Origin of the sequence: Kitasatospora sp. NPDC057965, from assembly GCF_042887135.1 — a bacterium.
Taxonomy (GTDB): Bacteria; Actinomycetota; Actinomycetes; order Streptomycetales; family Streptomycetaceae; genus Kitasatospora.
This window is the reverse complement of sequence record NZ_JBHVPZ010000011.1, coordinates 1-224,004: the sequence shown is the minus strand read 5'-3', so window position 1 is coordinate 224,004 and position 224,004 is coordinate 1. Positions and strand designations below refer to the sequence as shown.

The window sequence follows — 224,004 nt, the reverse complement described above, 5'->3', positions numbered from 1 at the left end:
ATGCTGACGCCGCCGGCGGCGTTGTCGACGGTCAGGACGAGTGGGCCGAAGACACGGTCGTCGGGGAGCAGGTAGCCGGCCGGGGCTTGGGTCTCTTCCCAGTAGTAGGTGCCGACGGGAACGTTGCGGGCGCAGGTACCGTCCGTGCCGGTCACGCAGGGCTCGCCGATGCTGGTGTCGGGATTGGTGCCGGTGGTCTGGAGTCCGGGAGTGCCGTTGGTCTCCTCCCAGAGCTGGAAGGTGGCACCCGCGAGGGGGGTCTGGGTGTCGGCGTCCTGCTTGAGGACCGTCACGTCGCCGGTCACGACGGCGCAGGGCACCCAGGTGAGGGTGGCCTCGCCGTTGCCCTGACGGGCTCCGGTGACGAACACGGCGTTCGCGGGGCCGCTGCTGGATCCTCCTCCGCCGCCTGCGCCGCTGTTGGAGGAGGTGGGGGACGCGGCCCCGCCGCCGCCCCCGGTGGCTCCCGCGCCTCCGCCGCCGCCCGCACCACCATGGGGGTCGAGGATGCTGTTCCCGCCGGCGCCTCCGACCGGTCCGACGGCCGGGCTGCCATTCTGACCGTTGGGGTCGATGTGGGGTGCGTTGATGCCGCCCTGCCCACCCTCGCCGCCGGGCCTGCCCGGCTTGCCTTCGTCGTCTCCTGGGAGCCCCTGGCCCGGCTCGCCCGCTTGGCCGGCGTCCCCGCCGCCGATGGCGGTGGAGAAGAACGACGCGCCGCCTCCGCCGCCTCCGCCTGCCACGACCAGAGGTGTCGTACCGGTGCCGACCGTGGTCCGGCCCCCGCCTCCGCCGGCGGCGATGCCGACGATCTGACCGTCCGCGATGTAGGCGCCGCCCCGGCCGCCCCCGTTGTAGCCGCCCTGGGTGTGCTCCGGATCGCTGTAGTCTCCGGGGTGCCCGGCGCCGCCCACGTTCACCGTGAGGACTTCTCCCGGTGTCACGTCGAACACGGCCGACACCTCCGCCCCCCGGCCACCCGGGACGCCGTACTGGCCGTCCCCTCCGGCGGCCCCGAACGCGTCGACACTCACCTCGCACACGCCCTCCGGGACCGTGACCTGTTCAGGCGCCCCGGTGAAGGTGAAGGTGGAGCTCTGCGAAACCTGCCGCGCAGCGGGGTCCGGGCTCGCCAGAGCGGTGGCCGGGAACACGGCCACTGTGGTCAGCCCGGCGACCAGCGCTCGTCCCGCGAATGAAAGATAATGTCTCATAAGGGAAGAATCGGATATGGGGGCGGGCGGCGCGCGACGGGTATCCACCAGGTAGCCGAACAACGCACTCAGCAGGGGTAAGCCCCACTACTGGTCTCAACCGCTCCCGGATCCCGCGAGGAGTGCCGGATCCGGCCACTGGGCGGCTCGAACCGGTCCGGCCGGTGGCTGCCCGTAGACTCGGGCGCGAGCCGTACGGAGTGAGGACCGATGGACTACTGCCGCCACGAGTTGAGCAACTGCGCGGACTGCGCCCCGCCCGCGCGGGCCGCTGCCGCGGGTGCTCCCGGTGCCGAGTGGGACGGCTGGCCGCCGTCGGCGATCATCATCCACGCCAGCCGGAAGGCCCATCTGCCCGGCTGCCCCCACATCGTCCCGGCCGACGTGCAACCCCCCGTCTACGGATGGGTGTTGGACCCAGCCCCGGGCGCCTGGCGCCGACTCTCCGACTCCGGCCCGCTGCACGCCACCGCGGGAAACCTCAAGCGCTCCGCGGTGAGCCGCTGCCAGGACTGCGACGCCGGCCAATAGGGCCGAAGGGGCGTCAGTTCCGGGCGGCCCGGCGCGACCTGTCCGCGTCACGCACCGCGCGCTCGGCCCGCACCGGGTTCCCCTTCCCGTCGTACGGGACGAGGGTGCGGCAGCGTTCGACGAGCCTTCGTCGTCCCTCGATGCTCAACGGGGCGATCGCATGCGTCACCGGGGCACCTCGGTGCTTCGATCCGCCGCGATCACACCGCGCAGGGGGAACGCGACAAGTAGCGTGACCAGGACAAGGAGTCCGCTCGCCCAGAGCGGGCCGAGGTCCCCGGCCGCCGTGCTGAGGGTTCTCGCGGCGATGAGGGGTCCAACAACAGCGCCCGCGTTGAGCGCGGCGGTCGCGTAGGAGCCGGCCATGGTGGGCGCTGCTGCCGCCTCGTAGAGCACCCGGGTGATCAGCGTGCTGCCCAGCGCGAACGACAGCGCGCCCAGGACGAACACGAGGGCGAGCAGAGCAACCGGCCTGTCGGCCAGCACGGCCAGGGCCGGCCAGCCGATGAGCAGCAGCGGACCGCCGACCGCAACGACGGGACCGGGGTGCTGGTCGGACCATCGGCCGGCGACGGTGACCCCGGCGAAGGACCCGGCACCGAAGAGCACCAGGACGACGGAGATCCATAGCTCGCCCAGCCCGGCGGTGTCGGTCACGACGGGGGCGAGGAAGGTGAAGCCGGCGAAGGTTGCCGCGTTCACCATGGCGCCGAGCAGCATGATCAGGAGCAACCGTGGCCTCTTGAGCTGCGCGAGTTCCGATCGCAAGGCCGGCCCGTCAGCAGTGGCCTTCTGCACACGTCGCGCCGGGATCCCTCGGACGATGCCGATGGTCGCGGGCAGACAGAGAGCGGCGATGGCCCAGAAAGCGGCCCGCCAGCCGAACAGTGAGCCGAGCACCGACCCCCCTGGGACACCGGCGATCGTGGCCACGGTGGTGCCCGACAACAGTACGGCGAGCGCGCGCCCCTTCCTGTCGGGTGAGACCAGCGTGGTGGCAGTCGTCAGAGCTATGGCGAGGAACCCCGCGTACGCGAGTGCTGCGGTCACCCGGGTCGCGACCAGGACCGGGAAGCTCCAGGTGGTAGCGCCCACGACGTGGGCTGCCAGGAACACGAGGACGAACCCCAGAAGACTGGACCGTCCGGGCCGGTTGCGGGCGAGCCCGGCCATGAGCGGGGCCCCGACGGTCAGTCCGATCGCGAATGCCGAGGTGAGCATGCCTGCTGTCCCGACTGTCACGTCGAGGTCCGAGGCGATGTCCGGCAGGAGGCCGGCGAGCATGAATTCCGAGGTGCCCATGGCGAAGATCGCCACGGCGAGCAGATACAGCGGGAGGGGCATCGAATGGCTCCGAGGTGAGGAGAAGCACGAGAAGGTCATCTCGTCACCGCGGTCAGCACCCAGGGGCGCACTCGTCCGGCCGCAGAACGCGGCGAGACGGCAGGACTACGAACTCAGTGGTTCAGGGGGCTGACGGCGTGACCGAAAGCCCCCACCGTGTCTGACTCAGGACTCGACATGGCCCGCACGGTACCTGATCGATGCCGTCGAGGTACATCGGTTTCACAGCTCTCGGTGTGTCATCAACGTCATGACCCGGAAGACCTGGGGCGACACCGATCGGGCCCCGCATCGGCCGCAGCCGAGTCCCGATCAGCACCCGTGGGTCGTGACCTCGCCCGGCTCCTGGTCCGATGGTGGGTGCGATCGGTGCGGAAACCGACGTTCGGCAGCCGCGTGCAGGCGAGCGGGAACGGTCAGGGCTCTCGGTTCCTCCTCCTCCGGACGCTGCCACGCCATCCGAGGATGAGCCCGAGGAGCGGAAGGGACGTCAGGCTCTGGCCGTCGGGCAGGAGCCACACGCTGAGGACTCCGACCACGACAATGATCACGAGCGCTTCCACCCGGAACCGTCGATCGCTGAGAGGATCCCAGCGCGGTCGCCCGACGGGACCCTCGTCCTGCTCGCCGCTGTGCCCCGGATCGTCCATGATCGACCCCTTCTCCCATGGGTGCTTCGATCCCATTCTCTCGGATCCGCATCGCTACAACAGGGGGATCAGCCAGATGGGATGGGAGTCGATCGTGCCCGGGCGACCGTCGTGGCCGACGCCGCCCACCACGGACAGGCGGTCGCCGGTGCCGATGACTTGCGTCGATCGATCCAGACGTATCGGAGAGCTCGCCCAGCCGGCCGCGACGTCCGCCGAACGCGGCGGCCCTCAGAAGGCGAACTCCATCCATCCGAAGAAGAGAACCAACGCCTTCTTGGCAGCACACCCCGGCCTGTGCCCCGTGATCACGAGGACGATCCAGGTGAGCAACACCCCCACCAGAGCGAAGGCGAGTACTCCGATTCCCGGTGCGGTGCCGACGAACACAAACAGCACCGCCGCAAGCCCCGCGACGCACACGATTGCGAGTCCGGCCTCGCGGAGGACCCTGGCCAAGGAAACAGGGCCGGTCCGCCGGTTCCTCAAATCGGCCTCGACGACCACGTGTTCGGTCGTACCGCACAGCGCCTTGTCCACCACGGTGCCTCCCCGATCACGCGCGGCCGGGGGACCGGAACTCGTGCTCCTGCCCCCCAACTGATCAACTGCCCGTCGGCGTCGATCCATGACGCGCTCGAACCATCCCCCGATGCTACGGTCCCGCCCTCAGCACGGTGACACCACGCCGCCGGCCCCACCGGAGAAGCGCCGACGGCCCGGAAGCTCCTACGCGACTGCCGACAGAAGGGCGGCGACCTGTGCCATGCGGGCGCAGACCGCCGGCCGGTCACCAGCCGGGGCCGGGGACAAGATCATTCCTTTGGTCCCGGACCCCCTCAGAATCAGTCCCACATTCCCAGACGCTTGAGGCGACGCTGCCGGAGCCGCTCCGAGATCGCCGTGAGACCGAAGACAAGCCCCATGAGCAGCCCGAAGATCACAGCGACCAGGGCGTTCGGCTCCTGGAGTGACAGCAACAAGAAGAAGAGGGTGAAGAACACAGCGGTGCAGAGGCCGGTGCCGACCGGGTGTCGGGCCACCCATTTCTGGATCCGCGTCGGACGCCGCTGCCCACCCATGGCCCGGTCCCAAGCCCAGAACCGATTCGCCGCAGAACGTCGCCGGTTCTGCTCGCCGGGAGGATCTGGCGGGCCGATCGGATGCCTGCCGAGGCCGGGCTGCAGGCCAGGTGTGTTGGGAGGCTCAGGGTCCCCGCCGCCGTCCTGTCCCGTACGGATGAGGGACACGAGATAGCGGAAGAGAGCCATCGTCGCCGTGGCGAGCATTCCTCCGACTCCGGCCCGGGCCGTGGTTCCCACGAGGGAGTCGGTGGGCAGCATGCCGACCCAGTAGAGGCTGAGCACCACCAGGACGGTGAAGCACAGGGCCGCTGCGAGTGCTCTTGCCGAGCGGGAGTGGATCACCGTGCTACCTCCGGATCTCGCGCCGCCGCGAAGGTGAGTGCTCCGAGTCCAGCCCGACGAAGGACCCTTGGCAAGGGAACGGGACCGGTCGGCCCTCTCCCGGACTGTACGCCGTCGCCATGCCGCCGTCCCCTCTGCCGAAAGCGGTGTTGCCCGGCAGCCGACCGGTGGGCGGCTGCCGGGCAGTGTTCTCGTTCAGTTCAGTTCCGCACGCAGCCGGATCAGTGGCTTGCTCGCCCCAAGGCCGTCAGATGGACTGCCACCAGTCGAACACCGTCACCAGTGATTTCTTGACCGCGCATGAGAAGTTGTGCCCCGCTACCAAGAAGCAGGCTGAGCATACGACCAACAGGGCCAGCGAAAGGGTGATGACGAAGACTCCGGGAGTCACGCCGGCGACCACGATCAGGAAGGCCGAGAAAGCGGCCATGAATCCTATGCCTGCAAGGCTGCACTTCAGCGCACTCCACCATGAAACGGCATGGATCGGACCGTCCAACGGTTCGGCCTTGACGACGAGGTGCCTGTTCGACCCGCAGAGTTCGCGATCAACCATGAGACCTCCGGACGACGGCGCTGTCGGGCGGACCGGATCTCCAGCCCGACCGGTTCGCTGCTCAGTACTACCGCGTGGCGTTGCACTTGAGCTGGCGGCTGATCTGCTCGGCCGTACGGGCTCCCTTGCGGGTCCAGTACTGACCGGGCGTCTGGACGTCCGCGGCCTTCTCCGTGTCGACCACTCCCGCCGAATCGGCGAGAGCGGATCGGTAGCTGACTTCCAGGAGCTTCGGAAGGGCCGGCACCTCCTCATGGACCTTCCGCTCGGCGAATCCTGTCGGCACCCAGGCCGAGTGCCCGGAGTCCGACGCTCCCAGGACCACGACCCTCCCAACGCCCGCTTCGGGCACCGTCGGGCGTGCGGCAGTGAACAGCTCCCGACGCTTGCCGGTAACATCAGCGCCGCTTATCTCAGTGATCGATTCACCCTGGCAGAGCGGAACGAACACCTCGACCTGTCCCGTGGATACCCGGAAGCCGAGGTAGGGCGGCTCCGGGTCCGACATGAAGCAGCCGCTCAATGCCAATGCGCCGATCGTGCCGAGGCCGGCCGAGATGGTACGCCTCAAGGGCATCGGTATCCCCCAAGCTGAAGATTGGCCCGGCGCTCACACGCCGGCCTTGCGGTGCTCGGCCAACGCACGCTCCATGAGCGCCATCGCCCGAGCGACCCTGCGGTTGCTCCGCCCAAACCCTGCGAGCGCCTGGAAGGTCACCTCCTTGCCCGACGAGAGCTTGCCCCCGGACAGAACGATTCGAAGACGGCACCGCTGACCACGTCGAGCTGGACGCTCTCCACCTCGTCCCAGCGAATCCGGACAGTCCTGGCGACCCCGTGATAGACGACCCCGGTCGGTGCGAACGGCGCTCGTACCCGGAGCCAGAGCCCTGGCAGCGCGCAACACACGATGTAGAAGACAGCGCCGAAGGGGTCCGTCTCGAAGGTCATGCCGATGCCCAGGACAGCGAGAAACATTCCGACAATGACGTGAAGAACCAGCCACGGGCTGGAGAACCAACCGCTCGCCGTCGTCTCGGACTTCAAACCCAACCACGCCCCTCCCGTCGGAACGACCAGGCGGCGCTGCCACGGAGGACGATCCCCTCCACGGCAGCGCGTTGTTCCAGTAGATCACTTGTGGAGTTCGAGGTCAGAAACTTCCTTCCTGGCACACCGTGCTCCCGAATCCTCGCCTCAAGGCCGTCAGATGGACTGCCGCCAGCCAAAGATTGTCATCAGCGACTTCTTGGCCGCGCATGAGAATTTGTGCCCTGCCACCAAAAAAATGGCCGAACACGCGATCAGCAAGCCAAGCGAAATGGTGATGACGGAGACTCCGGGAGCCACGCTGGCGACCGCGAACAGGATGGCTGAGAGAGCGGCCATGAATCCGACGCCTACGAGGCCGTACTTCAACGCACCCCACCATGACACAGCGTGGATCGGACCGTCCAACGGTTCAACTTTGACGACGAGGTGCCTGTTCGACCCGCAGAGTTCACGATCAACCATGAAACCTCCAGGCGGCGGAGCTGTCGGGCGGACCGGACCTAACCCATCGCTCCTGCTGTTTCCGCCTTGCGGGAGCTGTCAGGGGATGGCTACAACACGGCCATGAGCGGCGAATCCATGAAGTGGTCCAGCCCTCCCCACTCGAAAGCGCAGATGGCGCCGATGGCGTCCTCGGAAGGCACTGTCTCCTGCCACTGCCCCGAGATCCGCTGTGCGAGGAGATTCTCCTGCCCGTCCAGCACTCTCACGCCGAGCCCGTGAGGTCTGAAGCTGATGGATCGGCCCGGGGTTTCGAATACGACGTACCGACCGCTGGGCCTCAGCGTGCGCCGACCGGAGAGTTTCAGCTCAGCGCCGCCGAGAGTGCCGTGAACCGCTTTCGAGACCCTCCGTCGTGCCGCGATGCCCGGAACGGCGATGTCGCGCAGGACGACCAGTTCGGCTCCTGCGAGCGTGATCACCCACTCCTCCCATCCGTTCCACTGCGCCTCGACCCCACCCTGCACCGCGCGCCCCCGGAGAAGCACGGCCTCGCCCAGCTTCGTCTGCGCACTCGCATAGCGCTCACGTTCGCCGGCCGGCGACTGCCATGCCCTGAAACCGACTTGCCGTTCGAACCTCATGAAATCCGCCCGTCCCTGTCGAACGCCGCCTATTGGCAGGCCTGGCCCGAGCCATTAGGGCTCGGGCCAGGCTTTCTGCTTTTCCTGCACCTTCCACTCGGCCGGGCCGAGCGTGCTTCAAATAACTACGCGATCAGAGGAACCTTCGGGTCGTGATCAGCCTGATTCCCAGGCCGAACATGCCGACTCCGAATGTACCTCGGATCGATCCCGCGAACGCGCCTCCTCCTGCGGAGCCGACAAGGTACTTGGCTGCCTCCGAACCCGTGGTTTGGTAGCCCATCGCCTTGTCGGCCACAAGGTGCGAGGGTGTGCCCAGGAGCATCCCGACCCCAACACTGGCGATGACGACACATCCGACGCCAACCGTTCCAGCGCACATGGCCACGCCTGCGACGCTGGCGGCGACTCCGACCCCGATGCTGACAGCACGGTGGACGATGGTCCTCTGGTTCCTCTCCCAGAAGCCACTCACCGCGGAGGTGCTGCTGTTCCAGGTGTTTGAAGCCTTCGCCTTGATCGTGTTGACGGTCCGCCCTCCGGTGCAACCACCACCCTTCCGGTACCCGAACAGGCAGATGCGGCCGTCGAGGTCGTACTGGTTGATCGGGTCGCCGTAGGCGTAGTCGTAGGCGCTGGCGCTGCCGCCGGGGACGGGGTCCACGGAGAGGAAGCGGCCGGTGGCGGGGTTGTAGAGGCGGACGCCCATGAGGACGATGCCGTCCTGGGCTTCGGCGGAGCGTTGCTTGGCGCCGAGCCAGCCGTAGCGGGTGGCTGCCTGGGCGGTGGCCGGGGTGCCGTACTCGTCGGCGTCGAGGAGGACGGGGGTGGTGAGGGCGGTGTCCGTGACGAGCACCACCGAGCCGAAGAGGTTGGTGAGTTGGAGTTTGATCGCTCCCGTGTTGGTGGCGGTGGCGGCGAGGTCGCCGTCGGCGCCGGGGACGTTGCGGGTCCAGGCGCCGGCAGCGTACTCGACGGTCCACTGCGGGTTGTCGCTGGTTCCGCTGTAGTGGTTCAGGCGGGTGGCGGTGGTGGACCAGGTGCCGTCGGGCTGCTTGGTGGCGGTGGTGCTGCCGTTGAGGCGGCCGGCGGGGTCGAGGGTCCAGGTCTGCTTGGTGGTCGCGGTCTCCTGGCTGGCGACCAGGTCGTTGACGCGGTAGCCGAGGGCCGTGCCGCTCGGCGTGGTGAGCGTGCGGCCGAAGGCGTCGTAGGTGTAGCCCGCGGTGGTGATCCGGTCCGCGCTGTCGTAGGTGGAGTTCACCGTGGTGGCACCGGTGGTGGTGCAGGTGCCGTCGGCGGCCGGGCCGGTGGTGCTCTTCGCGGTGCGGTTGTAGTGGACGTCGTAGGTGTAGGTGCGGGTGGTGCAGCCGGCGGCGGCCGTGGACTGCTCCGCCTTGATCAGCCGGCCGAGGCGGTCGTAGGCGTAGGACTTGATGCCGTTGGTGCTGCTGTCCTTGGTCACCTGCCCCTGGGTGGAGAGCTCCTCGTTCTGCGCCCAGACGACCTTGCCGTCGGAGGTGCGGGCGTAGGTGCGGGCGACGGCCTTGCCGGAGGCGTTCAGGGTGTCCTTGCGGACGATGCCGCCGGGGTAGGTCTGCTCGACGAGCTGGCCGTCCGGGCTGTACTTGGCCGTGAACTCACCGGCCTTGCTGTCGTTCACCGAGGTGAGCAGACCGCGCGGCTCCTTGGCCCGGTCGTACGTGAAACTGGCGCTGCCCGTCGGGTCGGTGACCTTCACCGGCTTGCCGAACTTGTCGTACTCCGTCGTGGTGGTCGCGCCGTCCGCGTCGGTGTACGCGATCGTGCGGCCGAGGACGTCCTTGACGGTGGTGATCGACTTGCCGCCCGCCGTGGTCGACACGGCCTCGCCCGTCGCCGGGTCGTAGGCGGTGACGGCCTTGGGCACGGCCTGGCCCTCGTCGCCGGTGACCTCGGTGGAGACGGTGCGGTCGACGGCGTCGTAGGTGGTGGTGCTCTTGCGGGTCTTGCCCGCGTTGGTCTCCACGACCTCCTCGGGACGGCCAGTGCGCGAGTACCGGGTGACCTGCTTGACCGGCAGCGTGGTCGGCATCCGCGCCGCGTCGCCGCCGGTGATCGCGGCACCCGGTGCGGTGACGCACGGCTGGCCGGCCCACTCCGGGCGGTTGGCGCAGGCCGCGTTGGCGGCGTTCGCACCCGCCGTGTAGTAGACCGACTTGACCGTCGAGGCGTCCGCCGTGTCGGAGCCCGGGACCCGGACCTCCTCGGTGCGGCCCTGCGCGTCGTAGCGGGTCGTGGTGGTGAGCTTGGCGCCAAGCGCGTCGGTGGTCACCGTGGTCGGCTTCTTCAACGTCCAGCCGGACGTCCCGCCGAGCGGCGTACCGTAGCCGTTCTGGGTGACCCGCACCTCCGCGTCCGCGGCGTAGCCGTCGATCCGGGCGCCGTCGGTGGCCGTGGTGACCAGGTGGTAAGCCTGGCCGTCGGGCTTCTGCTCGTCGTAGGTGTTGGTGTTGTGGTCGCGGACCACCACCGGCGCCCCGGCGGCGAGCGTCGGGTTGACGGTGCTCTTGGTCAGCGTGATGGTGTCCAGGCCCGCGTGGTAGCGGTCGCCCTGGGTGCCCGCGTTGGTGCCGGTGACGGTGACCTTGAGCTCGTGGTCACCACGGGTCAGCCGGACGGACTGGCCGGCCGTGTAGGGGGCCGTCGAGCCGGCCGGGTTGGCGTCGAAGGTGTCGATCGGCTGGCCGACGTTCTGGCCGTCGATCGCGAACTGGATGACGCCGTGGTCGTTGAAGCGGGTCAGCTGGCCGGAGAGCACGTACTCGCCCTCCTCCGGCACGCTGACGCGCATGACGTCGTAGGCGCCCGCCTGCGTGCCGGCCAGGCTGAGCTGAGCTCCGCCGGACCAGGTCAGCGCGCCGTTGTCGTTGACCACCCGCACCGGGGCGGTGGCGCCGAGCTGTGGCAGCTTCTCGGCCTCCCAGGTCGAGGTGACCGGGGTGCTCTGGCCGTTGACCTGCTCGGTCAGCGAGGCGCGGTAGACCGGGCCGAGCGTCTCCGCGACATCCTGGCCGTCGGCGGTGTAGACGGTGCGCGAGTCCAGCAGCCGGGCCCGGGCGGCGGAGTCCGTCGGGAGGTTCAGCTCGGCCGCGTACCGGCCGGTGTCCGGGTGGGTGCCGAGCGCGATCGCGCGGTTGGTGGCCTCCAGGGATCGCACCACATGACCGTAGCGGTCGTACTCCTTGGTGTCGATGTCACCGCCCGGAGTCACGGACGGGGTGGCGGTGTTGACCTCCTGGCCGTTGGCGTTGAGGTAGTGCACGGTGGCCGGCTTGTAGCCGTCCTTGCCCGGCTTCACGGCGGTCGCCGTGTTGGTGCCCGGGTCGTCCTCCGGCCCGAAGACGGCGGTGGCGTCGGTCGGGGCGTCCAGCTGGGCCCACTTCGCCACCTCCGCGCCGGACAGGTCGTACGGACCGCCGGCCGTGCCGCTGGTCAGCGGTACGTCGTAGACGACGTTGACGGCGGTCTCGCCGTTGACCTGGTTCTTCGAGCCCTGGGTCAGGGCCTGGCGGCGGACCTTGAGCAGGCGCCCCGGGTCCTGGTCGGCGGCGGCCTTGCCGAAGTCGAAGTTCCACGGCAGCTGACCCGCCGGCGTGGCCCGGGTGACCCGGCCCGCGTCGTCGTAGCCGTAGGTGGTCTTCAGCGGCTGGGTCAGGCGCGGGTCCCAGGTCTCGGCGAGGCGGCCCTTGTCGTCGTACGCGTAGTGCGCGACCTCGACGGCCTCCTCCTTCGACGTCGCCGGGTTCCACGACCAGACCTTGACCGCCTTGACGCGGTCCAGGTAGTCACCGGGAGAAGTCGCGGTCGCCGTGGTCGACTTGGCGTACTCGTACTCCATGACCTCGCAGCCGCGCGGCAGCGGCTCCACCGAGCACTTGTTGGCGTCATCCACCCCGGCCTCGACCGGCGGGATGACGCGCTTGACGAGCGAGCGGCCGTCGGTGGTGTCGTACAGGTAGCGGGTCGCCGAGGGGGCGCCCGGACCGATCTCACTCACCACCTGGTAGCTGTTCGAGCCGGCCTGGCGGGCGAAGACGGTCTTGGTCCCGTCCAGCTCGGTCAGCTCGTAGGTGGTGGCGTTGGTCTGCACGTCCCAGACCTGGTTGGGGCCGGCCCAGCACACCCAGACCGAGGCGCCGTGGTCGGTGTCCAGGCACTTGCCGGAGTGGAGGCTGATGATCTGGCCGTCGGTGCGGACGTCCCACTTCTGGTTGTCCCCGCCGTTGCAGCCCCACAGCACCAGCTGGGTGCCGTTGTCGACCTGGCCCCAGGGGTTGTCCAGGCAGTAGCCGAGCAGCCGCAGCGTCTGGTCGTCGCCGCGGGTCCACTGCTGGTTGGCGCCACCGGTGCAGGTGGTGGCCTGGAGGTGGGCGCCGTTGCCCGCCGCGCCGTTCGGGACCTCCAGGCACTGGCCGCTGCTGTTCAGCAGCAGCGCGCCGGAGGTGGCCGCGACGGCCTTGAGCGTCAGCGACTCCGCGCCCGGCTCCGGGAAGAAGGTGCCGTCGGAGCCCTTGGCGAAGGTCAGCGTGCCGTCGTCGTTGCCCTTGATCTCGACCAGGTCGGACTGCGGGAACGACAGCGAGCGGAAGTCGGAGCCGGCGCCCGCGTCGGGGCCGCCGGCCCACTGCGGACCGAACGGCGCGACGATCTCCTTCAGCGACAGGTCGTCGAAGTAGACCTCCTTGCCCGGTGCGGAGAAGCCGTTGATCAGCCGGAACCAGGCCTCGGTGGCGTCCTTGGGGACGGTCATGTCGACACTCAGCTGCTGCCAGCCGTCCGTGAACGACGCCTTCGGCGACGGCACGTCCGTGTAGCCGGCCGGCGTCCGGTGGACGCCGACGAGACGCAGGCCGATGTCGGCGCGGTCGGGGTTCAGGCCGGTCGCGCCCGGCACGTAGATCCAACCGGTGAGCCGGTAGGTCCGGCCCGGCTTCATGCCCTGGCCGAGGTTGTATCCCGTGCCGATCTCGACGTAGGAGCTCTGGTTGCCGTTGGGCTTGACCAGCAGCGAGTCGGTGGAGCTGTCGTGACCGCGGGCGGTCGAGCGGCTGATGTCCGCCGGGCCGGCGGTGAAGCCGGCCGTGTCGGTGCCGATCTGGCGCTGGTTGGTGGTCAGGCGCTCACCCTGCGGCTGCCAGCCGCGGTCCGTGCCCCGCGAAGAGGAGGTACGGGTGACAGACATGCCGAACGCGCTGGTGTCGGTGGCGCTGGTGCTGTAGTCACCGGTGAGCAGGTTCACGGATCCCGGGCCCGCGTCGGCGCTCGCGGCGCCGTCCGCGTTGCGGTCCACGGTCAGGGTGTTCCAGACGGTGGTGTAGCCGTTGCCGGAGCCGTCCTGCGGGAACAGCTTGGCGCGCACCTGCACGACACCGCCGACGTTGCCGAGGGTGTCCAGGACGTTCCAGTTGGCGTGCGGGCCGAGGTCCGCCAGCAGCGGCTTGTCCTCGGTGACCGGGGTGTTGTCGGCCTTGGTCAGGTTGACGCGGGGCACCGTGTACTCGGTGGCGCCGGGGCCGCGGCGGTACTCGTAGACCACCCGCTTGTACTGGGCCTGGGCGTCGACGGACAGCTTGACGCGCTTGGCCGCCTGGGTGCCGTTCACCGGCGAGCTGATGCCGGCCTGGCCCACCTGGAACACGTACTCGGCCGCCTGCGAGAGGTTGCCCGCACGGTCCTTGGCCTGAACCTTGAGCACCCGCCGGCCGTCGGTGGCCGGGGTGATCGAGGTGGTCAGGCCCGCCGTGGCGTTGACCGTCACCGGCGTGGTGCCGTCCAGGGTGTAGACGTACGCGGCCAGGTCGTTCGTCCCCGCGGGCGGGGTGAAGGTGAACGAACCGGCCTGGTTGGCCGCGCCGTGCCACGTCCCGTCGGACGGGTAGTCGGCGGAGGTGACGGTCGGCGTGCCGGGGGCGGTGGTGTCGACGACGAAGCTCGTGCCGGACCAGCCGGAGGACGAGTTGGCGTCGGAGACCTTGGTCCACACCGAGTACGGGACGCCCTCGTCCAGCTTCGCCACACCGAGGTCGGCCGGGCCCACCTGGAGGTAGGTGTTGGCCGGGACCTGCCGGTAGATGCTGTTGACGAAGCTGCCGTTGCGCCACAGGTCGACGTTCACGCCGACCGTGCCGTCGTCGGGGTCGTCCGCGCGGACCTGGAAGCGCGGCGTCGCGGAGTTGGTGTACCGCGGCTCACCCGGCTGCGAGGGCAGCACCTCGATGCCGGACGGCGCCGACGGCACCGCGTTGTAGGTGATCGAGATGTACGGCGGGACGTCGCTCTCGGCGGAGCCGAACCGCTTCCAGGAGAGGCTGCTGTTCTCGTCCGTCGCCTTCAGCAGCAGGCCGTAGTCGGCGGAGTTGTGCTGCGCGAAGTACCGGATCATGTCCGTGACGTCGGTGTTCGTCCAGGCGGAGCCGTCCGGCGCGGTGCACTGGTGGCTGTCACCGCCGTCGACGTCGTAGGTCTCGTACGTCCGGGTCCACATCTGGCCCCACTGGGGCTCGTTGCCCCACCGGGTCCACCAGGCCGCGCCGCCCGCGTTCCAGACCTCCCACTGCTTCGGGGTGCAGTAGGAGGAGTGGTAGTTGAACAGGTGCAGCTTGGCGTCGATGATCTGCTTGCCGTTGAACTGGCCGCCCGGGATCGTGAGGTACGAGCGCGCCTTGACACTGCCGTTGTAGCTGCCCAGTTTGAGGTCCTCGGAGCCGGAGGCGTCCCAGTTCTCGTTGTTCTGGACGTAGGTGTCGTACGTGGTGGTGACGGTGCCCACCACCGGGTCGATGGTGACCGGGTACTGGGTGCTGGTGTTGGCCAGGAACGCCGCGTCCGGGGTGAACACCAGCTCGGTGTCCGCGCCCTGGCCGCGCAGCTGCATCGTCACCGGCGCGCGGTTCAGGTGCTCCTGCGAGGCCGGGTCCACCGCTGCGTCCCACATCACCGGCGAGGGGATCTTCACGACGAGCCTGCCGCTCGTCTTGTCCAGCAGCTGGATCGAACCGTCCTGCTGCGCCGCGACGTTGAGGCCGGTGGTGTCGATCGGGATCGTCATCGTGCTGGCCTGGGCGACGGCGGAGCGGTTCTTGACGATCAGGAACTGCTCGAAGCCGGTCCGGGTCGCCTTGACCACGAGGTCGACGCCCGGCCGGGCGTCGACGTACGTCGCCTTGTTGCCCTCCAGCTTCGGTTTGGGCAGCCTGCCCAGCCAGCCGAAGCCCACCTTCTGGTCGCCGGAGCCGTAGCTGGCGAGTTCGCGCTCCTGGAGCGTGGTGGTGGTCGAGGCGGGGGAATCCCCGGGGGCCGGCGCGCCGTCGGTACCCGGCAGGCTGTCGCCCACCGTGACGGCGGGATCGCCGCCTTCGAGCACGAGGGCGCCGGGGTGGGCCTTCGGCGCCACCTTGCCCGTCGGCGTCGGGGCCAGGGTGGTGTCCACCGCGACCCAGGAGCCGCCGGACTTCATCCGGACCGGTCCGGTGGAGCGATCGGAGGTGAGCGTGCCCTCCGGGTTCGCCCAAAGGGTGGTCGACTCGGTTCGCGCGCTCACCACTTCGACACGGCGACCCTGAAGGCGGGCCGACAGCAGGGCCGAGGCCTCGTCGGGCGCTTCGGCGGTCGTGCCGGCCACCGCATTGGCCTGCGGTGTTTCCGGGGCCGGTGCCGCGAAGGCGGAGGAGGCGGTCACCGCCTCGACGGCCACACCGGTCTGGACCAGCAGACCCAGCGTCACCGCCGCCGACATGGCGCGTTTCCAGCGCATGGACATGGAGAGGGTCCCGCCCGCCGCAGTGGGCGAGACCGTGGAACGTCGTGACATCAGATCCTCGTCGAGAGAGTGCCAAGACGGTGCAAGCCTTCTGGCTCGGCAGAGAACCTTTCATGCCTTTGGAGTTCTCAGGAATCTTTAAGGGTTTCGATCGAATAACGATGAATCGCATGCGACTCATATTCCGGTCAAATCTTGGCCCTTGTCGTACCAGCTGTGGGAATTTGGCCTCTCGGGCGCCCTTGTCGCCCATAGGTCGAAGAGCCGGAAATCTCCCGGGTCGGCGGAATTGCCCGACAGTGGCCCGAGATCTGGATTCCTCTCCTCCATTTATAGTGGGAATCAGCGGCCCGGTGGAAGGGGAATTGTCGGTTCCATCGTTCGCGGCCACGGCCGCGGCGGCGCGCCGGGCGGGGTCACCACCCGGTGCGCCGCCGTCCCGTCCGGTCGTCAGGGGCGGTTGCGTCCGGCCGCGGCGGCGCGGGCGAGCAGGCCTTCGATGTCGAGCACCACGGTTCGGGGCGTGTAGGTGCCGTCGATGCGCAGCCGCAGGTAGCGGGCGGCGTTGCCGACGTACTCCAGGGGCTCCTCGGCCGCCGCGGCCACCACGTCGCGGTGCGGGGCCGCCGCCGTCGGGCCGAGCGCGGTGAGGGAGTTGAGGGCTTCGACCCTGACGCTCTCCGGGTGGCCGGGCGCTACGAGGGCGGCCAGGAGGGCGGCGCCCGCCGGGTCGCCGGTGTGCTTGCCGAGTGCTTCCGCGCACGCGATGCGCACGTACGGATCGGTGTCGTCGGCGGCCGTCGCGCGCAGGGCCTCGGTGGCCTCGGCGGTCGGGATGCCGGCGGTCAGGGCCAGCAGGCCGATGGCGCCCCAGCGGCGCACGGTGGCGTCCGGGTCGGAGAGCGCGGTGGTGAACCGGGGGATCAGGGCGGGGTCGCGCCGGCCCACGGCGTCGGCGAGGTCGAGGATGCGGGCGAGGGGGTAGGCGCCGGGTTCGCGGGAGGCCTGGTAGCCCTCGGCGGGGGAGTCCTCGCCCAGGAAGCCGTTGTCGTGGACGTCGAGCAGGTGGGCGCGCAGCGCCTCGTCGAGCCGCTGCTCGACCTCGGCGTGCGCCGGGTCGCCGGCGAGGTTGTGGATCTGGTCCGGGTCGGTGGCGCAGTCGTACAGTTCCACGCCCGGCTTCTCGTGCCAGAAGGCGTCCTGGACGTCGTTGAGGCGTCCGGCGAGGTGCTCGGTCTCCCAGGACTGGTAGCCGGCGGCGAGCCAGGCGAAGGCCTGGTGCGTTCCGTAGGGGCGGTGGGGCGCGTAGTTGCGGATGTACCGGTAGCGGGCGTCGCGGACGCTGCGGATCATGTCCGGGCGCTCGTCCATCCGGTTGCGCATGGAGAAGGCGAGCGCGCCGGCGGTGTCGAAGGAGGTGCGGGCGAGGCTCTCGCCCCGCATGTGCGCGGGCACCGTGCCGCCGGCGAGTTCGACCAGGGTGGGCGGGATGCCGAGCGTGGACACGGCGGCGTCGACCCGGGAGCCGGGGGCCGGGAAGCGGTGCGCGTGGCGGGCGGGGGCGGCGACGATCAGCGGGACGTGCAGGCCCTCGTCGTAACACCAGCGCTTCGAGCGGGGGTTGACGCCGCCGTGGTCGGAGGTGTGGATGACGATGGTGTTGTCGAGTTCGCCGTCCTCCTCCAGTTCGGCGAGGAGCTGCCCGACGAACGCGTCCATCCCGGCGATGTGGCGGTAGTAGTGCGCGAAGTCGCCGCGGATCTCGGGGGTGTCGGGCAGGTAGGCGGGCAGCCGGACGGCGGCGGGGTCGACGGTGAACTCGTCGCGGCCGAAGACGGCGCTCTCGTGCGTCGGGTCGTAGTTGAACACCGCGAGGAACGGGGCGCCGTCGGGCCGGTTGCGCCAGTGCGCGGTGCGGGAGGACTCGGCCCAGACGGCCTGCGGGTCGGTGTCGCTGTTGTAGTCGGTCTTGACGTTGTTGGTGCAGTAGTAGCCGAGGTCGCGCAGGAGTTCCGGGTACGTGGTCATCCAGTCGGGGACGGTCGCCCGGGCGCGCTGGTGGTGGGCGGGGCCGTGGCTCTCCGGGGCGACGCCGGTCAGCAGGGCGAAGCGCGAGGGCGCGCACACCGGGGCGGGGCTGTTGGCGTTGGTGAACAGCGTGCCCCGCTCGGCGAGGGCGTCGAGGTGGGGGGTGGTGGCGAGCGGGTCGCCGTAGCAGCCGAAGCGGGGCGGGCAGTCTTCGCTGACGGTCCACAGGATGTTGGGCCGGGACGAGCTCATCGGGGGCCTTTCGGAGGAGTCGTGGAGCGTGCACGCGATGCCGCCCACCTGCGATGACGGTCGCTCGGACACGTCATGACCGGAACCGAACCACGGCTCCCCGGGCGTTCTCAAGGCCTTGCGCGGGCCTTCGGCATTCCGTCGCCCAGTGTTTGCAGTTCTGCCATTTGGCAGTACTGCCACTTTTACCTGGCGTCCTCGGCGCCCTCGCCGGCGACCGTGCGCGACGTCCGCCGGTCAGGGAACGGCGGGGTCCTCGGGCAGCGCGTTGAGGGCGTCGCGCAGCATGGCGCGGGAGGTGATGCCGAGCTTCGGGTAGATCTGGTAGAGGTGGGCGCCGACCGTGCGGTGGGAGACGAAGAGGCGTTCGGCGATCTGCTTGTTGGTCAGGCCGGTGGCGGCGAGATCGGCGATCTCCCGTTCCTGGGCGCTCAGTACGCTGCCGTGCGCGGCGTCCGGGCGGCGCCTGCCCCAGCCGGTCGCCCGCAGCTCCTTCACCGCCCGCTCGGCCCAGGGCCGGGCGCCCAGTTCCTCGAAGGCCGCCAGCGCGGCGCGCAGCGGGGCCCGCGACGCGGCGGTCGCCCGGGCCCGGCGCAGCCGCTCGCCGTAGGCGAGTTGGACGCGGGCGTGGTCGAAGCGCCACCGCTGGCCGCCCGGGGTGCCGAGCGCCAGCGCGAACAGCCGCAGCGCCTCCTCGTCGTCCTCGGCGCACAGCGCGGCGGACGCCTCCGTCAGCATGGCGTACCGGGAGGAGACGGCGGCGAGGCCGGCCTCGCGCATCGCCCGCACGTGCGCGGCGGCCTCCTCGCGCCGGTTGCCGCGGACGGCCGCCTCGACCAGGTGGGCGGCCACCCACAGGGCGTGCGGGGCGTGCGAGGCGAGGGTGCCTGCGGGGCTGACGGCGCCGGCGTGCTCGTGGGCGAGCGCGTAGTCCCCGCGGCCCAGGGCCGCGACGGCCGCGGCGTGGTGGGCGTAGTGCGCGGCGCAGGGCGCGCCGTGCGACGCGGCCCAGCCGATGATCCGCCCGGCCGTCGCCAGGCTCTCCTCCGCGTGCCCGCGGGCGCCGAGGACGATGGCACGGATGTAGAGGAAGTACCAGGCGAAGGCACTGTACTCGTGGTCCTCGCAGGCCCCCAGCCCCTCGTCGGCGAGCTCGACGGCCTCGTCCCAGCGCCCCGTGAGGTAGTCGTCCAGGCAGAGGTGGATGAGGGAGGAGATGTACCGTCGCGCCGGGCCGCCGTCACGCCCCGCCCGCACCACCTGCCAGGCCGCGTCGCGGACCTCGCCGAGACGGTCGAGGTAGAGGGCGCCGGTGCCGACCCGGGTGATCCGCACCGGGTCGGGCTCGCCGGACAGCGACGCCATGAGCGCGTCGAGCTGCCCGTGCGCCGCCGCCCCGGTGCGGGCCGGATCGGAGAAGGTCAGTCCCAGTACGGCCAGCACGGCCGGCGGCTGCGGGGTGAGGCGTCCGACGGCCCGGTAGTAGAACTGCCACAGGTCGTGCCGGGCACCGAAGAAGCAGACCACCGCCAGCACGTGCAGCGCGTCGACCAGCGCCTTGTCGTCGGCCCGGTAGCCGTGCGCCCCGGCCGCGGACTCGATGGCGCCGGTCAGCAGCCGGTGGGCGGCCGCCACGTCGCCGTCGCCGTTCAGCATGAGCATCGCGGACGCGGTGGCGGAGTGCAGCGACGCCTCGGGGGCGGCCCGGCGGGCGTCGTCCAGGAGCTTGCGGGCACTGGACAGGGCCCCGGTGGACTCGGCGCCCAGGTAGGCGGCCTCGGCGAGGCGGCGGCTGCGGTTCGGGCCCGCGGGGGAGAGGGACGCCGAGCGGATCAGTGTGCGCATCGCTCCGGCGGCGTCCCCGCGGCGCAGGGTCAGGCCCGCGGCGTGCTCCAGCAACGCCGCGACCTCCTCGTCCGGCTCCACCGTGGCCTCGCCCAGGTGCCAGGCGCGCCGCTCGGGCCGGTCGGCGAGCGCGTGGGCGAGCGCCGTGTGCGCGGCGCGCCGCTCGCTGCTCAGCGCCTGGGCCACCACGGCGGAGCGGATCAGCGGGTGCCGGAACCTCAGCCGCTGCCCGCCCTCCTCGATCTCCACCAGCCGCTCGCGCTCGACCGGCGCGAGGTCCTCCAGGCCGGACCCGCTCCCGACGCGGCGGGCCGCCGCCTGCAGCACGCCCAGGTCACCGGTCCCTTCGAGGGCCGCCAGCAGGAGCAGCCGCCGGGCGGCGGCGGGCAGACCGGTGACCCGTGAGCCGAACAGCGTCTCCAGCCGGCTGCTGAGCGGCAGGACGGCGGGGGAGTCGGCGGCGGCGGGCCGCAGGGCGGCCGGCAGCTCCAGGAGCGCCAGCGGATTGCCGCCCGCCTCGGCCAGCAGCCGCCGGCGCGCGCCGCGGGCGAGGCCGGGGAACCTGTTGCCGAGCAGCCGCGCCGCCGACTCGTCGTCGAGCGGCGGGAGGTCGTAGCCGGGGAGCGCGTCGGCCCCCTTGGGGCGCGGCTCGCCGGTGCGGGCCGCCGCCACGAAGCTGACGCCCAGTCCGGCCACCCGCCGGGCGACGAAGCCGAGCACCGCCGTACTGGCGTGGTCGACCCACGGGAGGTCGTCGACGACCACCAGCAGCGGCTTCCCGCCGGCCACCGTCTGCAGCAGCCGCAGCACGGCGTTGGAGACGAGCAGCTGCTCCGGCGCCCGGCCGCCGTCGAAGCCGAGCGCCACCCGCAGGGCGTCGCGCAGCGTGGTGTCGAGGTGGTCCAGGGCCCCCAGGAACGGGAAGAGGATCTGGTTCAGGCCGGAGTAGCCGCAGTCGGCCTCGAACTCCACACCCGCCGCCCTGAGCACCCGGACGCCGTTCGCCCGCGCGGAGGAGGCCAGCGTGTCCAGGACGGCGCTCTTTCCGACTCCGGCCTCCCCGGCCAGCAGCAGCGCACCGCCGCCGGCCCCGATCCGCAGCCGGTTGCGGACCAGGCGCAGGTCGTCGTCCCGGCCGATCAGCGGCTCCGCGGTGCCGAGTGCGCCGGACGCGCGCCAGTCCTCCACAGCTGTCCCCTCTCCAGAGTCTGCCGCGCCGCCGTCGCTCCGGAGCCGCCCTCCGTTCGGGTGGGGGCGTGCCTCCGCGCGGGCGTGAATGCCCTGGTCGCGACCAGTATGCCGGACGCGAATGCTGGACACGATCTTGAGCCGGAGGGTGCGGACCGCGTGGGCCAGGGCGCTGCCGGTCCGCTGCGGGCGGCCTCGGGCCCGGCCGTGGGCCGCGCGTTCGCCTCGGGGCTGATGTTCCGTCATCTGTGGGACGCCTCAAGGTGGTTCAGGCCAGCATGGGTCCGGTTCGGGTCAGCTCCCGGCGTCGCGGTTCGTGGGCCGCCGGACCACGCGTACCGTCGGAAGGCCAGTCGGCATCGCTTCCCCGCACCCCCCGTACCGGTCCTCCGCCGCGCGTCCTGCCCGCATCGTGTGAAACGCCGAGGTTGGGAGTCCTCTCGTGCCCGCTCTGCTGCACTACGAGATCGTCACGGATCCGACATCGCTCCAAGTCTCCACCGACGGGGTCCCGTCGGTCGGGACGGTGTACGTGATCGCGTCCAACAGTCACCAGGCTTCGGTGAACTGGCAGTACATCGAGATCGAGATCCCCACCGGCAAGGACCCCGAGCACCTGACGGAGAATCCCGCCGCGATCAACGCGAGCATCAGCCAGACGGGCGGGCGGGTCTGGCGGGTGGCGCCGTCCGTCGTGCGGGAGAGCGACTCGCGGTTCCGGGCGAAGGACCCCTACGACGACTGGGTGGCCCTGCGCGGCGGCGAGGCCCTGATCCTGAAGCTGGAGAACATCCCCGTCTCCCGCGCGGAGGGCCTGGTCAGGCTGAGCATCCACGAGCGGTCCTACGGCGGGGACGCCGTGGTGGCCGAACGGTCGGGCCACTACACCACGACCCTGGGAGTGACCAAGCAGACGTCGAAGGCGCCGCGCAACTTCCGCGCGGAGACCTCGCTGCTGGACACGGACGCCGCGGCCCCCCTCGTTCTGCAGTGGGACGGACCCAACAACCTCGACTACTGGGTGCTCGACGCCGTGGGGAACGAGGTCCACCACGCTCCGGCGTCCCGGCAGGGCCCGGTGACGCAGGACAGCTACTCCCCGTTCCTCGACGCCCCGAAGCGGGGCACCACCTACACCCTGGTGGCCGCGGCGGCCGACGCCGGGCGGCCGCAGGCGGGCTACTTCCTCACCACCACCGTGCACGCCCTGGTCCCCGAGTTCGGGAGCGGCACGCGCACGCCGTGGATCGAGGGTGTGACGGAGAAGGGACGCGTCCGCTTCACCGAGGACGGCGTGGAGGTCCAGAAGGTCCAGGGCGGGAACCACGTCCCGGGCAGGGTCGTGGCCGACAGTACCGACGTCCAGAGCGTGAAGACGGTGCTGGTGCGGGGCCGGGGTGAGGCCGACGGATGGATCGACTTCCCGCAGACGGGCGTTGAGGTGTTCCGCGGTCCCGGTCGGGATCCGGGCACGGTCGATGCGGACACGGTGAAGTCGCGGCAGGTGCGGGGTCGGGGCGAGGCCGACGGCGGGATCGAGTTCCCGGCGAGCGGCATCAACGTCTTCCGGGGTCCGCAGCAGGAGGCGGGCAACGTCACCGCGAACCAGGCCGACGTGAGCAGCGTGAAGACCAAGTGGGTGCAGGGGCGGACCGACAGCGCCGGCTGGATCGACTTCCCGGACACCGGCATCGAGGTGTTCCACGGCCCGAACCGGGACCTGGGCACGGTGGACGCGGACACGGTGAAGTCGCGGCAGGTGCGGGGTCGGGGCGAGGCCGACGGCGGGATCGAGTTCCCGGCGAGCGGCATCAACGTCTTCCACGGCCCGCAGCAGGAGGCGGGCACCGTCTCCGCCCACCGGGCCGACGTGACCGGCGTCAACACCGCGTGGGTGCAGGGCCGGGACGGCAGCGCCGGGTGGATCGAGTTCCCGCCTGCGGGCGTCAACGTGTTCCAGGGTGCCGGGAGCCGGCAGTGGGGGACCGTCGCGGCCGGCAAGGCGGACCTGGACGACCTGGTCACCGCCCGCGCGCTGGTGAAGGAGCGGCTGACCGTCCAGGGCGGGCTGACGGTCGGTGACGTGCTGGAGACCCAGCAGGGCCCGTCCCGCCTGATCGTCCACGGCCGGCTGGAGGCGGGCGAGGAGGTGCGCGCCGGCCGCAACCTGGTGGTCGACGGCGACCTCACCGTCCACGGCGACGTGCATCCGCTGCGGAACCTGGAGGTCGGCGGCACGGTCACCGCGAGCGACCTGACGATCGGCGGCAAGCTGACGACCAGCGGTGGGTACGCCCTCACCGTCCACGGCGAGTCGGTCTTCGAGGACAAGGTGAACGCCAACGAGAACCTGTCGGTCCGCAGCGGCGGCGAGTGGATCCTGCACGTCAGCGAGGAGAAGGTGTCGGTCCGCGAGCACTTCCGGGTCGGCGGGGAGTCGGCCTTCCACGGGAAGGTCAACGCCAACGACCACCTGTCGGTCCGCAGCAAGACCGCCGGGTGGATCCTGCACACAGGCGACGAGAAGGTGGCGATCCAGGCCGACCTGAGGGTCCACGGGAACCTGCACGCCGACAGCTGAGTACGTCGTCACGCTTCGTGCCGAACCGGCGTCACTGCGTGAGAGACTGGCGCCGTCAGCGTGATCCGCGTGCAAGGAGAAGACATGGCCGAGCGCCAGAACGGCACCGTGAAGTGGTTCAACGACGAGAAGGGCTACGGCTTCATCACCCCGGAGTCCGGTCCCGACCTGTTCGTGCACTTCAGGGCGATCGAGGGGAGCGGCTTCAAGTCCCTCGTCGAGGGCCAGAAGGTGACGTTCGAGGCGGTCCAGGGCCAGAAGGGGATGCAGGCCGACAAGGTCCAGGTCGCCGGCTAGGCCGGGAGGAAACGGGTCGGGGTCCACGCACGCGCGTGGGCCCCGACCGGCTTTCCGGGGGTCGCCGAGAATAGTAGCCATGAACATAGTAGCCATGTACGGTATCCGTCATGAGTTCAGCAGCAGAGCGTGCCACCGCAGGGTTCCTGGTATGGCGGCTGTCGATGAAATGGCGGGTGGCGGTCGACCGGGCACTCGCGCCACTGGGGCTGACGCACGCCCAGTACGCGCTGGTGGCGTCGCTGCACGGCCTGGCGCGCTCCGGGGAACAACCGAGCCAGCGTCAGCTCGCGGACCACACCGGACTGGAGCCGCTCTACGTCTCGAAGCTCGCTCGAACCCTGGAGGCGGCCGGCATGCTCGCCCGCACCCGGGACCCGCGCGATCCGCGCGCCATGCGGCTGGCCCTCACCGAGCAGGGGCTCGACGTCACCCGCCGCGCCATCACCGTGATCCAGCAGCTGCTGGACCAGCTGCTGGCGCCGCTCGGGGGTCAGGACAGCGCGCGGACGCGGCAGTTCAAGGACGAGCTGGCGACCCTGCTGGACACACCCCTCGATCCGCACACCGTCCAGGACAAGGAGCAGTCATGACCAGCACCGCCGCATCCGCCGTCAACGGCCGGGTGGTCGCCCTGGCCCACTACGCGTCCCGCGCGCTGCTCGAAGCCGCGCTGGCCCGCCATGGCCTCACCTTCGAGCAGAACGTCGCGCTCCGGACCGTCGCCCAGGCCGGCGGCTCCCTCGGTCGGGAGGCCCTCGTCGGCGAGGTCGTCGGCTTCCTGAAGGCCCCCGAGCCGGCCGTGCGCGCCGTGCTCGACGGGATGGTGGCCACCGGGCTGCTGGAGGAGGACCCGGCGGAGGTGTCCCGGCTGCGATTCACGGGCGCCGGCCGGGCGCTGGCCGATGACACCGGCGCGGAGGGAGCCGGGATCGCCGCCCGCCTCTACGCCGGCATCCCGACCGAGGACCTCGCCGTCGCGGGGCGCGTGCTGGCCCTGGCCACCGACCGGGCCAACGCCGAACTGGCCGCACGCCGCTGATCGGGATGGGCGCGACACGCCACCGACGGGTGTTTTTTCCTTGACAAATTTTTTTGTCGGTTGCACTCTTGAGGCGTGCTGGACGTCGCTGTGATCGAAGAACCCGCCGCGGCCGAGGCGTCCCTGGACCCCATCCGGTCCCGGATCCTCGCCGCCCTGGCCGAGCCCGGCTCGGCCGCCATGCTGGCCGGTCGGCTGGGCCTGCCCCGGCAGAAGGTCAACTACCACCTGAAGGAGCTGGAGCGGCACGGACTGGTCGAACTCGCCGAGGAACGGCGCAAGGGCAATGTCACCGAACGGGTGTACCGCGCCACCGCCGCCTCCTACGTGATCTCGCCCGCCGTGCTGGCCGCCGTGAGCCCGGACCCGTCCCGCTCGCCCGACCAGCTCTCCGCCCGGTGGCTGCTGGCGCTGGGCTCCCGGTTGGTGCAGGAGGTGGGCACGCTGCTCACCGGCGCCGCCCGGGCCCGGCGGCGGGTCGCCACGTTCGGCATCGACGCGCAGGTGCGGTTCGCCTCCGCGGCCGACCGCACCGCCTTCGCCGACGACCTCGCCCAGGCGGTGGCCGTCCTGGTCGGCCGCTACCACGACGAGTCCGCCACCGGCGGCCGCACCCACCGGGTGGTCGTCGGGCTCCACCAGATCCCCGCCGCCCCCGACCCCGCACCGGCCCCCGCGCCGGGCGACCCCGCCACCGCCGTCGAACCAGGACCGGAGCACGCACGATGACCCACCCGTTCGAGATCGAGCTGGAGACCGTCCTGCCGGCGAGCCCGGAGGAGGTCTGGGCGGCGATCGCCACCGGACCGGGCCTGGACTCCTGGTTCATGGGCCGCAACGAACTGGACCCGCGCGAGGGCGGCACCGCCACCATGGAGATCGGCGGCCACCGCGAGGACGCGGTGATCACCGCCTACGAGCCCGGCAAGCGCCTGGCCACCCGCACCGCCACCGCCGAGAACGGCCGTTTCATTGCCTTCGAGTACCTCATCGAGGGCCGCGAGGGCGGCGCCACCGTGCTCCGTGTCGTGCACAGCGGCCTGCTCGGCGACGACTGGGAGGACGAGTACGACGCGCTGCGCAGCGGCTGGCCGTTCCACCTGCACACCCTGCGCGAGTACCTCGTCCACTTCCCCGGCCGCATCGGCGCCCCGGTCTTCGCGGTCGCCCCGGTGCCCGGGCGGCCGGCGGAGGAGCTCCGCGCGGCACTGGCCCGCGCCCTCGCCCTGCCGCAGCCGCCCGCCGTCGGCGCGCGACTGCACGTCGAGCCCGCCGGACTGCCGACGCTGGACGGCGAGGTGGTCTGGGCGGACGGCGGGCGCTTCGCCGTCCGTGCCGCCGACGGCCTCTACACCTTCCACCACGGCGCCGGACTGGTCCTGATGTTCCACCACCTCTTCGGCCCCCGGCCGGAGGGCGTCGAGGCCGCCTGGCAGCAGTGGCTGACGGGCGCGCTCGCCTGATCCACCGTCCCTTGCCATCGACCACCGTTCATCACCGCTCACCACCGCTCAGCGAGGAACCACCATGCGCACCCTGATCAGCACCGCGTTCATCTCCCTCGACGGCGTCGTCGAGGGCCCCGGCGGTGAACCCGGCTACCGCAACTCCGGCTGGACCTTCAAGGACATCGAGTTCGTCCCCGAGGCGTACGAGATCAAGGGGCGGGAACAGGAGGAGGCCACCGCGGTGCTGCTCGGCCGGGTCAGCTACCAGGCCTTCAGCCCCGTGTGGCCGGACATGGCGGAGTTCGCCCGCTACAAGGAGCTGCCGAAGTACGTCGTCTCCACCACCCTCACCGAGGACGACCTGGTGGCGAACTGGGGCGAGACCACCATCCTGCGCTCGCTCGACGAGGTCGCCGCCCTGAAGGAGACCGAGGGCGGCCCGATCATCGTCCACGGCAGCGCGGCCCTCAACCGGGCGCTCTCCGACGCCGGCCTCGTCGACCGCTACCACCTGCTCGTCTACCCGCTGCTGCTGGGCGCCGGCAAGCGTCTGTTCAGCGGCACGGACAAGGACGCCCAGAAGCTGAAGCTGGTCGAGCACGCGGTCTACTCCAACGGCCTGCAGAAGCAGGTCTTCGACGTGGTCCGCTGACGCCGCGCGTCCTTCGGGACCGCCACCCGGCACCGCCGCCCGGAGCGTCACGGCTCCCGCATACCCCGGGCGGCCCGGGTGCCCGCCACCAGCTCGGCCACCGCCGCCCGGGCCGGCTCCTGCGCGTGCGGCAGGGGGAGCTGCCGCACGGCGTCCTCCAGCCAGTCGGGGTCGCCGAGCAGCGCGGCCTCCCTTCGGCGTTCATCGGCGCTCCTCGGGGCAGTCGGCATCCACGTGCCGACCGGACTTCCCGGCTCACCTCCGGCCGAGGATGCCCCCCGGCCCCGTTCCGGTGGGCCCGGCGGGGTGGCAGCATGCGGGGATGACTGATCATCAGAACATCGTCGTGCCGCTGGTGAGTTACGACATGGCCGAGATCCTCGGTGACACCCCGGACGCGTTCGGGGTGGCCGGGCTGGGGTTCACCTGGCGGTCCAAGGAGCACCACGTCGGGATCCGCGCGGAACCGGAGGGGCGGCTCGTCGCGCACGCCGGGCTGGTCGTCCTGCCGCTGTCGGCGGGCGGGCGGCGCATGGACGTCGTCGGGCTGGGCGGGGTGGCCGTCGCCGCCGAGCGGCGCGGGCAGGGTCTCGCCCGCGCGGTGGTGGACGGCGCGCTGGTCCGCGCCCGCACGCTGGGGCCGCGGGTGGCGATCCTGTTCTGCCTCCCCGAGGTGGCCGGCCTCTACGCGCGCCTCGGGTGGCGCCCGGTGGAGGGGCCCGTCGAGGTCGAGCAGCCCGCCGGCCCGGTGGTGATGCCGCTGCGCTCGATGTGGTTCCCGTTGCACGAGGGCGCGCAGTGGCCGGAGGGCGCCGTGCGGCTGCACTCCCTGCCGATGTGAGTGCGGGCGCCATCTGCGGCAACGGGGCGTGACGGGCGCGATGGGCGCCCGGTGGGGCGCGCGAACGGACGGGTTGTCGGTGCCGCGTGCGATGCTGGACCCGTGGTGTTCGATTTTGAGGCCGAGCTCTGGATCTGGGACGCCCGGCGCGCCGACAGCTGGACCTTCGTCAGCCTGCCCGTCGAGGCGTCCGAGGAGATCCGCGACGTGGCCGCCGGGCCACGCCGCGGTTTCGGCTCGCTGCGGGTGCGGGTCACCCTCGGTGGCAGCACCTGGCAGACGTCGATCTTCCCGGACAGCACCCGCGGCTGCTACGTGCTGCCCGTCAAACGCGCCGTCCGCACGGCCGAGGACCTCGAACCGGGCGACGTCGCCGCCGTCACCGTCGAGCTCATCGACCTCTGAACGGCCCCCTGGACGGACGGGCCCGCTACAGCTCCCGCCGGTCCTGGTACGTCTCGTGGGTCGGCCGGTAGCCCAGAGCGTCGTTGACCCTGCGCATCGGAGAGTTGTCCTCGGCGGTGTCGGTCACCAGGCCGGCCGGCAGCGGGTGACGGCCGCGCACCCGGCGTTCCGTCCTCGGCCGGTGCCACCACGGCCCGCCGTCCCTCGGCGTGGTCTCCACCAGCCGCGAGCCGACGCCTTGGCGCCGCTCCGCCGGGTGCACCCGTACCGCCGGTTCGGTCAGTGGGGTGATGCGCGCATCGACAAGTTCTCTCCAGGTGGGGCAGGCCGGGGGTACAGCTAGCTGCACCCCCGTTGGGCAGCTACCCGCAATGGCCGAAGGCCCGCGGAACGGAAGAGTCGACGCCGAAGGAACCACGCGATCGAGCGGACCGGAAGGCGGACGACATGCGGGTACGGACAGAGCGGGGACCGGCGGAGCGGGCACGGGCGGAGCGGGGACAGCGGGCGCCGTGGAAGGCGGAGGCGGCGGTGTTCCTCGCCGTCGCCTTCCCCGCCGCCGGCGCGCTGGGCGCGCTCCAGCCGGCGACCGGGATCCCGGACGAGATCGTCCAACTCACCCAGTTCGGCCCGGCCGCCGGGGTCCTGGTGGCGGCGCTGGTGTGGCAGGAGCGGATCCGGGGGCGGCTGGCCGGGACGGGAATCGGCAAGCGGGCTGCCCGGGACGACACCGCGTGGGCGGGCCCGGGCCGCTCCGGGCGGCTGCTGCTGCTCACCGCGCCGCTCATCATCCTGCTGGCCGCCGGGGCCTACAGCCTGCTGGACGGTGACGCCCGGCTGACCGACCCCCGCTCCCTCGCCCACCCGTTCACGCTGATCGTGCTGGCCCAGCTGGTCGGGGCCTGTGGCGAGGAGATCGGCTGGCGCTGCTACCTCCAGCCGCTGCTGCGCACCCGCTTCGGGCCCGTCACCTCCTCGGTGGCGGTGGGCCTGCTCTGGGGCGCTTGGCACGTGCAGGTGTTCGCGCAGCGGCCCGCGTACGCGGGCGGCTTCCTGCTCGCCACGGTGGCGATGTCGGTCGTGCTCGGGCTGGGCCTGGAGGGCGTGCGGGCGAACCGGCTGCTGCTCGCCGGCGGCTTCCACACCCTGGTGAACCTGGGGATGCTGCTGACGATGGACGAGGAGGACGGCACGGTGCTGCCCATGGTGCTGTTCGGCGCCGCGTGCCTGGTGGCGGCGGTGCCGTGGGTGCTGCGGGCCCGGCGGCGCGGCGCGGTGGACGGCGCGGCGGGCAGCGTGGCGGACGGGACGGCGTGTTCGTTGGCGGGCCCGGCGGACGACACCAGGCCGTACCGGGGCGAGGCGCCGTCGGTCGCGCCGGATAGGATCCCGGCGGCGCGGCACGGGGCGCGCTGAGGTGACGGAGCGACGGGCGGACATGGCGGCGGGGCGGGGCGGGGCGGCAGAGGCCGGCGCGGGGGCGGTGCCCACGGCGCGCGCCCAGGTGCGCGCGCTGGCCCGCTGCCAGCTGCTCTCGCTGTACTCCCTCGCGGTGAGCGCGGTCGGCGCGCTGGTGACGGTGACGCTGATGCTGCTCCCGATCGGGGCGGGCCGGCTGCTGTTGCCGGGCGCGGCGACGGCGCTGCGCCGGCTGTCCGACCGCTACCGCTCCTGGACGGAGCGCTGGACGGGCACCAGGATCAGCCCGCCCGAGCCCCTGCCGCCCGCCGAGGGCCCGCGCGGCCGGCGGGCCGTGGGCATCCTCGGTGACGACGGCTTCTGGCGGGACCTCAGGTGGTCGTGGCTGGAGCCCTGGACCGGCGGGCTGCTGGCCGCGGTGCCGCTCGGGCTGGTCGAGTTCGGGCTGTTCGGCGCGGTCGTCCAGCCCTTCGTCTGGCCGTGGCTCGGCCCCAGCAACTGGTACGCCTTCGTGCTCGTCGACTCCACCCCCTCGATGCTCGCCGCCGCCGTGCTCGGCCTGCTGTTCACCGGGGCGGGCCTGCGGCTGGCGCCCGCCGCGCTGGAACTGCACGCCCGCTGGAGCTCCCGGGCGCTCTCCGCGCCGTACAGCACCGAGCTGGAGCGGCGGATCGAGCACTTGACCGACACCCGTGCCGAGGCGCTGGACGAGCGGGCGGACGAACTGCGGCGCATCGAGCGGGACCTGCACGACGGCGCCCAGGCCCGGCTGGTCGCCGTCGGCATGGCGCTGGACGAGGCGACCCGGCTGCTGGACACCGACCCGGGCGGCGCCCGGGCACTCCTGACGGAGGTGCGGGCCGGCTCGGCGCGGGCCCTGCAGGACCTCCGCGACCTGGTCCACGGCATCCACCCGCCGATCCTCACCGACCGCGGCCTCGGCGACGCCGTCCGCTCCCTCGCCCTGGACAGCTTCCTCGACGTGCACGTCTCGGCCGAGCTGCCGGGGCGCCTCCCGGTACCGGTCGAGACCGCCGGCTACTTCGCCGTCGCCGAACTGCTCGCCAACGCGGCCAAGCACTCCGGCGGCCGCGAGGTGACGGTCCGCCTGACGCACGCGGACGGCACCCTGCGCGCGGTCGTCGAGGACGACGGCCACGGCGGTGCCCGGCTCGACCGGGGCACCGGCCTGCGCGGCGTGGTGCGCAGGCTGAGTACCGTCGACGGCACCCTCGCCCTGCACAGCCCGCCGGGCGGCCCGACCACCGTGACCCTGGAGATACCGTGCGAGATCCGCTGCGAGAACCCCTGCGCGTCGTCCTCGCCGAAGACCTCTTCCTCCTCCGGGACGGCTTGATCCGCACGCTCCAGGAGCACGGCTGCGAGGTGGTCGCCGCCGTCGACAACGGGCCGGCCCTGCTGCGCGCGCTGCGCGAGCAGGAGCCGGACGTCGCCGTGGTCGACATCCGGCTGCCGCCGAGCTTCACCGACGAGGGGCTGCGCGCCACCCTGGAGGCGCGCCGGACGCGGCCCGGGCTGCCGGTGCTGATCCTCTCCCAGTACGTCGACCAGCTCTACGCGCAGGAGTTGCTGGCCGGCGGCCAGGGCGCGATCGGCTACCTGCTGAAGGACCGGGTCACCCACACCGCCCAGTTCGTGGACGCGGTGCGGACCGTCGCGGGCGGCGGCACGGTGATGGACCCGCAGGTCATCGCCAAGCTGCTGGCCCGCAGCGACGCCCGGGGCAACACCGCCGAGCTCACCCCGCGCGAGCACGAGGTGCTGCGGCTGATGGCCGAGGGCCGTTCCAACGCCGCGATCATGCACACCCTGCACATCGGGGAGAGCGCCGTCGCCAAGCACACCGCGAGCATCTTCGCCAAGCTCCGCATCGAGGCCTCCGCCGACGACAACCGCCGCGTCCTCGCCGTCCTCGCCTACCTCAAGCGATGACGGCCCGTCAGTTCGCCCACGACGCTTGACCTCACATCGATGTGAAGGTTGAGGATGACGCCATGACCGATGATCAGAACGGACCGACGAAGAACGTCACCGCCGCAGTCCCCGCCGCCGTCCCCGTGGCCGTGCTCGGCCTCGGCCTGATGGGGCGGGCCCTGGCCGCGGCCTTCCTGCGCGCGGGGCACCCCACCGCGGTGTGGAACCGCACGCCCGGCAAGGCCGCCGAACTCGCCGACGGGGGAGCCCGCCCCGCCGCCTCGCCCGAGGAGGCGGTGGCCGCCGCCGAGCTGGTGGTGGTCTGCGTCTCCGACCACGCCGCCGTCCGCGACCTGCTCGACCGCCTCGACGCCGCCGGCCCGGGCCTGCTGGCCGGCCGCGTCCTGGTCGACCTGACCTCCGGCACCGCCGCGTCGGCCCGGGCGAACGCCGAACGGGTGGCCGCCACGGGCGGCGGGTACCTGGACGGCGTGATCCTGGCCGTGCCGCCGGCCGTCGGCACGCCCGAGGCCGTGGTGCTCTACGGCGGCGCCCATGCCGACTTCGAGCGGTACGCGCCCGCGCTGCGCCGCCTCGCCCCGGACGGCACCACCCACCTGGGCGAGGACCACGGCCTGCCCGCGCTGCACGACTCCGCCGTGCTCGCCCTGATGTGGAGCGTCCTGAACGGCTTCCTGCACGGCGCCGCGCTGCTGGGCGCGGCGGGCGTGGACGCCAAGGCCTTCGCCCCGCTCGCCGCCCGCTCGACCGTCACGGTGGCCGGCTGGCTGGCCGGGTACGCCGAGCAGATCGACGCCGGCGCCTACCCGGCCGAGGACGCCGCCCTGGACACCCACATCGCCGCGATGGACCACCTCGCCGAGGAGAGCGCGGCCCTCGGCGTGAGCACCGAACTCCCGGCGTTCATCCGGGAGCTGGCGGGTCGTGCGCTGGCCGCCGGGCGGGGCGGCGAGAGCTACGCCGCGCTGGTCGAGCAGTTCCGCGGTCCTGCGCCCTCCGCGGGACCGGGCGACGGAGAATGACCGCCATGACGACCGACTTCGACCCCCGCACCCTGCTCGCCGAGAGCCGCCTCGGCGTGCTGGCCACGATCAAGTCCGACGGGCGGCCCCAGCTCTCGCCCGTGATGCCGTACTACGACCGGGACGCCGAGCGGCTCTACGTCTCGATGGCGGAGGGCCGCGCCAAGGTGACCAATCTGCGCCGCGACCCGCGTGCCGCTCTGGAGGTGACCCGTGCCGACGGCCGCGCCTGGGCCACCGCCGAGGGCGCGGTCACCCTGCTCGGCCCGTCCACCGACCCGGCGGGGCCGGAGGTGGAGGCGTTGGTCGACTACTACCGGCGCGCCGCCGGCGAGCACCCGGACTGGGACGAGTACCGCGCCGCCATGGTCGCCGAGCGGCGCGTCCTGATGGTCCTCGCCGTCGACCACGTCTACGGCGCCCGGCTCGGCTGACACCCCCCAAGGACGCCCCCCCCGGGGGCGAAACAACACCCGCACCCCGGCGGCGCCCGCCGTCCGCCGTCCCCGTCCACCGGGGGCGCCGGTCAGCCGCGGGCGTCGGCCGGGGAGACCGGTCGGTGCATGGTGGTGACGGCCCCGAAGCCCAGGAGCGGGCGCAGGTACGGCGTCCGCGTGGTGCGGACGGCCGTGAAACCGCGCCGCTCGTAGAGCGCGCGGGCCCGCGGATTGACGTCGATGACGTCGAGGCGGACGCGGTGGCAGCCGTGCTCGGCGGCGACCGCCGCGACCTCGGCGAGCAGCCGTCCGCCGATGCCCAGGCCGCGCCGCCCGGCGTCCACCGCGATGCCGTCCATCACCAGCTCGCCCGGCTCGGGGCCGCGGCCGAAGAGGGCGAGCACGGCCAGCCGGGGCAGGCCCCGGAACGCGCCGTAGGCGGAGAGCACGTCCCCGACGTCGCCGCCGGTCAGGCCGCGGCCGCCGAGCTGGTAGCCCGCCACACCGACCACCTCCCCGCCGTGCTCGGCCATGATGCCGCGGTCGTGGTGGAGGTGCTCGGCGATGAACGCCTGCCCCGCCCCGGGCGGGCCGAGCGCCGGGCCGAGTTTGCGGCCGAAGGCCTCCCAGTACAGCGCGGCGACCCGCGCCTCCGCTCCGGCCGGTATCGCGCGCAGCAGCGTCGGACCGCCGTTCCCGTCCGTGGTTCCCATGGTGTGCGCCCCTCTCGCCCGAACTTGCGTGATCGAGCATATAACGTTCATGCTCGAAACGAGAGTTTCCATGGCGATAGCTTTTGGAGGGGATTCCATGGATCGGACCCGACCCGCGACGACCACGACCAGCACCACCACCGCCGACCCGGACCGGGGGAGGGCCGGACCGGCGCGGCTCGCCGACGTCGACGCGCTGCGCGGCTTCGCGCTGTTCGGCATCCTGACCGTCAACATCACCTACCTCGCCTCCGCCTACCACGGCACCGGCGTCGACGAGCCGGGCCTCGGTTCGGCACTCGACACCGGCGTGCGGGCCGTGGTGGCGCTGCTGTTCGAGGCCAAGTTCTTCCTGCTGTTCTCGTTCCTCTTCGGCTACAGCTTCACCCTGCAGCTCGACTCCGCCGAACGCCGCGGCGCCCGCTTCACCCCGCGCTTCCTGCGCCGCCTGGCCGGCCTGTTCGTGCTCGGGGTGCTGCACGCCGTGCTGCTCTTCCCCGGCGACATCCTCACCACCTACGCGGTGCTCGGGCTGATCCTGCTCGCGCTGCACCGGATCCGGCCGCGCACCGCGGTGCGCACGGCCGTCGTGCTGTTCACGGTGACCTCCACCGCCTACCTGCTGCTCGCACTGGCCCTGCGCGGCGCCGACGGCGGGGACCCGGCGGCCGTCGCGGCCGATGCGCAGCGGGCCACCGAGGCCCTGCGCGGCGGCTTCGGGTCGGTGGTCGGGGCGCACCTCGACCAGCTGCCGAGCGTGGTGTTCCTGCTGGTGTTCTTCCAGGCCCCGGCGGCCCTCGCGGCCTTCCTGCTCGGGCTGGCGGCCGGCCGGCACCGGGCGCTGGGCGACCTCGCCCGGCACGAGCGGACGCTGCGCCGGCTGCAGGCGGTGGGCTTCCCGCTGGGGCTGCTCGGCGCGGGCGTCTACACCTGGTCGGCGCTCGCCCACCCCGGCGTCTCCGCGCAGGTGTTCGCGCTCGGGGTGGACGTGATCACCGCGCCGATGCTGGCCGCCGCGTACGCGGCCACCGTGCTGCGGCTCGCCCGGGGGCGGCACGGCCGGCGGCTGGTGGCGGTGCTGGCGCCGCCCGGGCGGATGACGCTGACCAACTACCTGACGCAGTCGCTGGTCTGCGTGCTCGTGTTCACCGGGGTGGGGGCCGGGCTGGTCGGGCGGGTGGCGCCGGCGGGGGTGGCACTGATCGGCGTCGCGCTGTTCGCGGTGCAGGCGGTGTGCTGCCGCTGGTGGCTGGCCCGGCACCCGTACGGGCCGGTGGAGTGGCTGCTGCGCGCGCTCACCACGCTGTCCCGGCCGCGCTGGCGCGGCGCGGCGGACGGTGCCGTGGGTGCTGCGGCGGCGGGGGCCGGGCGGACGGCGCCGCCCGGCCCCCGCGAACCGCTCAGCTGAAGTCCAGCGAGCCCGTCCGGGTCCGCTTGAGCTCGAAGAACGCCGGGTTCCCGGCCAGCAGCCGCACGCCGTCGAAGACCCGGACGGCCTCCTCGCCGCGCGGTATCGCGTTGAGCACCGGCCCGAAGAACGCGGTGCCGTCGACGTGGATGGTCGGGGTGCCGACCTCCTCGCCGACCGGGTCCATGCCGGCGTGGTGGCTGCGGCGCAGCGCCTCGTCCCAGTCAGTGGTGTGCGCGGCCTCCGCCAGCTCCTCCGGGAGGCCGGTCTCGGCCAGCGCCTCCCGGACGAGCTTGTCGTCGGCCTCCCGGTCCTGGACGTGCAGCCGGGTGCCGAGCGCGGTGTAGAGGTCGCGCAGCACCTCGACGCCGTGCTGCTCGGCGGCGGCGACGCAGACCCGGACCGGGCCCCAGCCGGTGGAGAGCAGTCGCCGGTAGCGCTCGGGCAGGTCCTCGCGGCCCTCGTTGAGCACGGACAGGCTCATCACCCGGAAGGTGAGGTCGAGGTCCCGGTGCTTCTCGACCTCCAGGATCCAGCGGGAGGTGATCCAGGCGAAGGGGCAGACGGGATCGAAGTAGAAGTCCACGGTGTTGGTCACCCGGCCGAGCGTAGGGGCTCGGCGGACCGCCGGGAAGGGCCGGTTCGGTGCGGAATTCCTGGGCCACTTGCCGGACCGGCCCGTCCGGCGCGCGCCGGGGGCGCCCGCGACGCGCCCGGGCGGCAAAACCACCCCGATCGGTGACGTTCCGTCAGCGCCCCTGGTGGGCGGCCTCCCTCTCGCCCATGAATCTCTTCCGCCATTCGAGTGAATTCACGGCTTCCAATGTTTTCGATCATGGGCGACTATGCTGCCGCCCCGTCAGGCCCTCGCGAAGCCCTCGCGATGGGCGGTGAGGGACGAGGGCGGGAGCCGAGAAGATGATGGGACCGGCGCATTCGTTGTCCGGCGCGGCGGCGTGGCTGGGCGTGGGGGCGATCGCGGAGGCCATGGGTGAGCCGATGCCCTGGCCGGTGCTGCTGACGGGGGCGCTGATCTGCGCGGGCGCCGCGCTGGCGCCGGACCTCGACCACAAGGCGGCGACCATATCCCGGGCGTTCGGCCCGGTGTCGCGCGTCCTCTGCGAGGTGATCGACAACCTCTCCTACGCCGTCTACAGGGCGACCCGCAGCAGGCACGACCCGCGCCGCTCCGGCGGCCACCGCACCCTGACCCACACCTGGCTCTGGGCGGTGCTCTGCGGCGCCGGCGCCTCGGCCGTCACCGTGTACGGCGGACGCTGGGGCGTGCTGGTGGTGCTCTTCGTGCACATGGTGCTGGCGATCGACGGTCTGCTCTGGCGTCAGGCCCGGGGCTCCAGCGACGTGCTGGTCTGGCTGCTCGGCGCGGCCGGCACCTGGGTGATCACCGGCGTGCTGGACGAGCCGGGCAACGGTGCGCTCTGGCTGTTCGACCAGCCGGGGCAGGAGTACCTGTGGATCGGCCTGCCGATCACCCTCGGCGCGCTGGTGCACTGCCTGGGCGACGCGCTGACCGTCTCGGGCTGCCCGGTGCTCTGGCCGATCCCGATCGGGCGCAAGCGCTGGTACCCGCTGGGGCCGCCGAAGGGCATGCGCTTCCGGGCCGGCAGCTGGGTGGAGCTGAAGGTGCTGATGCCGGTGTTCATGGGCGCCGGCGGACTGTGCGCGGTGGGGGCGCTCGGCTACTTCGGCTGAGCGGGCCGCCGCGCGGTGACGCCGTGCGGTGACAGCGGGCGGTGACAGCGTGCGGTGACGCCGTGCGAACGGGCCCCGCACCGGGCGGGATCTCCTCCGGTGCGGGGCCCGTTCGCGTGCCGGGCGCGGGGTCAGTGCTGGTGGCCCGCGCCGTCGTGACCGGCCGGCGCGGTGCCGGGCGCCTCTGCGGCGGGCGCCCCTGCGGCACCCGCCCCGGTGGCGGCGGGTGCCGGGGTGCCGCCCACCGGGAGGGTGAACGCGGCGGTGTGCACGGTGCCCTGGTGCTGGAAGTCCAGGAAGAGCCGGTACTCGCCGCCGCTGGGCGCCGTGGTGGTGAAGGTGATCGCCGGACCGCCGGCCGTCGCGGCGCCCTCGGGCAGGTGGCCGTCGGGGTGGACGTGCAGATAGGCGAGGTCCCCGGCGCGCAGCGCGACCAGGTGGCCGGCCGCGCCGAGGTAGGGCTGGAGGTCGGTGACGGGCCGGCCGTCCCGGCCGACGTTCAGCGTCAGCTGCCCGGCCCGGCCCGGGGCGAGCTCGCCGTCCAGGGTGACGGTGTAGCCGTCGACGGTGACGGTCCGGCCGGTCGCCGGCAGCGGGGCCGGGCGCAGCTCGCCGGCGGCGTGCAGGTCGGCGCCCAGGGTCAGGCCCTCGGCGGCGTCGGCCGGGGTGAAGTCGGCGAACACCCGGTACTCCCCGGCGGCCGGCAGGGCGACGGGCGCGCTCCAGGTGCCGTCGGCGGCGCGGACGGGGTGCAGGTGCTGGAAGGTGGCGAGGTCGCGCGGGGCGACGATCAGATGCAGTTCCTTCTCGTGGGCCGGGCGGTAGTCGGTGACCGGGCGGCCGTCGGCGCCGAGGATGCGGAACCTCAGCTCGGTCGGGGCGCCGGCGGTGACGAAGGGGTTCTCCAGGGCGAGGGTGTAGCCGCGTTCGGAGACCTGGAGGCCGCCGGGGAGCTGTTCGGCGGCTGCCGCACCCGTGCTCGCGACGGGGGCCGGGGCGTGCCCGGCGTGCGCGGCGGTGGCGGGGCGCGGGGCGGGCTTCCCGTCGCCGGTCAGGTGGCCGACGCCGTACGCGGCGCCGAAGGCGGTGGTCACCCCGGTGGCGAAGGCGGCGATCTTCAGTGCGGTGTTCATGGCGGACTCCTGGCGGCGCGGGCGCGGGCGCGGGTGTGGGGGCGGGCGGACAGAGGCTGGACGGGGCGGGCTCGGCGGGTGGGCCTCAGGCCCGCATCAGGCGGGCGATCGCCTGCGAGGCCTCGGCGACCTTGGCGTCGGCCTCGGCGCCGCCCTTGGCGATGGCGTCCTGCACGCAGTGGCCGAGGTGGTCGTCGAGCAGTTGGAGCGCCACCGACTGGAGCGCCTTGGTGACGGCCGAGACCTGGGTGAGCACCTCGATGCAGTAGCTGTCCGAGTCGACCATCCGCTGCAGTCCGCGGATCTGGCCCTCGACCCGGCGCAGTCTGCGCTGCACCTGGTCCTTCTCGTGGTGGTAGCCGTTCATGGGAATCTCCCCGGATCGTCGAGCTGGTCCTCCGACGCCCTCGATTAGATACCCCTGGGGGGTATGGAGTCAAGGACGGTCCGAGGCGGTCGAGAGGTTGCATGGCATACCCCCCAGGGGTATAAAGGAACCACCGCAAGGGGATACCCCCACTGGGTATCACCACGATGCTGCCGACCTCACGGAGGAACCCATGTCCTGCTGCTCCAGCGACGGCACCTGCTCCACCGGCGCGACCGTCACCGTCGACCCCGCCGCCGTCACCACCGTCACCACCGTCTACGCCGTCGCCGGAATGACCTGCGGCCACTGCGAGCAGGCCGTCGGCGAGGCGGTCTCCGCCCTCCCCGGCGTCACCGCCGTGCGCGTCGACGTCCCGGCCGGCCTGGTCACCGTCTCCGCCGAGGCGGAGCTGGACGAGGCGGCCCTGCGCGCCGCCGTCGACGACGCCGGCTACGAGCTCGCCGGCCGGGCCTGACCGCCCGGCGGGCCCGGGGTCCGACGCCCCCGCCGCAACGCCCGCCCGAACCCCCTGGGGGTATCGGGCCCCGGAATCCCGACCCGCCGCACCGCCTCACCGACGACCCACGAGGAGCCCAGATGACCACCCAGGCACCCGCCTCCACCGAGGTGGAACTCCAGATCGGCGGCATGACCTGCGCCTCGTGCGCCGCCCGGATCGAGAAGAAGCTCAACCGCATGGACGGTGTCACCGCCACCGTCAACTACGCCACCGAGAAGGCCAAGGTGAGTGTCACCGGCGCCGTCGAGGTCGCCGATCTGATCGCCACCGTCGAGGCCACCGGCTACACCGCCGCCGTGCCCCGCCCCGCCACCGCCGAGCCCGCCGGCCCGGACGGCGGTGCCGAGCCCGCCGACGAACTCGCCCCGCTGCGCCGGCGGCTGATCACCGCGCTCGCCCTGGCCGTCCCGGTCATCGCGATGGCGATGGTCCCGGCCCTCCAGTTCGACAACTGGCAGTGGCTCTCGCTCACCCTCGCCGCCCCCGTCGTCACCTACGCCGCCTGGCCCTTCCACAAGGCCGCCTGGACCAACGCCCGGCACGGCGCCGCCACCATGGACACCCTGGTCTCGCTCGGCACCGGCGCCGCGTTCCTCTGGTCGCTGTGGGCGCTGTTCTTCGGCCACGCCGGGATGCCCGGCATGCGGCACGGCTTCGAGTTCACCATCGCCCGCTCCGACGGCTCGTCCAACATCTACCTGGAGGCCGCCGCCGGCGTCACCGCCTTCATCCTGGCCGGCCGCTACTTCGAGGCCCGTTCCAAGCGCACCGCGGGCGCCGCGCTCAAGGCGCTGCTGGAGCTCGGCGCGAAGGACGTCACCGTGCTGCGCGGCGGGGCCGAGGTCCGCGTCCCGGTCACCGAACTGACCGTCGGCGAGCTGTTCGTGGTCCGCCCCGGGGAGAAGATCGCCACCGACGGCGTGGTCGTCGAGGGCGCCTCGGCCGTCGACGCCTCGATGCTCACCGGCGAGTCCGTGCCCGTCGAGGTCGGCGTCGGCGACACCGTCACCGGCGCCACCGTCAACGCCGGCGGCCGGCTGGTCGTCCGGGCCGCCCGGGTGGGCGCCGACACCCAGCTCGCCCGGATGGCCAGGCTCGTCGAGGACGCTCAGAGCGGCAAGGCCGCCGCCCAGCGGCTCGCCGACCGGATCTCCGCCGTCTTCGTGCCGGTCGTCATCACCCTGGCCCTGGCCACCCTCGGCTACTGGCTCGGCACCGGCGAGGGCTGGACCGCCGCCTTCACCGCCGCCGTCGCGGTGCTGATCATCGCCTGCCCGTGCGCCCTCGGCCTGGCCACCCCGACCGCCCTGCTCGTCGGCACCGGCCGCGGCGCCCAACTCGGCATCCTGATCAAGGGCCCCGAGGTGCTGGAGAACACCCGCCGGGTCGACACCGTCGTCCTGGACAAGACCGGCACCGTCACCACCGGCCGGATGACCCTGCTCGCCGTACGGACCGCCGAGGGCGTCACCGAGGAGCAGGCACTGCGCCTGGCCGGCGCCCTGGAGCACGCCTCCGAGCACCCGATCGCCGCCGCCGTCGCCGGCGCGGCCGCCGAGAAGCTCGGCACCCTGCCCGCCGTCGAGGGCTTCGAGAACGTCCCCGGCCTGGGCGTCCAGGGCGTGGTGGACGGCCACGCGGTGGTCGCCGGCCGGGAGGCCCTGCTCGCCGAGCACGGCCTGCCGCTGCCCGCCGCGCTCGCCGGGGCCAAGCGCGCCGCCGAGGCCGCCGGCCGCACCGCCGTCGCGGTCGGCTGGGACGGTGCGGCCCGGGCCGTCCTGGAGGTCGCCGACGCGGTCAAGCCCACCAGCGCCGAGGCCATCGCCGAACTGCGGGCCCTCGGCCTGCGGCCGGTGCTGCTCACCGGTGACAACCGGCTGGTTGCCGAGGCGGTCGCCGCCGAGGTCGGCATCCCGGCCGAGGACGTGATCGCCGAGGTGCTGCCGCAGGACAAGGTCGCGGCGGTCCAGCGGCTGCAGGGCGAGGGCAAGGTCGTCGCGATGGTCGGCGACGGCGTCAACGACGCCGCCGCGCTCGCCCAGGCCGACCTCGGCCTCGCCATGGGCACCGGAACCGACGCCGCCATCGAGGCCGCCGACCTCACCCTGGTCCGCGGCGACCTGCGCTCGGCCGCCGACGCCATCCGGCTCTCCCGCAGGACCCTCGGCACCATCAAGAGCAACCTGTTCTGGGCCTTCGGCTACAACGTCGCCGCCCTGCCGCTGGCGGCCGCCGGCCTGCTCAACCCGATGATCGCCGGAGCGGCGATGGCCTTCTCCTCGGTCTTCGTGGTCGGCAACAGCCTGCGGCTGCGCACCTTCCGCTGACCGCCCGGCCGCCGAGCCCGGTCCCGCCGGTCTCTGGCCCGCCGACCGGGGAGCCCCCGGAACCAGCCGGTTCCGGGGGCTCCCGCACGTCCGGACGGCGCTGGCCCGATGAGGGGACACCGCCGAGGCGTTCCCGCAGGTCGGCGACCCCGTCGCATAGCCTGTCGCCCTGCCGCCGCGCCGTCGGCCGGACGGCATTCGGGGCCGTGGACAAGGGGTGCAGGGTGGCTTCCTCGGGTACGGACGGCGCGGGCGGCTTCCACCGCGCGCGCCGCAGGACGCCGGTCCCCGGCTCGGTCGCCGGCGGCACCCCGCGCGAACAGCGGTTCCGTGCCTGGCTGCTGGAGGGCCTCTCCGACCGGGCCAAGCAGCACCCCGGTCCGCACGCCCAGGCCCCCGCCGAACAGGGCCGCCCCTGGTGGCGGGTGATGTGTCTGACCGGCCTCGACTACTTCTCCACCCTCGGCTACCAGCCCGGCATCGCCGCCCTCGCGGCCGGCCTGCTCTCTCCGGTGGCCACCGTCGTGCTCGTCGTCGTCACCCTCTGCGGCGCCCTCCCCGTCTACCGCCGGGTGGCCGTGGAGAGCCCGCACGGCCAGGGCTCGATCGCGATGCTGGAACGCCTGCTCTCGTTCTGGAAGGGCAAGCTCTTCGTCCTCGCCCTGCTCGGCTTCGCCGCCACCGACTTCATGATCACCATCACCCTGTCCGCCGCCGACGCCACCGCCCACCTGGTCGAGAACCCGCACCTGAACAGCGCCCTGGCCGGCCGGCAGGTCCTGATCACCCTGGTGCTCGTCGCCCTGCTCGGAGGCGTCTTCCTCAAGGGCTTCAGCGAGGCGATCGGGCTGGCGGTCGTGCTGGTCGCGATCTACCTCTCGCTCAACGTGGTGGTCGTCATCACCGGCTTCTACCACGTCCTCAAGTCCCCGCACGTGGTCGGCGACTGGGCGGACGCGCTCACCGCCGAGCACGGCAACGTCATCGCGATGATCGGCGTCGCGCTGGTCGTCTTCCCCAAGCTGGCGCTCGGCCTGTCCGGATTCGAGACCGGCGTCGCCGTCATGCCGCACATCGAGGGCGACCCGGACGACACCGAGGAACGCCCCGTCGGCCGGATCCGCGGCGCCCGCAAGCTGCTCACCACCGCGGCCCTGATCATGAGCGTCTTCCTGATCACCACCAGCTTCATCACCACCCTGCTGATCCCCAAGGCGGCCTTCGAGCCGGGCGGCCCGGCCAACGGCAGGGCACTGGCCTACCTGGCCCACGAGTACCTCGGCAACACCTTCGGCAGTGTCTACGACCTCTCCACCATCGCCATCCTCTGGTTCGCCGGCGCCTCCGCGATGGCCGGCCTGCTCAACCTGCTGCCGCGCTACCTGCCCCGCTACGGCATGGCCCCGCACTGGGCGAAGGCGGTGCGGCCGATGGTCATCGTGCTCACCCTGATCGCCTTCCTGGTCACCTGGATCTTCGACGCCAGCGTGGACGCCCAGGGCGGCGCCTACGCCACCGGCGTGCTGGTGCTGATCAGCTCCGCCGCCATCGCCGTCACCATCGCGGCCCGCGCCGCCCGTCAGCACGGCTGGACCATCGGCTTCGCGATCATCGCGGCCGTCTTCCTCTACACCACGGCCCTCAACATCGCCGAGCGCCCGGACGGCGTGAAGATCGGCGCCTGCTTCATCGCGGCCATCATGCTGCTCTCCTTCCTCTCCCGTCTCAAGCGCGCCTTCGAACTCCGGGTCACCGACATCGTCTTCGACGAGGCCGCCGAGCGCTTCGTGCACGACTACACCCACCGTCCGCTGCGGCTGATCGCCAACGAGCCGAAGGGCCGCGGCCTCGCCGAGTACCAGCGGAAGAAGCAGCAGATCCGCGCCCACAACGACATCCCCGCCGAGGACGACCTGGTCTTCGTCGAGGTGACGGTCCGCGACCCGTCCGAGTTCGAGGCGGTGCTCACCGTGCACGGCGAGGTGCTGCACGACCGCTACCGGCTGCTCAGCCTGGAGAGCTCCAGCGTGCCCAACGCCCTCGCCGCGCTGCTGCTCGCCGTGCGCGACCGCACCGGCCAGCAGCCGCACATCTACTTCGAGTGGACCGAGGGCAATCCGTTCGCCCAGTTCCTGCGCTTCTTCCTGTTCGGCCAGGGCGAGGTCGCGCCGGTCACCCGCGAGGTCCTGCGCGAGGCGGAGCCGGACCCGGCCCGCCGGCCGCGCGTGCACGTCGGCTGAGCCCCCAGAGACCTGGGGCTTGTGCCGACGGGTCGTCAGCTGCCTAACATTGCGGCTCCACCGGCCCCACCCGCAGAGGAGCAACGCCCGTGCGCCATCGCAGGATCGGCTCGATCGCCCTCACCGGTGCCCTCGCCCTCGCCGCCCTCGGCAGCGCCCCCGCCGTCGCCTCCGCCGCCGTATCCCCGCCGTCGGGCGGCGCCCGGTACGGCGTCGAGGTGTTCGGCGAGGACGGCTCGATCGGCCGGGCCACCGTGCCCGCGGCCTCCCCGTACCTGGCCGCCGGCCGGCCCGGACTCGCGCCCGCCGCCGGGGACGGCGAGGTCACCACGATCCTGCGCAACGGCGAACCGGCGGGCAAGGTCGACGTCGTGGTCATCGGCGACGGCTACACCGCCGCCGAGCAGGACAGGTTCCGCGCCGACGCCGCCGCCAAGTGGCAGGACCTGAGCTCTGTCGAGCCCTACGCCTCCTACCGCGGCCTGTTCAACGTCTGGGCCGTCGCCACCGTCTCCGCCGAGTCCGGCATCACCGGCGACCCGGACCGGGCCACCGTCCGCCACACCGCGCTGGGCTCCTACTTCTGGTGCCAGGACATCGAGCGCCTGCTCTGCGTCGACACCGGCGCGGTCGAGAAGTACGCCGTCAAGGCGCCGGAGGCCGACCTCGTGCTCGTCGTCGCCAACACCGCCAAGTACGGCGGCGCCGGCTACAACGTCGCCTCCCCGCTCGGCTACGACGGCATCGCCACGGTCGCGGGCGGCAACCCGAGGGCCGGCCAGGTCGCCATCCACGAGACCGGCCACTCGGTCGGCAAGCTCGCCGACGAGTACTACTACGACGGTGACGACGTCTACCCGGCGGAGGAGGGCGAGCCGGAGGTGTCCAACATCAGCATGTACACCGCCGACCGGCTGGCCCGTGACCACCTCAAGTGGTACCGCTGGCTCGGCCGGACCTCGCCCGACGGGGGAGTGGTCGGCGCCTACGAGGGCGCCAGCTACTTCCCCAAGGGGCTGTACCGGCCCACCGAGAACTCGATCATGCGTTCGCTGGGCCGGCAGTTCAACCTGCCCGGGCGGGAGGCGATGATCGCCGGGTTCTACCGGCACGCCGTCCCGCTCACCAGCCCCACCCCGGCCGGCACCCCGCTCACCCGCGCCGACCGCCTCAGCATCGACCTCCCGGTCGCCGGCACCGCCCTCTCCTGGTCGGTGGACGGGCGCGAGCTCCCGCAACTGCGCGGCCGCACCGACGTCAACCTGCGCACCCTCCCGCTCCCCGGCCCGCCCGGCCGCGTGCACACCCTCACCGCCACCGCCACCGACACCACCTCGGCCGTCCTCGACCCCGCTCTGCGCCCCCGCCTCACCGCCACCCTCAGCTGGCCCGTCACCCGCTGACCCGGCCGTCGGCGCAGGAAGTCGGCGGGTCCGACTTCCTGCGCGGGGGCGGGAGCGGGGCGTCAGGTCGCTGTGAGCACGGCCTCGTCGTAGCCGGTGACGGCGGTGAAGCCGAGACGGCGGTAGAGGGGGAGGGCGGTGGGGTGGTCGGTGCGGACGTTGAGGCCGATGTGGGCGGCGCCGCCCTCCGCGAGGAGCTCGCAGAGGCGGGCCGTGCAGGCGGCGGCGAGGCCCCGGCCGCGGGCCTCCGGGTGGGTGGTGACATTGCCGATCACCGCCACCCGCCGTTCCGGGGAGGACACGTGCACCCCGGCCGTGGCGACCAGCCGGCCCGTGTCGTCCCGGATGCCGACGTACGGGCCGGTGGTCAGCATCCGCTCGTCGAACCAGTTGTCCGGGTACCCGGCGGCGAACAGGGCGAGCAGGTCGGGCAGGTCCGCCGCGCCGAGCAGCCCGGCCCCGCGTCCGAGGTGGGGCGCGAGGGCGGCGCGGTCGGTGAGCGCCATCCGCAGCATCGCCGTCCGGTGCTCGGTCCGGTAGTCCGGGGCGAGGGCGTTCACCCCGCCGGTGGTGAGGTGGGCGAGCAGACGCCGGGGCAGCACCGGCCGCATCGCCCGGAGCAGCCTGGCCAGCTCGCCGGCGCGTTCGGGCCGGGCCAGGCCGAGCAGGGTGGGCACCTCCCCGACGGCGTACAGCAGCGCCACCGGGCCGTCCGCCGACGCGGTGTACCAGGCGGTGTGCGACCAGAACGGCTCGTCCAGATCGCCGAGTTCGAAGAGGTGCAGCTCCGGGTCGCGGCCGAACCGGTCGGCGAGCGCCGCGCGGTCGTGCAGGCTGGTCAGCGGGGCGGCGAGGGAGTGCTGGGGCATCCGCCGAGCCTACGCCCGCCGCCCCGCCACCGGGTCGGCCGGGCCCGTAGGGTCGGTCGCTCGGTCGCTCGGCCGCCGCCCAGCAGCTCGGCCACCTGCGGCTCGGCGAGCACCGGCTCGGTGTACCGGTCGCCGCCGCACGGATGCAGGAACTGCTGCTCACCGCCCACGCGTTCGGCGTACACGCAGGCCGCGTCCAGCACCTGGTCGACCCCGTCGGCACGCCCCCGGAACATCCCGCGCCGCACCATCACCAGCCCGAACACCGGCGCCGGCCGCAACTCCGTCCACGGTGGTATCAGCCCGGCGCCGTCGACCCGGGAACCGGCGGTGGACTGCCGACGGCGGCTGGTGCGGGCGGGTGCGGATCGCGCAGGAAACGACAAGCCGTGGGGGAGGGCGCGGCGGGAAGGTGATGGTGGCCGGCGCCCCGGACGGGGGTCGGGGCGCCGGCCCGGTCCGTCGGCGGCCGTGGACACGGGCACGCTCCGACGGCGCTCTGGCGGGACGGGCGGGGGTGTGGTCCCATCGCCGGAGGGGCGGGTTGGGGGCCCGCCGGAGCCGAGAGGGGCCGGGCGCACATGGGTGAGCAGCCGTTCCGCATCGTCGAGACCGAGGACGCCCCGGTCGTCCGTGCCCCGGACGGCGCCGTCGTCCGGCCGCTGCTGGTGCTGGAGGGCCTCGGCAGTCAGGCGGTCTTCGAACTCGCTCCCGGCGCGGTGACGAGGGCGGTGTCCCATCGCACGGTGCGGGAGCTCTGGTACGTCATCGGCGGCAGCGGGCGGATCTGGCGGCGGCAGTCCGGCCGGGAGAGCGTGGACGTGCTGCGGGCGGGGACGGCGGTCTCGGTGCCGCTGGGGACGGTCTTCCAGTTCCGGGCCGACGAGGACAGCCCCGGCCCGCTACGGATCGTCGCGGTGACCGTGCCGCCCTGGCCGGACGGCTCCACCACGGAGGCCCGCCCCGAGCCCGGCCCCTGGCAGCCCACGGTGGACTGACGGGTGGCCGCGGGCCCGGGGCGGGCCGGGCAGGCGGTGCGGCTCAGAGTGGCAGGACGAGTTCCTGCCCCGGCTGGATGAGGTCCGGGTCCTCGCCGAGCACGGCGCGGTTGTGCTCGTACAGCTCGGGCCAGCCGCCCTCGATCCCGAGCTGGGCGGCGATGCTGTCGAGGGTGTCCCCGTCGCGCACCGTCCAGGTGTCCGACCCGTCGGCCGGGGGAGGCGCGGCGGGGGTCCCGGTCGTGGTCTCCTCCTCGTCGGCCGGCGCCTGGCGGACCGGGGCCTGGCGGGCCGGCTCCTGGTGCGCCGGTGGCTTGTGGGCCGGCCGGCTGCCGACCGGCGGCCGTTCGCTGGTGCGGCCGGCGCGGGTGCCGCAGACCGGCCACGGCTTGAGGCCGCGCCGTTCGGCGAGCCGGTCGGCGACGGCGATCTGCTGCTCGCGGCTGGCGAGGTCGGGACGCGGCGCGAAGGCGAGGCCGCCGTTCTCCCGCCACGTCGGCTGGTCGAACTGGAGGCCGCCGAAGTAGCCGTTTCCGGTGTTGATCCTCCAGTTGCCGCCGCTCTCACAGGCGGCCACCCGGTCCCAGTCGATCACGGCCCCCCGTTCGGTGCCCGCCCCACCTCCTTGACCCGGTGGCGCGGCGTGCGCCGCGGGGGCGGCGAGGACGGCTGCGGCCAGGGTGCAGGCGGCGGTCGGAAGCAGTCGGCGCAGGTGCGCGGTGGGGGGCATGCGCGGCTCTCAGGTCCGGGGACAGGGGCGTGTGCCGCTCGGGAGCGGCGCGTTCCCACCGACGCACACCGGGGGCACCGATCCGTCGCCGACACGTCGGCCGGGTCACCCGGGCGGCCGCGCGCCACCACCCGACCGGCCCCCCGGTCGAAGCCCGCCGTGCCCGCCGTGCCGGCAGACGACGGCCCCCCGGCGCGAACGCCGGGGGGCCGGGGTGGAGCGTATTCGAAAAGACGGTGAAGCCGCAGGTCAGCGGGCCTGCTGGCGCTCGGCCGCAGCGGCCGCCTGCTTTCGCTGCTTCTCCTCCTTCTCGTGCTTCTCCTTGACCCGGACGGACTCCCTGCGGACCTCCGCCTGGATCGTGCGCTCACGCTGGAGCCACTCCGGGTTCTCGTCCCGCAGCTCCTCGATCTGCGCGGTGGTGAGCGCCTCGGTGATGCCGCCGCGCGCCAGGCCGGACGCCGAGACGCCGAGTCGCGACGCCACCACGGACCGCGGGTGCGGGCCGTTGCGGCGCAGGTCCTGCAGCCACTGCGGCGGCTCGGACTGCAGGGCGGTGAGCTCCTCGCGGGAGATCACGCCCGACTGGAAGTCGGCGGGGGTGGCGCCGAGGTAGACCCCGAGCTTCTTCGCCGCCGTCGCCGGCTTCATGGTCTGCGTGGTCTTCTGCTTGAGCGATGTCATGGTGACCAGGGTAAGCGAGCGGCGGGGGCCGGCTGTCACGGTCGGTAGCCTTGGTCGGGTGACAGAGATGCAGGTGACACCCTCGTTCCGGCTCGCGTACGTCCCGGGCGTGACCCCCGGCAAGTGGGCGCGCGTCTGGTCGGAGCGGCTGCCGGACGTTCCGCTCGCCCTGGTCGCGGTGGACGCCGCCGACGGCGAACCCGCGCTGCGGGCGGGCGACGCGGACGCGGGCCTGGTGCGGCTGCCGGTCGAGCGGACCGGCCTGAGCGCCATCCCGCTCTACACCGAGACGACGGTGGTGGTGTTCCCGAAGGACCACTGGCTGGCGGCGGCCGAGGAGGCCACCGTCGAGGACCTCGCCGACGAGGTGGTCTTCCACCCGCTCGACGACACACTCGAATGGGAGCAGCTGCCCGGCCGGCCCGCCGTCGAGCGGCCGGCGACCACGGCGGACGCGATCGAGCTGGTCGCGGCCAATGTCGGCGTCCTGCTCGTCCCGCAGTCGCTGGCGCGCCTGCACCACCGGCGCGACCTCACCTACCGGCCGATGACGGACGCCCCGCAGTCCCGGGTCGCGCTGTCCTGGCCGGAGGACCGGACCACCGACCTGGTGGAGGAGTTCATCGGCATCGTCCGCGGCCGGACGGTCAACAGCTCCCGCGGCCGCGGCCGGACCGCCGCCGAGCCCGCGGCCGAGGCCAAGGGCGGTGCGACGAAGGGCGGTGCGACGAAGGGCGGCGGTGCCGCGAAGAACACGGGCAAGGGCACCGGCGGCCGACCGGCCGCGGGCCGCACCACCGGCGGCGGCCGCCCGCGCGGCGGCTCGGGTACCTCCTCCGGCGGTTCGGCGGCCGCTCGCCGTGGCCGCCCGAAGCGCCGCGGGTGATCGGGGGCGGGCGGGTCCGCGCCGGTGGTCGGAGTAGGAGGTCGGACCCGCCGACTTCCTGCTCCGAGGCGGGGGTCCCGTCCGCCGGGTGGGGCGGTCGGCCGGCTCACCCGGCGGTGGTCCGGCGGGCGGCCACGGCGTTCAGCAGGGCGGCGCCGCGCTCGGCGTCGTCCACGCTCACCGCGAAGTCCGCGCCCCTGCGGGGGCGGATCACCAGACACTCGCCGCGGCGCAGCATCACCGTGGTGCCCAGACCGCTCATCCGGTAGCCCCAGCCACCCACCTGGGCCGGGGAGCGCTGCTCGGCCCAGGCCGAGGCGATCTGCTCCGGAGCCCAGTGCCGGGACGGCCGGCCGAGCGGGCCGAACGCCACGGTCAGGCCCCGCTCGGTGACCCGGGTCCGCACCGAGGAGCAGGTGGCCCCCGCCAGCGCGACGACGGCCAGCGGGACAGTCGCCGCCCAGGCCGGGGCGCCCAGCCCGGCGAACCCGGCCAGGGCCGAGCCCGCCGCGCCCAGTCCGGTCACGGCGGCCAGCAGGCCCAGCCACGGGTTGGCCGCCCGGGAGAGCCAGACGGCGCGCTGCCCGTCCGGGAGTTCGAGCTGCGGCCTCTCGGCGGCCGTCACGGGGCGCGGGGCCGGTCCGCCGCGCCGGGCGAGGCACCAGGCCACCAGGCCGGCCGCGACCGCCGCCGCCAGGACCAGCGCCACCTCGGCGCCCACCGGCCGGGCCTCCTGCCAGCTCGGGCGATCCAGATTGGCCGAGACGATCGAAGCCTGAATGCCCGTCAGAAACGCACCCCCGAAGGCCGTTGCGACCGCGGACCAGAGCCGCGCCTGCTCCCCGCCGCGCCACCGGGCGACCTCCGCCACGGCGGCCCCGGCCACCCACACTCCGGCCGGGAACAGCACGGCGACCGTCAGCGACGACGAGTTGTCCGGGTGGGCCCCGCTCCAGTGCGTGGCCACGGGTTCCGGCAGCCGGCCCCGGGCGATCCAGGGCAGCCCGAGCAGCAGCACGAGCACCCCGAGCACCCCGACGGCCCGGACCGCCGCCTGCCCGCCGTGTCGGCCGTCCCGCCGCGAATCCCTGCTCACTCCAGCCCCCTGATCATCTCGACGACGTCCTCCCGGCCGAAGCCCGCGTGCGCCGCGTCCGCGACCAACCGGCGCACCGAGTCCAGCAGTTCGGCACGCCGGTCGGCGCCCTGGACGACCGTGACGCCGCGCCCGCGCCGGAACTCCAGCACCCCTTCGTCGCGCAGCACCCGCAGCGCCCGCAGCACCGTGTTCGCGTTCACCCCGAGCGCCGCGGCCAACTCCCGTGCCGGAGGTAGCCGTTCGCCGGGCACGCACTCGCCGTCCCCGACGGCCCGTCGGATCGCTCCCGCGACCTGCTCGTGCAACGGCCGCGGGTCGCCGGCCTCCAGCTTCAGCAACATGGTGCTAGTGACAGTAGCACCATACTGGCGTCCTGCCACGGGACGGCGACCCCCGGTCCGCGGGCCGGGCCCACCGGGCTGGTTGGATCCGGGTATGACGGACTGGTCCCGACTCACCCATGCCTACGGCCCCGCCGACGACATCCCGGATCTGCTGGACCGGCTCGTCGTGGCGCCGACCGCCGACCTGTGGAGCGACCTGTGGTCGGCGCTGTGCCACCAGGGCACCGTCTACCCGGCGAGCTTCGCGGCGCTGCCCTGGCTGGCCGCGCGGGCCGGGTGCGGGGACCGGGAGCAGGAGGTCGACGCCGTGGTGCTGGCCGGCGCGATCATGGCCGGGGCCGGGCAGGACCACGGGGCGGGCGAGGTCCGCTCGCGGTTCGCGGTGGAGACCGCCACCCTGCTGGCGGCGGCGAACCGGCAGCTCAGGGGCGGCGCGGAAGCCGCCGACTACGTGCATCTCCTGCAAGCCCTGCTGGGCCTCGAAGGCGTCCCCGGCTGGAGTGAGGAGCCGGCCCGGGGGATCGTCAACGAGGAGTTCCAGATCGGGTGTCCGGGCTGCGAGGCCGACCTGTACCTCGCCCTCGGCGAGTCCGGGTTCTTCTCGACCGCCGAGGACTACGCGCCGGCGGACGCGGAGGTCGAGACCCGTCCGCTGCGCGCCGCGGCCCCGGCCGAGCTCGACGGCCTCGGCCGGCGCCTGCACGACCTCGCGCTCGCCGACGGCCGGGGCGAGGTCGCCGGGGTGCTGACGTACGTCTTCGGGCGCGCGGTCTGCCCCGTCTGCGAGGCCGACTTCGCGGTCGCCGACGCGATCGCCGCCGACCGGTGATCAGCCGCGTGATCAGCCGCGCAGTGCCCGGCGGACCGAGGCGGCGACCAGGGTGGTGGCGAGCAGGGCCAGTGCCAGGGCGGTGACGAGGATCGGAGAGGGGCCCGCGAGGTGGCCGGCGCGGCGGACCGCACCCATGAAGTCGAGGGCGGAGACCTGGTTCACCACCAGGTACCAGAGCGGGAGGTAGAGGGCCTGGAAGAGGCGGTGGGAACGGGAGACGGTGCCGAGGGCGAGGGCCAGCGAGGGGACGAACAGCGCGCCGGCCGACCACGCGGCCACCCCGGCCGCGTCGCCGGCCGCCGCGAGGCGGACCAGGACGCCCGCGCCGACCAGGCCGGTGAGCAGGACCCCGGCGGCCCATTCGGCGAGCAGCCGCGCGCGGGCGGCCGGGTAGGCGCCGAGCAGGGCCTCCAGGCCGTACTCGGCCGAGCGGCTGCCGAGGCGCGACCAGATCAGCACCGGCCAGATCCAGGCGGCGGGCAGCACCGCGCCCGCCCCGGTGTCCGGCGGGACGGCGAGGCCGGCCACGACCAGACCGGCGGCGGCGAGCCACCACCAGCGCGAGGCGTCGGCGAACAGCATCCGGGCCTCCCCGAGCAGCAGGCGGCCGAAGCCGCGGCCCGTCCCCGCGTGGGCCGGGGCGGCGGCGGGCAGGGCGGGCGCGAGCACCGGGGGAGCGGCGGGCGCCGGCACCTCCTCGCCACCGCCCAGGAGCGGCTTGCGCTCGGCCGACGCCCGGCGCGCCGGGTCGAAGCGGGCGAACCAGAGCGCGGGCAGGGCGGCGATCGCCACCGCGAGCAGTACCAGCAGCAGCCGCTGGACGAGGAAGCCGCCGTCCGGGCCCACGCCGTCCCAGGGGAACGGCTCCAGCGGGGTGTCCACTCTGGTCAGACCGAGGCTGAACTCCTCGCCGCCGAGGTCGACCCCGCGCGCGGCCAGGGCGTCCCGCAGCGAGGTGGCCACCGGGCCGAGGCCCAGCCCGCCGAGCGGGGCGCCGGGCCGTTCCCCGGCGATCAGCAGGGCCGGGGCGAAGGCGAACCAGACGACGTTGCCCGGCCCGCCGCGCAGCAGCGGCACCGTCTCGAACAGCACGGCCAGCGCCGCCGTCGCCACGAGCAGCGGCAGGGTCAGCACCAGGAAGGGCGTCAGCAGGGCGGCCGGGTCGAGCGAGCGGTCCTCGCCGCGGACCAGCTGCAGGGCGGGCGCGGTGAGCGCGAGCACGCCGAGCATCGACGCCAGGACCAGCAGGTTGCCGAGGAACTTCGCGAGCAGCAGCTCGACGGTGCGCAGCGGCGTCGCGGCGAGGAGCTGGCCGACGCCGGTCTCCTCGTCGCGCCCGAGCCCCTTGCGGACCACGTAGAAGCCGCCGATGGTGAGCCAGAGCGCGCCGGCCAGCGCGGTCGCGGTGCCGACGTACGCGCTGGTGTACTCGCCCCGGTAGCGGCCCAGTGCGAGGACCGCCCAGTGCCCGTCGGCGGGCGGGACGGCCAGCAGGCCGAGGCCGACGGCGGCCAGCAGCGTCACCGCGTAGACGGGGCGGCGGACCCGGTCCCGGAAGTCGCCGAGGGCGAGCCGCCAGAGCCGGGCGGGCGCCCCGGCACGGCCGGCGGCGAGGGTGGTCGTGCTCATCGCCGCACCTCCGGGCGGTCGTTGACGGCGGCGGGCCGGACCAGGCCCAGGTACGCGTCCTCCAGGTCCGGGGCGACCGGCACCGCGTCGGCGAACGGCGAACCGTCCGCGAGCAGCCGCAGCCGGACCCGGCCGTCGCCGGTGCGCACCATCCGGCTCACCACGTACCGCGCCTGCACGGCGGCGACCGCCCCGGCGTCCACCAGGACCTCCCACACCCGTCCGCTCCGGTCGCGCAGCAGCTCCTCCGGGCTGCCCCGGCGCAGCAGCCGCCCGTCGGCGACGACCGCGATGTCCCCGGCCACCGACTCGACGTCCGAGACGATGTGGGTGGACAGCAGCACCACCCGCTCCTCGGCGAGCGCGCTCAGCAGGTTGCGGAAGCGCACCCGTTCCTCCGGGTCGAGTCCGGCGGTGGGCTCGTCGACGACGATGACGCGCGGGTCGCCCAGCAGCGCCTGCGCGATGCCGACCCGGCGCAGCATGCCGCCGGAGTAGGCGCCCAGCGGGCGGCGCACCGCCTCGGTGAGGTTGACCAGGGCGAGCAGCTCGTCGATCCGGGCCCGGGCGGAGCGGGCGGAGAGGCCCTTGGCGGCGGCCAGGTAGCCGAGGAACTCGCGCGAGGTGAGCTGCGGGTGGACGCCGAAGTCCTGGGGGAGGAAGCCGAGTTCGCGGCGGAGCCGCTCGGGTCCGGCGAGCACGTCGGCGCCCCGGTAGGTGAGCCGGCCGGAGGTGGGCCGGGTGACGGTGGCGACGATCCGCATCAGCGAGGACTTGCCCGCGCCGTTCGGTCCGAGCAGGCCGAGCAGCCCGGGGCCGAGCCGCAGCGAGAGGCCGTCGACGGCGCGCTTGCCGCCGCGGTAGACCTTGCTGACGTCGGTCAGTTCGAGGTACGGCGGGTCCTCGGTCCGGGAGGAGGGGCGGAGGTCGGGTCGGCTCATGCGATCGGCTCTTCCAGCGGGTACGTTCACGGTGGGTGACGTCGATGAGCCTTCCTGGTCGGCGGGCCCCTGCCATCTGCCGTTCGGCAGAGATCGGCCCTGACGAAGGACGCGGATTGACGCGCGCCGACCCTTGACAGGTGGTTCGGGTACTGGATTACTTGGCCCCGTCGAGAGTGCCGACCGAATGATCGGTCGGTATTGCCGGAGGGAGGCGCGATGGGCGGCGGAACGGCGGATCCGGGCGGAGCCGGGGCACCCGGGACGGTGCGGCTGGGCGAGGCGCCGCCGGACGGACTGCTGGACGCCGGCGAGCGGATGACCCGCGAGGAGCTGCGCGCGCACCAGCTCGCGCACCTGCGGGCCACGCTGCGCCACGCCTACGACGAGGTCGAGCTGTACCGCCGCAAGTTCGATGCGGCCGGCGTCGCCCCCGAGGACTGCCGCACCCTCGCCGACCTCGCCCGCTTCCCCTTCACCACCAAGGCCGACCTGCGCGACACCTACCCGTTCGGCATGTTCGCCGTGCCGAAGGAGAAGGTCCGCCGGATCCACGCCTCCAGCGGCACCACCGGCCGGCCCACCGTGGTCGGCTACACCGAGCACGACCTCGACGTGTGGGCCGACGTGGTGGCCCGCTCGATCCGGGCGGCCGGCGGGCGGCCCGGCCACACGGTGCACATCGCCTACGGTTACGGCCTGTTCACCGGCGGCCTGGGCGCGCACGCGGGCGCCGAGCGCGCCGGCTGCACGGTGATCCCGGCGTCCGGCGGCATGACGGCCCGCCAGGTCCAGCTGATCCAGGACCTCCGCCCCGAGATCATCATGGTCACCCCGTCCTACCTGCTCACCCTGCTCGACGAGTTCGAGCGGCAGGGCGTCGACCCGCGGTCGACCTCGCTCAAGGTCGGCATCTTCGGCGCCGAGCCGTGGACGGAGGAGATGCGCGCCGAGATCGAGCGGCGGATGGACCTCCACGCCGTCGACATCTACGGCCTCTCCGAGGTGATGGGGCCCGGCGTCGCGCAGGAGTGCGTGGAGACCAAGGACGGCCTGCACATCTGGGAGGACCACTTCTACCCCGAGGTGGTCGACCCGCTGACCGACGACGTGCTGCCGGACGGCGAGAGCGGTGAACTCGTCTTCACCTCGCTCACCAAGGAGGCGCTGCCGGTGATCCGCTACCGAACCCGCGACCTCACCCGTCTGCTGCCGGGCACGGCCCGCCCCGCCTTCCGCAGGATGGCCCGGGTGACGGGCCGCAGCGACGACATGATCATCCTGCGCGGGGTCAACCTCTTCCCGACCCAGGTCGAGGAGGTCCTGCTGCGGGTGCCCGCCGTGGCGCCGCACTTCCAGCTCCGGCTGACCCGTCGGGGCCGGCTGGACCACCTGACGGTGCGGGTCGAGGCGCGCCCGGACGCCGCGCCCGAGCAACGGGCCGCGGCCGCCGCGGAGATCGCGCGGGGCGTCAAGGACGGGGTCGGGGTGAGCGTGGACGTCGAGGTGGTGGACCCGTACAGCCTGGAGCGCTCGGTCGGCAAGATCCGCCGGATCGCGGACCTCCGGGAGAACTGACCTGGAGGGCGGCCGACCTGCGGGGACGCCGACTCGCCGCGCGCGGCGGACGGTTCTGCGGGACGGTGGGAGGCGGGAGAACCGTGCTCCGGGGCACGCCCGGGGCCGCCCTCAGCCCGGGAGTCAGCCATGGACCCAGAAGGCCTGGCCGCCGCCGCGACTCCGGCGAAGCTCGGTGGCTACCTCAGCAGCCTGCCGCGCCCGCCGGCCGCCCATCACATGGGGCCCGCGACGACGGTCCGCACGACGCTGTACGACGATCACCGGATCGTCGTCACCACCCGGTACGAGATCACCGTGGACGGCCGCCCGATCGGCGCGCACATCGGTGTGGAGGACAACGGCACCGTGCACTGCCACGCGCTGCCCGCGTACCGGTTCCTCTCGGCGCTGGACGCGGTGAAGGCGCTGATCGACAACTACCCCGACGAGTTCACGGGCGCGGCCGGCTCCGGCTCCGGGTCCGGCACCGGCACGGGTACCGGCATGGGCATGGGCATGGGTACGGGCATGGACATGGGCGGCGGCCACGGCCACGGGCACGGAGGTGGTTGAGATGGCCGCCGTCGTCCGGAGGAACATCCTCACCGACCCCGCCGTCCGCGACGCCTACACCTCCGGCGTCAACCTGCTCAAACGCGAGCAGAGCACCTTCACCACCGCCGACTTCGGCATCGCCGGTCCGGCGGAGAAGGTCCGCACCTACGACCTCTTCGTGATCTGGCACGTGATGTCGATGCGCACCGCCGTCCCGCCCGGCGGCGACCCCGACGTCCGCAACGCCGCCCACCGCGGTCCGATCTTCCTGCCCTGGCACCGGGTCATGCTCGGCCTGCTGGAGGCCAACCTCCAGCGCGTCCTGGGCGATCCGTCCTTCGGCCTGCCCTACTGGGACTGGACGGCGGACGCGGCGCTCGACCGCCCGTCGGACAGCGACTTCTGGAAACCGACCTGCATGGGCGGCACCGGCTCCCCGGCCGCCGGCGGCGCGGTCACCGACGGCCCGTTCGGTGTCGACCCGGCCAACCCCGGCGATCCCGACGCGTTCCGCGTCCGGATCGACGTCAACTCCATGCTGACGCTGATCAACCGCCCGCCGCGCGGTCTGCGCCGGGCCCTCGGCGTGGACGCGCCCAACCTGCCGACCGCCGCCGACGTCACGGCCGCGTACGACACCGACCCGGTGACCGGCGACCCCAACCTGGCCGTCTACGACTTCGCGCCGTGGGACGTCAGCTCGGAGGGCTTCCGCAACCGCCTGGAGGGGTTCAACCCCTTCGGCCTGCACAACCTGGTGCACGTCTACATCGGCCGTGACATGGGCCTGGCCTCCTCGCCCAACGAGCCGGCGTTCTACCTGCACCACTGCAACATCGACCGGATCTGGGAGGGCTGGATGCGGCGCAACGGGCGGCACTACCTCCCCGACCAGTCCGCGCCGGCCTCGCTGCGGGGCCACCGTCTCAAGGACCCGATCGTCTCCCCGCTCGGCGCCTCCGCCACGCCGGAGTCCGTCCTCGACTCGACCGCCGTCTACACCTACGACGTACTGCCCTGAGGCCGGGACGCGGGCCCGGCGGGAAGTCGCCGGACACGCCCTAAGCTGAGGCCATGAGCGGCAGCGTCCAGGTATCAGGTGCACATGTATCGCAGCACTCCGGCGCGGACGGGCGGCTGGACGAGCGGTTGGACGTGGCGGCCGGCATCCTCGCCCTGCTCGCCGACCGCACCCGGCTCGCGCTGCTCCAGCGGCTGAGCGAGGGCGAGGCGGACGTGACCACGCTGACCGAGGCGGCCGGCGCGGCGCGCCCGTCGGTCAGCCAGCACCTCGGCAAGCTGCGGCTGGCCGGGCTGGTGTCGACCCGAAAGGACGGACGGCGGGTGGTGTACACGCTGCGGCACGGACACCTGCGGCGGCTGGTCCACGAGGCGCTGAGCGTCGCCGACCACCAGATCAGCGGGCTGCCCCCGCACGACTGAGCGCGCGGCGGTCCACCGTCGTACCGCCGGGTGGATCGCCGGTGGATTGCCGTCCTCAACATGTGCACAGGTATGCACATGTTGGCCTATTCTGGAGGGACGGCAGCCCGAACGGGATGCCCCGGCCCGCGCGCCGAGTCCGAACGGAGTCCCCGATGCTCTCCGTCCTCCGCAACCGCACCTACCGGCACCTGTTCACCGCCCAGGTGGTCGCCCTCGCCGGCACCGGCCTGGCCACCGTCGCGCTGGGCCTCCTCGCCTACGACCTGGCCGGGGCCGACGCCGGCTCGGTGCTCGGCACCGCGCTGGCGATCAAGATGGTCGCCTACGTGGGGATCGCCCCGGTCGTCGCCGCGCTCGCGCACCGGATCCCGCGGCGCCGACTGCTGGTCGCCGCCGACCTGACGCGCTCCGGGGTGGCGCTCGGGCTGCCGTTCGTCGGCTCGGTCTGGCAGGTCTACCTGCTGATCTTCGTCCTGCAGGCGGCCTCGGCGACGTTCACCCCGGCGTTCCAGTCGGTCGTCCCGGAGGTCCTGCCCGAGGAACGCGACTACACCCGCGCGCTCTCGCTGTCCCGGCTCGCCTACGACACCGAGAGCCTGGTCAGCCCGGTGCTGGCCGCCGGGCTGCTGGCGCTGGTCGGCTACCGCTGGCTCTTCTGGGGGACGGTGACGGGCTTCCTCGCCTCCGCCGCCCTGGTGGTCTCGGTGGTCCTGCCCCGCGGCGTGGCCGGCTCGGCCGGGCCGGGCGGCGCGCGCGGGCCGGGCGGGGCGCTTGCTTCACGTTCGCTGGCCGGGATCCGGCTCTTCCTCTCCGTGCCACGCCTGCGGGCGCTGCTCGCCCTGGACCTCGCCGTCGCCGCGGGCGGAGCCATGGTGATCGTCAACACCGTCGTCTACGTCCGCGAGCAACTGGGCCGGCCGGCGGCCGACGTGCCGCTCGCGCTCGGCGCGTACGGCGCCGGGTCGATGACGGTGGCGCTGCTGCTGCCCCGGGTGCTGGACCGGGTCACCGACCGCGCCGTGATGCTGCCCGCCGCGTTCGCCGTCGTGGGCCTGCTCGCCGCGTTGGCCCTGGTCACCGCGGCGGGGCCGACGGCGGGCGGAGGCGGATGGCGCTGGCCCGCGCTGCTCGCGCTGTGGGCCGGGCTCGGCGCGGCCGGCTCGCTGATCCTCACCCCGGGCGGCCGCCTGCTGCGCTCCGCCGTGCCGACGGCGGACCTGCCGGCCGCCTTCGCCGCCCAGTTCTCGCTCTCCCACGGCTGCTGGCTGCTCGCCTACCCCCTGGCCGGCTGGCTCGGGGCCACCGCCGGCCTCCCCGCCGCCACCCTCGCCCTCGGCGCCCTCGCCCTCGCGGCGGCCACCCTCGCCCTCCACACCTGGCCCCCCGCCCGGCCCCCGCACCCGGTCCCGCCTCTCCTCGGCGCCCGCCCCCGCCGCCGTCCTGCTGCCCGCTGACGTCGGGGGCCGGACCCTGTCCCGCCCCTCCCGCCTCGGCCCGTCCTGCCGCCTGCTGACGCCCGGGCCCGCATGCCACCGCTTCCCGACGCCTGCTGGCGTCCGGGCCCGGACGATCCCCCGGGCCCGCCCGCGCTCGGGCCGGTGAGGGACCGTCGGGCCGTGCCGTGGTCCCGGCACGGCCCGAAGGCCCGCGCCGCGCGGGTGGTGGAGGGCTCCGTCGCGCCCGCCCTGGCGCTCCGACCCCGACGAGAGGGCGCCCATGGAGCCGTTCCGCGCTGTCCGGTGGTGGCTTCGGGGAAGGTGTGGCCCGCGGCTTCGGCACCGTTGACCGGAGCATCGGTACCGGCGACCCACGGCTCCGACGGCTTCGCTCCGCTGCCGTCGGACCGGGCCCCGGCACGCGCTGCCTCGGTGGCTGCGGGGCTCGCGCGCCCCAGGACTCTGCTCACGACCGGGCCGCCCGGGGACGGGCGGCGCTCTGCCGCGTGCAGGCGCCGGTGGTCGGGGCCGCTCGCGAGTCACCGGGTGAGCGGCTGCGTGCCTTCCCGGTGGGTCAGCGGGGTCTGCGGGGTGGGCGTTCCCTGACCGTGAGGTCGGCCGGGGTCGCCGTGCTGAGGGCCTTGCGGATCGGGGTGCCGCTTCTCGCCGCCGCGGTCAGGCGTTCCCGCACCTCGCGCGGGGTGCGCGGTCGCCAGCCGGGGCCCTCGCAGCAGGAGGAGTGGAACGTGATGCCCGCGTTGAGCACGACCGTGAGTGCCCGCCACCCGGCCGTGTCGGTGCGCCGGGGGACCTCCAGGTCGTGGCCGGCGTCGATCAGGGAGCCCCGGCAACGCGGGCAGCGGTTCACGTGGTCGTCGTTCGCGTCGCGCTTCTTGAAGGAGGCGCGGCACGGCGGGCAGACGAAGTGCCGGCTCGAACTGATGCGACGGAAGCACATCGCTCCACTATCGGCTCCGTTCCGCGGCCGGTCCAGCGAGTATTCGCCGGCCGAGTCGCCCGCTCAGGCGGATTCGCCACGGGCCGGGCGGGGGTGGGTCTCGTACATCCGCACCGCGACGACCGCGCCCGCTGCGGCGGTGAGGGCGGCGACCGCCCAGATGGCGGTGGTCACGCCGTAGGCGTCGGCGAGGGCTCCGGCGAGGAGGGCGCCGACCGCGAAGCCGCCGTCGCGCCAGAGGCGGTAGACGCCGACGGCGCGGGCGCGCCAGGCCGGGTGGGCGACGTCGCCGATGACGGCGAGCAGGGTCGGGTAGACCAGCGCGGTGCCGGCGCCGAGCAGGATCTGCGCGAGTGCCCACACCGGGAAGGTGGTGCCGGCGGCGACCAGGCCGATGGCGACGGCCTGCAGCAGCATGCCGGCGGTGATCAGGTGCTTGCGGCCGATCCGGTCGGACCACCAGCCGGTGAGGATCTGGCCCAGCCCCCAGACCGCCGGGTAGAGGGCGGCGAGCAGGCCGATCCGGGCGACGGACAGGCCGTGGGAGGCGAACAGCAGCGGGAAGACGCCCCAGGCGAGGGCGTCGTTGAGGTTGTTGACCATGCCCGCCCAGCTGGCCGAGGAGAGTGCCCGGTCGGTGAGGCTGGTGGTGCGGGCTACCTGGCCGGTGGTCAGCTCGCCGTGGTGGTCGGGGTTGGCGGGGGCCGGGTGGAGGGCGGCCTCGGCGCGGGCGTGCTCGCGGGTCTCACGGACGGCGAGGACGGACAGGCCGAGGCCGAGGGCGGCGTAGGCGATGCCGAGCAGGAACGGCTGCGGGCGAAGCCCCCAGTGCGCGGCGATGGCGCCGGTGCCCATCGCGGTGGCGGCGACGGCGAGGTAGCCGGCGGCCTCGTTGAAGCCCATCGCCAGGCCCCGGCGGGCGGGGCCGACCAGGTCGATCTTCATGATGACGGTGGTCGACCAGGTCAGGCCCTGGTTGACGCCGAGCAGGACGTTCGCGAACACCACCCAGCCCCAGGTCGGCGCCCAGATCAGCAGCAGCGGCACCGGGAGGGCGAGCAGCCAGCCGGCGACCAGCACCGGCTTGCGGCCGTAGCGGTCGGAGAGGGCGCCCGCGAAGAAGTTGGTGACGGCCTTGGTCGCGCCGAACGCGACGATGTACGTCAGCGCGGCAGTGTAGGCGGAGAGGTGGAACGTGCGGTCGGCGAGCAGGGGCAGGACGGTGCGTTCCTGGCCGAGCATGCCGCCGACCAGGGCGTTGACCGCGACCAGCAGGGTGAACTGGGCGAGGTTGGCGCGGAGCCCGAGTCGGACGGCTGAGCGGGGAGTGGACAGGGTGGCGGTCACGGGCCGTCCTCCAGAATGGGCTGATCCGGGTGTCGGGCATCCAGGTGTCGGACATCCGGTGTCGGGCCGGGCGACAGGTCCACCCGACTGGTTCTACAATAATCCATGGATTTATGGAGAATGCCTTGGGAGATCCCGCACGGAAGGCCGCGCTGTTCGACGCGCTGGCCATCACCGGCAAAGCGCTGTCCAACGGCAAGCGCCTGGAGCTGCTCGATCTGCTCGCCCAGGGGGAGCGCAGCGTCGACGCCCTCGCCAAGGCCGCCGGGCTCGGGCTGACCACCGCCTCCGCCCATCTGCAGACCCTCAAGCAGGCCGGGCTGGTGGTCACCCGCCGCGACGGCGTGCGCATCCACTACCGCCTCGCCGGGGCCGACGTCGCCGCCCTCTACGCGCAGCTCCAGCAGGTCGCGCTCGCCCATCTCGCGGCCACCGGGCAGGCCCGGGCCGCCTACCTCGGGCCGCAGGACACCGACCACCTCACCCGGGAGGAGCTGCTGGCGCGGGTGAAGGCGGGCACCGCCACCGTGATCGACGTGCGGCCGGCCGAGGAGTACGCCGCCGGGCACATCCCCGGCGCCCTGTCCGTCCCGCTCGACCAGTTGGAGGCCCGGCTCGCCGAGCTGCCCGGCGCGGTGGAGGTCGTCGCGTACTGCCGCGGCGCCAACTGCGTCCTCGCCCACGACGCCGTGCGGCTGCTGGCCGCGCGCGGTCGCGACGCGAAGCGGCTCGCCGACGGCATGCTCGAATGGCGGCTGGCGGCCCTCCCGGTCGAGGAGGGCGCCGCATGACCGCCGCTCCCGGCCCCGGGGTCGACGGACCCGGAACCGACGGACCCGGTCCGCTGGTCGTCGACGGCACCGGCATGCTCTGCGTCACCCTGCTGCTGCACCTGCGCAGGCGCATCGCGGGCCGTCCCGCCGGGGCGGTCGTGCACGTGATCAGCACCGATCCGGCGGCGCCGCTCGACCTGCCCGCCTGGTGCCACCTCACCGGCCACGACTACCTCGGCCCGGTGCCCGACCCCGACGGGCGGGACGTCTACGCCCTGCGGCTCACGGCGGATCCGGCGCCGACCCGGCCCGGCGCCCCCTGGCACCGGGTGGCCGGCTGACCCCGTTCGCGGATCGCCCCGGCCCGATGGCGTGCATGTTGGATCCTGTTCGATATTGTTTGGTCATGTGGTTGAAGGGAAGCCCCATGAGAGGGAGCACGTCATGCCCGCGACGGTGACCGACCCGACCGGGACGGCCGGTGCGACGACCAGGACCGTCACCGGACTCGCCGACGGCCGTGAGCTGATCTACTACGACCGGGGCGCACCGCCCGCCGGCCGGGCGGTCGCCGACCGGCGTCCGCTGGACGCCGCCGTGCCCTCTTCCGAGGTGCGGCTCGACCCGCTGACCGGTGCCTGGGTGACCATCGCCGCCCACCGCCAGGCGCGCACCTACCACCCGCCGGCCGACGAGTGCCCGCTGTGCCCCAGCCGTGACGGCCGGCTCAGCGAGATCCCGGCGGCCGACTACCAGGTGGCGGTCTTCGAGAACCGCTTCCCGTCCCTCGCGGGCGAGCCCGGCACCCACCCCGGGGTGCCCGCCGACGAGGATCCGGTGCTCAGCCGTCGCCCCGGCGTCGGCCGCTGCGAGGTGGTCTGCTTCACCTCCGACCACGACGCCTCCTTCGCCGACCTGGACGAGGAGCGCGCCCGCCTGGTGCTCGACGCCTGGACCGACCGCACCGCCGCCCTCTCCGCGCGGCCCGGCGTCCGGCAGGTGTACTGCTTCGAGAACCGCGGCGTCGAGATCGGCGTCACGCTCGCCCACCCGCACGGCCAGATCTACGCGCTGCCGTTCACCACCCCGCGCACCGCCCGGATGCTCGACCAGGCCGCCCGCCACCGGGCCGCCACCGGCCGCAACCTCTTCGAGGACCTGCTCGCCGCCGAGCGGTCCTCCTCGCGGGTCGTCCTCGCCGGCGAGCACTGGACCGCCTTCGTGCCCTTCGCCGCCCGCTGGCCCTACGAGGTCCACCTCCACCCGAACCGCCGGGTCCCCGACCTCACCCGCCTCACCGAGGCCGAGCGCGCCGAGTTCGGCCGCGTCTACCTCGACCTGCTGCGCCGGTTCGACAACCTCTTCACCGACCCGGCGGGCGGCGGCCGTCGCGTCCGCGCGCCCTACATCGCCGCCTGGCACCAGGCGCCGATCGGAGAGGAGGCCGAATTCGGCCTCCACCTGGAGCTGTTCACCGTCCGGCGGACGGCCGACAAGCTCAAGTACCTGGCCGGCACCGAGTCCGGGATGGAGGCGTTCATGAACGACGTCGCCCCGGAGGACGCCGCCCGGCGTCTGCGTGAGGCCGCGCCCACCACGGCCCCCACGGCCACGGCGCCCACCGCCGCCCCCACCGCCCCGACCGACGGAGGACCGCAGGGATGACCATGACCAGCACCGCTCCCGGCAGCACCTTCGAGGAGCTCTACGGCCACGCCCCCGAGGGTGTCTGGGCGGCCCCCGGCCGGGTCAACCTGATCGGCGAACACACCGACTACAACGACGGGTTCGTGCTGCCGATCGCGATCCCGCAGGCCGTGCGCGCGTACGCCCGGCGCCGCTCCGACGGGGTGCTGCGGCTCGTCTCGACCCGGGTGCCCGGCGAGACCGCGGAGCTGGACGTCGCCGCGCTCGCCCCGGGCGGGGTGGCCGGCTGGGCCTCGTACCCCGCGGCCGTGGTGTGGACGCTGCGAGCGGCCGGGCACGAGGTGGGCGGCGCCGATGTGCTGCTCGACAGCGACGTGCCCGGCGGCGCCGGCCTCTCCTCCTCGGCGGCGCTGGAGTGCGCCGTCGCGGCCGCGTACAACGACCTGTACGAACTCGGCCTGAGTGCAGTGGAGTTGGCCCTGCTCGCACAGCGTGCCGAGAACGAGTTCGTCGGCGTGCCCTGCGGGATCATGGACCAGATGGCCTCGATGGTCTGCCGCGCCGGGGCCGCCCTGCACCTGGACGCGCGCGACCTCTCCGCCCGGCACGTGCCGCTCGACCTGGCGGGCACCGGCCTGACCCTGCTGGTCCTCGACACCCGGGTGCAGCACGACCTCGCCGACGGCGCCTACGCCGCGCTGCGGGCCGGCTGCGAGCGGGCCGCCGCGCTGCTCGGGCTGCCCGCGCTGCGCGACCTCGCCCCCGCCGACCTGCCCGCGGCCTACGTCCAACTGCCCGCCGAGCTGGTCCCGTTGGTGCGGCACGTGGTGACCGAGAACGACCGGGTCGAGCGGGCCGTCGAGGAGCTGGAGCGGCACGGTCCGGCCGCGCTCGGCCCGATCCTCACCGCCGGCCACGCCTCGCTGCGCGACGACTACCGGACATCCTGCCCGGAGACCGATCTCGCGGCCGACACCGCCGTCGCCGCCGGGGCCCTCGGTGCGCGGATGACCGGCGGCGGCTTCGGCGGCTCGGTGATCGCCCTGGTGTCGGCGGAGAAGGCGCAGACGGTGGCCGCGGCGGTGGTCGAGGCCTTCGCGGCGGCCGGGTACGCCGAGCCGCACGTGTACCGGGCGGTCCCGTCGGAGGGGGCCCGCCGGGAGGCCTGACGCCCCCGGCGGGCGGGCCGGGTTCGGTCGCTCAACCGCAGAACTCGGCCTCGACCAGGGGGAGTTTGTCGCGGAACCAGTCGGCGTTGGCGTTGAGCGCCAGCACGTGCCGCCCGTCCCGGGTGGCCAGCGCCAGCGTCGACGACCCGTGGATGCCGCCGTCGTGCCCCCAGACGGTGACACCGCAGGAGAGCGTCCCGGAGCCGAGGCCGAGCCCGCCGCTGTCGTGCGGCCCGGGAGCGGTCATCTCCTCCAACTCGGCCGGGGGGAGCAGCCGTCCGCGCAGCAGGGCGGAGAGGAACCGGGTCAGATCGGCGGTGGTGGAGACGATCTCGCCCGCCGAGCCGGCCATCGAGGGGTTGAGCTCGGTGACGTCCAGGGGTGTCGCCGAGCCGCCGAACAGCTTCGAGTAGCCGCGCGCGTGCGGCCGGGGAAGGTCGGTCGCGGTGCCGGGCACGCTCGTCCCGGTCAGCCCCAGTGGCCTGATGATCCGCCGTTCGACCTCCTCGCCGTACGGGTGGCCGGTCACTCGCTCGACGACCATCCCGGCCAGCAGGTAGTTGGTGTTGGAGTACCGGTACGCCGTGCCCGGTGCGAAGACCGGGGGATGGGAGAGCGCGATCCGCACCAACTGCTCCAGACTGTAGGTGTCGTAACGCCTGGTCAGAAAGGCCGGGGTGAAGAGCTTGGCGCCCATCCCGGGGTCGTCGCCGTAGTCGAAGACGCCGCTGGTGTGGTTGAGCAGCCGGCGGAGGGTGATGGCCGAGCCGTCGTTCCCGTTCCCGCTCACCAGGCCGGGCAGCCACCGCTCCACGGTGTCGTCCAGGTCGAGCCGCCCCTCGGCCTGGAGCTGGAGCACCACCGTCGCGACGAAGGGCTTGGTCACGCTCCCGATCCGGAACCGCTCCCGCGTCGACCGGGGTTGGTCCGTCGTGGTGTCCGCCACACCGACCGACGCCGACCAACTTCCCTTCCGGTCCAGGGTGGCGGCGATCATTCCGGGCAGCTCGCCGGACCGGACGGCCTGCTCCATCGCCGCCCTGGTGGCCGTGTGCACGCGCCCGCCTGCGGCCGTCGCCGGTTGCGCGATCCCCGCCGTCAGCGCGCCGGCCACCGCCACCGCGGCCGCGGCGCGTCGAACCGCCTTGCCGTTGTACGTCATTCGTTCCTCCGAGCTCCACGTGGCGCTCGTCCCCCGTCGCACCAGCCTGCGCCGCACCGGGCGGGAGGGGGTCATCCTGCGGGCCGAGCCTTCCCGGAGTTGTCCCGGAGCCCCGGAGCCCCGGAGCCCCGGAGTCCTGCAGTCCCGGAGTGCCCAGGGCCCGCCCCGCGCCTGCGCCCCCGCCGAACCGGGCGGGGACGCAGGCGCGGGGCGGGCGTCGGCGGGTGGCCTCAACTGCTCTTGGCGGTACGGATGGTGAGCGCCGAGGCGAGCGCGCCGAGCAGGGCGAGGGCGGCGGCGCCCAGGAACGCGGCGGAGAAGCCGTCGGTCAGCGCGACCGGGTCGCCGAGTTCACGCGCGCCGTGGGCGGCGGCCAGCGCGGTCATCGCGGCGAGGCCGAGCGCGGAGCCGATCTGGTAGCTGGTATTGACGATGCCGGAGGCCAGACCGCCCTCGGCCGGGTTCGGCACGGCGAGCGCGGTGCCGAGCGAGGGGATGAAGGCGAGCGACATGCCGACGGCGGCGAGCAGCGAGGCGGGCAGCACGTCGACGGCGAAGCTGCCGTCGGGCCGGGCGAAGGAGAGCCAGAGCATGCCGCCGGCGAGGGCGAGCAGGCCGGTGACGATGAGCGGCTCGGGGCCGAAGCGGGCGATCAGCCGGGGCGCCAGCACGATCATCATCAGCATGGTGGCGGCGGTCATCGGCAGCAGCGCGGCGCCGGAGGCGAAGGCCTGCAGACCGAGCACCTGCTGGAGGTAGAGGTTCAGGAAGAACCACATCGGGATCCAGGCGGCGGCCATCAGCAGCTGGGCGAGGTTGGCGCCGGCCAGGTTGGGGCTGCGCCAGATGCCGAGCCGCATCAGCGGTTCGCGCCGCTTGGCCTGGAGCGCGACGAAGGCGAGGATCAGCAGCATGCCCCCGGTGAGCACCAGCCAGGTGCGCGCGGAGCCCCAACCGGTCTCCGGGGCACGGACGATGGCGTAGACGGAGACGGCGAGGCCGGCGGTGACGGTGAGCGCGCCGAGCCAGTCCACCGAGCCGCGGCGGGCGGGGGCGGCGGGCATCACGCCGGGGGTGGCGAGCAGGACGCCGAGGGCGACCGGGATGTTGACGTAGAAGACCCACTCCCAGCTGAGGTACTGGGTGATCACGCCGCCGAGGAAGACGCCCGCGGTGCCGCCGGCCGGGGCCGCCGCGCCGTACAGGGCGAGTGCCTTGCCGAGCTCCTGCGGGCGGGCGCCGAACAGGCCGATCAGCAGGGTGAGCGCGGCCGGGGCGATCAGCGCGGAGCCGGCGCCCTGGACGGCGCGTCCGGCGAGTTCGAGTCCGGGGTTCGCGGCGAGGCCGGCGAGCAGCGAGCCGGCGGCGAGGACGGCCCAGCCGGTGGCGAACAGCCGCTTGGCGCCGAACAGGTCGGAGAGTCGGCCGCCGAGCAGCAGTAGTCCGCCGAAGGCGACGACGTAGGCGTTGAAGACCCAGGACAGGCCCTCCTGGGTGAAGCCGAGCGCGGAGCGCATCTCGGGCAGGGCGACGCCGATGATCGAGGTGTCCATGATCACCATGAACTGGGCGAGGGCGATGAGCCCGAGGGCCGTCCAGCGGCGGGGCGAGGCTGCCGCGGGCGGCGCGGCCGGGGCCGCGGCGGTGAGGTCGGACATGACCACGTTCTCCTATACCGGGTGGGGGTATGTCTCCGAGGGGCGAAGGGAAACATACCCCCAGGGGGTATATGGCGCAAGCGTTCCGGCGCCAGGGTGGTCCCGGTGGACCCCCGGTCCGGGCGGGCCTGGTCCGGTCCGCCCGCGGCCCCGAGGGTGGGGGCATGACCAACCTGAACGAGAACACCCCGGACGCCGCCCGCGACTTCGACGGCCGGACGGTGCTGATCACCGGCGGGACGAGCGGCATGGGCCTCGCCACCGCACGGCTGCTGCTGGACCGCGGGGCGAGCGTCGTGATCACCGGCCGCGACGACGCCCGACTGAGCCGGGCCGAGGTCGAACTCGGCGGTGGGGAGAGGCTGTTCACCGTCCGCGCCGACTCCTCCCGGCCCGCCGAACTGGCCCGGCTGGCCGACCGGGTGGCGGAGCGCTACGGCCGCCTCGACGGCGTGTTCGCCAACGCCGGGGTCGGCGTCTTCGAGACCTCGGCCGAGGTGACCGAGGAGAGCTTCGACCGCACCGTGGACGTCAACTTCAAGGGCGTCCTGTTCACCGTCCTGCACGCCCTGCCGCTGCTGGAGCGGTCCGCCGGCGGCGCCTCGATCGTCCTCAACGCCTCCTGGACGCTGCACCGCGGCCTGCCCAACGCCCCGGTGTACGCGGCGACCAAGGCAGCCGTGCACAACCTCACCCGCACCCTCGGCGGCGAGTTCGCCGGGCGCGGCATCCGGATCAACTCCGTCAGTCCCGGCTACATCGTCACCGGGATGTTCCACGAGGTGATCACCGAACCGGCCCAGCAGGACGCCGTACGCTCCCTGGTGCCGCTCGGCCGGCTGGGCGAGGCGGCGGAGGTCGCCGAGGCGGTGGCCTTCCTGCTCTCGCCCCGCGCCTCCTACGTCACCGGCCAGGACCTCGTGGTGGACGGCGGCGTGGTGGCGGTCGCCAACGGCTGGTGACCTCCGCCCGGTCGCCTCCGCTCCCGCAGCCTGGTCCTGCCAGGGCCAGGCTGCGGGAGCGCCGACCGGCAAGAATGACCGCATGAGCACGAGCCCCGCCCACCTCGCCGCCACCGGCGCCGGCCTCGCCGAGTTCCTCCGGACCCGCCGCTCCCGGCTCCGCCCCGAGGACGTCGGCCTGCCGGACCTCGGCGGCCGGCGCCGGGTGGCCGGCCTGCGCCGCGAGGAGCTCGCCCAGCTCGCCGGCGTCAGCGTCGACTACTACACCCGGCTCGAACAGGGCCGGGTCGGCAACCCCTCGGACTCCGTGCTCGACGCGGTCGCCCGCGCGCTGCGCCTCGACCCCGAGGAAGGCGGCCACTTGCACCGCCTGGCCCGGACCCGGGCCGCCCGCGGCCGACCCGCCCGCGGCGCCGGTGGCCGGGGCTCCGGCCCGCAGAAGGTCCGCCCGGCCCTGGCCCGGCTGCTCGGGGCGATGCCCGAGGTGCCCGCCGTGGTGATGGGCCGGCGGATGGACGTCCTCGCCTGGAACCGCGCCGCCGTCTCCCTGCTCGGCGACTACGGCGCGCTCGCCCCCGCCGAGCGCAACATCGCCCGGATCACCTACCTCGACCCGGCCTCGCGCACCCTCTACGACGACTGGGTCGGCTGCGCGCGGGAGAACGCCGCCTTCCTCCGGCTGGAGGCCGGACGCCGCCCCGACGACCCCCGGCTCGCCGAGCTGATCGGCGAACTGTCGGTGCGCAGCCCGGAGTTCCGCCAGTGGTGGGCGGAGCACCCGGTGCGCGACAAGACCTCCGGCCGCAAGGTGTTCCACCACCCGCTGGTCGGCCGGATGGAACTGCTCTACGAGACGCTCCGCCCGGCCGACGACCCCGACCAGGCACTGATCACCTACACCCCCGACCCCGGCAGCCCGTCCGAGGACGCCCTGCGGATGCTGATCGCCTGGGACGGCGTCCGGATCGGCCCGGCCGGCTCCACCGCAGGTGGCGGGTCGGTTACCGTCGGGCACTGACGCACCGCAAAGTACGGTCTTCTGTGCGGGAGCCCGCCCGCTTACGGTGATCCGGTACCTGTCGGAGACCCGGCGTCCGGCGGATTGACACGGTGGCCACCCGTGGCGCCGGTCGACGCCGGACGGCGTCGGACGACTCGGAGCACCCATGCCCATCCTCAAGACCTATGCCCGGCTCTGGGCCGACGGCCTGGACCGCTCGCTCCCGCTGCTGCGCACCCTCACCGGGGCCGAGCCGGACCTGCTGTTCCGCTTCCACGAGATCGAACTCGCCGCCATCGGCGACTTCCTGGTGATCGCCGGCCCGCCCTCCGAGCGCGCCAAGTACGCGCACGCCTCGGCGACCGTCGTGGTCTCCGACCTCGACGAGCTGAGCGAGGCCCTGGAGGCCGCGGGCGCCGTCGTCACCACGCCCGAGACCGCCTCCGCGACCGGGCGGTTCCTCTACGCCCGGCACGCGGACGGCGCGGAGGTCGAGTACGTCGAATGGGTCCCGGAGCTGGTCCGCCGCATCGTGCACCGGGAGTCCTGACCGCCGTCCCGGAGGGACCATGGTCCCTCCGGGTTCACCCGTCCGGCCCTGGCGGCCCGCCCGGCCGTGGCGTGGGATGGAGGTGAACCGAACGGGGTTCCGGGGGCCGGGAACGGTCCCCCCGGTACGAAGGGCAGGAGCAGAACCATGAAGGCCGCCGTCGTCCACGACTTCACCCAGCCGCTCGCGATCGAGGAGCGCCCGCTGCCCGACCCCGGTCCGCACCAGGTGCGGGTGCGGATCGAGGCCTCCGGACTCTGCCACACCGACATCCACGCCGCCCGCGGCGACTGGCCGGTGAAGCCGAACCCGCCGTTCGTACCCGGCCACGAGGGCGTCGGCATCGTCGAGGCGGCCGGCTCCGAGGTCCGGCACGTCCGGGTCGGCGAGCGGGTGGCCATCCCGTGGCTGGCCGACGCCTGCGGGCGCTGCGACCACTGCGTCTCCGGCTGGGAGACCCTCTGCACCCGGCAGCACAACAGCGGCTACTCCGTCGACGGCGCCTACGCCGAGCACGCCCTCGCCCACGGCGACTACGTCGTCCCGGTGCCCGACGGCATCGACCCGCTGGACGCCGCCCCGCTCTCCTGCGCCGGCGTCACCACCTACAAGGCCCTCAAGGTCTCCGGTGCCGGGCCCGGCACCCGCGTCCTGATCTCCGGCATCGGCGGTCTCGGCCACCTCGCCCTCCAGTACGCCCGGATCACCGGCGCCGAGACCATCGCGGTCGACGTCACCGACGACAAGCTCGCGCTGGCCCGCGAACTCGGCGCCGACCACGTGCTGGACGCCCGGGTCCAGGACGTCGCCGCCGAGGTGCAGAAGCTCGGCGGGGCCCACGCCGCCATCGCGCTGGCCGTCAGCAACGCCTCCTTCCAGGCCGCCTACGGCTCGCTGCGCCGCGGTGGCGCCCTGGTCCTGGTGGCCCTTCCCGCCGAGGGCAAGCTCGAACTGCCGGTCTTCGACACGGTGCTCAACGGCACCAAGGTGATCGGCTCGATCGTCGGCACCCGGGAGGACCTCGCCGAGGTCTTCCGGCTGCACGCCCTGGGCCGCACCCGGGTCATCCGCGAGACCCGCCGGCTGGAGGACGTCAACACCTGCTTCGACGAGGTCCTGAACGGCAAGGTCTCCGCCCGGCTGGTCTTCGACCTGCGCTGACCTCCGCCCGTCCCGCCACGGTGGCGCTCGGCCCCGACCGGAACCCTCCGGCCGGGGCCGAGCGCCGTTGTCGCCCGGCGCATCTGTTGCCGGGCGCGCCGGTGACCTGCGCCGTTCGCCCCGGCGGGGCGGGCGCGAAGATCGTGGAAACCGGATTGCCAGCCCGCGTTCGCACACACTAGCGTTCGACCGCGCACCGATCGTCGAGGTGAGGGCTTGTCACCTGACGAGTGGTCGGAATGCGCACCAATCGGACAAAAACCCCTTCATTCACCGGTCTTCGGCGAGACGCCGCCCGTGCGGTGCCGTCGGCGAGGCGACCGGCGGTCGGCCCCGGGCCGAGGGGTACTGCTGCGAAGGCGAACGAACACATCATGCGAGAATCCCGTCCCCCCGGAAGGCTGCGGGGCCCGCTGGCGAGACGCCTGGTCCCCCTGTCCGCGGCCGCCCTGGTGCTGGCCGCTCCCGGAGCCGCGTTCGCGGACGGCTCCGGACCGAGCACCCCCACCGGCATGTACACCAGCCCCCAGTCGGAGAACCCCGCGGACAGTGCCTGCGGCGGCGGCACGCCCGGGTGGATCGGCCGGACGACGGCGTTGTCGGACGGTTCGTCCAACGTCCGCCTGTTCGCCTGGGCGGGCGGGGCCCCCGGCAACAACATCACCGTCGGGTTCCACGTGTGGGACGCCTCGGCGGGCGAGAGCGCCGAGTCCGGCGCGACCTCGCGGACCAGTGCGCCGATCGCCGGCACCGGCGGCTGGGGCGACGCCTACGTCGGCCGCGCGCTGGCGGACGGTCACCGGTACAGCTGGAACGCCTGGTCCACCGCCGGGGGCGTGAACAGCCCCGCGTCGGCGGACTGCGCCTTCGACGTCGACCTCACCGCGCCGACCCAGGCGTCCATCGCGCCCTCCTCGGTGTTCCCGCCGCTCGGCAGCGGCGCCACGCCCACCGGCCGCGCCGGTGACACCGGCGTCACCGTGCGGGTCAGCAGCAAGGACCCGGTCCCGGCCGGCTGCGTCAGCGGCAGCTGCCTGGCCAGTGGCGTCCGCGCGTTCCAGTACGCGCTCGACGACAACAGCTCGCCCACCGGCACCGGCAGCGTCCCGGCCTCCTTCACGGCCGACGGCACCGCGTACGCCGACGTCCCGATCAGCGTCGGAGTCGGCGGCTGGGGGAGCCACATACTGTTCGTGCGCGCCGTCGACGGGGCCGGCAACTCCGCGCCGCAGGCGTCCACCTACTCGTACTACGTTCCCGCCAAGCCGGCCGCCCCGGTCGTGCCGGGCGATGTCGACCTTGACGGCGTCGCGGACTTCCTGCTCCCGGCCGCGGACGGCTCGCTGACCCTGTTCCGGGGCGGCGACGGCAGCAAGCCGCTGACGCCCGAGACGGCGTCCACGGCGGACCGCAGCCCGCGCAAGGACGACTGGAACAACTACCTGGTGGCCCACCGCGGCGCCGTGATGGCCGGCGGCGACTCGCTGTTCGCGTACAACAAGGCCACCAAGCAGCTCTTCCTCTACAGCAACGACGTGAACGCCGCTTTCCCGGACGGCACGGCCGGCCACTTCACCCGCACCGCCACCCAGCTGGGCGCCAGCAGCATGTGCGCCCGGGGTGTCGACGGGACCTGGGACAACATCGCCCAGCTGACGGCCGTCCGACGGGGCAGTGGGACCGGCCTCGTCACCGTCGAGAAGGGCCACCTGCGCTACTACCCCTCCGACAACCTGTGCCAGGTCGGCACCGGTGTCGAGCTCGGCGCCGCCGGGGACGACTGGAGCGGCTTCACCCTGCTGCACCCCGGCGAGGTCAACGGCGCGCCGACGCTCTGGGTGCGGGACACCGTGACCGGGGCCGTCACCGGCCTGCCGCTGCCGCTGGACGCCGCGGGCCGGCCGGTCAACGGCTCCGCCCCGCTGACGATGCCCGCCCACAAGCCGCTGGGCTGGGGCCTCAAGGCCACCGACGGCAAGGACCTCTGCGCCGACATCGACCACGGCTGGACGGGCAACGGCACCGCCGCCCTGCTGTGGACCTGCTCCGAGCAGGGCGACAGCCCCAACCAGCAGTTCACCCTCGGCACCGACGGCTCGCTGCACGTCCTCGGCAAGTGCCTCGACGTCACCGGCGGCAACACCGCCAACGGCTCGCCGGTCAACCTGTGGGACTGCAACGGCAGCCCGGCCCAGCAGTGGGTCGCGGGCCCCCACCCGCGCACGCTGATGAACCCGAACGCGGGCAAGTGCCTCGACGCGGCCGACCCGGTCACCCGCCTGGGCAGCCGCCTGGTGATCGCGGACTGCGGCACGACCGCGACCCAGCAGTGGACGGTGCCCGCCGCCCACGCCGTGCTCCCGATCGGGCTCGCCGCGAACGTCTTCCCGGTCGTGGACTCGCCCGGGGACATGACCGCCGACGGCTACCCCGACCTGGTCGCCACCGTCTACGACGGTCGGCTGGTGCGCTTCGCGGGCACCGCCCCGGTGGCCGGCCGGCCGGGCTTCGCCGCGCCCCAGGAGATCCCGTGGGACCGCTCCGCCGACTTCGGCGTCCGTTCTGCCTACAACCCGGGCCGCTGCCTCGACACCTACGGCGCGCCCAACGGCGGCGGCCTGCGCTTCTACGACTGCTGGAACGGCACGAACCAGAAGTTCGCGTTCGGCTCCGACGGCACCCTGCGATCCGGCGGCCGCTGCGTGACCGTCCGGGACAACGTGACCTACTGGGGCACGCCGACGGTCCTCACCGACTGCCAGGCCACCACCGGTCAGATCTGGACGTACCGCGCCGACGGCACCCTCTACAACCCCGCCGCCAACGCCTGCCTGGAACTGCCCGGCTGGAACGACGCCAACGGCACCACCCTGGGCATCTGGGGCTGCAACGGCAACGCCAACCAGCGCTGGACCCTCCAGCCCACCACCGCCTGACCGCCTTCCCCGGCACAGACGGACCCGCGGGCCCGCGACGCACCACGCGTCGCGGGCCCGCGGATTTCGGCAACGGGAAACCGCGGGTCGGGGCGTCAAGTCGCTGGCCGTCAACTTCTCGGCGGTCCTAGCATATTGGGCGGGGGACAAGGGGGAGCGATGAGCAACGACCTGTTCACGACGCTCGACCGGGCCGCCGGCCGCACCGTTGCCGAGCCCGGGCTGGACCTGCTGGTGGGCGGGCTGCTGGCCCAGGTGGTGAGCGGGGCCCGGGTGCTGCGGGCGGTGGCGCACCCGCTCGGGTTCTACTGCCTGCCGGTGGTGCGCGACGGGGCACTCGGCGTCTGCGTGCACGTCTTCGACCCGGCGACCGCCGTCGGGCAGCGCGAGATCCACTGCCACAGCTGGGAGTTGAAGAGCAGCGTGCTCTACGGCCGGATCGGCAACCTGCGGATCGGCGTGTACGACGAGCCCGCCCGGCCGAGCCACCGGGCCTACGCGGTGCACAGCGACGCCGCCGCCGGGGTGGACGAGGTGCGGCCCACCGCTCGGCTGGTGCGCTGGCAGCCGCTGGCCGAGCAGACCAGCGGGCGCGGCGAGACGTACACCCTGCGGGCCGGGGAGTTCCACGCCACCGTGCTGCCGGACGGCACGCCCACCGCCACCGTCGTGCTCGGCCGCACGGTGCCGGGGCCGGTGGACGTGGTGCTGGGGCCGGTGGACGGCGGCCCCCGCCGGGTGGTGCGCCGGCTCTGCGACGCGGAACGCACGGCCCGGATCGCCGAAGAGGCAGCCAGGAGGATCAGTGGAAGTTACGACGACGGACCAGGGTGACGGCACCGGGGCGTTCGAAGAGGAGTGCCGGGTCGCGGTGCGCGCCGCCGAGGACGCGGGCGCGCTGCTGCGCTCGCGCTTCCTCAGCGCCTTCCGGGTGGACACCAAGGGCGCCGACGGCGACGTCGTCACCGAACTCGACCTGCTCGCCGAGCAGCTGGTGACCCGGCGGCTGGCCGAGCGCTTCCCCGCCGACCGGATCCGCGCAGAGGAGGGCGGCGACCTGGCCGGCGGGCCCGGCGCCCGCCGCACCTGGCTGGTCGACCCGCTGGACGGCAGCAACAACGTCGTGATCGGCCTGCCCGCCTACGTGGTCGGCATCGCGCTGTGCGTGGACGACGAGCCGGTGCTCGGCGTGGTGCACGACCCGGTGGCCGGCCGCACCTGGCGGGCGGTGCGCGGCTCGGGCGCCCACGGCCCGGACGGACGGCTGGCGGCGCCGGGGCGACCGCTCGGCGCCGCCCGACCGGTGCTCGGCTGGACCCAGGGCCACAGCGTGCCGGCCGGCGACCCGGTGGCGCGGGCCCTGAAGGACGGCCTGGAGGGCGGCGCGCGCCGGGTGCTCCAGCTGTGGGCGCCGCTGCTCACCTGGTCGCTGCTGGCCGGCGGGCTGATCGACGGCTTCGTCGGCTACCGGGCCGAGGAGATCGACCTGCCGGCCGGCTGTCTGCTCGCCACCGAGGCCGGGCTGGAGGTCCGCACGCTGGACGGCGGCCCCTTCAGCGCCCGGATCGGCCGCCCGGACACCGCCCGCAGCTATGTCGCGGCCCGCCCCGAGGTCCTGCCGTACCTGCTCGACCTGGTCGCCGGGGCCGGGCCCGCAGCCGGGTAGTCACCCGGTGAGCGCCAGCGCCGCCGTCGCCAGGCCGACGCCGCCGAGCGCCAGGACCGCGCTGGTCGCGGCGACGCCGCGCAGCGGCACCCGCAGACCGGCCGAGCGGCAGCGCTCGTACCAGAGCAGGGTGGCCAGCGAGGCCCAGGGGGTCACCAGCGGGCCGATGTTGGTGCCGATCAGCAGGGCGAGCAGTTGGGTGTGGTTGCCCTCGGGGACGGCGGCCTCGCCGGCCAGGTAGACGGGGAGGTTGTTCAACAGGTTGGACAGGCCCGCGCCGACCGCCGAGGCGCGGAAGAGGCCGAGCGTGCCGCCGTCCGCGCCGATCGCGTCGGCCAGCAGCCGGTGCAGACCGTGCGCATCCACCGTCTGCACCACCAGGAACATGCCGGGCACCATCACCAGCAGCCGCCAGGGCACCAGCGAGGCGCGCAATGCCTCCGGCCGGCGCACCGCGAACGCCGCCACCACGACGGCCGCCGCCGCGCCCGAGGCCGCCCAGAGCGGGACGACCGCCGCCAGGCTGGCCACCAGGAAGCCGGTGCAGGCCAGCGCGCAGATCCGGAACAGCGTCCGGTCCCCGGGCCGGTGCGCCGCGGGCGGGTGGTAGGTGGCCGCGCCGCGCCGGCCGCGCCGCCAGTAGAAGCCCCACAGGCAGACCATGGTGACCAGCAGCGCCGCGAGTTGCGGCGCCCACATGACCCGGGCCAGGCCGGCGGGGGAGAGCGCGACCCGGTCGGCGGCCAGCAGGTTGGTGAGGTTGGAGACCGGCAGCAGCAGGCTCGCGGTGTTGGCCAGCCAGACCGTGGTCATCGCCAGCGGCAGCGGGGCGATGCCCACCCGGGTGGCCAGCGCCAGCATGACGGGGGTGAGCAGCACGGCGGTGGTGTCCAGGTTGAGCACCGCGGTGGTGAGCGACGCGAAGCCGACGCAGAGCAGGAACAGCGCCGGGTAGCTGCCCCGTCCGGCCCGTGCCACCCAGGCCGCCACCACGTCGAAAACTCCTGCGGCACTGGTCAGTTCGGCGAGCACGATGACCGAGCCGAGGAAGGCCAGCAGCGGGGCGATCCGTTGCACGGCCGCCCCGGCGGAGTCCGTCGGCAGCAGGCCGGTGGCGAGGAGGAGCAGGCCGCAGGCGAGCAGCCCCGCGGCCAGCAGGTCCAGGGGGTGCAGCCGCTTGACGGCGGGCCAGTACGCGAACACGGTCGTCAGGGTCGCACACGAGACGTCGCCGGTCGAGGCCGCCGGCCGGGGCCGCCGCTCGTACGGGCGGACGAGTAACGGAAACGTGTGGGAATGGCGACGGCCGAAAACCACCCGGACTCGTTGCGGTGAAACAGGGTTGAGCCTCTCCGGATCGGTCATAAGCTGCTTCCATGGGGGCTCTTGACGCGACCCCGGGTGGCCCCGGGCCGATCGACTTCTTCATCAGTTACTCGCCGGCCGACGAACGGTGGGCGTCCTGGATCGCCTGGACGCTGGAGGAGGCCGGCTACCGGGCCCTGCTCCAGGCCTGGGACTTCGTGCCGGGCACCAACTTCGTCGACTTCATGGACCGCGGGGTGACCGAGTCCGCGGCCGTCATCGCACTGCTCTCGCGCAACTACGAGCGCTCGCGCTACGGCCGGATGGAGTGGCAGGCCGCGCTGCGCGCCGACCCGGACGCGCCGGAGCGGCGGCTGCTGACCGTCCGGATCGAGGACATCCCGGTGGACGGGCTGCTCGCCACGCTCACCTACATCGACCTCGTCGGCGTCACCGAGCCCGCCCGGGCCCGCGAACTGCTGCTCACCCGGGTCGGCCAGGCGGTGGACGGCCGGGCCCGCCCCGACCTGGTCCCCGGCTACCCGGGCAACGGCGGCAACAGCAGCAACAACGGCAACGGGACCAGCGCCGGCAACGGCGGCCCCGTCCAGGCGCAGAACTCCGCAGCCGTCCCCGCCCCGCGCCAGGTCGGCGGCACCGGCTGGGCCGGACGCCGTCGCCCCTCCGTCCAGCCCGAGTACCCGCAGGCCGCCGCACGCCCCGCGGGCCGCGAGGAGATCACCGTCCTGCACCTGGCCGGGCCCGCCTTCGGCAGCGGCCACGACCCGGTCGACCTGCAGGCCGCCATCTGGGGCGACCTGGTCGAACTCACCGACGCCGGCGCCCCCGCGCCCGAACTCGTCGTCGTCACCGGCGACCTCACCGCCTCCGGCAGCCCCCGCGAGTGCGAGCAGGCGCTCACCTTCCTCACCGGCATCCGCGCCCTGCTCGGCCTGGAACCGCACCGGGTGGCCGTGCTGCCCGGCGGCCAGGACGTCAGCCAGGCCGCCTCCCGGGCCTACTTCGCCACCTGCGAGGCCGACGAACTGCGGCCCGCCGCACCGTACTGGCCCAAGTGGCGGCACTACGCCCGGCTGTTCCAGGAGTTCTACCAGGGCCTGGACGTGGTCTTCGACAGCGCCCAGCCGTGGACGCTCTTCCCGGTGCCCGAACTCGGCACCGTCGTCGCCGGGCTCAACTCCTCGATGGCCTGGACCCACCGGCCCGAGGACCAGTACGGCTGGCTCGGCCCCGAGCAGGCCGCCTGGTTCGCCCAGGCACTGCGCCCGTACGCCAACGACGGCTGGCTGCGGATCGGCGCCGTGCGCCACCCGGTCGCCCCGGGCTCCGGCGCGCGCTCCGCCAACATCGCCCCCGCCCGCGCCTCCCACGGTCAGGGCACCGAACCGCTGCGCGACGCCGACCGGTTCACCCGGCTCACCGCGCCCCGCCTCCACCTGCTGCTGCACGGCCCGGGCGACGGCCGCACCGCCCCGCGCACCCTTGCCACCTCCGCCGGCGAGCTGCCGGTGCTCGCCGCCGCCGCCCCCGGCGCCCACCAGCTGCTCCGGCTCACCCGCGAGGGCCTCACCCGCTGGCCCGCCCCCGCCGGCGAGAACCAGCGGCTCACGGTGACCTGGCGCCGGGCCGAACGCGCCTTCCCGGCCCCCGAACCGGCCCCGCAGGCCGGCCCGCCGCAGCTGGAGGAGGTCCGCGAACCGGCCGACACCGACCACGAGGCCCGCGCGCTCGCCACCCCGGAGCAGGCCCTGCTGGACCGGGTCGCCGAGGTCTGCCGCACCCGCCACCCGGGCGCCCAGATCCGCCCCGTCGCCGGCACCGCCACCCAGCTGTTCGTCACCTGGGCCGAATCCGGGCTGGTCCGCCAGCAGCGGGTCGCCGCCTGCGTCGGCACCCCCACCGAGGAGGAGGTCGAGCGCTTCGCCGACGCGGTGCACGCCGACGGCGCCGCCCTCGACGCCGAACTCGTCCACGACGGCCCGCCGCCGTCGCGCGAACTGCGCGACCGGTCCCGCCGCCGGGGCGTGCGGCTGCGCAGCTTCCTGGAGTTCCAGGGCCTGCTCGACCTGCGCGGCCACGTCGCGGCCCAGACCGAGCGGCTCGCCACCGACAGCCAGTACCACCCCGGCCTCTACCTGCCCCAGCGCTACCGCGACGCCGAACGCCCCGGCGCCGAGGAACGCGACGGCCTGGTCGAGGAGATGCTGCGGCTGCTCGACTCCGACCACGGCCGCTTCGTCCTGCTGCTCGGCGACTTCGGCCGCGGCAAGACCTTCGCGCTGCGCGAGCTGGCCCGCCGGCTTCCCGCCGAACTCCCGCACCTGTCGCCGCTGTTCATCGAACTCAGCGCCCTCGACAAGGCGCACTCGCTGGACGGCCTGGTCGCCGCCCACCTCACCGAGCACGGCATCGACACCCTCGACCTGCGGGCCTTCCGCTACATGCTCCGCCAGGGCCGGGTGGTGCTGCTCTTCGACGGCTTCGACGAACTCGTCAACCGGGTCAGCTACGAACGCGCCGCCGACCACCTCCAGGTGCTGCTGGACGCCGCCGTCGACAGCGCCAAGATCGTGGTCACCAGCCGCACCCAGCACTTCAGCTCCCACGAGCAGGTGCTGACCGCGCTCGGCGAGCGCGTCGGCCTGCTCCCGCAGCGCCGGCTCATCGCCGTCCAGGACTTCACCCCGCACCAGATCCGCGGCTACCTCGGCAACCGCTACGGCGACCGGGAGGCCGCCGACCGCCGGATGCGGCTGCTGGAGGCCATCCCCGACCTGCTCGCGCTGTGCCGCAACCCCCGGCTGCTCAGCTTCGTCGCCGACCTCGACCACGACCGGCTGCGCGCCGTCGCCGGCGCCGGCCGGGCCCTCAGCGCCGCCGGCCTCTACCAGGAGGTCTTCACCGCCTGGCTGCGCTTCGAGGAGCAGCGCGGCCACGGCGGCCCCGGCGCCGCGCCCGGCCTGCACCTCGACCAGCTCTGGCAGGCCGTCACCCTGCTCGCGCTGCGGCTGTGGGAGAGCGGGCGCAGCGCCATCCCGCTGGACGAGATCGTCGACATCGCCGGAGTGCTCAACGGCCTCGCCGAGAACCGGATGCCCACCCCGCAGGTCGCCCACGCGGTCGGCTCCGGCAGCCTGCTGGTCCGTTCCGACGAGGGCATGTTCCACTTCATCCACGGCTCGGTGGTGGAGTGGCTGGTCGCCCGGGCCGCCGCCGAGGCGCTGCGGCACGGCGACGCCACCCTGCTCGGCCGCGGCCCGCTCAGCCGGCTGGCCGTCGAGTTCCTCTGCGACCTCACCGACCACCAGGTCTGCCAGCGCTGGGCCCGCTCCGTCCTGGACACCCCCGAGTCCGCCTCCGAGGCGGCCCGGCTCAACGCCGTCAAGGTCCTCGACCGGCTGCGCGTGCCCGCCCACACCGACCTGCGCGGCGCCACCCTGGCCGGCGAGGACCTCTCGCACCGCGACCTGTCCGGCGTCGACCTGTTCGGCGCCGACCTGCGCGGGGCCCGGCTGCTCGGCGCCAACCTCGCCGGCGCCGACCTGCGCGGCGCCCGCCTGGCCGGCGCCCGGCTCGACTCCGCCGACCTCAGCGGCGCCGACCTGCGCTTCGCCGACCTGCACGGCGCCCGGCTGATCCGCACCGACCTGCGCGGCGCCCGGTTGCGCGGCAGCCGCTGGCAGCGCGCCGCGCTGATCTCCGCCGTCACCGACGAGGAGGTGCTCGCCGCCCCCGAGCTGCAGGCCGCCGCCATCGCCCCCGGACTGCCCGTCGAGGCCGGCTTCAGCCCCTCCGAGGTCGGCGTCCCCTACGGCTTCGACGTGCGCTCCACCCGGTTGCCCGAGCCCGTCGCCTTCAGCCGGGACGGCCACCTGCTGGCGGTCGGCTCCGAGGACGGCAGCGTGCTGGTCTGCGACGCCGTCACCGGCATCGCCCTGCGCACCCTCAAGGACCACATCGGCCGCGTCTACACCGTCAAGTTCGCCGGCAACGTGCTCGCCACCGGCAGCGCCGACGGCACCGTCCGGCTCTGGGACCCGGTCTCCGGCGAGTGCCGCCACCGCCTCGACGTGCACCCCGGCGGCGTCTGGCCGGTCTCGCTCGCCCCCGACGGCCGGATGGTCGCCACCGGCGACCTCAACGGCGTCGTCACCCTCTGGGACACCGCCACCGGCCAGCCGCTGCACCGGCTGCCCGGCCACGCCGCGCCCGTCTACACCTCGGTGTTCAACCCCGATGGCACCGTGCTGGTCACCGGCGACCAGGGCGGCGGCGCCCGGCTCTGGTCCACCGTGACCGGCCGCCGGCTCGCCGTCCTGCCCGGCCACCGCGGCACCGTCTACCGCTCCGCGTTCAGCCCGGACGGCACCCTGGTGGCCACCGCCGACGGCGGGCCGGACGACGGCACCGGCGGCACCGTGCGGATCTGGGAGGTGGCCGGCCGCCGGCTGCGCCACAGCCTGCCCGGCCACGCCGGCCGGATCTACACGCTGGCCTTCCACCCCGACGGCGACCTGCTCGCCAGCGGTGACACCGAGGGCCAGATCCGGTTCTGGAACCCGCTCGACGGCACCTCCGCCGGCCGGCCCGAGGACTCCACCGGCAAGATCTACCAGGTCACCTTCGACGAGGCCGGCACCCGCTTCGCGGCCAGCGACAGCGACGGCGGGGTCCGGGTCTGGCGGGTCGGCGCCGGGGAGGGCGCGGGCACGGTGGGAGCCGCGGGCGCCCGCGAGGTGGTGCCGCTGCGCCGGCAGCCGCCCGAGCACCGCGGCTCGGTCTGGGCCTGCCGGTTCCGCCCCGGCTCGGGCCGCGGCGGCGCGGAGAGCGACCCGCTGCTGGTCACCGGCGGCAACGACGGCCGGGTCCGGCTCTGGGACCCGTCCAGCGGCCGCAGCCGCCAGCTGCTGCGCGGCCACGGACGGCGGATCGGCTCGCTCACCTTCAGCGGCGACGGAGCCCTGCTGGCCGCCGGCGGCAACGACGGCGCGGTCCGGATCTGGGAACCGTCCACCGGTCGCCGGCTGCGCGAACTCTCCGGCCGCAGCAGTCGATTGGTCTCCGCGGTGTTCAGCCCGGAGGAGGCCGTACTGGCCACCGCCACCAATGACGGCGACCTGTGCCTGTGGAACGCCCGCACCGGCGAGTACCTGCGCGAGATGGACGTCGAGACCGAGCACGTCTGGGCGGAGGCGTTCAGCGCCGACGGCGCCCTGGTCGCCACCGCCAACGACGACGACACCGTCCGCATCTGGTACCGCCGCACCGGCGCCCACCTCACCACGCTGCGCGAGCACCGCGGCCGGGTCCGCTCGATCGCCTTCAGCCCGGACGGCCGGCAGCTGCTCACCGGCTGCGACGACACCACGGTGCGGATCTCCGACATCGCGACCGGGCGGGTGGAGGCCGAACTCGACGGCCACACCGACCGGGTGTACGCCGTCGCCCCGGCCGTCGACAGCGCCTGGCTGGCCAGCGCCTCCTGGGACGGCACCGCGCTGATCTGGGTCGACCGGACCGTCCGCCACCGCCTCACCGGCCACGTCGGCCGGCTGTGGACCGCCGCCGCCCACCCGCACCGCCCGCTGCTCGCCACCGCCGGCGACGACCGGGTGGTCCGGGTCTGGGACCCGCTGAGCGGCACCGAACTGGCCGGCCTGCGCGGCCACACCGGGCGGATCCTCGCCGTCACCTTCAGCCCGGACGGCTCGCTGCTCGCCAGCGGCGGCGAGGACGGCACCGTCCGTCTCTGGCGCGTCCCGGCCGACGGCCGTCCGACCGCCCTGGCCACCCTGCTCGGCGCCCCCGACGGCTGGGCCGCCCTGCTGCCCTCCGGCGCCTACAAGTGCGAGGGCGACGTGGCCGGTGAGTTCTGGCACGCCGTCGGCATGTGCCGCTTCGAACCCGGCGAACTCGACACCCACCTCCCCGGCGTCCACCGCCTCCCCCCGGAGGCGGAGCTGTAGGGACGAAGGCGGGGCCCCGCCGTTCGCACACCGGCGGGGCCCCTGGTCCTGAATGCTGCCTACTGGTACTGCACGGAGAGGGTGACGCCCGCGAAGTCCTGCTGGGCGGCGAGGCTGAAGAAGGCCCACCCGGCGGGCGGGTTGGTGATGGTCAGCGTCTCGTTGTTGCCGGCGTTGGTGGACTTGGCGAGGGCGTTGCCGGTGGTGGCCCAGTTGGAGCCGCCGTAGTAGAGGTCGGCGTTGCCGGTGCCGCCGCTGCTGGTGATGGTCAGCGTCTTGACGCCGGCCGGCAGGTTGATGAAGTGGTAGCTGTAGTTGCCGGTGGTGGCGGTGAGGTTGTCCCGGCGGCAGTTGTTGTCGAACTGGCGGGTGTCCGGGATGGTGCAGAGCGGGGTGCTCGGGGTGACCGGGCCGGTCGGGGCCTCCGGCAGCGGGCCGCAGTCGTTCTTGGCGCAGGCGTCCAGCCAGGTGTTGAAGTCGGCGTCGTAGCGCGTGCCGATGGTCTGCTTCAGGAAGGCGCGGGCACCGTTCCAGTCGGCGGCGCGGTACATGGTGAGCACGGTGTCGACGTCCGCGCGGTGGTTCTGGAGCATGTAGCGGACGGCCAGCCAGCCCCAGCGGTAGACGCGGTTGGTGTTGACGTCGGCGCCGGCCTCCGGGTCGTACTTGGTGTCGAACAGCTCGCTGAGCTTGTACGTCTTGCTGGTCGCCAGGGCGATCGCCTTGTCGTTGCGCTCGTTGCGGTAGCCGAAGGAGATGTTCTCGGCGATGCCCTCGACCCACCAGGTGGTCGGGGTCAGCTCGCTGGCCGCGTAGTCGCCGCCCATGTTGTAGCGGCCGTCGAGGTAGTGGGTGTACTCGTGGTTGAGGTTCCAGATCGCGAACGTCGAGATGTCCCACCACACCTCGTGGGCGATGAAGCGGGCCTGGTTGCCCGGCTTGGACGGGTCGCCCTCCTCGTACATGCCACCGTTGTCGACGTCGATGTCGTAGAAGGCCCAGGCGTACAGCTTGTAGTTGTACTCGTCGTTGAAGACGACGACCTCGAGGTTGGTGTTCACGTCCCCGGGGATGACGCCCGGGTCGCCGATGATCTTGTGGAAGTACGGGTTCTGGTCCGTCAGGTTGGTGCAGGTGGAGCGCAGCTGCCAGGGGGACATGTCCTGGGCCCGGATCTTCAGGTCCGGGTTGCAGGTGTACGTCGTCGGGAGGATCACCGGGATGAGGCGGGCGCCCAGGTCGCAGATGCCGTAGTCGGCGCAGTGGCCCTTGTCGAACTGGCGCGTGGCCCAGCCCAGGTTCATGGTGATCGGGGCCGTCGGGCCGGTGTTCGGCCAGCGGTTGATCAGGTCCTTCAGGATCGGCCGGAGCCGGGGCTTGAGCTCGTCGACCTTCAGGGCGTAGCCGAGGTAGCGGCCGGTGTTGCTGATCAGGTTGTCGTGGTTCAGCAGCGGTTCGTTGCGGGTGATGAAGCCGGCCCAGGCGTCGAGAATGGTGGGGTCGGCCCGGAGCGCGGCCTTCCAGCCCGTGCTGTCCTTCTTGTCCTCGAAGCCGTCCTCGATCATCGGGTCGAACCGCACGACGGTGGCCTTGAGGCTCGCGGGCGCGGTGACGCCGTCGAAGGTGGAGAGCAGCCACTTGTAGACACCGGCGTACCGGCCGAGCGTCGAGGTCTGGTCGATGACCTTGGTGGTCTCGACGAGGAGCGCGGCGTTGGCTTCGGTGACGTCCTTGCTGTGCGGGGAGGCGAAGAACGCGTCCAGCGCGCCCTTGGTCGCGGCGGTCAGCGTCGAGCCGTAGGCGCCGACCACGGCCGGGTAGTTCGACTGCACCCAGTAGGCGGCGCGCAGGAACAGCACGAGCTGCCCGATGTCGGTGCTGTTGTCGCCCGGGTAGGCGGGGGAGTCGTCGCGCAGCGCGTTGGCGACGGTCACCAGGTTGGACTCGCGGAAGGCGGTCGCCGCGTTGTCCCCGGTGAGGTCGAACAGCGGGTAGGTGCACTCGACCTTCGGCAGGGCCTTGAGCTTCTGGACCAGCGCGCTGCCCGTGGCGCTGATCAGCTCGGAGAGGTCGGTGGGACAGCTGTCCTCGGCGGCGGGGGCCGAGAAGCCCTTGGCGGCCGGGGAGGGCGCGTCGGTCGGGGCGCCGAGCGAGCGCTGGGCCCGGTCGTTGTCATCGGCGGAGAGCTTGAAGGGGTGCGTCCGCTGGACATCGGGCTCGGGGAACGGGATCGACCGGGGCGCCGAAGCAGAGGCGGCGCCGGCGGCGGCCGGGGTGCCCGCGGGGGCCGGCGCGGCCTGGCTCTGCGGAGCGAAGAGGCCGATCGCGAGGAATAAGGCGGTGCCGAGCGCAGGGACTCTGCGCGCGTTGGCCTTGGACATGCGGAAGGAGCGCATCTGTGGGGGCCTCCGGGCCTGTTGGGCCGCATGTGGGGCACGCGGCTCTCGGTGTGTGACATGTAAAATGGCACACATCACAGTGCACTGGGAAGGTTGCGAACCAAGGAATTGTTCGCCGCAACCGAAACGTTGTCAGTTCGCTTCCCGGGGGGGCTTCGAGAAGGTGTGCGCGGGCATGGAAAAGGCCCCGCCGGGCGAACCGGCGGGGCCCTTCGTATGCGGAGCCTGTTACTGGTACGACACGGAGAGCGTGGTACCGCTGAAGGTCTGCTGGGCGGCGAGGCTGAAGTAGACCCAGCCGGACGGCGGGTTGGTGATGGTCAGGGTCTCGTTGTTGCCGGCGTTGGTGGACTTGGCCAGCGCGTTGCTGGTGGTGGCCCAGTTGTTGCCGCCGTAGTAGAGGTCGGCGTTGCCGGTGCCGCCGCTGCTGGTGATGGTCAGCGTCTTGACGCCGGCCGGCAGGTTGATGAAGTGGTAGCTGTAGTTGCCGGTGGTGGCGGTCAGGTTGTCACGGCGGCAGTTGTTGTCGAACTGGCGGGTGTCCGCGATGGTGCAGAGCGGGGTGGTCGGGGTGACCGGGCCGGTCGGGGCCTCCGGCAGCGGGCCGCAGTCGTTGGTGGCGCACTTGGTCAGCCAGGCGTCGAAGCCGGCGTCGTAGCTGGTGCCGATGGTCTGCTTCAGGATGGCGCGGGCGCCGTTCCAGTCACCGGTGCGGTACTTGGCGAGGATGGCGTCCATGTCGGAGCGGTGCTCCTGGAGCATGTAGCGCACGGCCAGCCAGCCCCAGCGGTAGACGCGGTTGGAGTTCTCGTCGGCGTCGGCGGTCTGGCCGTAGACGGTGTCGAAGAGCTCGCTGAGCTTGTAGGTCTTCTTGCCGGCCTCGGTGATCGCGTCGGCGTTGCGCACGTTGCGGTAGCCGTAGGAGATGTTCTCGGCGATGCCCTCGACCCACCAGATGGTCGGGGTGGTCTGGCTGGCCTCGAAGTCGCCGTACATGTTGTAGCGGCCGTCGAGGTAGTGGGTGTACTCGTGGTTGAGGTTCCAGATCGAGAACGCCGGCCGCAGCCAGGAGGCCTCGTGGGCGATGAAGCGGGCCTGGTTGCCCGGCTTGGACGGGTCGCCCTCCTCGTACATGCCACCGTTGTCGACGTCGATGTCGTAGAAGGCCCAGGCGTACAGCGAGTACTGGTCGTAGTCGTCGAAGGCGACGACCTCCAGGTTGGTGTTCACGTCGCCGGGGATGGCGCCCTTGTCGCCGATGATCTTGTGGAAGTAGGCGTCCTCGTTGATCAGGCTGGTGCAGGTGTCGTCCAGCTGGCCGGGGGACATGTCCTGGGCCTTGATCTTCAGGCCGTCGTTGCAGACGCGCTGGATCGGCAGGATCACCGGCATGAGGCGGGTGCTCAGGTCGCAGATGCCGTAGTCGGCGCAGTGGCCCTTGTCGAACTGGCGGGTGGCCCAGCCCAGGTTCATGGTGATCGGGGCGGTCGGGCCGACGTTCGGGTAGCGGTTGATCAGGTCCTTCAGGACCGGCCGGAGCTGGCCCTTGAGCTCGTCGACCTGCAGGGCGTAGCCGAGGTAGCGGCCGATGTTGCTGACGACGTCCCAGCGGTTCAGCTGCGAGCCGTTGCGGGTGACGAAGCCGGACCAGGTGTTGAGGATGCTCGGGTCGGCCTTGAGGGCGGCCTTCCAGCCGGTGGCGTCGGTCTTGGACTCGAAGGCGTCCTTGAGGACCCAGTCGAACTCCGCCACGGTGTTGGTCATCTGGGTGGGCCAGGTGGCGCCGTTGTAGTTGCCGAGCAGCCACTTGAACACGCCGGCCTCGCGGCCGAGGGTGTCGCTCTGGCCGATCACCTTGACGGCCTCGACGAGGAGGGCGCCGTTGGCGTCGGTGACGTCCTTGCCGTGCGCGGAGGCGAAGAAGGCGTCCAGCGCGGCGCCGGTCGCGGCGTTCACCGTCGGGCCGTAGCCGCCGACGAGGGCCGGGTACTTCCACTGCACGAAGTAGCCGGCGCGCAGGAAGAGGACCAGCTGGCCGATGTTGGTGCTGTTGTCGCCCGGGTAGGCGGGGGAGGCGTCGCGCAGGGCGTTGGCGACGGTCACCATGTTGGCCTCGCGGAAGGCCTTCACGCTGTCCCCGGTGAGGTTGAACAGCGGGTAGGTGCAGTCGACCCGCGGCAGGCCCTTGAGCTGCTGGACCAGCGCGCTGCCCGTGGCGTTGATCACTCCGGAGAGGTCCGGACAGGGGTCGGCGGCGGCGGCCGAGAAGCCCTTGGCGGCCTTCACCGGCTGGGTGGCCGGGGCGGCCGGCGGCACGTTCTCCTCGGCGCTGTCCTGGGCGGAGAGCTTGAAGGGGCTGTTGCTCTTGGCGTCGGGCGACTTGGGGACCGGGATGGACCGCGGCGTCGACGAGGCGGAGCTGCTGCCGGCCGGGGCGGTGCTGCTGGCGGAGGTGGCCTGGGCCTGCGGGGCGAACAGGCCGAGTGCGATGAAGAAGGCGGCGCCGAGCGCAGGCAGCCTGCGCGCGTTGGCCTTGGAAATCCGGAAGGGACGCATCTGTGGGGGCCTCCGGGGCCGTTCGGGCTGCGGTTTGGGGGACCACGGCCTCTCGATGTGTGACATGTAAAATGGCACAGGTCACAGTGCGCTGGGAAGATGAATGGTCGAAGAATTGTTCGTCGCAACCGAAACGTTGTCAGAGGACAGTCGAATGGGGCTTTTGCCCCGGATCGTCCGGCGATCGCCGCGCCTCGGACCGTGCCTCAGGTCGCCCGCGCCGTCACCCGCGGGGTGAGTGCCGCGAACTCCAGCGGCGCCGACGGGTCGACCGACAGGTCCGCCGGGGCCGGCGCGGCGCCCGCACGCACCAGCAGGTCGCCGACGGCCGCGACCATCGCCCCGTTGTCCGTGCACAGTCCGAGCGGCGGCACCCGCAGCGCGATCCCGGCCGAGGCGCAGCGCCGCTCGGCCAGCTCCCGCACCCGCGAGTTCGCGGCCACCCCGCCGACCACCACCAGCGTCCCGATCCCGTGGTCCAGGCAGGCCCTGACGGCCTTGCGGGTCAGCACGTCGGCGATCGCCTCCTGGAGCGCGGCGGCGGCGTCCGGGACGTGCGGTTCGGCGCCGGCGGCCCGCTGCGCCTCGACCCAGCGGGCGGCGGCGGTCTTGAGGCCGGAGAAGGAGAAGGCGTAGGGCGGGTCGGCCGGGCCGCTCAGGGGGCGCGGGAAGCGCACCGCGCGCCGGTCGCCCTCGCGTGCGGCCCGGTCGATCGCGGGTCCGCCGGGGTAGGGCAGCCGCAGGATGCGGGCCACCTTGTCGAAGCACTCGCCGGCCGCGTCGTCCAGGGTGTCGCCCAGGTGCACGATCGGATCGCGGGCCAGGTCGCGGACCAGCAGCAGCGAGGTGTGCCCGCCGGAGACGATGAGCACCACGCAAGGGTCGGGCAGCGGTCCGCCGTCGAGCGTCGCGGCGGCCACGTGTCCGGCCAGGTGGTGCACCCCGTACAGCGGGACGCCCAGCGAGAAGGCGTACGCCTTGGCCGCCGCCACCCCGATCTGCAGGGCCCCGGCCAGGCCCGGACCGGCCGTCACCGCGACGGCGCCGACGTCGGCGAGGGTCAACCCGGCCCGGCGCAGCGCCTCGTCGACCACCGGGGCCATCGCGTGCAGGTGCGCCCGGGCGGCGATCTCGGGGACCACGCCGCCGTAGCGGGCGTGCTCGTCCATCGAGGAGGCCACCGCCTGTCCGAGCAGCACGCCCTCGCGCACCAGCCCGGCGCCGGTCTCGTCGCAGGACGACTCGATGCCCAGCACCACTGGCGCGCCTGTCATGGTCACTCACCCTCGCCGCTCATTACATACCGCTGCTCCCATTGTGCCCGACACGGCGTGAGGAATATGCAGGAGCCCCTTGTTCGTTCTTGCAACTGATACGCAATAGTGTTGACCCGGCACGATCGTCATCGTTGAACTCGCCGAAAGGGGCCGTGTCCTGATGGGCACCTACTCGCTTCCCGACCTGCCGTACGACTACTCCGCGCTGGAGCGCGCGATGTCCGCGGAAATCCTGGAGCTGCACCACTCCAAGCACCACGCCGCGTACGTCAAGGGCGCCAACGACACCCTGGAGCAGCTGGCCGAGGCGCGTGACAAGGAGCAGTTCGGCGGTCTGGTCGGCCTGCAGAAGACCTTCGCCTTCCACCTCTCCGGCCACGTGCTGCACTCGCTGTTCTGGCAGAACCTCTCCCCGGAGGGCGGCGACCGCCCCGAGGGCGAGCTGGCCGACGCCATCACCGAGCACTTCGGCAGCTTCGAGGCCTTCAAGAAGCAGCTGACCAACGCCACCACCGGCGTGCAGGGCTCGGGCTGGGGCATCCTCTCCTGGGAGCCGCTGGGCGGCCGCCTGATCGTCGAGCAGGTCTACGACCACCACGGCAACGTCGGCCAGGGCACCACCCCGCTGCTCGCCTTCGACGCCTGGGAGCACGCGTACTACCTGCAGTACAAGAACGTCCGCCCGGACTACGTCACCCGCCTGTGGGACGTCGTCAACTGGCAGGACGTCTCGGCCCGCTTCGCGGACGCCAAGAGCGCCTGACCCAGGGCAGGGCAGGAGACGGAGGGGCCCCCGGCCGGTGCGCACCGGCCGAGGCCCCTCCGTCAGCGCCGGGCCCCGGTGGGCCAGAGCACCTCGACGGGAACACCCAGCCGCCGTGCGTGGGCGACCACGTCCGCCGTCCCGCCGAAGCCCCGGGCGGGCAGCCCGTCCCAGACGGCGATCAGGCGGTCGACCTGGCCGACGAGCAACTCACTCCCGGCCATGTGGGCGGCCTCGTCGGACTCCACCCGCCCGGTGTGGTGCTGCTCGGAGGCGCCCCGGAGGAGGCGGTCGTAGACCGGGTGGTGCCACTCCGGCAGGCCGTCACGGTATTGCTGGGCGGGGATGACAACCGCTAGTCGGGCGCCCCGGTCGAGTGCGATCTCGGCGATCCACGCGTCCGGACCGTCCGCGATGCAGGACACGACGGTGAGTTCGCCCGCGGCCTCTGCCGCCAGGGAGTCGGCCAGCAACTGCCGGACCTTCCGCTCCAGCTCGGCATCCAGCCCTCGGTGCCCCGTGATCCCGATCCGCATCGTGTTCCTTCCTAGAGGTGTACGCCGTGCAGCTGCTCGTCGAAGTCACGGACGGCCCTGGACGGCGACGACGTGCTGAAGGAGCGCCGGAGCGCACGGCCCCGCTCGACGATCCGCCCCGAGCGATACCGGAGGCCGGTCTCCAGGGCCTGGCCGGCGAGCGCGAACGCCGCCTCGACCCGTCCTGCGGCCAGGTGGCCCGCCGCCACATCCATGAGCAGAAGTGCCCGCTGCTTCGCATGACCGGTGGCAGCCGCGGTGTGGACGGCCCCGGACGTCCACGCGGCGAGCCCCAGCTTGGCGCCGCAGGTCACGCGAACCGCGGCGATCCTGGACTCGTCGAAGGCGAACACCCAGGGCCAGGGCGGCCGAGCCTCACCGGCGCTGCCCTCGATCACCGCTCGGCTCCGCGTCAACGCGCGATCGGCGCCGCGCCGATCGCCCGCGGCGGCATGTCCCAGGGCCTCCACGGACGAGAGCCAGGCATCGGCGATCGGCGGAGAGTCCGGTTCCAGGGACCTTCGAGCGCTCCGTGCGAGGTTCAGCGCCTGGACGGCGTTGCCGGTGTGCGCCTCGAACTGGGCGAGACTGCCCGTCTGGTAGGCGGCGAGCAGCGGGTTCATGCTCGACCGGGCCGCCTTGATCGCGGCCCCGTAGAACGCACGCGCCGAGCCGTGGTCGGCCATGTCCCAGGCCAGCCACGCCGCCAGGCTCGCGGCCTCGCTCGCGGCAGCCGCGAGCCCGGACCGTTCGGTCTCGGCGGGTGCCGTGCGCATGAGCCCCTGGATCAGCCGCAGGTGCGAGTGGGCGGCCTCCGCGAGTTCGCGGGACGGCGTCGATCCGTCCAGTCTCCGGTACGAGGTCGTGGCGAGCCGGAGCGCCGCTGCCTGTGGCTCGGTCTCGTCCAAGGGGTGTTCGACGAGGGCGAGGGCGGGCGCGGCGACGGCGATCGCCGCCGCCGCGCCGAGGAACTGCCGCCTCTCCACGCACTCGCCTTCCTTCGTCGTCCCCATCGGCGGGGCGGCCAGGCCGGGCATGGCCGGTGGGATGTCCAGGTGCCGTGAGATCCGCAGCAGCACGTCCATGGCGTAGGGCCCGGCACCGCGCTTCTCCAGCCGCGAGACGGCCGACTGGGACAACCCGCATGCCGCACCCAACTGCATCTGGGTCATCCGCCGGTGGCTTCGTGCCAGTTCGACGACTTTGCCGTAGTTCCCGGTCCGGGACGCCTGCCGGACGGCTGCCGAGTTCCAGTTCACCAGGCCACCCAAACGCTACGGGCCCTCGCCGGGCCGTGATGCGGTTCGATGCGGTGCGCGCATACGGGTATGCGCGCACCGCATCATCGATCGTCCCACAGGTGTGACCACTTGTTGACTGTTGGTGATCAGTCGCTCGGTCCTCGGCAGCTCTCCTGCCCCGTCGACGTGGAGGCGTTCATGATGGTCAGCCCGCTCAGCAGTGCCCGGTTCCCGGTTCCGCTGAAATGGGGGGCGCCGCCGGCCGCGGACGCGGTGCCGGCGGCGCGGTGGCTGGTGACGGCGATCGTGCGGGAGTGGGGTGTGCCGCTCGCGGACGATGCGTTCCAGGACCTGGAGTTGTGTGCCGGCGAGGTGATCGCCAATGCGCTGCTGCACACCGGGGAGCGCTGTGTCGTGACCGTCCTTCGGCGCGCGGGGCGGCTGCGGGTCGAGGTGGCCGACCGGTGCCCCGCGCTCCCGCGGCGGGAGCGCGGGGCCGAAGCGACCGGCGGGCGCGGGCTGTTGCTGGTGGGGGCGCTCGCCGGGGCGTGGGGCTGGTACCCGGCGGGCGCGGGCAAGGTGGTGTGGTTCGAGTTCCCGGAGGAGCGCGAAGCGCCGTGCCCGACGTACGGGTGGGGCACGGCGCTGGGGCTCGCGGTGGCGTAGTGGCTCAGTGCAGGCCGAAGGCGTCCAAGATGCTGTCCGCCGCGAGGGTGGCGGTCAGTTCGCCGTCGCGGACCTGGCGTTCGAGGCCAGGCACCAGGCGGGTCACCGCGGGGTGGGCGTGCAGGCGGGCGAGCAGCTGGTCGTGCACCATCGCCCAGGTCCACTCCACCTGCTGGTCGCGCCGCTTGGCGGCCAGCGCGCCGGTCGCGTCCAGCACCTTGCGGTGCTGCTGGAGCCGCTCCCAGAGCACGTCGAGTCCGCTGCCGTCGCGGCCCGAGCAGGTCAGCACCGGCGGCGTCCACGGCGCGTCCGGGGCCTGGAGCAGTCGCAGCGCGCCCGCGAGCTCCCGGGCGGCGGCCTTGGCGTCCAGCTCGTGCGGGCCGTCCGCCTTGTTGACCGCGATGACGTCGGCGAGTTCCAGCACGCCCTTCTTGATGCCCTGCAACTGGTCGCCGGTGCGGGCCAGCGACAGCAGCAGGAAGGAGTCCACCATGCCGGCCACCGTGGTCTCCGACTGGCCGACGCCGACCGTCTCGATCAGCACCACGTCGTAGCCGGCCGCCTCCATCACCAGCATCGACTCCCGGGTGGCCTTGGCCACCCCGCCGAGCGTGCCGGAGGTCGGCGACGGCCGGACGAAGGCCTGCGGGTCGACCGCGAGGCGCTCCATCCGGGTCTTGTCGCCCAGGATCGAGCCGCCGGTACGGCTGGACGTCGGGTCGACGGCCAGCACCGCGACCCGGTGCCCGAGCCCGGTGAGCATGGTGCCGAAGGCGTCGATGAAAGTCGACTTGCCGACTCCGGGCACCCCCGTGATGCCCACCCGCACGGCCCCGCCCGCGTGCGGCAGCAGCATCGTCAGCAGCTGCTGCGCCAGCACGCGGTGGTCCGGCCGGGTGGACTCGACGAGGGTGATGGCCCGCGCGATGTACGCGCGCGAGCCCTCCCGCACGCCCGTCGCGTAGCTGTCCAGGTCGATCGTCCGGGGCGCCATCGGATCAGCGCCTCAGAGCTCGTGGCCGAGATCGGCGGCGAGCGACTTCAGCAGGTCGTAGGCCGCCTCCGGGATCACCGTGCCGGGCGGGAAGACCGCCGCGGCGCCCGCCTCGTACAGCGCGTCGAAGTCCTGCGGGGGGATCACCCCGCCGACCACGATGGTGATGTCCTCCCGGCCCGCCGCGGCCAGTTCGGCGCGCAGCGCGGGCACCAGGGTGAGGTGGCCGGCCGCCAGCGAGGAGACGCCGACGATGTGCACGTCCGCCTCGACGGCCTGCCGGGCGACCTCGGCCGGGGTCTGGAACAGCGGGCCGACGTCCACCGTGAAGCCGAGGTCGGCGAAGGCGGTGGCGATCACCTTCTGGCCGCGGTCGTGGCCGTCCTGGCCCATCTTGGCGACCAGGATGCGCGGGCGGCGGCCCTCGGCCTCCTCGAACCGCTCGACCAGCTCGCGGGTGCGCTGCAGGGGGGCCGACGGGCCCGCTTCGTCTCGGTACACACCCGAGATGGTACGGATCTGCCCGGAGTGGCGGCCGTACACCTTCTCCAGGGCGTCCGAGATCTCGCCGACGGTGGCCTTGGCACGGGCCGCGTTCACCGCCAGGTGCAGCAGGTTGCCGTCCAGCGAACCGCCGCGCCGCGGACCGGCCTCGGCGGCCCGGGTCAGCGCGTCCAGCGCGGCGCGGGTGGCGGCCTCGTCGCGCTCCTCGCGCAGCCGGCGCAGCTTCTCGACCTGCCGGGCGCGGACCGCGGAGTTGTCGACCTTGAGCACCTCGATCTGCTCGTCGCTCTCCACCCGGTACTTGTTGACGCCGATCACCGGCTGGCGGCCGGAGTCGATCCGGGCCTGGGTGCGGGCGGCGGCCTCCTCGACGCGCAGCTTGGGGATGCCCGCGTCGATGGCCTTGGCCATGCCGCCGGCCGCCTCGACCTCCTGGATGTGCTGCCAGGCGCGGTTCGCCAGGTCGTTGGTCAGCTTCTCGACGTACGCCGAGCCGCCCCACGGGTCGATGACCCGGCAGGTGCCGGACTCCTGCTGGAGCAGCAGCTGGGTGTTGCGGGCGATCCGGGCGGAGAAGTCGGTCGGCAGCGCCAGCGCCTCGTCCAGCGCATTGGTGTGCAGCGACTGGGTGTGGCCCTGGGTGGCGGCCATCGCCTCCACGCAGGTGCGGGTGACGTTGTTGAAGACGTCCTGCGCCGTGAGCGACCAGCCGGAGGTCTGCGAATGGGTGCGCAGCGACAGCGACTTGGCGTTCTTCGGGTCGAACTGCTTGACCAGCTTCGCCCAGAGCAGCCGGGCCGCGCGCAGCTTGGCGACCTCCATGAAGAAGTTCATGCCGATCGCCCAGAAGAACGACAGGCGCGGCGCGAAGGCGTCCACGTCGAGACCGACGTCCAGCCCGGCCCGCAGGTACTCCACACCGTCGGCCAGGGTGTAGGCCAGTTCCAGGTCGGCGGTGGCCCCGGCCTCCTGGATGTGGTAGCCGGAGATGGAGATCGAGTTGTACCGGGGCATCCTCTGCGAGGTGTAGGCGAAGATGTCCGAGATGATCCGCATCGACGGCTGCGGCGGGTAGATGTACGTGTTGCGGACCATGAACTCCTTGAGGATGTCGTTCTGGATGGTCCCGGCCAGCTTCTCCGGCGGTACGCCCTGCTCCTCGGCCGCCACGATGTACAGCGCGAGGACGGGCAGCACCGCGCCGTTCATCGTCATCGACACCGACATCCGGTCGAGCGGGATGCCGTCGAACAGCTGGCGCATGTCGTAGATCGAGTCGATCGCCACGCCCGCCATGCCGACGTCGCCGGTCACCCGGGGGTGGTCGCTGTCGTAGCCGCGGTGGGTCGGCAGGTCGAAGGCGACCGACAGGCCCTTCTGGCCGGCCGCCAGGTTGCGGCGGTAGAAGGCGTTGGACTCCTCGGCGGTGGAGAAGCCCGCGTACTGGCGCACCGTCCACGGCTGGTTGACGTACATCGTCGGGTACGGGCCGCGCAGGTAGGGGGCGATGCCCGGGTAGGTGCCCAGGAAGTCCAGGCCCGCGAGGTCCTCGGCGGTGTAGAGCGGCTTGACGCCGATGCCCTCGGGGGTTTCCCAGAGCTGCTCGTCGACGTCCTTGCCGGTGGCCTGGCGCCAGGCGGCGCGCCACTGGCCGTCGGTGACGGCGGCACCGGGGGCGGCCGCCGGGGCGTCGGTGCCGTCGGCCTCCAGCCCGATCGAGGTGAAGTCGGGGATCATCGGGCCGCTCCGATCTGGTCGAGCAGGGAGGTCAGGACGGCGACCGCGTCGCCGCCGGCGAAGACGAACCCGTCCACGCCGCCGGGCGGCGTCTCGCCCGGCCGGCCGGCCAGCAGCACCCGCCGCGCGCCGGCCGCCCTGAGCGCGGCGGCGACCGCCTCGGCGTGCTCGGCGTACAGGGCGTCGCTGGAGCAGAGGCAGGCCACGGTGGCGCCGCTCGCGGCGAACGCCTCGGCGAACGCGGCGGGTTCGGTGCCCTCGTGCGCGGTGGTGGCGATCCCGCCGGCCTGGAACAGGTTGGCGGCGAAGGTGGTGCGCGCGGTGTGCGCGGCGGCGGTGCCGATCGACGCCAGGAACAGCGCCGGCCGGGCTCCGGTGGCCGCGAGCCGGGCGTCCGAGCGGTCGCGCAGCGCCTCGAAGGCCTCGGCGCGGCGCACCCGAGGCAGCCCGCCGGACGGGCCGGCCGGGGCCGGCTCGCGCACCGGCGCCTGCTCGCCGAGGTTGGGGAACTCGCTGACGCCGGTGACGGGTTCGCGCCGCTTGGCGAGCCGCACCGAGCGCTCCGCCCAGGTGGCCCCGATCCGCTCGCCGACCAGGCCCGACTCCAGCGCGGCGCGCTGGCCGCCGGCCCGCTCGATCTCCTGGAACCACGCCCAGGCGGCGTGCGCCAGCTCGTCGGTCAGCCGCTCCACGTACCAGGAGCCGCCGGCCGGGTCGACGACGCGGGCCAGGTGCGACTCCTCCAGCAGGATCGCCTGGGTGTTGCGGGCGATCCGGCGGGCGAAGGCGTCCGGCAGGCCGAGCGCGGCGTCGAACGGCAGCACGGTGACCGCGTCCGCCCCGCCGACACCGGCGGCCAGGCAGGCGATCGTGGTGCGGAGCATGTTCACCCACGGGTCGCGGGCGGTCATCATCACCGCGGAGGTGACGGCGTGCTGGCGCTGCGCCGAGGCGGCCGGGGAGGCGCCGCAGGCCTCGGCCACCCGGGCCCAGAGGCGGCGCGCGGCACGGAACTTGGCGATCGTCAGGAACTGGTCGGCGTCCGCGGCGTAGCGGAACTCCAGCTGGCCGAGCGCGGCGTCCACCGGCAGCCCGGCCCCGGTCAGCGCGCGCAGGTAGGCGACGCCGGTGGCCAGCGAGGCGCCCAGCTCCTGCGCGGGCGAGGCGCCGGCCTCGTGGTACGGCAGCGCGTCGACGGCCAGCGCCCGCAGACCGGGGAAGCCCTCGGCGCAGCGGGTGGCGAGCGCGGCGGCCTCGGCGAGCAGTGCCTCGGTGCGCGCGGCGTCTCCGGTGCGGGCCTGCAGGCCCAGCGGGTCGGCGCCCAGGGTGGCGACGGCGGCGCCGGGGGAGACCTCGCGCTCCCGGTACAGCTTGAACAACTGCTCGGCGGCCTCGGGGAATTCGGCGCCCGCGTCGAGCACCACCCCGGCCAGGTCCAGGTAGACGCCGGTGAGCGCCTCGCCCAGCGCGGTGACCGGCAGGCCGTCGCCGCCCAGTTCCAGCCAGAGCGAGCCGCCGCCGTGCTCCAGATCGGCCAGCACCGCCTCGTTGGTGCGGCGCGGATCGGGGTCGCCGTGCCGCTGGCGGACGTCCCAGCCCGCGACCGAGGCGCCCTGCGGGCGGGCACCGCGGACGAACGGCGGGAACCCGGGGAAGCCCGGGTCGGCCGGGGCGTCCGCGGCGGTGTACAGCGGGCGGGCACGCAGCCCGTCCTGGAGCGCGGTGCTGAGCGCGCGCTCGGCGGCTGCGCCGTCCTCGGGCTGCGCCCCCGACTTGCGCAGCACACCCTCGACGAGGGTCTGCCACTGCTCGTGGTGGGCGGCCGGGAACTCGGCGGCCAGGGGAAGCCCTTCGGGCGGGACCGTCATGTCCGGCAGGTTAGCGCTCGTTCGCGGGGGCGCAGGAGAGGCGAAGGGTGTGACCTTGCCCTCGCTCTGCACTCTGTTGCACTACCCGCGCGGAGGACGGCCGCCGGGCGCACCGGCGGGGCCCCGGTGGCGGGTGTGCGGTGAGGGGCGCGCGGTGGCCCGCGGGCGGGCGGCTTGCGGAACAGTGGCCGTCATCTATTAACTTGCTTAGTAGAACACGGGTCGGGGCGGCTCTCCCCGGACACCCCCTGCCCGTGTTCCCTCCGCACCGTCTTCCCCGCCCCGAGGAGTCAGCCGTCATGGGAAAGCGCCGCAAGCCCAGCCCGCCCAGCCGGGCCCGCCTGGCGGTCGTCACCACCGCGATGGCCGGCGGCGTCGTCCTCACCGCGGGCCCCGCCCAGGCCGAGCCCGCGCCCAGCCTCGCCTCGGTCAAGGAGCAGGTCGACCAGCTCAACGAGGAGGCCGAGCAGTCGATCGAGCGCTACAACGGCTTCCAGGAGAAGCAGCAGACCCTCCAGGGCGACGCCAACCGGATCCAGGAGAAGGTGGCGCGCGGCCAGGAGGCGATGAACGAGCTGCGCACCCAGCTCGGCGGCATCGCGGCCGAGCAGTACCGCAACGGCGGCATCGACCCGTCCGTCCAGCTGATGCTCGACTCCGACCCCGGCGGCTACCTGGCCCGGGCCGCCGCGCAGAACCAGGTCGTCGACTCCCAGGCGGCGCTGCTGCGCCGGGCCCTCGACGAGCAGCGCCGGCTCGACCAGGACCGCGCCGAGGCCACCGCCACCCTCGCCCAGCTCGACGAGGCCGGTACGTCCCTGGCCGCGGAGAAGAAGGCGGTCCAGGACAAGCTGGCCAAGGCGCAGGCGATGCTCAACAAGCTGAGCGCCGCCGACCGGGCCAAGGTCAACGCCCAGGAGGCCGCCGCCACCCGCGCCTCCCGCTCCGCCGCCACCGAGCGCCCGGCCGACGCCGCACCGGCCACCGGGCGGGCGGCCGCCATCCTCCAGTTCGCCTACGCGCAGCTGGGCAAGCCGTACGTCTGGGGCGCCACCGGCCCCTCCGGCTTCGACTGCTCCGGCCTGACCGGTGCCGCCTACCGCGCGGCGGGCGTCAAGCTCCCGCGTGTCTCCCAGGACCAGTGGAAGGCCGGCGCCCGGATCGCCCGCGGCGACCTCCAGCCCGGGGACCTGGTGTTCTTCTACGGCGACATCCACCACGTCGGCATCTACATCGGCGGGGGCAAGATGATCCACGCCCCGCGCACCGGCAAGAACGTCGAGGTCCTCCCGATCGACGCGATGCCCTACGTCGGCGCAGTCCGCCCCTGAGCCGTGTGCTGCCGCGGGTGGTCGTGGCGGGCGGCGGCCGGGCCGGGGCGGAAGACCGGGTCGGGCCAGTCGCCGAGCGGTGTCGTGGCGTCGAGGGCCGCGCTGATGGTGCGTTCCTCGTAGCGGAAGTGGGACTCCATGATCGCCGCGAGGCCGTCGAGCTCACGCCCGACCGCTTCGCGTCCGGATCCGGCGGATCCTGCGGCCCGCAGGGCGAGTTCGCGCACCCGGGCCAGGATCCCGGAGATCAGTCCGTGGTCCTCGACGAGTTTGGCGATCGTCGGGGCGAGGTCGGGGCGCTCGCGCAGCAGCTGGGCGAACAGGCCTTCGTCCTCGCCCTCGTGGTGGGCGGTCAGGGCCTCGCAGAAGGCCAGGCAGTGGGCGGTGAGCGGATCGTCGTCCGGCCCGCGGGAGCCCGGATCGGACCTGAGGTCGTCGATCCGGCGGAGCAGGTCCCGGTGGGCACGGGAGAGCTGGAGACTGAGCGCGACCGTGCGGTCGCTGGTGGGGGAAGCCAAGGCGGCCGCCCTTTCGGGTTCCGCACCTCCATGCCTGGCGCGGTCCGCCACCGGCACGCGATGCCCCGCGATCCGATCACACGGCGCGGCGGCCGGGCAAGCCGGCAGGGTGGCGGGACCGGTCAGGACCGGGGCGGCAGCCGGTGGAGCCGGACGTCGGCCAGGCGGCCGTCGTCGACCCGGGCGGTCAGGTAGGTGGCGAACGCCTGGCGGCGGCGGTCGGTGGGCGACCCCGGGTTGAGCAGCCGCAGGCCCCCGGGGGCGGTGCTGTCCCAGGGGATGTGGCTGTGGCCGAAGACCAGGACGTCGGTGTCGGGGAAGCGCGCCTCGCACCGCTGCTCCCGGCCCCGGGCCGGGCCGGTCTCGTGCACCACGGCGAAGCGCAGCCCCTGGAGTTCCGCCCGCGCGATCTCGGGGAGGCGCTCCCGCAGCCCGGGCCCGTCGTTGTTGCCGCGCACGGCGACCAGCCGCGCGGACCGCGCCAGGAACAGGTCGACGGTGGCGGTGTCGACCCAGTCGCCGGCGTGGAACACCACATCGGCCTCGTCCGCGGCGGTCAGCAGTGGCGCGGGCAACTGCCGGGCGCGCGACGGGACATGGGTGTCCGAGGTGATCAGCAGGCGCATCCGGGACTCCGTCGGGGTGGGCGGACGGTGGGTCCGATCCTCCCCGGGCGCGGCGGCACGGGGCCGTCGAAACGCCGGGGCGCCTCTTCTTCTAGGGGTGCGGGGCGCAGGCCAGGAGGTAGGGGAGCAGCGGAGCGGCGAGGGCGGCCAGGCGGTAGGCGCGCGCCGGGGGCGCGGGGGTGTGGGCGAGGCGCTGGACGCGGGCGAGCACGCCGGTGGACGCGGCGGCGAGGGTGCCCGGCCCGGCGGCGGGGGCGGCCGGGGCGGCGGTGGCCAGCGCGTACAGGGCGCCGGCCAGGTCGGTGCGGGTCACCCGGGCGAGCGCGGCGTCGTCGGCCGCCATCTCCAGCAGCAGCGCCACCTCCGTCCGCCCGAGGCCGGCCAGCGGCAGCCGGCGGCCGAGCAGCAGTGCGAAGGTGTCCGCCGCGAGCAGCACCAGGTGGTGACGCCCCCGCAGGTGGCCGTGCTCGTGGGCGACGGCCGCGGCGAGCCGCCGCTCGTCCAGCAGTTCCACGGCGCCGCGGGTGACCACCACCCGGGACCGGCGGCCGGGCAGGCAGTAGACGGCGGGCCGCGGGTCGTCCAGCACCAGCAGCCGGCGCCGCGGGTCCCGGGCGGCCACCAGGTCGAGCGCGGCCCGGTGCCGCCGCCGGGCCCGCGCGGCCCGGACGGCCAGGGCCGCCGCTACCGCGGCGACCGCCCCGCCCGTCGCGGCCGGCAGCCACCAGCCGTGCGCGTGCGGTGCGGCGGCGGTGGGCGGTTCGACGTGCGGCAGCAGTCCGACCAGCCCGGCCGGCTCGTGTCCGAGCGGGGCGAGCAGGTGGTGCGCGGCCAGCAGCAGACCGGTGCCGAAGGAGGCCATCAGCGCGAGCCAGACGGCGGCGCCGACGCCCGGGCGGGCCTGGAGCCGCCGTGAGCCGGCCAGCCGCCGGGGGAGCAGGACGCCGACCAGGAGCAGGTGGAACGCGAGCAGGAGCAGGGTCACCGGGCGTCGTCCCGGGCCTTGACCTCCTCCAGGGCGGCGAGCAGCGCCGTCGCCTCGTCCCCGCTGATCCGGTCGACGAAGTGCAGCAGCGCCCCGGCCCGGTCGGAGGTGGTCTCCAGCGCCTGGTGCATCAGCTGCGCGGTGTACGACTCGCGGGTGCAGGTCGGCTCGTACACCCAGGCGCGGCCGGCCTTGTGGCGTCGCAGCCAGCCCTTGGTGTGCAGGATGTCGGCGACGGTGTTGACGGTGGTGTAGGCGACGGCGCGGTCCCGCCGCAGGTCGTCGACGACCTCGCGGGTGGTGGCCGGGCGGCCCCAGGACCAGAGCCGGTCCATGATCTCGGCCTCCAGGTCGCCCAGTCCCCGCAGCACCCCGTCCGCTCCTCTGCCGTCCCGCGGTTCCGGCGTTCCGCCGGCCTGCCGCTGCGCCCGCCGTGACGTCCGGGCCGCCGCCCATCGTACGGTGGCGCGCGCTCAGCGGCGCATCCGGCGGACCAGGTCGGCCGCCGCCGCCGGCCAGTGCGGGTGCTCGAAGCCGAACCCGGCCGCCTGGAGCCGGCCCGGGACGACGGCCCGGCTCTTCAGCAGCAGTTCGCTGTCCGAGCGCAGCGCGAAGGCGCCCGCCCGGGCCATCCACCGGGTCGCGGGCAGCCCCAGCGGGATGCCCTTGGCCCGCCGGACCGTCCGCATGAACTCCCGCTGCGGCAGCGGCGCCGGTGCGGCCAGGTTCACCGGGCCGGTGACGTCCTCCCGGTCGAGCAGGAAGCGGACGGCGCGGACCAGGTCGTGGTCGTGGATCCACGACACGTACTGCGCGCCGCCGTCGACCGGTCCGCCGAGGCCGGTCCGGGCGAGCCGCACCAGCCGGTCGAAGGTGCCGCCGGCGTCCGGGCTCATCACCGCCGCGCAGCGCAGCGCGACCCGGCGGGTGTGCGGGGTGGCGGCGTCCGTCTGCTCGCGCTCCCAGTCGCGGGCGATCCGCACGCTGTGGTCCCAGGAACGGGGCGCGCCGGGCTCGCCGCCGCCGATGACGCCGGTGTCCTCGGCGTGCGGGGTGCCGAAGGTGTGGCTGTAGATGGTGGCGGTGCTCATCTGCAGCCAGACCCGGGGCGGGCGCCGGGCGCCGGCGATGGCCCGGCCGACGGTCCGGGTGGAGTGCACCCGGGACTCGCGCATGTCGCGCAGGTTCTGCTCGGTGTAGCGGCAGTCGATGCTGCGTCCGGCGAGGTTGACGACGGCGTCGGCGCCGTCGACGACGTCCGTCCAGCGGCCGAGCGAGCGGCCGTCCCAGTGGATCTCCTGGTCGCGCCGGGGCCGGCGGGTGAGGACCAGGACTTCGTGGCCGTCGTCGGTCAGCGCCCGGTCCAGGATGCGGCCGATCTGCCCGGTCCCCCCGGGTATGACGATTCTCATCGCGTCGAGACCCCCTCGGTCGTTCGTCGGTACCCATCCTAAAGGGAAGACTGAACGTGTTCAAAATGCCGGGGTCGCCGTGGCATGGCCGGAAATGTGTCCGAATCCGTGGAACCACCGCCCCCGCTTGTCCGACTGCTGGGCCGGATCCGATTGTCAGCTCGTCCAAGGAGTGCTCGCGCATGTGCGGAATCACCGGCTGGGTGTCCTTCCACCAGGACGTCCGCCACAGCGCCCCCGTCATCGAGGCGATGACCGCCACCATGGCCCTGCGCGGCCCCGACGCCGGAGGTGTCTGGCTCGGCCGCCACGCCGCCCTGGGCCACCGGCGCCTCGCCGTCATCGACATCGAGGGCGGCGCCCAGCCCATGCCCGACCGGCAGGACGAACCGGGCGTCGTCCTCACCTACAGCGGCGAGGTCTACAACCACCACGAGCTGCGCACCGAACTGCGGGCCAGGGGCCACCGGTTCGAGACCCGCAGCGACACCGAGGTGGTGCTCCGCGCCTACCAGGAGTGGGGCGACGCCCTCGTCGAGCGGCTGGAGGGCATGTACGCCTTCGCCGTGTGGGACGAGCGCGAGCAGCGGCTGCTGCTGGTCCGCGACCGGCTCGGCGTCAAGCCGCTGTTCTGGGCCGAGACCGGCGGCGGCCTGGTCTTCGGCTCCGAGCCCAAGGCGCTCTTCGCCCACCCCGAGGTCACCCCCACCGTCGACGCCGACGGCCTGCGCGAGGCCTACAGCCTGCTCTTCAACACCGGCCCCACCGTCTGGTCGGGCGTCCGCGAGGTCCACCCCGGTGGCCTGCTCGTCCTCGACCGCACCGGCATCCGCGAGCAGACCTACTGGGAGCTCACCGCCCGCCCGCACACCGAGGACCTGGACGCCACCAAGGAGCGGGTCGGCGAGCTGGTCAACCGCGCCGCCCGCGCCCAGCTGGAGGCGGACGTCCCGCTCTGCAGCCTGCTCTCCGGCGGCCTCGACTCCACCATCGTCACCGCCCTGGTCGCCGACGAACTGCGCGTCCAGGAGGGCCCGGACGCCAAGCTGCGCTCCTACGCCGTCGACTACAGCGACCAGGCCGAGCAGTTCACCGGCGACGTGCTGCGCACCGGCCACGACACCCCGTACGCCGCCGAGGCCGGCGCGTTCATCGGCAGCGACCACTCCACCGTGGTGCTCGACCCGCGCACCCTGCTCGACCTGGAGAACCGGCGGGCCGTCGTCGTCTCCCGGGACTCGCCGATCGGCGTCGGCGACATGGACACCTCGCTGTTCCTGCTGTTCGGCGAGATCCGCAAGCACTCGACGGTCGCCCTCTCCGGCGAGGCGGCCGACGAGGTGTTCGGCGGCTACCCGTGGTTCCACAACCCCAAGGCGCTCGCCGCGCAGACCTTCCCCTGGCTGCTCGTCACCGGCGACGAGGCGGCCATGCCGATCAACCCGGACCTCGCCGCCCACCTGCGGATCGCCGAGTTCCGCGACGACACCTACCGCAGCTCGCTGGCCGCCGTCCCGCACGTGGACGGCGAGAGCCCGGCCGAGCACCGGCAGCGCGAGATGCAGCACCTGTCGCTGACCCGCTGGCTGCGCCAGTTGCTGCACCGCAAGGACCGGCTGTCGATGGCCCAGGGCCTGGAGGTGCGGGTGCCGTACTGCGACCACCGGCTGGTCGAGTACGCCTTCAACACCCCGTGGGCGATGAAGAGCTACGACGGCCGTGAGAAGAGCCTGCTGCGCGCCACCGGCCAGGGCATCGCCCCGGAGTCGGTGCTGTGGCGGCCGAAGAACCACTACCCTGCCACCCACCACGCCGACTACAACAGCGGGCTGCAGCGGCTCGCCCGCGAGGCGCTGGACGCGCCGCACGTGCGGGACATCGCCGACGAGACGGTGATCAAGACCAGCCTGGACACGCCGGCCGACCAGCTGGAGTGGGGTCACCGGCTCCGGCTGGAGCGGGTCGTGGACCTGGCGCTCTGGCTGGACCACCACAAGCCGGCGCTCGCGATCTGACCGCGGGCCCGCTCGTCCGCCGGTGGGGCCCGACGCGCACCGTCAGGTCCCGCCGGCGGGGCGCGGTCAGGGCCTAGGCTGAGGCGATGCTGACCCGGATGTACGGCGACCCCCGGCACGGACCGCTGGTGCCGATGCTGCTGGTGCTCACGGTGGTCACCGGGCTGGTCGACGCGGTGAGCTACCTCGCGCTCGGGCACGTCTTCGTCGCCAACATGACCGGCAACGTGGTCTTCCTCGGTTTCGCCCTGGCCGGCGCGCCGGGGCTGTCCGCGACGGCCTCGTTCACCGCGCTCGCCGCCTTCCTGGCGGGCGCGCTGGTGGGCGGGCGCCTCGCCGAGCGCCGTCCCGGCCACCGCGGGCGGCTGCTGGTGGTCACCGCCGGCGTGCAGTCGGTGCTGCTCGCCGCGTGCACGGCCTTCGCCGCGGCCTTCGGGCACACCGCCGACCCGGTCCGCTACCCGCTGATCGCGGTGCTGGGTGCCGCGATGGGGCTGCAGAACGCGGTGGTCCGCGCGCTCAAGGTGCCGGACCTGACGACCACCGTGCTGACCATGACGCTCACCGCGCTGGCCGCCGACCGCGCCGGTGGCCGCCGACTCGCCTCCGCCGCCTGGATGTTCGCGGGCGCTCTGGTCGGTGCCGTGCTCGTCCTGCACGCCACGGTCCCGGTGGCCCTCGCCGCGGCCCTCGCCCTCCTCCTCGCCGTCGCCGCCCTCACCCACCACGCCTCCCGCCACCCCGCCACCCCCTGGTCCGCCCCGGCCTGACGCGGCCTCCGCCCGTCCGCCCGGGGCGGGGGCTGCGGGGGTGCCGGAGCGGGAAGTCGGCCGGGCCGACTCTTCGTGCTGAGTGGACCGGACTGCACATTTTGCGGGGCGGGGCGGGGCGGGGCGGGGCCGGGGATCAGGGGCGGGTGGCGAGGAAGGCGTCGAACTCGGCGCCGTACCAGCGGGTGGTGCGGCCCCGGGGGGTCATGCCGAGGCGGTGGCAGACGGCGGCGGAGCGGTCGTTGCCGGGGCGGACGACGGCGTGGATCTCGGTGAGGCCGTCGGCGAAGCCCTTGGCGAGGGCGGCGCGGGCGGCCTCGGTGGCGTAGCCGTGGCCCCAGGAGTCGGGGTGGAGGTGCCAGCCGACCTCCACCTCGCCGTTCCCGGTGCCGTCCGGGTCCGGCAGCGGGAGGAGCATCACCGAGCCGGCCACCACCCCGGTGTCGTGCCGTTCCAGCGCCCAGACGCCGTACCGGGGGTCGGCCGACCGGGCCCGCCAGCGGTCGATCATGGCGGGCACCTCGGCGGGCGACTCCAGCGCCCGCGGCGCGGCGCCGAGCCACCGCGCGACCTCCCAGCGCGAGTACAGGTCGTACGCGCGCTCGGCGTCGGTGTGCTCCCAGAGGCGGGCGGTCAGCCGGTCGGTGGTGAACAACGGTGCTCCAATTCCGAGGGTGTGGTGCGGTGACGTGCGGTCAGTCGTCCTGGGGCTGGCTGGTACGCCCGGACCAGCGCGGCTCCCAGTGGGCCCAGGAGCGTTCCCAGCCGCGGTCCGCCCGCCGGTCGAGCAGGCGCAGCCGCAGCGCCAGCACGCCGGCGACCAGCGCGGCCAGGCTCGCCGAGCCCGCCAGCCCGGTGCAGACGGCCCCGACGGCCAGCCCCACCCGGGTGGCCGGGGCGGTGGCGGGCCGCCCGGCGTCGTCGACCCACAGGACGATGGTGGAGCCGCTGGCGGTGCTGCGCGGGATCTCGACGGTGCCGGTGCGGGCGAGGCCGTCGGGGGTGGTCCAGGAGACCGAGGTGTCGGTCCGCTTCTGGTAGCCGCCGCTCCAGCGACCGGCGCCGGTCTCCTCCGCGCGGAGTTTGCCGAGCACCAGTGCCTCGGTGCGGTGCAGCCGGCCGCGTTCGGCCTCGGCGGTGCGCCCGGCGGCGCGGTAGCCGAGGACGGCGGCGGTGACGACGCCGGCCAGTCCGACGGTCAGGGCGAGCCCGGCGACCAGCCAGGCCCGGCTGCGGGCCCGGTCGACGGGGCGGGCGAGCGGTTCACGGCGCTGGACGGTGCGGTGGCGGCCGAGGGCGCGGCGCAGATGGCGGCCGGCCCGCCGGGGCAGGGACGCGGTGCGGGCCGAGCGGGGTGAGCTGGACACGATGCGTGCTCCTCACGGCTGTTGGCGTGGTTCGGCCCCGTCGGATCCAAATCTCCCCCGGCGACGGCCCCTCGCACAAGAGCGGGGGGCCTGACCCCCGGCGGGCCCTTGGGCCCAAAGCGCGGGGGAGGACCGGGACGTTCGGCCCTCGGCGGGCCGGGGGGTGAGGAGGCAGGCTGGGCCCTGGCCGCGTTCTCGTGCCGGGGACGCGGAGGCCCGGCCCGCTGTGGGGGCTCGCCGGGCCGCCGTGCAGAGCGGGGGACGGGGTTGGGGCCGTCTCCCGCTCGCGGCGTTTCCGGAGCAGAGATCGACATCGCGTTTCTCCAGGTCAGGGCCGTATTCTCGCCAGCTATACACTCGATGTATACCTCTGGTGTATGGTCCTCCTGTGAGTGTTCCCCTGACCCTTCTCGGGCTGCTGGAGCGGGAGCCGAGCCACGGCTACGACCTCAAGCGCGACTACGACACCTTCTTCGGGCGTGGCAAACCCCTGCCGTACGGTCAGGTCTACGCCACGCTCGGCCGCCTGGCACGCGACGGCAAGGTCGTCCCCGGCGAGGCCGAGCCCGGCGACGGGCCCGAGCGCAAGCGCTACGTCATCACCGAGGCCGGGGTGAGCGAGTTCGAGCACTGGCTCGCCGAGCCCGTCGCCCCCGAACCCACCCTCCAGTCCGTGCTCTTCACCAAGGTCGTGCTGGCCCTGCTGCTCGGCCGCGACGCCGAGGCCTACCTCGACACCCAGCGCGCCGCCCACCTGCGCCGGATGCGCGAGCTCACCGAACTGCGCCGCACCGGCCCGCTGGTCGACGCCCTGCTCGCCGACCACGGCCTCTTCCACCTGGAGGCGGACCTGCGGTGGATCGACCTGACCACCGCCCGCCTGGACGCCCTTGCCTCGGAGGTGCGCGCATGACCCCCCTGATCGAAGCCCGCGACATCGAACTGGCCTTCGGCGAGACCCCGGCCCTGCGCGGGGCCAGCCTGGCCGCCGAGGCCGGCGAGGTGCTCGCCGTGATGGGCGCCAGCGGCTCCGGCAAGTCCACCCTGCTGCACTGCCTGGCCGGCATCCTCGTCCCCGACGCCGGCGAGGTGCTCTTCGAAGGACAGCGGATCGACAACCTCGACGAGAACCGGCGCAGCGCCTTAAGGCGGGACCGCTTCGGCTTCGTGTTCCAGTTCGGCCAGCTCGTCCCGGAACTGACGGCCGAGGAGAACATCGCCCTACCGCTGCTGCTCTCCGGCGTCCGCCGCTCCGCCGCCCTCGCCGACGCCCGCCCGTGGTTCGCCCAGCTCGGCCTCGACGGCCTGGAGCGCCGCCGATCCGGCGAGCTGTCGGGCGGTCAGGCCCAGCGGGTCGCGCTCGCCCGCGGCCTGGTGACCCGCCCCCGGGTGCTGTTCGCCGACGAGCCGACCGGCGCGCTGGACTCGCTCACCGGCGAGCAGGTGATGGCCCTGATGGTCGCCGCCGCCCGCGAGCAGGGCACCACCGTCGTCCTGGTCACCCACGAGCCCCGGGTCGCCGCCTACGCCGACCGCGAGGCCATCGTCCGCGACGGCCGGGCCCGCACGCTCTCCGCCGACTACGCGACCGGCCCCGCGCCGGCGGGACGGGCCGCCTCGTGATCCCCTTCGCGCTGCGCCTCGCCGTCAGCGGCGGCCGGCAGGCCGTCGCCCGGCTGCTCACCATCGCCGCCGCCGCGGCCGTCGGCGTCGGCCTGCTGCTCTCCACGATCGCCGCCGTGAACGCCGTCGGCGCCACCAACGAACGGATGCTCTGGGCCAACAGCGGCGCCAAGAGCCGCACCGAGACCGCGGCCGTCGACCCGCTCTGGTGGCGCGACCGCGGCCCCGAGTTCTACGACGGCGAGCGGATGCTCTACTTCGAGGTCGCCGCCACCGGGCCGACCTCGCCGGTGCCGCCCGGCCTGCCGAAGCTGCCCGCGGCCGGCGAGTACTACGCCTCGCCCGCCCTCGCCAAGCTGATCCGCGAGCGGCCGGCCGACCAACTCGCCGACCGCTTCCCCGGCCGCCTGGCCGGCGAGATCGGCGACTCCGCGCTCGCCTCCCCGGACTCCCTGGTCCTGATCGGCGGTCAGGACCGGGCGACCCTCGCGGCCCGGCCCGGCGCCCGGCAGATCACCACCATCGCCACCGCCCTCCCGCCGGACTGCGCCAGCGACTGCCCGGCCACCGGCACCCGCGGCGACGCCATGACCCTGATCCTCTCGGTGGTCGCCGGGGCACTGCTCTTCCCCGTGGTGATCTTCATCGGCACCGCCACCCGGCTCTCCGCCGCCACCCGTGAGCAGCGCTACGCCGCGATGCGCCTGGTCGGCGCGACGCCCCGGCAGATCACGCTGATCGCGGCCGCCGAGTCCACGCTCGCCGCCGTCGTCGGCACCGCCCTCGGCTTCGGGCTGTACCTGGCGCTGCGCCCGCTGGTGGCGACCGTCCCGTTCACCGGGGACCGGTTCTTCGTCGAGGACCTCGCGCTCACCGCGCCGCAAGGCCTGGCCGTGCTGCTCGGTGTCCCGGTGGCGGCGGCGGTGGCCGCCCGGCTCGCGCTGCGCCGGGTGACCATCTCCCCGCTCGGCGTCAGCCGCCGGGTCACCCCCAGGCCGCCGACCGTCTGGCGGGTCGTGCCGCTGCTGGCCGGACTCGCCGAACTCGCCTGGTTCGTCGGCCGCCGCCCCGACACCACCAACGGGCAGACCGCCGCCTACCTGACCGGCTTCCTGGTGATCATGCTCGGCCTGGTGGTGGCAGGACCCTGGCTGACCATGGCGGCCGCCCGCGCGGTCGCCGCCCGGACCGGCCGCCCGGCCACCCTGATCGCCGTACGACGGCTCGCCGACGACCCCAAGGCCGGGTTCCGCTCGGTGGCCGGCCTGATCCTGGCGCTGTTCGTCACCACCGCGACGGTCTCCATCATCGGCACCATCGACGCCAACCGGGGCGCGCTCAGCGGCGACCCGCAGACCCGGGTGGCGGTGGAACACGGCGCCGACTCCGACCAGCCGCCGATGACCGCCGCCGTCCCGGAGCGGGTGCTGGCCGACCTGAAGGCCGTCCCCGGCTTCCGGGCCCTCGCCGTCGCCCATGCCAACCCGGACGGCCTGGCCCGCGAAGCGTCCAGGCGGCCCGGCGGTCCGGCGCCCCTGCTGGCGGACTGCGCGGACCTCGCGCAGGTCCCCGTGGTCGGCCACTGCGCTCCGGGCGCGGCCGTGGCGGCCGTCGAGCCGTACGGCTTCCTCAGCCTGACCTCCCAGCAGGCCGTCGAGTGGCCGAGCGCGCCGATCACCGCCGAGGTGGCCGCCCGGCTGCCGGTGCAGTCGCTCTACGTGACGACGGACGGCTCGACGGCCGCGAAGGAACGGGTCCGCACCATCCTCAGCCGGGCCTTCCCGGACCACAACGCCCGGACGGTGCACGACTGGGGCTCCGCCGAGCAGCAGATCCTCGCCGGCTGGCGGCAGCTGGCCGACGTCGTCCTGCTCACCACCCTGCCGATCGCCGGCTGCAGCCTCGCGGTCAGCGTGGTCGCCGGCCTCTCCGACCGGCGCCGGCCGTTCGCGATGCTGCGGCTCACCGGGGCGCCGCTGCGCCTGCTGCGCTGGGTGATCGCCCTGGAGAGCGCGCTGCCGCTGCTGGTGGTGGCGGCGATCGCGACCGGCACGGGCTTCGGCGCGGCGGCGATGTTCCTCAAGTCGCAGATGCACTACGACCTGGTCTCGCCGGGCGCGGTGTACTTCGCGCTGGTGCTGCTCGGGCTGGCGGTGTCGCTCGGGATCATCGCCTCCACGCTGCCGCTGCTGAAGCGGATCACCGGCCCGGAGGCGGCCCGCAACGGCTGACCTCCGGTGGCCGGCCACGGCCCGCCGCGCGAACCCCGCCCCGGATCCGGAGGCGGGGTTCGCGTACGTCCGGCCCGAATGCCGGCGAATTCCCTTTGCGTACACGAAGTCTGACGGAGGGTCATTTCCCCCCGGCCGTTCCGGGGCGAACGTGCCGAGTTGTGAAAAGGACTTCCGTGCGGCGCGTGACATGTGCAATGGTACTGCTCACCTCCCCACCGTGCGACGGACCAGCACCCAGCCTCGTCGCCATCGGTCCTCACCCCCCCACCGGCCGCACCCCAATGCGGCCGTACCAGGCCCGGAGGCCCCCACGTGAGTACCGTGCGCCTGTTGCGACTCCCGCAACTGGCAAGACTGCTTCTGCTCGTCCTTTCCTGTGCCCTGACGATCGGCCTGTTCGCCCCGCGGAGCCAGGCCGCTCCCGTCGTCCCGACCCCCGCGGCGACCCCCAAGACCGACCGCGGCGACCTCCCGCCGCCCGGCGCCGACAGCGACCTCGCGTCGCCGGGGCACGGCCACGACGCGGCGTCGAGGCCGGCGGACACCGCCCCCGCGCGGCTCGCCTTCCAGGACTCCGACTCCGCGCCGGCCAAGGCCCCCGCGCCCTCCGCCAAGGCGTTCGGCCTGGGCGCGGAGGCCGCGGACACGGACGCCGCCGACGCCGCCGCCTGCAACCCGGCGTCCTTCGCCCGGACCGGCGCGGCCCTGGTCCGCCTCGTCAAGGCGGCCAGCTACGACTGCGTCGACGGGCTGTTCCGGATCCCGGCCGAGTACGCGGCCGGGGCCTTCCGCGAGTCCCAGATGCTCACCGTCATCGACGCGCTGCGCGAGAGTGCCCGCACGTACCAGGGCAACGACGGCGACCACATCTCGCAGCTGATGTACTACGTGCAGGCCGGCTACTCGGTGCAGTGGACCAAGGCGGACGTCGTCGGCTCGTACGACAAGCTGCCCGCCAAGATCAGCGAGGCCGTCCACGCCTTCTTCGCCAACCCCCGCTCGCTCGACGCCACCACGGCCAACGCCGTCCCGCTGGAGCGCGCCGCCGTGCTGGCCGACGTGCCCCGCAAGCCCGGTGACTACGTCGACGTCGTCAAGCAGATCCTGAACGCCTACCAGCCCGAGACCTGGGACAGGGCCAACCTGCTGCGAGCGGTCAACCCGGTCACCCTGGTGCTGTACCGGGGCGTCAACTCCGAGGACCCGGCGTTCCGGGCGGCCGTCGTGGCCGATCCGGGCGTGCTCGACGCGCTGAACGGCTTCATCCTCCGCGCCAAGGGCCACCTGCTGGACCGCGACCGCAACAACTCCCTCACCCTCAACAACGCCATCGACGAGCTGACCCGGCTGAAGGCCATCGGGGAGATCGCCCCGCGGTCCCGCGCGATGGTGAAGAGCCTGGTCGACACCTCCGGCGGCATCACCGGGCCGAACTGGCCCCAGCGCGCCTCCGCCGTGGCCTCCATCCAGAAGCTCGACCAGGCCAACTGCGGCTACTACGGCACCTGTGACGACCCGCAGCGGTTCAAGGACGCCTACCTGCCGGTCCGGCACACCTGCAGCCCGACCCTGCGCATCCTCGGCCAGGACCTGACCGCGGCCCAGCTGGCCACGGCCTGCACCAGCCTGAACGGCCAGGACGTCTTCTTCCACGGCGTGTCCCGGGACAACGGCCCGGTCGCCGACGACAACAACGCGGCCCTGGAGGTCGTCGCCTTCGACTCCGACGTCCAGTACGTCGTGCTCGGCCGGGCGATCTTCAACACCGACACCAACAACGGCGGCATCTACCTGGAGGGCGAGCCCTCCAAGGCCGGCAACCAGGCCCGCTTCCTCGCCTACGAGGAGCCGTCGCGGTCCGGGGGCTACGAGATCCGCAACCTCAACCACGAGTACACCCACTACCTCGACGCCCGCTTCAACCTCTGGGGCAACTTCGACCAGGGTGCGGCCGGCAAGCTGATCTGGTGGACCGAGGGTCTCGCCGAGGTCGTCGCCACCTCCTACCAGAAGCTGGTCAACCAGGCCGCCATCGACGCGGCGGCCCGGCACAGCTACCGGCTGAGCGAGCTCTTCGACACCGCCTACGGCGACCAGGACCGCGTCTACCGCTGGGGCTACCTGGCCGTCCGCTACATGCTGGAGCAGCACCGCTCCGACGTGGACGCGCTGCTCGCCAAATGGCGCGTCGGTGACTGGGCGGGCTCCCGCGCCATCACGACCGCCATCGGCACCCGCTACGACGCCGACTTCGACGGCTGGCTGAGCCGTTGCGCCGCCGGCGCCTGCGCGACCGTCCCGGAGTTCCCGCAGTTCAAGGCGTGCGAGAGCGGCGACACCCGCCAGCTCGACAAGAACTGCGTGCGCACCGGCGTCTCGGCGACCGCCGGCAACTACGCGCACTTCTACGTCAACGTGCCGGCCGGTACCAGGCAGATCAAGGTGACCAGCAGCGGAGGCACCGGCAACGCCGACCTCTACTACCACTGGGGCAGCTGGGCGTACACCAACGCGTACGTCACGCGCTCGGCGGGGCCGGACAACTCCGAGACCCTGACCATCACCAACCCGCCCGCCGGTTACGTGTTCTTCAGCCTGTACGCCCAGCAGGACTTCAAGGGCGTCACCGTCACCAGCGAGTTCTGAAGCGAGTTCCGACCGGAGGAGCCCTGACAGCGGATCCTCGATGTCAAGGTGAGGCCCGCCCCGCCCGGGGCGGGCCTCACCCGTTGACGGGGTACGCGTGCGTCCCGGGCCGCGGCGCGCCGCCCAGCTCCCGGCGCCAGCTGCCAAGCACCAGGCCGGACGGGTAGAACATCGGCTCCGGCAGCGCGTCCAGCGGCAGCCGCTCCCAGCCGCCGCACGCGTGCGGCTCGGTGACCACGGCGGGCGCCAGGCTCGGCGGCGCGAGCACCGCGGCGGTCAGCCGGGGGCGGCCCAGCTCGTGGTCGAGCAGCAGCGCGAGCACCCGCATCTCCTCGGCGGGAAGCGCGATCCCGGTCTCCTCGGCCAGTTCGCGCGCGGCCGTCCGCTCGAAGGACTCGCCGGGGTCGACCTTGCCGCCGGGCAGGCTCCAGGTCGGCGGCTCGCCCGCGGTGGTGCGGCGGCCGATCAGCACCCGGCCGTCCCCGGTGGGCACGATCACGCCGGCGCCGAGCAGCGGTGCGGTGGTCATGGCGGTTCCTCCGTGACGTGGGGACGGGCTGTGGCTACCAGGCGGCGCGCTCGAAGTCCTTGAGGAAGCAGCCGAAGAGGTCCTCGCCCTGCTCCCCGCGGACGATCGGGTCGTAGACCCGGGCCGCGCCGTCGACCAGGTCGAGCGGGGCGTGGAAGCCCTCGTCGGCCAGCCGCATCTTGTCCGGGTGCGGGCGCTCGTCGGTGATCCAGCCGGTGTCGACGGCGGTCATCAGGATGCCGTCGGTCTGGAACATCTCCTGCGCACTGGTGCGGGTGAGCATGTTCAGCGCGGCCTTGGCCATGTTGGTGTGCGGGTGGCCGGCGCCCTTGTAGCCGCGCTGGAACACGCCCTCCATCGCGGAGACGTTGACCACGTACTTGCGGCGGGACGCCGAGGCGGCCATCGCCGGGCGGAGCCGGCTGATCAGGATGAACGGCGCGGTGGAGTTGCACAGCTGGACCTCCAGCAGCTCCACCGGGCCGACCTCGCTGACCGTCTGCACCCAGCTGTTGGTGTCCGCGAGGTCGGGCACCAGGCCGCCGGCGTCGATCGCCGTACCGGCCTGGATCCGCTCGGGCGTCGCCGAGCCGGTGACCAGGGCGAGCGAGGTGACGTCCTCGGCGGAGATCCGCTCGCTGCCGCCGGAGGCCTGCTGCGGCAGGGCGGGCAGGTCGACGCTGCCGCTGTTGAACCGGCCGATGGTGGTGGACTGCGGCAGCTCGCCGGCCGGCAGCGGCGCGGACTCGGCGGCGACCAGCTCGCGGTAGGACTCCGGCGGGCGGCGCACGGTCTGCGCGGCGTTGTTGATCAGGATGTCCAGCGGGCCGTCCGCGGCGACCTCGTCGGCCAGCGCCATCACCTGGGCCGGGTCGCGCAGGTCGATGCCGACGATCTTGAGCCGGTGCAGCCACTCGGCGCTGTCCGGCATCGCGGTGAAGCGGCGGATCGCGTCGTTCGGGAAGCGGGTGGTGATGGTGGTGTGGGCGCCGTCGCGCAGCAGCATCAGCGCGATGTACATCCCGATCTTGGCCCGGCCGCCGGTCAGCAGCGCGCGCTTGCCGGTGAGGTCGGCGCGGGCGTCCCGGCGGGTCCGGTTCTTGACCGCGCAGTTCTGGCAGAGGTTGTGGTAGAAGGCGTCGACCTCGACGTAGCGCTGCTTGCAGATGTAGCAGGAGCGGGGGCGCTCCAGGATCCCGGCGATCTCGGTGGTGGTGACGGTGGTCAGGCCGAACGCGCCGGCCGTCTCGTCGTCGATCCGGGTCGGCGCGCCGGTCGCGGTGCGCGCGGTGACCTCGCGGTCGTTGGCCGTCTTGCGGGCCCGGGTCTCCTGGCGGCGGCGCTGCTTCAGGGTGCGGAATATGCCGCCGACGGCCTGCCGGACGGTGATCGCGTCCGGGTGGTCGACGTGCAGCTCGTCCAGCTCGGCGAGCACCTCCAGGCAGAGCCGCAGCCGCTCCGGGTCGAGGCCGGGGCCGTAGTCGATCTCCTCGGCGGTCCCGGTGCCGTTGTCCTGCTCGATGTCCACGCCCGCCGCCGTCATGCCCTGCCCTCTGCCGCTGTGCCGCTCGCCTTGCCGATCACGGCGTGCGCCGCGTCTACCGCGTGAATGCTACGGGAGCGGTCCCGGCCGGGGCGAAAAGCCGAGTATTTGGAGGATCCTCCAGGTCTACGCGCGGAGCTTCGATCATGGCTTGTGTGCAGTGCCAGCAATCGTGCTCGAACTGGCTTTTGCCACAGGGCTCCCGCAGAATCGAACGTCGGGTGCAGGGGCGCCCGAGTGCGCCCTGCGGCCGTGCCGCACCCGCACCCGAGATGTATCTTCTCCCAGCCAGAGAGCCCCCTTCATGCGCTTCCTGAACGACCTCATGCCCTCGTACGACTTGACGTACGACGACGTCTTCATGGTCCCCAGTCGATCCGCCGTGGGCTCCCGCCAGGGTGTCGACCTCTCCTCCAACGACGGCACCGGCACCACGATCCCGCTGGTCGTCGCCAACATGACCGCCATCGCCGGCCGCCGGATGGCCGAGACCGTCGCCCGCCGCGGCGGCCTGGTCGCCATCCCCCAGGACATCCCGACCGAGGTCATCGCCGAGGTCGTCGGCTGGGTCAAGCGGCGCCACCTGGTGCACGACACGGCCCTCACCCTCGACCCCGGCGCCACCGTCGCCGAGGCGCTCTCGCTGCTGCCCAAGCGCGCCCACGGCGCGCTGGTCGTGGTCGAGGCCGGCCGGCCGGTCGGCGTCGTCACCGACTCCGACTGCCAGGGCGTCGACCGCTTCACCTCGCTCGCCGAGGTGATGTCCCGCGAGCTGCTGCTGCTCGACGAGGACATCGACCCGCGGGACGCCTTCGACAAGCTGAGCGAGGGGCACCGCAAGCTCGCCCCCGTGGTGGACCGCGAGGGCCGCCTGGTTGGCATCCTGACCCGCAAGAACGCGCTGCGCGCCACCCTCTACACCCCGGCCGTGGACGCCGCCGGCCGACTGCGGGTCGCCGCCACCGTCGGCATCAACGGAGACGTCGCCGGCAAGGCCAAGGCCCTGCTGGAGGCCGGTGCCGACACGCTCGTCGTGGACACCGCGCACGGCCACCAGGAGTCGATGATCACCGCGCTGCGGGCCGTGCGCGGCCTGGACCCGCAGGTCCCGGTCGTCGCGGGCAACGTCGTCTCGGCGGCCGGCGTGCGCGACCTGGTCGAGGCGGGCGCCGACATCCTGAAGGTCGGTGTCGGCCCGGGCGCGATGTGCACCACCCGGATGATGACCGGCGTCGGCCGACCGCAGTTCTCGGCCGTTCTGGAGTGCGCCGCCGAGGCCCGCCGGCTGGGCAAGCACGTCTGGGCCGACGGCGGCGTGCGCCACCCGCGCGACGTCGCCATGGCGCTGGCCGCCGGTGCGTCCAATGTGATGATCGGCTCCTGGTTCGCCGGCACCTACGAGTCGCCCGGCGACCTGCAGACCACCGCCGACGGCCGGCAGTACAAGGAGTCCTTCGGCATGGCCTCCAAGCGGGCCGTGGGCAACCGCACCGCCCAGGACTCCTCGTACGACCGGGCCCGCAAGGCGCTCTTCGAGGAGGGCATCTCGCACTCGCGGATGTTCCTGGACCCGGCCCGCCCGGGCGTCGAGGACCTGATCGACTCGATCATCGCGGGCGTGCGCAGCTCCTGCACCTACGCGGGCGCGGCCACCCTGGAGGAGTTCCACGACAAGGCCGTGGTCGGCATCCAGAGCGCGGCCGGCTACGCCGAGGGCAAGCCGCTGCACTCCAGCTGGGCCTGAGTTCCCAGGGCGTGTCCGGTGCGCCGGGCCCGAGGCCGAGCGGGAGCAGCAGGGCGCGGCCGAGCAGCCCGACCGCGCCGTCCAGCGCCGTGCCGAACGCCGCGGCCGCCGCGGGGCGCCCGCGCAGCTCCCAGAGCACCTGCACCGAACCCCAGGCGGCCTCCCGGGCGGTGTCGACCGACCAGGCCCCGAAGCGGTGGGTCAGCGGCTCGAACCGCTCCAGGACGTCCGGGCCCGGCATCAGCTGCTCCCGGACGGCCGTCTCCGCCTCCGCCAGCAGGTCGTTGATCCGGTGGTAGTCCTCCGCGAGGTGCTCCGGCTCCCGGCCGAGCCGCCGGCAGGTGTCGACGACGGCGAGCGGCAGGTCGTGCTGGATGTGGGCGGTCATCCCGGCCAGCGCGAACTGCACCGGGTGCAGGTCCGGGTGCGCGCGCAGCTCGAACAGCGGCCGCCAGCAGGCCGGTGGCCGCCGTCGCGCCGCGACCGCGTCCACGGCCAGCAGGTAGCGCCCGGCGAACACCGTGTCGAGCACGGCCATCGCGGACGGGTCGGCGAAGCAACCCAGCCGGGAGCGCACGGTCTCCGTGACGGTGAGGTACATCCGGTTGAACACCGCCACCCCGTCGGAGGGCGGCAGCCCGGCGCCGATCGCCCGCAACCGGCGGACCACCGCGTCGATCCCGTGCGCCGCCGCCGCGGTCCTCGTGGACACCCTGACCATGCCTCACCCTCCGGCGTCGATCGTGCACTGATCGCATCATCGTGGCACGCCGGGCCGGTGGATCCCGGGTGGTCGGATCGGCCCGTCGGGCCCGGGCCTTCGGGGCACCGGCTCGTCCCCGGGCCGCCGCTCAGGGTTCCCAGCGGATCGCCATGGCGGCGGCGTCGTCGGCGAGGCCGGTGGGGGAGACCCAGGAGGCGACGTCGGCGAGCAGCGCGTCCAGCAGGTCGTCCGGGGTGGCGGCGGGCAGGCCGGGGAGGCGGGCCGGGAGGGGGTAGAAGACGTCCACCGCGTTGCGGGCCTCGGAGACCCCGTCGGTGTAGAGGAGCAGCAGGTCGCCGGGGTGCGGGTGGACGGGGTCGGCGTGGTAGCCGCCGTCGCCGGCGAGGCCCAGCAGACCCAGCGGCGGGGCGTGCCGGGCGGGGGCGAGCTCGGTGATACGACCGGCGCGGCGCAGCAGGGGGTGCGGATGGCCGCAGTTCACCAGCCGGGCCGTGCCGTCCCGGTCCACGGCGAGCAGCAGCGCGGTCACGAACCGCCCGTCGGCCGGGCGGTCGCTCACCGCGGCGTCGAGCCGTTCGGCGAGCCGGGCGAGGTCCGGCTCGGTGCGGGCCGCGGTGCGGAAGGCGCCGAGCACGTCCGCCGCCGTCTCGACGGCGGCCAGGCCGTGGCCCTGGACGTCCCCGAGCAGGACCCGGATCCCGTACGGGGTGTCCGCCACCTCGTACAGGTCGCCGCCGATCCGCGCCTCGGCGGCGGCCGCGACGTACCGGACGGCGATCCGCAGCGGGCCGACCCGCTCGGGCGGCGGGCGCAGCAGGGCGCGCTGGGCGGCCTCGGCGACGGTCCGGACATGGAACAGCTCGCGTTCGCGGGCGGCGATCAGCACGACGTTGGCGGCGCTGGCGAGGGTCGCGGCGGTGATGGTGATCAGCGAGGCGAGGTGGACGGTGTCGGGCAGGTGGCTGTTCTCCTCCTCCAGCAGCCCGGCCACGAGGATGGCGGCGACCCCGGTGGCGAGCGGCACCCGGGCCCGCCGGGTGGTGGCGCCGACCAGGACGGGCGCCACGGCGAGGACGGGGGAGAGGGTGGTGCCCGGCCCGGTGAGCAGGTCCGCCAGCACGGCCCCGACGAGCAGCAGGAAGGCGCCGAGCAGCAGCCGCCTGGTCCGCCGGGGCAGCGGCGGCAGCGGAACCTCGCCGTCCTCGGACCCGCCGGCGCCCACGGCCACGCCCTCGCCTCCTGCCCGTTCGCCCGCTGCGGAACCCCTTCGTCCACTCTCCACCGACCCGCACCCCACCGGCATCCCGGCGCCCGCCGGGACGGTCAGGCCCCGGCCGGTTCCCAGTCCGGTTTGCGGTCGGCGGGCACCCCGGGCAGGCGCCACCAGGCGCGGAGGTCGGCGGGCAGCTCCAGGCGGTGGCGGGCCGCGAACGCGTCGAGTGCCGCGCCGTCGGCCGCCGGCCGCTCGGGTGCCCAGGCCGTGTGCGCGGCGAGCCAGGCCGTGATGCGGGCGGACAGGGCGGGGACGTCGTGATCCACGGGTGCCATGGCCCGCAGTCTGCCGGACGTCCCCGACAGGGCGGTGTGCGGAGGACGTAGGGTGGCGGGCGAGATGAGACGTAGGAGTACGGCACCGGCCTCGCCGCTTCCCCAGCGGTTCGGGGTGGATCCGGTGCATCTGCGGCTGCCCCTGACGGGCGGGCCGTGGGCGACGGTGGGGGCGTACCTGGCGCAGCGGCTGCCGGCGGTGGCGGCCGAGCGGGTGGACGCGCTGCTGCGGGCCGGCGGGGTGGTCGGGGAGGACGGGCGGGCCGTCCGCGCGGCGGAGCCGTTCCGGCCGGGGACGCACCTGTGGTTCTACCGGGAGCTGCCGCCGGAGGTGCCGGTCCCGTTCCAGCTGGAGGTGCTGCACCACGACGAGCACCTGGTGGTCGTCGACAAGCCGCACTTCCTGGCCACCACCCCGCGCGGGCGGCACGTCGTGGAGACGGCGCTCTCCCGGCTGCGGCACGCGCTGGAGCTGCCCGCGCTGAGCCCGGCGCACCGGCTGGACCGGCTGACGGCGGGGCTGGCGATGTTCGTGGTCCGGCCGCAGGACCGGGGCGCCTACCAGACGCTGTTCCGGGACCGGCTGGTCCGCAAGGAGTACCGGGCGGTGGCGGCGTACGACCCGGCGGTGGAGCTGCCCCGCACGGTGCGCAGCCACATCGTGAAGGAGCGCGGCCAGATCGCCGCGCGCGAACTCGACGAGGCGCCGAACAGCGAGAGCCGGATCGAGCTGCTGGAGCAGCGCGACGGGCTGGGCCGCTACCTGCTGCGGCCGTCCACGGGGCGCACCCACCAGCTGCGGCTGCACATGAGCGGGCTGGGCCTGCCGATCCTGGGCGACCCGGTGTACCCGGTGGTGTTGCCGGAGCCGGCCCCGGACGACTTCCGTCGCCCGCTGCAACTGCTGTCCGCGGTGATGGAGTTCACCGATCCGCTGACCGGTCGTCCGCGCCGCTTCGAGAGCCGCCGGACGCTGGCGGCCTGGGCGGACGGCGGGTGGGAGCAGCACCGGCCGGCCACCGACGGAACGTAACCCCGTCGGCTACCGCCCCGGCGGCAGCTCCAGCTCGAACCAGACCACCTTCCCCTCCGGGGTGCGCCGGCTGCCCCAGCGGTGGGCGAGCTCGTTCACCAGGTGGATGCCGCGCCCGCCCTCGTCCTCCTCGTGGGCGCGCCCGATCCGCGGGGTGGTGATGTCCCGGTCGGCCACCTCCACGGTGAGCGTGCGGTTGCAGAACAGCCGCAGCTGGGTGGGCGATCCGGCGTGCACCAGGGCGTTGGTGATCAGTTCGCTGGTGAGCAGTTCGGCGCAGTCGGCGAGCGGGGACAGCCCCCAGGCGGTGAGCGTCTCCCGGGTGAAGCGGCGCGAATGGGCGACCATCGCGTGGTCGCCGCCGAGTGCCAGGGTGGCGATCCGGTCCGAACCGGCGGGCCGGGCCTGCGCCATGATGACGGCGATGTCGTCCTCGCTGGTGCGGCCGGTGAGTTCGGTGAGCACCGCGTCGCAGGTCTGCTCCAGCGTGGGGCGGCGGTCGGCGACGGTGCGGCAGAGCAGTTGCAGCCCCTCGTCGAGGTCACGGCCGCGCCGTTCGACCAGGCCGTCGGTGTAGACGGTCAGGATGCCCTCCTCGGGGAGGGTGAACTCGACGCTCTCGAAGGGGACTCCGCCGACCCCGAGCGGCGCGCCGGGCGGCAGCTCGACCAGGTGGGCGTTGCCCTCGGTGTCGGACACCACCGGCGGCAGGTGGCCCGCGCAGGCGGCGGTGCAGTGCCGGCCGACGGGGTCGTACACCACGCAGATGCAGGTGGCGAACTGGCCCTCGCCGAGTGCGGTGGTGGCCTCGTCCAAGCGCTGCAGCACCCGGTCGGGGGCGATCTCAAGGGTGATCAGGGTCCGTGCCACGGTGCGCAGTTGGCCCATCGTCGCGGCGGCCCGGATGCCGTGGCCCATCACATCGCCGACCACCAGCGCGACCCGGCCGGCGGAGAGCGGCACCACGTCGAACCAGTCGCCGCCGACCTCGCTGACCACACTGCTCGGCAGGTACCGGTAGGCGAGGTCGAGCCCCAGCGTGCGGTGGATCTCCTGCGGCAGCAGGCTGCGCTGCAGGGTGAGCGCGGTCTCCCGCTCCCGGCGGTAGAGCCGGCCGTTGTCGATGGCCAGCGCGGTGCGGGCGACCAGCTCCTCGGCCAGCGCGCGGTCCGCCGGGCCGAACGGCAGCGGATTGCGGCTGCGGACGAACTCCGCGCCGCCGAGCACCAGTCCGCGCGCCAGCAGAGGCACCATCAGGTACGAGTGCACCCCGGCCTCCAGGCTCGGCTGCACCCGGTCCGGCGAGGCCACGATCCGGCGCAGCGCCGCCTCGTCCACCTCCGGGACCAGGATCGACCGGCCGGTGCGCAGGCTCTGCGCGTACATCTGCGCCGACTGCGAGGTCTCCCCGATCGCGTCGGCGGCGTCCGCCATGGCACCGTGCTCGTCCAGCTCGCCGACCGCCACCGCCCGCATCAGCACGGAGCCGTCGGCCGGCACGGGCGCCGGCTCCTCGCCGTCGAGCACCGCCTCGCGCAGGTCGACGGTGACGAAGTCGGCGAAGCGCGGGATCACCACGTCGACCAGCTCCCGGGCGGTGCGGTACAGGTCGAGGGTGGTGCCGATCCTTCCCGACGCCTCGTTGAGCAGCGACAGCCGCTGCTGCGCGGCCCGCGCCTCGTCCAGCGCCCGCTGCCGGGCGGCGGCCGCGTCCCGTTCCCGGGTGAAGAGCAGCGCGTTGTCGATCGACACGGCCGCCCGTACCGCCAGCTCCCCGGCCAGTGTCAGGTCGTCCTCCTCGTAGGGGCGGTCCACCACGGTCCGGTAGAAGGCGGCCAGGCCGACCGGCGAGCCGCGCGCGATCAGCGGCACCACCATCAACGAGCGGACGTTCTGCTCGTGCACCGCCGCCGCGCGCACCGGGTCGTCCCGGAACCAGGCCAGCCCGGCCTCGTCCATCCGGGGCACCAGCACCGGGGCGCGGTGGGTGAGCGCCCAGGCGTAGGGGGTGGAGGCGACGAAGCGGTGCACCCCGCCGGTCCGGTCGATCGGGCGCAGGGTCGAGTGCGGCGCCGCGTGGAAGGCCATCCGCCGCAGCAGCGCAGAACCGTCCTTGGACGTCCGGGCCTCGGGCTCGCCGCGCACCAGGTCGTCCAGCACCTCGACGACCACCGTGTCGGCCAGCCTGGGCGTCGCCACCTCGGCCAGCTCCTGGGCGGTCTGGGCGAGGTCGAGCGTGGTGCCGATCCGGGCGGAGGCCGTGTTCACGACCGCCAGGCGCTCCTGCGCGGCCTTTGCCTCGCGCAGTGCCTGCTGCCGGTCCAGCACCGTCTGGTGCTGGCGCAGGTACAGCCGGGCGTTGTCGATGGCCACCGCGGCCCGGGAGGCCAGCTCGTCACCGAGCGTGATGTCGGCCTCGGCGAAGGACTCCCGTGCGCCGCGCCGGGAGAAGACGATCATGCCGAGCGTGGTGCCGCGCGCCACCAGCGGGGTGATCCGCACCGAGCGCGGCCGGTCGCCGAGGAAGGCCTGCCGGCCGCTCTCGGTGATCGCCTCGCTCAGCGGCGGCAACTCCCAGGACGGCACCACCACCGTCCGCCCGGAGACCAGCGCCCGAGCGTACGGGGAGTCCGGCGCCACCTCGTAGACCGCGTCCACCGGCAGCGCCTCCGCCGGGTAGAGCGGGTCGGCGGTGGCCAGCGCCAGCCGGCGCACCTGCAGCGGGGCAGTGGGCTCCAGCGGCTCGACGTCCCGGCCGGCGGCCAGCGCTTCCAGGGCGAAGACGCCGCTGATGTCGGCCACCTCGGGCACCATCGCGTCGGCCAGCTCCCGGGCGGTCTGCCGCAGGTCCAGGGTGGTGCCGATCGAGGCGGTGGCCTCGACCAGCAGGGTGAGCCGCCGCTGCGCCCGGGCGGCCCTGGTCTCGGCCTGGAAGCGCTCGGTGACGTCGACGACGGTCGAGCTCACCCCGAGCACGTGTCCGCCCTTGTCCTCCAGCCGGAAGTAGGAGGCCGACCAGGCGTGGTCGTGCATCGGGTCGCCCGGGGTGCGGCCGTACGAGCGGGCGTCCACCACCGGTTCGCCGGTCTCCAGCACCCGGCGCATCACGTCCTCGCTCTCCGCGCCGTTGATGCCGGGCAGCAGCTCGGTCAGCCGGCGGCCGAGGTGCTGCTCCACCGACAGCCCGTTGATCCTCGCCAGCGCCTCGTTGAGCCGGACGAAGGCGAGGTCGGTGTCGTACACGCTCATGCCGACCGGGGCCTGGGTGAAGAAGCCGTCCAGCACGGCCAGGTCGGACTGGATCCGGCGCAGCGTGGTCACGTCCGAGGCCACCGCCAGCACCAGCGGGCGGCCGCCCGGCCCGGCGATCGGATGGGTGCGGAACTCCAGGTTGACGTCGTGCCCGTCGCGGTGGCGCACCGGGAAGACGCCGGACCAGCGGCGGCCGTCCAGGATCTCCTGGAACAGCTCCAGCACCTCCGGGCGCCGCTCGTCGGTGACCAGCAGCTGCGCGGCCCGCGCGCCGACCGCCTCCTCGGCGGAGTAGCCGAGCAGGGCCTCGGCGTCGCCGCTCCAGTGCAGGATCCGGCCGTCGGCCTCGATCAGGGCGGTGGCGATCGGCACCATCAGCAGGGCCTCCGGGCCGTCGGGACGTCCGGGCCCGGCGGCCTCGCGCCGCTCATGCCGTCTGTTCACCATGCTCGGTCACCATGGCCGGAACCGCCCGGAGATCGTCGCCACCAGCCCTGCCATCTTCCCACGGGCCCCGTCACCCCCGCTCGGCGCACGGGCGGGCCGGCCCCCCTACGCGGTCTGCAGGGCGCGCAGCAGCTGGACGCCGGGGGCGTCGACCGAGCGGCGGGTGTTGGCCAGCACGATCACCCCGACCTGCCGTTCCGGGTCGAAGGCCGTGAAGGAGCGGTAGCCGCCGGTGCCGCCGTTGTGCCAGATCTGCAGGTGGCCGCCCTGCCGGGCGTGCAGGCGGTGGCCCAGCCAGCCGAGGTGCGTCCAGGCGAAGGGGTTGACCCGGTGCCGCACCTCGCGGGTCAGCGCGATCGCCGGGGCGAGCGGCGAGTCGCCGTCGGTGCCGTCGCGGCCGTCGGTGCCCCCGCCGCCGGCCGCCAGCTGGGCCCGCAGGAAGACGGCCAGGTCGGCGGCGGTGGACTTGAGCGCGCCCGCCCCCGCGAGGCCTGCGAGGTCCCAGCCCGGCACCGGGCGCCCGCCCGCCGTGTGGCCGGGGGCGAGCCGGGCCGTCTGCGCCGGGTCGGGCGCGAGCACGGTGTCGGTGAGCCCGAGCGGCTCGCAGACCTCCCGCCGGACCAGCTCCCCGTAGCCGACGCCGGCCCGGTGCGCGAGGGCGAGGCCGAGCAGTCCGGCGCCGAGGTTGGAGTAGCGGAAGCCGCGGCCGGGCGCGGTCCGCGCCTTGGTCCGGCCGAGGCTGCCGAGCAGCCACTCGGGGGTGCAGTGCGCGTAGGGGTCGGGCTTGTTGGGGGTGAGCAGGGAGGACAGCAGCATCCCGGCGGGCAGCCGGGGCAGGCCGGAGCTGTGGGTCGCCAGGTGGCGCAGGGTGATCGGCTCGGGGCCCTTGCCGGGGAAGGCGGCACCGGCCGGGAGCGCGTCGGCGAACAGGTCCGCGAGCGGCTCGTCCAGCGCGACGGTGCCCGCCAGGGTCAGCCGGGCGAGCACGAGCGAGGTGAACACCTTGGTGATCGAGCCGATCTCGAACAGCGTGTCCGGACCGGGCCGCCCGCCGGCGGGTCCGGGGCCGGTGCGTCCGGCGCCGCGGATCTCCACCGTGCCGCGGGCGAGGCCGGCGACCACCGCGCCGACCTGCTGGCCGGCGAGGCGGTCGGCGGTCTGCTGGACGAGGCTGCCGAGATCGTTCATGGCCCCGAGCCTAGGGTCGGCGCCGGGCCGCGTCGTCCACCGGGGCGACGATTCTCGGCGGGACCCCGCTCGTCCCCCGGAGGTACGGGAGGACGAGCGGGGTCCCGGCCGGGGCGCGCCCCGGCTCAGCAGCTCAGGTTGTTGCCCGGCACGGTGCCGATCAGCTGGGTGAAGCGCTGGTAGGCGTTGATCCGGCTCTGCACCTGGGCGGGGTTGCCGCCGTTGCACTCCAGCGAGCCGTTGATGCTGCGGATGGTCTCACCGAAGCCGTAGCCGTTGACGATCGCGTTGTGCGGGGTCATGGTGCCCGGCCCGTTCTGGGTGTTCCAGTACCAGAGCGCGGTCTTCCAGGCGACGGCCGGGTCGGTCTGCACCAGGTTGGGGTTGCGCAGCAGGTCGATGCCCAGGGCGTCGCCGGCGGCCTTGTAGTTGTAGTTCCAGCTCAGCTGGATCGGCCCGCGCCCGTAGTACGCGGCCTGCCCGGCCGGGCAGCCGTACGACTGCGCGGGGTCGCAGTAGTGCGGGTAGTTGGCGGTGTTCTGCTCGACCACGTACACCAGCGCGCCGGTCTCGTGGTTGACGTTCGCGAGGAAGGCCGCGGCCTCCTGCTTGCGGACGGTGTCGGTGCCGGTGGCCGCGAAGGCGGGGTAGGCGGCGAGGGCGTCGATCAGGCCCTGGTAGGTGTAGAAGGGGTTCCGGTTCGGGAACATCTGGTCGAACTGGGCCTGGCTGACCGGGAATCCGCCGGGGTTGGGGTTGCCGGTGGAGGTCGGCGTGACGGTCGGGGTCGGGGTCGTCGTCGGGCCGGTGCCGCAGACGCCCTGGTCGGACCAGACGCCGGAGCCGCCGGTGCTCGGCGGCTCGTTCTGGGTCCACCACTTGGCGAGCCAGTTGTGGCCGTTGTAGGAGACGGCGGCGCCGCCGGTGTAGACGGCCGAGGAGTTCCAGGGCGTGCCGCAGACGGCGGCGCTGGCGTTGGCCGCGGGCAGCAGCAGGATCACCGCCAGCGCCGTGGCGACGGCGGAGAGCAGTGCGAGCAGGCGTTTCGTGGACACTTGATCACCCCTTGTGCGGTGTGGGGCCGCACGGTCGTGGAGGTAGGGACGTCGGGGCAGGGGAGCCGGGGCCCCGCGGGGTGGGGGCACGTCGTGGGGGACGGGCCGACCGGGGTGCGGGCCGGTGCGGGGCTGACCCAGACTCAAGCGGAATGGTCTAGACCTGTCAAGGGGTTTCGGGCAGAACGCGCGCGGTGGGGGAGGTGTGAACGAACGTGACCGGGCCCGCTGCGGTGGTGCTGTCATGGCCAGGTCTCTCCATCTGGAAGGATGGCGGGGTGGACGAGACCTCCGACCCCGCCGCCCGGTCCGGCCCGGGCGCGCCGATCCGCTCGGGCATCCCGGAGCACGGTAGGGTGCCCAAGTACTACGCCGTCAAGGGCCAGTTGGAGGCCCTGATCGACGAACTCGGCGAGGACGGCGTGCTGCCGACCGAGCGCGAGCTCGCGGCCCGCTTCGAGGTGGCCCGCGAAACGCTCCGGCAGGCACTGCGCGACCTGCTGATCCAGGGCCGGATCCGGCGGCGCGGGCGCAGCACGGTGGTGGCCGGCCCCAAGCTGGAGCAGCCGCTCTCGCTGGCCAGTTACACCGAGGGTGTGCGCCGCCAGGGCCGGGTCCCCGGCCGGACGCTGATCGGGCTGGAGCGGCTCGGCGCGGACCCCCAGCTGGCCGGCCAGTTGCGGATCGCCCCGGGCGAGCCGGTCTGGCACCTGGAGCGCGTCCTGCTCGCGGACGGCGAGCGGGTGGGCCTGGAGAGCACCTATCTGGCGGTCGGTCGGGTCCCGGCGCTGGACGTGGAGTTCGACCCCGCCTCCTCGCTGTACGCCTACCTCGCCGAGCGGGCGGGCATCGGCTTCGGCGCCGCCGACGAGCGGATCGAGACCGTGCTGGCCACCCCGCGCGAGGCCCTGTTGATCGGCACCCCGCCGGCGCTGCCGATGCTGCTGCTGCACCGGCTGACCCGGGACGCCGAGGACCGGCCGGTGGAGCGGGTGCGCTCGCTCTACCGGGGCGACCGCTTCAGCTTCACCACCCGTCTCGAAGCGGACTGACCCGTCTCGAAACGGGCCGGCCGCCCGCCCGGCGCCTGTCGCGCCGGGCTCTTGATCTCGCTCTCTATCTCGAATGGGTAACGGGTCTGGACCGAATTCGGGCGTTGTTCACACCCGGGTCGGAAACCGGGCCACCCCCGTCCATCCGTCGCTCCGACCGTAGTCACCGCCCCCTTCGGCGCCATGACGCAGTATCAGGAGGACGACGTGACCCCGCAGACCCCCGCCGCCCCCGGCCTCTCCCGCCGCGGCCTGCTCCTCGGCACCGCCGCCGCGCTCGCCGCCGGCCCGCTCGCCGCCACCGCCGCCACCGCCCGCGCGGCCACCGCCACCACCGCGGCGGCCGACGGCCGGACCCCGAAGGTCCTGCTGATCGGCCTCGACGGCACCATGCTCAACCGGATCAAGGACGCCGGCGCCCCCAGCCTGACCGCCCTGATGGCCGGCGGCCTCACCGCGGCGAGCAGCCTCTACGCCAACCCGATGGCCGGCACCCTCTCCGGCCCCGGCTGGTCGACCATCGCCACCGGCGTCTGGCCGGACAAGCACAACGTCAAGGACAACAACTTCACCGCGCCCAACCTCGCGGCCTACCCGGACTTCCTGACCCGGGTCGAGACCGCCGCGCCCGCGCTCTCCACCTACGTGGTCGCCTCCTGGGCGCCGATCGCCAACACCATCTGCTCCGGCAAGGTCGACACCCGGATCGCCACCCCGTCCGCCGAGTACGACACCGGCACCACCTCCCGGGCGGTCGCCAGGCTGCGCGACGAGAACCCCGACGTGGTCTTCGTCCACCTCGACAACGTCGACAACGCCGGCCACAGCAGCGGCTCCGCCAGTCAGGCCTACCTGACCGCGATCCGCGGCGTGGACGCCCAGGTCGGCCAGATCGTCGCCGCCGTGCGCGGCCGTGCCACGTACGCCCAGGAGGACTGGCTGATCATGGTCACCGCCGACCACGGCCACACCCCGACCGGCGGTCACGGCGGCTCCACCTGGGAGGAGCGGCAGACCTTCGTAATCGCCAACGGCTCGGCGTTCCCGGCCGGTTCGGTCCGCCACGACGTGCGCATGGTGGACATCGCGCCCACCGCCCTGGCCCACCTCGGCATCACCGCCGACCCGGCCTGGAACCTCGACGGCACCCCGATCCCGGACCTCGTGCCCGACGAGTTCGACGCGCTGCGCCCGCAGCTGACCGGCCGGGTCGACGAGAGCGGCATCGCGGCCGGCGTGCTCGGCTTCACCCACACCCCGCCGGCCGGCTGGTCGATCGACAACTCCGCGATGGGCACCGGCGGCGTCACCGAGTGGCGCGGCTGGTCGTTCACCACCGACGAGTTCTGGACGAAGGCCGAGCGCGACCAGAACCGCGAGCTGAACGTCCGCTCCCGCAACGTCTTCGCCGTCGCGGACTCCGACGAGTGGGCCGACCGGACCTTCAAGGGCAACTACGACACCACCCTGGTCAGCCCGGAGTACCCGGTGGCCGGGCGCCCCACCGTCCCGGTCGCCTTCACCACCTTCTACCGGCCCGAGGGCGCGCAGACCGCCCGGGTGCTCGCCGTCTGGGACGGCGGCGCGCCGGTCGAGGTGAAGAGCTTCACCGGCGACACCAACGGCCGCCAGCGGCTCGACCTGGCCGTCCCGGCGGGCGCGAGCCGGCTGCGGCTGCGCTTCCGGTACACCGGCAGCAACAACTGGTACTGGGTGCTGGACAACGTCCGGGTCGGCTGACCCGCGCCGGAGCCCGCGCTAGGACGGGGCGAGCGCGGCCCGCAGCCGCCCGGCGACCAGCGCCGCGCCCGCCTCGTCCGGGTACGCCCGGCGCGGCCAGAAGAAGCCGCGCAGCCCGTCCTTCGGGTTGCGCGGCACCACGTGCACATGCAGGTGCGGCACCGACTGGCTGATCCGGTTGTTCGCCGCGACGAAGCTGCCCGCCGCGCCCAGTCCCTGCTCCATCGCCGCCGCCACCCGCTGCACCCGCAGGAAGAACGGGCCCACCTGCGCCGCCGGCAGGTCCGCCAGGGTGCGGTGGTGGGAGCGCGGCACCACCAGCACATGGCCCGGGAAGAGCGGCCGGCGGTCCAGGAAGGCCACCGCGGCCTCGTCGTCCAGCACCCGGTGCGCGGGCTCGGTGCCCGCCACCACCGCACAGAAGACGCAGTCCATCCGTCCATTCAACCGGCCGCCCGGGGCCCCGGCATCCGCTCGGCGCGAGGGCGCCGGGAGGTCACCCGAGCGGACCCCGAGCGGGTGCGGGCCCCGGCCGCCGGGGGGCACCGTGCAGGTGGGGCGCGCGGCGCGTCCCGTCGACGAGGAGGTGGCCCGGATGGCGGGCAAGTTCGAGGTGTACGAGGACGCCGGAGGCAAGTACCGGTTCCGGCTCAAGGCGGGCAACGGCGAGATCGTCGCGACCGGCCAGGGTTACGCGAGCAAGGATGCCGCCCACAAGGGCGTCGAGGCCGTCCAGCGGGCGGCGGACGGTGCGAGCGTGGTGGACGTGAAGTCCAAGGCCGCGGCCTGAGGGCCGGGGCACGGGGAGCGGGCGCCCGGATCCCGGGCGCCCGCTCCCCGCGTCCGCCGGCGCCCGCTACTCGTAGCGGTAGAGCAGGGCCTCCCGCTCGTTGCGCTCGATCGCCTCGATGGTCAGCGCCGGGTCCGCCAGGTGGGAGAGGGTGATCTCGGCCGAACTCGGCTGGGCGTCCGCGGCGAGCCAGTTCTCCGGCTTCCACGCCGAGGAGCGCAGGAAGGCCTTCGGGCAGTGCGCGAAGACCTCCTCCACCGCCACCACGATCGCGCTGCGCGGCGGCTTGCCGACCGCGGTCAGCTGCTCCAGCAGCCGCGGGTCGGTGGAGACGCAGGCCCGCCCGTTGACCCGCAGCGTGGTGTCCCGGCCGGGAACCACGAAGATCAGCCCGACCCGGCCGGTCTCGACGACGTTGTGCAGGGTGTCCAGCCGCTTGTTGCCGGTCGCGTCCGGGATCGCCAGGGTGAAGTCGTCGAGCACCGAGACCAGTCCGGGCGGCCCGCCGCGCGGCGAGACGTCGCAGCGCCCGGCGGCGTCCGCGCTGGCCACCAGCACCAGCGAGGAGCAGGCGATCAACTGCCGGGCGACGTCGTGGATGCGGTCCACCTGCTTGCGGCGGGCGTGGTCGCTCGGCTGCTCGTAGACGTCCCGCAGCTGCGCGGCGTCGCGCACGGCCTCCGCGCTGAGGGCGGCGAACAGGCCGGACGGGCCGGACGGGCCGGGAGTTGACGGAACGGCGATCTCCGGTGTGCTGGTCATACCGGAAACGTAGCGCGCTCGGCTCAGACCGTGAACGCGACGGGGTGCACCTCGTCGGCCGGATGCCCGGCGCGCTCGTGGACCCGCTGCACGGCCTCCTTCGACGGCGCCTCGGAGAGGCAGTAGACGACGCCCGCCTCCGGGTCGGCCCACGCCTGCTCGAACTGCACGCCCTCGGTGCCCTGGATCTCCAGGTCGGCCCGGTGCGCCATCCGCAACTGCTCCTCGGTGATGCCGGCCATCCCTCGGTGGACGTCCATGAACTTGGCCATCACGCTCGCACCTCCTGGGGACCGGGCCCGCGCCCGGCCCGCAATCCGCCCCCCTCCCACCAGCTTGCGCCCCCGCGCACCGGCGCGCATTCCCGCCGCGGTCGTGAAACAGCCCACAGCCGGGGCCTCTCCCTGGGCCCGCTCCGGTCGTGGCACAATGACCGCAGAAGTAGCAGTGACGTTCAGCGCACTCCGGGGTCGGTGAAAATCCGAACCGGCGGTTACAGTCCGCGACCCGTCCGCAGCCAGCGGCCGGTTGACCAGGTGAAATTCCTGGACCGACGGTTAAAGTCCGGATGGGAGGCGTGCGCGGCGGACGAGTGAGCGACACCCGTGGTCCCCGGTGGACCGTGGGGATGGTGCACGGCGGCGGTCGAGGGTTTCCCTCCTCCGGTGTCCGGTGCGGCCCTGGCCCGGCGACGGGTCGCGAGGCCGTCCGGCGAACCGTGCGGCAGCGCGCCCGTCCGCGTCATCTCCCATGCCGCACCCCGGAGTCCGCGCCCCAAGCGCGAGGAGAACCCGGGTGTTCACCGGCATCATCGAAGAGCTCGGCGAGGTCGTGTCGATCGAGGAGATCGGCGATTCCTCGCGGATCCGCCTGCGCGGCCCGGTGGTCTGTGAGGGCGCGCGGCACGGCGACTCCATCGCGGTCAACGGCGTCTGCCTGACCGTTGTCGACACCCCCGACGAACTGGCCGCCGGCACCGGCGAGTTCAGCGCCGACGTGATGGCCGAGACCCTCCGCCGTTCCAGCCTGGGCGAGTTGAAGCCCGGCTCGTCGGTCAATCTGGAGCGCGCCATGGCGCTCGGCGCCCGGCTCGGCGGCCATCTGGTGCAGGGTCATGTCGACGCCACCGGACGGCTGTTGAGCCGCGAGCCGGGGGAGCGGGACGCTGCCGGGAACCTCCGCTGGGAGGTGCTGCGCTTCTCGCTGCCGGAGTCCGTCACCCGCTACCTGGTGGAGAAGGGCTCGATCACCGTCGACGGCGTCAGCCTCACCGTGGTCGAGGCCGCCCGCGACAGCTTCACCGTCAGTCTCATCCCGGCCACCCTCGCGCTGACGACGCTCGGCACCAGGGCCGTCGGCGAGAGCGTCAACCTGGAGGTCGACGTCCTCGCCAAGTACGTGGAGCGGCTGCTGGAGTCCCGCACGCTGCCCCCGACGGTCACCGGGGAGGAGCGGTGAACTGGCTCAACTCGGACGCCTTCACGGTCCTCGGCCAGACCGTGAAGTGGTCGGACATGATCGGCAACCTGTTCGGCCTGGCCGGCCTCGCCCTCGGCTGGCGCCGCTCGGTCTGGAGCTGGCCGGTCCAGCTGCTCTCCGGCGCGGTCCTGATCGCCGCCTACCTGTCCGGCGACGTGCCGGGCCTGGTCGGCAAGCAGCTGATCGTCATCGCCACGGCCGCCTGGGGCTGGACGCGCTGGCGCAACGGCCGGCAGGGCGGCGGGGAGATCGCCGTCCGCTTCGCCACCTGGCCCGAACGGGCCGCCCTGGTCGCCGGCACGGCGGTCGGCACCGGCCTGCTGGCCTGGGCCTTCCTGACGATCCCCGCGCTCGGCTCGTGGAGCCCGTGGGCGGACGCCTACATCTTCGTCGGCACCCTGGCGGCCATGGTCGCCCAGGCCCGCGGCTGGGTGGAGTTCTGGTTCGCCTGGATCGCGGTCGACGCGGTCGGCGTGCCGCTCGCCTTCAACACCGGCTACACCTTCTCCGGCCTCACCTACTCCGTCTACTTCGTCCTGGTCCTGCTCGGGCTGCGCTCGTGGTGGTTGCGCACCCGCGCGCCGCGTCCGACGTCCTCCACCGTCCCGCAGGGAGCAACGGCATGACCGAGAACCAGTCCGACGAACTCGTCCTCGACCCGGTCGAGCGGGCCATCACCGACATCGCGCTCGGCCGTGCGGTGATCGTCGTCGACGACGAGGACCGCGAGAACGAGGGCGACATCGTCTTCGCGGCCTCCGCCGCCACCCCCGAACTGATGGCCTTCACCATCCGCTACAGCTCCGGCGTGATCTGCGCCCCGATGACCGGCGCCGAACTGGACCGGCTCAAGCTCCCCCCGATGACCCAGGTCAACGAGGACCGCAAGGGCACCGCCTACACCGTCTCGGTGGACGCCCGCGAGGGAGTCGACACCGGCATCTCGGCCGCCGACCGGGCCCGCACCGTGCGGCTGCTCTCCTCGCCCGGTACCGGGCCCGAGGACCTCGCCCGCCCCGGGCACGTCTTCCCGCTGCGCGCCGTCGAGGGCGGCGTGCTGGTCCGCCCCGGCCACACCGAGGCCGCCGTCGACCTGGCCCGACTCGCCGGACTGGCGCCGGCCGGCGCCATCGCCGAGGTGGTCAACGACGACGGCACCATGGCGCGGCTGCCCGAGCTGGTCGCCTTCGCCCGTGCGCACAACCTGGCGATCATCTCCATCGAGGACCTCATCGCCTACCGCCGCCGCACCGAACTGCACGTCGAGCGCGCCGCCGTCACCGCGCTGCCCACCGCCTTCGGCGAGTTCACCGCCGTCGGCTACCGGGGCACCCTCGACGGCGTCGAGCACATCGCGCTGGTCGCGGGCGGTCTGGACGCCGACGGCCGGCTGCCGGACGGCGAGGACGTGCTGGTCCGGGTCCACTCCGAGTGCCTGACCGGGGACGTGCTCGGCTCGCTGCGCTGCGACTGCGGCCCCCAGCTGCAGTCCTCGCTGCGCCGGGTCGCCGAGACCGGCCGCGGCGTGGTGCTCTACCTGCGCGGCCACGAGGGCCGGGGCATCGGCCTGGCGCACAAGCTGCGCGCCTACGAGCTCCAGGAGCAGGGCCGTGACACCGTCGACGCCAACCTCGACCTCGGCCTGCCCGCCGACGCCCGCGACTACAGCATCGGCGCGCAGATGCTCTGCGACCTCGGCGTGCGCTCGCTGACCCTGCTGACCAACAACCCCGAGAAGCTCACCGCGCTCACCGAGCACGGGCTCAAGGTCAAGGGCCGCGAGCCGGTCGAGATCCCGGCGGGCGAGCACAACGCGCGCTACCTGCGCACCAAGCGCGACCGGATGGGCCACGACCTGCCCGGCCTCGGCGCCTGAGCGCCGCCACCGCCCTCCATCGACCTTCCAGCGATCCCGAACCACCGATCCCGAACCACCGATCCCGAACCACCGAAAGGCACCCGCACATGAGCGGCCACGGAGCCCCCGAGCTGACCATCGACAACGCCGCTGGCCTCAAGGTCGCCGTGATCGCCGCCCAGTGGCACGAGCAGGTGATGAACGGCCTGCTCGACGGCGCCCACCGCGCCCTCAAGGAGCTGGGCGTCGCCGAGCCGACCGTCCTGCGCGTCCCCGGCGCCTTCGAGCTGCCGGTCGCCGCCAAGCGCCTCGCCGAGCACGGCTACGACGCCGTGATCGCCCTCGGCGTGGTGATCCGCGGCGGCACCCCGCACTTCGACTACGTCTGCCAGGCCGCCACCGTCGGCCTCACCCAGGTCGCCGTGGACACCGGTGTCCCGGTCGGCTTCGGCGTACTGACCTGCGACAACGAGGAGCAGGCGCTCGACCGCGCGGGCCTGCCGGGCTCCGGCGAGGACAAGGGCCACGAGGCGGTCACCGCGGCCGTCGCCACCGCCGCCGCCCTGCGCGCGCTCTGAGGCGGCCGGCCGGGCCGCGCTCCGGACCGTGGACGTCCACCGGACTGTCCACGGTCCGGAACCGTTTACCGTCCGTCCCTCCGCACGCCGTAAGGTGAGTCCCATCATGGCTTCGAAGACATTCGAGGAGCTCTTCACCGAGCTCCAGCAGAAGGCCGCCACCGGCGACCCCTCGTCCTCCCGTACCGCGCAGCTCGTCCAGCAGGGCGTCCATGCGATCGGCAAGAAGGTCGTCGAGGAGGCCGCCGAGGTCTGGATGGCCGCCGAGTTCCAGTCCGACGAGCAGACCGCCGAGGAGATCTCGCAGCTCCTCTACCACCTTCAGGTGATGATGGTCGCCCGCGGGCTGACGCTCGACGACGTCTACAAGTACCTCTAGGCACGCACCTCCGGGCCCCGGTCCCTCAGGTTCCCCGGCCCGGAACCCCCTACACCCACACCGAACAGGTAAGGAACTGACCTCCATGCTGCGCATCGCCGTCCCCAACAAGGGTTCGCTCTCGGGTCCTGCGGCGGAGATGCTCCATGAGGCCGGCTACCGGCAGCGCAAGGACGCCAAGGAGCTGGTCCTGGTCGACCCGGGCAACCAGGTCGAGTTCTTCTTCCTGCGCCCGCGCGACATCGCGGTGTACGTCGGCTCCGGCCGCCTCGACGTCGGCATCACCGGCCGCGACCTGCTGCTGGACTCGCACTCCAACGCCGAGGAGGTGCTCGCGCTCGGCTTCGCCGGCTCGACCTTCCGCTTCGCCCGCCCGGTCGGCGTGGACGTCGAGGACGTCAAGGGCCTGGAGGGCCTGCGGATCGCCACCTCCTACACCGGCCTGGTCGAGCAGCACCTCGCCGACCACGGGGTGAAGGCCACCGTCACCAAGCTGGACGGCGCGGTGGAGACCGCGGTGCAGCTGGGCGTCGCCGACGTGATCGCCGACGTGGTGGAGACCGGCACCAGCCTGCGCAACGCCGGCCTGGAGGTCTTCGGCGAGCCGATCCTGATCTCCGACGCCGTGGTCATCCGCCCCAAGGGCGCCGGCGAGGACCCGGGCGTCGACCAGTTCCTGCGCCGTCTGCAGGGCGTGCTGGTGGCCCGCCGCTACGTGCTGATGGACTACGACATCCGCGCCGAGAACGTCGGCGCCGCCGTCGCGCTGACCCCCGGCCTGGAGTCGCCGACCGTCTCCCCGCTGCACACCGAGGGCTGGGTCGCGGTGCGCTCGATGGTGCTCCGCAAGGAGGCCCAGCAGATCATGGACGACCTGTGGGGCATCGGCGCCCGGGCCATCCTGGTGACCAACATCCACGCCTGCCGCCTCTGAACACCCACCGGCCCCTGGCCGCGGGGGTAAGCACCGGTTGAATAGGGTGGGGCCGCCGACAGGCGTCCCCACCCTTTCCGTTGCCCGACCCACGAACCACCCCGGAGCCCCTCGTGTCCACCCCCGCCGAGTTCCCCGTCACCTGGGCCCCGCGCCGCACCCGTGCCGTGCTGCTGCCGGTCTGCGCGCTGCTGGTGGTGCTGTTCGCCGTGATGGCGGTCGCCCTGCCGGCGAACTGGCAGCTCAACGACCGGATCATGATGGCGGTCAGCGGCGTGCTGTTCGCCGCCGTCGGCCTGATGCTGGCCCGCCCGCGGGTCAGCGCCGACGCCGAGGGCGTCACCGTGGTCAACTTCGTCCGCAGCCGTCGGCTGGCCTGGGCCGAGATCGTCGGCGTGAACTTCCGCCAGGGCGACCCGTGGGCCACCCTCGACCTCGCCGACGGCACCTCGCTGGCCGCCGTCGGCATCCAGTCCGGCGTGGGCAAGGCGCAGGCCATCGCGGACGCCCGCGCCCTGCGCGACCTGGTCGTCCACCACGGCAGCTGAAGCACGGCGGCTGACGCACAACGGTCGGTCGCCGGGCGGGTCCGAACGCGGATCCGACGTCCGCACGGGTATGGTCTACGCTGGTAAAAGCGGGGCAAAGGCATTGCCCTGCCCGAAATCGACCTGAGGAGTGACACTCCCCGTCCATGGACGATCCGTCCGGTAGTACCTGCGCCGCCCTCCTTCCTCCCGACGGAAGGCAGGCGGCACTGTGATCACCGCCTGGCTGCTGCTCTTCGCAGCCCTCCTGCTCATCCTCGCCAACGGCCTCTTCGTGGCCGCCGAGTTCGCCTTCGTGACCGTGGAGCGCGGCGCCGTCGAGCGCAGCGCCGAGACCGGGGACGCCAAGTCCGGCCGGGTCTCCAAGGCCCTGCGCCACCTCTCCTTCGAGCTGTCCGGCGCCCAACTCGGCATCACCGTGACCTCGCTGGTGGTCGGCATGCTCGCCGAGCCGGCGCTGTCCACCCTGCTGAAGCCGGTGTTCACCGGGATCGGCCTGCCCGCCGGCGCCGCCCGCGGCGCGGCCGTGGTCATCGGCATGCTGGCCGCCACCGTCGTCCAGATGGTGATCGGCGAGCTGGTCCCGAAGAACTGGGCGATCTCCCACCCGCTCCAGGTGGCCCGCGCGGTCGCCGCTCCGCACATGGCGTTCTCCCGGGCCTGCCGCCCGCTGATCAGCGTGCTGAACGGCTCCGCCGACCGCACTGTGCGCGCCTTCGGCATCGAGCCGCAGGAGGAGCTGGGCCACGCCCGCACCCCCGCCGAACTGGTCTCGCTCGCCCGGCACTCCGCCAAGGCGGGCGCCATAGACGAGGAGTCGGCCACCCTGTTCGTGCGGACCCTGGGCCTCGGCGACCTCACCGCCCAGTCCGTGATGACCCCGCGCATCGACGTCTCCGCGCTCCAGCGCGACGCCAGCGCCGCCGACGTCCTCAACCTGACCCGGGCCACCGGCCTGTCCCGCTTCCCGGTCTACACCGACAGCCTGGACGAGGTCACCGGCACCGTCACGCTCAAGGACGCGCTGGCCGTCCCGGCCGAGCGGCGCGCCACCGTGCGGGTCGCCGACCTCGCCGTCCCGCCGCTGCTGGTGCCCGAGACGCTCCCCGCGGAGCGGCTGCTCGACCAGCTGCGCCGCCTGCAGCCGATGGCCATCGTGGTCGACGAGTACGGCGGCACCGCCGGCGTCGTCACCGTCGAGGACATCGTCGAGGAGATCGTCGGCGCGGTGCAGGACGAGCACGACCCGGCCGACACCCCCGAGCTGCTGTCGCTGCCGCCGGTCGAGGGGCAGCCCGTCTGGGCGGCCGACGGCCGCGCCCGGCTCGACCAACTGGAGGCCATCGGCCTGCACGCTCCGGAGGGGCCGTACGAGACGCTGGCCGGCCTGGTCGCCGACCTGCTCGGCAAGCTGCCGGTCCCCGGTGAGCAGGCCGAGCTGCCCGGCTGGCGGTTCACCGTCGAGGCCGTGGACCGGCACCGCACCAGCCGGGTCCGGGTGGAACGCACCGCCCACCACCACTTCCTGGGCGACGACGAGGACGGAACCCGATGACCGCGCTCCAACTGGCCGTCGCCGTCCTGCTGCTGCTCGGCAACGCCTTCTTCGTCGGCGCCGAGTTCGCCGTCGTCTCGGTCCGGCGCAGCCAGATCGAACCCCTCGCCGAGGCCGGCAACAAGCGCGCCCGCACCGTGCTGCACGCGCTGTCCAACGTCTCCGCGATGCTCGCAGCCGCCCAGCTCGGCATCACCGTCTGCTCGCTGGGCCTGGGCGCGCTCGCCGAGCCGACCATCGCCCATCTGCTGGAGGGGCCGTTCGACGCGATCGGCATCCCGGCCGGCCTGCAGCACCCGTTGGCGTACGGCATCGCGCTGGCCGTCGTGGTCTACCTGCACATGGTGATGGGCGAGATGGTGCCGAAGAACATGGCACTGGCCGGCCCCGAGAAGGCCGCGCTCTGGCTCGGCCCGCCGCTGGACCGGCTGGCCCGCTGGCTGGCCCCGGTGATCTCCTTCCTCAACACCTTCGCCAACGGCGTCCTCAAGCTGTTCAAGGTGGAGGCCAAGGACGAGGTCGAGTCGGTGTTCACCACCGAGCAGCTGATCTACCTGCTCGCCGACTCCGGGGACGCCGGGCTGCTGGAGAAGGACCGCCAGGAGCGCCTGGAGGACGCCCTGGAGCTGGGCCGCCGCCCGCTCACCGACGTCCTGCTCACCCCCGAGCAGCTGGTCACCGTGGACACCAAGGTGACCGCCGCGCAGATCGAGGAACTGGCGCTGCGCACCGGCTTCTCGCGCTTCCCGGTCACCGACGGTGACCCGGCGGGCCACGGCTACCTCGGATACCTGCACCTCAAGGACATCCTGGACGTCGAGGACCCGACGACGCCCGTCCCGGCCCGGCTGTGGCGGCCGATCACCGTGCTGCGCGGCACCATGCCGCTGGACGACGCGCTGGGCGCGATGCGCCGGGCCGCCTGCCACCTCGCGGCCGTCCTCGACCAGGACGGGCGGACGCTCGGCGTGGTGATGCTGGAGGACGTCCTGGAGGAGCTGGTCGGCGAGGTGCACGACCCGGACCACCGCTCCGCCGCGTAACGCCGGACGCCGGGTTCCCGCCGACGCTTCGCTCTCGGCGATTCCGCTCTGAGCGTGCGCCCGTTCCCATGCCGGCCACCCTGACCGCAGGGTGGTCGGCATGAGACTTCTCCTGCTGGGTGGTACGGAGTTCGTGGGGCGGGCCGTCGCCGAGGCGGCGCTGGAACGGGGATGGGAGGTCACGGTCTTCCACCGGGGGACGCACGCCGCGCCGCCCGGGGCGCGGGTCCTGCGTGGGGACCGCACGGCCGAGGGCGGGCTCGCCGCGCTGGCCGAGGGCGAGTGGGACGCGGTGGTGGACACCTGGTCGGCCGCCCCGTCGGCGGTGCGCGACAGCGCCCGTCTGCTGGCCGGCCGGGTCGGCCGCTACGCGTACGTGTCCAGCCGCTCGGTGTACGGGTTCCCGACCCCGGCCGGGGCCGACGAGAGCGCTCCGCTGGTGGAGGGCTCGCCGGACGACGGCGAGGTGCCCTACGCCGAGTCCAAGCGCGGCGGCGAGCTGGCGGCACTGGACGCCTTCGGCGACCGGGCGCTGCTGGTCCGTGCCGGGCTGATCGTCGGCCGCTACGAGAACATCGGCCGGCTGCCGTGGTGGCTGAACCGGATCGCCCGGGGCGGCCCGGTGCTCGCGCCCGGCCCGCGCGGGCTCGCGCTCCAGTTCATCGACGTCCGCGACCTCGCCGGCTGGACCCTGGACGCCCTCGCGGCCGGCCTCGGCGGCCCGTACGACCTGGTCGCCCCGCCCGGCCACAGCAGCATGGGCGAGCTGCTGGAGGCCTGCGCGGCGGTCACCGGCTCGGACGCCGAGCTGCGCTGGACGGCCCCGGAGGCGATCGCCGCCGCCGGCATCGAGCCGTGGACCCAGCTGCCGTTCTGGGTCCCGCCGGGCGAGTTCCACGACGCCATGCACGGCGCGGCCGTCACCAAGGCGCCGGCCGCCGGGCTGCACTGCCGGCCGACGGCCGACACGGTCGCCGACACCTGGGCCTGGCTGCGGTCGATCGGCGGCGTCGCGCCGCAGCGACCGGACCGGCCGACGGTGGGGCTGGACCCGCAGACCGAGGCCGCGGCCCTGGCCGGCTGAGGCACCGGACGCCCGGGGCGGGGCCGTGCGCGCGCGGTCCCGCCCCGGGCTCCGCGGTCTCAGCCCCGGCCGTCGATCAGCTCGCCGTAGGCCTGCACCAGGTCCGGCAGCCGCAGCGTGGCGAGGTCCTCCCGGCCGGGCGGCTCGCGCAGCAGGGTCAGTCGTAGGTCCCGGTAGGCGCAGGACTTCTCGTACAGGGTGCGGATGAACCGGCCGTTGCCGAGTTCGTCGATCCAGCCCTCGCGGACCACATGGGTGCAGATCGAGGCCAGTTCCTCGGCGGCGTCCTCGTCCCAGCCGTCGCCGTCCTGCCCGGCGAGCGCCGCGCCGATCGCGGTCAGCTCGCCGGGGCGGTAGCTGGGGAAGTCGACCCGGGTGGTGAAGCGGGAGTTGAGGCCGGGGTTGGCGGCCAGCAGCCGGTTCATGCCCTCGGGGTAGCCGGCCAGGATCACCACCAGCCGGTCCCGGTTGTCCTCGGCGCGCTTGAGCAGCACCTGGAGCGCCTCGTCGCCGTAGGCGTCGCCCTTGCTGTAGCCGGAGTTGGAGAGGCTGTAGGCCTCGTCGATGAAGAGCACGCCGTCCAGCGCGGAGTCGATCAGCTCGTTCGCCTTGACGGCGGTCTGGCCCAGGAACTCGCCGACCAGGTCAGCCCGTTGGGCCTCCACCAGATGGTCGCCGGAGAGCAGGCCGAGGGCGTGGAAGACCCGGCCGAGGATCCGGGCGACGGTGGTCTTGCCGGTGCCGGAGGGGCCGGAGAAGACGAAGTGGCGTTTGGGCGGCTGGACCGGCAGGCCCTGCTCGGCGCGCAGCCGGGCCATCCGCAGCTGCGCGGACAGCGCCCGGACCTGTCGCTTGACCGGCTCCAGGCCGACCATCCGGGAGAGTTCGGCCAGCGCGGCGTCCAACTCGGTCTGGTCGCCCTCGCGTTCGAGGGCCGGATAGGCGTTGGCGACCCGGGGGAGCGCGGCCTCGCCGCGCGCCGGCGCGGGCGCCGCGGGGGAGACGGCGGCGGGCTGCGGCGCGGTGGAGCCCGAGCGTCCGCCGGCGGTCAGCGGGGGCGGTGCGCCGGTGCCGCCGGACCGGTTGTCGGTGCCCGCGCCGCCCGGTCCGGCGCCGGTCGGGACGACCGGGAAGCCGTCGTCGTCCGGCGCGGTCCCGTCCGGCTCCGGCTCGCCCGCGCCGTCGGCCCCGTCCGCTCCGCCGGCTCCGTCCAGGAGCGGATCGTCGAGGTCCGGCCCGCCGAGGACCGGCCCGCCGAAGGGGTCCGGGACGCCGGGGAAGCCGCTCGCGCCGTCCGTTCCGACCGGGTCGATGCCGAACGCCTCGAAGTCCGGCTGCTCCAGCAGCGCGGCGTCCAGCGCGTCCTCCTCCGGCCCGCCCGTCCGGCCGGCCTCCCGGCCACCGCCCACGACGGCGTCCAGCAGGGTGTCGGCGACGGCGTCCTCGGCCGAGATCGCCGCGAGCCGGGCCGCGGTGTCCATGAACGCCGGATCGGCCCGGTGCACCGCCCGGTAGAGCGGTAACGCGGCGGCGCTGCGCCCGGCGCCCTCGTAGGCGCGGCCCAGCCAGTACCGGAGCTCCTTGCGCTGCGGCTGCTCGGAGCGGCAGCGGGCGAGCGAGGCGGCGAGCGGGGCCTGGGCCTGGGCGCACATGTCCAGCCGGACCCTCGCCATGCCGGCGAACAGTCCGGCCTCGATGCCGAGCAGCGGGTCGTCGAGCAGCCGGTCGGTGTCCCGGATCAACTGCTCCCAGTCCTTGAGCAGATAGGAGCGGCAGGCGTTCAGGAAACGCGCCGAAGGGTCCTCGGCCGGGGTCGGGCACTGCGCCAACGCCTGCTCCAGCTCGGCGAGATGGCGACCGTCCAGCCAGTGCGAGGCGTGCGCGAGGGCGAGGTCGCGGGGGCTCTCCAGCACCGGCTGCACCCACCAGCCCAGCCAGTACCAGGAGCTGAGCGGCCGGGCGTGCCGGCGGCGCTGCTCGCCGAACCGTTTGCGGTGGCGGTACATCGCGAGCAGCGCGCCGGAGGTGTCGCTGCGCAGCGCGTGCAGGCCGAGCCAGGCGTCGGCCATGCCGGGGTCGAGCCGCACGGCGGCGCGGAACTCCTCCTCGGCGCGGCTGTACGCCCCGGCCGTGTAGGCGTCCATGGCACGCAGCCAGGCGCGGTCGGCGAGCCGGTTCGGTGCCGGGCCGCCCGCGTTGCTGCTCTGGGAACTGTCCGTCGTCACTCAACGCCCCCCGCGGTGTGGCTCGGGGCCCGGCCGGTGCGGTGGTGTTGCGGACCCCGCCGGTGGGCGTCTGCCCCCGGGGCGCATATGCGCCTGCCAGGAATCGTACCGGCGCGGAGCTGATCCGGAAGGGTGCCGCACGATGTCAAAAGCGATCCGGCGGACGGCCGTTGACGGATGGCCGAATCCGGCGCGGGGAGGCCGGACGGTATCCCCGGCTCACGGGGGAACAAGCCGGGGATACCGGGTCCGAGGTTGCGGAACGCGTCATTCCGGCAACGGGTGTGAACCTATTTCCTGGCGACGCCGCAGGTCAAGGGGATTGTTGAAGGTTCACCGACGGTGCTCGGCGCGATCCGGCCGGTCACCCCGTCGACCACCGTTCCGGCGTGCGGGCGGCTCGGGTCCGCAGCGAAATGCGCCGATTCGGCGACGGCCCAGCCGGCCCAGAACTCCGCCAGCTCCGGACCGTCGCGCTGCTCCCCGCGCCGCCGGGCCGCCGCCGCGTCCAGCTCCATCCACACCAGCCGGCTCAACCACGGGCGCACGGCGCGCCGCCCGGCGCCCACCCCCTCGACCAGTACCACCGGCGCGAGCGGCACCGCGGCCGTCCCCGCGAACCGGCGCAGCGTCCAGTCGTACACCGCGTACCGCGCGTCCCGGCCGGCGGCCAGTGGCTCCAGCACCTGGGCGCGCAGCCGCCCGAACCACTCGAACGGCTCTGCGTGCGTCGCGAGGTCGTCCAGGTGCACCACCGGGGCGCCGCCCAGCGCGGCCGACAGCCGGCCGGTGAAGGTCGTCTTGCCCGAGCCCGCGTGTCCGTCCACCGCGACCAGCCGCACCGGGCCGCACCGCGGCGGCAGCGCCCGCAGCCCGGCCGCGAGCGCGTCGAGGGCGGTGGGTGCGTCGCGCGGGCCGGGCACGTCGGCGGTGCGTGTCCCCACTACCGGGGCGGCGGAAGTCTCGGAAGAAGCCACATCGGCAACCCTACGGGGGCCGGTGCGCCGATACGGACAGTGATCCGGTGCAGGTCGTGACGGCGGGGCCGTGATCGGGCATACTCGCATCGCCGAGCATGTGAACGGCCGTTCACCGTGATCCGGTGCCGGCCGCGCCGAGCTGCCACACCCCGCGCGGGCCCGACCACACCCGGGCGGCCCGGCGCACGACCGAGGAGGCGAACCAGCCACCATGACCACCTCCCCCGCGAAGGCCGTCGACCGCCAGCTGCCCAGCGAGGAGGCCCGCGAGCTCCTCAGCCTGACCCGGGACCTCGTCCAGCGCGAGCTGCGGCCGCGCGCCGCGGAGGACGAGGCCGCCGGCCGGTTCCCGCGCGAGGTCTTCCGCACGCTCGGCGAGGCCGGCCTGCTCTCGCTGCCCTACGACGAGCGGTACGGCGGCGGCGAGCAGCCCTACGAGGTCTACCTCCAGGTCCTGGAGGAGCTGGCGTCCGGCTGGCTGGCCGTCGGCCTCGGTGTCAGCGTGCACACCCTCTCCTGCCACGCCCTGGCCACCTTCGGCACCGACGAGCAGCGCGAGCGCTGGCTGCCCGGCATGCTCTCCGGCGAGCAGCTCGGCGCCTACTGCCTCTCCGAGCCGCAGTCCGGCTCCGACGCCGCCGCCCTGCGCACCCGCGCCGAGCTGGACGGCGACGAGTACGTGGTGAACGGCACCAAGGCCTGGATCACCCACGGCGGCCAGGCCGACTTCTACAGCGCGCTGGTGCGCACCGGCGAGGAGGGGGCGCGCGGGATCAGCTGTCTGCTGGTGCCCGGTACCCAGCCCGGCCTCTCGGCGGCCCCGCCGGAGCACAAGATGGGCATGAAGTCCTCGCCGACCGCCCAGCTGCACTTCGACGGCGCCCGGGTCCCCCGCGAGCGGCTGGTCGGCGCCGAGGGCCAGGGCTTCCAGATCGCGCTCGCCGCGCTGGACTCCGGCCGGCTCGGCATCGCCGCCTGCGCGATCGGGGTCGCCCAGGCCGCGCTGGACGTCGCCGTCGACTACGCGCGCACCCGGCGCCAGTTCGGCCGCCCGATCGCCGACTTCCAGGGCCTGTCGTTCATGCTCGCCGACATGGCCACCCAGATCGAGGCCGGCCGCGCGCTCTACCTGTCCGCGGCCCGCCGCCGGGACGCCGGTCTGGCGTTCTCCAAGGAGGCGGCGATGGCCAAGCTGTTCTGCACCGACACCGTGATGCGGGTGACCACCGACGCCGTCCAGGTGCTCGGCGGCTACGGCTACACCCAGGACTTCCCGGCCGAGCGCTTCATGCGCGAGGCCAAGGTGCTGCAGATCGTCGAGGGCACCAACCAGATCCAGCGCCTGGTGATCGGCCGCCACCTCACCAAGTAGTCCCGGCCCCCGACCGGCCCCCTGACCGGCCGCCCCCGGTGCCCGCCCCGCGCGGGCGCCGGGCGGGGCGGCCCGGAACGGCCCCCGGGCGTCGCTCCAGGGTGCGGAGTGACGCCCGGGGGCCGTTCTGACGTACCGTCGGCGACCCTGCGGCGGGCGGGGGTTCAGCGCCGCGAGAAGCGTCCGCGCTGCTCCGGGATGGCCGGCGCGACGGCCGAGCGGACCGGGCGGTGCACCATCGCGTGGGAGAACGGCTGGGTGCGCCAGTCGAGTTCGCCCGGCGGCGTGAGCAGCGCGTCCGGGCCCGCGGACCCGGCCTCCTCCTCGCTGTCCACCTCGAAGAGGTCGTCCGTCGGCGCGCCCGAACCGGGGCAGAGGGTGGGCGAGAAGGGGTGCCAGGGCCGCGGCAGGACGGCGTGCTGCGGCAGCCGCTCCTCGTCGCCCACGAGGGCGATCGGGCGCCGGCACGACGGGCAGTGCACCCGGACGATCTCCCAGCCGTCGACCTCGCCCGGATCCACCTCCGGCGCGGTCTCGTAGGGGACCGCGAGGTCCTCGCGGTCGGTCGTATCGTGGGCGTCGTCCGCGCCCGTCGGGCGCTCGTCGGTAACGCGCATGGTGATCCCCCTCGGATCGGGCCCGGCGTGGTCGCCCGGGGCCACAACCAGCACTTCCCGCCGAAACGGACTCATAACCCTGCGGTCCGTCGCACTGTGATGCACCGGGTGTGTCCTTCGCCACATTCGTCCGGCATGTGCCCCGCGGCACCCCGGGGCGCGCCGGGTGACATCGCGCGCCCCCTCCCTGCCGCCGCACGCGCCCTCCGAGGCCGGAGGCCGTGCGCCCCCCGTGCCGCGATCCGCGCGCCCCCGAGGGGGTAGGTTTGCGCCTTGTGGAGGATCTCGACCAACGCATCGTCCAGCTGCTCCTCCAGGACGGCCGGATGAGCTACACGGACCTGGGCAAGGCCACCGGCCTGTCCACCTCGGCGGTGCACCAGCGGGTGCGCCGGCTCGAACAGCGCGGGGTGATCCGCGGTTACACCGCGATCGTCGACCCGGACGCCGTCGACCTGGCGCTCACCGCCTTCATCTCGGTCAAACCCTTCGACCCCAGCGCCCCGGACGACACGCCCGAGCGGCTGGCCGATCTGCCCGAGATCGAGGCCTGTCACAGCGTCGCCGGTGACGAGAACTACATCCTCAAGGTCCGGGTCGGCGCCCCCGGCGACCTGGAGGACCTGCTGGCCCGGATCCGCAGCGCCGCCGGCGTCTCCACCCGCACCACCGTCGTCCTGTCCACCCCCTACGAGGCCCGACCCCCGAAGCTCTGACCGGTCCGCGCGGGGGTGCAGACTAGGCCGCATGACCGAACGCACCTTCCGGACCGTCCTGCTGCGCGGCGGCGCCGTCTACAGCCCCGCCGACCCCTTCGCCACCGCCATGCTCGTCGAGGGCGAGCACGTCGCCTGGGTCGGCAGCGACGGCGCCGCCGAGGCGTACGCGCAGACCGCCGACGAGATCGTCGAACTGGACGGCGCCCTGGTCACCCCCGCCTTCGTGGACGCCCATGTGCACACCACCTCCGCGGGCCTCGCGCTCACCGGCCTCGACCTCACCGGCGCCCCCTCGCTGGCCGCCGCGCTGGCCGCGATCAGCGCCTTCGTCGCCGCCGAGCAGGAGCCCGGCGGCGTGCTGATCGGCCACGGCTGGGACGAGACCGGCTGGCCGGAGGGCCGCCCGCCCACGCTCGCCGAGCTGGACGCCGCCGCCGCGGGCGCCGCCGTCTACCTCTCCCGCACCGACGTGCACTCCGGCCTCGCCACCAGCGCGCTGCGCGCGCTGACCGAGGGCCTCGCCGAGCGGCCCGGCCACGACGCCGACGGCCCGCTCACCCGCGACGCCCACCACGCCGTGCGGCAGACCGCGCTCGGCCGCCTCACCCCCGAGCAGCGCCGCCGCGCCCAGCGCGCCGCCCTGGCCCGCGCCGCCGAACTCGGCATCGGCGCCCTGCACGAGTGCGCCGGCCCCGAGGTCTCCTCCGAGCAGGACCTCGCCGCCCTGCTGGAGCTGGCCGCCGAGGGCGAGGGCCCCGAGGTGTTCGGCTACTGGGGCGAGCTCGGCGAGCGCGGCGGCGTCGAGACCGCCCGCCGGCTCGGCGCGGTCGGCGCCGGCGGCGACCTCTTCGTCGACGGCGCGCTCGGCTCGCACACCGCCTGCCTGCACCGCGACTACAGCGACGCCGCGCACACCGGCGCCGCCTACCTCACCGCCGCCCAGGTCGCCGACCACGTCGCCGCCTGCACCGAGGCCGGCCTCCAGGCCGGGTTCCACGCGATCGGCGACGCCGCGATCGCCGCCGTCGTCGAGGGCGTCCGGGCCGCCGGCGACCGGGTCGGCGCCGAGCGCGTCCGGGCGCTGCGCCACCGCGTCGAGCACGCCGAGGCGCTGGACGACGAGACCGTCGCCGCCTTCGCCGAACTCGGCCTGACCGCCTCCGTGCAGCCCGCCTTCGACGCCGCCTGGGGCGGCCCGGACGGCATGTACGTCCAGCGCCTGGGCGCCGAGCGGGCCGCCGCGCTCAACCCCTTCGCCGCGCTGCTGCGCTCCGGCGTCCCGCTGGCCTTCGGCTCGGACGCCCCGGTCACCGCGCTCGACCCCTGGGGCACCGTCCGGGCCGCCGCCTTCCACCGCACCCCCGAGCACCGGATCTCGGTGCGGGCCGCGTTCACCGCCCACACCCGCGGCGGCTGGCGCGCGATCGGCCGAGACCAGGACGGCGTGCTCGTCCCCGGCGCGGTCGCCAGCTTCGCCGTCTGGGCCGCGGGCGACCTGGTCGTCCAGGCCCCGGACGACCGGGTGGCCGGCTGGTCCACCGACCCGCGCTCCGGCACCCCGGGCCTGCCCGACCTCACCCCCGGCGAGCCGCTGCCCACCTGCCTGCGCACCGTGGTCCGCGGCCGCACCGTCCACCTGGCCGCCGAGTAGCACCGGGCGGCGGTGAGGCGGGCGGGCGGTCCCCGGACCACCCGCCCGCCTCCGTTACGACCCTCAGCTCACGGCCGGGTGTCGTTCCGGGGTACCTTCTTCGGACAGCGTCCGAACAGCCGTCCCCGTACCCCCCGCGGGGCGGCGGCGAGAGAGATGGTGCGACGGTGGCCATGCCCGTCACCCAGGAGCGGTCCGGGACCGCACCCGAGACCCCCGACGAGGCATCAGGCCCGGGCCGCGGCGCCCGCGCCCTCGCCAGAGTTCGGGCCGGCCTTCCCCGCACCGGGCTGGCCGCGCTCGCCGGACTGCTGCTCGCGCTGGCCTTCCCGCCCTTCGACCTGTGGCCGTTCTCGGTCCTCGGCGTCACCGCGCTCTCGCTGCTCACCCGGGGCCGCACCGCCCGGCAGGCCGCCTGGACCGGCTTCGCCTTCGGCCTGCCGTTCTTCCTGATGCTGCTCAGCTGGCTGCGGGTGATCGGCTGGGACGCCACCGTCGGCCTCTCGGTCGTCGAGGCGCTGTTCCTGGCCGTCCTCGGCGCCGGCCTCGCGGTCACCTCCCGGCTGCCCGCCTGGCCGCTCTGGGGCGCCTGCCTGTGGATCACCCAGGAGTGGGCCCGCGACCGGCTGCCGCTCGGCGGCTTCCCCTGGGGCCGGCTGGCGTTCGCCAACACCGCCACCCCGTACACCCCGCTGGCCGCGCTCGGCGGCGCCCCGCTGGTGACCTTCGCGGTCGCCCTCTCCGGCACCCTGCTGGCCTGGGCCGCCGTGCGGGCGGCCGGCCGCGGCACCGCGCGCCGCCCGGTGCAGGCCTCGGCGGCCGGCCTCGGCGCCGTCGCCGCGCTGCTCGCCGGCTACCTGGTGCCGGTGCCCACCGCGCCCGCCGACACCGTCAAGGTCGCCATCGTCCAGGGCAACGTGCCCAACCCCGGCATGGACTTCCTCGGCCGCCCGATGATGGTGCTCAACAACCACGCCGCCGCCACCGAGAAGCTCGCCGCCGACATCAAGGCGGGCCGGGCCGAGAAGCCGGACATCGTGATCTGGCCGGAGAACTCCTCCGACCTCGACCCGTTCAGCGATCCGCTGGCCTACGCGCGGATCGACGAGGCGGTGCGGGCGATCGGCGTGCCCACCCTGGTCGGCACCCTGGTGGACGGCCCCGACGAGCAGCACGTGCAGAACGAGGGCATCGTCTGGGACCCGACGACCGGCCCCGGCGCCTCCTACACCAAGCAGCACCCGGTGCCGTTCGGCGAGTACGTGCCCTTCCGCGACCAGCTGTCCAAGGTCATCACCCGGCTCCAGCGGGTCGCCCGGGACTTCTACCCCGGCGACCACAACGGCGTCATGCAGCTCGGCCCGGCCCGGATCGGCGACGTCATCTGCTTCGAGGTCGCCTACGACGAGATCGTCCGCGACACCGTCGACCAGGGTGCCCGGGTGCTCGTCGTGCAGACCAACAACGCCACCTACGCCAAGACCGGCCAGCCGGAGCAGCAGCTCGCGATGAGCCGGCTGCGCGCCGTCGAGCACGGCCGCGCGGTGCTGATCGCCGCGACCAGCGGCATCAGCGCGGTGATCGCCCCGGACGGCACCGTCGTCCAGCGCACCGAGGAGCTGACCGCGGCCGAGCTGTCCGCGACCGTCCCGCTGCGCGACGGCACCACCGTCGCCGACCGGGTCGGCGCCGTCCCCGAGTGGACCCTCGCCGTGGCCGGCCTGCTCGCCTGCGCGGGCGGCGTCCTGCTCGCCCGCAGGCGGCGGAGCGACGCGGCCGGCACCCCGGATGGAACACCGGCCGCCGGCTGACCGTTGGACCAGGTGGTGCCGTAGCCGGCCCGGACCTCCCGTGCGGCGCGCAGAGCACCGCCTGGAGTGGATTCGTACCGTGACCCAGCAAGCTTCCCCCGCCCGTCCGGCGCCGCGCTCGAAGCTGCGGCGGGTGCTGCCGCTGCTGCTGACCGCCTGGCTGGTGCTGGAGATCTGGCTGCTGGTCCAGGTCGGCTCGTGGCTGGGCGGCCTGACCGTGGTGCTGCTGCTGATCGCCGGCGCGGTGATCGGCGGCTCGCTGATCAAGCGGGCCGGCGCGCGGGCGCTGTCGGCGGCCTTCGAGCAGACCCGCGACCCGAAGTCCGAGCAGCCGCAGACCGGCACCAGCCTGACCGTGCTGGCCGGCCTGCTGCTGATCCTGCCCGGCTTCCTCTCGGACGGCCTGGCGCTGACCCTGCTGTTCCCGCCGACCCGCGCGCTGTGGCGGGCGGCCGGGCGCCGGGTGGCCGACAAGGCGCTGCGCTCCACCGCAGGCGTCGGCACCGACCCGCTCGCGGACGCGATGCGGCTGCAGGAGCAGCTGCGCATCCACCGCCCGGACGGCAAGGTGATCCAGGGCGAGGTGGTCGAGCCGGGCCACGGCCCGCAGGCCGGTCCGCAGGGTCCGGACACCACCTACCGCCCACCGATCGACGGCTGACCGCGGGCCGGGCCGCCCGAACCGGGTGGCCCGGCCCGGCCACGCGAAAGGGACCCTGGTGACCAGGGTCCCTTTTCGCGTGCCCCCGCCGGTGGGCGGGAGCGGGGTCAGGCGCTCTTGCGGGTGTCCCGCGGGTGCACCGCGAGGTTCATCCCACCGGACCGGAGAACGGCCAGCCGCTCGGCCAGCACCTCCTCCAGCTCCTCGCGCGTCCGACGCTCCATCAGCATGTCCCAATGGGTGCGCGTCGGCTTCACCTTCTTCTCCTCCGGCTCGTCGCCGTCGAGAAGTGCCGCCTCCTGGCCACAGAAACGGCATTCCCAGGTCGCGGGGATCTCCGCCTCGACCGAGAAGGGAACCTCGAATCGGTGTCCGTTCTGACATGCGTACTCGACGGTCTGGCGGGGAGCCAGGTCGATACCGCGGTCGGTCTCGTAGCTAGTGGCCCCGAGTCGCGTGCCGCGGAGAGCTCGCTCGCTCATGAATCGTGCCTCCCGGGCTTATGGCCCACAGGACTAGTGGTCGCTGTTCTTCGTCGTTCGGTTAACGCTCGGCTTCCGACGAAGATTCCCGTCCCGGGACATGCGTCGTCTGTCGTGCCGCCCCTGTTTGTACCCACCGGCGCCCGATTTGTCACATCTGGCCGGTGATATCACCCCAGGTGTCACCTATTTCACATCTGGTGATCGGTCGGCCGTTCCTGGACGAGCGTACCGGGACGGGCGGTGACGGTCCGCGCCGCCCCTCCCCGTTCGGGTGCCGGCCGGGCGATCAGGCGAGCGGGCGGAAGCGTAGCGCGCCCGGGCCCTTGGCGAGGTCCACCCCTCCCTGCGGCTCGGTGCGCGGCCCGGCGGGGGGCTCGGCCGGGGCGGGCGCCTCGGTTCGGGTGTCGCGGTGCGGCAGCAGGGCGATCACCGCGTCCCGCAGCGCGGCCGGGGCGTCCTCGTCCAGCGGATCGACGGTGGCCGGGACCTGCAGGCGGACCGGGGCGCCTGCGCCGATCCGGGCGTAGCCGCGTCCGGCGGGGGCCTGGGCGGCGGGCACGATGTCCAGCGGCACGCCGAGCGCCGCGTGGCCCTCCTCGGGGCCGGCCGGGCCGAGCACCACCCGGGCCCGGGTGGTGGCCCGCACGCTGGGGGAGATCCGGTCCCGGGCCTCGACGTCGTCGGCGACCACCACGGTCACCCGGGCGGCCCGGCCGTGCCGCAGCGGCAGCTCCAGCAGGTCCTGCGGGTCCGGGCGGCCCTCGGCGTGGGCCAGCTCGCTCAGCTCGGTGGGGTGGTCGAGCAGCAGCCACAGCGGCCGGGAGACGTCCTCCGGCGGGGCGGTGCCGGCGTGCCGGGCGGCGTTCAGCACGGTGAGCCGACGCTCGGTCTCGCCGGCCGCCCACTGCAGCGCGGCCAGCGCGCCGTGCAGGCTGGTCTCCACGGTGTGCACCCCGGGCCGGTTGACCAGGCAGGCGTGCTCGCCGGTCCCGGCGCCGTCGATCACCACCAGGTCGGCGAACGGCAGCGCCTGCAGCGCCACCGAGCGGATCAGGCTGGAGGTGCCGTAGCCGCTGACGCCGAGCGCCAGCAGGTGCGGCTCGGCCGAGCGCGGGCCGGTGCGCCAGACCACCGGCGGCTGCTGGGCGAGCGCCCCGCCCTGGTGCACCGGGATGGTGCGGGCGCTGCCGTTCTCGTCGGTGAAGCCGAGCACGATCTCGCCCGGGGCCGCCACGAAGCGCTGGGCGGCGATGTCCGTCGGCAGCGGCGCCAGGGCGGCGATCCGCAGCTTGTTGGACTCCTCGTCCCAGTCGAAGCGGTACTCCCGGGCCCGGCCGGCCTTGCCCTGGACGACCTGCTCGATCCGGGCGCGGGCGGCCGGCTCGGTGTCGGTGAAGTAGGGCGGGTAGGCGATCTCCAGCCGGGCCAGCCGGCCCTCGGCGTCGAACTCCCACCCGGAGAAGACGTCCCGGTAGCCGCCCTCGTGGTGGTAGATCGGGCCGAACCCCTCCGGCCCGGCCAGGTACGGGGTGAGCGCGGCGTACAGCGCGGTGAGCTTGACCTCGGCGACGTCCGGCTCGGGCGCGGCGGGCGGGTCCTTGGGCGCGCGGCCCGTCCAGGCGGCGCTGGCCATCAGGGCGATCAGCGCGAACAGCAGGCCGTGTGGCAGCAGGTAGATCCCGGTCAGCATCGCGGCGGTCAGGAAGAGCGTCGGGCCGCGCCGGTCCTTGGGGGTGCTCCGCCAGCGCTCCTTGGCCCAGGCGGTGTGGTGGCGCAGCCCGCGGCCGATGACGGTGAGCGGCGCGAACATGTCGGAGGCGTGGTCGCCGGCCGTGCGGACGAGGTCGCGGCCCTTGCTGAGGTGGTGGCGGTTGAGCGGCATTCCTGGCTCCCCGGGCGGGTGGGACGGTCGGTGGGAAGGACTTGCGGCAACGGCCGGGCCCGGGCGGTGGGATCCGCGCCCGGGCCCGGGGGGTGTCTCGGAGAACGCGCTAGAACTTGATGCCGCCGAGCAGGCTGGCGAGGCTGGCGCCGCCGGCGGTGATGCTCGGTGCGATCGAGGATCCGGCGACGTAGAAGCCGAAGAGGGCGCAGACGAGGGCATGGGAGACCTTGAGTCCGTCCCTGCGGAAGAAGAGGAAGGCGATGGTGCCGAACAGGACGATGCCGGAAATCGAGAGGATCACGAGCTGCTCCTCGGGGGAGGGTGCGGGGACGGTGCCACGGAAAGTGCCACAATCGTGACAAAAGGTAATAGCGGATGGAACGGGGCAAATGGGTGGTTTACCGGACTTGCCGCTCCCGTCCGGAAAGTTCCTCCGAACGGCCGCGCGGCCTCGTGCCCGGTGCGGCGTGCGCTAGCGTGCGTCCGGCGTGACACCGACCACCCCCGACGGGCCCCGCGCGGGCGCGTCCCCGGAGAAAGGCCCCGAGATGACCGACACCCCCGACGCCGATGTGATCGCCCTGGCCGGCAAGCTGTTCGACGCCGCCCGGGCCGGCGACACCGCGACCCTCGCCGCGTACGTCGACGCCGGCGCCCCGGCCAACCTCACCAACGACCGCGGCGACACCCTGCTGATGCTCGCCGCCTACCACGGCCACGCCGCCGCCGTCACCGCCCTGGTGGAGCGCGGCGCCGACCCGAACCGGGCCAACGACCGCGGCCAGACCCCGCTCGCCGGGGCCGTCTTCAAGGGCAGCGACGACGTGCTCGACGCGCTGCTCGCCGCCGGCGCCGACCCCGCCGCGGGCACCCCGTCCGCCGTCGACACCGCCCGGATGTTCAGCAAGGAGGCGCTGGTCGCCCGCTTCGAGGGCCGCCCCGAGGCGGGCTGAGCCCGGGCCGTACGCTTGACCACCATGGAGAGCACCACCAACGGCGGAACCTTCGCGCGCGACGCGAAGGGCGGCAGCATAGAGATCCGGATCACCGGCTTCGGCCACCCCGACGCCCAGCTCCTCGCGGCCGAGGTGCAGCAGGAGTACGTGCGCCGGTACGGCGAGGCCGACCTCACCGAGCTGCACCCCGAGCACTTCGACCCGCCGGCCGGGCTCTTCCTGGTCGCCTACCTGGACGGCGAGCCGGTCGCCTGCGGCGGCTGGCGGGCCAAGCAGGCCGCGCCGTTCGGCATCCGCGCCACCGACGCCGAGCTGAAGCGGATGTTCGTCCGGCCGGTGGCCCGCGGCCGGGGGCTGGCCCGGGTGGTGCTGCGCCACCTGGAGCGGACCGCCGCCGAGGCCGGGCGCACCCGGTTCATCCTGGAGACCGGCACCGAGCAGCCGGAGGCCGTCGCCCTCTACGCCTCCGAGGGCTACGCGGCGATCGAGAAGTTCGGCCTCTACCGCGAGCACGAGCAGAGCATCTGCCTGGGCAAGGAGTTCGACGGCGCGCCCGCCGTCTGACCCGGGCTCCGGACGGGTAGCCTCCCGACGGGTCCGAGGGGCCCGCTCGGGAGGGACCGCGGGACAGGGGGCGGCACGCATGACCGGATCGGTGCGACCCGCCCCGCTCGCCGAACTCGCGGCTCCCGGCGGCCCGTTGGAACGACTGGTCGCGACCGGCCTGCGCACCGTCGGGACCGGCGGCGTCTGGTCGGTCGGCGACGCGGAGGGTGTCCGGGGCCGCGGCCGGGCCGGCGTCTTCGGCCGAGGCCCGTACGGCGAGCGGCTCATGGACCACGACACGGTCTTCGACCTGGCCAGTGTCACCAAGATCGTCGCGCTCTGGCCGTGCGCCGGCGCCCTGTGGCAGGCCGGCCGCCTTCCGCTGGACCGGCCCGTCGGGGCGTACTGGCCGCCGGCCGAGGGTCGCCCCGCCGGAGTGCTGACGGCCCGTCAACTCCTTACTCATACAGCGGGACTGCCGCTGCGCACCCGGTTCGCCGAGCTCTACGGGAGCGACCCGGCGGCGATCCGGTCCGGTGTGCTGGCCGCCCCGCTGCACCGTCCGCCCGGCGCCGCCGTCGAGTACACCGACCGGGCCGCCGTGCTGCTCGGCCACCTGGTCGAGCACCTGGCCGGCGCTCCGCTCGACGAGCTCGCCGCCCGGCAGACCTGGCGGCCGCTCGGCATGACGGACACCCGCTACGGCCCGCTCGCACCGGAGCTCGCCGCCCGCACCGCTCCCACCGAGTACGAAGCGGCGGCCGGCGCGGTGCTGCGCGGGGTCGTCCACGACCCCTCGGCCCGGCTGCTCGGCGGCGTCTCCGGCAACGCCGGCGCCTTCTCCACCGCCCGTGACCTGGAACGCTTCCTCGCCGCGCTGCTCGCCCCGCCCGCCGGGGCGGAGGCTCCGTGGGGCGAGCCGTGGATCGCCGAATCGCTGCGGGTGCAGACCGGTGGGCTGGCACCCGCCCGCGGCCTGTCCTGGCTCTGCGCCGCCGGAACCGACCCCGCCGAGGGCACCTTCGTCCACTACGGCTTCACCGGCACCGGCGTCTGGGTCTCCCGCCGCCGCGGCCGCTGGGCGCTGCTGCTCACCAACAAGGTGCACTACGACCGGGACTTCCGGCCGCTCACCGACCTGCGCAACGCCTTCCGCCGGGCGGTCTTCGGTTAGGCCTGCGGCGAAAGGCGTCCAGCGGGAATTCCGTGGGCCTTTCGGACGATGCTTCACGCCATTGACGGGGGCGGCGCCGAGGGGCATGCTGATCCCTGTTGCGGGACTATTGCGCAAGGCTGTCACCGATATTTCCGACGCCCCGGGGGATGGGCGCCGGAAACAGGGCCGGAAGACCCCCCAGGTTTCTGGGGGGTGAATCCGCTCCGGCCTGTCGGGGGGTGTCGGCCGCTCCGCCTCGGCCGGGATCGGCCGAGGTCAGCGCCGTTCTGTCCGGAGGAACACGGCCCGGGCGGCGGCGACCGTGAGTTTCCAGGGCAGCGCACGATTTCAGGAATGCGGTGATTCCATGGTGTTTCAGAACTCCGCCGGAGGCCGGCGCCGGGCCTTCCCGGGCGACGGTCGGGAGTTATTCGCGGGAGTGTCCGACAAGGCCGCCCGGCCGGATTCGGAAGCGGCCCGCGCGGAATTGGCGGGCGAGGAGTTCGGAACGGCGCTGCGGCGGCTGCGGCTGGAGCGCGGACTGTCGATGCGGGCGCTCGCCCAGCGGCTCGGCTACAGCGCGCACAGCGTCTTCTCCGACATCGAGGCCGGCCGCCGGATCCCCTCCGAGTCGCTGACCGGCTCCTACGAGGAGTGCTTCGGTCTGCCGCCGGGCACGCTGCTGCCGCTGCGCCGGCGCGCCCTGGCCGACCGGGCCCGCCGGCTGACCGACCGTCCGGCGGTTGCCGCGGCGCCGTCGGCACCGGCCCCGTCGGCCCCGCCTGTCGCACCGGCCCCGCCTGGCGCGCCGGGGACCGCCCGGGCGGTCCCCGGCGGCGGCCCGCACCGGCCGCCCGCGCCCGATTCGGTGCTGGACGCGGCCGCCCGGCTCGCCGTCGCGGTCCTCTCCCGCACCCGCGTCGTGGTCGACCGCTGGCGCGGGTGAGGAACGCGACGGGCGCACCGTCAGCCGGTGGTCGCGGCGCGCCGGGCCAGGCACTCGGCGCGGGCGGCGAGCACGTCCTCGTCGTCCGGGAGCAGCTCGGCGGCGATGTCCAGGTCGGCCAGCGCCGCCTCCCAGCGGTCCGTGCGCAGCAGCACATAGGCGCGGTTGTAGCGGACCAGCGGATCCCCGGGCGCGAGGCTGACGGCGTGCTGGAGGTCGGCCAGCGCGGCCTCCGGCTCGCCCGCCCGGTAGGCGGCCCCGGCGCGCCCGCAGAGCGCGGGCAGCAGGTCCGGATCGGTGCTCAGCGCCCGGTCGAAGGCCTCGATCGCCAAGTGCTGGTCGTCCTGCTCGGCGTGCACCCGGCCCAGCACCGCCAGCAGGTGGGCGTTCTCGGGGGCCAGTGCCAGGCCGGCCAGGGCGTCGCGCTCGGCCCCCGCCACGTCGCCCTCGTCCAGCAGCAGCCCGGCCCGGTTGACGTAGGCGTCGACGAAGCTCGGGTCCAGCACCAGCACGTAGCCGAAGTCGTCCAGCGCGCCCTCGACGTCGCCCAGCGAGCAGCGCACGTCGCCGCGGTTGTAGTACACCTCGGGGAACGGCGGGCCGAGCCGCAGCGCCGTCTCGTACGCGGCCAGGGCGCCCTCCTCGTCGCCGCGCCGGCGCAGCAGGTTGCCGAGGTCGAAGTGGTACTCGGGGTAGTTCGGGTCGCTCTCGATGACGGACCGCAGGTCGGCGAGCGCCTCGTCGAGCCGGCCGAGGCCGGTCAGCACGGTGGAGCGGTTGTGCCGCAGCACCGAGCGGTGCAGGCCGTGCTCGTCCGCGCCGAGGTCCCGGTCGAGCTCCGCCAGCCCGGCGGTGACCAGGTCGAGCGCGGCCTGCGGGCGGCCGCGGTGCGCCTCGACGAGGGCCAGGCCGTTGTTGTGGAAGACGGTGTTGAAGGCGCGTTGGCGCGGGTCCGGCAGCAGTGAGGCGATGGCGATGGCCTGGTTGATCCAGGCGACCGCCCGCTCGTGGTCGCGGCGGTCCGGGGAGCGGTGCCGGGTGTAGAGCATCGCGGTCGCGTACGCGCACTGCAGGTGGGCGGTCGGGTCGACGGAGTGGACCCGGACCTCCTGGCAGACCGCCTCGGCCTCGTCGGCGCGCCCGAGGGCGGACAGCGAGGTGGGCATCTTGCCGGTGAAGTGCCACCAGGCCTGGGGGAACGCCACCGGGTCGAGGTGGGAGCGGCCGCGGCGGCAGAACTCCAGGCTGGCGTGGTAGAAGCCGAGCAGCATGCAGGCGTCCATCGCCTTGGCGAGGGCCGGCAGGCCGGCGCCGCCCACGTCGGTGCCGTGCTCCAGGTGGTAGGGGAGGGCGCCGAGGTCGAGCGAGGGCTCGCCGAGCGCGGCCAGCTCCGCGGCCCGCCGGTCGTGCAGCTCGCGACGCTCGCGCACGGGCAGCGCCCGGTAGCCGGCCAGGACGGCCGGGTCGTCGTCGGTGCCGTCCGCGGCCACGTAGCGGGCGGCGAGGGCGCCCGGGTCGGTCTCGCCCTGCGGTTCGTGCCGCGGCCCGTCCTGCGGTTCGTCCTTGGCGGCGGCCGGGGCCTCGACCAGGGTGCAGTGTCGGGCCAGTTCCTCGGGCAGGTTCTCGCCGAGCGGTGTGCCGGCCTCCACCGCCCGGTCCACGGGCAGCGGGTCGAGCAACGCGGCGGTCCCGCCCACGACCACGGTCAGCAGCGCCGGGTCGGTGCGGCGGAGCAGGACGGAGAGGAACTCCAGGTCGGTCGGGTCGGCGTGGTCGAGGTCCTCGACGACCAGGGCGTGCGGTCCGTCGGCCCGCCGGGTCAGCAGCTCGGCCAGGAACTCCTGGAGGCCGTGGGCGATGCGCAGCGTCCGCCAGCGGGAGTAGAACCTGGTCCGCTCCTGCGGGACGGCCAGCGAGGTCAGCGTCTCCCGGTCGGCCGGCACCCGCTCGCGCAGCTCCGGCGCGGCGGTCAGCAGCTCCACCTGGTGCGCGGCGACCAGTTCCGGCCAGCGCTCCGCCGCCGCGGGCACCACGGCGCGCAGCACCGTACCGGCCGCCGTGTACGGCCCGCGCAGCCGGCGGTGCGCGGAGACCTCGGGCAGCCCGGGCAGCAGCGGCGCCGGCAGTGCCAGCGCGGCGCGGGCGGCGGCGCGGTCGCGGCGCAGGCTCCCGGTCACCAGGACGTGGTGGCCGGATCCGGTGGGCGGTGTGGACATCGGACCTCCAGGGGTGGCGGGCGCCGGGGCAGGACAGGGGTGGGATCGCGAGGCGGGATCAGGGGGCCGCTGGGAGCGCGTCGGGGGCGGCCGCCGCGCGCCGGGCCCGCCGCTCGCGCAGGTACAGCGCGGTGGAGACGGCGAGTTCACCGACGGTCAGGAACAGGAAGACGATGCTGTCGGCCAGCCCGGCCCAGCGGTGGGCGCCGCCCGCGGACAGCTGGTCGAGCACCGACCGGGACGCCCTGGCCACGATCGGGGGCAGGTTGACCGCCAGCGTCGCCAGGGCCGTCGCGTAGCCGAGCGCCATCAGTACCGAGTACCAGCGCGCCACCGCGCGGTCCCGGGGGTGCCAGCCCTCCGGGTCGTACGGGGCCGGGCGGCCGCGCAGCCGCGCCCAGCGGTCGGCGAGCAGCTGCTTGGCGGTGGTGTGCAGGTCCACGCAGCCGAGGACGGTGACGACGAGGTAGTAGCCGTCGGTGCGCAGGAAGAAGAGGGCCTGCCAGATCACCCGCAGCACGGTGGAGTAGGCCAGGCCGAGTGCGACCCCGCCGACCGCGGAGAGCGCGCCGTCGGAGTGCCGGGTGCCGGCCGCGACCAGCGTCAGCACGGCCAGGACGCCCAGATCGGCGAGCACCCCGGCGAGCATCGGCAGGATCCGGCGCCGGCGGTCCACCGTGACCAGGCCGTCGAGCTCGGTCTGCACCACCACGAAGTAGAGCCGCCGGCCCACCGACAGCCGGGACGGCAGGCCCAGCCGGCGGCCGGCCAGCGCGTGCGCGGCCTCGTGCACCAGGATCAGCGGGGCCTGGGCCAGGAACATCACGATGACCAGCACCGACAGGTACGGGGTGAAGAACAGGTGCCGGTAGCCGGGGACCAGTTCGGGTGAGCGGGCCAGGGTGACCACCGAACCGGCCAGCAGCGCCAGGTAGAGCGCGGCGCCGACGGGGGAGAACATCGCACGGCCCAGCCGCTGCCAGCGCACCGGCGCGGGCGGTGGCGCGGGGGCCTCGTCGGGGTCGCGCAGGAAGCCCAGCTCGCCGAGGTCGGCGACGAACTCCGCGATGTCGACCGTCTCGCCGTAGCTCCGGGCGTACCACCGGGCGGCCTCGGCGGGTTCGGCGCCGTCGACCAGCCGTCGCAGCAGGGCGGCGCCGTCGGCGGGCAGCACGACGAAGGTGCCCTCGTCGAGCCGGCCGACCGTCACCTCGTCGCCCTCCGGCTGGAAGACCAGCGGGTGGAAGGTCAACGGGCCTTCTCCGTGCGGCTGTCCGGGGGACGGGTGGCCGCTGCTCGCCGGTCCGGGTGGCGGTGCGGTGGCAGGCCGGTCTGGCATCGCTCCTCCAAGCGGATCGCCGACGGGGTGGGCCGGTGGGCCACCGGCGGCGGGCGCGGATCTGGAACGCCCGCCGCCGGGGCGTAGCACTCGGGACTAGGCCGGGAGCACCACGGGCGGCCAGGTCGGGCCACAGGGGCCGCCGCCGTAGAGCGAGGCGCCGCTGGTCAGACGGACGGAGCCCGCCTTGCGAATGGCGATCTTCTTCATGAAGGTCACCTCCTCTCACCGGGTGTAGGGACGACGGTGCCCCCGGACCGGACCCGGCCGCCGCAGTCGCGGCCGACCCGGATCCGTCGGGGACACGTCATCTCTAGCAGGGGAGGAGGCCTGTACTCGATGCCTCGCGAACACTTCGGGTCCAGGGCGAGAACTGGTCGCGTACGGGGCCGCGAACACCGCACGGATCGGCGAACCGGCGGACCGTCGGAGTGATGCCGCGTCAGATCAGCGTGGACCAGTACGACCAGAACCGGTTGAGGATCAGCAGCGCGATCACCGCGGCCCACAGCACCGGCAGCGCCCAGTGGTAACGGGCCGCCTCCCGGGCCACCGGCTGGAGCCGCGGTCCGACCGGGATCACCCCGGAGCGCAGGTTGTGCAGCGTGGTGTACCAGAACAGCGTCACCACCGTCGCCCAGACCACCATGCAGTACGGGCAGAGCGCGCCGATGTCGTACAGCGCCTGGTCGATCAGCCAGTGCACGAAGCCCACTCCGAACAGCGTCCCCGCCTGCAGGCCGAGCCAGAACCACCGGCGGTACGCGGCCCCCGCCAGCAGCCCGGCACCGACCGCCGCCAGCGCGCCGAACGCGGCCAGCCCGAGCAGCGGGTTGGGGAAGCCGAACACCTCGGCCTGGTCGGTGCGCATCACCGAGCCGCAGCTGATCACCGGGTTGAGGTTGCAGCTCGGGATGTAGGAGGGGTCCTCCAGGATGCGGAGCTTGTCGAAGGTCAGCACGGCCGAGGCGGCCAGCCCGATCAGGGCGGCGATCAGGAGGAAGAGCGAGAACGCGCGGCCCGCGCCGATCGGCGCCGAACCGGGCGCGGCCGGCGCGGGGGAGGCGGGGCGGGAGGACGGGGAGGAGGGAGTCAGAGCGGTCGATGCGGTCATGGCAGAGCACTCCGTGGGTGAGGAAGGGGCCGGCCCGGCCGGGAATCGGCCGGGCCGGTGGTGCTCACTGCAAGCCCGCGGCCTGCTTCACCTGGGCGGTGAACTGCTCCGGCGTCATCGCGCGGTTGCCGCTGAACAGGGTGAGCGGCTTGCCGTCCACCTTCACCGTCGGGGTCCCGGTCACCCCGCTGTCGTTGAACGCGTCCGCGACCTTCTTCGCCCACGGCGCGTACGTCCGGTCGGTGACCGCCTTGACGAACGCGTCCGTCTTCAGCCCCGGCACCTGGTCGGCCAGCTGCAGCAGGTGGTTGACGTCGCCGAACGCGTCCTCGCGCTCGTCCGGCTGGTTGGCGTACAGCACGTCGTGGTAGGCCTTGAACTTGTCCACGCCCTCGTTCACCGCCGCGCCGATCGCGGCCAGCGCGGTGCGCGAGCCCTTCCCGCTGAGGTTCTTGTCCAGGAACGCGGCCAGGTGGTACTCGACCTTGACGGTGCCCTCGTCCGCCAGCTTCTTGACGGTGTCGCCGTTGGCGGCCTCGAAGGTCTTGCAGACCGGGCAGCGGAAGTCCTCGAACACCTGGAGGGTGTGCGCGGCATCGGGCTTGCCGTAGGTGATCACGGTGCCGTCCGGACCGGAGGTGTTGGCCGGCACGACCAGCGCGGTCGGCTCGGCCGCGGTCGAGGAGGACTTCTTGTCGTCGGCCATGCTGATCGCGAGCGCGGTGCCGCCGACCAGGGCGAGCGCGACGGCGGCCGAGACGCCGACGACGATCCGCTGACGGCGCTTGGCGGCCTGCTTCTCCTGGCGCTGGGCCTCCTGGATGCGCTCGCGGGCGCTGATCTTCTGGGCCTGCTTGCGGGAGGGCTTCTGGGCGGGCTTCTGGGTGGGCTGGGCCATGCTCGGTCAACTCCGTATTGGGGGCGCGCAACAGGGCGCGCGGGGGTGTCCCGCTCCGGCGCGCGGCACGGCGTGCTGAGCACGGGCGCGCGAGGGCGGAGGGGTGACTGGACGGGAGGCGGAGTCGTGCGCCGCCCGCCGCGGGCCCACGGAGGACCGGCCGTCGCTTCTTCGGACTTCGGGCGAGGGACCGGGTTCCAGGGGCTCGTCAGCAGGCAGGCGCGAGCAGCGGCGGGCCGCGGCGCGGCGCCGGGCTCAGCACCACGTCCTCGCGGCGCGGGCGGCGGCGGTCCGAGACCGGCAGCGGCACCCGCAGCACCGGCCGGGCCGGCGCCGGGACGAGCAGCAGGACCAGCGCCCGCAGCGGCGCGGCGACGGCCTGGCGCAGTGCGCGCAGCGCCCGCCCGAGGCTCGACAGGGCGGCGTCCCCGAGCCGCAGCCAGGCGGCGGCGGCCAGCGCGATCACCAGGTGCACCAGCAGGAGCAGTACCTGGGTGGCGGCGGGTGCCAGTCGTCCGGAATGGCCCAACTGGCCGTAGAACAGCGACGATCCGTCCACCGAGCCGCCGCCGCAGACCAGCAGGTTCATGCCGCGGGCCGGGAGGTCGCCGCCGAGGACCGGACCACAGCTGGTCTGGCCCAGATTGAAGGTCGTGTTGAGCAGCAGTTCGACCGGGACCATCACGGCCGCGATCTGCGACAGCCGCCGTTCCCCGCCGGCCAGCGCGGCCGAGACCAGGAAGACGACGGCGGTGGCCATCCCCACCAGCGCCAGCGGCAGCGGACGGCCGGTGATGAGGACCTGGCCCAGCGCGGACAGCGGCACGGCGAGCGCGGTGAACACCGCGGCCCGCAGGGCCCTCGTCGCGTGGGTGGAGGTCGTCATCACGTTCGGGAGTATGTCACGGCGTTTACATCGGGCACGAGAGTGCGTCCCCGGTTACGGCCGGATCCGGGTACAGGTTGTCCCGCATCGGTCGTGTGTTCGGTAGCCGGGGGTGGGGAGTTCACCGCGGCGATGGGTTTGGCGGGGCGCCGGTCGGGTGAGGGGCCGTCAGGCCCTGACGGGGGTGGTGGGGCGGTCCGACAATCGGGCGATGGACTACGCCCTTGGCCCGGGGCCGACGGTGCCGCCGCGGCCGTCGCCGCCGTGGCCGTCGTGGGCCTGGCCGTGGCACTGCCCGTCGCCGACGCCGTCGGTCCCGCCGCCCTCGCCGACGTCGACGCCGGCGCCGACGCCTGTGGTGCCGACCGCCGCGCCGACTCCCTCCCCGGAGCCCTTGCCGGTCCCCTCGCCCTCGCCGCTGTCCACGCCCGCTCCGCCCCCGTCTCCTCCGGCGGTGCCGACCTCCCCGGCTGCCCCGACCGCCTCGCCGACCCCGCCCCCGCCACCGCCGCACGTGGTGAAACCGCCCCCGCTGCCGCCCCGGGCCCCGATCACCGTGGAAGCGGTGCCGCCCGTCCGGCCGCCCGCCCCCGCCCCGGTGCAGACCTCGCCGAGCTGGACGGCGCAACCCCCGCCCCCGGCCCCGCCGCCCGCCCCCGGCCCGACGGCCACCGTCGCGGTGGTTGCCGCCGCGCCCCCGCCGCCCGCCGCACCGCCCGCCGGCGAGCTCGACGCGACCGCCTGGACGGCCGTGCTCGTCCTCACCGTCCTCCTCCCGGCCGCCCTCGCGGCCGCGCTCGGCCACCACCACACGACCTCCCGGAGCCGCCGATGAACCCCGCGCCCCTGCTGAGCGCCGCCGCGTGCGTGACCTTCGCCGTCGGCGCCCTCGCCATCGCCCACCGGGTGCGCCCGGCCGTCCCTGAGGGCGAACTCCCGCCCGAACCCCACCCCGTGCTCTCCAGCATCGGCTCCGGCCTGCTGTCCGGCTTCATCCTGCTCACCGGCTTCCTGGTCGCCACCGGCTGGGCCGCCCGCACCACCGGCACCGTCCCACCCCGGGGCCTCTACCTCGCCGACCTCGCCGCCGGCACCGCCGTCCTCCTCTACCCCGCCCTCGCCGGCCTCCCCTTCACCGCCCGCTATACCACCGCAGTCGTCTTCTTCGCCGCCCTCGTCGGCTACACCATGTCCCTCGCCGTCCAACTCCGCCCCTGACCCGCCCCCACGAGGTCCCAGCCCCCGACTTCCCTCGCCGGCCACTACCTGTGGGGCGGTGGCATCAGAAGTCGGCCGGATCGACTTCCCGTGCCGGTTGCCGCCGCGCCGTGTGCTCCTGCCAATTCGAGCTGCCGGCTTGGTCGCGGGTGGGGTGGGCGGGCTAGCCTGGAGGGGTTCTCGACGGCCCCTGGAGGGGGTGCGGGCGGATGGCGGGTGATGTGGTCACCGCGGGTGAGGTCGTGCTCGGGCGGATCCGGGCGCAGGCCGAGGTGCTGGCCGGGCTGGACGAGGCGGTGCGGGCGGACGAGCCGGACGCGGTGCACCGGATGCGGGTCGCGTGCCGGCGGTTGCGCAGTGCCTTCCGCACCTACCGACGGCTGCTCGCGCCCGGGGCCGCGGACGAGTTGGTGGCCGAGCTGCGATGGCTCGCGGCGGCGCTGGGGCGGGCCCGGGACCGGGAGGTGCTGGGGGAGCGGCTGGCGGCACGGGCACGGGAGCTGCCCGCGGAGTGCGGGCCCGAGCGGATCGCGGCGGAGTTGGAGCACTGGGGGCGGGCCGAGTACCGGCGGGTCCGGCCGGAGGTGGTGGCCGCGCTGGACAGCCCGCGCCGCCGCGCCCTGGCGGCCGGCCTGGCGGCGCTGCTGGCCGACCCGCCGCTGCGCCGACGGGCGGACCGGGCGGCCGGTCCGGAGCTGGCCCGGGTGGCCGGGCGCGAGCAGCGGCGGACCGCGGAGCGGGTGCGGTCGGCGCTCATGGACGCCTCGGCACCGGACGCGGCCCTGCACGAGGCCCGGAAGGCGGCCAAGCGCGCCCGGTACGCGGGCGAGACCGCGGTGCCGGTGGCGGGCCGGGCGGCGGAGCGGTACGTGGAGCGGATGAAGGCCGTCCAGGAGGTGCTGGGGGAGCACCAGGACGCGGTGGTGGCGTCGGCCGCGCTGCGGGACCGGGCGGGCGCGACCGAGGAGCCGTTCGCCTACGGCGTGCTCTACGGGCAGCAGCTGGCGGAGGCGGAGCGGGCCCGGCTCGCGCTGCCCAAGGTGTGGGCGAGGGCCGCCCGGCCGAAGCTGGCGCGGTTCGGGTGAGGGGCGGGGCTACTCCTCGGCCGGGTCGAGGCCGGCGGTGCGGGCGGCGGTGCGGAGCAGGTCGCGCAGCATGGCGGTGCTGAGGCGGCCGGTGTTGGTGTTGCGCGGGCTCACGTGGTAGCAGCCGAACAGCTCCAGCGGCGGGCCGCCGTCGCGGGCCGGCAGGGTGACATGGGCGCCGTGGCCGAACGGCGGCCGGGGTCGGGGGAGTGTCCAGCCGGCCGCGTCGAGTGCGGGGAGCAGGGCCTGCCAGGCGAAGCCGCCGAGGGCGACGACGCTGCGTACGGTGGGGCGGCAGAGTTCGAGTTCGCGGGTGATCCAGGGGCGGCAGGTGTCGCGTTCGGCGGTGCTGGGCCTGTTGTCGGGCGGGGCGCAGCGGACCGGGTCGGTGATCCGCACGCCGTGCAGGGCCAGGCCGTCGCCGTGGCGGACGGACTCGGCGCGGTTGGCGAGGCCCAGCCGGTGCAGGGCGGCGTAGAGCAGGTCGCCGGAGGGGTCGCCGGTGAAGATCCGGCCGGTGCGGTTGGCGCCGTGCGCGGCGGGGGCGAGGCCGACCAGGAGGAGCGGGGCGTCGGGCGGGCCGAAGCCGGGGATGGGGCGGGCCCAGTAGTCCCAGTCCAGGTAGGCGCGGCGCTTGGTGCGGGCGGCCTCCTCGCGCCACTCGACCAGCCGCGGGCAGGCCCGGCAGCCGGTGACGACCCGGTCGAGGGCGGCGAGGTCCACGGCGCGGGCGGCCGCCTCGGTGGGGTGGCGCGGGTGGCCCGGGTCGTCGGCGGGGGCCGGCGGGCGTGCAGGGTCCGGCGGGCGCGCGGGGGACTGCGGCATGGCGACGATCCTAGGCCCGCGCACCGGGTTCGTTCTGGCGCCGGCCGGGCAGGCGTAGCGTGGAACCAGTGGTTCCGGTGGCCGTCGGCCGGAGCGGGTCGGCGACGGCCGGTGCTCGCTGCTGCGCGAGGAGGCCGTCATGGTCGTCGATGTGGTGGTCGGGGTCATCGTCGTGGTGCTGTTGCTGACGGCCGTGGTGGGAGGGATGAGCCTGCGGGTCGTGCAGCAGTTCCAGCGGGGCGTGGTGTTCCGATTCGGCCGGGTGCGCGACGAGGTGCGCGATCCGGGGCTGGTCGCGCTGGTGCCGGTCGCGGACCGGCTGCGCCGGGTGAACGTGCAGATCGTGACGCTGCCGATCCCGGCGCAGGAGGGCATCACCCGGGACAACGTGACCGTCCGGGTGGACGCCGTCGTGTACTTCCGGGTGGTGGACCCGGTGAAGGCGATCGTCAACGTGCAGGACTACAACTTCGCGATCTCCCAGGTGGCGCAGACCTCGCTGCGGTCGATCATCGGCAAGAGCGAGCTGGACGACCTGCTGGCCAACCGCGAACCGATCAACCAGGGCCTGGAGTTGATGATCGACAGTCCGGCGCTGGGCTGGGGGATCGAGATCGACCGGGTGGAGATCAAGGACGTCGCCCTGCCGGAGGCGATGAAGCGCTCGATGTCCCGGCAGGCGGAGGCCGAGCGGGAGCGGCGGGCGCGGATCATCACGGCGGACGGCGAGTACCAGGCGTCCGCGCGGCTGTCGGAGGCGGCCGCGGTGATGAGCGAGACCCCGGCGGCGCTCCAACTGCGGCTGTTGCAGACGGTGGTGGAGGTCGCGGCGGAGAAGAACTCGACGCTGGTGCTGCCGTTCCCGGTGGAGCTGCTGCGGTTCCTGGACAGCGCCGCCGAGACGCACCGGCGCGGCGCGGAGCAGGGCGGCTCCGGGGCGGACGGCGTGGACGGCGTGGACTCGGTGGAGCCCGGGAAGGTCGAGGCGCCGCCGCTGCCGGGTATGGAGCAGCTCGAACTTCCTCCGCTGGAGGAGGTGCTGGACAGCTCGCCGCTGGATCCGCCGGAGCGGCGCGCCGGAGACGGCAAGGACGCCGGCAAGGACGTCGGCGAGAACGACGGCGGGAAGAGCGGCGGAAGGACGTAGCGGGCCCGGTGGCGGGGCTCCCGGCGCCGGACCACGATGGAGAAGTGGCAGTGGCAGGCACGTCAGGAGGCCGATCATGACCAATGCGGGCGACATCATGCACCGGGGCGCCGAATGCGTGGGCGAGCACGAGACGCTCGCCGCCGCGGCCCGGATCATGAAGGAACGCGGAGTCGGGGCACTGCCGATCTGCGGAGAGCGGCAGAAGCTCCTGGGCATCCTCACCGACCGGGACATCGTGCTCAAGTGCGTGGCCGAGGGCCTCGACGCGGAGCGGGTGACGGCCGGGGACGTGGCCCAGGGGCGGCCGATGACGGTGGAGGCGGACGAGGACGTCGAGCAGGTGCTGCGGGTGATGGAGCAGTACCGGGTGCGCCGGCTGCCGGTGATCAACCACCCGGAGCACGAGCTGGTCGGCATGATCAGCGAGGCGGACATCGCGCGCGGCATGCCCCAGGCCCTGGTGGCGGAGTTCGTGACGGCGGTCTGCGCCGAGGACTCGCCGCGCTCGAAGGAGGTGCTGGAGACACCGCAGACCGCGTGAGGACCGGCAGACCGTGTGAGGACCTTCCGAGGACCCCATGAGGAGGCTCAGGCCAGCGCGTAGACCGCGGTGGCGTGGGCCGCCTCGTCCTCCTCGCCCTCCGCGGTCAGGCCGATGTCCAGGAAGGCGATCCGCCGGCCGAGCCTGGTGACCCGGGCGGTGACCAGGACGTCCCGCCCGGTCACCGCGCGCTGGAAGCTGGTCGACTGCTGGACGGTGGTCATCGGGCCGAAGCCGCCGCGGGCCGCCGAGAGCGCGATCACGCAGGCGGTGTCGGCGGCGGCCATCAGGGCCTGCCCGGACAGCGCGCCGCCCTCCCGGGCCAGGTGGTCGGACCAGGGAAGCCGCAGCACGGCGTGGCGCTCGCCGGTCCCGACCGCCGAGAGGCCGAGGGCCCGCACCCAGGGGGCGAAGTTGTCGGCCAGGATGCGGTCCGCCTCGGCGGTGCTGAGCGTGGTCATGCCGTCATTGTGACGGCCGCGCCGCACGGTGTCAGGGTTTCGCCGTCGGTCTCGCCGTCACCGAGGGGTCCGCCGGCCGTCGTACGTCTGCGCGTGCAGCGCCCGCCGCATCAGCTCCGCCAGGTGCAGGGCCCGGCGGCCCTCGGCGAGTTGGGCGATCTGGGTGCGGCAGCTGAAACCGTCCGCGAGGACCACGGTGTCCGGCCCGGCGGAGCGCAGCTCGGGCAGCAGGACGCGCTCGGCGATCGCCACCGAGACCTCGTAGTGGCCGCGTTCGAAGCCGAAGTTGCCCGCCAGCCCGCAGCAACCCGAGTCCAGCACCCGGTTGTTGACGCCCATCCGCCGCTCCACCCGGCGGTCCGCCGCGCTGCCGAGCACCGCGTGCTGGTGGCAGTGGGTCTGGGTGACGGCGTCCACCGGCAGCTGCGGCAGCGGCGCGTCGGGCGCGTACTCGTCGATGAACTCGGCGAACGTACGGGTCCGTTCGGCCAGCGGGCGGCCCTCGGGGCCGAGCAGGCGCGGCACCTCCTCGCGCAGCGTCGCGGTGCAGCTCGGGTCGAGTCCGACGACGGGTGTGCCGGCGGGCAGACCGGTGGCGGCGAGCGCGGCCAGGCTGCGCCGCATCACCCGGCGGGCGCCGGGGAGTTGGCCGGTGGAGTACCAGGTCAGGCCGCAGCAGACCGGTCCTGCCGGCAGCCGGACGTCGAAGCCCAGGTGCTCCAGCACCTCGACGGCGGCGCGCAGCACCTCCGGCTGCAGGTGGTTGGCGAAGGTGTCCGGCCAGAGCAGCACGGGCGGCGCACCCGCCGGGGCCGGTCCGGCGGCGGCGCGGTGGCGCCGGTACCAGCGGGTGAAGGTCTCCGGCGGCAGGACCGGCAGCACCCGGCGCGGGTCGATCCCGGCGAGCCGCTTGAGCGCCCCGGCGGCGGGTGAGCGGGCGAGGGTGTTGGCCACGGCGGGTGCCAGGGCGGGTGCCAGGGACGTGCCGCGCAGCCAGAGCGGCAGCCGGCCCAGCGCGTAGTGCGCGGCGGGCCGCGGCCGGTGCCGGTAGTGCTGGTACAGGAACTCGGTCCGGTAGGTGGCCATGTCGACGTGGACCGGGCAGTCGCTCGCGCAGCCCTTGCAGCCGAGGCAGAGGTCCAGTGCCTCGCGGACCTCCGCCGAGCGCCAGCCGTCCGCGATCGCACCGCCGAACGGGCCGCCGCCGCGCAGCATTTCGGCGAGCAGCCGGGCCCGGCCGCGGGTGGAGTGCCGTTCCTCGCCGGTGGCCATGTAGCTGGGGCACATCACCCCGGTGCTCGTATCGACGCACTTGGCGACGCCCACGCAGCGGCGCACCGCCTTGGCGAGGCTGCCGCCGTCCTGCTCGTACGGCAGGGCGAGCGGCAGCGTCGGCGCCGGCCCGGTGAACCGCAGGTCGGTGTCGAGCGGGCGCGGGTCGACCAGGTTGCCGGGGTTGAGCAGCCGCTCGGGGTCCCAGATCCGCTTGAACTCCCGGAACAGGTCGATGACTTCGGTCGGGTACATGCGTGGGAGCAGTTCGGCGCGGGCCTGGCCGTCGCCGTGCTCGCCGGAGAGCGAACCCCCGTGCGAGACCACCAGATCGGCGGCCTGCTCCAGGAACTCCCGGAACACCAGCACCCCGTGGGGCTGGGCGAGCGGGAAGTCGATCCGCAGGTGGACGCAGCCCTCGCCGAAGTGCCCGTACGGGACGCCGCGCAGGCTGTGGCGGCGCAGCAGCGCGCGCAGCTCGCGCAGGTAGTCGCCGAGCCGCTCCGGCGGGACGGCGGAGTCCTCCCAGCCGGGCCACGCCTCACCGCCCCCGGGCAGCCGGGTGACGGTGCCGGCGCCCGCCTCCCGCACGTCCCACAGCTGGCGCTGCTCGGCCGGGTCGGTCACCACGGCGGCGTTGGCGGTGCGTTCGCGCCGGACGGCGTCGGCGAGCCGGCGGGCCGTGTCCAGCGCCTCGGCGGGGGTGGCGCCGCCGGCCTCCAGGAAGAGCCAGCAGGCGCCGTCGGGCAGCCGGTCCAGGGCGGGCGGGCGCGGACCGGCGGCGAGCAGCGCGGCGAGCAGGTCGGCGGCCATGCCCTCGACGGTGAGCGGGCCGAGCGGCAGCAGGGCGGGGACGGCGTCGGCGGCGGCCGTCTCGTCCGGGTAGCCGGCCACCACCAGGGCGCGCGCGGGCGGGTCCTCGACCAGCTTGACGGTGGCGCCGAGCAGCAGGGCGCAGGTGCCCTCGGTGCCGGTGAGCGCCCGGGCCAGGTGGTGGCCGCGTTCGGGGAGCAGCGCGTCCAGCGGGTATCCGGAGACCCGGCGCGGCAGCGCGGGCATGCCCCGGCGGATGACGGACAGGTTCCGGTCGGTGAACTCCTGGAGCCGGTGGTGGAGTTGGCCGATGCGCCCGGGCAGGGCGGCGAGCGCGGCGCGTTCGTCCGGGCCGAGCGGGCCGCCGACGGTCAGCTCGGTGCCGTCGGCGAGCAGCAGGTCCAGCGACTCGACGTTGTCGGCGGTCCGGCCCCAGGCCACCGAGTGCGCGCCGCAGGAGTCGTTGCCGATCATGCCGCCGAGGGTGCAGCGGCTGTGCGTGGACGGGTCCGGCCCGAAGCGCAGCCCGTACGGTCGCGCGGCGCGCTGCAGGTCGTCCAGCACGGCGCCGGGCTCGACCCGTGCGGTGCGGCGCTCCGGGTCCACGCCGAGGACGGCGCCGAGGTGGCGGCGGAAGTCGAGCACCACCGCGCCGGGGCCGATCGCCTGCCCGCCGATGCTCGTCCCGGCGCCGCGCGCCACCACCGGCACCTCGTAGCGACGGCACAGCGCGAGCGCGGTGCGCACGTCGTCCAGGTCGGCGGGCTTGACCACGCCGAGCGGCAGCTGGCGGTAGTTGGAGGCGTCGTGGCTGTACGCGGTGCGCTCGGCGGCGCCGAAGCGGACGTCGCCGCGCAGTACGGCGGACAGCTCGCGGGCCAGGTCGGTGCCGGGCGCGGTGTCGGGGCGGCTCACGGGCGGGTCCTCCCGGGCGGTGGACGCTGAGCGGTGCGGCGGTGCGGCGGTGCGGCTTCGTGACTGTGCCGATCATCGCAGCCGCGAACGGCGGGCGGTACCGGGAAAGGGCTGGCCGGGCACCCGGGGCGTCTGGCAGTGTCCTTTCCATGATCACCGACCCTCACGAAGCCCCCCACCCCTTCCTCGCCCACCTGCCGGTCGGCGAGCGGCTGCCGATACCCGAGGACGCCGCGCCGTCCTGGTCGATCTTCCCGTACGAGCCCTCCGAGGGCGGCGAGCTGCGGGCGCGGACGCTGGACGCCCCCGAGCTGCCCGAACCGCCCCGGCACGGCGAGGCGGGGCCGGCGGAGTGCGGTGAGTGCGGCCGCCCGGACGAGGACTTCGTCTGGACCGACGAGCACTGGCGCCTGCGCGCCTACGGCGAGCCGCACGGCCTGCCCGCCGTGCTGCTGCTCAACCCGCGCGGCCACCACGACCTGCTCGACCTCCCGCCGGCCCGGGCCGCCGAGCTCGGCCCGGTGCTCCAGCGCGTGGAGCGGGCGATCCTCGGACTCGGCGGCATCGGCCGGGTCCACGTGAGTCGCTGGGGCGACGGCGCGGCCCACCTGCACCTGTGGCTGATCGCCCGACCCGAGGGCCAGCGGCAGCTGGTCGGCTCCACCCTGCCGCTGTGGATGGACCTCCTGCCGCCGCTGCCGGACGACGTCCGCGCCGACAGCCTGCGCCGGATCGCCGCGGCCCTCGCCGCCGACGGCGGCACCGCGCACCGCTGACCACCCGGTCCGCGGCGCCGTTGTCGGAGGCGTCTGCTGGAATTCGGCCATGAGTGTGCACGACGTCGCCCGACGGCTGCCGGCCGTTCCCGCCCTGCGCGACCTCTGCCGCGCGCTGGCCGCGGCGGAGGCCGCGCTCGCGCCCGACGACCCGTACCGCCGGCACGGCTTCGCCGCCGACGGGGCGCCGGGCCGCGAGGTCGCCTGGATGGACAACGGTGCGGGGGATTCCTACACGATCGTCTTCACGGCCGAAGGCGCGATGGCCCTGGGCTTCGACCACGAGTCGCCGCTGAGCCCGCACGCGGGGGACGGCACGGTGTGGCCGGGCGTGCTCGACGCGGTGCCGGAGGTGTTCCGCCCCCTGCTCGGGGAGGCGGCCGACGGCGACGTGCCCGATGTGACGGTCTGCCTGTGGCGGGAGGCCGGCGACGACCGGTGGCGCACCGGGGACGTCCGCTTCGACCCCGCCGACGGCGAGGACCCGGACGGCGCCGGCCACCTGTTCCGGCTGCTGCTCGACGGCACCCCGGAGGCCTTCCGCGACTGGGCCGAGGCGTACTACGAGCGGCCGGTGGACCTCGACGCCGTCCGCCTGGAGTACCGCGGGCCGCGGTGACGGCCGGGGCCGATCCACCACACCCCCCTACCGGGCGTCAGCGGCGGCGGGCGGCTCCGGTGAGGGTGCCGGCGGCGATGTGGGAGAGCTTGGCGACCTCGAACGCCGGGTAGGCGCCGCCCGCCAGCAGGGAGAACTTGACGCCCTCGCGGCCGCCCGGGCGGCGGTGGCCGGGGGGCTGGAAGCGGCGGTGGTGCTCGGCCGCCCGGTGGAAGAACTGCGGGCGCTCGGCGCGGGCGACGCAGCCGGCCAGCTCGAAGACGAACAGGTAGTGCCGGATCATCCGGGTGAACAGCGCCTCCCGGACGGCGTTCGGGGAGCCCAGGACGTCCAGCAGCGCGAAGGTCCGCTCGTACTGCTCGAAGACGTCGAAGCTGCTGTCGCCCGGGGAGCCGGTCGGGTGGACGGTCTCCCGGCGGCGCAGCTGCACGCAGGCGCGCGGCAGGACGGCGATCCGGCCGGCCGTCAGCATCGCCCGGTGCACCGGCGGGATCTCCTCGTAGCGGCCGTCGGGGAAGGTGAGGCCCTGCTGGTGCCAGTGCGCGCGGCCGACCAGGCGGTCCCAGATCAGCGCGGGCGCGCCCAGCAGCTCGGGGTGCTCCAGCGGGCCGAAGACCTCGGGTCCGGCCTCGGCGAGCAGCGCCTCGGCGGCGCCGGGCCAGTCGCGCCCGGCGTGCTGCCGGGTGTGGCCGAAGAGCAGCAGGTCGACCGGCCCGGTCACGGCCATCCGGTCGGCGAAGGAGCGCAGGGCGTCGCGGGCGAGCAGGTGGTCGGCGTCGAGGAAGAGCAGGTACTCGCCCCGGGCGTGGCCGGCGCCCGCGTTGCGGCTGACGCCGACGCCGACGGCCGCGTCCAGGCGCAGTACGGAGACCTGGGGGTGGCGGGCGGCGTAGCGCTCGGCGAGCTGCGCCGGGCACTCGGGGGAGCGGTCGACGACCACCAGCACCTCGAAGTCGCGGAAGGACTGGGCGAGCAGCGAGTCCAGGCAGTCCGCCAGCTGTTTCTGCTGGTCATAGGCGGGGATCACGACGCTGATCAGGGGTGAGGGCATGACGCGGGAGCGTAGGAGCGCCTGCGGACGGTCGCAAAGCCCTGACGGTCCGTAGGTCGGGCAATACCCATCAAATCGTACGGACGTACGCCATATCTTCACCGGCTGCCCCGGGCGCGTCCACGTCACGACGCACGTCACGACGCACGCCCCGGCGCGCGCCGTCACCGTCGTGCTCGGCGCCTGGAGGGGCTGTTCCAGGGGGCTCGTTCAGACCGCGTGGGCAGCCGCCGTCCGGGCCCCGGAGGGTATCCCGGCCAGGGGGCGGACGTACCGGTCGAGCGGGGTCCCGGGCGGCTCCGGCAGCCGGCCGACGTACCGGAAGCCGGCCCGCCGGGCCACGGCCGCCGAGGCGAGGTTCTCCGGGTCGACCCGGATCACGCCCTCGCGCGCGCCCTCCTGCGCGGCGTACCCGCTCACCAGGTGCACCGCCCTGGTCACCAGTCCCCGCCCGCGCCAGGCCGGGTAGAGGCCGTACGCGATGTTGACCTGCCCCGGGCCGAGGCACGGCATCGCGAACCGCAGGTCTATCGTGCCCGCCAGCACCGGCTCCGGACCGGTCCGGATCCCGAACACCCGGGCCGGCCCCCGGTACACCCACTGCGCGGTGCACCGCCGCACGTACTCCTCGACGCCCGCCCGGGTGCTCGGCCCGCCGTTCAGCCACCGCACCAGCAGCGCGTCCTCGCCGGCCAGGTGCGCGTCGATGTCCGCCGGCCCGAACGGCGTGAGCGTGACGACCCCGTCGGAGAGCCTCACATGATCCATGGCCCCACTCTTCCGCCCGGGGGCCTCCGGGACCATCAGGATTTCGGCCAGGAACGCCGCGGGCCCGCAGGCCGGTGGCCTGCGGGCCCGGGGGGCGAAGGGGTGGCTCAGTACCAGTGGTGGGACTGCCAGAACGCCCACGCGCCGCACGGGCTGCCGTAGCGGGAGTTCATGTAGTTCAGGCCCCACTTGATCTGGGTGGCCGGGTTGGTGCGCCAGTCGGCGCCGGCCGAGGCCATCTTGGAGCCGGGCAGCGCCTGGACCAGGCCGTACGCACCCGAGGAGGCGTTGGTGGCGGTGACGTTCCAGCTGCTCTCGCGGGACACGATGTTGTTGAAGCACTGGAGCTGGCCGGCCGGGACGATCTGGGCGGCGATCTCGCGCGGGCTGCCGGAGTAGGACGGCTTGCTGTTCAGGGCGGAGCGCTCCTGCGAGCGGGAGGCGGCGGCCTCGGCGTCGGCCCTGGCCTTCGCGTCCGCCTGGGCCTTCGCCTGGGCCTCGGCCTGCGCCTGCGCGGCGGCCTGTGCCTGGGCGGCGGCGTCCGCCTCGGCCTGGGCCTGCGCGGCGGTGGCCGCGGCCTGGGCGTCGGCCTGCGCCTGCGCCTGCGCCTGGGCCTGGGCCTGCGCCGCGGCGGCCTCCGCGTCCGCCGAGGTGTCGCCGGCGGTGCCGACCACCGCGGCGGCGGGGGCCTCGGCGACCGCGGTCCCGCTGTCCGGGATGGCGAGGGCGGCGGTGGCCGCGCTCGCCACCACCAGGGTGGTGATGCCGGTGATCAGCGAGTTGCGGCGGGCATGGCTGAGCTGCATGGAGCGGACGATCCTTTTCCGTCGGGGTGCCGTCGGGGTGCCGTCGGCACCTCGGTGGCCGTCGGGGCGTGCCGGCCCCGGGCGGGGCGGTGGCACGACGCCGGGCATCGCGCGGGGCCGGCTCGGGGGAGCGGCCCGCGGCGGCGTACGGGACGGCCGCGGCGCGTGCCCCGGTGCGGACGGTGGGGCGGGAGGGGACGCGCGGCGGGGGGACCGGCCGCGCTGCCCGGCGACGGGCCATTCTTGGCAGAGCCCGGCACGGGCGGCAAAGCCGTCTGCTACGACGGACGGTAGTGGAGCGAGCGACCGAAACGGCGAAGCGCCCGGCCGACGGCGGGCGCTTCATAGTGATTTGTCCGTTTTGCTGAATCGATGGGCGGATCCCGGAGATCGCCCGCGAACGAGTGGTCCGAACCGGCCCGCCGCCTGCGTCGTTCAGGCCCGGTGCCGTCAGGCCGTCCGTGCCGCCGTCCGCCGGGGGGTGCCCCGCGCCCGCTCGGCGGAGCCCCGCCGGGCGGGCGTCCACTATCGACGGCAGTAGACGGCCCGGCCCCTGTGGGAGGCCTCACACGCGGGCCGGGCCCGATCGGACGCGGAGTGACGGGCCGCTCACGCGCTCCGGTACGGGTTCGGCTCCACCGGTCGCGCGGCGGCGGCGTACGGGTTGCCCGCCACCGGCCGCCGCACCTCGTACTCCGGCAGCTCCGGCACGGCCGCCGCGTCCCGCGGCTCGTCGCCGTCCTCGGCCGGGGGCCGCGTCTCCTCCACCGGCACCAGGTCGCGGGCCAGCAGGGTGGCACCGGCCACCGCGCCCGGCATGGCGATCACCGTCACCAGCGGGATCAGGAAGCCCAGCGCCAGCGGCACGCCGAAGCCGAGGGCCAGCCCCAGCCGCCCGCGCAGCAGCCGCAGCCGCTCGCGCTGCGCCACCCCGCGCCGCTGCAGGCCGACCGAGGTCAGCTCCAGGGAGAGGAAGAAGCCGGAGACCGCGAAGCCCAGCACCGGCACCACGGTCTGCCCGACCACCGGGAGGAACCCGGCCGCGAACAGCAGCACGCCGAAGCCGCCGGCCCGCACCAGGACGAAGAGGCTGTCCCGGGCCGCCACCACCAGCTCGCGCCAGAGCGGTACCTCCGGCGGGGCGGGCGCGCCGCCCTCGGTCTCGTCGACCCGCGCGCACAGCGCCTCGTAGAACGGCTGGCCGACCAGCAGCGTGACCGCGGTGAAGGTGAGCACGGACAGCAGCAGCCCGCCGACGAAGACCAGCGCGGCGAGCGTGGTGCGCAGCAGGCCCTGCGAGAGCGAGGACCAGGAGTCGGCGAACGGGGTGGCCCACGCGGCGATGTCCCCGGCCCAGCCGCCGAGGAGGAACAGCGCCACCACGTAGCCGGCCAGCGTGATCAGCGCCGGGATCATCCCGAACGCCCACCAGCGGCCGTGCCGCGCCACCCACCTCTGGCCCTTGGCCAGATACCCCATCCCCGCCGCAAGATCTCGCATGAGGGGAAAGAGTAGGGGCTGCGGCATCCCCGGATCATGTCCGGCCCGTCACGGAACGGCACCGGAAGGGGCGGGGCGGGGAACCGGGGCGGCGCCGGGGAACGGGCCGGGCCCGGGAGCCTCCGCAACGGCTCCCGGGCCCGGTCCCCGCGGACGGTGTCGCGCGCCGGCTCAGGATGCCGACGCCACCGCCGCGGCCCGCCGCCGGCGGCCCACCACGGCCGACGCCGCCAGCACGATGCCCGCGGCGACCAGCGACAGGTACATCTGCTTCCGACCGTCGGCGTCGGTGAACATGTACGACACCACGAACCCGATCATGCCGATCGCGGTCCAGGTGAGGTACGGGTACAGCCACATCCGGACGGTCAGCCGCTCCGGGCACTCGCGCTCGATGATCCGGCGCATCCGGAGCTGGGAGAAGCAGATCACGAGCCACACGAAGAGCGCCACCGCGCCGGACGAGTTCAGCAGGAAGGCGAAGACGGTGTCGGGCGAGGTGTAGTTGAAGAACACCGCCACGAAGCCGAACACCACCGAGGAGAGGATCGCCACCCGCGGCACGCCGCGCTTGGTCACCGTCGCGAAGGCCTTCGGCGCGTCGCCGCGCTGCCCCAGCGAGAAGGCCATCCGGGAGGCGGTGTACATGCCCGAGTTGAGGCAGGACAGCACGGCCGTCAGCACGATCACGTCCATCACCCGGCCGGCGCCCGGGATGCCCACGTGCTCCAGCACCGCGACGTACGGGCTGCCCTTGACGGCGGCGGAGTCCCACGGCAGCAGGGTCACCACGAGCAGGATCGAGCCGAGGTAGAAGATCCCGATCCGCCAGATGACACTGTTGGTCGCCTTGCTGACCGCCTTCTCCGGGTCCTCCGACTCACCGGCGGCCAGGGTGACGATCTCGCTGCCCATGAAGGCGAAGACCACGGTCAGCATGCCGGTGAACACCGCGCCCACCCCGTGCGGCAGGAAGCCGCCGTGGCCGGTCAGATTGGAGGCGCCGACCGCGTGGGTGCCGGGCAGCAGGCCGAACACGGCCAGCGTGCCGATCACCAGGAAGGCGGCGATCGCCACCACCTTGATCCCGGCGAACCAGAACTCGAACTCGCCGTAGGAGGCGACCGAGCCCAGGTTGGTCGCGGTCAGCACGGCCATCACGATCAGTGCGAACGCCCACTGCGGCACGCCCGGCATCCAGTTGTTGAGGATCTTCGCGCCGGCGGTGGCCTCGACGGCCAGCACCACCACCCAGAAGAACCAGTACAGCCAGCCGATGGTGAACCCGGCCCAGCGGCCCAGTGCCCGGTCCGCGTACGCCGAGAAGGAGCCGCTCTGCGGGTCGGCCGCGGCCATCTCGCCGAGCATCCGCATCACCAGGACGACCAGCACACCGGCCAGCGCGTAGGAGAGCAGGATGCCGGGGCCGGTGGCGGCGATGCCCGCGCCGGAACCGACGAAGAGGCCCGCGCCGATCACGCCGCCGATGGCGATCATCGACAGGTGCCGGTTCTTGAGCCCGGCCTTGAGATGGCCGTCGCCGCCGTGGCCGTGCCCGGAGACGGAGGAGCCGGCCGGTGAGGATCCGGCCCGGGTGGTGATGTCCGCACGCATCGTGAGGGTGCCCTGTGCCTTTCCAGCGCGGCCTGACCCTCGGCTCGAACGCCGGAGGGTGGGGGACGGATCCGCGCATTGCGGTGCAACCTAACCGCTGCCTCCGGCTATCGGAACAAGGCGCCGCCAAGTGTCCGTTCAGCGGACGTAAAAGGCCAGGTCAGCGCAGGTGCGAAAAGCTGGCGGAAAGCTCAAATCTGACGCAGCGCCAGCAGGTTGGGGCCCTCCGACGGGGTTTGTCAGGCGGCCGTCCATACTTTTCGCGTGATGATCGTCCTTATGGTGCTCGGCGCCCTCCTCGTCCTCGCCCTGTTGACCCTCGTCCACTGGTACCTCTGGCGCCGGCTGGTGCGCGACGTCTCGGCGCCGGGCGGGCTCTGGCGCCGGGCCGGGACGGTACTCGCCGTCCTGCTGCCGTTGCTCTCGGTCGGCGCGCTGATCGGCGGGAAGGCGTTCCCGATGGCGGTCGAACGCTGGTTCGCCTGGCCGGGCTACCTGTGGCTGCCGGTGCTGCTCTACCTGCTGATCGCACTCGGCCTCGGCGAACTGCTGCGGCCGCTGCTGCTGCGCCTGCCGACCCGGCGTGCCGTACCGGCCGGGGCGGCCGTGAAGACCCCGGACGCCGCCGATGCCGCCGATGCCGCGGAGGGTGCGGAGGCCCCGGAGGCCCCGGAGGTCGCCGAAGCGGCTCCGGCGCCGGAGGGTGACGGTCCGTCAAGGCCCGTCGCCCCCTCTCCGGAGCGGCGGCTGTTCGTCGCCCGGGCGGTCGCGATCGGAGCCTCCGGCGCGGCGGCGGCCGTGGTCGGCACCGGCACCTACGGGGTGCTGCGCGGACCCCGGCTCAAGCAGGTGACCGTCCCGCTCGCCAAACTGCCGGCCCGCGCCCACGGGTACCGGATCGCCGTCGTCAGCGACATCCACCTCGGCCCGATCCTCGGCCGCGCCCACACCCAGCGGATCGTGGACACCATCAACGCCGCGCAGCCCGACCTGATCACCATCGTCGGTGACCTGGTCGACGGCACGGTGCCCGAACTCGGCCGCGACGCCGAACCGTTGGCGCAGCTGCGGGCCCGCGACGGGGCGTACTTCGTGACCGGCAACCACGAGTACATCTCCGGCGCGGCGCCCTGGGTGGACTTCGTCCGCGAGCTGGGCGTCCACCCGCTGCGCAACGCCCGGGTGGAGCTGGACGGCTTCGACCTCGCCGGCGTCAACGACATCGCCGGGACGCGGGAGGGCGACGGCCCCGACTTCGGCAGGGCGCTCGGCGACCGCGACCCGGCCCGTACCGCCGTCCTGCTCTCGCACCAGCCGGTCACCATCCACGACGCGGTCCGGCACGGCGTCGACCTCCAGCTCTCCGGTCACACCCACGGCGGGCAGCTCTGGCCGGGCAACCTGATCGCGAAGCTGCCCAACCCCACGGTCGCCGGGCTGGAGCGCTACGGCGACACCCAGCTCTACGTGACGCGCGGCGCCGGGGCCTGGGGGCCGCCCGTCCGGGTCGGCGCGCCGTCCGACATCACCATCGTCACGCTGGCCTCGCTCCGGGCCTGACACACTCCTGGGCCTCGGTGACCCCCAGCAGGACGATCCGCCGCGCGTCCGCCGGCCGCCCGGTGAGCCGGGCGGCCAGGATCGCCGGGATGTCGTCCTCCTGCGAGTACCCGGGCAGCACGGTGACCTCGGCCTGCCGCACCTCCGCCGTGCCGGCGAGCGCGTACCGCACCCGGTACGTCGTCGCGGCCGGCGGCGGGGCCGATCCGGCGCTCCGTGCCATCCGCCCACCTCCGTCCCCGCCCCCGCGCTCCCACCTGAGCCCCGTCGTCCATTGTCCGCCGGACCGGCCCGCGAAGGCCGCCCCGGCGGGCATCCTGTGGCCGAACGGGGCAAACCCGGGCAGAGTGGAATCCTCCGGGGCCGGGCGCCCCGGTCAGCGCGAACCGCCGGGACGGCTCCGGGAAGGAGCGACCCCATGCAGACCACCTGGAAGGGGACGATCAGCTTCGGCCTGGTCTCCATCCCCGTCCACCTGTACTCCGCGACGAAGGAGCACGACGTCCCCCTGCACCAGGTGCACGCCAGGGACGGCGGCCGGGTACGCATGAAGCGGTACTGCGAGCAGGAGGAGAAGGAGGTCCCGTACACGGAGATCGCCAAGGGCTACGAGTCGCCGGACGGCCGGACCGTCACCCTCACCGACGAGGACCTCGCGGACCTCCCGCTGCCCAGCAAGAAGATCATCGACGTGCTGGCCTTCGTCGACGAGGGCGAGATCGACCCGCTGATGTTCTCCAAGGCCTACTACGTCGGCGTCGCCGACAAGGCCGCCGCCAAGCCCTACGCGCTGCTGCGCGACGCCCTCGTCGAGTCCGGGCAGATCGCCGTCACCAAGATCGCGCTGCGCACCCGGGAGTCCCCGGCGGTGCTGCGGGTGCACGACGGCACCCTGGTGCTCCAGACCTGCATCTGGCCCGACGAGGTCCGCCCGGCGGCCGGCATCGCGCCCGAGGAGCGCGTCACCGTGCGGCCGCAGGAGCTGAAGATGGCGCGCTCGCTGATGGAGACGCTGTCCGAGGACTTCGACCTCGACCAGCTGCACGACGACTACCAGCAGGCGCTCCAGCAGGTGATCGAGGCGCGGCTGCAGGGCGTCGAGGTGCCGCACGAGGAGGAGGCGGGGGCGGCGCCGGACAACGTCATCGACCTCATGGAGGCGCTGCGCAGCAGCCTGCGGCAGGCCAAGGACGCCCACCCGGGCCGCACCCGCGCCGAGGAGCCGGAGGACGCCGCGGCGGCGGAGGCGTCGGCGGAGACGGCGCCCGCCCCGCGCAAGCGCGCCGGGGCGAAGAAGACCACGTCGGCGAAGAAGGCCACGTCGGCGAAGAAGGCCACGACGGCCGAGAAGACCACCGAGGCCGCCGCGAAGAAGACCACGACCCGGAAGTCCGCCACTCCCCGGAAGGCCTCGTGACCTCGGAAGGCCCCGTGACCTCCCCTGACGCCCCCGGAGGCGATGCCCGATGGATCTCATCACCTACAAGGCCCTGGACACCGGCCCCGACGCGCCGGAGCACCCGAGCCGGGCGCACCGGGCCCTGCACTGGCTGTGCAGTCTCAGTCCGACGGCCGTCGTCTTCATGGTCGGCCTCTCGCTCGGCCTCGGCGCCGTCGCCTCCCAGGTGGTCTGGCTGCCGATGCTGGTGATCTTCAGCATCGTCTGGGGCGCCACCCTGCTCGCCCTGGCCGGCATGTTCGTGCGCTGGCGGACGTCCCTCCCGACCCGACACCGGGTGGCCGTCTGACCCCACCCGCAGCCGGTGTCCCCGGTCCGTGCCGAACGGCCGGGGACACCGTCGCGTGGTCAGCCCTTGAACAGGTTGTGGCCGACGTCCGAGGGGACGATCTCCTTCACCGGGGTGCTGTCCTCGCCGGGGACCGCCTCGCCCGGGACCGGCTCGTCGCTCTCGCGGTGCAGCAGCACCACCCCGTCCTCGGCCCAGACCTGCCGGTAGCCGTGGGCGAGCAGCAGCTCGATCCGGTCGGCCTGCTCGTCCGAGGTCTGGAACGGGAAGGTCCGGGTGTCGGAGCGGATCAGGACGTAGTCGCGTCCGCGCGGTGTGGCGTCCACCAGGACGACGTCGGTGCGGCCGACCAGCCGGGGCACCACCTGGTTGTCGGCCTCCACCAGCGCGCCGTCCGGGATCTGTTCGGCGCCCCGGACCAGGGCGGCGTTGCTCGCCGACGGCCGCCAGGAACTCGGCGTGAGCAGGCTGAGCCCGCCCAGCAGCAGGCTGCACACCAGCGAGCCCGCCACCACCACACCGCCCAGGCCGTAGGCGGCGCGGCGGTGCGTCCCGCCCCGGGCGTACAGGCGGCCGAGCACCTCCAGAGAGGCGGTGAGCAGCACCGGCCAGAGCAGGGCGTCGTAGTGGTGGGCGATCGACCAGTGGTTGGGGTTGTCGGAGAGCACGCGCTCGGCGAGCAGCGGCAGCAGGCAGAGCGTGGTCGCGGAGCGCAGCGGCAGCAGCAGCAGGGTGCCGAACAGCCAGAGCAGCAGCAACGGCTTGATGGTGGCGTTGGTGGCGACCTCGAAGAGCAGCAGCGGGTCGCGGAGCAGGTTGCCGAACGCGGTCCCGGCGTCCGGGCCGATCGGGCCGTACACCCAGTAGTAGTCCGGCTGTCCGCCCATCGCGGGGATCAGCCAGCCGATCGCCAGCGCGGAGGCCAGCGGGCCGCCGACCAGCAGACCGGCGCCGTAGGCGAGGCCGCGTCGGTCCCCGGCCCGCTCGCCCTGCCGGTCGCCGCGCGGGCGGCTGCGCCAGAGCAGGACGAGGCCGTGGACGCCGACCAGCAGGCCGAGGTCCTCCTTGGTGAGGCAGAGCAGGGCGGCGGCGAGGGCGGCGGTGCCGTGGCGGCGGGCCAGGCCGCGTTCGAGCATCAACAGGGTCAGCGGGACGGCGAAGGCGACCTCGTGGAAGCCTCCGCGCCCGGCGGCCAGCAGCGGCCAGCCGAGGCCGTAGGCCAGGCCGGCCAGGTCGGCGACCAGGCGGACGGCGCGGGTGTGTGCGGCCCCGCCCTCCCCGGCCCCGCCCGCTCCGGCGCCGCCCTCCGTGCTCTCCCCGGTCGCCCCGGTGCCGCCGGCCGGGCGGGGGAAGCAGTGCACCGCGATCCGGCGGATCAGCGGTACGCCGGCGGCGAGCAGTAACGCCTGGCCGAGGATCAGCGTGCGCGGGTCCTCCCAGAGCCAGTACAGCGGGGCGAGCGCGGCCAGGATCGGCGAGAAGTGGTCGCCCAGCAGCGAGAAGCCCGGCGGGAACTCGTGGTGGTAGCTCTTGACCGGGGAGATCGGCAGGCCGAAGTCCGCGTATCCGGCCACGCCCTGGTGGAAGATCCCGAGGTCGAAGCCGCCGAGCAGGACCGCCGACCACTGCTGGAGTCCGCAGGCCGCGGTCACGGCGAAGCAGAGCAGGGTCAGCACGGCGGTCCGGCGCCCGGTGAGCGGGCCGGTGCTGCCGGGCGTGGACGGACGGACGGCGCGCGGCAGCAGCGGCCGGTTCGCGCGGGTGGACGGGCTGAGCCCGGTTTCGACTGGCACGGGATCCCTGAACTGGTCGGAGACGGGGGCTGGTTCGGAGGCGGGCGGCGGGTCAGCCGGCCTCGGGCGTACCGGGCGCGGGCGTACCGGCTCCGGACGTACCGGCGTCGGGTGTACCGGGCGCGGGCGCCTCGGCCGCCACCGCGGTGGCGTCGGGCGTGCGCCGCAGCAGGGTGATGCCGTGGTCGCTGCGGACCACCCGGTAGCCGCTGCGCTTGACGGTGGCGATCTCCTCGCGCTCCTTGTCGGGCGACAGTGGCCAGCCCATCGGCTGGTCCTCGTCGACCACGATCCACTCGGCGCTCGACCACTTCTGCGGCCAGCCGAACACGATGACCTCGCAGCGGTTGGTCAGCTGCGGCACCAGCCGGTTGGAGGCGGCGACCCGGGCGTCGTCCGGGACGGTGGCCAGCACCGACCGGGCCGCCTCGACCCGGGCCGGCGTGCGCCACAGGTCGAGGGTGAACAGCTGGCTGAACGCGAACCCGGGCAGCAGCGCCAGGGTGATCACCGCGCTGACCGGCGGCGCGGCCCGGGCGAGCCACCTGGGGAGCACGCCGTCCCGTTCCCGCGCCTTCACCAGGACGTCCACGAAGGCCGCGAAGACGATCGGCATCAGCACCGCGCTGTAGTGGTAACTGGTTCCCCAGTAGGCCGGGTTGTTGGAGAGCAGCCGCCAGCCGAGGGTGGGCAGCGCGACGATCATCAGCGGCGAACGGGCGGCCAGCAGGAGGGTCGGCGCGAGCAGCAGCAGGACGGTGGTGACCTTCTCGCCCGGGGTGATCAGGTCGAGCGGCAGGGTGAGCAGGTTGCGGCCGCCCGAGCCGCCGCTCAGGTTGTCCCAGTACGCGAAGCTGCCCCCGGGGCTCATCGCCGGCAGCAGCACCAGGAGTTCGAGCAGCGAGGCGCCGATGCCGAACAGCACGGTGGCCGCGCCGACCCGGCGGTCGCCGCGCCACAGGATGTAGGCGCCGACGGCGGCCACGGTGATGCCGAGGTCCTCCTTGACCAGCACCAGCGGCGCGGACCAGAGGGCGGCGGCGAGCCAGCGCCGCTCGCCGAGCGCGCAGACCGCGAAGGCGATCAGCGGCACCGCGAAGGTGATCTCGTGGAAGTCGAACCCGAGCGCCGAGGCGAGCCCCCAGGAGAACCCGTAGCCGAGGCCGGCGGCCAGCGCGACGGCCGTCCCGGCGCCGCGCAGCGCCCAGCGGCAGATCGGTACGGCGGCGACGGCCACCAGGGCGGACTGCGCCAGCAGCAGGGTCTTGGCCGAGGGCCAGATCCAGTAGAACGGGGCGAGGGCGGCGAGGACGGGGGAGAAGTGATCACCCAGCAGATTGAAGCCGGGGCCCTTGAGTTCGACGATCGGGCCGCGGCCCTCGGCGTAGCCGCGCACGCCCTGTTCGAAGATTCCGAGGTCGTACCCGCTGGTGAGCAGCAGGTCGTGGCGGCGGACGGTGAAGAACGCGTAAACCAGGAACAGCGTCAGGGCGACCGCCCAGGGAATGACCCGCACCCGCCGATCGGCGGGGGATAACGCGACCGACGGTTCGTCACCCTCCGTCCTACGGTGGAGTGCTGATGTGAGTGTACTAATTGTCACTGAACATCCCCGTCGTTCCGGGTGCGAGTGGTCTTGCGGCCGATTCTGGTCGGCGGTCCGGGGCGGCGGGCTGGTTCGGCCGTGAGCGAACGCCGCCGGGCACAGGCCCCTGGCCGGGCACCGTAGCATGGTGATGCCCTCCCCGGCGATTGAGGCGTCGGGGAGGGCAGTTCCTGGTCGACGAAAGTGCAGTTCAGGGCTGATGAGCAGTCACATCATTGACATGAACCGACGATTCTTCGACCTGATGGACGATCAGCGCCACTGCTGGTACGAGCCGCCGTTGCCGCTCAGGGTGTAGACGTTCCCGTTGGCGTTGCTGTCCAGGAACAGGCCGGTGGCCAGGTTCTGGTAGGTGCTGCCGTAGGGGGCCGCCCGCTTCACCCACTTCTGGTAGCTGCCGCCGTTGCCGCCCAGGGTGTAGACGTTGCCGTTGGCGTTGCTGTCCAGGAACAGGCCGGTGGCCTTGTTCTGCAGGGTGAAGGTGTTGTTGCCCAGGTTGTTGGCGTACCAGCGCTGGTACGAGCCGCCGTTGGCGGGGAGCGTGTAGACGTTGCCGTTGGCGTTGCTGTCCAGCAGGCGGCTGGTGGCGACGTTCTGGAGGGTGATCTCGGTGGCGGCGGCCGCCGGGGTGGCGGCCAGGACGGTCGTGCCGCCGGCCAGGACGGCCGCCGAGGCGGCGAGGGCAGCGGCGCGCTTGAGGAGCTTCATCGCGTTTCCTTCCCGTGATGACCGACCCCTCCGGCCGGTCGTCCCAGAAGGTATCCGGAAATGCGCGGCCGTCGAGTTCTCGCCGTTCTTGATGCACCCGCGTTCGGCCATTCGGAATGAAGCAGCTCAGCATTTATGCATATGAGAAGTATTTTCTCGTCAGTTTGTCAACGAAGGGAGTTTTGTGGACGGCATGTCCACGGGATGTGAAGGGTGGCCTCCTCCGCTGGCCGTGCCGGTCGTCAGGGAATCGGACAAAACGGAGAAATATGCTGTCCGGAAACTTGGCCGGATTCGGTCGGGGCGCACGCGCCCCGACCGGGGGCGCGGACGGCGCGCGGACTACGCCACCCAGACCGTGGTGATGTTGCAGAACTCCCGGATGCCGTGTCCGGACAGTTCCCGGCCGAATCCGGAGCGCTTGACCCCGCCGAACGGCAGGGCCGGGTGCGAGGCCGTCATGCCGTTGAAGAACACCCCGCCCGCCTGGATGTCCCGCACGAACCGGTCCTGCTCGGCCGGGTCCTCCGTCCAGACGTTGGAGCTCAGGCCGAACGGGGTGTCGTTGGCCAGCGCGACCGCGTGGTCCAGATCGTCCGCCCGGTAGACCGTGGCGACCGGGCCGAAGGTCTCCTCGTGGTGGATCCGCATCCCCGGCGTGATGCCGGTCAGCACGGTCGGCTCGTAGAACCACCCGCCGTCCAGGCCCCGCGCGTCCAGGCCCTCCGGGCGGCGCCCGCCGCACTCCACCCCGGCCCCGTGCGCCCGCGCGTCGTCGACCAGCTCGGCCAGGTCGTCCCGCCCCTGCCGGCTGGCCAGCGGACCGACCTGGGTGGCCTCGTCCATCGGGTCGCCGACCCGCAGCGCCCGCATGGCCTCGGTGAACGCGGCGGTGAACCGGTCGTAGACCTCGGTGTGCACGATGAACCGCTTGGCGGCGATGCAGGACTGCCCGTTGTTCTGCGAGCGCGCCGTGACGGCGGTGGCGACGGCGGCGTCCAGGTCCGCGCTCGGCAGGACGACGAACGGGTCGCTGCCGCCCAGCTCCAGCACCGCCTTCTTCACCTCGTCGGCCGCCGTGGCCGCGACCGCCCGGCCGGCCGGCTCGCTGCCGGTGAGCGTCACCGCGGCCACCCGGGGGTCGCGGATCACGCCCTCCACCGCGCCCGAGCCGATCAGCAGGGTCTGGAAACAGCCCTCCGGGAAGCCGGCCCGCCGGAACAGCTCCTCCAGCGCGACCGCCGTGCGCGGCACGTTGGACGCGTGCTTGAGCAGGCCGACGTTGCCGGCCATCAGCGCGGGCGCGGCGAACCGCACGACCTGCCAGAAGGGGAAGTTCCAGGGCATCACCGCCAGGACCACGCCCAGCGGCCGGTACCGCACGTACGCCCGGGCCGCCCCGGAGTCGGCGACGTCGGCCGGCTCCGGGTGCTCGTCGGCGAGCAGCGCCTCGGCGTTCTCGGCGTACCAGCGCATCGCCCTGGCGCACTTGGCGGCCTCGGCGCGGGCCGCGGTGAGCGGCTTGCCCATCTCCTCGGTCATCGTCCGTGCGACGGTCTCCCGCTCCTGGTCGAGCAGGTCGGCGGCGCGGCGCAGCAGGCCGGCGCGCTGGGCGTAGGACGTGGTGCGGTACGTCCGGAAGGCCGCCTCGGCGCGGGCCAGCCGCTGTTCGAGGCCGGCCGCGTCCAGGGGTTCGAAGGTCTCCAGGGTCTCGCCGGTCGCGGGGTTCACGCTTGCGATGGGCATCGCGGCCCTCCCAGGGGTGCGCGGAGTGGGACGTGTCGGTCCTCCCACCCTCGCCCACCGCCCGCGCCGGGGCACCCCGACACCGCCCGGCGTGTCCCGCCGGGCGGTGGTCCGCGGTTCCTAGTGCGGCAGCGCCTCCGCCCGGACCGCCGCCGTGCGGGCACGGGCGCCGGCCCTGGTCCGGCCGGCGGTGACCAGGCGGTTGGGGAAGCGGTGCAGGTACTCGGCCTCCAGCTGCCCGGTGCGCAGGGTGTGCCGCTTGAGCGCCTCCTCGGAGCCGTACAGGAAGGTCTCGTGCCTGGTCCGGTGCAGCTGCTCCAGCTCGTGCACCAGGGTGTCGTTGTCCAGGGCGTGCGGGGAGATGCCCTCGGGCCTGGTGTGCGGGGCGTCGGGGTGCGGCATGTCCACTCCCTCCTCGGCGGGAACCGGAAACCCCCCGAGTACCCGGTGCCCCGCGAGACCCTCCGGTACGCGTCGAACGGTCTCCGGAATGGACAAGAACTCTTGCACAAGGCCTGTTGCGCAAGGGTTCTTGTGGATACCCTCGCCGTATGACCCAGCCCCACGAACCCGGCGAACCCACCGAATCCGAAGGCGCGGACGGCGTCCGGCAGATCGCCGACTCCCGCGTCCTGGCCGCCCTCACCCACCCCGTCCGCCGCCGCCTCCTGGACCTGCTCGCGGTGGACGGCCCCGCCACCGTCGGCCTGCTCGCCGAACGCACCGGCCAGGCCGTCGGCAGCATCAGCCACCACCTCAAGGTGCTGGTCGGCGCCGACCTCGTCGAGGAGGCCCCCGAGCTGGCCCGCGACCGCCGCGAACGCTGGTGGCGCCCGACCGCCGGCACCCCGCGCTGGCGGCGCGCCGACTTCGCCGGCGATCCGGTCGGCGAGGCCGTCGCCGACGCGGCCGGTTCGCTCCAGCTGGAGCGCCAGGCCGCCCTGGTGCGCGGCTGGTCCGCCGCCCGGCACGACTACCCCGAGCCCTGGCGGGAGGGCTGCGCGGTGGCCACCGAGACCTGGCTGCGGCTCACTCCGGAGGAGGCCCGCGAGCTGGCCGGCGAGCTGATCGCGGTGCTGGCCCGGTGGGCCGACCGGCCGGTCCCCGGGGACGGCCGCGCACGGGAGTCGGTCTTCGCCTTCGCCCACAGCGTCCCGGCCCGGCCATGACGGACACCGAGCTGCGGGACGCCCCCCGGTTACCCGCCGGTCTGTTCGCGGACCGCGACTTCCGGCTGCTCTGGGCGGGCGAGACGGTCAGCCGCCTCGGCTCCGCCGTCACCGCCGTCGCGCTGCCGCTGGTCGCGGTGGTCACATTGGACGCCGGACCGCTCGCGGTCGGCCTGCTGAGCGCCGCGGTCTGGCTGCCCTGGCCGCTGATCGGTCTGCCGGCCGGGGTCTGGATCGACCGGTGGCGCCGGCGCACCGTGCTGGTCCGGGCCAACCTTCTCTCGGCGGTGCTGTACGCCTCGGTGCCGGCCGCCGCCCTGCTCGGCGTGCTGACCCTCGCCCAGCTGATGGTGGTCGCGCTGTTCGCGGGCACCGCGGCGGTCTTCCTGGGCGCCGGCCACCAGGCCTACCTGCCGGATCTGCTGCGCCCCGAGCGGCTCACCGAGGGCAACGCCAAGCTCCAGGGCGGTGCCTCGGCCGCCCAGGTCGCCGGGCCGGGCGTGGCCGGGCTCACCGTGCAGGCCTTCGGCGCCGCCGCCGGACTGCTGGTCGACGCGGCGAGCTTCCTGGCCGCCGCCGCGGCGCTGCTGCTGATCCGTGGCCGGGGGGCCCGGGCGCCGGTGGCCGACCCGGCCCCGCTCGGCCGCCGGGTCCGCGAGGGGCTGGCCTTCGTCCGCCGTGACCCGTACCTGGGCGCGCTGCTGCGCTACGGGGCCGTCGCCAACCTCGCGCTGGCCGGCTACCAGGCGGTGTCGGTGCTCTTCCTGGTCGAGGAGCTGGGGGTGGCCCCCGCGGCGGTCGGCTGGCTGGGCGCCGCGGGGGCGCTCGGCGGGGTGGCCGGCGCCGCGCTCGTCCGCCCGGTCACCCGGCGGTTCGGGACGGCGCGCGGCGTGCTGCTCGCCCTGCTCACCGTCACCCCGTTCGGCCTGCTGCTGCCGAGCGCCCGGCCGGGCGCCGGGGTGCTGCTGTACGCGGCGGGGCTGGCGGTGATGGTGGCCGGCGTGGTGCTCGCCAACGTCGTGATCGGCAGCTTCCGCCAGCGCTACGCGCCGCCCGAGCTGCTCGGCCGGGTGGTGGCCACCTCGATGGCGGCCAACCAGGCGACCATCCCGCTCGGTGCGGTGACCGGCGGCGTCCTGGGGGAGGTGCTCGGGCTGCGTCCGGCGATGTGGATCACGATCGCGCTGCTGACGGCCTCGGCCGGGCTGCTGATCGCCTCGCCGCTGCGGCGGGTGGGTGACCTGCCCGATGCGTGGTCGGGGGAGGCAAAAAAGTAGGATGACCACTTCGTATTCGTACCGCTCTCCCGGACAGGCACCGATGCCCCTCCCCAAGGCCGAACTGCACCTGCACATCGAAGGCACCCTGGAGCCCGAGCTCGCCTTCGCGCTCGCCGCCCGCAACGGCGTCACCCTGCCGTACGCGGACACCGAGGAGCTGCGGCGCGCCTACGCCTTCACCGACCTGCAGTCCTTCCTCGACCTGTACTACGCGCTGATGGCCGTGCTGCGGACCGAGGAGGACTTCGCCGAGCTGGCCGAGGCCTACCTGGCCCGGGCGGCCGAGCAGGGGGTGCGGCACGCCGAGATCTTCTTCGACCCGCAGGCGCACACCGCGCGCGGCGTGCCGCTGTCCGTCGTCGTGGACGGCCTCGGCCGGGCGCTGGACCGCAGCGAGGAACGGCACGGCATCAGCACCAGGCTGATCATGTGCTTCCTGCGCGACGAGTCCGCCGAGTCCGCGCTGGAGACCTTCGAGGCCGCCCGCCCCTGGTTCGGCGGCCGGATCACCGGCATCGGGCTGGACTCCGCCGAGGTCGGCCACCCGCCGGCCAAGTTCCGCGAGGTCTACCGGCTCGCCGCCGAGGCCGGCCTGCACCGGGTCGCCCACGCCGGCGAGGAGGGCCCGGCCGCGTACATCACCGAGGCGCTGGACGTGCTCGGCGTGGAGCGGATCGACCACGGCCTGCGCTGCCTGGAGGACCCGGCGCTGGTCGAGCGGCTGGTCCGCGAACGGATCCCGCTCACCCTCTGCCCGCTCTCCAACGTCCGGCTGCGCTGCATCGACACCCTCGCCGACCACCCGCTGCCCGCCATCCTCGACGCCGGCCTGCTGGCCACCGTCAACTCCGACGACCCGGCCTACTTCGGCGGCTACGCGGGGGACAACTACGACGCCCTCGCCGACGCGCTCGGCCTGGCGGACGAGACGCTGCGGCTGCTGGCCGCCAACTCCTTCCACGCCTCGTTCCTCGACGAGGAGCGCCGCGCCGCGCTGCTGGCCGAGGTCGCCGCCTACGAGTTCGCGCCGCGGGCCGCCGCCCGGGCGTAGCGCAGCAGGACCACCCCGTTGCCGAAGACGCGGGTGGTCAGCAGCTCCAGGTCCTCGGGCGCGCCGTCGGCGGGGAACAGCCGGCGGCCGCGCCCGAGCAGCACGGGGTGGATCAGCAGGTGGTACTCGTCGACCAGGTCGAGGGCGCGGAAGGTCGCGGCCAGGCCGGCGCCGCCGAGGGCGAGGTCCCCGGTGGCGGCCGCCTTGAGCGCGGCGACCGCCTCCGGGGTGACCTCGGGGAGCACGGTGGTGTTCCAGTCGGCCTGCCGCAGGGTGCGGGAGAAGACCGTCTTCGGCATCGCCCGCCAGATCCGGGCGAACTCGGCGATCCAGGGTTCGACGGCCGGGCCGCGGTCGGCGTCGGGCCAGAAGTCGGCCAGCAGCTGGTGGGTGATCCGGCCGGAGACGAAGCCGCCCATCCGGCCCAGCTCGGCGTTGAGGTAGCGGTGCACCTCCTCGTCGACCCGGTTCCAGGAGATGTCCCGGTCCGGCCCCTCGAAGCAGCCGTCCAGCGAGACGGACATGAAAAGGACGATCTTCGACATCGGCGCCTCGCCCGGGATCGGGGTGCGCCCGCCCCGGGCCGAGGAGGCTCCGGGGGCGGGCGGCGGTGCGGGTCAGGGGTCTCAGATCAGTGTGGACCAGTAGTACCAGAACCGCTTGAGGACCAGCAGCACGATCACCGCGTACCAGAGCGCCGGCACCACCCAGTGGTAGCGCGCCGCCTCCCGCACCGCCGGGCGCAGGCCGCGCGGCACCGGGATGATCCCCGAGCGCAGGTTGTGCAGCGTGGTGTACCAGAACAGCGGGATCATCGCCGCCCACACCACCATGCAGTACGGGCAGAGCGCCCCGATCCGGTACAGCGCCTGGTACATCAGCCAGGTCACGAAGCCGATCCCGAACACCGTCCCGGCCTGCAGGCCCAGCCAGAACCAGCGCCGGTAGGTCGCACCCGCCAGCAGCCCGGCGCCGACCGCGAGCACCACCGCGAACCCGACGAGGCCGAGCAGCGAGTTCGGGAAGCCGAAGGCCTCGGCCTGGTCGCTGCGCATGACCGAGCCGCAGCTGATGATCGGATTGATATTGCAGTTCGGGACGTACGACGGGTCCTTCAGCAGCCGGATCTTGTCCAGCGTGAGGACGGCCGAGGCGAACAGCCCCAGCGCGCCGCCGATCACCAGCAGCAGGGCGTACGGGCGGCTCGCGCCGTAGGTGCGGCGGGTGACGGGGGCGGTCATCCGGTCACCTGCTTGACCATCGCGGTGAACTTCTCGGGCGAGGCGGGAGCGCCGCCCGCGAAGACGTCCAGCTTCTGGCCGTCCAGGCGGACGGTCGGGGTGCCGGTGACGCCGCTCTTGTCGAAGTCCTTGTTCACCTGCACCGCCCACGGCACGTAGGTGCCCTCCTGGACCGCCTTGACGAAGCCGTCGGTCTTCAGGCCCGGCACCTTGCCGGCCAGGTCGAGCAGGTGGTTGACGTCGGAGAAGGCGTCGTCGCGCTCGTCCGGCTGGTTGGCGTAGAGCACGTCGTGGAACTGCTTGAACTTGTCCACGCCCTCGTTCAGCGCCGCGCCGGCGGCGGCCAGCGCGGTGCGCGAGCCCTTGCCGCCGAGGCCCTGGTCGAGGAAGGTCGCCAGGTGGTACTCGATCTTGTACGTGCCGGCGTCGGCGAGCTGCTGGACGGCCGCCCCGGTCGTGGTCTCCAACTGCTCGCAGTACGGGCAGCGGAAGTCCTCGTAGATCTCCAGGGTGTGCGGGGCGTCGGCCTTGCCGTAGGTGATCACGGTGCCGTCCGCGCCGCCGGCGTTGGCCGGCACGACCAGCGGACCGGAGGCCGCGGTGTCGCCGGAGCCGGAGGAGCCGCCGACGGCGAAGGCCACGCCGGCCACCAGGGCGAGCACGGCGGCGGAGGCGGCGCCGACCACCACGCGGCGGCGGATCCGGGCGGACCGGTCGGCGCGCTCGCGCTGCTCGCGCATGCGCTCGGTGGCGGCCCGGCGGGCCGCCTTGCGGTCGGCGGCCGCGGCCTTGGTGGTCTTGGGGGTCTGCGGGGACTTCTTGGGGGAGGTGCTCATGGGAAAGGTCGTCCTGGTGCTCGTGGAACGGCGTGCGGGCGCTGGGCGGCACGGCCGGCCGAGGACCTCGCGGCTGATCGCCGCGGCTCTCCTCAGCGGGCCGGCGCGACCACCGGCGGGCCGCGCCGGACGGCGGGGCGCAGGACGACGGATTCGGCGGGCACCCGGACGCGGCTGGCGCGCGGGAACGGCACCCGGGCCACCGGGCGGGCCGGCAGCGGGGCGGCGAGCAGCAGCAGCCGGCGGCCGGCCGAGGCGGCGAAGCGCTGCGCGAAGTCGCCGAGGATCCGCACCGAGCGGGCCAGCGCGCACAGCGCGGCGTCGGCACCGCGCAGCCAGGCGGCGGCGGCCAGCGCGAGCGCGGTGTGCAGGAGCAGCAGTACCACCAGCCCGAGCGGCCGGGAGAGGCCGTGGCCGAGCAGCAGTCCGCCGAGCGAGCCGCCGCCGCAGAGCAGCGGTTCGAGGCCGCGCCCGGTGCCGGGCGGCAGCGAGGGACAGGTCGCCTGGGCGAGGCCGAACAGGGCGCTCAGGCCGAGTTCCAGCGGCAGGAACACCGCCACGACCGAGCCGTAGCCGCGCTCGCGGCCCGCCAGGGCGAAGGCCACCGCGAAGACGGCGGCGCCGGCCAGGCCGATTGTGCCGAGCGCCAGCGGACGGCCGGTGACCAGCACCTGGCCGAGCCCCGCGAGCAGCACGAGCAGCGCGGCGAAGATTGCCGCGCGCAGCGTCCTGGGGAGCGGGGCCGTGCTCATGGGACCCGAGTGTGCCACAGGTGGAAGGCCGGACGGCGGGTCCGGCGGAACTGCTGTGAAGATCCTCACCACCGCTTCTGAGCTGCGCTTATATGCCGTTTACGTCCACGATCCGGGGCGGCTCGACGACCGGCGGGGGCGGCTCGGCGGCGGCCTCCACCCGGGCCTCGACCAGCTCCCGGAACAGCGTCAGGTCGGTGCGGACGGCGCGTTCGACGGCCCCGGCGAGCGCGAAGCCGCGCGGGCCGCCGAGCACCTCGTGCAGTTCCTCCGGGTCGTACTCGACGCGGATCTGCACCCGGGTGTGCGCCCGGTCCAGCGGACGCAGCGCGAAGGCGCCGTGCAGGGGCAGGCCGTCCAGGGTGCGCCAGGTCATCACCCGGCCGCGCCCCCGGTCGGTGATCTCGGTCTCGACGCCCCGTTCGGCGCCGGCGACCTCCACTTCCAGACGGGCGAGGTTGCGGCCGTGCGGCTGGGCGCTGCGGACGCCGTCGACGAAGCGCGGGTACTCGTGGACCCGGTGCAGCTGCTGCCAGGCGGCCAGCACCGGGGCGTCGATGTCGATCTGTTCCTCAAGCGTGCTCATGGCGGGACCGACCTCCTCGGCTGGCGCGCGGTCGCCTCCTCCAGCCTGCGCCGGGGCGCGGCGGACGGCAAAGGCGGCCGACAACGCGACGGCGGACGGGCGGACGGGCTGACAGGCTGACGGGCGGGCGGCGGGTGGCTGCGCGAGACTGGGCGCATGCCGGAACTGCCCGAGGTCGAGGCCCTGACCGCCTACCTGGCGCAGCGGCTGACCGGGCGGGTGATCGCCGAGGTCCAGCCGGTGGCGATCAGCGCCCTGAAGACCTACGACCCGCCGGTGACCGCGCTGGCGGGCCGGACCGTCGGCCCGGTCGTGCGGCACGGCAAGTTCCTCGACATCGAGGCCGGCGGGCTGCACCTGGTGGTCCACCTGGCCCGGGCGGGCTGGCTGCGCTGGAAGGAGGGCCTGCCCGCGCTGCCGCCGAGGCCGGGCGGGCGCAACCCGCTGGCGCTGCGGGTGCGGCTGGAGGGCCCGGACGCGGACGGCTTCGACCTCACCGAGGCGGGCAGCAAGAAGGGCCTCGCGGTGTACGTGGTGCGGGACGCGGCGGAGGTCCCGGGTGTGGCCCGGCTCGGCCCGGACCCGCTGGACCCGGGCTTCGACCTGGAGCGCTTCCGGGCGCTGCTGAGCGGCGAGCGGCGCCGGATCAAGGGCGTGCTGCGCGACCAGACCGTGCTCGCCGGGGTCGGCAACGCCTACTCGGACGAGGTGCTGCACGCGGCGCGGATGTCCCCGTACAAACTGGCGGCCGATCTGTCGCCGGAGGAGACGGCGCGGCTGTTCGAGGCGCTCGGCACGACGCTGCGCGAGGCGGTGGAGCGCTCGCGCGGGCTGGCGGCGGGGGAGCTGAAGGCGGAGAAGAAGCTCGGCCTGCGGGTGCACGGCCGGACCGGGCAGCCGTGTCCGGTCTGCGGGGACACCGTGCGCGAGGTGTCCTTCGCGGACTCCTCGCTGCAGTACTGCCCGACCTGCCAGACCGGTGGCCGGCCGCTGGCGGACCGGCGGCTGTCCCGGCTGCTGAAGTGAGCTCCGACGACGGGCGCGGACTGCGGGCCGGCCCCGCCCGGTGGGGGTGGGCGGGGCCGGTGGCGGCCGGGCTCCGGGCGGTGGCTCAGGGCTTGCGGGCGACGCCGCCCCAGTAGTACGCCGCGTACGGGTCCTCGGGCTGCTCGCCGTCCGGGTGCCAGGCCATCACCGGGGCGACGCCGGGCTCGATCAGCTCCCAGCCGTCGAAGAACCGGGTGACCTCCTCCTTGCTGCGCGGCACCAGGGTCATTCCGGCGGCGCGGGCGGAGCTGGTCACCTGGGCGACGGCGGCCTCGTTGAAGTCCTGGGTGGGGTGGGTCAGCGCGAGGTAGCTGCCGGAGGGCAGCGCGTCGCGCAGCGCGGCGACCTTGCCCCACGGGTCGTCCTCGTCGGCGATCAGCATCAGCACGGCGATCATCAGCAGGCCGACCGGCTGGGAGAGGTCCAGCGTCGAGTTGAGGGCCGGGTCGCCCAGCAGCTCGGCGGGCTTGCCCAGGTCGGCGTGGATGTAGGTGGTGCGGCTGGCCGGGGTGGAGACCATCAGCGCGCGGGCGTGGGCCAGCACGATCGGGTCGTTGTCCACGTAGACGACCCGGGTGCCGGCGCTGACCGACTCGGCGATCTCATGGGTGTTCGGCGAGGTGGGGATGCCGGTGCCGAGGTCGAGGAACTGACGGATGCCGTACTGCTCGGCGAGGTGGCGCACGGCGCGCTTCTGGAAGCCGCGGTTCTCCTTGGCCTGCGCCTTCATGGTCGGCACCGCCTGCTCGATGGCCTGACCCATCGCGCGGTCCGGCGGGAAGTTGGTCTTCCCGCCCAGCCAGTAGTCGTAGACGCGGGCGGAGTGCGGGGTGCTGGTGTCGACCCCGTACTTCTCCCACTGGCTCAGCTCGGGGTCGTCGTTGTCGGAGCGGTCGGCGAAATCCTGACTTTTCGTCATGGCCACGTCCTCTTAAGGCAGATCATCAGACTGGGAGAGGTCAGACTAGCGGGCCCGGCCGGAATCCGGTCAGGGGGTGCGCGAACCGGTCGGGACATGGGCCGTTGGGGTGGTGATCGAGCCCGTCGGGGTAGCCGCCGGGAGGCGGACCGGTGAACGGGGGAGACATTCGCCATGCTGTCTGATCGTCAGATTACTTCGCGAAGATTGCTGCTGGTCGCGGCCGGGATGTCGCTGCTCGGGCTGGCCGGGTGCGGCCGGGGCGCGGCGGTCGTGGAGGCCGCCCGGGCGCTCGACGCGGCGGGCCCCGACGCCCTCCCGGACCTTCCCTCCGACCCCCCGGGCCCGTCCTGGGCCCCGAGCCCCTCCGCGGCCTTCACCCCGACCGCGACCCGAACTCCGACACCGATCGCCACCGCGACCCCGACCCCGACGGCGGTCCGGTCCGCGGTCGGGGCCCCGTCCGCGGATCCGACGGTGGCCCGGACGCCGTCCGCCGCGGCGAGTCCGTCCGCGGCGCCCTCCGCGCCCTCCACGCCCTCCGCGCCGGCCCCCGCCTCGGCGGCGCCGTCGCCCGCGCGGGCGCCGTCCTCCTCCGACGGCAAGCCGGTCTACGAGCTGGACCCCGGGCACAAGGTGGTCGCGCTCACCATCGACGACGGCCCCGACCCCCGGCACACCCCGACCGTCCTGGCACTGCTGGAGCAGTACGGCATCCGGGCCACCTTCTTCCTGATCGGCGAGAACGCCGTGGAACACCCCGATCTGGTCCGTGAGATCGCCGCCCGCGGCCACCACATCGCCAACCACACCTGGACCCATCCCGACCTGCGCAGCCTCTCCGAGGGCAAGGTGCGCGACGAACTGGAGCGCACCTCCGACCTGCTGCACCGGACCACCGGAAAGGTGCCGACCTGGTTCCGGGCGCCGGGCGGCGACTGGTCCTCCACCGCCCTGCGGGTGAGCGCGGAGATGGGCATGCGGCCGATGGCCTGGTCGGTCGATCCCCGGGACTGGGCCCGGCCCGGGACGGGCGTGATCACCGACCGGGTCCTCAAGGACGTCCGCCCCGGGTCGATCGTGCTCAACCACGACGGCGGCGGCGACCGCTCGCAGACGGTGGCGGCGCTGAAGGCCTATCTGCCGGTGCTGATCGACTCCGGCTACTACTTCACCGCCCCGCCCGGATGAGCGCCGGGAGTGGAACGAGTGGAACATCGGGGTGGAACAAGGAAACGGAAAGGTCGCGGGAATAGCACTTAAACCACCCGAAAGGGTGGATTAGCAGAATCGTTTCCCTGGTTTTTGGGCCTCTAGGGTGATCTCGCACCAATTCACCAGGTACCACCGAGTACCGCCTGAAAGGCCACCCGCCATGCGTCTGCGCAACGCCGTGCTCGCCGCCATCAGTGCGATCGCGCTCGTCCTCGCCGTCCCGCTCTCCGCCAACGCCGCCGCCGGGGAATTCCGCTACAAGTACGGCCCCGACTTCACCGGCGCGCTGATCGAGCCGAAGAGCCACGCGTGCGTCGACCTGCCGGAGGCCACCGACGAGGAGCCGGCGTTCGCACCCTCGAACCGGACCGGCTCGACCGCCACCGTCTTCCGCGACTTCGGCTGCGCGGGCGACACCTACTTCGTGCTCCGGCCGGGCGGTCGGGCCGGTGACCGGCTGCTGGTCCGCTCGGTGGTCTTCGCCTGATCCGCCGCGCCGGCGGCGCCCCCGCGCCGCTGTCGCGCGACAACGAAGCTAATTCGTACGAAGCACGGGACAAGACGGCTATTGGTTGAGACCATTCCGGTGAACCCGCCGTGAACAGCGGTCGGTGGACTGCCTGAAGACACCGGGAGCGGCCGTGCCGATTCGAACAGCCGGGCTCTCCGCCCGGGCCCGCAGAGCGCTGCTCCTCGTCGCCGTCCTGCTGCTCGCCGCGGTCGGCTTCGGGGTGCAGCGGGCGACCGGTGGCGACGACCCCGCCCCGGGCGGGGCCGCCGCGGTACCCGCCGGCCCGCGCACCGCCGACCGGATCATCCCGGTCCCGCTCTCCGTCGCCGCCGGCTCCGGCCCCGGCTACCGGCTCACCGAGCGCACCGTCGTGCGGACCGTCCCCGGGGCGGAGGCCGTCGAACGGCAGGCCGGGGAGGTGCGGCGGATCGCCGAACAGCTCGCCGAGGCGCTGCGCCGCCCGACCGGGCTGCCGCTCCCGGTGGTGGCCGACGCCGGTCCGGCCGCGGCGGATCGGACCGCGGCGAACGAGGCCGACGGCATCCGTCTGCTGCTCGACCCCGCGCTCCCCGAGGCCACCGGCACCGAGGGCTACCGGCTGACCGCCGACGCCACCGGCGTACGGATCGCCGCCCGCACCGCCGAGGGGCTCTTCCGGGGCACCCAGACCCTCCGGCAGCTGCTGCCCCCGCGGATCGAGAGCCCGCGCCCGGTCACCGGCGGCCCGGAGTGGACGGTCGCGCCGGTCACCGTCGAGGACCGCCCGCGCTACGGCTACCGGGGCGCGATGCTCGACGTCGCCCGCCACTTCTTCACCCCGGCCGAGGTCAAGGGGTTCATCGACCGTCTCGCCCTCTACAAGATCAACCGGCTGCACCTGCACCTGAGCGACGACCAGGGCTGGCGCATCGAGATCCCGTCCCGGCCCGCGCTGACCTCGGTCGGCGCGGTCAGCGAGGTCGACGGCACCCCCGGCGGCTTCTACACCGCCGCCGACTACCAGGAGATCGTCCGCTACGCGCAGGAGCGCTACCTCACCGTCGTCCCCGAGATCGACCTGCCCGGCCACAGCAACGCGATCCTCGCCTCCTACCCCGAGCTGGACTGCACCCGGAGCGCCCGCCCCTGGCCGTACACCGGGATCGAGGTCGGCTTCTCCACGCTCTGTCCGACCGGTGACGAGGTCTTCGCCTTCACCCAGGAGGTGATCACCGAGGTGGCCCGGCTCACCCCGGGGCCCTACCTGCACCTCGGCGGCGACGAGGTGAAGAAGATCTCCCCGGCCGAGTACGCGGAGTTCGTGCGGCGGGTCGGCGCCCAGGTGCTCGCCGCCGGGAAGACCCCGGTCGGCTGGAACCAGACCGCGCCGGGCGGGGTCGGAGTGCTGCAGTTCTGGGACGGCCGGGGCGGGCGCGACGCCGAGCTGAAGGAGGCCGCCGAGCGCGGCGCCAAGGTGATCATGTCGCCCTCCGGCCGCACCTACCTGGACATGAAGTACGAGGCCGGCTACCCGCTGGGCCTGGTCTGGGCCGGCACCATCGACGTCCGGTCCGCCTACTCCTGGGACCCGGACACCCTGGTGCCGCTGCCCGCCGGCTCCGTGCTCGGGGTCGAGGCGCCGCTGTGGACGGAGACCCTGGACACCCCGGAGAAGCTCGACCTCATGCTGCTGCCCCGGCTGCCCGCGCTCGCCGAACTGGGCTGGTCGTCGAAGGAGAGCCACTCCTGGGAGCGGTTCAGCACCCGCCTCGCCGAGGAGGGCGCCCGCTGGGAGGCCGCCGGGTACCGCTACGAGAAGCGGAGCGAGGTGCCCTGGCCCGCCGCCCGGTAGCCGGGGTGGGGGATCGCCCGGCGGCGGCGTAGCGTGACGAGGGGAGGGTTCGCGCAGGTCCCGAGACGGCGCAGGAGGAACGATGTCCGAACGGGAACCGGACCAGGCGAGGCAGGAAGAGTTCGCGGGTCGTGTGGTGCAGGTGCTCAATGACGCCTGCCTGGGGTTCATGGCCAGTGTCGGCCACCGGACCGGCCTCTTCGACACCATGGCGGGCCTGGCGCCCTCGACCGGTGAGGAGGTCGCCCGCGCCGCCGGGCTGGACGAACGGTACGTCCGCGAGTGGCTGGGCGCCATGGTGGTCGGAGGGTTCGTCGAGTACGACCCGGCGCGGCGCGGCTACTGGCTGCCGCCGGAGCACGCGGCGTCACTGACCCGGGCCGCCGGGCCGGACAACCTGGCCGGGATGATGCAGTTCCTGGCCCTGATGGGAGACGTCGAGGAACGGATCGTCGAGGCGTTCCGCACGGGTGGCGGGCTGCCGTACTCCGCCTACCCGCGGTTCCAGGCGCTGCAGGGCGAGGAGACCGCGGCGATCTACGACCTGGCGCTGGTCGATGTCATCGTGCCGCTGGTGCCGGGGCTCACCGAGCGGCTGCGGGAGGGCGTGGACGCGGTCGACATCGGTACCGGGCAGGGCCACGCCGTCAATGTGCTGGCCGAGGCCTTCCCGGCCAGCCGGTTCACCGGCGTGGACATCTCCGAGCAGGGCATCGGCGCGGCCAAGGCGGAGGCCGCCGCGCGGGGCCTGGACAACGCCCGCTTCGAGCTCGCCGACTCGGCCGAGCTGACCGGCTCCTACGACCTGGCCACCGCCTTCGACGTGATCCACGACCTGGCCCGGCCTGACCGCGCGCTGCGGGCCGTCGCGGCCGTGCTGCGGCCCGGCGGCGTCTTCCTCATGGGCGACATCGCGGCCAGCAGCCGGCTGGAGGAGAACATCGGGCACCCGCTCGCCCCGGCGCTCTACACCTTCTCGACCTTCTACTGCATGTCGGTCTCGCTCGGCGAGGGCGGTGCCGGGCTCGGCACCGTCTGGGGTGAGCAGACCGCCCGCCGGATGCTGGCCGAGGCGGGCTTCGGCTCGGTGGAGGTCGAGCGGATCGAGGGTGATCCGCTCAACCAGTACTACGTCGCCCGGCTGCCCACCGCGGCGTAGGCCCTGTCTCCCGGGTCGTCGCCGGGGTCCGGGTGGCCGTCGCGGGGGGTGCGGACGTAGGTTCGAAGAGTCCCCGCGTGAAGGGAGGGCGGCGATGACCGGCGACGGCTACGCACACCCCGAGGCGCTGGTCGGCACGGAGTGGCTGGCCCACCACCTGGACGACGGCACGCTCCGGGTCGTCGAGGTGGACGAGGACACCGGGGCCTACGAGCGCGGGCACCTGCCCGGCGCGATCGGCTGGAGCTGGACCACCGACCTGCACAGCCCGGTCGGCCGCGACTACGTCGACCGCGCGGGCGTCGAGCACCTGCTGCGCGCCGCCGGGGTCGAGGACGACACCACCGTCGTGCTGTACGGCGGCAACGACAACTGGTTCGCCGCCTACGGCTACTGGCTGCTGCGGCTGCGCGGCTTCGGCCCGGTGCGGCTGCTGGACGGCGGGCGCAAGAAGTGGGAGCTGGAGGGGCGCGAGCTGACCGAGGAGGTCATGGACTACCAGCACAGCACCTACCGGCTGGCCGGGCCGGAGCGCCCCGAGGTGCGGGCGCTGCGGGACGAGGTGCTGGCGAAGGCGGAGGTCTTCGCCAAGCCGGGCTCGGACGCGGTGCTGGTGGACGTCCGCTCGCCCGCCGAGTACCGGGGCGAGGCGCTGGCCCCGCCGCACCTGCCGCAGGAGCAGGCGCAGGTGCCCGGGCACATCCCCGGCGCGGTGAACATCCCCTGGTCGCGGGCGGCGAACGAGGACGGCACCTTCCGGTCGGCGGAGGAGCTGCGGGCGCTGTACGGCGGGGAGGGCGTCGAGCCGGAGCGCGAGGTGATCGCCTACTGCCGGATCGGCGAGCGCTCGGCGCACACCTGGTTCGCGCTGACCGAGCTGCTCGGGTACCCGCACGTGAAGAACTACGACGGCTCGTGGACCGAGTACGGCTCGCTGGTGCGCGCGCCGGTCGCGCTGGGTTCGCAGGGGGCCCGACCATACGGTGAATGAGTGATCGTCAGCAGTTCATGACATGTCGTCACGGGTGGGAGGCGGCGTGATGTCGGCCTGTGTCTTCTTATGAACATCTCATAATCCAGGCGTACCGCGAGGGCTGTTGGGACAAGGATCGATCCGACCCGCTGTCCCGCATACCCCGTGGAGGACCACTGTGCGCAAGAGGCTGATCGTCTCTGCCGCCGCCGGCGCGCTCGCCCTGCTCCTGTCCGTTCCCGCCTCCGCCGCCCAGGCCGGACCGGGCGCCGCGGGCATCGGTGACCCCTACTACCCGTCTGCCGGCAACGGCGGCTACGACGTCTCGCACTACGACATCCGGCTGAAGTACCAGCCCGCCACCGACGAGCTGGAGGGCACCACCACCATCCTGGCCACCGCCACCCAGGACCTCACCCGCTTCAACCTGGACTTCGTGCTCCAGGTCAAGGAGGTGCTGGTCAACGGGCGCACCGCCGCGTTCACCACCTCCGGAGAGCAGGAGCTGGTGGTCACCCCCGCCCGGACGATCGCCAAGGGCAGCCCGATCACCGTCGTCGTCCGCTACGCCGACAAGCCCGGTGAGGTCAAGCGCGGCGGCTACTCCTCCTGGCGCCGCACCCCCGACGGCGGCGTGGCCGCCCAGGAGCCCGAGAGCGCCGCCTGGTGGTACCCGAGCAACGACCACCCCACCGACAAGGCGACCTTCGACGTCTCGGTGCTGGTGCCGAACGGCACCCAGGTGGTCAGCAACGGCACCCTGAGCACCAGCCAGCGGCCCGGCTGGATCCGCTACAACTACCGGCAGGCCAAGCCGCAGGCCACCTACCTGGCCACCCTGGCGATCGGCAAGTTCGACATCCGCCAGGACACCACCCCGGGCGGGCTGCCCGTCATCACCGCCTACAGCCCCGACCTCGGTGCCAACGCCGGCGCGGCGCAGGCCAGCGTCGAGCGCACCGGCGAGCTGACCGACTGGCTGAGCACGATCTTCGGGGCCTACCCGTTCGACACGGTCGGCGGCTACGTGCCCAACGTCCCCACCGGGTACGCGCTGGAGACCCAGGGGCAGATCTTCTACAGCCCCGCGCAGTTCGCCCGCGGCGCCAACACCTCCGTGGTCGTCCACGAGCTGGCCCACCAGTGGTACGGCGACAGCGTCTCCGTGCAGCGCTGGAGCGACATCTGGCTCAACGAGGGCTTCGCCCGGTACTCCCAGTGGCTCTGGTCGGACCACGAGAACGAGGGCACCGCGCAGGAGCTGGCCGACTTCTTCTACGACTACTACCCGGCCAACGACCCGTTCTGGTCGATCAAGCCGGGCGACCCGGGCGCGGACAACCAGTTCGCCGGTGCCGTCTACGACCGGGGCGCGATCACCCTCCAGGCGCTGCGCAACACCATCGGCGACGACAAGTTCTTCACGATCCTCAAGGGCTGGCCGACCGAGCACAAGTACGGCAACGCCACCATCCAGCAGTTCCAGGCGTACGCCGAGCGGATCTCCGGCAAGCCGCTCGGCGAGCTCTTCAACACCTGGCTGTTCACCCCGGGCAGGCCGGCGGCGGGCACCAACGGCATCGGGGCCGCCCCGGCCGCGGCGAGCCTGGCGCCGGGCGTCACGACCGGCAAGCACCCGGAGCCGAAGTCCTGGAAGAAGATCCAGGAGACCAACAACGTGCACGAGCACAAGCGTTGACGATCGGCCGGAAGTGAGTGGCCGGGGCCCGGCCGTCCGGACGTGAGCGGACGGACGGGCCCCGGAACCCGTTTCAGGCCTGCAGGGAACGCTCTTCGGCGAGCACCAACTCCTCGATTCCGTAGAGGAATCGCTCCATCGCGGAGCGGGGGAGCACCGCCGGGTCGGCGGTCATGGCGAGCTGCAGGGCGGTGGGGGTGCGCAGGGCGTCCAGGGCGTAGGTGAGCCCGGGGCGCGGGTCGAAGTCGACGGGCCAGGAGAGCGTGGTGCGCCCGCCCTCGTCCCCGGTCGGCGCGGCCGGAGCGGCCTGCGCGGCCAGGCTGCTCGGGAGCAGGTCGCGGGTGTCGTTGAAGACGCAGGAGCGGTCGGCGAGCGGCACCTGCTCGGCGGTCAGGCGCTCGATCTCCGCGTCGAGCAGGCGCCGGTCGTGGTAGGCGTGCCGGTAGGCGGCGATCGAGGCGGCGTGGGTGCGGCGCACCGCGGCGCCGAAGCCGCTGTCGGCGCCCGCGCCCGCGTCGACGTCGGCATCGGTGAGATGGAGCAGGGCGTCGCCGGCGACCACACTGACGGCGTCGGTCAGTCCGGACAGGAAGCGGTTGTTGACCACGACCTGGAGCACCGCGTCCGAGCGGCCGGCCAGCCGGGCCGTCATCGCCGCCGCCGCCGCGACCAGGACGGCGGAGGAGCCGGTGCGGTGCGCCGCGGCGACGGTGTCGACCGCGCGCAGCAGCGCGGGCGAGCTGAGCACGGCGTTCGGGAACCGTTCGGCGGCTCCGGGCTCGGCGTCGGTTCCGGTCCCGGCGGTGGTCGGCGGGAAGAGCCGGGGCGGGGCGGTGCGCAGCTTGCGCAGGGTGTGCGCGCGGGCGTTGGCGTCACGCTTCAGACCGCGCTCGGATGTCTGGAACTCGGCTTCCTCCAGGGGCTGTTGGGGAGATCGGGCGGCCCGGATGGCGTCCGGTCCGGTGCCCGCGACGAGTTCGCTGAGGTCGCGGACCAGCAGGCCCATGCCGGTGCCGTCCACCGCGGTGTGGGACAGCACCAGCGAGATGTACCGTACCTGGCCGCCGGCGACCACCAGGCCGACCCGGATCGGCCACCCGGTCGTGCAGTCGAACGGCCGGCCGGCCAGCTGCGCGTGCAACTCGGCACCGGTGGCGCAGAGTTCGTCCGCTTCGGCATCCGCCGCGCAGTCGCGGACGTGCACCGTCAGCAGGCCGGCCGGATCGACGATCTGGCGCAGGCCGGTGCCGTCCGGCCCGGGCCGCAGCCGGGTGTGCAGGGAGTCGTGCAGGTGGAGCAGGTGCCCGAGGGCGTCCAGGACGGCCGGCAGCGGCGGGCCCGGGTCGAGCGGGGCGGCGGTGGTGATGTTGAAGCGGGGGCGGTCGGCGGGGGTGAGGCGGTTGACGATGTCCCAAATGGCCCGCTGGCCCCAGGTGGCGGGTCCGCTGCCGGAGCGGCCGTCGGCGAAGGGGATCTCCAGTTGTCGACTCGTAGTCACCGTGGTGGTTCTCCGATGTGCTGGTTCGGACGCGGCGGTTGGTGCGGGTGGGTGCGGTGGGAGCCGTCGTGCAGAGTCTGCTGCACCGCCCGGACAGCCGTCGAGACCCCGGGACGGCCGCCGGGCCCCCGGCCGGTCGGCGGGCTCAGCCGGCGCCGGGCGGGTGGAGGACGCCGGTCCGGGCGACCCGGGCGTACCAGTGGGCGCTGGACCTGGGGCTGCGGGCGAGGGTGCGGTAGTCGACGTGGACCAGGCCGAAACGCCTGCTGTAGCCGTACGCCCACTCGAAGTTGTCCAGCAGCGACCAGGCGAAGTAGCCGCGCACGTCGGCGCCGTCGACGACGGACCGGTGCACGGCCGCGAGGTGCGCGTGCAGGTAGGCGGTGCGCCGCGGGTCGTCGACGCTGCCCCGCGGGCCGGGCCCGTCGGGGTAGGCCGCGCCGTTCTCGGTGACCATGAGCGGCAGTTCGGGGTGGCTGCGGGCGAGCGCGGTGAGCAGCTCGTACAAACCGGACGGGTCGACCGCCCAGTCCATCGCGGTGCGCTCGCCCGGCGCCTGGTGGAAGCCGACCCGGTCGGCGCCCGGCCAGGGGGAGGCGCCGCCCGCGCCGTGGCCGTCCGCGCGGGCGGGTTCGGCGTCCTCGGGCGTGGCGGAGACCACGGTCGGCGTGTAGTAGTTCACGCCCAGCCAGTCCAGGCGCTGGTGGATCGCGGCCTGGTCCCCGGAGTGGACGAAGGACCAGTCGGTGAGGTGCGCGGTGTCCGCGAGCAGGTCCGCGGGGTAGCCGCCGTCCAGCATCGGGCCGAGGAAGACCCGGTTGCCGACCGCGTCGATCCGGCGCACCGCGTCCCGGTCGGCGGCGGACGGGGTGAGCGGGCGCAGCGCGTGCGCATTGAGCGCCACCGACACCTCGGCCCCGGCGGGCAGCACCGAGCGCAGGGCCGTCACGGCCAGGCCGTGGGCGAGGTTGAGGTGGTGGGCGGCGCGCAGGGCGGCCACCGGGTCCGTGCGGCCGGGGGCGTGCACGCCCGAGCCGTAGCCGAGGAAGGCGCTGCACCAGGGCTCGTTGAGGGTGGTCCACCGGGTGATCCGGTCGCCGAGTGCCTCGCCCGCCAGGGCCGCGTAGGCGGCGAAGTGCTCGGCGGTGCGGCGCTGCGGCCAGCCGCCGGCCTCCTCCAGTTCCTGCGGGAGGTCCCAGTGGTAGAGGGTGGCGACGGGGGTGATCCCGGCGGCGAGCAGTTCGTCGGCGAGGCGGCGGTAGAAGTCCAGGCCGCGCGGGTTGGCGGGGCCGCGGCCGGTGGGTTGGACGCGCGGCCAGGCGATCGAGAACCGGTAGGCGGTGAGGCCGAGTTCGGCCATCAGCCGGACGTCCTCGCGGAGCCGGTGGTAGTGATCGGCGGCCACGTCGCCGGTGTCGCCGCCGTGGACCTTGCCGGGCGTGCGGCAGAAGGTGTCCCAGATCGACGGGGTGCGGCCGTCCTCGGCGGTCGCACCCTCGATCTGGTAGGCGGAGGTGGCGGCGCCCCAGTGGAAGCCGGGCGGGAAGCGGAGCGCCGCGGTGTCGGGGGCGGGGTCCGGCAGGGGCATGGTGGTGTGCTCCGGAGGGGAGGGGGCGGAACGCCCGGCCGGGCGTCAAGGCAGCGGGGGAGTCCGAATTCGATTGGGTGGTTGATCTTCTCGTCCGGGTGATGTCGGTTCCGTCGCGTCGAGTGTGCGCCAAGAGTGGTGCGCCATGACCACTCCAGATGTGAACGTTTCCCCCAGGAAGACCCCGACCACCACCGCCGGTGACGGGGTGTCGGCCGCCCGGCCCTCGCGGCGCTCCGTCGTCACGATCACCGGCGCCTCGGTGCTCGCCGCCGGGCTCACCGCCGCCTCCGCCGCGCCCGCGACCGCGCTCGCCCCGGGCGCGGCGCCCGCCGTCGTGCCGTCCGTCGTGCCGGCGGGTACCGATGAGCAGGCCTACACGACGGTGGCCCGCGCGATCGCGGTCTACGACGAGCACGACCGGCCGCTCGTCCCGGGCTACCTGAAGATCGTCCGGGACGGCCTGCCGCCGGCCCGGGCGCGGGCGACCAAGCGCGTGCTGGTCGTCGGCGCCGGGCCGGCCGGGCTGCTCGCCGCCGACCTGCTCAACCGGGCCGGCCACGACGTCGTGGTGATCGAGGCCAACGGCAACCGGGTCGGCGGGCGGATCAAGACCTTCCGCAAGGGCGGCCACGAGGACGGCGAGCAGCCGTTCGCCGACCCCGGGCAGTACGCCGAGGGCGGGGCGATGCGGCTGCCCGAGAGCCACCCGCTGGTGATGGCGCTGCTCGACAAGTACGACCTTCCGCGCCAGGAGTTCCTGCTGGTGGACGTGGAGGTGGAGAAGCCGTCGGTGCGGGCCAACCGGGCCTGGATCCACGTCAACGGCCTGCACGTGCGCCGCGCCGACTACGAGGCGGACCCCAGGGAGGTCAACGCGAGCTTCGGGGTCACCGGCCCCGACCTCGCCCGGACCGCCGCCGCCATCTACGCCGTGGCGCTCGAACCCGCGCTCGCGCTCGTCCGCGGCAAGGAGGGCGCGGCGCTCGTCGAGGGCTGGGCCACCGTGCTGCGGCGCTACGGCCACTGGTCGATGTACCGGTACCTCACCGAGGAGGCGGGCCTGGACATCAGGACCGTCGACCTCGTCGGCACCATCCAGAACGTGACCTCGCGGCTGCACCTGTCCTTCGTGCACAGCTTCCTGTCCGCCGCGCTGATCGACCCGAGGACGAAGTTCTGGGAGATCAAGGGCGGCACCGCCCGGCTCGTCGACGCGCTCTACGCCGCCGTGAAGGGCAAGGTGCGGTTCGACCGGCGGGCGGTGCGCATCGACCGGAACGGCGGCAAGGTCCGGGTGCACACCGTCTCCGAGGACAGCCAGAGCGGCAGGGGCGGGGTCACCGAGGTCTTCGAGGGGGACGAGGCGATCATCACCGTCCCGTTCGCCGGGCTGCGGCACGTGGCCTTCGACCCGCCGCTCGGCTACGGCAAGCGGCGGGCGATCACCGAGCTGCACTACGACGCCGCGACCAAGGTGCTGCTGGAGTTCTCCCGCCGCTGGTGGGAGTTCACCGAGGAGCAGTGGAAGGAGTCGCTGGACGGCATCGAGGCCGGGCTCTACGAGCGCTACCGGTCGGGCCGGGTCGAAGACGGCCGCTACCTGGGCGCGCACGTCTCGGTGCGGCAGCTCGGGGTGAGCGTCCCGGAGGAGCTCAGGACGTGCTTCGCGGACTTCCGCCCCGTCGGGGGCGACCCGGAGGCCGCGCACCTGCGCGGTGGCGGCTCGGTGAGCGACAACGCCAACCGGTTCGTCTACTTCGAGCACGCCCACCCGCTGGAGGGCAGCGAGGGCGGCGTGGTGCTCGCCACGTACAGCTGGTCCGACGACGCGCTCAAGTGGGACGCGTACGCCGACGAGGAGCGTTACCTGCGGGCGCTCGCGGGGGTGCAGGCGATCTTCGGCCGGCGCTGCGAGGTCTTCTTCACCACCAAGTGCAGGACGCAGTCGTGGGTGCGCGACCACTACGCCTACGGCGAGGCGTCGGTGCTGCTGCCCGGCCAGCACACGGAGCTGTTCCCGGACATCCCGGGCTCCGAGGGGCCGCTGCACTTCGCGGGGGACCACACCTCCACCAAGCCGGCCTGGGTCGAGGGCGCGCTCGAATCGGCCGTCCGGACGGCGCTGCTGGTCCACCAGGGCTGACCCCGGCGGCTCGTCGGGGCGGGGCGGTCCCCGCGGTGTGCGGGGACCGCCCCGGGTGGTCGGCCGCCGGACGGGCCGGCTGGGGCCGGCTGGGGCCGGCTGGGGCCGGCGGTCAGCGGCGGGTCGCGGTGACGAGGTGGTAGTCGAGCAGGCCGTCGCGCCAGGCGCCGAGGAAGTTGCGGGTCCAGTGGCCGTGCGGGACGGTGCCCTCCAGGTAGCGGTCCAGCCCCGGCCACACGTCCGCCCCGATGGACTCGGTGGCGACGTCGGTGAATCCGGCGGCGGCGAGGTCGGCGGTGAAGGTGTCGAGCGGGTGCGCGACGTCCAGGCCGTTGGCGAAGCTGCCGAGCAGGATGCTCAACCGCTCGGCGACGTCCGGCCCCTCGGCGCTGAAGAAGGTGGTGACCACCAGCCGCCCGCCCGGCCGCAGCACCCGGGCCGCCTCGCGGGCGAAGCCGGTCAGCTCGCGGAAGTGCTGGGCGGCCTCGACCGAGTACACGCCGTCCAGTGAGGCGTTCGCGAAGGGCTGGTCCTCCGCCGAGCCCAGCGCGTAGCCCAGCCGGTCCGGGAAGGTGGCCAGCGCCTTGGCGTTGACGGCGCGGGCGCGTTCGATCTGGTCCGGGTGGATGTCGACGCCCGTCACCGCGGCGAAGCGGAACTCGCAGAGCGCGAGCGCCGCGCCCAGCCCGCGCCCGCAGCCGACCTCGGCCAGCCGCAGCGACTCCCTCGGCTCCGGGAAGGCGCGCAGCACCCGTCGGTAGAGGTCCTCCTGGCTGCGGACGCGGTCCTCGGGAGTGGGCACGGTGGTGCGGATGCCGCTCCAGTCACCGAAGTTGATGTATCCGCCGGCAAAACCGGCGGTCCGTGACAGGTCGTCGGCGCCGTACGTCTGGCGTACCGGTCCGGGGATGCGGTCCTGGCTCATGGCTCGCTCGGGCTCCTCGTATGTAGTGGCGGCGGCCGGTGGGCGGCGGCGTCGGACGGGAGGGCCGGTGCTCCGGGTCTCCCGCGGGCGGCGCGCGCCGCAGTACGTACCCAAACACGCGCAGGGCGGAACTACCCGAAGGGAGTGGTTTCGTGGGACAACACGCAGGCCAATCGTCCTGTGTGTCATACGAGATGATGAGCTTGCTTGCTGTCGTCGCACTTGTCCTCGCGCCGGCTCCGTCGCCTCCGAACCCTACCGTTCGACCGGGGCGGAGGGGTGGACCGGCAAGGGGGCGCGCGGTACCGGTCCGGCGGGCGGAAAAGATCAGCGGGCCGGCCGCCCGACCTGCGAGACTGGCCGCCGGATCATCGGCACACCAGCGGAAGCGAGCGGCGTCATGGGCGTGGACACGGGGGACGGGCGGGTCGCCCCGCCGCTGACCGGTGGTGAGCGGGAGACGCTACGGGCGTTCCTGGACTTCCACCGGGCCACGCTGGCGAAGAAGTGCGCCGGCCTGACGGACGAACAGCTGCGGCTGCGGTCGAGCCCGCCGTCGGCCCTGACCCTGCTCGGCCTGGTCCGCCACATGGCGGAGGTCGAGCGGACGTGGTTCCGACGGGTGATCGACGGGGAGGACGTCCCGCTGGTCTGGTCCCCGGAGGGCGACTACCAGGCCGCCTACGACACGACCGGGGCCGACCGGGCCGAGGCGTTCGCGGCCTGGGAGGCGGAGGTGGAGCACGCCCGGCGGATCGAGCTGGCGGCGGATTCGCTGGACGTCACCGGCTACCAGCCGCGCTGGGGAGCGGAGGTCTCGCTGCGGCTGGTGATGCTGCACCTGATCCACGAGTACGCGCGGCACAACGGCCACGCCGACTTCCTGCGTGAGGCGATCGACGGCGAGGTCGGCCCGTAGGGGGTGTACCGAGCGGTGGCCGGACCACGCCGCACCGGGAAGGACCGGTCGTTGATGCTCCTATGGGCTGTCAAGCGGTGGTACAGCACGGACAAGGCTGCCAGGGGGCCGGGCCCGGAGGCCTCCTGAACGGTCGACCCCGGCGGGGGCGCCACCGGCCCGAGTGACGGTTGTGTCGACGGTCCGTCATGGTACGTGAGGAGAAGCTTAGTTCGGGACAACCGGTGCTCACCAGGAAAGGTGTGGACCAATCCAGACATTCCCTATGCTCTCACCCTGATCGACTGATCGGAACGCGGTGGGGAGCGGCAGTGCGCATCAATCTGCTCGGACGGTTCGAGCTCCAGGACGACCACGGCAGGGCCCTGCCGAAGCCCGGCCCCAAGCGGCGCGCACTGCTCGCCGCACTCGCCCTGGACCTCGGCCGGACCGTCCCCGCCGAGCGGCTGACCGGCCTGCTCTGGGACGGCGCCCCGCCGGCCAACGCCCGCTCCGCGCTCCAGGGCCACGTCACCGGCGTGCGCCGACTGCTCATGGCCGCCGCCGACGGCGCACCCCCGGCCGGCTCCATAGCCGAGGACCCGGACGGGCTCCACCTCGTCACCCGTGGCGCCGGCTACGCGCTGCTCGGCCACCCCGACGCCGTCGACGTCCACCGCTTCGAGCGGCTGTGCGCCGCCGCCCAGGGTGAGCCGGCCGTCGACGCCGGGGGTCTGCTGCGCACCGCCCTCGCGCTCTGGCGCGGACCCGCCCTCGACGGGTGCGGCTCCGGCCGGCTCGCCGCCGAGGCCGGGCCACGGCTGACCGCCGCCCGGTGGCGGGCCGTCGAACGGCTCGCGGTCGAAGCGCTCGCGAGGCGGGGGGAGGAGGGCGGGCTGATGCCGGACGCGGTGGACGAGTTGAAGGCGCTGGTCGCCGCCGAGCCGTGGCGCGGGAGCGCCGCCGCCCTCCTCGCCCGCTGCCTCGAACGGGCGCGAGCGAGCGGCGAACGTCCATCCGGTACCTTCGAGTTCACCGGGTGCTCCGGTGAACTCGCCCGCCTGGACGCGGCCGCCGCCACCGCCGACGGTCGCCCGCTGCTGCTCACCGGCCCCGCCGGCGTCGGCAAGACCGGCCTCGCCCGCGCCTGGGCGGAGCGCCGCGCCGACCGCTTCCCCGACGGCCGCCACACCGTCGACCTCCGCGGCGAGGACGGGGCCGCCGCCGTCACCCCCGCCGCGGCCCTGGCGGTGCTGCTGCGCGACCTCGGCGCGGACGAGGGCGAACTCCCGGACGGCACCGCCGAACGCGCCGCCCTGCTCGGCAGGTTGACCTCCGGTCGCCGTCTGCTGCTCCTGCTCGACGACGCCGGCTCCGCCGAGCAGGTCGAACCGCTGCTGCCCGGCCACCCCGAGGTGCTGGTCCTGGTCACCGGCCGCGCCGACCGGCTCACCGCCGACCTGGTCGCCCGGCAGGGTGCCGTCCCGCTGCCGCTCGGCGCGCCGGCCCCCACCGAGGCGGTCCGCCTGCTCGCGGCGGTGGCCGGCGCCGGCCGGGGCATCGCGGGCCGGGTCGTCGACCGGGAACCGGAGGCCGCCGCGCGACTGGTCGCGCTCTGCGATCAACTGCCCCTCGCGGTGGGTCTGATGGGCGCGCGGCTCGCGACCGCCGGTGGGAGCGTCGCCGCGCTGGCGGAGGAGCTGGCCGGGGTCCGCGCGGCGGGCTGCGACGGGGTGGCGGCGGCCGTGGAGGTCGGGTGGCGGGCCCTTCCGACGGAGGCCGGTCGGGTCCTCACGCTGACCGGGCTGTGTCCTGGGGCGGTCCTCGACGCCCACGATGTCGCCGCGCTCGGCGGGGTCCCGGTGCCCCGGGCGCGCGAGCTGCTCGCGGCCCTCGTCTCCGCGCGGCTCGTCGAGCGGAGCGGGCCCGGACGGTTCGACCGGCCGGGCCCGGTGCGCCGGTACGCGGCCGAACTCGCCGCCGCCCTCCCGGCCGGCGAACGGGCCGCCGCGTTGGGCCGGTTGCTCGGCCGATGGGCGGAGACCGCCGAGGCCGCCGCCGACGCGACGGCCTGGTTCCGCCGTGCGCGGCCCGCCCTGGCGGCCCTGGCCGACGCCGGTGCCGCGCACGCCCTCGACGCGGAGGTGTGGCGGCTCGCCCACGCCTGCGGGCCCCTGCACTACCTCGACGGCGCCCACCTGGACGAGTGGGAGCAACTGGCCCGGGACGGCCTGGCCGCGGCCGAACGCCTCGGGGACCGGGCCGCCCGGCTCCGGCTGCGGACCGACCTGGGCCTCGCCCTGGTCTCCCGGAAGCGCTTCACCGAGGCCGCCACCGTCGCCGCCCGGGCCGTCGCGGAGGCGGAGGGCGTCCACGAGACCGCCGTCCGCGACCAGTGCCTCACCGCGCTCGCCGGCACCCTCGCCGCGTCCGGCCGGGGCTATGAGGCCATCGCCGTGCTGGAACGCGTCGTCGCCTCCTGCGAGGCCCGCGGCGAGGACGCCCCGTCGACCGCCCGCGCCCTGGACCGTCTCGCCCACTGCCTGCACCGGGTGGGCGAGGCCGAGCGCGGCCTCGCCCACACCGACCGCGCCCTCGCCCTCGTCCGCGACCACCCCGACGACCCGCTGCAGGGCACCCTCCGCTTCAGCCGGGCCGAGGCCCTGCGCGTCCTCGGCCGCACGGAGGAGGCGCTCACGGCGTCCCGCGCGGCACTCGCCGCCGCCGGGCGGCACGGTGACACCCGGCTCACCCTGCTCACCCTCGACTTCAACGGCGCCCTCCTCGCCGAACTCGGCCGCCCCGAGGAAGCCGCCCACTGCTGGCGCCGCGCCCTCGCCCTGCACACCGCCGAGGGCCGCCCCGACCCGGCCCTGGAACGCCGCCTCGCCGCCCTGGAGGACTGAGGGGAGCGTGGCCGGTGGGTGGTTGACGACCCGGGGGTGGAGCGGGCTGTGGTCGGCGGCGCGTCGCCCTCCGGCTCGGGCGGCGCCGCGCGGGTCGGGGGAGCGGGGGGCCGACGGGCGGGGCGTGGCGAGGCCGGGGGAACGGCGTGTGGCCGGTGAGGGCCACCCTGCCTTGGCCGGGAGCGGTGCGGATGGGCGGTGCGCGGTGCGCGGCGGGTCGCGTCCGGGCCGGCGACCGGGGCTGTCCCACGCGGGCCGGGGAGTGGGGTCCGTACGGTGGCCCCGGTCCGGGGGCGGACCGGGGCCGGTTCGGTGCGGGGTGTCAGCGGCGGCGGGGGGTGGTGAGGAGGGTGAGGGCGAGGGTGAGGATGGCGAGGCCGGACCAGGAGGCGGTGGGGAGGCGTTCGTTGAGGGCGGCGACGCCCAGGACGGCGGCGACCGCGGGTTCGGCCAGGGTGAGGGCGGTGGCGGTCTGGGCGGAGGTGTGGCGCAGGCCGCGGCCGAAGAGGCGGTAGGCGAGGAATGTGGTGACCACGCCCAGGTGCAGCACCACGAGGGCGCCGCGCGGTGTGGTCAGCCAGCCGGCGGCGTCGCCGATCAGCGGCACCGGCAGGACCAGCACGGCCGCCGCGCCGAACATCGACCCCATCACCCCGGCGGACGGGTGGCCGTGGGCGATGAGCCGGCCGCCGACCAGGGAGTAGACCGCGTAGGAGAGCCCGGCGAGGGCGGCCAGCAGGACGCCGGGGAGGTCCATCGCGGTGCCGGCGCCGCCGAGTTGCGGGCCGAGCACCAGCAGGGTGCAGCCGAGGACGGCGGTCGACGTGGCGCAGGCCCAGCGGGCGGTGGGCCGGGGGCCGCCGGTGAGCCAGGCCAGCAGGCCGGTGAAGACCGGTGCGCTGCCGAGGGCGATGACCGTGGCCACCGCCACCCCCGTGCGGGCCACGGCGGGGTAGAAGGTGACCGGGTACCCGGCCACCGCGAGCGCGCCCAGGAGCAGCAGCCGCCGTTCGCGGGGCGTGCACGTCCTGGGCAGGGAACGGGCGGTGCGGTCGGAGAGGAGGAGCAGCAGCCCGCCGAGGGCCAGTCCGGCGCAGCCGATGGCGGCCGCCGGGGCGGCGGCGGGGGCGAGCGAGCCGGCCGTGCCGGTGGTGCCCCAGAGCACGGCGGCGGCGAGGACGGGCAGCGGACCGGCGAGGGCGCCGGGGCGCCGGGCCGTCGGGGGCAGGGGCGCGGAGACGGGTGTGGGGGTGCGGGTCGGCACAGTCGTGGACTTCCGTTGTCGAATTCCTGGACGCGGGTTCGGAACGGGCGCACGGCACGGACCCCCGGCGCCCTGGTGGGCCGGCCGGGGCCGTGGGATCGGTCTTGCCGGTGTGTGCGCCCGGTCAGGCGGACAGCGGTGGCAGCACGACGTGCCAGTACGAGGTCATGCGCTGATGCTAGCGCCCGCCTCCGTCGGCCCGGCCCGGGGCCGGTCCCGCGGCGGGTGGTGAACGCCGGGCGGGGCGGCAGCCGTACTCGTCAGCGTGACGGTGATGACCACGGGACGTGGTGCTGGCAGGCTGGCCGCCATGGCGGAAGCGGTGGGCGAGGCGGGGGTCCGGGAGCTGGTCGCGGGGTGGCTCGCGGCCGAGCGGCCCGGCGAGGACGGGCGGGCCGGCGGTGACCGGGCCGGCGGCGGGTGGGCGGTGCCCCCGGCCGACGGCGCGGTGGTCGTCGCGGCGGCCCGCCGGCTCGCCGTGGACGGCCTGGGGCGGCGCGGGCCTCGGACGCCGGTGCCGGACGGGCTGCGGGCCATCGCCGAGGCACTGGTGGTCGACGAGCATCCCTCGGCGGCGCGGTGGACGCCGCTGGAGCGGGCGCAGGCGGTGGAGTGGGTGGCGCTGCTGCTGCACCGCGTCGGGGAGGACGGCGTGACGGCGTTGACGGCCGAGCTGCTGCGGGAAACCGGGCCGGGGGACTCCGGATCGGGGGACTGCGGATCGGGCGACTCCGGGGTGGGGGACCCGGAACCCGAACCCGGGCGGTCCTCAGCCCGCTAACGTCGCCAGGCGTTCGTCCAGCTCGCGGACGACGGTGGTGTCGCCGAGCCGCCCGTACAGGCCGCGCGCCGAGCGCAGGGTGCCGACGGCCTCCGGGCCGCGGCCGGCCGCCAGCAGGAAGTCGGCGAAGTGGCGTTCGGCCACCGCGTGCAGATGGACGGCGCCGGCGAGCCGGCAGCGTTCCAGCGTCTGCCGCCAGGCCGTCTCCGCCTCCGCGGGCCGGCCGAGCAGTTGGAGGGCGTGCGCCTCGTTGATCATCGCGGAGAGGTGGAAGACGGCCATCGGGTGCTCGGCGAGCAGCGCGCGGGCCTCCTGGGCGCGCCGCAGCGCACGCTCCGGCTCGCCCGCGAGGCCGTAGAGACCGGCGGTGTTGCTGAGCGCGTAGGGGGCGTGCTCGGCATGGCCGTGCGCCTCCGCGAGGGCGATGGCCTGCTCGCCCAGCCGGACCGCCTCGGCCGGCCGCCCGCCGGCCGCCGTGGTCACGGCGAGCACGGTGAGGGCCTGCACCCGGACGGTGTCCTCGCTCCCGGAGGTGCGGTCGACGGCGCGGCGGGCCAGCCGGTGGGCCTCCGCCGTCCGGCCCCGGCCGCTCAGCGCGCGGGCCGTCACGGCCTCCATCGCGGCGACGGCCGCCGGGTCGCCGGTGCGGCCGGCCGCGTCGAGCCCGGTCCGCAGGCAGGCCAGCCGGTCGGCGGGGCGGCCGACGCTGTAGTAGAGGCCGTCGGCGCGGTAGGCGAGCTGCCAGGCGCGCTCGGCGTCGCCGTCCTCGGCGGCGGCGGCGACCAGGCCGCGGACGGCGGGCTCCTCGGCCTGGAACCAGTCCAGGGTCGAGCGCACGGAGGGGAACCGCGGCCGCCCGGCGCGCCCGGTCCGGGGCGCGGGGACGGACCCGGTGCCGGGGACGGCCCCGGCGCCAGGGGCGGGCTGGAGCAGGGCGGCGCCGTGGACCACCGTCGTGAGGTAGTGGTCGGCCAGGGCCGCGGTGGCGGCGGTGCGCTCCGTCGCGGGCCGTGCGTCGAGGAGTTCGGAGCCGTACAGCCGGATCAGGTCGCAACGGCGGTAGCGGCCGGGGGAGATCTCGGTGAGCAGGTGGTGCGCGGCGAGGGTGGCGAGCGCGCCGCCCGCCTCGGCGGGGCCGGCGCCGAGCAGCGCGGCGGCCGCCGGGACGTCCGTCTCGGTGCCCGGGTGGACGGCGAGCAGGGCGAGCAGCTGGGCGGCCGCGTGCGGCATGTGGCGGACCGTCAGATCGAGGGCGGCCCGCAGGCTGGTGCTTCCCCGGGTGTCCAGGGCGTCCAGCCTGGTCCGCTCGTCGGCGAGTTCGGGGACCAGGTCGGCGATCGCCCAGCCGGGACGGGTCGCCAGCCGGGCGGCGGCGATCCGCAGGGTGAGCGGCAGCCGCCCGCAGAGCTCCGCCAGCCGGTCGGCGGCCCTGGGTTCGGCGGCCACCCGGGGGCGGCCGAGCAGGTGCTCCAGCAGACGGCGGGCGTCCTCGGCGGGCAGCGGGCCGAGGCGCAGCGGGGCGGCGCCCTCGGTGGCCACCAGGTCCTCCAGGCTGCTGCGGCTGGTGATCACGGCGGCGCCGTGCGGGCCGGAGGGCAGCAGCTCGGTGAGGTTCCGGGCGTCGCGGACGTTGTCCAGCACCACCAGCAGGCGGCGCTCGCGGGTGAGCGACCGGTAGAGCGCGGCGCGGGCCGCCCGCTCGGCGGGCAGCTCGGCCTCCAGTACCCCGAGGGCGCGGAGGAACCGGCCGAGCACGGCGACCGGTTCGGCCGGCCGGCCGGGGCCGAAGCCATTGAGGTCGGCGAAGAGCCGTCCGTCCGGGAAGGCGGCGGACGCGTCGTGCGCCCACCGGACGGCGGTGGCGGTCTTCCCGGTGCCGGGCGGGCCGACCAGGACGGCGAGGCCTCCGGGGCCTCCGTCGCTGCTACCATTGCGCAACCGCTCGCCCAGCCACTGGAGTTCGCCGGATCGGCCGACGAATCCGGCGGTCGGGCGCGGGAGTTGGTCGGGGCCCGGGGTCGGAGCCGTCGACCGCGTGTGCCCCGGCCGGACCGCGAACACGGCGTCGGGTCGCGTGAGTTGCCGGGATTCGGCGGCGGCGCCCCGCGCGGTGGCCGGGTGCGGGGCGGGCTTGCAGCTCGGGAACGGCGTCGGCGCGGCGCGCCGCGGGCGAACGGCGGCGGGTGCTGCGGGCGCTGCGGACGCGGTGCCGGCTGCCCCGTCTCCGGTGCTCCCGCCGGGCCGGGGGAGCCCGATGATGCGGGTGGGGGCCGCGCCGGTGGCGCCGGTCGCGCCGGTCGGGCGTCGCGCCGGCTCGTCGGCGAGGAGCCCGGACACCGCCGACCGCAGGGCGACGCCCGGGCCGACGCCCAGGTCGGCGGCGAGCCGGCGGCGGGTCCGGTGGTAGGCGTTCAGCGCGTCCCAGGGGCGCCCGGCCTGGTTCAGACAGAGCACCAGCAGGGCGGCGAGCGCCTCGTTCCAGGGGTCGGACTCCAGTGCCCGGTCGAGGTCGGACACCGCGTCCGCGCCGAGGCCGAGCCGCAGCAGCCGGTCGGCCCAGGCCTGCTGCGCGAGCGCCCGGTCCTTGCGGAGACGGTCGGCGAGCGCGTCCCGCAGGTCGGTCTCGGGCAGGTCGGCCAGGGCGTCGGGACCGTGCCACAGGTCGAGCGCCCGGCGCAGCAGGCCGGCCGCCGCCCGGTCGCCGTCCGGGGCGCTCTCCGCCGCGGCACGGGCCGTCAGCCGCTCGAACAGCGACGTGTCGACCGCGTCCGCCGGGCCGTCCAGCCGGTATCCCGGGGGGCGGGTCGACAGAACGAGTTCGGAGCCGGCGATCAGCTTCCGCAGGGCCGCGATGTGGCCCTGCAGCGCCGCGCGGGCCCGGGCCGGAGGCTCGTCCCCCCAGAGCAGTTCGAAGAACCGCCCGACCGGAACGGTGCGGCCGAGTTCGAGCGCCAGCAGGGCCAGCGCGGCGCGCCGCTTGGCGGCGGCGGGCTCGACGGACCGGCCGTCGGCGGTCCGGAGTTCCACCGGGCCCAGCAGTCGGACGAACACGGATTCTCCCTGGTGAGCGTGGGTGGATGTGGGCCCCCACCCGATGCGGGGCGCAGTCTAACCACGCCGGTCGTACGGTTTGTGACGGTTGGTGTGCGGCGCGGGGAAGGCGGGGAACCGCCGGTCCGCGCGGGCGACGGGCCCGGTCCGCCGCCACGGCGGTGGTGGGCGGGCGCGGCCCCGTCGTCTGCCATGGACAGACCAGGGGTGCCGTCCGGTTGCGGTGCGGGCGGCGGCGGCACGGTCGGGCAGGCGTGTTCCGGGTGCAAACCAGAACGGTTGCCGGGCCGGGCGCCGACCGGCCGCGCCGCCGGGCGCGGTGCCAGCGACCTGTGGTGCGCCGGGTCCGGCCATGGCCCGTGGTGCGCCGGGGCGGTCGCGGGGCCGGGCGGGCCGCCGCGCGACGGGGCGGCGGGTGCGCCCGGTGGTGCGGGAGGTGTGCGCGATCGGGAGCGCTGCGCTGCCCGAACAGACATGGGCGCGGAACCGGCGGGGCGCGGGGTCGGGGCGCGGGCGCCGTGCGCGGAGGCCGCGTGCGCCCCCGGCGGGAACCGCCCGCCACCAATGGTCAACGGCTCCGCCGCCGGTGCCGGTTCACCGGCCGTCGGGTTCCGGCGGACACGGCGGGCACCGGGGCGGGAACCCGTGAACCCGGCCGTCCGGACGCCCCGTCGACCAGGATGCGGGGCCGTGTCGGTTCCGCGTGCTTCGACCGCCGGGAAGGGCGATCATGCTGCGAATGAACGGGCCGCTGCGGATCACGGTCCTCGACAAGGACGCCTACTACGAGCAGCGCGCGGTGGTTCGGACCCCGTACGGCACCTACGTGCTGGAGGGGCGGATCGGAGCCTCGCTGGACGTGCGGGCGGACGAGTGGGAGCTGGAGTTGCAGCACTGCGTCCCCGGCGTCGGCTGGCGGCCCAACGTCCGGGTGCTGCCGTTCCCGTGGCAGACCTCGTCGGGCGGCCTGCGCAGCCGGATCGTGCGCAGCAAGGACTGCGACTGGCCGAACGGCGACCCCACCGAACGCAACTTCATCCTGCGGCTGTCCGCGACGGTGGCCGAGCGCCCGGTCCCGGCGCCGTCCCCGGTGGAGGGCGTGGGCCCGGCCACGCGCGGAGGGACGCGGACCAGTTCGGGGGCGGTGGGCGGCCTGGCGGTGGGCGGCGGCGAGGTCCCCGCCGCGCCGGGGACCTCGCCGCGGGGGGAGGCCACGAGGGCTCCGGCGCTGCGCGGGGTGGCCGGGAACCCCCAGCCCCAGGCGGCCCGCCTGCCGATGGGCCGGGTGCGGCCGGCGACACCCGTCGCCCCGACGGCCCCGCCCGCGACGGCGGCCTCCGGCGACTGGGGCCGTTGGGTCGGCCAAGCAGACCCGCACGCGGGCGACCGTGGTCAGAGCAAGCGGTAGCAGAGCTCCAGAAGGCGTATCGCGGCATTGGCGAACTCGTCGACCGTGGCAGTGGGAAGTTCCATGACGGCGAAGTCCTGGATCTTGCTCCGCACACTCGCCGGCACGTCGAGGCGCTCCGCCACCGCGTAGAGGCTCAAGCGCATGGCCTCGATCTCCGACGTGGGGTCTTCGGGCCACAGCGCCCGCACGATCAGGACGATCCTTCCGATCAGATCGGTCAGGGTGAACCAGTCGAACTCGTCGCCGACCGAGCACCCGCGGAGCGCATCGGTGACGCCGTCGACCGCCGCGGCGAACGCGAAGACCGCCGCCACGAACTCTTCCCCGGGGGGTGCTGCGGCCACATCCTCGGCGCGAGCGCTGATCGCGTCGAGAGGCTCCTGGGGGATTCCTGCGCGCTCCAACGCCGCCAGGAACCCGGACAGCGCCTCCGAGGGGTGGGACCGGGCGATCGGCGGGATCATGTCGAACTTCGTCCCGGCACTGCTGCCGATCTTGAAGTAGAGGTACCGCCTGGCCCGGTCGACCGGCGCGGTCGACGGAGTGTTGCCGGCCGTCAGGTTGATCTGGAGGCTTCCGTCCCCGACCTGAAGTCCGGACGTTTCCCGGGCGTCGATCCGTGGGGGGCGACCGTCACGGCTGTCCATGTGTCTGCCGCCCTCAGTTGAATGTGATGGTCTGGGTGGAGTGGTCGCCGACCTGCACACCCTTGGCGCCGCGCGCATCCACCTGGTACCTGCCTCCTGGGCGGACCAGTGTCAGGAGGGCTGCGGCTGTCGCGAGCAGCTCCTGGTCCCGGTCGGCGCCGGATGCGGTCAGCTGCTCACGCAGCCACGCTTCCCTGGTATCCGGGTCCACGTGTTCGGCGTCCAGTATCTCCTCGGCATGCGCGGGCAGCCGACGGCGCACCGTCTCGCGGAGCGCGGAGTACGCATCCCGAACGGCACTGCCCGCCGTGTCGGTCAGCCCCGCCGATGCCCCGGCGGCCAGCGCCGCCATCACCAGTTCCACCCCGGCCATCAGACCCCCCTATTGCGGTTCCGACTCCAGTGTTCCATGGCAGTCCGCACTCAGGAAGCAATTTGACGGCAAGTCAGGCACCGGGGGGCCGGGTTGCGGAACGGTCACGGAGAGGCGCCGCACGGGCGTAGCGGCGGGATGGGGTGGGGCGGAGGCGGTGCGCCCGGATCCCGGGTGAAGGTGTGGTCGGCGGCTCGGGGCGGGGGAGCGGCGCGGTGCCGTCCGAGAGCGCTGTTGGCCTGTCCGTCCCTCAGGCGACGCCGGGCGCGCCGAGGGCGACGCCCGGGGTGAGGTGGAAGCGGTCGGGGGAGTCGGCCCGGGGGCGTTCGGCCGGGGGCATGGCGGCGCGGCGCTCCAGCCAGGCGCGCAGCCGGGTGAGGGCGTTGCGGTTGCGCTCGGAGGGGTCGCCGCCCGATTCGCGCAGCAGGACGCAGGCCGGGCGGTCGCCGTCGGACGGGACCACGCCGACGACGGTGAACGCCGTGCCCGGCGGGAAGACCGCCTGTGCCGGGCCGTCGGCGGAGTCGAACACGGAGGTGCGCCGGCCGGTGGCCGACCAGACGAGGAACTCCACGCAGGAGCCGGGGAGTTCGGAGCCCGGTGCGGTCAGGCCGGAGAGCGGGGCGGGCTCGCGGAACTGCCGGCCGGTCGGGTAGTGGGCGAGGACGGAGTCCGGATCGGGACCGGCGGCGGCACCGAGCAGCACGGCACCGTGGTGGCTCGGCAGGCGGCGCAGACCGGCGCCGAGGCAGCGCAGGAACGGCCGCAGCGCCGGGTCGCCGGAACGCGCGGCGGCCACCAGGGCGGCGCGGGTCGTCGGCACGCCGCTGTCGGTGTGGTGGAGCAGGACGGCGGCCAGGTCGGGCTTGAAGTCGTCCTGGGAGGTGGACCGAAGGCCGGGGAGCCGGGTGGCGAGCTGTTCGAGGCGGCCGGTGCAGCGGTGGTAGTGGTCGCCGAGCAGCGTGCGGACGGCGTCGCGCTCGGCGGCGCTGGTCGCGGTCACCGGTGCCGGGCAGTCGTCGAGGCCGAAGTGGCGGGCCGCCGTCGGGCCGGGGGAGGGTTCGGGCCTCCCGGCGTCCGGTGACTCCTCGGCCGGGCCGACCGCCGACTCGGGTGCGGGTGCCGGCTCCTCCGCCGCGGAGGGCCGGGAAGGCGGGGGCGGCGGGGACGGTGACGCGGGCGGGGAGGGCGCTTCCCGGTCGGGTTCGGCGGGCGGCTCGACCGGGGGGACCTCGGGGGTGCGGAACGGAACGGCCGCGCGGCCGCCGCCGGGAGCGGCGCCGGCAACGGCGGTGCTGCCGGGGGCGGGCGAGGGGGTGCTCGACTCGCCGGCGGTGACCACTGCCCGGCGGGACGGCGCGGTGGCCCCGGCGGAGCTGCCGGTGGCGGGGGCGGCGGTGGCCCGCACGGGTGTGGGCGGCGGGACGGGCAGCGGCTCCGGCACCGCGGGCACCTGGTGGCGCGCCGTCGGTTCGGCCTCCGTGACGGCCTGCGGGACCGTCGGCACCCGGTGCGGGGCGGGGAGTTCGGCTCGCACCGGGGCCTGCACCCCGGGCCGCACCGGTGCCCTCACCTCGGCCTGCGCCTCGGCGCGCACCTCGGCGCGAGCCGCCGTCGCCGGGCGCGGTGCGGCCGTCGGGCGCCCGATGCCGTACGACACCGGTGCCACGGCGGGCGGGCCGTTCAACGGCTGTTCGGCGCCGAGCCACTCCAGCTCGTGCATCCGGGCGACGAACCGGCCGACGCGTTCGGCGGTGGGTTCCAGCAGCCCGTGGACCAGCAGGCCGAACCCCTCGGCGCCGGCGGCCGGGAGCCGGTCCAGGAGGGTGCCGAGCTCCTCGAAGGCGTCGGCCGGCACCGGGCGGTCGCGCTCCCCGACGATCAGCAGCGGGCGGGCCGCCTCGGGGCGCCGGAAGCGCGGGGTGAGCACGTGCGGGGGTTCGGGGCGCAGCCAGAGCCCGGCGGGGACGGCCTCCAGGGCCCAGTACGGGAAGGCCCGGAACACCGCGGGCCCGTCGGTGCGCCAGTCGGCGCCGCCGTTGCGCCAGGCGGCGGGAGTGGCGGGGGCGCCGGGCGAGGTGGCCAGGCGCAGCAGGAACGGCTCCCAGCCGGCCCGGCCGTCGCGGTCCAGGACCCGCGAGGTGGGGCCGCCGGGGCCGAGGACGGGCAGCCCGATCGCGGCCTGCACCGGCCGGGCCGTGCGGGCGGCCAGTGCGCCGGTGAGCGCGGCGAGTTGGTCGGGGGCCGCCCACGGGGCGCTGACCAGCGGGCGGTCGGTGCCGAGCGGCAGGGCGAGCACGGCCTCGGCGAAGTCCTCGGGCAGCAGGACCGGCCGGGCCGGGGTGCCGATGATCACCACCGCGTTGCCGGGCGGGGCGGCGGCCAGCCGGAGGTCGGGCAGCGGGGCGGTGGACGGGTCTGCCGGGTCGGTGAGCCAGAAGCCGGCGGGTAGCCGCAGGACGCGTACGGCGTCGGCCCGGCCGCCGACGACCGGTGCGCCGGCGGAGGGCGATCCGGGGCCGGGTCCGGGCACGGGCGCGGTGACGGGTGCGGTGACGGACGCGGCGGCGCCGATCGTGTCGTTGAGCCGGCGGGGCGCCTGGCCCGGTTCGCAGCGCCACCAGGAGGACGCCTCGACCGCGCCCGCCGGGTCGGTGACCTTGAGGTTGCCGCCCGGGGTGATCTCCACCAGGCCGTCCGGCGCGACCACGGGCACCCCGGCGCGCTCGGCGACGACCTCGGCCGGCCGCCGTCCGTTGGGTGCGAGCGCGGCCAGCCCGGAGGCGGCCAGCACCAGGTGGGCGGCGCCCCGGGCGCGGGCGATCACACCGAGGTCGGCCATCCGGTCGCGCAGGACCTTGGCCGAGTCGGGCGCGGCGGCGACCACCACCACGGCGTCCGGCACGGGCCGCAGGGCGCCGATCGCCGCCGTCAGATCGCCCTCGCGGGCGGTGGACGGGGCGATCACGAAGTGCGGGCCGACCGCGCGGAGCACCGACGAGCCCGGCGCCGCCGCCGCGCCCGCCGCCGGTGCGGGCGCCGGGGCCGGGGACGGCCCGGTGGCCGGCAGCGCGGCGCGGACCGGCTC

Annotated in this window: 196 protein-coding genes, 1 pseudogene and 1 riboswitch (1 of these 198 only partly in view); of the genes and pseudogenes, 99 read left to right on the top strand and 98 right to left on the bottom strand. The window is 74.2% G+C overall.

Annotated elements, in window-relative coordinates; all coding sequences use genetic code 11:
• A protein-coding gene (locus ACFVVU_RS16910; RefSeq protein WP_387790653.1) for a prealbumin-like fold domain-containing protein crosses the window boundary here: on the bottom strand, positions 1-1,214 show its 5' portion. The gene continues 121 nt to the left of window position 1, outside the view; only the first 1,214 of its 1,335 coding nucleotides appear in the window; its start codon is at positions 1,212-1,214; its stop codon lies beyond the left edge, outside the window.
• Between the two features lie 210 nt (positions 1,215-1,424).
• On the opposite strand from ACFVVU_RS16910, the gene ACFVVU_RS16905 reads away from it, so the two are divergent.
• Positions 1,425-1,745 (top strand): hypothetical protein, encoded by a 321-nt coding sequence (locus ACFVVU_RS16905; RefSeq protein WP_387790588.1) that lies wholly within the window; start codon positions 1,425-1,427, stop codon positions 1,743-1,745.
• Positions 1,746-1,758: 13 nt separating this feature from the next.
• Here the strand turns inward: ACFVVU_RS16905 and ACFVVU_RS16900 are convergent, their stop codons facing one another.
• From ACFVVU_RS16900 to ACFVVU_RS16845, 12 genes are all read right to left on the bottom strand, one after another.
• Positions 1,759-1,914 (bottom strand): hypothetical protein, encoded by a 156-nt coding sequence (locus tag ACFVVU_RS16900; RefSeq protein ID WP_387790587.1) that lies wholly within the window; start codon positions 1,912-1,914, stop codon positions 1,759-1,761.
• Positions 1,911-3,089, bottom strand: a complete 1,179-nt coding sequence (locus ACFVVU_RS16895) for a Cmx/CmrA family chloramphenicol efflux MFS transporter (RefSeq protein ID WP_387790585.1) — start codon at positions 3,087-3,089, stop codon at positions 1,911-1,913. The genes ACFVVU_RS16900 and ACFVVU_RS16895 overlap by 4 nt, the downstream gene beginning before the upstream one ends.
• A gap of 881 nt (positions 3,090-3,970) precedes the next feature.
• Positions 3,971-4,279, bottom strand: a complete 309-nt coding sequence (locus ACFVVU_RS16890; RefSeq protein ID WP_387790583.1) for a hypothetical protein — start codon at positions 4,277-4,279, stop codon at positions 3,971-3,973.
• Positions 4,280-4,584: 305 nt separating this feature from the next.
• Positions 4,585-5,106 carry a hypothetical protein gene (locus tag ACFVVU_RS16885; RefSeq protein ID WP_380681386.1) on the bottom strand — a complete coding sequence of 174 codons (522 nt, stop codon included), beginning with the start codon at positions 5,104-5,106 and terminating at the stop codon, positions 4,585-4,587.
• A gap of 307 nt (positions 5,107-5,413) precedes the next feature.
• Entirely contained in the window at positions 5,414-5,722 is a 309-nt protein-coding gene (locus ACFVVU_RS16880) for a hypothetical protein (RefSeq protein WP_387790582.1), read from the bottom strand.
• Between the two features lie 67 nt (positions 5,723-5,789).
• Positions 5,790-6,293: a hypothetical protein gene (locus ACFVVU_RS16875; RefSeq protein WP_387790580.1), complete on the bottom strand. Its 504-nt coding sequence runs from the start codon at positions 6,291-6,293 to the stop codon at positions 5,790-5,792.
• Between the two features lie 143 nt (positions 6,294-6,436).
• The gene (locus ACFVVU_RS16870) at positions 6,437-6,769 is read right to left on the bottom strand and encodes a hypothetical protein (protein WP_387790578.1); all 333 of its coding nucleotides are present in this window, start codon (positions 6,767-6,769) and stop codon (positions 6,437-6,439) included.
• Positions 6,770-6,928: 159 nt separating this feature from the next.
• Positions 6,929-7,237 carry a hypothetical protein gene (locus ACFVVU_RS16865; protein ID WP_387790576.1) on the bottom strand — a complete coding sequence of 103 codons (309 nt, stop codon included), beginning with the start codon at positions 7,235-7,237 and terminating at the stop codon, positions 6,929-6,931.
• Positions 7,238-7,326: 89 nt separating this feature from the next.
• Positions 7,327-7,860, bottom strand: coding sequence for a hypothetical protein (locus ACFVVU_RS16860; protein WP_387790574.1), 534 nt, complete (start codon positions 7,858-7,860; stop codon positions 7,327-7,329).
• A gap of 133 nt (positions 7,861-7,993) precedes the next feature.
• Positions 7,994-15,652, bottom strand: coding sequence for a ricin-type beta-trefoil lectin domain protein (locus tag ACFVVU_RS16855; RefSeq protein ID WP_387790572.1), 7,659 nt, complete (start codon positions 15,650-15,652; stop codon positions 7,994-7,996).
• 456 nt (positions 15,653-16,108) lie between these two features.
• Complete coding sequence (locus tag ACFVVU_RS16850; RefSeq protein WP_387790571.1) at positions 16,109-17,938, bottom strand: sulfatase-like hydrolase/transferase; 1,830 nt, start codon at positions 17,936-17,938, stop codon at positions 16,109-16,111.
• 237 nt (positions 17,939-18,175) lie between these two features.
• The gene (locus ACFVVU_RS16845; RefSeq protein ID WP_387790569.1) at positions 18,176-20,971 is read right to left on the bottom strand and encodes an AAA family ATPase; all 2,796 of its coding nucleotides are present in this window, start codon (positions 20,969-20,971) and stop codon (positions 18,176-18,178) included.
• A gap of 442 nt (positions 20,972-21,413) precedes the next feature.
• On the opposite strand from ACFVVU_RS16845, the gene ACFVVU_RS16840 reads away from it, so the two are divergent.
• From ACFVVU_RS16840 to ACFVVU_RS16810, 7 genes are all read left to right on the top strand, one after another.
• Positions 21,414-23,552: a hypothetical protein gene (locus ACFVVU_RS16840; RefSeq protein ID WP_387790568.1), complete on the top strand. Its 2,139-nt coding sequence runs from the start codon at positions 21,414-21,416 to the stop codon at positions 23,550-23,552.
• An 84-nt stretch (positions 23,553-23,636) separates the two neighbouring features.
• Positions 23,637-23,849 carry a cold-shock protein gene (locus ACFVVU_RS16835; RefSeq protein WP_380681370.1) on the top strand — a complete coding sequence of 71 codons (213 nt, stop codon included), beginning with the start codon at positions 23,637-23,639 and terminating at the stop codon, positions 23,847-23,849.
• A gap of 110 nt (positions 23,850-23,959) precedes the next feature.
• Positions 23,960-24,442, top strand: coding sequence for a MarR family winged helix-turn-helix transcriptional regulator (locus ACFVVU_RS16830; RefSeq protein WP_380681368.1), 483 nt, complete (start codon positions 23,960-23,962; stop codon positions 24,440-24,442).
• Complete coding sequence (locus ACFVVU_RS16825; RefSeq protein WP_387790566.1) at positions 24,439-24,891, top strand: MarR family transcriptional regulator; 453 nt, start codon at positions 24,439-24,441, stop codon at positions 24,889-24,891. Before ACFVVU_RS16830 ends, ACFVVU_RS16825 begins: the two co-directional genes overlap by 4 nt.
• Before the next feature lie 75 nt (positions 24,892-24,966).
• Positions 24,967-25,620, top strand: a complete 654-nt coding sequence (locus ACFVVU_RS16820; RefSeq protein WP_387790563.1) for an ArsR/SmtB family transcription factor — start codon at positions 24,967-24,969, stop codon at positions 25,618-25,620.
• Complete coding sequence (locus ACFVVU_RS16815) at positions 25,617-26,354, top strand: SRPBCC domain-containing protein (protein ID WP_387790562.1); 738 nt, start codon at positions 25,617-25,619, stop codon at positions 26,352-26,354. Before ACFVVU_RS16820 ends, ACFVVU_RS16815 begins: the two co-directional genes overlap by 4 nt.
• A 64-nt stretch (positions 26,355-26,418) precedes the next feature.
• Positions 26,419-26,991: a dihydrofolate reductase family protein gene (locus ACFVVU_RS16810; protein ID WP_355375474.1), complete on the top strand. Its 573-nt coding sequence runs from the start codon at positions 26,419-26,421 to the stop codon at positions 26,989-26,991.
• 47 nt (positions 26,992-27,038) lie between these two features.
• Here ACFVVU_RS16810 and ACFVVU_RS16805 read toward each other — a convergent pair whose 3' ends face one another.
• Entirely contained in the window at positions 27,039-27,221 is a 183-nt protein-coding gene (locus ACFVVU_RS16805) for a hypothetical protein (protein WP_380681360.1), read from the bottom strand.
• A 92-nt stretch (positions 27,222-27,313) separates the two neighbouring features.
• On the opposite strand from ACFVVU_RS16805, the gene ACFVVU_RS16800 reads away from it, so the two are divergent.
• Together ACFVVU_RS16800 and ACFVVU_RS16795 are read left to right on the top strand one after the other, a co-directional pair.
• On the top strand, positions 27,314-27,832 hold the full coding sequence (locus tag ACFVVU_RS16800) for a GNAT family N-acetyltransferase (RefSeq protein ID WP_380681358.1): 519 nt from the start codon (positions 27,314-27,316) through the stop codon (positions 27,830-27,832).
• Positions 27,833-27,934: 102 nt separating this feature from the next.
• Positions 27,935-28,237 carry a DUF1905 domain-containing protein gene (locus ACFVVU_RS16795; protein ID WP_380681356.1) on the top strand — a complete coding sequence of 101 codons (303 nt, stop codon included), beginning with the start codon at positions 27,935-27,937 and terminating at the stop codon, positions 28,235-28,237.
• A 25-nt stretch (positions 28,238-28,262) separates the two neighbouring features.
• Here the strand turns inward: ACFVVU_RS16795 and ACFVVU_RS16790 are convergent, their stop codons facing one another.
• Positions 28,263-28,397: a hypothetical protein gene (locus ACFVVU_RS16790; protein WP_387790560.1), complete on the bottom strand. Its 135-nt coding sequence runs from the start codon at positions 28,395-28,397 to the stop codon at positions 28,263-28,265.
• A gap of 287 nt (positions 28,398-28,684) precedes the next feature.
• On the opposite strand from ACFVVU_RS16790, the gene ACFVVU_RS16785 reads away from it, so the two are divergent.
• The 5 genes from ACFVVU_RS16785 (at position 28,685) to ACFVVU_RS16765 (ending at position 33,068) form a co-directional block, all read left to right on the top strand.
• Positions 28,685-29,653, top strand: coding sequence for a CPBP family intramembrane glutamic endopeptidase (locus ACFVVU_RS16785; protein ID WP_387790558.1), 969 nt, complete (start codon positions 28,685-28,687; stop codon positions 29,651-29,653).
• 1 nt (position 29,654) lies between these two features.
• A complete protein-coding gene (locus ACFVVU_RS16780; protein WP_387790557.1) occupies positions 29,655-31,013 on the top strand; it encodes a sensor histidine kinase in 1,359 nt (452 codons plus the stop codon).
• Entirely contained in the window at positions 30,965-31,609 is a 645-nt protein-coding gene (locus ACFVVU_RS16775) for a response regulator (RefSeq protein ID WP_380681400.1), read from the top strand. The genes ACFVVU_RS16780 and ACFVVU_RS16775 overlap by 49 nt, the downstream gene beginning before the upstream one ends.
• A gap of 62 nt (positions 31,610-31,671) precedes the next feature.
• Positions 31,672-32,634, top strand: a complete 963-nt coding sequence (locus ACFVVU_RS16770; protein ID WP_387790555.1) for an NAD(P)-dependent oxidoreductase — start codon at positions 31,672-31,674, stop codon at positions 32,632-32,634.
• The gene (locus tag ACFVVU_RS16765; protein ID WP_387790553.1) at positions 32,631-33,068 is read left to right on the top strand and encodes a PPOX class F420-dependent oxidoreductase; all 438 of its coding nucleotides are present in this window, start codon (positions 32,631-32,633) and stop codon (positions 33,066-33,068) included. Before ACFVVU_RS16770 ends, ACFVVU_RS16765 begins: the two co-directional genes overlap by 4 nt.
• Positions 33,069-33,160: 92 nt before the next feature.
• Here ACFVVU_RS16765 and ACFVVU_RS16760 read toward each other — a convergent pair whose 3' ends face one another.
• Entirely contained in the window at positions 33,161-33,784 is a 624-nt protein-coding gene (locus ACFVVU_RS16760; RefSeq protein ID WP_387790551.1) for a GNAT family N-acetyltransferase, read from the bottom strand.
• Between the two features lie 97 nt (positions 33,785-33,881).
• On the opposite strand from ACFVVU_RS16760, the gene ACFVVU_RS16755 reads away from it, so the two are divergent.
• Positions 33,882-35,192, top strand: a complete 1,311-nt coding sequence (locus tag ACFVVU_RS16755) for a DUF418 domain-containing protein (protein ID WP_387790549.1) — start codon at positions 33,882-33,884, stop codon at positions 35,190-35,192.
• Here the strand turns inward: ACFVVU_RS16755 and ACFVVU_RS16750 are convergent.
• Positions 35,185-35,790 (bottom strand): disulfide bond formation protein DsbA, encoded by a 606-nt coding sequence (locus ACFVVU_RS16750; RefSeq protein ID WP_380690206.1) that lies wholly within the window; start codon positions 35,788-35,790, stop codon positions 35,185-35,187. The two genes, ACFVVU_RS16755 and ACFVVU_RS16750, sit on opposite strands and share 8 nt — an antisense overlap.
• Before the next feature lie 320 nt (positions 35,791-36,110).
• Here ACFVVU_RS16750 and ACFVVU_RS16745 point away from each other — a divergent pair, with 320 nt between their 5' ends.
• Positions 36,111-36,905: a metal-dependent hydrolase gene (locus ACFVVU_RS16745; RefSeq protein ID WP_380690208.1), complete on the top strand. Its 795-nt coding sequence runs from the start codon at positions 36,111-36,113 to the stop codon at positions 36,903-36,905.
• Positions 36,906-37,036: 131 nt separating this feature from the next.
• Here the strand turns inward: ACFVVU_RS16745 and ACFVVU_RS16740 are convergent, their stop codons facing one another.
• The gene (locus tag ACFVVU_RS16740) at positions 37,037-38,038 is read right to left on the bottom strand and encodes a hypothetical protein (RefSeq protein WP_387790547.1); all 1,002 of its coding nucleotides are present in this window, start codon (positions 38,036-38,038) and stop codon (positions 37,037-37,039) included.
• An 85-nt stretch (positions 38,039-38,123) separates the two neighbouring features.
• Positions 38,124-38,450, bottom strand: a complete 327-nt coding sequence (locus ACFVVU_RS16735) for a metal-sensitive transcriptional regulator (protein ID WP_380689793.1) — start codon at positions 38,448-38,450, stop codon at positions 38,124-38,126.
• A 148-nt stretch (positions 38,451-38,598) separates the two neighbouring features.
• Between ACFVVU_RS16735 and ACFVVU_RS16730 the strand changes: the two genes are divergently transcribed.
• The 4 genes from ACFVVU_RS16730 (at position 38,599) to ACFVVU_RS16715 (ending at position 44,898) form a co-directional block, all read left to right on the top strand.
• On the top strand, positions 38,599-38,883 hold the full coding sequence (locus ACFVVU_RS16730) for a heavy-metal-associated domain-containing protein (RefSeq protein WP_387790546.1): 285 nt from the start codon (positions 38,599-38,601) through the stop codon (positions 38,881-38,883).
• Positions 38,884-39,005: 122 nt separating this feature from the next.
• Positions 39,006-41,255: a heavy metal translocating P-type ATPase gene (locus ACFVVU_RS16725; RefSeq protein ID WP_387790544.1), complete on the top strand. Its 2,250-nt coding sequence runs from the start codon at positions 39,006-39,008 to the stop codon at positions 41,253-41,255.
• A gap of 338 nt (positions 41,256-41,593) precedes the next feature.
• On the top strand, positions 41,594-43,495 hold the full coding sequence (locus ACFVVU_RS16720) for an amino acid transporter (RefSeq protein ID WP_380689462.1): 1,902 nt from the start codon (positions 41,594-41,596) through the stop codon (positions 43,493-43,495).
• Positions 43,496-43,584: 89 nt separating this feature from the next.
• On the top strand, positions 43,585-44,898 hold the full coding sequence (locus ACFVVU_RS16715; protein ID WP_387790543.1) for a M64 family metallopeptidase: 1,314 nt from the start codon (positions 43,585-43,587) through the stop codon (positions 44,896-44,898).
• 62 nt (positions 44,899-44,960) lie between these two features.
• Here the strand turns inward: ACFVVU_RS16715 and ACFVVU_RS16710 are convergent, their stop codons facing one another.
• Together ACFVVU_RS16710 and ACFVVU_RS16705 are read right to left on the bottom strand one after the other, a co-directional pair.
• Positions 44,961-45,767 (bottom strand): GNAT family N-acetyltransferase, encoded by an 807-nt coding sequence (locus ACFVVU_RS16710; RefSeq protein WP_387790541.1) that lies wholly within the window; start codon positions 45,765-45,767, stop codon positions 44,961-44,963.
• Positions 45,737-46,048: a hypothetical protein gene (locus tag ACFVVU_RS16705; RefSeq protein ID WP_387790540.1), complete on the bottom strand. Its 312-nt coding sequence runs from the start codon at positions 46,046-46,048 to the stop codon at positions 45,737-45,739. Before ACFVVU_RS16705 ends, ACFVVU_RS16710 begins: the two co-directional genes overlap by 31 nt.
• A gap of 300 nt (positions 46,049-46,348) precedes the next feature.
• On the opposite strand from ACFVVU_RS16705, the gene ACFVVU_RS16700 reads away from it, so the two are divergent.
• The gene (locus ACFVVU_RS16700; protein WP_380689848.1) at positions 46,349-46,765 is read left to right on the top strand and encodes a cupin domain-containing protein; all 417 of its coding nucleotides are present in this window, start codon (positions 46,349-46,351) and stop codon (positions 46,763-46,765) included.
• A 43-nt stretch (positions 46,766-46,808) separates the two neighbouring features.
• On the opposite strand, the gene ACFVVU_RS16695 is transcribed toward ACFVVU_RS16700, so the two are convergent.
• Positions 46,809-47,495, bottom strand: a complete 687-nt coding sequence (locus tag ACFVVU_RS16695) for a transglycosylase family protein (protein ID WP_380689850.1) — start codon at positions 47,493-47,495, stop codon at positions 46,809-46,811.
• Between the two features lie 249 nt (positions 47,496-47,744).
• A complete protein-coding gene (locus tag ACFVVU_RS16690; RefSeq protein WP_380683232.1) occupies positions 47,745-48,179 on the bottom strand; it encodes a DUF5997 family protein in 435 nt (144 codons plus the stop codon).
• Between the two features lie 58 nt (positions 48,180-48,237).
• On the opposite strand from ACFVVU_RS16690, the gene ACFVVU_RS16685 reads away from it, so the two are divergent.
• Entirely contained in the window at positions 48,238-49,065 is an 828-nt protein-coding gene (locus tag ACFVVU_RS16685) for a LysR family substrate-binding domain-containing protein (protein ID WP_387790538.1), read from the top strand.
• Positions 49,066-49,171: 106 nt separating this feature from the next.
• Here ACFVVU_RS16685 and ACFVVU_RS16680 read toward each other — a convergent pair whose 3' ends face one another.
• Together ACFVVU_RS16680 and ACFVVU_RS16675 are read right to left on the bottom strand one after the other, a co-directional pair.
• Positions 49,172-50,161, bottom strand: a complete 990-nt coding sequence (locus tag ACFVVU_RS16680) for a DUF1648 domain-containing protein (protein ID WP_387790537.1) — start codon at positions 50,159-50,161, stop codon at positions 49,172-49,174.
• A complete protein-coding gene (locus ACFVVU_RS16675; protein WP_387790535.1) occupies positions 50,158-50,505 on the bottom strand; it encodes a GntR family transcriptional regulator in 348 nt (115 codons plus the stop codon). The genes ACFVVU_RS16680 and ACFVVU_RS16675 overlap by 4 nt, the downstream gene beginning before the upstream one ends.
• Before the next feature lie 94 nt (positions 50,506-50,599).
• On the opposite strand from ACFVVU_RS16675, the gene ACFVVU_RS16670 reads away from it, so the two are divergent.
• Entirely contained in the window at positions 50,600-51,337 is a 738-nt protein-coding gene (locus ACFVVU_RS16670) for a hypothetical protein (protein WP_387790534.1), read from the top strand.
• Positions 51,338-51,349: 12 nt separating this feature from the next.
• Here ACFVVU_RS16670 and ACFVVU_RS16665 read toward each other — a convergent pair whose 3' ends face one another.
• Both ACFVVU_RS16665 and ACFVVU_RS16660 read right to left on the bottom strand, forming a co-directional pair.
• The gene (locus ACFVVU_RS16665; RefSeq protein WP_387790532.1) at positions 51,350-52,969 is read right to left on the bottom strand and encodes a hypothetical protein; all 1,620 of its coding nucleotides are present in this window, start codon (positions 52,967-52,969) and stop codon (positions 51,350-51,352) included.
• Entirely contained in the window at positions 52,966-53,910 is a 945-nt protein-coding gene (locus ACFVVU_RS16660; protein WP_380683238.1) for an ATP-binding cassette domain-containing protein, read from the bottom strand. Before ACFVVU_RS16660 ends, ACFVVU_RS16665 begins: the two co-directional genes overlap by 4 nt.
• Positions 53,911-54,129: 219 nt before the next feature.
• On the opposite strand from ACFVVU_RS16660, the gene paaK reads away from it, so the two are divergent.
• The 5 genes from paaK to ACFVVU_RS16635 all read left to right on the top strand — a co-directional run bounded on the left by paaK (position 54,130) and on the right by ACFVVU_RS16635 (position 58,925).
• The gene (gene paaK, locus ACFVVU_RS16655; protein ID WP_387790530.1) at positions 54,130-55,488 is read left to right on the top strand and encodes a phenylacetate--CoA ligase PaaK; all 1,359 of its coding nucleotides are present in this window, start codon (positions 54,130-54,132) and stop codon (positions 55,486-55,488) included.
• A gap of 129 nt (positions 55,489-55,617) precedes the next feature.
• Positions 55,618-56,043 (top strand): hypothetical protein, encoded by a 426-nt coding sequence (locus ACFVVU_RS16650; protein WP_387790528.1) that lies wholly within the window; start codon positions 55,618-55,620, stop codon positions 56,041-56,043.
• Between the two features lies 1 nt (position 56,044).
• Complete coding sequence (locus tag ACFVVU_RS16645; RefSeq protein WP_387790526.1) at positions 56,045-57,046, top strand: tyrosinase family protein; 1,002 nt, start codon at positions 56,045-56,047, stop codon at positions 57,044-57,046.
• A 53-nt stretch (positions 57,047-57,099) separates the two neighbouring features.
• The gene (locus tag ACFVVU_RS16640; protein ID WP_380683242.1) at positions 57,100-57,468 is read left to right on the top strand and encodes an ArsR/SmtB family transcription factor; all 369 of its coding nucleotides are present in this window, start codon (positions 57,100-57,102) and stop codon (positions 57,466-57,468) included.
• 155 nt (positions 57,469-57,623) lie between these two features.
• Positions 57,624-58,925 (top strand): MFS transporter, encoded by a 1,302-nt coding sequence (locus ACFVVU_RS16635; RefSeq protein WP_387790525.1) that lies wholly within the window; start codon positions 57,624-57,626, stop codon positions 58,923-58,925.
• 556 nt (positions 58,926-59,481) lie between these two features.
• On the opposite strand, the gene ACFVVU_RS16630 is transcribed toward ACFVVU_RS16635, so the two are convergent.
• Together ACFVVU_RS16630 and ACFVVU_RS16625 are read right to left on the bottom strand one after the other, a co-directional pair.
• Positions 59,482-59,865: a zf-TFIIB domain-containing protein gene (locus ACFVVU_RS16630; protein WP_387790523.1), complete on the bottom strand. Its 384-nt coding sequence runs from the start codon at positions 59,863-59,865 to the stop codon at positions 59,482-59,484.
• A 63-nt stretch (positions 59,866-59,928) separates the two neighbouring features.
• Positions 59,929-61,212, bottom strand: coding sequence for an MFS transporter (locus ACFVVU_RS16625; protein WP_387790521.1), 1,284 nt, complete (start codon positions 61,210-61,212; stop codon positions 59,929-59,931).
• A gap of 125 nt (positions 61,213-61,337) precedes the next feature.
• Between ACFVVU_RS16625 and ACFVVU_RS16620 the strand changes: the two genes are divergently transcribed.
• The 4 genes from ACFVVU_RS16620 (at position 61,338) to galK (ending at position 64,801) form a co-directional block, all read left to right on the top strand.
• Positions 61,338-62,003: an ArsR/SmtB family transcription factor gene (locus ACFVVU_RS16620; RefSeq protein WP_387790520.1), complete on the top strand. Its 666-nt coding sequence runs from the start codon at positions 61,338-61,340 to the stop codon at positions 62,001-62,003.
• Entirely contained in the window at positions 62,000-62,326 is a 327-nt protein-coding gene (locus ACFVVU_RS16615) for a sulfurtransferase TusA family protein (protein ID WP_387790518.1), read from the top strand. Before ACFVVU_RS16620 ends, ACFVVU_RS16615 begins: the two co-directional genes overlap by 4 nt.
• Before the next feature lie 103 nt (positions 62,327-62,429).
• Entirely contained in the window at positions 62,430-63,650 is a 1,221-nt protein-coding gene (gene galT, locus ACFVVU_RS16610; protein WP_387790517.1) for a galactose-1-phosphate uridylyltransferase, read from the top strand.
• A 2-nt stretch (positions 63,651-63,652) separates the two neighbouring features.
• A complete protein-coding gene (gene galK / locus ACFVVU_RS16605) occupies positions 63,653-64,801 on the top strand; it encodes a galactokinase (protein ID WP_387790651.1) in 1,149 nt (382 codons plus the stop codon).
• A 31-nt stretch (positions 64,802-64,832) separates the two neighbouring features.
• Here galK and ACFVVU_RS16600 read toward each other — a convergent pair whose 3' ends face one another.
• Both ACFVVU_RS16600 and ACFVVU_RS16595 read right to left on the bottom strand, forming a co-directional pair.
• Positions 64,833-65,963 carry a serine hydrolase domain-containing protein gene (locus ACFVVU_RS16600; protein ID WP_387790516.1) on the bottom strand — a complete coding sequence of 377 codons (1,131 nt, stop codon included), beginning with the start codon at positions 65,961-65,963 and terminating at the stop codon, positions 64,833-64,835.
• Positions 65,964-66,193: 230 nt separating this feature from the next.
• Positions 66,194-67,621 (bottom strand): MFS transporter, encoded by a 1,428-nt coding sequence (locus ACFVVU_RS16595; protein WP_387790514.1) that lies wholly within the window; start codon positions 67,619-67,621, stop codon positions 66,194-66,196.
• A 164-nt stretch (positions 67,622-67,785) separates the two neighbouring features.
• On the opposite strand from ACFVVU_RS16595, the gene ACFVVU_RS16590 reads away from it, so the two are divergent.
• The 7 genes from ACFVVU_RS16590 to ACFVVU_RS16560 all read left to right on the top strand — a co-directional run bounded on the left by ACFVVU_RS16590 (position 67,786) and on the right by ACFVVU_RS16560 (position 75,896).
• On the top strand, positions 67,786-68,583 hold the full coding sequence (locus ACFVVU_RS16590; protein ID WP_380689962.1) for an SDR family NAD(P)-dependent oxidoreductase: 798 nt from the start codon (positions 67,786-67,788) through the stop codon (positions 68,581-68,583).
• A gap of 82 nt (positions 68,584-68,665) precedes the next feature.
• The gene (locus ACFVVU_RS16585; protein WP_387790512.1) at positions 68,666-69,601 is read left to right on the top strand and encodes a helix-turn-helix domain-containing protein; all 936 of its coding nucleotides are present in this window, start codon (positions 68,666-68,668) and stop codon (positions 69,599-69,601) included.
• A gap of 148 nt (positions 69,602-69,749) precedes the next feature.
• The gene (locus tag ACFVVU_RS16580; RefSeq protein ID WP_387790511.1) at positions 69,750-70,133 is read left to right on the top strand and encodes a VOC family protein; all 384 of its coding nucleotides are present in this window, start codon (positions 69,750-69,752) and stop codon (positions 70,131-70,133) included.
• 147 nt (positions 70,134-70,280) lie between these two features.
• Positions 70,281-71,294: an alcohol dehydrogenase AdhP gene (adhP, locus tag ACFVVU_RS16575; protein ID WP_387790509.1), complete on the top strand. Its 1,014-nt coding sequence runs from the start codon at positions 70,281-70,283 to the stop codon at positions 71,292-71,294.
• Positions 71,295-71,668: 374 nt separating this feature from the next.
• Positions 71,669-74,230 (top strand): ricin-type beta-trefoil lectin domain protein, encoded by a 2,562-nt coding sequence (locus tag ACFVVU_RS16570; RefSeq protein WP_387790507.1) that lies wholly within the window; start codon positions 71,669-71,671, stop codon positions 74,228-74,230.
• Positions 74,231-74,389: 159 nt separating this feature from the next.
• Entirely contained in the window at positions 74,390-75,064 is a 675-nt protein-coding gene (locus ACFVVU_RS16565) for a hypothetical protein (RefSeq protein ID WP_387790505.1), read from the top strand.
• Positions 75,036-75,896, top strand: coding sequence for an inositol monophosphatase family protein (locus ACFVVU_RS16560; RefSeq protein ID WP_387790503.1), 861 nt, complete (start codon positions 75,036-75,038; stop codon positions 75,894-75,896). Before ACFVVU_RS16565 ends, ACFVVU_RS16560 begins: the two co-directional genes overlap by 29 nt.
• Here the strand turns inward: ACFVVU_RS16560 and ACFVVU_RS16555 are convergent, their stop codons facing one another.
• Positions 75,897-77,099 (bottom strand): SLC13 family permease, encoded by a 1,203-nt coding sequence (locus ACFVVU_RS16555; RefSeq protein ID WP_387790502.1) that lies wholly within the window; start codon positions 77,097-77,099, stop codon positions 75,897-75,899. It lies immediately after the preceding gene.
• A gap of 173 nt (positions 77,100-77,272) precedes the next feature.
• Between ACFVVU_RS16555 and ACFVVU_RS16550 the strand changes: the two genes are divergently transcribed.
• On the top strand, positions 77,273-83,188 hold the full coding sequence (locus ACFVVU_RS16550) for a TIR domain-containing protein (RefSeq protein WP_387790500.1): 5,916 nt from the start codon (positions 77,273-77,275) through the stop codon (positions 83,186-83,188).
• 59 nt (positions 83,189-83,247) lie between these two features.
• On the opposite strand, the gene ACFVVU_RS16545 is transcribed toward ACFVVU_RS16550, so the two are convergent.
• From ACFVVU_RS16545 to tsaD, 3 genes are all read right to left on the bottom strand, one after another.
• A complete protein-coding gene (locus ACFVVU_RS16545) occupies positions 83,248-85,584 on the bottom strand; it encodes a collagenase (protein ID WP_387790498.1) in 2,337 nt (778 codons plus the stop codon).
• 231 nt (positions 85,585-85,815) lie between these two features.
• Complete coding sequence (locus ACFVVU_RS16540) at positions 85,816-88,143, bottom strand: collagenase (RefSeq protein WP_387790496.1); 2,328 nt, start codon at positions 88,141-88,143, stop codon at positions 85,816-85,818.
• 206 nt (positions 88,144-88,349) lie between these two features.
• A complete protein-coding gene (tsaD, locus tag ACFVVU_RS16535; RefSeq protein ID WP_387790495.1) occupies positions 88,350-89,417 on the bottom strand; it encodes a tRNA (adenosine(37)-N6)-threonylcarbamoyltransferase complex transferase subunit TsaD in 1,068 nt (355 codons plus the stop codon).
• A gap of 163 nt (positions 89,418-89,580) precedes the next feature.
• Between tsaD and ACFVVU_RS16530 the strand changes: the two genes are divergently transcribed.
• Positions 89,581-90,183, top strand: a complete 603-nt coding sequence (locus ACFVVU_RS16530) for a superoxide dismutase (RefSeq protein WP_350541079.1) — start codon at positions 89,581-89,583, stop codon at positions 90,181-90,183.
• 62 nt (positions 90,184-90,245) lie between these two features.
• On the opposite strand, the gene ACFVVU_RS16525 is transcribed toward ACFVVU_RS16530, so the two are convergent.
• A complete protein-coding gene (locus ACFVVU_RS16525; protein WP_387790494.1) occupies positions 90,246-90,719 on the bottom strand; it encodes a hypothetical protein in 474 nt (157 codons plus the stop codon).
• A gap of 11 nt (positions 90,720-90,730) precedes the next feature.
• Entirely contained in the window at positions 90,731-91,978 is a 1,248-nt protein-coding gene (locus ACFVVU_RS16520; RefSeq protein WP_387790493.1) for a helix-turn-helix domain-containing protein, read from the bottom strand.
• 180 nt (positions 91,979-92,158) lie between these two features.
• Between ACFVVU_RS16520 and ACFVVU_RS16515 the strand changes: the two genes are divergently transcribed.
• Positions 92,159-92,626 (top strand): ATP-binding protein, encoded by a 468-nt coding sequence (locus ACFVVU_RS16515; RefSeq protein WP_387790491.1) that lies wholly within the window; start codon positions 92,159-92,161, stop codon positions 92,624-92,626.
• A gap of 4 nt (positions 92,627-92,630) precedes the next feature.
• Here the strand turns inward: ACFVVU_RS16515 and meaB are convergent, their stop codons facing one another.
• The 3 genes from meaB to ACFVVU_RS16500 are packed head-to-tail and all read right to left on the bottom strand — an operon-like array spanning position 92,631 to position 97,729.
• Complete coding sequence (meaB, locus tag ACFVVU_RS16510; RefSeq protein ID WP_387790489.1) at positions 92,631-93,620, bottom strand: methylmalonyl Co-A mutase-associated GTPase MeaB; 990 nt, start codon at positions 93,618-93,620, stop codon at positions 92,631-92,633.
• Between the two features lie 12 nt (positions 93,621-93,632).
• On the bottom strand, positions 93,633-95,861 hold the full coding sequence (gene scpA / locus ACFVVU_RS16505; RefSeq protein WP_387790487.1) for a methylmalonyl-CoA mutase: 2,229 nt from the start codon (positions 95,859-95,861) through the stop codon (positions 93,633-93,635).
• On the bottom strand, positions 95,858-97,729 hold the full coding sequence (locus tag ACFVVU_RS16500; RefSeq protein ID WP_387790486.1) for a methylmalonyl-CoA mutase subunit beta: 1,872 nt from the start codon (positions 97,727-97,729) through the stop codon (positions 95,858-95,860). Before ACFVVU_RS16500 ends, scpA begins: the two co-directional genes overlap by 4 nt.
• A gap of 299 nt (positions 97,730-98,028) precedes the next feature.
• On the opposite strand from ACFVVU_RS16500, the gene ACFVVU_RS16495 reads away from it, so the two are divergent.
• Positions 98,029-99,060 (top strand): NlpC/P60 family protein, encoded by a 1,032-nt coding sequence (locus tag ACFVVU_RS16495; RefSeq protein WP_387790484.1) that lies wholly within the window; start codon positions 98,029-98,031, stop codon positions 99,058-99,060.
• On the opposite strand, the gene ACFVVU_RS16490 is transcribed toward ACFVVU_RS16495, so the two are convergent.
• From ACFVVU_RS16490 to ACFVVU_RS16470, 5 genes are all read right to left on the bottom strand, one after another.
• A complete protein-coding gene (locus tag ACFVVU_RS16490; protein ID WP_387790482.1) occupies positions 99,036-99,578 on the bottom strand; it encodes a hemerythrin domain-containing protein in 543 nt (180 codons plus the stop codon). The genes ACFVVU_RS16495 and ACFVVU_RS16490 overlap by 25 nt on opposite strands.
• A gap of 122 nt (positions 99,579-99,700) precedes the next feature.
• Complete coding sequence (locus ACFVVU_RS16485) at positions 99,701-100,204, bottom strand: metallophosphoesterase family protein (RefSeq protein WP_387790480.1); 504 nt, start codon at positions 100,202-100,204, stop codon at positions 99,701-99,703.
• 91 nt (positions 100,205-100,295) lie between these two features.
• Positions 100,296-101,189, bottom strand: a complete 894-nt coding sequence (locus ACFVVU_RS16480; RefSeq protein ID WP_380683289.1) for a M56 family metallopeptidase — start codon at positions 101,187-101,189, stop codon at positions 100,296-100,298.
• Positions 101,186-101,557, bottom strand: a complete 372-nt coding sequence (locus tag ACFVVU_RS16475) for a BlaI/MecI/CopY family transcriptional regulator (protein ID WP_380683295.1) — start codon at positions 101,555-101,557, stop codon at positions 101,186-101,188. The genes ACFVVU_RS16480 and ACFVVU_RS16475 overlap by 4 nt, the downstream gene beginning before the upstream one ends.
• A 105-nt stretch (positions 101,558-101,662) precedes the next feature.
• Positions 101,663-102,601, bottom strand: a complete 939-nt coding sequence (locus tag ACFVVU_RS16470; RefSeq protein WP_387790479.1) for a TIGR01777 family oxidoreductase — start codon at positions 102,599-102,601, stop codon at positions 101,663-101,665.
• A 182-nt stretch (positions 102,602-102,783) separates the two neighbouring features.
• On the opposite strand from ACFVVU_RS16470, the gene asnB reads away from it, so the two are divergent.
• Both asnB and ACFVVU_RS16460 read left to right on the top strand, forming a co-directional pair.
• Complete coding sequence (gene asnB, locus ACFVVU_RS16465; RefSeq protein WP_387790477.1) at positions 102,784-104,616, top strand: asparagine synthase (glutamine-hydrolyzing); 1,833 nt, start codon at positions 102,784-102,786, stop codon at positions 104,614-104,616.
• Positions 104,617-104,702: 86 nt separating this feature from the next.
• The gene (locus tag ACFVVU_RS16460) at positions 104,703-105,386 is read left to right on the top strand and encodes a YoaK family protein (RefSeq protein WP_380683292.1); all 684 of its coding nucleotides are present in this window, start codon (positions 104,703-104,705) and stop codon (positions 105,384-105,386) included.
• Positions 105,387-105,522: 136 nt separating this feature from the next.
• Here the strand turns inward: ACFVVU_RS16460 and ACFVVU_RS16455 are convergent, their stop codons facing one another.
• Together ACFVVU_RS16455 and ACFVVU_RS16450 are read right to left on the bottom strand one after the other, a co-directional pair.
• The gene (locus tag ACFVVU_RS16455) at positions 105,523-106,041 is read right to left on the bottom strand and encodes a GNAT family N-acetyltransferase (RefSeq protein WP_387790475.1); all 519 of its coding nucleotides are present in this window, start codon (positions 106,039-106,041) and stop codon (positions 105,523-105,525) included.
• Between the two features lie 40 nt (positions 106,042-106,081).
• Complete coding sequence (locus tag ACFVVU_RS16450; RefSeq protein WP_387790473.1) at positions 106,082-106,753, bottom strand: hypothetical protein; 672 nt, start codon at positions 106,751-106,753, stop codon at positions 106,082-106,084.
• Positions 106,754-107,141: 388 nt separating this feature from the next.
• Between ACFVVU_RS16450 and ACFVVU_RS16445 the strand changes: the two genes are divergently transcribed.
• The 4 genes from ACFVVU_RS16445 to ACFVVU_RS16430 all read left to right on the top strand — a co-directional run bounded on the left by ACFVVU_RS16445 (position 107,142) and on the right by ACFVVU_RS16430 (position 113,256).
• The gene (locus ACFVVU_RS16445) at positions 107,142-107,666 is read left to right on the top strand and encodes a PadR family transcriptional regulator (protein WP_355371441.1); all 525 of its coding nucleotides are present in this window, start codon (positions 107,142-107,144) and stop codon (positions 107,664-107,666) included.
• Positions 107,663-108,376, top strand: coding sequence for an ABC transporter ATP-binding protein (locus ACFVVU_RS16440; RefSeq protein WP_355371438.1), 714 nt, complete (start codon positions 107,663-107,665; stop codon positions 108,374-108,376). The genes ACFVVU_RS16445 and ACFVVU_RS16440 overlap by 4 nt, the downstream gene beginning before the upstream one ends.
• Entirely contained in the window at positions 108,373-110,607 is a 2,235-nt protein-coding gene (locus tag ACFVVU_RS16435; protein WP_387790471.1) for an FtsX-like permease family protein, read from the top strand. Before ACFVVU_RS16440 ends, ACFVVU_RS16435 begins: the two co-directional genes overlap by 4 nt.
• Before the next feature lie 315 nt (positions 110,608-110,922).
• Positions 110,923-113,256, top strand: coding sequence for a collagenase (locus ACFVVU_RS16430; RefSeq protein WP_380689904.1), 2,334 nt, complete (start codon positions 110,923-110,925; stop codon positions 113,254-113,256).
• 76 nt (positions 113,257-113,332) lie between these two features.
• On the opposite strand, the gene ACFVVU_RS16425 is transcribed toward ACFVVU_RS16430, so the two are convergent.
• Together ACFVVU_RS16425 and ACFVVU_RS16420 are read right to left on the bottom strand one after the other, a co-directional pair.
• Positions 113,333-113,785: an NUDIX hydrolase gene (locus ACFVVU_RS16425; RefSeq protein ID WP_380689343.1), complete on the bottom strand. Its 453-nt coding sequence runs from the start codon at positions 113,783-113,785 to the stop codon at positions 113,333-113,335.
• Between the two features lie 34 nt (positions 113,786-113,819).
• Entirely contained in the window at positions 113,820-115,328 is a 1,509-nt protein-coding gene (locus ACFVVU_RS16420) for an SDR family NAD(P)-dependent oxidoreductase (protein ID WP_380689340.1), read from the bottom strand.
• Positions 115,329-115,632: 304 nt separating this feature from the next.
• On the opposite strand from ACFVVU_RS16420, the gene ACFVVU_RS16415 reads away from it, so the two are divergent.
• Complete coding sequence (locus ACFVVU_RS16415) at positions 115,633-117,072, top strand: GuaB1 family IMP dehydrogenase-related protein (RefSeq protein ID WP_380689338.1); 1,440 nt, start codon at positions 115,633-115,635, stop codon at positions 117,070-117,072.
• A gap of 52 nt (positions 117,073-117,124) precedes the next feature.
• On the opposite strand, the pseudogene ACFVVU_RS16410 reads toward ACFVVU_RS16415, so the two are convergent.
• The 3 genes and pseudogenes from ACFVVU_RS16410 to ACFVVU_RS16400 all read right to left on the bottom strand — a co-directional run.
• Positions 117,125-117,793, bottom strand: a pseudogene (locus ACFVVU_RS16410) (DUF5995 family protein); the annotation flags it as partial.
• A gap of 130 nt (positions 117,794-117,923) precedes the next feature.
• Positions 117,924-119,024 (bottom strand): PP2C family protein-serine/threonine phosphatase, encoded by a 1,101-nt coding sequence (locus ACFVVU_RS16405; protein ID WP_387790468.1) that lies wholly within the window; start codon positions 119,022-119,024, stop codon positions 117,924-117,926.
• A 95-nt stretch (positions 119,025-119,119) separates the two neighbouring features.
• Positions 119,120-119,344: a hypothetical protein gene (locus ACFVVU_RS16400; RefSeq protein ID WP_387790466.1), complete on the bottom strand. Its 225-nt coding sequence runs from the start codon at positions 119,342-119,344 to the stop codon at positions 119,120-119,122.
• 64 nt (positions 119,345-119,408) lie between these two features.
• On the opposite strand from ACFVVU_RS16400, the gene ACFVVU_RS16395 reads away from it, so the two are divergent.
• A complete protein-coding gene (locus tag ACFVVU_RS16395; RefSeq protein ID WP_387790464.1) occupies positions 119,409-120,377 on the top strand; it encodes a pseudouridine synthase in 969 nt (322 codons plus the stop codon).
• Between the two features lie 9 nt (positions 120,378-120,386).
• On the opposite strand, the gene ACFVVU_RS16390 is transcribed toward ACFVVU_RS16395, so the two are convergent.
• The 3 genes from ACFVVU_RS16390 to ACFVVU_RS16380 all read right to left on the bottom strand — a co-directional run bounded on the left by ACFVVU_RS16390 (position 120,387) and on the right by ACFVVU_RS16380 (position 126,319).
• Positions 120,387-124,076 carry a SpoIIE family protein phosphatase gene (locus ACFVVU_RS16390; RefSeq protein WP_387790462.1) on the bottom strand — a complete coding sequence of 1,230 codons (3,690 nt, stop codon included), beginning with the start codon at positions 124,074-124,076 and terminating at the stop codon, positions 120,387-120,389.
• A 105-nt stretch (positions 124,077-124,181) separates the two neighbouring features.
• The gene (locus ACFVVU_RS16385; RefSeq protein ID WP_387790460.1) at positions 124,182-125,264 is read right to left on the bottom strand and encodes a serine hydrolase domain-containing protein; all 1,083 of its coding nucleotides are present in this window, start codon (positions 125,262-125,264) and stop codon (positions 124,182-124,184) included.
• Positions 125,265-125,389: 125 nt separating this feature from the next.
• A complete protein-coding gene (locus ACFVVU_RS16380) occupies positions 125,390-126,319 on the bottom strand; it encodes a glycoside hydrolase family 19 protein (protein WP_387790458.1) in 930 nt (309 codons plus the stop codon).
• Between the two features lie 278 nt (positions 126,320-126,597).
• Between ACFVVU_RS16380 and ACFVVU_RS16375 the strand changes: the two genes are divergently transcribed.
• Together ACFVVU_RS16375 and ACFVVU_RS16370 are read left to right on the top strand one after the other, a co-directional pair.
• A complete protein-coding gene (locus tag ACFVVU_RS16375) occupies positions 126,598-127,371 on the top strand; it encodes a GntR family transcriptional regulator (RefSeq protein ID WP_380684332.1) in 774 nt (257 codons plus the stop codon).
• Positions 127,372-127,554: 183 nt separating this feature from the next.
• The gene (locus ACFVVU_RS16370; protein WP_387790456.1) at positions 127,555-129,111 is read left to right on the top strand and encodes an alkaline phosphatase family protein; all 1,557 of its coding nucleotides are present in this window, start codon (positions 127,555-127,557) and stop codon (positions 129,109-129,111) included.
• Positions 129,112-129,129: 18 nt separating this feature from the next.
• On the opposite strand, the gene ACFVVU_RS16365 is transcribed toward ACFVVU_RS16370, so the two are convergent.
• Positions 129,130-129,546 carry an HIT family protein gene (locus ACFVVU_RS16365; RefSeq protein ID WP_387790454.1) on the bottom strand — a complete coding sequence of 139 codons (417 nt, stop codon included), beginning with the start codon at positions 129,544-129,546 and terminating at the stop codon, positions 129,130-129,132.
• A 160-nt stretch (positions 129,547-129,706) separates the two neighbouring features.
• Between ACFVVU_RS16365 and ACFVVU_RS16360 the strand changes: the two genes are divergently transcribed.
• A complete protein-coding gene (locus tag ACFVVU_RS16360; protein ID WP_355365617.1) occupies positions 129,707-129,901 on the top strand; it encodes a DUF1508 domain-containing protein in 195 nt (64 codons plus the stop codon).
• Between the two features lie 66 nt (positions 129,902-129,967).
• Here the strand turns inward: ACFVVU_RS16360 and ACFVVU_RS16355 are convergent, their stop codons facing one another.
• Together ACFVVU_RS16355 and ACFVVU_RS16350 are read right to left on the bottom strand one after the other, a co-directional pair.
• Positions 129,968-130,663 carry an MSMEG_1061 family FMN-dependent PPOX-type flavoprotein gene (locus tag ACFVVU_RS16355; protein ID WP_380715136.1) on the bottom strand — a complete coding sequence of 232 codons (696 nt, stop codon included), beginning with the start codon at positions 130,661-130,663 and terminating at the stop codon, positions 129,968-129,970.
• A 23-nt stretch (positions 130,664-130,686) separates the two neighbouring features.
• On the bottom strand, positions 130,687-130,935 hold the full coding sequence (locus ACFVVU_RS16350) for an SCO4226 family nickel-binding protein (protein ID WP_355365611.1): 249 nt from the start codon (positions 130,933-130,935) through the stop codon (positions 130,687-130,689).
• 184 nt (positions 130,936-131,119) lie between these two features.
• A riboswitch (FMN riboswitch) is annotated at positions 131,120-131,247 on the top strand.
• A gap of 211 nt (positions 131,248-131,458) precedes the next feature.
• Between ACFVVU_RS16350 and ACFVVU_RS16345 the strand changes: the two genes are divergently transcribed.
• From ACFVVU_RS16345 to ACFVVU_RS16300, 10 genes are all read left to right on the top strand, one after another.
• Positions 131,459-132,121 carry a riboflavin synthase gene (locus tag ACFVVU_RS16345; RefSeq protein WP_387790452.1) on the top strand — a complete coding sequence of 221 codons (663 nt, stop codon included), beginning with the start codon at positions 131,459-131,461 and terminating at the stop codon, positions 132,119-132,121.
• Complete coding sequence (locus ACFVVU_RS16340; protein ID WP_380685393.1) at positions 132,118-132,768, top strand: nicotinamide riboside transporter PnuC; 651 nt, start codon at positions 132,118-132,120, stop codon at positions 132,766-132,768. The genes ACFVVU_RS16345 and ACFVVU_RS16340 overlap by 4 nt, the downstream gene beginning before the upstream one ends.
• Complete coding sequence (locus ACFVVU_RS16335) at positions 132,765-134,018, top strand: bifunctional 3,4-dihydroxy-2-butanone-4-phosphate synthase/GTP cyclohydrolase II (protein ID WP_380685396.1); 1,254 nt, start codon at positions 132,765-132,767, stop codon at positions 134,016-134,018. Before ACFVVU_RS16340 ends, ACFVVU_RS16335 begins: the two co-directional genes overlap by 4 nt.
• A gap of 89 nt (positions 134,019-134,107) precedes the next feature.
• Positions 134,108-134,578 carry a 6,7-dimethyl-8-ribityllumazine synthase gene (ribH, locus tag ACFVVU_RS16330; protein WP_387790449.1) on the top strand — a complete coding sequence of 157 codons (471 nt, stop codon included), beginning with the start codon at positions 134,108-134,110 and terminating at the stop codon, positions 134,576-134,578.
• Positions 134,579-134,684: 106 nt separating this feature from the next.
• Positions 134,685-134,957 carry a phosphoribosyl-ATP diphosphatase gene (locus ACFVVU_RS16325; RefSeq protein WP_030306151.1) on the top strand — a complete coding sequence of 91 codons (273 nt, stop codon included), beginning with the start codon at positions 134,685-134,687 and terminating at the stop codon, positions 134,955-134,957.
• An 85-nt stretch (positions 134,958-135,042) separates the two neighbouring features.
• Positions 135,043-135,891 (top strand): ATP phosphoribosyltransferase, encoded by an 849-nt coding sequence (hisG, locus tag ACFVVU_RS16320; RefSeq protein ID WP_387790447.1) that lies wholly within the window; start codon positions 135,043-135,045, stop codon positions 135,889-135,891.
• Between the two features lie 113 nt (positions 135,892-136,004).
• Positions 136,005-136,439, top strand: a complete 435-nt coding sequence (locus ACFVVU_RS16315; protein ID WP_380685403.1) for a PH domain-containing protein — start codon at positions 136,005-136,007, stop codon at positions 136,437-136,439.
• 211 nt (positions 136,440-136,650) lie between these two features.
• The gene (locus ACFVVU_RS16310) at positions 136,651-137,994 is read left to right on the top strand and encodes a hemolysin family protein (protein WP_380685405.1); all 1,344 of its coding nucleotides are present in this window, start codon (positions 136,651-136,653) and stop codon (positions 137,992-137,994) included.
• Positions 137,991-139,037 (top strand): hemolysin family protein, encoded by a 1,047-nt coding sequence (locus tag ACFVVU_RS16305; RefSeq protein WP_355365586.1) that lies wholly within the window; start codon positions 137,991-137,993, stop codon positions 139,035-139,037. The genes ACFVVU_RS16310 and ACFVVU_RS16305 overlap by 4 nt, the downstream gene beginning before the upstream one ends.
• Before the next feature lie 100 nt (positions 139,038-139,137).
• The gene (locus ACFVVU_RS16300; RefSeq protein WP_387790443.1) at positions 139,138-140,121 is read left to right on the top strand and encodes an NAD-dependent epimerase/dehydratase family protein; all 984 of its coding nucleotides are present in this window, start codon (positions 139,138-139,140) and stop codon (positions 140,119-140,121) included.
• A 59-nt stretch (positions 140,122-140,180) separates the two neighbouring features.
• Here ACFVVU_RS16300 and ACFVVU_RS16295 read toward each other — a convergent pair whose 3' ends face one another.
• Together ACFVVU_RS16295 and ACFVVU_RS16290 are read right to left on the bottom strand one after the other, a co-directional pair.
• On the bottom strand, positions 140,181-142,265 hold the full coding sequence (locus ACFVVU_RS16295; protein WP_387790649.1) for an AAA family ATPase: 2,085 nt from the start codon (positions 142,263-142,265) through the stop codon (positions 140,181-140,183).
• Between the two features lie 371 nt (positions 142,266-142,636).
• On the bottom strand, positions 142,637-143,269 hold the full coding sequence (locus tag ACFVVU_RS16290) for a uridine kinase (protein WP_380688867.1): 633 nt from the start codon (positions 143,267-143,269) through the stop codon (positions 142,637-142,639).
• Positions 143,270-143,537: 268 nt separating this feature from the next.
• Between ACFVVU_RS16290 and ACFVVU_RS16285 the strand changes: the two genes are divergently transcribed.
• Positions 143,538-144,698 carry an acyl-CoA dehydrogenase family protein gene (locus ACFVVU_RS16285; protein ID WP_387790440.1) on the top strand — a complete coding sequence of 387 codons (1,161 nt, stop codon included), beginning with the start codon at positions 143,538-143,540 and terminating at the stop codon, positions 144,696-144,698.
• Between the two features lie 164 nt (positions 144,699-144,862).
• Here ACFVVU_RS16285 and ACFVVU_RS16280 read toward each other — a convergent pair whose 3' ends face one another.
• Complete coding sequence (locus ACFVVU_RS16280) at positions 144,863-145,315, bottom strand: hypothetical protein (protein WP_380689779.1); 453 nt, start codon at positions 145,313-145,315, stop codon at positions 144,863-144,865.
• Positions 145,316-145,590: 275 nt separating this feature from the next.
• On the opposite strand from ACFVVU_RS16280, the gene ACFVVU_RS16275 reads away from it, so the two are divergent.
• The 4 genes from ACFVVU_RS16275 (at position 145,591) to fxsA (ending at position 150,157) form a co-directional block, all read left to right on the top strand.
• Positions 145,591-146,031: an Lrp/AsnC family transcriptional regulator gene (locus ACFVVU_RS16275; protein ID WP_350541033.1), complete on the top strand. Its 441-nt coding sequence runs from the start codon at positions 145,591-145,593 to the stop codon at positions 146,029-146,031.
• 31 nt (positions 146,032-146,062) lie between these two features.
• Positions 146,063-147,685, top strand: a complete 1,623-nt coding sequence (locus ACFVVU_RS16270; RefSeq protein WP_380689781.1) for an amidohydrolase — start codon at positions 146,063-146,065, stop codon at positions 147,683-147,685.
• Between the two features lie 173 nt (positions 147,686-147,858).
• On the top strand, positions 147,859-149,496 hold the full coding sequence (gene lnt / locus ACFVVU_RS16265) for an apolipoprotein N-acyltransferase (RefSeq protein ID WP_387790438.1): 1,638 nt from the start codon (positions 147,859-147,861) through the stop codon (positions 149,494-149,496).
• 79 nt (positions 149,497-149,575) lie between these two features.
• A complete protein-coding gene (gene fxsA / locus ACFVVU_RS16260; RefSeq protein WP_380689954.1) occupies positions 149,576-150,157 on the top strand; it encodes an FxsA family membrane protein in 582 nt (193 codons plus the stop codon).
• A gap of 107 nt (positions 150,158-150,264) precedes the next feature.
• Here the strand turns inward: fxsA and ACFVVU_RS16255 are convergent, their stop codons facing one another.
• The 3 genes from ACFVVU_RS16255 to ACFVVU_RS16245 all read right to left on the bottom strand — a co-directional run bounded on the left by ACFVVU_RS16255 (position 150,265) and on the right by ACFVVU_RS16245 (position 152,828).
• Complete coding sequence (locus ACFVVU_RS16255; RefSeq protein WP_355365562.1) at positions 150,265-150,639, bottom strand: RNA polymerase-binding protein RbpA; 375 nt, start codon at positions 150,637-150,639, stop codon at positions 150,265-150,267.
• 289 nt (positions 150,640-150,928) lie between these two features.
• A complete protein-coding gene (locus tag ACFVVU_RS16250) occupies positions 150,929-152,524 on the bottom strand; it encodes a hypothetical protein (protein ID WP_387790436.1) in 1,596 nt (531 codons plus the stop codon).
• A gap of 109 nt (positions 152,525-152,633) precedes the next feature.
• Positions 152,634-152,828, bottom strand: a complete 195-nt coding sequence (locus ACFVVU_RS16245; RefSeq protein WP_350541028.1) for a hypothetical protein — start codon at positions 152,826-152,828, stop codon at positions 152,634-152,636.
• Positions 152,829-153,075: 247 nt separating this feature from the next.
• Here ACFVVU_RS16245 and ACFVVU_RS16240 point away from each other — a divergent pair, with 247 nt between their 5' ends.
• From ACFVVU_RS16240 to ACFVVU_RS16225, 4 genes are all read left to right on the top strand, one after another.
• Positions 153,076-153,480: an ankyrin repeat domain-containing protein gene (locus ACFVVU_RS16240; RefSeq protein ID WP_387790435.1), complete on the top strand. Its 405-nt coding sequence runs from the start codon at positions 153,076-153,078 to the stop codon at positions 153,478-153,480.
• Positions 153,481-153,504: 24 nt separating this feature from the next.
• Positions 153,505-154,047 carry a GNAT family N-acetyltransferase gene (locus ACFVVU_RS16235; protein WP_380688080.1) on the top strand — a complete coding sequence of 181 codons (543 nt, stop codon included), beginning with the start codon at positions 153,505-153,507 and terminating at the stop codon, positions 154,045-154,047.
• A 79-nt stretch (positions 154,048-154,126) separates the two neighbouring features.
• Positions 154,127-155,203, top strand: a complete 1,077-nt coding sequence (locus ACFVVU_RS16230; protein WP_380688078.1) for a serine hydrolase domain-containing protein — start codon at positions 154,127-154,129, stop codon at positions 155,201-155,203.
• A 421-nt stretch (positions 155,204-155,624) separates the two neighbouring features.
• Positions 155,625-156,131 (top strand): helix-turn-helix domain-containing protein, encoded by a 507-nt coding sequence (locus ACFVVU_RS16225; RefSeq protein ID WP_387790432.1) that lies wholly within the window; start codon positions 155,625-155,627, stop codon positions 156,129-156,131.
• Between the two features lie 20 nt (positions 156,132-156,151).
• On the opposite strand, the gene ACFVVU_RS16220 is transcribed toward ACFVVU_RS16225, so the two are convergent.
• From ACFVVU_RS16220 to ACFVVU_RS16195, 6 genes are all read right to left on the bottom strand, one after another.
• Positions 156,152-158,347 (bottom strand): tetratricopeptide repeat protein, encoded by a 2,196-nt coding sequence (locus ACFVVU_RS16220; protein ID WP_387790430.1) that lies wholly within the window; start codon positions 158,345-158,347, stop codon positions 156,152-156,154.
• A gap of 58 nt (positions 158,348-158,405) precedes the next feature.
• Positions 158,406-159,599, bottom strand: a complete 1,194-nt coding sequence (locus ACFVVU_RS16215) for a hypothetical protein (RefSeq protein WP_387790428.1) — start codon at positions 159,597-159,599, stop codon at positions 158,406-158,408.
• A gap of 529 nt (positions 159,600-160,128) precedes the next feature.
• A complete protein-coding gene (locus tag ACFVVU_RS16210; protein WP_387790427.1) occupies positions 160,129-160,800 on the bottom strand; it encodes a vitamin K epoxide reductase family protein in 672 nt (223 codons plus the stop codon).
• 64 nt (positions 160,801-160,864) lie between these two features.
• Positions 160,865-161,698 (bottom strand): DsbA family protein, encoded by an 834-nt coding sequence (locus ACFVVU_RS16205; protein ID WP_380687404.1) that lies wholly within the window; start codon positions 161,696-161,698, stop codon positions 160,865-160,867.
• 208 nt (positions 161,699-161,906) lie between these two features.
• Positions 161,907-162,587, bottom strand: coding sequence for a hypothetical protein (locus ACFVVU_RS16200; RefSeq protein WP_387790426.1), 681 nt, complete (start codon positions 162,585-162,587; stop codon positions 161,907-161,909).
• A gap of 213 nt (positions 162,588-162,800) precedes the next feature.
• Positions 162,801-163,010 (bottom strand): hypothetical protein, encoded by a 210-nt coding sequence (locus ACFVVU_RS16195; protein WP_387790424.1) that lies wholly within the window; start codon positions 163,008-163,010, stop codon positions 162,801-162,803.
• A 28-nt stretch (positions 163,011-163,038) separates the two neighbouring features.
• On the opposite strand from ACFVVU_RS16195, the gene ACFVVU_RS16190 reads away from it, so the two are divergent.
• From ACFVVU_RS16190 to ACFVVU_RS16180, 3 genes are all read left to right on the top strand, one after another.
• Entirely contained in the window at positions 163,039-163,419 is a 381-nt protein-coding gene (locus ACFVVU_RS16190) for a hypothetical protein (RefSeq protein WP_387790422.1), read from the top strand.
• Positions 163,416-163,802: a hypothetical protein gene (locus ACFVVU_RS16185; RefSeq protein WP_380684925.1), complete on the top strand. Its 387-nt coding sequence runs from the start codon at positions 163,416-163,418 to the stop codon at positions 163,800-163,802. Before ACFVVU_RS16190 ends, ACFVVU_RS16185 begins: the two co-directional genes overlap by 4 nt.
• Before the next feature lie 209 nt (positions 163,803-164,011).
• Positions 164,012-164,887, top strand: a complete 876-nt coding sequence (locus ACFVVU_RS16180) for a CHAD domain-containing protein (protein ID WP_387790421.1) — start codon at positions 164,012-164,014, stop codon at positions 164,885-164,887.
• Positions 164,888-164,896: 9 nt separating this feature from the next.
• Here ACFVVU_RS16180 and ACFVVU_RS16175 read toward each other — a convergent pair whose 3' ends face one another.
• Entirely contained in the window at positions 164,897-165,712 is an 816-nt protein-coding gene (locus ACFVVU_RS16175) for a uracil-DNA glycosylase (protein WP_387790419.1), read from the bottom strand.
• 139 nt (positions 165,713-165,851) lie between these two features.
• On the opposite strand from ACFVVU_RS16175, the gene ACFVVU_RS16170 reads away from it, so the two are divergent.
• Both ACFVVU_RS16170 and ACFVVU_RS16165 read left to right on the top strand, forming a co-directional pair.
• A complete protein-coding gene (locus ACFVVU_RS16170; RefSeq protein WP_387790418.1) occupies positions 165,852-166,859 on the top strand; it encodes a slipin family protein in 1,008 nt (335 codons plus the stop codon).
• Between the two features lie 76 nt (positions 166,860-166,935).
• Entirely contained in the window at positions 166,936-167,403 is a 468-nt protein-coding gene (locus tag ACFVVU_RS16165; protein ID WP_380684929.1) for a CBS domain-containing protein, read from the top strand.
• 47 nt (positions 167,404-167,450) lie between these two features.
• Here the strand turns inward: ACFVVU_RS16165 and ACFVVU_RS16160 are convergent, their stop codons facing one another.
• Both ACFVVU_RS16160 and ACFVVU_RS16155 read right to left on the bottom strand, forming a co-directional pair.
• Positions 167,451-167,864 (bottom strand): PaaI family thioesterase, encoded by a 414-nt coding sequence (locus ACFVVU_RS16160; RefSeq protein WP_387790416.1) that lies wholly within the window; start codon positions 167,862-167,864, stop codon positions 167,451-167,453.
• 57 nt (positions 167,865-167,921) lie between these two features.
• On the bottom strand, positions 167,922-170,864 hold the full coding sequence (locus ACFVVU_RS16155) for an FAD-binding and (Fe-S)-binding domain-containing protein (RefSeq protein ID WP_387790414.1): 2,943 nt from the start codon (positions 170,862-170,864) through the stop codon (positions 167,922-167,924).
• A gap of 149 nt (positions 170,865-171,013) precedes the next feature.
• On the opposite strand from ACFVVU_RS16155, the gene ACFVVU_RS16150 reads away from it, so the two are divergent.
• Both ACFVVU_RS16150 and ACFVVU_RS16145 read left to right on the top strand, forming a co-directional pair.
• Complete coding sequence (locus tag ACFVVU_RS16150) at positions 171,014-171,640, top strand: hypothetical protein (RefSeq protein ID WP_387790412.1); 627 nt, start codon at positions 171,014-171,016, stop codon at positions 171,638-171,640.
• Positions 171,641-171,689: 49 nt separating this feature from the next.
• Entirely contained in the window at positions 171,690-172,259 is a 570-nt protein-coding gene (locus tag ACFVVU_RS16145; protein ID WP_387790410.1) for a hypothetical protein, read from the top strand.
• A 37-nt stretch (positions 172,260-172,296) separates the two neighbouring features.
• Here ACFVVU_RS16145 and ACFVVU_RS16140 read toward each other — a convergent pair whose 3' ends face one another.
• The 5 genes from ACFVVU_RS16140 to ACFVVU_RS16120 form a co-directional block, all read right to left on the bottom strand.
• Positions 172,297-173,310, bottom strand: a complete 1,014-nt coding sequence (locus tag ACFVVU_RS16140; protein ID WP_387790408.1) for a glycosyltransferase family 2 protein — start codon at positions 173,308-173,310, stop codon at positions 172,297-172,299.
• Positions 173,311-173,520: 210 nt separating this feature from the next.
• Entirely contained in the window at positions 173,521-174,078 is a 558-nt protein-coding gene (locus tag ACFVVU_RS16135; RefSeq protein WP_387790406.1) for a GNAT family N-acetyltransferase, read from the bottom strand.
• Between the two features lie 107 nt (positions 174,079-174,185).
• On the bottom strand, positions 174,186-174,884 hold the full coding sequence (locus tag ACFVVU_RS16130) for a lytic transglycosylase domain-containing protein (RefSeq protein ID WP_387790404.1): 699 nt from the start codon (positions 174,882-174,884) through the stop codon (positions 174,186-174,188).
• Between the two features lie 609 nt (positions 174,885-175,493).
• On the bottom strand, positions 175,494-176,384 hold the full coding sequence (locus tag ACFVVU_RS16125) for an EI24 domain-containing protein (protein ID WP_387790402.1): 891 nt from the start codon (positions 176,382-176,384) through the stop codon (positions 175,494-175,496).
• A 171-nt stretch (positions 176,385-176,555) separates the two neighbouring features.
• Positions 176,556-177,998 (bottom strand): amino acid permease, encoded by a 1,443-nt coding sequence (locus ACFVVU_RS16120; RefSeq protein ID WP_380684156.1) that lies wholly within the window; start codon positions 177,996-177,998, stop codon positions 176,556-176,558.
• Positions 177,999-178,265: 267 nt separating this feature from the next.
• Here ACFVVU_RS16120 and ACFVVU_RS16115 point away from each other — a divergent pair, with 267 nt between their 5' ends.
• The gene (locus ACFVVU_RS16115) at positions 178,266-179,558 is read left to right on the top strand and encodes a metallophosphoesterase (protein ID WP_387790647.1); all 1,293 of its coding nucleotides are present in this window, start codon (positions 178,266-178,268) and stop codon (positions 179,556-179,558) included.
• On the opposite strand, the gene ACFVVU_RS16110 is transcribed toward ACFVVU_RS16115, so the two are convergent.
• Positions 179,533-179,781, bottom strand: coding sequence for a hypothetical protein (locus ACFVVU_RS16110; protein WP_387790401.1), 249 nt, complete (start codon positions 179,779-179,781; stop codon positions 179,533-179,535). The two genes, ACFVVU_RS16115 and ACFVVU_RS16110, sit on opposite strands and share 26 nt — an antisense overlap.
• A 195-nt stretch (positions 179,782-179,976) precedes the next feature.
• On the opposite strand from ACFVVU_RS16110, the gene ACFVVU_RS16105 reads away from it, so the two are divergent.
• Both ACFVVU_RS16105 and ACFVVU_RS16100 read left to right on the top strand, forming a co-directional pair.
• On the top strand, positions 179,977-180,975 hold the full coding sequence (locus ACFVVU_RS16105; RefSeq protein ID WP_380684158.1) for a Ku protein: 999 nt from the start codon (positions 179,977-179,979) through the stop codon (positions 180,973-180,975).
• Between the two features lie 49 nt (positions 180,976-181,024).
• A complete protein-coding gene (locus tag ACFVVU_RS16100) occupies positions 181,025-181,306 on the top strand; it encodes a hypothetical protein (protein ID WP_380684159.1) in 282 nt (93 codons plus the stop codon).
• A 59-nt stretch (positions 181,307-181,365) separates the two neighbouring features.
• Here the strand turns inward: ACFVVU_RS16100 and ACFVVU_RS16095 are convergent, their stop codons facing one another.
• The 5 genes from ACFVVU_RS16095 to ACFVVU_RS16075 form a co-directional block, all read right to left on the bottom strand.
• Positions 181,366-183,099, bottom strand: a complete 1,734-nt coding sequence (locus ACFVVU_RS16095) for a DUF2079 domain-containing protein (RefSeq protein ID WP_387790398.1) — start codon at positions 183,097-183,099, stop codon at positions 181,366-181,368.
• 52 nt (positions 183,100-183,151) lie between these two features.
• Positions 183,152-184,615, bottom strand: coding sequence for a DUF2079 domain-containing protein (locus ACFVVU_RS16090; protein ID WP_387790396.1), 1,464 nt, complete (start codon positions 184,613-184,615; stop codon positions 183,152-183,154).
• Positions 184,616-184,957: 342 nt separating this feature from the next.
• Positions 184,958-185,413, bottom strand: a complete 456-nt coding sequence (locus tag ACFVVU_RS16085) for an RICIN domain-containing protein (protein WP_380684163.1) — start codon at positions 185,411-185,413, stop codon at positions 184,958-184,960.
• A gap of 342 nt (positions 185,414-185,755) precedes the next feature.
• Positions 185,756-187,159 (bottom strand): NADP-dependent succinic semialdehyde dehydrogenase, encoded by a 1,404-nt coding sequence (locus ACFVVU_RS16080; protein WP_380684164.1) that lies wholly within the window; start codon positions 187,157-187,159, stop codon positions 185,756-185,758.
• Positions 187,160-187,279: 120 nt separating this feature from the next.
• Positions 187,280-187,561: a DUF6158 family protein gene (locus ACFVVU_RS16075; RefSeq protein WP_380684165.1), complete on the bottom strand. Its 282-nt coding sequence runs from the start codon at positions 187,559-187,561 to the stop codon at positions 187,280-187,282.
• Between the two features lie 149 nt (positions 187,562-187,710).
• Here ACFVVU_RS16075 and ACFVVU_RS16070 point away from each other — a divergent pair, with 149 nt between their 5' ends.
• Genes ACFVVU_RS16070 through ACFVVU_RS16060 form a run of 3 tightly spaced genes read left to right on the top strand, consistent with a single transcriptional unit; the run spans position 187,711 to position 190,659 of the window.
• Positions 187,711-188,328 (top strand): ArsR/SmtB family transcription factor, encoded by a 618-nt coding sequence (locus ACFVVU_RS16070; RefSeq protein ID WP_387790394.1) that lies wholly within the window; start codon positions 187,711-187,713, stop codon positions 188,326-188,328.
• Positions 188,325-189,605, top strand: a complete 1,281-nt coding sequence (locus ACFVVU_RS16065; protein WP_387790392.1) for an MFS transporter — start codon at positions 188,325-188,327, stop codon at positions 189,603-189,605. The genes ACFVVU_RS16070 and ACFVVU_RS16065 overlap by 4 nt, the downstream gene beginning before the upstream one ends.
• A 43-nt stretch (positions 189,606-189,648) precedes the next feature.
• A complete protein-coding gene (locus ACFVVU_RS16060) occupies positions 189,649-190,659 on the top strand; it encodes an adenosine deaminase (protein ID WP_387790390.1) in 1,011 nt (336 codons plus the stop codon).
• On the opposite strand, the gene ACFVVU_RS16055 is transcribed toward ACFVVU_RS16060, so the two are convergent.
• From ACFVVU_RS16055 to ACFVVU_RS16035, 5 genes are all read right to left on the bottom strand, one after another.
• On the bottom strand, positions 190,623-191,204 hold the full coding sequence (locus tag ACFVVU_RS16055; RefSeq protein WP_380715143.1) for a dihydrofolate reductase family protein: 582 nt from the start codon (positions 191,202-191,204) through the stop codon (positions 190,623-190,625). The genes ACFVVU_RS16060 and ACFVVU_RS16055 overlap by 37 nt on opposite strands.
• Positions 191,205-191,285: 81 nt before the next feature.
• Positions 191,286-191,900, bottom strand: coding sequence for a vitamin K epoxide reductase family protein (locus ACFVVU_RS16050; RefSeq protein ID WP_380684496.1), 615 nt, complete (start codon positions 191,898-191,900; stop codon positions 191,286-191,288).
• The gene (locus ACFVVU_RS16045) at positions 191,897-192,736 is read right to left on the bottom strand and encodes a DsbA family protein (protein ID WP_387790388.1); all 840 of its coding nucleotides are present in this window, start codon (positions 192,734-192,736) and stop codon (positions 191,897-191,899) included. The genes ACFVVU_RS16050 and ACFVVU_RS16045 overlap by 4 nt, the downstream gene beginning before the upstream one ends.
• 92 nt (positions 192,737-192,828) lie before the next feature.
• Entirely contained in the window at positions 192,829-193,488 is a 660-nt protein-coding gene (locus tag ACFVVU_RS16040) for a hypothetical protein (protein ID WP_387790386.1), read from the bottom strand.
• Positions 193,489-193,576: 88 nt separating this feature from the next.
• Complete coding sequence (locus ACFVVU_RS16035) at positions 193,577-194,074, bottom strand: SRPBCC family protein (RefSeq protein WP_387790384.1); 498 nt, start codon at positions 194,072-194,074, stop codon at positions 193,577-193,579.
• A 156-nt stretch (positions 194,075-194,230) separates the two neighbouring features.
• On the opposite strand from ACFVVU_RS16035, the gene ACFVVU_RS16030 reads away from it, so the two are divergent.
• Positions 194,231-195,100 carry an Fpg/Nei family DNA glycosylase gene (locus ACFVVU_RS16030; protein WP_387790382.1) on the top strand — a complete coding sequence of 290 codons (870 nt, stop codon included), beginning with the start codon at positions 194,231-194,233 and terminating at the stop codon, positions 195,098-195,100.
• An 85-nt stretch (positions 195,101-195,185) separates the two neighbouring features.
• On the opposite strand, the gene ACFVVU_RS16025 is transcribed toward ACFVVU_RS16030, so the two are convergent.
• Complete coding sequence (locus tag ACFVVU_RS16025) at positions 195,186-196,040, bottom strand: SAM-dependent methyltransferase (RefSeq protein ID WP_355365432.1); 855 nt, start codon at positions 196,038-196,040, stop codon at positions 195,186-195,188.
• Between the two features lie 174 nt (positions 196,041-196,214).
• Between ACFVVU_RS16025 and ACFVVU_RS16020 the strand changes: the two genes are divergently transcribed.
• The 6 genes from ACFVVU_RS16020 to ACFVVU_RS15995 all read left to right on the top strand — a co-directional run bounded on the left by ACFVVU_RS16020 (position 196,215) and on the right by ACFVVU_RS15995 (position 203,428).
• The gene (locus ACFVVU_RS16020) at positions 196,215-197,231 is read left to right on the top strand and encodes a polysaccharide deacetylase family protein (protein WP_387790380.1); all 1,017 of its coding nucleotides are present in this window, start codon (positions 196,215-196,217) and stop codon (positions 197,229-197,231) included.
• Positions 197,232-197,415: 184 nt separating this feature from the next.
• Entirely contained in the window at positions 197,416-197,742 is a 327-nt protein-coding gene (locus ACFVVU_RS16015; protein WP_355365426.1) for a hypothetical protein, read from the top strand.
• Between the two features lie 154 nt (positions 197,743-197,896).
• Positions 197,897-199,597, top strand: a complete 1,701-nt coding sequence (locus ACFVVU_RS16010; RefSeq protein WP_380684488.1) for a beta-N-acetylhexosaminidase — start codon at positions 197,897-197,899, stop codon at positions 199,595-199,597.
• Between the two features lie 82 nt (positions 199,598-199,679).
• Positions 199,680-200,756, top strand: coding sequence for a class I SAM-dependent methyltransferase (locus ACFVVU_RS16005; protein ID WP_387790377.1), 1,077 nt, complete (start codon positions 199,680-199,682; stop codon positions 200,754-200,756).
• Between the two features lie 94 nt (positions 200,757-200,850).
• Positions 200,851-201,747, top strand: coding sequence for a sulfurtransferase (locus tag ACFVVU_RS16000; protein WP_387790375.1), 897 nt, complete (start codon positions 200,851-200,853; stop codon positions 201,745-201,747).
• 160 nt (positions 201,748-201,907) lie between these two features.
• On the top strand, positions 201,908-203,428 hold the full coding sequence (locus tag ACFVVU_RS15995) for a M1 family metallopeptidase (RefSeq protein WP_387790373.1): 1,521 nt from the start codon (positions 201,908-201,910) through the stop codon (positions 203,426-203,428).
• Between the two features lie 73 nt (positions 203,429-203,501).
• Here the strand turns inward: ACFVVU_RS15995 and ACFVVU_RS15990 are convergent, their stop codons facing one another.
• Positions 203,502-204,926, bottom strand: a complete 1,425-nt coding sequence (locus tag ACFVVU_RS15990; protein ID WP_387790371.1) for a condensation domain-containing protein — start codon at positions 204,924-204,926, stop codon at positions 203,502-203,504.
• Positions 204,927-205,071: 145 nt separating this feature from the next.
• Positions 205,072-206,514, bottom strand: coding sequence for a GH1 family beta-glucosidase (locus ACFVVU_RS15985; RefSeq protein WP_387790369.1), 1,443 nt, complete (start codon positions 206,512-206,514; stop codon positions 205,072-205,074).
• A gap of 145 nt (positions 206,515-206,659) precedes the next feature.
• Here ACFVVU_RS15985 and ACFVVU_RS15980 point away from each other — a divergent pair, with 145 nt between their 5' ends.
• A complete protein-coding gene (locus ACFVVU_RS15980) occupies positions 206,660-208,660 on the top strand; it encodes a flavin monoamine oxidase family protein (RefSeq protein WP_380688485.1) in 2,001 nt (666 codons plus the stop codon).
• 112 nt (positions 208,661-208,772) lie between these two features.
• On the opposite strand, the gene ACFVVU_RS15975 is transcribed toward ACFVVU_RS15980, so the two are convergent.
• The gene (locus tag ACFVVU_RS15975; RefSeq protein WP_380689040.1) at positions 208,773-209,585 is read right to left on the bottom strand and encodes a class I SAM-dependent methyltransferase; all 813 of its coding nucleotides are present in this window, start codon (positions 209,583-209,585) and stop codon (positions 208,773-208,775) included.
• Between the two features lie 400 nt (positions 209,586-209,985).
• Here ACFVVU_RS15975 and ACFVVU_RS15970 point away from each other — a divergent pair, with 400 nt between their 5' ends.
• A complete protein-coding gene (locus tag ACFVVU_RS15970; RefSeq protein ID WP_387790367.1) occupies positions 209,986-210,504 on the top strand; it encodes a DinB family protein in 519 nt (172 codons plus the stop codon).
• Positions 210,505-210,815: 311 nt separating this feature from the next.
• On the top strand, positions 210,816-213,389 hold the full coding sequence (locus tag ACFVVU_RS15965; protein WP_387790366.1) for a BTAD domain-containing putative transcriptional regulator: 2,574 nt from the start codon (positions 210,816-210,818) through the stop codon (positions 213,387-213,389).
• 322 nt (positions 213,390-213,711) lie between these two features.
• Here ACFVVU_RS15965 and ACFVVU_RS15960 read toward each other — a convergent pair whose 3' ends face one another.
• Positions 213,712-214,653 carry a DMT family transporter gene (locus ACFVVU_RS15960; protein ID WP_387790365.1) on the bottom strand — a complete coding sequence of 314 codons (942 nt, stop codon included), beginning with the start codon at positions 214,651-214,653 and terminating at the stop codon, positions 213,712-213,714.
• Positions 214,654-214,927: 274 nt separating this feature from the next.
• On the opposite strand from ACFVVU_RS15960, the gene ACFVVU_RS15955 reads away from it, so the two are divergent.
• Positions 214,928-215,434, top strand: a complete 507-nt coding sequence (locus ACFVVU_RS15955; protein WP_387790363.1) for a hypothetical protein — start codon at positions 214,928-214,930, stop codon at positions 215,432-215,434.
• Here ACFVVU_RS15955 and ACFVVU_RS15950 read toward each other — a convergent pair.
• Complete coding sequence (locus ACFVVU_RS15950) at positions 215,423-218,485, bottom strand: BTAD domain-containing putative transcriptional regulator (RefSeq protein WP_387790361.1); 3,063 nt, start codon at positions 218,483-218,485, stop codon at positions 215,423-215,425. The genes ACFVVU_RS15955 and ACFVVU_RS15950 overlap by 12 nt on opposite strands.
• Before the next feature lie 730 nt (positions 218,486-219,215).
• Between ACFVVU_RS15950 and ACFVVU_RS15945 the strand changes: the two genes are divergently transcribed.
• The gene (locus ACFVVU_RS15945; RefSeq protein ID WP_387790359.1) at positions 219,216-219,893 is read left to right on the top strand and encodes a hypothetical protein; all 678 of its coding nucleotides are present in this window, start codon (positions 219,216-219,218) and stop codon (positions 219,891-219,893) included.
• Here the strand turns inward: ACFVVU_RS15945 and ACFVVU_RS15940 are convergent.
• The 3 genes from ACFVVU_RS15940 to ACFVVU_RS15930 form a co-directional block, all read right to left on the bottom strand.
• A complete protein-coding gene (locus ACFVVU_RS15940) occupies positions 219,878-220,543 on the bottom strand; it encodes a hypothetical protein (protein WP_387790357.1) in 666 nt (221 codons plus the stop codon). The two genes, ACFVVU_RS15945 and ACFVVU_RS15940, sit on opposite strands and share 16 nt — an antisense overlap.
• A gap of 13 nt (positions 220,544-220,556) precedes the next feature.
• Positions 220,557-220,916, bottom strand: a complete 360-nt coding sequence (locus ACFVVU_RS15935) for a hypothetical protein (protein ID WP_387790356.1) — start codon at positions 220,914-220,916, stop codon at positions 220,557-220,559.
• Between the two features lie 250 nt (positions 220,917-221,166).
• Positions 221,167-224,004 (bottom strand): hypothetical protein (locus tag ACFVVU_RS15930; protein WP_387790354.1); only part of this gene is annotated, 2,838 nt, incomplete at its 5' end.

What these genes read in the sequence shown, in the direction of transcription:
- ACFVVU_RS16765 (WP_387790553.1), top strand. Translation starts at nt 32,631, where the DNA reads ATGACCGCCATGACGACCGACTTCGACCCCCGCACCCTGCTCGCCGAG.
- ACFVVU_RS16695 (WP_380689850.1), bottom strand. Translation starts at nt 47,495, where the DNA reads ATGCCCCCCACCGCGCACCTGCGCCGACTGCTTCCGACCGCCGCCTGC.
- ACFVVU_RS16300 (WP_387790443.1), top strand. Translation starts at nt 139,138, where the DNA reads ATGAGACTTCTCCTGCTGGGTGGTACGGAGTTCGTGGGGCGGGCCGTC.
- ACFVVU_RS16185 (WP_380684925.1), top strand. Translation starts at nt 163,416, where the DNA reads ATGAACCCCGCGCCCCTGCTGAGCGCCGCCGCGTGCGTGACCTTCGCC.
- ACFVVU_RS16525 (WP_387790494.1), bottom strand. Translation starts at nt 90,719, where the DNA reads ATGCGGATCGGGATCACGGGGCACCGAGGGCTGGATGCCGAGCTGGAG.
- ACFVVU_RS16425 (WP_380689343.1), bottom strand. Translation starts at nt 113,785, where the DNA reads ATGACCACCGCACCGCTGCTCGGCGCCGGCGTGATCGTGCCCACCGGG.
- ACFVVU_RS16570 (WP_387790507.1), top strand. Translation starts at nt 71,669, where the DNA reads ATGCGAGAATCCCGTCCCCCCGGAAGGCTGCGGGGCCCGCTGGCGAGA.
- ACFVVU_RS16725 (WP_387790544.1), top strand. Translation starts at nt 39,006, where the DNA reads ATGACCACCCAGGCACCCGCCTCCACCGAGGTGGAACTCCAGATCGGC.
- ACFVVU_RS16005 (WP_387790377.1), top strand. Translation starts at nt 199,680, where the DNA reads ATGTCCGAACGGGAACCGGACCAGGCGAGGCAGGAAGAGTTCGCGGGT.
- ACFVVU_RS16880 (WP_387790582.1), bottom strand. Translation starts at nt 5,722, where the DNA reads ATGGTTGATCGCGAACTCTGCGGGTCGAACAGGCACCTCGTCGTCAAG.
- ACFVVU_RS16660 (WP_380683238.1), bottom strand. Translation starts at nt 53,910, where the DNA reads ATGAGCCGACCCGACCTCCGCCCCTCCTCCCGGACCGAGGACCCGCCG.
- ACFVVU_RS16895 (WP_387790585.1), bottom strand. Translation starts at nt 3,089, where the DNA reads ATGCCCCTCCCGCTGTATCTGCTCGCCGTGGCGATCTTCGCCATGGGC.
- ACFVVU_RS16590 (WP_380689962.1), top strand. Translation starts at nt 67,786, where the DNA reads ATGACCAACCTGAACGAGAACACCCCGGACGCCGCCCGCGACTTCGAC.
- ACFVVU_RS16150 (WP_387790412.1), top strand. Translation starts at nt 171,014, where the DNA reads ATGATCACCGACCCTCACGAAGCCCCCCACCCCTTCCTCGCCCACCTG.
- ACFVVU_RS16835 (WP_380681370.1), top strand. Translation starts at nt 23,637, where the DNA reads ATGGCCGAGCGCCAGAACGGCACCGTGAAGTGGTTCAACGACGAGAAG.
- ACFVVU_RS16075 (WP_380684165.1), bottom strand. Translation starts at nt 187,561, where the DNA reads ATGCCGCACCCCGACGCCCCGCACACCAGGCCCGAGGGCATCTCCCCG.
- ACFVVU_RS16055 (WP_380715143.1), bottom strand. Translation starts at nt 191,204, where the DNA reads ATGTCGAAGATCGTCCTTTTCATGTCCGTCTCGCTGGACGGCTGCTTC.
- ACFVVU_RS16110 (WP_387790401.1), bottom strand. Translation starts at nt 179,781, where the DNA reads ATGGCACGGAGCGCCGGATCGGCCCCGCCGCCGGCCGCGACGACGTAC.
- ACFVVU_RS16025 (WP_355365432.1), bottom strand. Translation starts at nt 196,040, where the DNA reads ATGACGAAAAGTCAGGATTTCGCCGACCGCTCCGACAACGACGACCCC.
- ACFVVU_RS16420 (WP_380689340.1), bottom strand. Translation starts at nt 115,328, where the DNA reads ATGACGGCGGCGGGCGTGGACATCGAGCAGGACAACGGCACCGGGACC.
- ACFVVU_RS16140 (WP_387790408.1), bottom strand. Translation starts at nt 173,310, where the DNA reads ATGCCCTCACCCCTGATCAGCGTCGTGATCCCCGCCTATGACCAGCAG.
- galT (WP_387790517.1), top strand. Translation starts at nt 62,430, where the DNA reads ATGCCCGCGACGGTGACCGACCCGACCGGGACGGCCGGTGCGACGACC.
- ACFVVU_RS16295 (WP_387790649.1), bottom strand. Translation starts at nt 142,265, where the DNA reads ATGGACGCCTACACGGCCGGGGCGTACAGCCGCGCCGAGGAGGAGTTC.
- ACFVVU_RS16770 (WP_387790555.1), top strand. Translation starts at nt 31,672, where the DNA reads ATGACCGATGATCAGAACGGACCGACGAAGAACGTCACCGCCGCAGTC.
- ACFVVU_RS16255 (WP_355365562.1), bottom strand. Translation starts at nt 150,639, where the DNA reads ATGAGCGAGCGAGCTCTCCGCGGCACGCGACTCGGGGCCACTAGCTAC.
- ACFVVU_RS15935 (WP_387790356.1), bottom strand. Translation starts at nt 220,916, where the DNA reads ATGGCCGGGGTGGAACTGGTGATGGCGGCGCTGGCCGCCGGGGCATCG.
- ACFVVU_RS16045 (WP_387790388.1), bottom strand. Translation starts at nt 192,736, where the DNA reads ATGAGCACCTCCCCCAAGAAGTCCCCGCAGACCCCCAAGACCACCAAG.
- ACFVVU_RS16740 (WP_387790547.1), bottom strand. Translation starts at nt 38,038, where the DNA reads ATGAACACCGCACTGAAGATCGCCGCCTTCGCCACCGGGGTGACCACC.
- ACFVVU_RS16495 (WP_387790484.1), top strand. Translation starts at nt 98,029, where the DNA reads ATGGGAAAGCGCCGCAAGCCCAGCCCGCCCAGCCGGGCCCGCCTGGCG.
- ACFVVU_RS16085 (WP_380684163.1), bottom strand. Translation starts at nt 185,413, where the DNA reads ATGAAGCTCCTCAAGCGCGCCGCTGCCCTCGCCGCCTCGGCGGCCGTC.
- ACFVVU_RS16440 (WP_355371438.1), top strand. Translation starts at nt 107,663, where the DNA reads ATGACCCCCCTGATCGAAGCCCGCGACATCGAACTGGCCTTCGGCGAG.
- ACFVVU_RS16105 (WP_380684158.1), top strand. Translation starts at nt 179,977, where the DNA reads ATGCAGACCACCTGGAAGGGGACGATCAGCTTCGGCCTGGTCTCCATC.
- ACFVVU_RS16640 (WP_380683242.1), top strand. Translation starts at nt 57,100, where the DNA reads ATGAGCGGCAGCGTCCAGGTATCAGGTGCACATGTATCGCAGCACTCC.
- ACFVVU_RS16100 (WP_380684159.1), top strand. Translation starts at nt 181,025, where the DNA reads ATGGATCTCATCACCTACAAGGCCCTGGACACCGGCCCCGACGCGCCG.
- ACFVVU_RS15975 (WP_380689040.1), bottom strand. Translation starts at nt 209,585, where the DNA reads ATGAGCCAGGACCGCATCCCCGGACCGGTACGCCAGACGTACGGCGCC.
- ACFVVU_RS16690 (WP_380683232.1), bottom strand. Translation starts at nt 48,179, where the DNA reads ATGACATCGCTCAAGCAGAAGACCACGCAGACCATGAAGCCGGCGACG.
- ACFVVU_RS16635 (WP_387790525.1), top strand. Translation starts at nt 57,624, where the DNA reads ATGCTCTCCGTCCTCCGCAACCGCACCTACCGGCACCTGTTCACCGCC.
- ACFVVU_RS16020 (WP_387790380.1), top strand. Translation starts at nt 196,215, where the DNA reads ATGCTGTCTGATCGTCAGATTACTTCGCGAAGATTGCTGCTGGTCGCG.
- ACFVVU_RS15945 (WP_387790359.1), top strand. Translation starts at nt 219,216, where the DNA reads ATGCTGCGAATGAACGGGCCGCTGCGGATCACGGTCCTCGACAAGGAC.
- ACFVVU_RS16530 (WP_350541079.1), top strand. Translation starts at nt 89,581, where the DNA reads ATGGGCACCTACTCGCTTCCCGACCTGCCGTACGACTACTCCGCGCTG.
- ACFVVU_RS16710 (WP_387790541.1), bottom strand. Translation starts at nt 45,767, where the DNA reads ATGCCCCAGCACTCCCTCGCCGCCCCGCTGACCAGCCTGCACGACCGC.
- ACFVVU_RS16865 (WP_387790576.1), bottom strand. Translation starts at nt 7,237, where the DNA reads ATGGTTGATCGTGAACTCTGCGGGTCGAACAGGCACCTCGTCGTCAAA.
- ACFVVU_RS16600 (WP_387790516.1), bottom strand. Translation starts at nt 65,963, where the DNA reads ATGACGTACAACGGCAAGGCGGTTCGACGCGCCGCGGCCGCGGTGGCG.
- ACFVVU_RS16785 (WP_387790558.1), top strand. Translation starts at nt 28,685, where the DNA reads ATGCGGGTACGGACAGAGCGGGGACCGGCGGAGCGGGCACGGGCGGAG.
- ACFVVU_RS16125 (WP_387790402.1), bottom strand. Translation starts at nt 176,384, where the DNA reads ATGCGAGATCTTGCGGCGGGGATGGGGTATCTGGCCAAGGGCCAGAGG.
- ACFVVU_RS16130 (WP_387790404.1), bottom strand. Translation starts at nt 174,884, where the DNA reads ATGCAGCTCAGCCATGCCCGCCGCAACTCGCTGATCACCGGCATCACC.
- ACFVVU_RS16800 (WP_380681358.1), top strand. Translation starts at nt 27,314, where the DNA reads ATGACTGATCATCAGAACATCGTCGTGCCGCTGGTGAGTTACGACATG.
- ACFVVU_RS16515 (WP_387790491.1), top strand. Translation starts at nt 92,159, where the DNA reads ATGATGGTCAGCCCGCTCAGCAGTGCCCGGTTCCCGGTTCCGCTGAAA.
- ACFVVU_RS16230 (WP_380688078.1), top strand. Translation starts at nt 154,127, where the DNA reads ATGACCGGATCGGTGCGACCCGCCCCGCTCGCCGAACTCGCGGCTCCC.
- ACFVVU_RS16730 (WP_387790546.1), top strand. Translation starts at nt 38,599, where the DNA reads ATGTCCTGCTGCTCCAGCGACGGCACCTGCTCCACCGGCGCGACCGTC.
- ACFVVU_RS16070 (WP_387790394.1), top strand. Translation starts at nt 187,711, where the DNA reads ATGACCCAGCCCCACGAACCCGGCGAACCCACCGAATCCGAAGGCGCG.
- ACFVVU_RS16825 (WP_387790566.1), top strand. Translation starts at nt 24,439, where the DNA reads ATGACCAGCACCGCCGCATCCGCCGTCAACGGCCGGGTGGTCGCCCTG.
- ACFVVU_RS16540 (WP_387790496.1), bottom strand. Translation starts at nt 88,143, where the DNA reads ATGCGTCCCTTCCGGATTTCCAAGGCCAACGCGCGCAGGCTGCCTGCG.
- adhP (WP_387790509.1), top strand. Translation starts at nt 70,281, where the DNA reads ATGAAGGCCGCCGTCGTCCACGACTTCACCCAGCCGCTCGCGATCGAG.
- ACFVVU_RS16815 (WP_387790562.1), top strand. Translation starts at nt 25,617, where the DNA reads ATGACCCACCCGTTCGAGATCGAGCTGGAGACCGTCCTGCCGGCGAGC.
- ACFVVU_RS16280 (WP_380689779.1), bottom strand. Translation starts at nt 145,315, where the DNA reads ATGCGCGTTACCGACGAGCGCCCGACGGGCGCGGACGACGCCCACGAT.
- ACFVVU_RS16650 (WP_387790528.1), top strand. Translation starts at nt 55,618, where the DNA reads ATGGACCCAGAAGGCCTGGCCGCCGCCGCGACTCCGGCGAAGCTCGGT.
- ACFVVU_RS16035 (WP_387790384.1), bottom strand. Translation starts at nt 194,074, where the DNA reads ATGAGCACGCTTGAGGAACAGATCGACATCGACGCCCCGGTGCTGGCC.
- ACFVVU_RS16165 (WP_380684929.1), top strand. Translation starts at nt 166,936, where the DNA reads ATGACCAATGCGGGCGACATCATGCACCGGGGCGCCGAATGCGTGGGC.
- meaB (WP_387790489.1), bottom strand. Translation starts at nt 93,620, where the DNA reads ATGGCGCCCCGGACGATCGACCTGGACAGCTACGCGACGGGCGTGCGG.
- ACFVVU_RS16395 (WP_387790464.1), top strand. Translation starts at nt 119,409, where the DNA reads ATGAGACGTAGGAGTACGGCACCGGCCTCGCCGCTTCCCCAGCGGTTC.
- ACFVVU_RS16595 (WP_387790514.1), bottom strand. Translation starts at nt 67,621, where the DNA reads ATGTCCGACCTCACCGCCGCGGCCCCGGCCGCGCCGCCCGCGGCAGCC.
- ACFVVU_RS16175 (WP_387790419.1), bottom strand. Translation starts at nt 165,712, where the DNA reads ATGCCGCAGTCCCCCGCGCGCCCGCCGGACCCTGCACGCCCGCCGGCC.
- scpA (WP_387790487.1), bottom strand. Translation starts at nt 95,861, where the DNA reads ATGATCCCCGACTTCACCTCGATCGGGCTGGAGGCCGACGGCACCGAC.
- ACFVVU_RS15970 (WP_387790367.1), top strand. Translation starts at nt 209,986, where the DNA reads ATGGGCGTGGACACGGGGGACGGGCGGGTCGCCCCGCCGCTGACCGGT.
- ACFVVU_RS16700 (WP_380689848.1), top strand. Translation starts at nt 46,349, where the DNA reads ATGGGTGAGCAGCCGTTCCGCATCGTCGAGACCGAGGACGCCCCGGTC.
- ACFVVU_RS16210 (WP_387790427.1), bottom strand. Translation starts at nt 160,800, where the DNA reads ATGACCGCATCGACCGCTCTGACTCCCTCCTCCCCGTCCTCCCGCCCC.
- ribH (WP_387790449.1), top strand. Translation starts at nt 134,108, where the DNA reads ATGAGCGGCCACGGAGCCCCCGAGCTGACCATCGACAACGCCGCTGGC.
- ACFVVU_RS16805 (WP_380681360.1), bottom strand. Translation starts at nt 27,221, where the DNA reads ATGCCGACTGCCCCGAGGAGCGCCGATGAACGCCGAAGGGAGGCCGCG.
- ACFVVU_RS16830 (WP_380681368.1), top strand. Translation starts at nt 23,960, where the DNA reads ATGAGTTCAGCAGCAGAGCGTGCCACCGCAGGGTTCCTGGTATGGCGG.
- ACFVVU_RS16205 (WP_380687404.1), bottom strand. Translation starts at nt 161,698, where the DNA reads ATGGCCCAGCCCACCCAGAAGCCCGCCCAGAAGCCCTCCCGCAAGCAG.
- ACFVVU_RS16365 (WP_387790454.1), bottom strand. Translation starts at nt 129,546, where the DNA reads ATGGACTGCGTCTTCTGTGCGGTGGTGGCGGGCACCGAGCCCGCGCAC.
- ACFVVU_RS16305 (WP_355365586.1), top strand. Translation starts at nt 137,991, where the DNA reads ATGACCGCGCTCCAACTGGCCGTCGCCGTCCTGCTGCTGCTCGGCAAC.
- ACFVVU_RS16355 (WP_380715136.1), bottom strand. Translation starts at nt 130,663, where the DNA reads ATGACCAGCACACCGGAGATCGCCGTTCCGTCAACTCCCGGCCCGTCC.
- ACFVVU_RS16145 (WP_387790410.1), top strand. Translation starts at nt 171,690, where the DNA reads ATGAGTGTGCACGACGTCGCCCGACGGCTGCCGGCCGTTCCCGCCCTG.
- ACFVVU_RS16810 (WP_355375474.1), top strand. Translation starts at nt 26,419, where the DNA reads ATGCGCACCCTGATCAGCACCGCGTTCATCTCCCTCGACGGCGTCGTC.
- ACFVVU_RS16745 (WP_380690208.1), top strand. Translation starts at nt 36,111, where the DNA reads ATGATGGGACCGGCGCATTCGTTGTCCGGCGCGGCGGCGTGGCTGGGC.
- ACFVVU_RS16485 (WP_387790480.1), bottom strand. Translation starts at nt 100,204, where the DNA reads ATGCGCCTGCTGATCACCTCGGACACCCATGTCCCGTCGCGCGCCCGG.
- ACFVVU_RS16390 (WP_387790462.1), bottom strand. Translation starts at nt 124,076, where the DNA reads ATGGTGAACAGACGGCATGAGCGGCGCGAGGCCGCCGGGCCCGGACGT.
- ACFVVU_RS16630 (WP_387790523.1), bottom strand. Translation starts at nt 59,865, where the DNA reads ATGTGCTTCCGTCGCATCAGTTCGAGCCGGCACTTCGTCTGCCCGCCG.
- ACFVVU_RS16065 (WP_387790392.1), top strand. Translation starts at nt 188,325, where the DNA reads ATGACGGACACCGAGCTGCGGGACGCCCCCCGGTTACCCGCCGGTCTG.
- ACFVVU_RS16675 (WP_387790535.1), bottom strand. Translation starts at nt 50,505, where the DNA reads ATGTTGCTGAAGCTGGAGGCCGGCGACCCGCGGCCGTTGCACGAGCAG.
- ACFVVU_RS16250 (WP_387790436.1), bottom strand. Translation starts at nt 152,524, where the DNA reads ATGCCGCTCAACCGCCACCACCTCAGCAAGGGCCGCGACCTCGTCCGC.
- ACFVVU_RS16350 (WP_355365611.1), bottom strand. Translation starts at nt 130,935, where the DNA reads ATGGCCAAGTTCATGGACGTCCACCGAGGGATGGCCGGCATCACCGAG.
- ACFVVU_RS16285 (WP_387790440.1), top strand. Translation starts at nt 143,538, where the DNA reads ATGACCACCTCCCCCGCGAAGGCCGTCGACCGCCAGCTGCCCAGCGAG.
- ACFVVU_RS16235 (WP_380688080.1), top strand. Translation starts at nt 153,505, where the DNA reads ATGGAGAGCACCACCAACGGCGGAACCTTCGCGCGCGACGCGAAGGGC.
- ACFVVU_RS16115 (WP_387790647.1), top strand. Translation starts at nt 178,266, where the DNA reads ATGATCGTCCTTATGGTGCTCGGCGCCCTCCTCGTCCTCGCCCTGTTG.
- ACFVVU_RS16580 (WP_387790511.1), top strand. Translation starts at nt 69,750, where the DNA reads ATGCCCATCCTCAAGACCTATGCCCGGCTCTGGGCCGACGGCCTGGAC.
- ACFVVU_RS16050 (WP_380684496.1), bottom strand. Translation starts at nt 191,900, where the DNA reads ATGACCGCCCCCGTCACCCGCCGCACCTACGGCGCGAGCCGCCCGTAC.
- ACFVVU_RS16500 (WP_387790486.1), bottom strand. Translation starts at nt 97,729, where the DNA reads ATGACGGTCCCGCCCGAAGGGCTTCCCCTGGCCGCCGAGTTCCCGGCC.
- ACFVVU_RS15980 (WP_380688485.1), top strand. Translation starts at nt 206,660, where the DNA reads ATGACCACTCCAGATGTGAACGTTTCCCCCAGGAAGACCCCGACCACC.
- ACFVVU_RS16460 (WP_380683292.1), top strand. Translation starts at nt 104,703, where the DNA reads ATGCTGACCCGGATGTACGGCGACCCCCGGCACGGACCGCTGGTGCCG.
- ACFVVU_RS16855 (WP_387790572.1), bottom strand. Translation starts at nt 15,652, where the DNA reads ATGCGCTGGAAACGCGCCATGTCGGCGGCGGTGACGCTGGGTCTGCTG.
- ACFVVU_RS16470 (WP_387790479.1), bottom strand. Translation starts at nt 102,601, where the DNA reads ATGAGAATCGTCATACCCGGGGGGACCGGGCAGATCGGCCGCATCCTG.
- ACFVVU_RS16860 (WP_387790574.1), bottom strand. Translation starts at nt 7,860, where the DNA reads ATGAGGTTCGAACGGCAAGTCGGTTTCAGGGCATGGCAGTCGCCGGCC.
- paaK (WP_387790530.1), top strand. Translation starts at nt 54,130, where the DNA reads ATGGGCGGCGGAACGGCGGATCCGGGCGGAGCCGGGGCACCCGGGACG.
- ACFVVU_RS16060 (WP_387790390.1), top strand. Translation starts at nt 189,649, where the DNA reads ATGCCCCTCCCCAAGGCCGAACTGCACCTGCACATCGAAGGCACCCTG.
- ACFVVU_RS16030 (WP_387790382.1), top strand. Translation starts at nt 194,231, where the DNA reads ATGCCGGAACTGCCCGAGGTCGAGGCCCTGACCGCCTACCTGGCGCAG.
- ACFVVU_RS16135 (WP_387790406.1), bottom strand. Translation starts at nt 174,078, where the DNA reads ATGGATCATGTGAGGCTCTCCGACGGGGTCGTCACGCTCACGCCGTTC.
- asnB (WP_387790477.1), top strand. Translation starts at nt 102,784, where the DNA reads ATGTGCGGAATCACCGGCTGGGTGTCCTTCCACCAGGACGTCCGCCAC.
- ACFVVU_RS16850 (WP_387790571.1), bottom strand. Translation starts at nt 17,938, where the DNA reads ATGAGCTCGTCCCGGCCCAACATCCTGTGGACCGTCAGCGAAGACTGC.
- ACFVVU_RS16550 (WP_387790500.1), top strand. Translation starts at nt 77,273, where the DNA reads ATGGGGGCTCTTGACGCGACCCCGGGTGGCCCCGGGCCGATCGACTTC.
- ACFVVU_RS16170 (WP_387790418.1), top strand. Translation starts at nt 165,852, where the DNA reads ATGGTCGTCGATGTGGTGGTCGGGGTCATCGTCGTGGTGCTGTTGCTG.
- ACFVVU_RS16015 (WP_355365426.1), top strand. Translation starts at nt 197,416, where the DNA reads ATGCGTCTGCGCAACGCCGTGCTCGCCGCCATCAGTGCGATCGCGCTC.
- ACFVVU_RS16565 (WP_387790505.1), top strand. Translation starts at nt 74,390, where the DNA reads ATGAGCAACGACCTGTTCACGACGCTCGACCGGGCCGCCGGCCGCACC.
- ACFVVU_RS16415 (WP_380689338.1), top strand. Translation starts at nt 115,633, where the DNA reads ATGCGCTTCCTGAACGACCTCATGCCCTCGTACGACTTGACGTACGAC.
- ACFVVU_RS16545 (WP_387790498.1), bottom strand. Translation starts at nt 85,584, where the DNA reads ATGCGCTCCTTCCGCATGTCCAAGGCCAACGCGCGCAGAGTCCCTGCG.
- tsaD (WP_387790495.1), bottom strand. Translation starts at nt 89,417, where the DNA reads ATGACAGGCGCGCCAGTGGTGCTGGGCATCGAGTCGTCCTGCGACGAG.
- ACFVVU_RS16080 (WP_380684164.1), bottom strand. Translation starts at nt 187,159, where the DNA reads ATGCCCATCGCAAGCGTGAACCCCGCGACCGGCGAGACCCTGGAGACC.
- ACFVVU_RS16370 (WP_387790456.1), top strand. Translation starts at nt 127,555, where the DNA reads ATGACGCAGTATCAGGAGGACGACGTGACCCCGCAGACCCCCGCCGCC.
- lnt (WP_387790438.1), top strand. Translation starts at nt 147,859, where the DNA reads ATGCCCGTCACCCAGGAGCGGTCCGGGACCGCACCCGAGACCCCCGAC.
- ACFVVU_RS16335 (WP_380685396.1), top strand. Translation starts at nt 132,765, where the DNA reads ATGACCGAGAACCAGTCCGACGAACTCGTCCTCGACCCGGTCGAGCGG.
- ACFVVU_RS15940 (WP_387790357.1), bottom strand. Translation starts at nt 220,543, where the DNA reads ATGGACAGCCGTGACGGTCGCCCCCCACGGATCGACGCCCGGGAAACG.
- ACFVVU_RS16180 (WP_387790421.1), top strand. Translation starts at nt 164,012, where the DNA reads ATGGCGGGTGATGTGGTCACCGCGGGTGAGGTCGTGCTCGGGCGGATC.
- ACFVVU_RS16240 (WP_387790435.1), top strand. Translation starts at nt 153,076, where the DNA reads ATGACCGACACCCCCGACGCCGATGTGATCGCCCTGGCCGGCAAGCTG.
- ACFVVU_RS15985 (WP_387790369.1), bottom strand. Translation starts at nt 206,514, where the DNA reads ATGCCCCTGCCGGACCCCGCCCCCGACACCGCGGCGCTCCGCTTCCCG.
- ACFVVU_RS16645 (WP_387790526.1), top strand. Translation starts at nt 56,045, where the DNA reads ATGGCCGCCGTCGTCCGGAGGAACATCCTCACCGACCCCGCCGTCCGC.
- ACFVVU_RS16760 (WP_387790551.1), bottom strand. Translation starts at nt 33,784, where the DNA reads ATGGGAACCACGGACGGGAACGGCGGTCCGACGCTGCTGCGCGCGATA.
- ACFVVU_RS16120 (WP_380684156.1), bottom strand. Translation starts at nt 177,998, where the DNA reads ATGCGTGCGGACATCACCACCCGGGCCGGATCCTCACCGGCCGGCTCC.
- ACFVVU_RS16220 (WP_387790430.1), bottom strand. Translation starts at nt 158,347, where the DNA reads ATGTCCACACCGCCCACCGGATCCGGCCACCACGTCCTGGTGACCGGG.
- ACFVVU_RS16585 (WP_387790512.1), top strand. Translation starts at nt 68,666, where the DNA reads ATGAGCACGAGCCCCGCCCACCTCGCCGCCACCGGCGCCGGCCTCGCC.
- ACFVVU_RS16000 (WP_387790375.1), top strand. Translation starts at nt 200,851, where the DNA reads ATGACCGGCGACGGCTACGCACACCCCGAGGCGCTGGTCGGCACGGAG.
- ACFVVU_RS16160 (WP_387790416.1), bottom strand. Translation starts at nt 167,864, where the DNA reads ATGACCACGCTCAGCACCGCCGAGGCGGACCGCATCCTGGCCGACAAC.
- ACFVVU_RS16360 (WP_355365617.1), top strand. Translation starts at nt 129,707, where the DNA reads ATGGCGGGCAAGTTCGAGGTGTACGAGGACGCCGGAGGCAAGTACCGG.
- hisG (WP_387790447.1), top strand. Translation starts at nt 135,043, where the DNA reads ATGCTGCGCATCGCCGTCCCCAACAAGGGTTCGCTCTCGGGTCCTGCG.
- ACFVVU_RS16400 (WP_387790466.1), bottom strand. Translation starts at nt 119,344, where the DNA reads ATGGCACCCGTGGATCACGACGTCCCCGCCCTGTCCGCCCGCATCACG.
- ACFVVU_RS16905 (WP_387790588.1), top strand. Translation starts at nt 1,425, where the DNA reads ATGGACTACTGCCGCCACGAGTTGAGCAACTGCGCGGACTGCGCCCCG.
- ACFVVU_RS16755 (WP_387790549.1), top strand. Translation starts at nt 33,882, where the DNA reads ATGGATCGGACCCGACCCGCGACGACCACGACCAGCACCACCACCGCC.
- ACFVVU_RS16670 (WP_387790534.1), top strand. Translation starts at nt 50,600, where the DNA reads ATGACGGACTGGTCCCGACTCACCCATGCCTACGGCCCCGCCGACGAC.
- ACFVVU_RS16325 (WP_030306151.1), top strand. Translation starts at nt 134,685, where the DNA reads ATGGCTTCGAAGACATTCGAGGAGCTCTTCACCGAGCTCCAGCAGAAG.
- ACFVVU_RS16665 (WP_387790532.1), bottom strand. Translation starts at nt 52,969, where the DNA reads ATGAGCACGACCACCCTCGCCGCCGGCCGTGCCGGGGCGCCCGCCCGG.
- galK (WP_387790651.1), top strand. Translation starts at nt 63,653, where the DNA reads ATGACCAGCACCGCTCCCGGCAGCACCTTCGAGGAGCTCTACGGCCAC.
- ACFVVU_RS16385 (WP_387790460.1), bottom strand. Translation starts at nt 125,264, where the DNA reads ATGAACGATCTCGGCAGCCTCGTCCAGCAGACCGCCGACCGCCTCGCC.
- ACFVVU_RS15955 (WP_387790363.1), top strand. Translation starts at nt 214,928, where the DNA reads ATGACCACGGGACGTGGTGCTGGCAGGCTGGCCGCCATGGCGGAAGCG.
- ACFVVU_RS16615 (WP_387790518.1), top strand. Translation starts at nt 62,000, where the DNA reads ATGACCGCCGCTCCCGGCCCCGGGGTCGACGGACCCGGAACCGACGGA.
- ACFVVU_RS16040 (WP_387790386.1), bottom strand. Translation starts at nt 193,488, where the DNA reads ATGAGCACGGCCCCGCTCCCCAGGACGCTGCGCGCGGCAATCTTCGCC.
- ACFVVU_RS16270 (WP_380689781.1), top strand. Translation starts at nt 146,063, where the DNA reads ATGACCGAACGCACCTTCCGGACCGTCCTGCTGCGCGGCGGCGCCGTC.